Raw genomic sequence first — 230,686 nt, 5'->3', positions numbered from 1 at the left:
GCGCAGGGCCGCAGCGAGCCGCTCGTTGAAGAGGGGGCCGTTGGGCAGCGCCGTCAAAGGGTCGCGGAGCGAGCCGGCCTTGAGTTCGTCGTCGTGCTCGGCAAACGCTGCGGGAGCGGCAGCCGCCGGACCTCCGGAAAGAGAAGCTCCCGCTGAACCGGAAGTACGACGGCGGGCAAAGTCGCCGCTGAGGGAACGGCCGACGCTGCCGGCGCCCGGGTTCCCTCCGGCGGCGCCGCGGATGGAGAGGGCCACGGACGTTCCGGCGTCGGCCGCTCCGGCCGGGGCGGGGACCAGCGAGCAGGTGATTTCGACCGGGAGTTCAGTGCCGTCGGCGCGGCGGCCCGAGCCGGCGAACTGGGAGCTGGCAGACGGGGAGCCGGAGAACGGCGAACCAGGGCTTGCGGCCGTGCCCAGCCCGGCCAGAACGCCGTGGAATTCCTCCCGCGAGGCCTCGGCCAGGAGCATGCTGTGGTCCGCGCCGAGCAGCTGCGCCCGGGAATAGCCGAAGAGCCGTTCCGCGGCCACATTGAGGAAGGAAATGGCTCCGTCCTGACTGACCAGCAAAAGTGCGTCCGGGCTGTACTCCAGCAGTTGTTGTGCGAAACCAGCTTCCACGATGTCTAACAGCCCCCCGGCGATGAATACGGATAGCGGGCACCTTGCGGAGAGCAGGCGCACTGCGCTGACTGAATCATATGCGGTGCTGGCTCCCCGGACGTGATGGGCATCATGCCGCACCCAAATGTGTCGAACGCGCCGGCCGCCGCGCAAAGCGCATCCGGCCCGGCTGCGCTGGCGGCGGCCCTGCTACCCGGGCAGCGGCACGCCCTCGAGGTCAGCGATGGCCGCCGCCGAGTTCCGCACGGCGCGCTGCCTGGCCGCCCCGGGTTCCGGGCGGGAGAAGAGGAAGCCCTGCAGGGCATCGCAGCCGTGGTCCATGAGGTAGCGTGCCTGCGCCGGTGTCTCGATGCCCTCGGCCGTGACCTTCAGCCCCAGGCTTCGGGCCATGTGGATCATGGAGGTGAGGATGGGCAGCTTTTCGGCCCCGGTCTGCAGCATGGACACGAAGGACTTGTCGATCTTCACCACATCCACCGGCAGGTCCTGCAGGCGGCCCAGCGAGGAATAGCCGGTCCCGAAGTCGTCCAGGGCCACCCGGATGCCGGCCTGGCGCAGGGTTTCGAGCTGGCCGATGACGTGGGAGTGGGCGTCGAAGAACACGCTCTCGGTCACCTCCAGGACCAGCTGGCGAGGGTCCACGCCGCTCCACGCCGCAATATCGAGGACGCGCTCGGCGAAGTCACGGTGCTGCAGCTGCACGCCGGAGACGTTGACGGCCACGCTCCGGAACGGGTCCTCCCCAAGCCACGGGGCGAGCTCGGTGCAGCTGCGCCTGAGCACCTCGGCGCCGATTTCCCGGATCAGGCCGCTGCGTTCGGCGGTCTCGATGAACTCGTCCGGCGGAATCAGCTCGCCGTCCCACTCCCAGCGGGCCAGGGCCTCAAACTGCACCACCTCGAGTCGGTCACTGGAGATGACGGGCTGGTAGTGCACGGTGATCTGCCCCAGCTCCACCGCCCGCCGCAGCCCGGCCGTGAGCTGGGTGCGCTCCAGCAGCGCGGCCAGCATCTCGGGCCGGAAGTGCACATAGCAGTTCTTCCCGGCCTCCTTGGCCGCGTACATGGCCAGGTCCGCCTGCCGGAGCAGCTCCGACGACGTCTCCGTGCCGGCGTCGCGCGAGGCCACGCCCAGGCTGAGGCCGGGCCGCATGAGCGTTCCCTCGATGGAGACCGGGGCGTTCAGGGTGCTGACCACGCGCTGGGCCACGGTGTCGGCGTCCCTACAGCCGACCAGCAGGACCACGAACTCGTCCCCGCCCAGCCGGGCGACGGTGCCGTGCGGACCCACGCAGTTCTGGAGCCGGCGGGAAATCTCGACCAGCATCTCGTCACCGGCATGGTGGCCCAGGACGTCGTTGACTTCCTTGAAGTCGTCCAGGTCCAGCAGCAGCACGTGCACCGGCTCCGGGGTCAGCAGTGCCGCGGCGGCCCGTTCGTTGAAGAGCATCCGGTTGGCCAGCCCGGTGAGCGGGTCCTGAAACGCGAGTTCCTTGAGCTTGCCGGCTTGCTCGGCCAGTTCGTCCATGGCGCGGCGGGCCTGGTCCTGGGCGCGCCGGCGCGAGGTGATGTCCCGGAAGTTCCAGATCCGTCCCACGATGGCGTCCGCCACCTTCTGCGGGCGCGAGTACAGCTCCACGGTGCGGCCGTCGGCGAACTCCAGGACGTCGTGGCTTTGCATCAGGCTGTCCGCGTAAAGCGCTTCAACCTTCTGCAGGAAGGAGTCGGGATCCACCAGTTGGTCCGCGATGAACCGCACCAGCGCAGTGGGGTCCTCGGCCGCGATCAGTTCCGGCGGCATGCCCCACAGCTTCAGGTACTGGTCGTTGATCCCGGTGATTTGGCCTTCGCTGGAGAGCACGACGATGCCGTCCGACGTCGATTCCAGCGTGGCGTCCACGAGGGAGAGGGCCAGCCGCCGGCCGGAATCGGGGTCGTTGCGGTGCTCGGCGTCGCGGACGGCTACCGCCATGGCCGTGCCGCCGTCGACGCTCACCAACGAGCACGTGATCTCCAGGGCGAGGTCTGAGCCGTCCCGGTGGAGTCCGGCGGCGGCGAACGGCCGGCTGCCGGCCGGGCTTTTGCGTCCCAGCCGGCCAAAGACCCGCAGGAAGCCGCCGCGGGCTTCCTCGGAAAGCAGGATGGTGTGCCGAACGCCGAGGAGTTCCTCGCGGGGGTAGCCGAACAGCCGTTCCGCGGCCGAATTCACGAAGGCGATGGTCCCGTCCGCGGTCAGTAGCAGAAACGCATCAGGACCCTGCTCCAGCAGGTCTTCACCAAATCCAGTTCCCACGACGATACCGGCCCCCAAGCGACGGAAGTTCATAGAGCGATGATGTTCCCGGCCGAGGTGCCCGGAGCAATGCGTTTCACTGAATCATAGGGTCCTTCGGCCCCGTGTCCAGCACATCGGCCATGGAACTTTGCGGGTCACCGGTTGCCGGGCACCCGATCGCCCCGCAGTGCGGCGATGGCCAGGGCCGCCCGGTCCAGCGCGGGCTGGAGCGTGGCCTCCGGCTGGGGGCCCGAGAACAGGAAACCCTGCAGGGAATCGCAGTGCAGCTTCATCAGGTAGCCGGCCTGGGCCGCCGTTTCCACGCCCTCCGCGGTGACGGTCAGCCCCAGCCCGTGGGCCATCCCGATCATGGCGTTCAGGATGGGCAACTGCTCGGTGCCGGAGTTGATCATGGACACGAAGGACTGGTCGATCTTCAGCGTGTCCACGGGCAGGCCCTGCAGGCGTCCCAGGGAGGAGAACCCGGTGCCGAAGTCGTCCAGCGCCACCCGGGCGCCAGCCGCGCGCAGGGTCATGAGCTGCTGGATCACATGGCAGTCGTCCTCGAAGAAGACGCTCTCCGTGACCTCCAGGACCAGCTGGCGCGGGTCCACGCCACAGGATTCCGTCACGGCCAGGACCAGCTCGGCGAAGTCCCCGTGCTGCAGCTGGACACCGGAGACGTTTACGGCCAGGGACCGGGAGGAGTCCTCGTCCAGCCAGGGCTTGAGCTCGGTGCAGCCGCGCAGCAGCACCTCGGTGCCGATCTCGACAATGAGGCCGCTGCGTTCCGCCGCCGGAATGAAATGCTTGGGCGGAACGAGCGCGCCGTCGCGCACCCAGCGGGCCAGGGCCTCGACCTTAGTCACGGTCCCGCTGCCCGCGGAGACGATCGGCTGGTAATGGACGGCGATCTGGCCGTTGTCCACGGCGTGCCGCAGGCCGGCCTCGAGGTCGTTGCGGTCCACGAGGGCCTTCATCATCTCCGGCTTGAAGCGCATGTACCGGTTCTTCCCGGCGGCCTTCGCGGCGTACATCGCGACGTCGGCACGGCGCAGGAGCTCGGAGGCGTCGACGGCGGACTCGCCGATCGAGGCGAGCCCCAGGCTGAGGCTGGGCCGGAGCATGGTGCCGTCGATCCACACCGGGACGCGCAGCGAGTCGACGATCCGGGCTGCGACCGCCTCGGGCTCCAGCGAGTCGAGCAGGAGCACCACGAACTCGTCGCCGCCGAGCCGGGCCACGATGTCGCTGGGGCGCACGCAGGCCCGCAGCCGCCGGCCGACCTCAATGAGCATCTGGTCCCCGGCATGGTGGCCCAGGATGTCGTTGACTTCCTTGAAATCGTCCAGGTCCAGGAGCAGGACGTCGACGGCGCCGCCGTGCCGGTCTGCCAAAGCGCTGGCGAGGCGGTCGTTGAACAGCTGGCGGTTGGACAGCCCGGTCAATCCGTCGCGGAACGCCAGCGCCTTCAGCTGGGCGGACTGTGCGGCGAGGTCTGCCATGGCCCGGGTGATCCGGTCCTGGGCAACCTTGGCCGCGGTCACATCCCGGAAGCTCCACACGCGTCCGACCACCTGCTCCGCGACTTTCTGCGGGCGGGAATAGCGTTCAAAAGTCCGGCCGTCGCGGAATTCCAGGATGTCGTGGCTTTCCGCGGCGGGATCGGCGTAGAGGGCCTCGACCTTCTCGACGAACTGGGCCGGGTCCCGCAACTGGTCCAGGACGAAGGCCATGACCGCCTCGTCGTCCCCGGTGGCCAGCATTTCCCGCGGGATGCCCCACATGGTGAGGAACTGATTGTTGACGCCGGCGATCTCGCCCTCGCTGCTGACCACCAGGATGCCGTCGGCGGTGGATTCGAGCGTCGCGCTCAGCAGCGACATGGCCTCGCGGAGGCTGTCATCGTTCTCCGGCCGGTGCGAGGTGTCCCGGACCGCGGCGATCATGCTCGCGGAACCGTTACCAGTCCCGTCCCGGGGGCCTGTACCGGTGAAGAAAATAGATCCGGCCACCTCGGCCTGGAACTCCGTACCGTCCCGCCGGACCCCGTAGGCCTCCACGGGAGCAGTGTCAGTGTCAGTTTCGGCGGCAGCGGCGTCGCCGTCGGTGTGGGCGCCGCGGCGGAGGTTGAAGAACAGCCGCTCGAGTCCGTTGCGGAACCCCTCGGCCAGGAGCATGCGGTGGTCCGAGCCCACGAGTTCCCCGCGGGCGTACCCGAACATGCGCTCGGCGGCGGTGTTGACCATTTTGATGGTCCCGTCCTCGGCCACCACCAGCAGGGCGTCGGGGCTGGATTCCACCAGGTCCCCGTAGCCCGGGACCGCGGCGGAAATTTCCTGGGGGACTGTGTTCGGGACTGTGTTTGGGTCTGTGCCGGGCGCTTCCTCCGGGTACGACGACGCCGTCACCCGGCTACCGCCGTGCGAACCTGAGACCACCAACGAGACATTTAGAACCCTCCCATCGGGAAATCATAGGCGCCGGAAGCCTCCCTTGGGTGTCAAGAGGGTGTCAACACGTGGGCGGCGCCGGATCCCTGCCCGGGTGGGAGGACCAACCGCCCCGTTGCGCTATCACCTAGGGTGCTCAAAACCCCGGTTTGGCATCCCCAAGTGATAGGGCAACGTGGGGGGAGCGGCCCACCTGGGACTCACCGATAACGGCCTTGTAGTGGCAAACGAGTTCGGCGCCGAGCACGGACCACGTCCGGCCCTGGACCGAGGCGTGCGCGGCCGCGGCGAACGCGCGGCGCTTGGCGTCGTCGCCCATCAGGTCCACCACCCGCGCACGGAACCCGGCGAGGTCGCCGGGCTCGTACAGCCAGCCGGTCCGTGAGTTCTCTACGAGGTCCAGCGGGCCGCCGCGGCCCGTGGCCACCACCGGCACACCGGACGCCATGGCCTCCTGGATGGTCTGGCAGAAGGTCTCGAACTCGCCGGGATGGACAAAGAGGTCGAAGGACGCCACTGCCCGGGCGAGGTGGTCGCCGCCGAGGAACCCGGTGAAGACCGCCTGCGGCAGGGCAGCTTCCAATGCGGGCCGCAGGGGCCCGTCGCCGACGATCACCAGCCGGGTCCCGGGAACATCCGCCAGCACCGCCAGATCCTCCACCTGCTTCTCCGCCGCCAGTCGGCCCACGTAGCCGATGAGGCGCTCGCCGCCGGGCGCCACGGAAGCCCGCCAGCCGGCGTCGCGCTTCGCGGGGTTGAACCGCTGCGTGTCCACGCCGCGCCGCCACATATCCACGCGCGGAATGCCGCGGCCGCGGAGCTGGTTGAGCGCGAAAGTGGAAGGGACCAAGGTGCGCGAGGCCAGCATGTGGATCTGGTCCACCCTGTTCCAGGCCCAGTTCTCCAGAAACGGGACACCGTAGCGCCCCGCATAGCCGGGCACCTCGGTCTGGTAGATGGCGACCGTGGGGATTCCGAGCTGGTGGGCGGCCTGCGCTGCCCGCCAGCCGAGCACGAACGGGGACGCGAGGTGCACGACGTCGGGCGCGTAGTCGGCAAGGATTCGCTTGACCCGATACACACCGCCCATCGCCACCCGCAGGTTCGCATAGCCGGCCAGCGGGACCGAGGGGAGCCGGAGGACGTGGGCGCCATAGACCTCGTCCGGTACCTCCGTGTCCTGCGTGGACGGTGCGATCACCAGCACCTCGTCCCCGCGCTCCTGCAGATGCTCCAGCACGCGCAGGATGGAGTGGGTGACCCCGTTCATGAGCGGCAGGAATGATTCGGCGACGATTGCGATCCTCACCCCTCCACGGTGCGGGCGGCGGTTTGCGGCGCGGGGGAGCAGGCGTGGCCGGGAGGGGAAGAGTGGGTTAACAGGTGGGCGAACTCAGGAGGGAACCGCCACGGGCGGGCAGAAAGGCGGGCGATTGCCGGGAACTAGCCGGGCACCCTCACATGGCCGCAAGCCAGCGCGGCCATGCGTCCACGGCGCAAACCCCACGAAGCAGCGGTGCCGGACGGCATGACGAAAGTCGAGCTACAGCGGGTCGGGCCAGTTGCCGACCGGGAAGCGGGCACGGATGCCGGAAACCGGACCGCAACGCGCGCGCTTGTTGCCTTCCATCAGAAATACCTCCAGAGGCTACGGAACTTCAGAATACGCCCGTCGCCTCCTACCGTCCAGAGGGGTCAGTCGCCCTTGAGGACATCCGGAAGTTCGTCCACAAACACCGTCTGCGGCGGCTCAAAATAGATGACCAGGACCTGCTCGCCGACGGCGAAAACGCTGGTCTTGTCGAAGGGGTGCGCGTGGAAGGCACTGGTTCCGCCGCGGACGGGCAGCATGACCTCGCCGATGGTGCCCGGGCCGATCCGTCCGGTGACGCGCCCAATCTTTCCGGTCAGGCTCCGGTCAACATCCTTATGCATCAGAACCCCATTACATCAGAATCCCAGTTCATCAGGTCCTCCGGCTCTCCGCGCGCACGGCCGTCCCTACGCCTCGGGCGCCTTCGCCGGCCGTTTGCCGCCATCCCGGGTATTTTTGAGGGCCGTGGAGAGCGCCGGGAGGTAGTCGCCCACCTGTGCCAAAATACCGCCGATCATCCGGTTGACCCCTTCGCCGCCGTTGAGGACGGTCATCTGGCCGACGTGTGCAAACGGCTCGGCCGCCGCCGCCACGATCGCCGGCATGTTCTCGGCGAGCTGCTGGGAGATGACGGCCTCCTGGTTGGTGCCCAGGGCTTCGGCACGGGCCTTGATGCCCTCTGCCTCGGCCAGTGCCTTGGCTTTGATGGCGGAGGCAGCGGCATCGCCGCGGGCCTTCGTGGCGGCGGCCTCGGCCTCGCCGGTGACCTTGGTGGCCCCGGCCGCTGCTGCTGCCGCCGTCGCGTTCGCCTGCGCCTGCACCTCGGTCCGCCGGGCGTTGGCCTGGGCCTCGAGCTCGGTGCGCCGGGCCAGCGCCTCGGCCGCGCTGATGTCCGCGGATTTCTGGCCTTCCGCGTCGGTGCGCTTGGCGTACGCCCTCGCGTCGGCGGGCTTGCGGACGGTGGTCTGCAGTTTCTGTTCCTCCCGGTCGGCCTCGAGCTTGGCCACCTCGGTTTCCTGGACCACCACCAGTTGGCGGGCCGTCGCGTCGGCCAGCGGCCCTGCCTGGGCCGCGTTCGCCTTGGCGCGCTCGGCGTTGGCCTGGGCCTCGGACTGCCGGATCGCGGACACGCTCCGGGCGTCGGCGATCATGGCCTCGGCCTCCGCTTCCTTTTCCGCCGCCTCGCGGTTCCGGGTGGCCTCCGCGATGCGGGCCTCCATCTTGACCAGGGCGATGTGCGGCTTGGCGATGTTCTGGATGTAGCCGGTGGGGTCCTGCAGGTCCTTGATCTGCAGCGAGTCGACGACGAGCCCCAGCTTCTCCATTTCGACGCCGCTGGCGCTGCGGACCTGGGAGGCCAGCTTGTCGCGCTCGCGGATGATTTCCTCGACCGTCATGCTGCCGATGATCGAGCGCAGGTGGCCTTCGAAGACGTTGTATACCTGGCTTTCCATCTTGGGCTGCTGGCCCAGGAACCGCCGTGCGGCGTTGGCAATGAACGGCGGGGCATCGCCGATCTTGTAGATGACCACGCCGTCGACAATCACCTGGATGCCCTGGGAAGTGACGCAGGAGACCTTGAGCTCGGTTTCGTTCAGCGTCAGGGACAGCGGCCGCACGGTCTGCAGGCCCGGCAGCACCAGGGCGCCCTTGCCGGTGACGATCTTGAAGTCCATCCCCTCCCGGGTTTCCAGCGTGCCGCGCGTCAGCCCGGAGATGATCAGGGCCTCGTTCGGTTCCGCCACCTTCCACATCAGTTTTGTTGCCACCCAGATAACGCCGACGACGGCGACCGCCCCCAGGATGATCGAAATGAGCGGATACAAAAATGACAAGTCCGGCATAACCAGGTCCTTTCACGGCGGTGGAAAAGATATTAAGCAAAGCCCCAAACGATGCTGCTGGTAGTCCCCGGCCGGCCTGGAGGCAGGAATTCCCACGCCGCCCAGCCAGCTGTTGTACACAGTCTGTGGTGCTTCCGGCCGGGAAGTCCAGCAATTCGATGGTGTCCGGGCGTACGCCCAAGTCCCGCCGGTGCCTAAAGCCCCTGTTGGGAGCCTCCGCCGCCGTGCCAGCGTGGAAGAGGGTGCGGGCGCGGCAGGGTTTGAAAGAGCCTGCCTGTCTGGGTGAGCGGGGGCGGGCCGGGGCCAGGAGTGCCTGCCCGTGAAGGGGGTGATGGGTGATGCGAGGCTCTCCCCTCGGGATGACACGGACCACCGGGATCGCGTGGGACATCTGGCGGGCCGGGCGGGCAAGCCAGGATGAGATCACCCGCCGGCAACGGGACCGGCTCGCCGCGCTGGTTGAGTGCGCACGGTCCTCCTCGCCTTACTACCGCAGGCTGTACCGGGACGTCCCGGACACGGTCCCGGACCGGGCCACGGACACGGCCAAGGATCTGGCCACGTATTTAGGGGAGCTGCCGCCGGTGGGCAAGCGGGAGCTCATGGAGAACTTCGATGACTGGGTGACCGACCCCCACATCACGCTCGCCGGGCTGAAGCAGGACCTGCTGGGTGACCTCTCGCGGATCGGCAGCCTCTACCGCGGAAAGTACCTGGTGGTGACGACGTCGGGGTCCACCGGTGAACCCGCGGTCCTGGTCCATGACCGGACCTCGCAGCTGGTGGCCAGTCTCCTGGGCCCGATCCGTGAACGGCGGACCTTGATGGCGGCTAAGGAGGCGCGGGCTTTCCTGCGCCGGGGGCTGCGGGCCGCGGCGCTGATCGCAGACGGGGACCACTTTGCCGGCGTCGTGCTGACCGAAGCCGCTCGCCGGCGCAGCCCCCGCATCGCCCGCCGGGTGCGCGTGTTCTCCGTGCTCCGGCCGCTCCCGGACCTTGTGGCGGACCTCAACGACTTCCAGCCGACCGTGCTCTACGGGTATCCGAGCGCCATGGTGCAATTGGCCGCCGAACAGCAGGCGGGACGGCTCCGGATCCATCCGCTCCTGGCGGTCGCGTCCGGGGAGAGCCTGGCGGCCCACGCCGCGGCCGAGATCGAGGCGGCCCTCGGCTGCCGGGTCAGCGCGCGCTACGTTGCCTCGGAGGTGCTCGCCCTGACCAGCCGCTGCCGGCAGGGACTGCTGCACGTCAACGCGGACTGGACCATCGTGGAGCCGGTGGACGACGCCTTCCGGCCCGTGCCGCCCGGCGAGCTCTCCCACACGGTGCTGGTCACCAACCTGGCCAACCGCGTCCAGCCGCTGATCCGCTACAACCTGGGCGACCGGGTGCAGCTGTCTGCCGGCCCGTGCGCCTGCGGCAGCCCGTTTCCCACGCTGCGGGTCGAGGGCCGCAGCGGCGACGTGCTGAGCTTCGCTGCCGCCGACGGGACAAGGTCGGACGGGACAGGGTTGGACGGGACGGGGTTGGACGGGACGGGGTCGGACGGGACAAGGTTGGAAGGGACAGGGCTGGACGGCAAAGTGGTGACCGTGCTGCCGTTGGCGCTGGGCACGGTGATCGAGGAGACCGCCGGCGTCCGCCGGTTCCAGGCGATCCGCACCGGGCCGGGTTCGCTCACCGTGCGTCTCGAGCTCTGGCCGGAGGCCGCGACGGCGGCCGTGCGGACAGCGGTGGGGGAGCGCCTGGGTGCCTTCTTCGCGGCCCAGGGCGCCGCCGGCGTCGACGTCCGGTTTAGCGATGAGCCGCCCCGGCTGGACCGCAGCGGCAAGTTCCGCGAGGTGTGGTCCGCCTGAGCTGGCCGCGGTCGTCGCTGCCGTTAGGGCTGATAGTGCTGTTAGTGCTGTTCCAGGATCCGCCGGGCGTCCTGCTGGGCCTGGAGCTGCTCCGGGGTCACGGACTGTCCGGTCAGGAACCCGGCGGCGGCCATGATCCGGCGCAGCTCGGCGACGCTGCGCGGGGTCCGCACCCCGTGGTGCGCCATGGCGTGGCAGTTGGCGCAGAGCGGGACGAGGTCTGTGACGGGGTCCAGTTCATACCTGCTGCCCAGCTGTGACACCGGGACCAGGTGGTGGACCGGAATGAAGTCCTTGCCGATCTCGCCGTAGGCGATTTCAAACGAGAATCCGCACGCGGCGCAACTGGTCCCGTGGTGGGCGACGCAGACCCGCCGGGCGTCCGGACTGTGTTCGTACTTGATGACTTCGACCCGGGTGACCGCCGCCGCCGGGACGGTGCCGGGCACGGGCTGGGTGGGGTCCGCCGGCACCGGGCCGAACTCGCCCCAGAGTCCGCGGAGCAGGGGCTCGACGGCGGAGTCGACAGCCATCGCGGGGCCGTGCAGGGCTTCCCAGTCGATGCCGGGCACGGCCTCGGCGAGGACCCCGGGCGGGATCTGGTCGCCGGCGGGCAGGAGGGCGTCGAAGTCCACCTGGATGCAGAGCGCGGATGCGTCCTGTGCGCCGGGCTGTGTGCCGGGCTGGGCGGCGCTCGCGGAGTCCGGTGCCTGGACGCGGGGAGCCGGCCGTTCCGAGACGATAACGCCGTGGCCGATCAGGCCGCACCCGTGGCGGCCCTGGAGCACCAGCCACGCGTCCGCGCCGGAGGAAGCAGCCCCGGCGGCGTCCGTGCCGGCCGCGCTGCCTGGTCCGCTTCCGAGACCAGTCCCGACGCCCCAGCTGGCCAGGTGCCTGCCCGTTTCGGCGACCTCCTCCAGCACGGCTGGGTAGGTCCAATCGTTCCATTCGTCGGGGTTCCAGACGAGGATGATTGCTGTCATCTGCCCATTGTCGCAGTCACCTCTGCCTGATGGTCAGAGCAACGGCTGATTGTCAGGACTACGGCCGATTGCCACTGCTACGGCCGATTGCCGCACCGGCGGCCGTTAGCCCGGACTGCCTGCGGCATTGTTCAGCGGCCCGGTCGGCCCGGTCTTGCAGGTGGCGTTGAGGGTGTCCTCCGCGATGGACTCCATTTGGTGCAGGATGTGGGTGTCGCCGCGCGGGAGCGGCTCAGGCGGGTAGGCCACGGCCATGGTGAGCTGCCGGGTTCCGTCCGCGCTGGTCATGGTGATGGTGCCGTAGCCGGGCACGTCGCCGGGATGGCCGTAGTAGAAATCGTTGGTGCACAGATCGTTCCAGCGGACCACGCCGAGTCCGTACCGGGCGTAGAGCGGGCTTTCCATTTGCGTGATCGTGGCCGGTTTGAGCAGCTTGTTCTGCAGCAGCGCGCGGTAGAACGTATTCACGTCCGCCACGGAGGACACCATGCCGCCGGCGGCGTTGTCGATCTGGGCGGCCGGATAGGTGACGTCGAGTTGTTTGCGGTCCAAGGCGATGTAGCCGTGGACCATGGAGGACGGCGCCGGGCCGGCCGCCGTCATCAAGGTCTCGCTTAAGCCCAGCGGCTCGATGATGTCGGTGCTGATCACCTCGCCGATCCGCCGGCCGGTGAGGCGCTCGACGATCAGCGCCAAGGCAATGTAATTCGAGTTGGAGTACTCAAATCCCTGGGCCAGCTTCGCCTGCCAGGAGATCCGTCCCGCCATGGCCAGCAGATCCGCCAGGCTCACCTTGGTGGTCAGGGCTTTCCGCACCGTGGCCGGATCGAACAATGGCCCGTCCACGGACGGCATGCCGGAGCGGTGCTGCAGCAGTTGGCGGACTGTGACCGGCCCCGGCGGGTGCATCACCTTGTTGAACTCCGGCAGGTAGGTGCTGACCGGCGCGTCCAGCTCCAGCCGGCCCTCCTCGGCCAGTTTGAGCACGCAGACGGCCACCATGGACTTGGTGACGCCGCCGATGTGCACCGGGTCCGTTATCTCGGCCCGGGACGGGCTGTTCAGGTTTCGGACCCCGTAGGCCGCGGACCACTCGTCCCCGCCCACACGGACCTGGATGAGGACGGCCGAGGCGCCGTCGTCGAGCAATCTCCTGCTGAACTGTTCGAGCACGGCCCGGTAGCCGGAATCGGGCGACACCGGCGCCGGAGGTTTCGGCCCGGGGATGCAGCCGCCGAGGGCGGCGGCGAGCACGACGGCGAGGATTGCGGCCGTGAGCCGGCGGAATGATGCGCGGATCCAGACCATCGGCATGAGGGTCCTTCTTGCAGGTCGGGAGTGCAGTCAGGGCAGGAAGATGCCCCCAGCCAGGCACAGTCCTAATGATTGTGATGGTCCTCAAACGGGGTGCAGCCGTCAAGGGCCAAAGGGGTGTGATCATACGAAAACGGCCGCCAAGCAGTTGTGCTTGGCGGCCGTCTTTCGGCAAGCCGGCGACAGGGAGAGTCAGCCCGTGGCGCCGGCGGCTAGAGGCGCACGCGCCACCACAGGGTGGTCGCGGTGCAGGTTTCCGAGGGCTGAGGCGCCCTGCGGCGACCCCAGTTCCTCGAAGAACTCCACGTTGGCGCGCACGTAGTCGGCCCACTCGTCCGGGACATCGTCCGAGTAGTAGATCGCCTCGACCGGGCAGACGGGATCGCAGGCGCCGCAGTCCACGCATTCGGACGGGTGGATGTAGAGCGAGCGTTCACCCTCATAGATGCAGTCCACCGGGCATTCGTCGATGCAGGCCTTGTCCTTGACATCCACACAGGGCTGGGCGATCACGTACGTCATGGCTGGCTACACACCCGTGTAGACGGTCTTGCCCCACGTGAAGAAGTCCAGTGCGGACTTCCCCTGTTCGCGGAACGTGTTGGTGGAGGAATCCTTGACGCCGCCGAACGGCACGTTCAGGTCCAGGCCCGCCGTCGGACGGTTGACCTTGATGACCCCGGCCTGGGCGCGGGCGGCGAAGTCCGTGGAGAACGCCAGGGAGTCGGTGCAGATCCCGGCGGTCAGGCCGTAGCGGGAATCGTTGATCGCGGCGAGCCCGGCCTCGTAGTCCGGGACCTCGAGGACGGCCACGACGGGTCCGAAGATCTCTTCGGTCACGGCGGCGTCGTCGAAGGGCAGGTCCGTGAGGATGGCGGCCGGGAAGAGGAACCCGGCGTCCGTGCCGCCGTCGTACTCACCGTGCAGCAGCGTGGCGCCGCGTTCGACGGCGGTGCGCACCGCGGCCTGGTTCTGTTCGAACTGCTGGCTGCTCACCACGGCGCCCATCCTGGCGGCCTCGAGGCCGTCGCCGGCGGTGTACTGCGCGGCTTCCTCGGTGAGGGCCGCCAGGAAGGCCTCGCGGATGCCGGGCGTGACGTAGACGCGGGACGTGGCGGTGCAGGCCTGGCCGGTGAGGCCGAACGCGCCGGCCGCCACCACCTGGGCAGCCTTGCGGGGATCGGCGTCGTCCAGGACCAGCACGCCGTTCTTGCCGCCCATTTCCAGCTGGACCCGGGCGCGGCGGGCGTTGAGGATCTCCTGCAGCCCGAGCCCGACGTTGGTGGAGCCGGTGAAGGACAACCCAGCGATGCGGGAATCGCGGGCCAGGGCGTCGCCCACCACGCGGCCTTTGCCATGGACCACGTTGAACACGCCGGCGGGCAGCCCGGCGTCCTGCAGGGCCCGGGCCAGGTGCGTGGCCGAGAGCGGGGTGAGCTCGGCCGGCTTGATGACCACGGCATTGCCGCTGATCAGTGCCGGGGCGGACTTCCAGGCCGGGATGGCGATGGGGAAGTTCCACGGCGTGATGAGCCCGACGACGCCGAGCGCCTCGCGGCGGGTGGTGATGGTGGTGTACGGCAGGCCGCTGGGCAGCACCTCGCCGGTGGCGGCCCAGCCGAGGGACCCGAAGAAGCGCAGCACGTCGGAGGCGCGCTTGACCTCGCCCTTGGCCTCGGCGAGGGTCTTGCCCTCTTCCCGGACGAGGTCCTCGGCGATGGCGGTCTGGCGCTCCAGGAGCAGATTGCCGGCGGCCATCAGGATGGCGCCGCGGGACGGGGCAGGCAGGGCTGCCCAGGCCGGCTGCGCGGCGGCGGCGGCGGTGATGGCGGCGTCGACGTCGGCTGCGGTGCCGCTGGGGGAGAGGGCGGCGAGCTCGCCCGGGCGGGCCGGGTTCATCCGCTCGGTGTCCGCCCCGCCGAGCCATTCGCCGTTGATCAGGTGCCGGGCGGTGATGAGGTCCCGGGCTGTTGCTGTTGAGGTGTCTGTGTCGGTGGAAGTCATGGGGTTCCTTCTGAAGAGAGGTCGGGAAGAAAGGGAGGCGGGCTAGAGCCCGCGAATCAGGCCGCCGTCGCAGCGCAGTGCCACGCCGGTGATGTAGGAGGCCGGCGCGCTGCAGAGGAACGCCGCGGCGGCGCCGAATTCCTCGGGGGCGCCGTAGCGGCGGGCGGGGATGGTCTTGCGGGACTCGAGCTGGATTTCCTCGGCGGTGGTGCCGCGCCGCTTGGCGGCGGCCTGGTCGAGTTCCGCGACCCGGTCCGTGGCGATGCGCCCGGGGAGGAGCATGTTGACCGTGACGGCGTCCAGCGCCACCTCGGCGGCGAGGGTCTTGAGGTAGCCGGCCAGCGCCGCGCGGCCGGTGTTGGACACGGCCAGGTTCGGCAGCGGTGCCACGACGCCGCTCGACCCGACGGCCAGGATCCGGCCCCAGCGCCGTTCCCGCATGCCCGGCAGGATGTGCGAGACCAGGGCGTGGTGCGGTTTGACGAGTTGTTCGAACGCCGCGGCGATGTCGTCCGCGCCGAGCGTGGCGGCCGCGCCGGGCTTCGGCCCGGGACCGTTGAGGACCAAGATGTCGATGGGCCCGAGTTCCGCGACGGTCTGTTCGACGGCGGCGGCCACGCCCTCGGCGGTGCTGAGGTCCGCTTCGACGGCGATGGCGCCCGGCCCGTAGGCGTCCGTCAGCTCGGCGACGATCTCCTTGGCGCGGACCTCGCGCCGGCCGGTGATGGCCACCCGGACGCCTTCGGCAGCGAGGGCCCGGGCGATGGCGAGGCCCAGGCCGCCGGTCGATGCGGCCACAAAGGCGGTCTTTCCGCTGATTCCGAAATCCATCAGTTCCTCCCCGCCGTGGTCAGCGCGGCGGCCGGGTTCGACCCCAGGGCCTCCGCGGCCTCGGCCAGGTGGGTGCGCAGCCCGGTCCGGAGAACCTCCGGGAAGGCCGCGGCCGGTGCCCGGACGCCGGCGTCGGCAATGAGTCCGCGCTGGTGCAGGCATTCCTTGCGGATCGCCAGCGCGATTTTCGCCTGCTGCTCGAAGTTGATCAGCGGCAGGTAGGGCAGCAGGGCATCGCGGGCGGCCTCGTAGCCGTCCTTCTGCCAGGCCCGCACGCAGGCGATGAGCGCTTCCGGGTAGGAGAAACCGGTCATCGCCCCGGCGGCGCCGGCAAGGAGCTCGTCCAGCAGCCCCTGGCCGCCGAGGCCGCCGAAGACGGAGACGTCGAGGGCCGCGGTGAGGTGTCCGATCGCCACGGAGGTGGGCGGAGACTCGGCCTTGACCGCGGTGACGAAGCCGCAGGCCTGAACCACCGAAATGAGCGCCTCGGTGCTGATGTGGACGCCGCTGGCCAGCGGGTAGTCCTGCAGCACCACGTTGGCGCCGGTGGACTGGTGGATGGCGTTCAGGTGCGCGATGACCACACCGGGGTTGGCGGAGTTGGCCTGGACCATGACCGCCGACAGCCGGTCCCCGGTGGCAGCCTGGATGGAACGGATTTCATCGACGGCCGTGCCGGTGAAGAGGGACGTCACCCCCACCACGAGGGGCAGGCGCGTTTCCTCCGTGACCACTTCCAGGACCAGGCTGCGCTCGGCTGCCGTCAGGGCCGCGGCCTCGCCGAACACGCCCAGGACGGTGAGTCCCGTGGCGCCGATCGACTCGTAGTAGCCCACGAGCCCGGCCAGGCTGTCCGTGTCGACATCCAGGGTGCTGCCCTGGAACGGTGTGGCGACGACGCCCCACACGCCGGGTGTCAGTGACTCCCGCATTGGTTTCTCCTTCTAAGCTCTTGTTGTTCTTCGAGCGGCCGAATCTCAGGCGGTGGATCCGCTACCGGCCCGGCCACTGCGGCGCGCGCTTCTCCTGGAAGGCGCGGACGCCCTCGGCGGAGTCTTCGCTGTCCAGCGCCGCCATGAGGGCGGGGAGCCGGAGGCCGCGGGCCTCGGCGGCGGTCAGGTGCGCGGTCTGCGTGACCATCTGCTTGACCGCCCGGACGGAGGTGGGGGCGCAGGCGAGGATCTGGTCCACCCAGCGCTGTACCGCGGCGTCGAGCTCGTCCGCGGGGACCACCTCATTGACCAGGCCCATGGACTGCATCTCTGCCGCCTCGGCCTTCCGCCCGGTCAGGAGCATGCCCATCGCCTGGGTGTACGGGATCCGGCGCACCAGCTGGTGGATGCCGCCGTCGAGCGCCAGGCGCCCGACGCGCGGTTCCGTCAGCCCGAAGCGGGCCGTTTCCGCGGCGATCACGATGTCCGCGCCGAGCACGATCTCCATCCCGCCGCCGAGCGCATAACCGTTGACCCGGGCGATGACCGGGATGTCCAGCGTGGTGCGCAGGCTGAGCCCGCCGAAGCCGTTCGGGTCCAGGCCGGCCCAGTATTCGAGGCCGGTCTTGTCCACGGCGGAGGCGGACATGTCCGCGCCGACGCAGAAGGCCCGGGTCCCGGCGCCCGTGATGACCACGGCCCGGACGTCCGGATCGGCTTCGAGCTGGTCCCAGATCTCGTTGAGCCGGGCCTGCGCGCCGCCGTCGACGGCGTTGAGCACGTGCTGGCGGTCGATGACTACGGTGGCGACATGGTTCTCGATGGTCAGGGTGACCTGGTCCACGACGGTCTCTACTGTGGCGGTCACCGGAGCACCCCCAGTTCCTGCAGCCGCTCGATGGTCTCGGCGTCGAAGCCGTTCTCCAACAGCACCTCAACGTTGTGTTCGCCCAGCCGCGGGGCCACCCGGCGGATGGTGGGCGGGGTGGCGGAGAGCCGGATGGGTGCGTTGAGCATCTTCACGGTGCCGACGCCGGGGTGTTCGGCCTCGACGATCATGTTGTTGGCGTGTGTCTGAGCATCGGCCAGGGTCTGCTCCAGGGTGTGCACCGGGGCGTTGAGCAGCCCCTGGTCTTCGAGCCGGGAGGTCCAGTATTCGGTGGTGTTGGTGGCCATGCGCTCGCGGAAGATCGCCTGCAATGCCGGCTTGTTCTTGAACTGCTGTTCGAGGTTGGCGAACTCGGGCCGCAGCGTGAGGTCCTCGTCCAGGCCCAGGGCCTCGGAAATGCGCAGCAGCGGGTCCGGGGTGAAGCCGCCCACCATGCAGACGGCGCCGTCGGTGGTTTCAAAGACGCCGCTGAGCGGCATGGCGCCCCAGTTGACCTCGTAGCCGCGGTTGAGCTGCATGCAGGCCTCCTGCATCTGCAGGTGCAGCATGGAGTCGTACATGGTCACCTCCACCTTCTGCCCGACGCCGGCGGACTCGCGGGTGCGCAGTGCCAGCAGGATGCCCTGCATGAGGTGCATGCCCGTGATGTAGTCGCACAGCGTGGTGGGGTAGATGGCCGGCTTCATGTCATCCGACTCGCGCCGCCACATGACGCCGGAGTAGGCCTGGGCGATCGCGTCCTGGCCGCCCTTGTGCGAGTAGGGGCCCTCGGGGCCGAAGCCGGTGCCGGAGGCCCAGATGATGCCCGGGTTCTGCTCCTTGAGGTCCTCGTAGCCGAAGCCCATCCGCTCCATCACGCCGGAGCGGAAGTTGCTGACCACGACGTCCGCGTCGGCGAGCAGCCGGCGAAGGACGGCCTTGCCCTCATCGGTGCGGGTGTCCACCGAGATGCTGCGCTTGTTCCGGTTGATGGACAGGAAGATCGGGTTGTCCTGGCCGTCCTTGTCCGGGAACGAGTTGCGGGAGATGTCCCCGGCGCCGGGGCGCTCCACCTTGATGATGTCCGCGCCGTAGTCGCCCAGCAGCTGGGTGCAGGACGGGCCCATGAACACCTGGGTGAAGTCCACGATCTTGATTCCCTCGAGCGGGAGCGGGGTGCCAGCCTGGAGTGGGGTGCCCGCAGCCTCAGTGGCGGGTGCTGTTGATTCTGCTGTTGTGCCTGGGAACAGGTCGTCAATGACGGTGCTCATGCCCCCACCACCGCGTCCACGTCAAGGGTGGCGTTCGACGACGGGACGTCGCCCGGGTCGGCGCCGTGCCGGCGCATGCCCTGCTGGATGTCCAGCGCGGACACGTCGCGGACGAGCGTGCCGTTCTCGATCGCCAGCGCGGCGGCGACACCGACTGCCTGGCCCATGGCCATGCAGGGCGGGATCTCGCGGGACATCTTCTGGGCCTCGGGGGTGGCGGAGTAGTGCCGGCCGGCGACGAGCAGCTGGTCCACTTCCTTGGGCAGCAGCGAGCGGAACGGGTAGTAGTAGTCGCGGCCGCGGGCCACGGTGTCGGCGAAGTGGCGGCGGGAGGTGACGTCGTCCTTGGTCATGACGTACTCGCCTTCCAGCAGCCGGGTCTGGCGCACGCCCATCTGGGACGCGACGTCGAGCATGTAGCAGTTCTCGAAGCCGGGCAGGTTGGCGCGGACGTAGTCCACGGCCTCGGTGATGCGGTCCCGGGCGGCGAACTCGGCGGCCGTCATGTCCGCCGGGTCGACGCCGTCGAAGCCGGTCATGTGGGGTGCGTTGCACCAGACGACGCCGTCGATGGGGGTCTTGAGCCACCACAGTTCCCACGCGCCGCCGAGGAGGCGCTTGATCTTGCGGTTGATGGCGCGGGCTTCCTTCGGGTTGGCCTGTTCGAAGGCCTCCGCGGCGTTGGTGTCGACGTTGCCCAGGCGGAAAACGAGCGTGGTGAGGTAGCTGTCCTTGACGTAGCTGGCGCCGGCCCGGGAGGCGACGTCGATGTCGCCCGTGGTGTCGATGACGATGTCGGCCATGAAGGCCTGCGGACCGGACTTGGTCTCGCAGATGACACCCTTCATGACGCCGTTGTCCACGATGGGGCGGGAGAACCAGGAGTGCAGGCGCAGGTTGACGCCGGCCTCGCGGACGAGGTCGTTGGAGACGCGCTTCCAGCCGTCCGGGTCGAAGGCGGCGGCGTAGCAGACCGGCTTGGGGGTGCTGTGGGAGTGGAAGTCGAAGGTGCCGTAGCGGCCCCACTTGTTCCACAGTTCCTCGGAGGTCTTGCGGTCATCGGCAGGCGGGACGATCGCCAGGCCCAGCTTCTGCAGCCGCTCGACGTACTCGGAGACGATGCCGGTGACGGTGATTTCCTGGCCGTTGATCATGTCATCGAGCACCAGGACCATGCCGCCGGAGGCGAGGCCGCCCAGGGAGGAGTAGCGTTCCAGCAGCGTGACAGAGGCGCCCGAACGGGCCGCGGTGACGGCGGCAGCCACACCTGCGGGGCCACCGCCGACGACGAGGACGTCGGAGCGGGAGATGACGGGGGCGGTGAGGTCCGCCGTGGTGGTGCTGAGTTCCAGCGACGACATGGCTGTGGACGGGTTCATGGGGATCCTTACTGTTTCGGCCGAAGTGCCGTTAGAGGCGTGCCGTGGGAACGGGTGCCGTTGGAACGGTGCCGGTGACGTAGAAGACGGTGCCCGGCAGTAACGCGGCGACGCTGACCGCGAATTCCACCCGGCAGAGGGTATGACGCATCGCGGCCCGTTGCGGGCCGTGGTGCGGACTGTTGGAGGGGTTCCGGCGGACACCGCGGTATGGAAAAGGCGTCCGGACCGGAGAAAGGCGACGGCGGCTAGGGCCGGCGGATCACCACGCGTGAGGTGCGTTAACCCAGATCGCTACGCAGACCTCTTCGTAGCTGTTCTTGTACCAGTGGGGCGTATCCGAGGAGAAGGTGATCGAATCGCCTTCTTCCAGCGTGTACTTCTCGCCGTCCAGGAAGACGTCCTTCCGGCCGGAGATCACGATGCCGAATTCCTCGCCGCTGTGGCGGAAAGGAGTGGCGCTGGTGTCGTGGCCTGGCGGACTCACGATCCATTGGGCCTCCAGCGCACCGTTGAGGTCCGGGGTGAGCAGTTCATAGACCGCCTCACCCACGGACTTCTTGGTTACGCCCTTGAGGTTTCGCCGCTCGGCCTTGCGGACCACGGGGGACCTGGTTTCTTCCTGCCCGAGGAAGAACTTCCCCACAGGAATGTCCAGGCCGTGTGCCAGCTGCGCCAGGGTGGTGAAAGACGGATTGGCCAGGCCGCGTTCGATCTGGCTGACGATCGCCGGGCTGAGTCCAGTGACTTCCGAGAGCTTCGCAAGGGTCATTCCTTTGTCCTTGCGCATGTTGCGGACCTTGTTGCCTACGGTGGCAAGCAGGACGCTCGTGCCGGCGGGGGAATGTCCCGTGACGATTTCGTTGGCCATGCTCCGACTCTCTCTTGGTGAGCTAACACACATAACTATAGTGAAAACTTTTAGCGAATCAAGGTTTTGGTAGATATTTTTACGTTTCCGGACTGAATTTGCGCCTGACGTGCGGCTTTGTCATCCGACCCGGCCCCGGCCCGCCGCGGGCGGACGGGACTTCCTCGAAAACCATTGACTCCGTGAAGATCTTCAATATAGTTGTGTGAGCCGCAACACTTTGGGAAGAACGCTTCGAACAGGGTAGGGCGCATGGCCTTCTGGCGGAAGGCGCATCCGACCCGTGAACGCGTTCCTTTCCTTAAGCAAAGCTGCCGTGACATCTGCCAAGCCATCCGCAGAACACGATGTTGGCCGGTCAGCAGGGACCAGTTCCTTGTTGCCGAGCTGGATGGCCCGTTTGCATTCAAGCGCTACGAAGAGGCATGCGTAGCTATCTGGGCTAACTCGCCTCCCATGTGGTGAGCCGGTCCCGCCCCGCGGACCAAGCCAAACGATAGTTTCGATTGCCGGCTACCCCAACAGGGGTGCCCGCCGGCAATCCGTACCCTCACGCACCCCGAAAGTGCGGGGGAAGGAAAAAGGAATCATGACTGACACTGTCGTCAAGACTGACCTGGAGACCGGCCGCAAGTCCCGGCTATCTCCGGAAGTCCGCCGGGGACTGCTCGGCCTTGGACTTGGAAACACCCTGGAATGGTACGACTGGATGGTCTTTGGCCTGCTGTCGGCCTTCATCGGACCCAAGTTCTTCCCGTCGCAGGACCCCGTCGCCGCGACGCTGAGCGCGCTGGCTGTCTTTGCCGTCGGCTTCGCGTTCCGTCCGTTGGGCGGGATCCTGCTCGGCACGTTCGCCGACAGGATCGGACGACGGCGGGTAATGCTCTGGTCCATCATGATGATGGCGGTTACCACCCTGATCATTGCCGTGTCCCCGACCTATGACCAGATCGGCCCCGCGGCCGGCGTCATCCTGCTGGTCTGCCGCATCGTCCAGGGCATCTCCACCGGTGTTGAAGCTCCGCTGTCCACCGCCCACGCCGTCGAACTCGTCCCCGAGGGACGCGAGGGCTTTGTCGCCGGCATCATCTCCTTCTACGTCAACGCAGGCATCCTGCTCGCCTCGCTGGTCAGCTACCTGTCGTCCCTGATGCTCGGCGGAGCCGTCATGGCCGACTGGGGATGGCGTGTGCCGTTCATCGTCGGCGCAGCCTTTGGCTTCGTTGTTGTCTACCTTCGCCGGACGCTTCCGGAGACCATGAAGCCGGAAGAACTGGCGAACAACTCCGCCAAGACCGTCTGGGGCGGAGTGCGCAAGCACTGGCTCAGCGTCCTGGCCATCACCTTCGTGGTCGGCGCGGCGCAGGCCTACAACTACGCCTGGAACACCGGCCTCCCGACGGCGGCCCGAACCGGCTTCAAGGAGGACGCCACCGCAGTCTTCGCGCTCACCACCATCCTCGGCGTCGTGCTGGTTGTCGGTAGCCTCATCATCAGCAAGGTTGCTGACGGGAAGTCGATGTCCAAGTGGTTCCTGATCACCCGTGCGCTGGCCATTCCGTCCGTCTTCCTGATGCTGATGTACGTCAAGCCCGGCATCGCCGGCTTCGCGGCCGTCCTCCTCGGCGGCTCGGTGGTGCTGGTCCTGAACATGACCCTGTACAACGTGGTCACCAGCTCCCTGATGCCGAAGGGTTGCCGCGGTGCCGGCACCGCGCTCGGCTACGGCCTGGGCGTCGCCCTCTTCGGCGGCACGGCCTCCTACCTCCTGGTCTGGCTCCAGTCCATGAACGCGTCCTGGATCTTCCCCGTCTACGTGGCCGTCCTGTCGGCGCTCAGCATCGTCTTCTACCTGCTCGCCCGGAAGAAAAACGGCATCTTCATCGGCAGGTAGGACACACAGCCGGCCACGAACACAGCCGGCCACGAACACAGGCACGTAAGAACAGCGGTAAGCAGGAACGGAAAGTGGGAACCCTCATGGACGCCAGTCGCCCGGACGGAAGCGGTTTGCAGGCAAACGGAATCTCCTTTGATCTCGACGTCTCCGACGTGGAGCTTTACGAGGCAGCGAGCGCGCTGTTGCTGACCGCCCACCACAGCGAGAACCACCGGGTGGCCGCCGCCATGCGCGGCGAGTCGGGGGCCATCTATCTCGGGCTGCACATTGGCGCCAAGCGCATCAATGTGTGCGCCGAATCCAGCGCCCTTGCCAATGCCCGCATGGCTCAGGAACCAGCAATCCACTCCGTGGTAGCCGTCAGCATGGACGGGCAGGGACAGCCCCAAGTCACGAACCCGTGTGGCCTCTGCCGGGAGCTGCTGCGTTCTTATGGAACCGAGACCTCCGTACTGGTCGATGCCGGGGGCGACGTGGGCAAGGTTCGGATCATGGAACTGCTGCCCTTTCCCTGGATGCGTGCCACCGAAACGGAGTGGGACACCCTCCCGCCCCGCGTTCGGGAACACGCAAGCTAACGAGCCGCCGCAGCACCCGCATCATCACCAGCGGCAACGGCAGCGGTAAGGCATCACGGAGGGCCGGGACTCACAAAGTCCCGGCCTTCCGGCGTCGGGCGTTCACTGTGCGGCGGCGCGCCGCCGTCGGGCGTTCACTGTGAGGTGGCGCGTCGCCGTCGCCGTCGTCGAAACCTGTGCCGGGCACGGCCGGCGTGCCACACGGAAAGCTGGTGCAGCCGCCGCGTTTCCGCTAAACCACTGCACCAGCAGGTAGTACGAATTTTCTGAATGCTATGAAACGTTACTCATTCGCGGCTCCCTATGTCCCGGGGGTTGATGACCGGGTCTTTACGTCTTCTTCCAGGTGCCTCGTCATCAGCCAGCCTGCGCCGGCCATTACAATGCCCATTACCATGAAGGCCCAATTGTCCATGGTGTTCAGCGACAGGAAGTTGGCCGCCGAATCCACGCCGACGATGAAACCGTAGATGCTAAGGACGATGTACAGCAGACCGGAGCCCATGAGGAAATTCCGGGCGCCCATGGCAGTCCGGGACATGGTCAGGCCGGTGGCGCCGATCGCGAGCTGAACGATGTTCAGCAACATCGACACCTGGAACAGGCCCAGGAACAGGGCCTTGGAATCAGGCCCGAAGAACCTCAGTTCGCTGTAATTCGTAGTGATGCCGGGGATGAACCCCAAGATGCCCACGACGATCAGGACGATACCTACACCCATGCCAACGTTCTGTACATCTGTCCGACCAAAATGAACGCCGTGCGCATGAGGAGATGCGGTAGTCATTATCTGCCTCCAACCACTGATTGCGGACATTTACAATTTTACGACCCGGGTGTGCAAAAAGCTCCGCGCGGCCCCGACGTCAAATACGGCGGATCCGGCCAATGTGCCTGTCGGAAACCGGCCGGATGCCGGGCCCGTGGCACCATGGATCTCGATGAAACTGCGCGCTGATCAGACCGGACAACGTGGCCTTCCCATGCCCCTGTGGCTGCAGGGTGCCCTCGAGTCCGGCCAGGCCGCCGTCATCTCCGCCCTCGTGGTGGTGGCCCCGATCGTCATCGTCTGGGCCACGGCCGGATTCCAGCACGGCGGATTCGACGTCCTGGCGCGCCTGGCCGGCCAGGCCTGGCTGCTGATCCACGGCGTACCCCTGCTGCTCGACACCGCCGGTGCCGGGTCCGCCGCGCAGCCGGAATCCGGGACGCTCTCGCTCATCCCGCTGGGGCTGGCCCTCATCCCGTTCCTGCTCGCCTGGCGCGCCGGACGGCGCCTTGCCCGCGCCTCGTATACGGACCAGCTCTGGCAGACGCTGCTTGGCTCCTGGCTGGCATACGCGGGATTCGGGATCGCCACGGGTTTTGTCTGCCGCACGGCCGACGTCGGGATCAGCCTCTGGGCCGCCGCGTTCATTCCCCTCATCCCGTTCGGGCTCGGCATGGTGGTCGGCGCGCGCCGCGAGGCCGGGTCGTGGAGCCGGCTGATCGGCGTCGACGCCGTGGCCTGGCTGTCCCGCACCAGCCAGCACTCCCGCTGGGCCGGGTCCTACCTGGGCTCGGCCATCAAGGCAGGATCGGTGGCGCTGATGGCGAGCCTGGCGATGTCCGCCGCGCTGCTGGCGGTCGACCTCTTTATCCACTGGAACCTTGTGGTCGCCGTTTATGAAGGGCTCGACGCCGGCGCCATGGGCGGCGGCGTCCTCACCATCGTGCAGCTCGGCTTCCTGCCCAACCTCGTCGTCTTTGCCCTGGCCTGGATCTCCGGCGCGGGGTTCGCCCTGGGCGTCGGGTCGCTGGCCGGACCGCTCGGGACCGCCGTCGGGCCGCTGCCGTCCATTCCGGTGTTCGCGGCGCTGCCGGCCGGTTCCCTCGACTTCGGCTTTGTGGCCCTGGTGGTGCCGGCGCTGGCCGGGGCGCTGGCCGGCTGGTGGTTCCTGCGCGAAGGCGAAAACCACTTCGACGAATGGCTGTCCATCAAGGTCCGGGCCCGCTGGTTTACCGCCGCCGCCTCCACCCTGGTGCTGGGCGCGGTGATCGGCTCCGTGGCCGGGCTGCTCGCGGCGGGGCTCGCCTGGCTGGCCCGCGGTTCGGCCGGCATCGGGCGGCTGACGGAGATCGGGCCCGATCCGCTGCGCACGGCACTGTTCGTGGCCGCGGAGGTCGGGATCGGCGTCGTGATCGGCTACGCGGCCGGACCCTGGCTGGAACGCCAGCAGAAGCTGCGCGAGGCAGACCTCGAGACGGTCAACAGCCGCTAGAGCAGCGGCGCGGGTGCAGCTGTCAGCGCAGCTGCGTGGGCAGTTGCGTGGGCAGGGACTTCTCCAGCTGCGTCCTGCATTCCGAGGTTGCCTGCTGCGTCAGGGCGTAGCGGACGCACTGCTGGTAATCGCGGATCTGGTTGAAGAACAGCGTCGAGGCCAGGACCACCAGGAGCATCACCGCGGTGACCACCAGCCCGGATATCGCGCCGTACAGGACCAGCCGCGATTCCTTGTATTTCACTGCCCGGACCAGCACCACGATGCCCAGCACAATCCCCGCCACTGTGAGCAGCGCCGTCAGCCACACGTAGGCCACGTCGAGCTGGAAGACGAAGAACGAGCCCAGGACCGCGACGACGAACAGCCGGAATAGGGTGTGCGTCAGGCGTGCGGAATCTTGTGCCGCCTGGCCGGCTGGTTGCCGGTCCGGCTGGCCGCTGCCGGATTCCGTGGGGGGATTCATGTTTTCCAGCCTACGCGAGCGGCCCCATAAGCTAGGACCATGCGCATAGTTGTCCTCGTTTCCGGCACCGGCTCCAACCTCCAGGCAGTTATCGATGCCGTGAAGTCCGGCGCGCTCGACGTTGAGATCGCCGCCGTCGGCGCCGACCGCCCGGGGACGTTCGGGGTGGAACGCTCCGCCGCCGCCGGGATTCCCACGTTTGTGGTGGACTTCAAGGCCTACCCGGACCGGGCGGCCTGGAACGCGGCCCTGACCGAGACCGTCGCCGGCTTCGCCCCGGATGTGGTGGTGTCCTCGGGCTTCATGCGGATTGTCAGCGCCGACTTCATCGACGCGTTTGGCGGCAAATACCTCAACACGCACCCGGCGCTGCTGCCGTCCTTCCCCGGCGCCCACGGGGTCCGCGACGCGCTGGCCTACGGCGTGAAGGTCACCGGCTGCACGGTGCACTGGGCCGACGCCGGGGTGGACACGGGCCCCATCATCGCGCAGGAAGCCGTGGCGATCGGGGACGGCGAGAGCGAGGAGTCCCTGCACGAGCGCATCAAGGTGGTGGAACGACGGCTCCTGGTCTCCACGCTGGCCTCCCTCGCCGCGGCCCACACCGCCGCCTGATTTCCCCCGCCGCCTGATTTCCCCCCGCCTGATTGCCCCTCTGATTTCCCCGATGCGCTATCACTTGAGGTGGCTATCAGGGCTCAGAACAGCCAGGAGACGGCCCGAAGTGATAGCGCATCGGGTCGTGGGCGCGTAGCGGCCTTCGCAGTCAAAGCAAGTGGTCGGACCCGCAAAACTGAGTACACGTTCCGAAAGTCAGGTACTGCAGGGCCAAAGACAGGTATTTCCGAGCCGGTGCAAGTAGTGAAATGGGCAATAGTCTGACGCAGTCTCATTCATTCGCCGCATCTCCGGGGGTTCTTCGTGTCTCGATTCAGCCTTGCCAAGACAAGTCCAAAAGTCCTGTGTCTCACTGCGGCGCTCGTTCTCGGAACGGGCGCCGTTTCTGCTGCCATAGCCGCCACTCCAACGTCGGCAAGTGGCGAAATCAAGGGGTGTTTCAACAACAACAACGGCGGTGAGCTGCGGGTACTCCCCGCGGGCGCCTCGTGCGATTCCAAGAAGGAAACCGCAATCTCCTGGAACGCCCAAGGCATCCAGGGCATCCAGGGCCTCACCGGTGCCCAGGGGATCCAGGGACTGCCCGGACTCAAGGGCGACACCGGTGGCACGGGCGCCACGGGCGAGACCGGTGCCACGGGGGCCACCGGCGAAACAGGTGCCCAGGGCGAGAAGGGCGACACCGGCGAGACGGGTGCAACCGGGGCCACCGGCGAAACAGGTGCCCAGGGCGAGAAGGGCGACACCGGCGAGACCGGTGCCACGGGGGCCACCGGTGAAACGGGTGCCGTAGGCGCGACAGGTGAGACGGGCGCTCAAGGCGTCCAGGGCGAGAAGGGTGATGCCGGTGACAAGGGTGACACCGGTGCCACGGGTGCTGCCGGGGAGCCCGGCCTTCAGGGCAAGACGGGTGCCACCGGCGCAACCGGTGCCGCCGGCCCCGCGGGCGCCATCGGCCCGGTAGGCCCTGCAGGGGCCAAGGGCGAGACGGGGGCCACCGGTGCCGCAGCGTCCACCAGTGTGAGCGTCGCGTCGGCCAGCGGCTCAACGCTCACCGTCGTTGCCAGCTGCCCGGCCGGCCACGTCGCCACCGGCGGCGGCTTCGCGATCAACAGCAGCAACGGCAACCAGGTCGTGGCCAGCCAGCCGGTCGTGGGCGGATCGGGTCAGCCCACCGGCTGGTCCGTCACCCAGCTCAAGGCGAACGCTCTCTCGGTGTCCGTGACCTGCATCCAGTAGGCGGGTGATCGAACCACAGACGACGGCGCCCCTCACCACTCGCAGGTGAGGGGCGCCGTCGTGATGTCCCCGATGCGCTATCACTTGGGGCGGCTATCAGCGCCCAGAACCGCCCGGAGTGATAGAGCATCGGGTTGGCGGGCGCGTTACTCGAGCCGGCGCTGCTTGGTCTCGGGGGCGAAGAACGCCATCCACAGTACGGAGAGCAGCACGAGGCCGCCGGCCAGGGCGAACGACGTCGCGAGCCCCAGCTCCGGCCACAGGAAGGCCGCGAAGACCAGCGGACCGAACCCGGCGCCGAGCCGCGAGAACGTCGAGGCCCAGCCGAAGCCGGAGCCGCGCAGCTCTGTCGGGTAGAGCTCGGAGACGTAGGCATAGAGCACCGGGATGGCCACCTGCACCACGAAGCCGAACACCAGGAGCCAGAAGACGGCGGCGGTGGGGATGTCCACCACGATCGCCACGATCACCAGGGTCAGTGCGGACAGCGGGCCGGTGATGGCCAGGATCCATTTGCGGCCCACCCGCTCCACCAGCAGGGCGGCCACGACCACGCCGAGGAGTCCGACGGCGGCCATCGACGCCGTGGTCAGGAAGGCCTTGTACTCCGCGAAGCCGGCGCCGATCAGGATCCGCGGCATCCACGTCAGTGACAGGTAGTACACCAGCAGGATGCTGAAGAAGAGGGCCCATGCCGCCGTCGTGATCTTCCAGTTGAACTGCCAGAGGGCGCGCAACTGCGTCCACGCGCTCCCTGCCGAGAGGCGTGGTGCATCCTGCGGCGCGGGCAGGCTGTAGACGCGGGCCTCGGCGCCGGTGGCCTGGACCAGGCCGTCGATCACCTTGGCGGCCTCGTCGCGGCGGCCCTTGCGGATCAGGAACAGCGGGGATTCCGGCACGCTGCGGCGGATCCAGAACACCAGCAGCGCCGGGAGCACCATGACCAGCATGGTCAGCCGCCAGTCCGCGAAGGCCGCGACCAGCCCGGCGGAGACAAAACCGCACAGGGCGGCGCCGATCGGCCACCAGCCGTCCATCGCGGTGAGCACCCGGCCGCGCTGTTTGCGGGGGGTGAACTCGCCCACCAGCGCATAGTCCACCGGGATGCAGCCGCCCAGGCCGAATCCGGCCAGGAACCGGAACACGACGAACCACATGAAGTCGGGGGAGAAGGCGCCGAGCACGGTGAAGATGGAGAAAATCAGCAGCGTCGCGGTGAAGGCCTTCTTGCGGCCGATCGTGTCCGCGATGGTGCCCCAGACAAACGCGCCCAGGGCCATGCCAATGAGGTTCGCCGTGCCGATCCAGGCGGCATCGCCCGGGCTCAGCGACCAGTGCTTGGACAGCAACGGAATGAGGATGCCGTTGAGGGTGACGTCCCAGGCATCGAACATGAAGCCCAGTCCGCCGATCAGGAAGATCCGGCCTTGGACCTTCCACCGCCACGGCAGTTCCTGGACCACCTGTTCGCCGCTGGGCACAGTGGTGTACGTGTTCATCTTGGCCTCCTGTGAAAACTCTACGTGGCCGGGCCGCGGCCTGCGCGTGCTTCACACTCCGGCGCGCGGGAGGGCCCGGCGCCGGGACGCGATAAACTGGCCGCATCCCCACCACCCGCGGCCCCGCCGCGATATAAGACGGAGACTTTTGTGAGCTTCACGCAGCTTGACCGTGTATCCATCGACCGAGTTCCCATCCGCCGGGCACTGATTTCGGTCTACGACAAGACCGGTCTGGAGGAGCTCGCTCAAGGCCTGCACACCGCCGGCGTCAAGATCGTCTCCACCGGCTCCACGGCCAAGAAGATCGCCGCCGCGGGCATCCCCGTGCAGGAAGTCGAGGAAGTCACCGGCTCCCCGGAAATGCTGGACGGCCGCGTCAAGACCCTGCACCCGCGCGTGCACGGCGGCATCCTCGCGGACCGCCGCGTCCCGGCCCACATGCAGACCCTGGCGGACATGGAGATCGAGCCGTTTGATCTCGTCGTCGTCAACCTCTACCCCTTCGTGGAGACCGTGAAGTCCGGTGCCGCGCCGGACGACGTCGTCGAACAGATCGACATCGGGGGCCCCGCGATGGTGCGCTCCGCCGCGAAGAACCACGCCGCCGTCGCCATCGTGGTGGACCCGGCCTCCTACGGTGCCGTGGTGGAGGCCGCCGCCTCGGGCGGTTTTGACCTGAAGACCCGCCGCCGGCTCGCCGCCAAGGCGTTCGCGCACACCGCGGCCTACGACACCGCTGTGGCCACCTGGACCGCCAGCCAGTTCCGCGACGAGGACGGCGACGGCGTGATCGACTGGCCCGCCTATGCCGGCCTGGCCCTGGAACGCTCCGAGGTGCTCCGCTACGGCGAAAACCCGCACCAGCAGGCCGCACTGTACGTGGACAAGGCCGCCCCGGCCGGCATCGCCCAGGCCGACCAGCTGCACGGCAAGGCCATGAGCTACAACAACTTCGTCGACGCCGACGCCGCCCTGCGCGCCGCCTTCGACTTCGCCGAACCCGCCGTCGCCATCATCAAGCACGCCAACCCGTGCGGTGTGGCCGTCGGGTCCGCGTCCGCGGCTGACCCCATCGCCGACGCCCACGCCAAGGCCCACGCCTGCGATCCCGTGTCCGCGTTCGGCGGCGTCATCGCCGCGAACCGCACGGTCACCGCCGGAATGGCACGGACCGTCGCCGGCATCTTCACGGAGGTCGTCATCGCACCGGGCTTCGACGACGAGGCCGTGGAGATCCTGTCCAAGAAGAAGAACATCCGCCTCCTGGCCCTCCCGGACGGATACGGCCGCTACCCGACCGAGTTCCGCCAGGTCTCCGGCGGCATGCTGGTGCAGGCGACGGACAAGGTCGACGCCGACGGCGACACCCCCGCCAACTGGACCCTCGCCGCCGGCGACGCTGCCGATGCCGCCACCCTGGCCGACCTCGCATTCGCCTGGACCGCGTGCCGTGCAGCGAAGTCCAACGCCATCCTGCTCGCAGACAACGGTGCCGCCGTCGGCATCGGCATGGGCCAGGTCAACCGGCTCGACTCCTGCAAGCTCGCGGTCGAGCGCGCCAACACCCTCGGGGTCACCGTGGAGTCCGATGTTGACGGTGCCGGCGGTGCTTCGAACGCCGACGCCACCGCGTCGCCGGAGCGTGCCCGCGGTGCCGTCGCGGCGTCGGACGCGTTCTTCCCGTTCGCCGACGGACTGCAGATCCTGGTCGATGCCGGCGTGCGCGCCGTCGTCCAGCCCGGCGGCTCCGTCCGGGACGAGGAAGTCATCGCCGCGGCCAACGCCGCCGGTATCACCATGTACTTCACCGGAGCCCGCCACTTCTTCCACTAAGGCTCTTCCACCCGGTCTCTTCCACCCGGCCTGCGGTCCGCGCGCAGGAGACCCGCACAAAAAATGGACATGCCCTCCCTTTCCGGGGACATGTCCATTTTTTGTGCCATCGAGTGGGCTGGCAGCCGGTCCGTGGGACATGCTCATTCTTTTCGCGGGACATGCTCATTTTTCGTTGCAAGGAGTGGGCATATGGGGGATATGTCCAGGCTTCGGGGTGTGGAGAGGATTTGTCCCGTGAGCTTCGGAGCTGCCAGAGCCAAGCGTGGGACATGCCCATTCTTTCCGCGGGACATGCTCATTCTTTCCGGAGCTGCCAGAGCCAAGCGTGGGACATGCTCATTCTTTCCGCGGGACATGCCCACTCTTTGCGGAGCACAGAGGACCCGCCCGGGAGGACATGTCCATTCCCCATGCCAAGGCCCGGACATAGGGGGTATATGTCCGGGCCTTGGCGTCAGGGGAGGGCATGTCCAGCGGCGGGGGGCGATCCGGGGTCGCACATTAAAACCGGCGCGGGGCCACTGTGTCCTCCTCACTGCTGAAGATGGGCCGCAAGTGACCCCGCGCCGGGGTAAACAGGGTTGACAGGGTAGGCAAGCGTGGCTGCACGGGCCCCGCGGACGGAGCCCGTGCCCTCAGGTTAGGAAGCGGCCGCCGTGGTGTAGGCCTGCTGGATCACGCTGCCCCAGTACGGGCCGTACATCTTGGTGGAGTTGCTGCCGTAGCCGTAGCTGTTGATCGAGTTCTGGTAGCCGGAGGCGCTGGTGCCGATGAACCACGGACCGCCCGAGGAGCCGCCGGTCATGTTGCAGGGGATCCCTTGGGTGTTGAACTGCGGGTTGTAGGGATCGTTGGTGGCGGTGCCGGAGCAGCTCTTGAGGGATTCACCGTTGAAGGGCGCCGCGGCGGGGTAGCCGTAGGACTTGTAGGTCAGGCCGCGGGCGGCGTTGAACTGCAGCCCGGAGCCGCCGACGACATCGCTCAGGTACTGGCCGTTGAGCGTGGACATGACGGCGAAGCCGGTGTCATAGGTCATGTCGCCCGAGGAGCTCCACTGGGTGGGGGCGTAGAGGGCCTTGGCCGTCCACTTGCCGTAGGGGGCGGCGCCGTTCAGGTACGCCGGGACGAACGTGAACTTGGTGGCGAAGGCGCCCGGGCCCTCGTTCACGCAGTGCCCGGCCGTGGAGACCGTGCTCTTGTTGCCGGAAGAGACCGAGTTGCCGGAGCAGACATAGTTTGTCCCGCCGAGGGTGAAGAAGACCTTGCCGATGTGCGGGACGGGGGCCTCGCTCGCATTGGCCTTCGTCTGGAGCGTCTGGGACTGCAGCTTGGGAGCCGCGGCCTCGACCTTGCTTGGGGCGCCCGTTTCCGCCGGGCCACTGGCCGCGGCGGCCTTGCCATTGCGCTTCATGGCCCTGTCGGCCAGGACGTCGCCGGGGACGGCGCTGCGCATGCGTTCCGCGGTCCAGTAGTCGGCCGTGCCCGTCTCGGTGACGGTGTGGCTGGTGACATCGGAGGCGGAGACCGGTGCCTTGGCCGGTGCGGGGGAGGCCGTGGCCGCCCCCGCGGCACTCAGGGCCAGCAGCGCGGCGGCCGAAAGAGTCAGCAGGCTGGTGGCCAGAGTCTTGGGTGTTCTCATGGGTGTCCTAACCGGTGGAAAAGCGGGGCGGCCGCTGTTGGCGGCCGCTGGATGGAACGAAACTACGGCAATTTGACTAACCTGTAAAGTCACTTGTCAATTTTTGTTATGCCGTGTTGGGCCGTCACTCATCCGTCCGCGCACGACGCCGGTAGGCGCCAACGGGGGCACCTCGGGTAAGTTAGGGGTGTTGAGATAACACAAGATTCCGGAAATACCCAGACCTTCAGGGAGACGCCCGCGCAATGGCAAAGATTATCTATACCCACACCGACGAAGCGCCGATGCTGGCCACCTATTCGTTCTTGCCGATCATTGAGGCGTTCGCCTCGACGGCCGGTGTGGAAGTGGAGACCCGCGACATCTCGCTGGCCGGCCGCATCATCGCCGTGTTCGGCGACTACCTCACCGAGGAGCAGCGCGTCAGCGACGCGCTGGCCGAGCTTGGCGCCCTCGCCAAGACGCCCGAAGCCAACATCATCAAGCTGCCCAACATCAGCGCCTCCGTGCCCCAGCTGAAGGCCGCCATCGCCGAACTCCAGGGCCACGGCTACGCGCTGCCGGACTACCCGGACAACCCCTCCTCGGACGAGGAAACGGACATCCGGTCCCGCTACGACAAGATCAAGGGCTCCGCCGTGAACCCGGTCCTGCGCGAAGGCAACTCGGACCGGCGCGCCCCGCTCTCGGTCAAGAACTACGCCCGCCAGAACCCGCACAGCATGGGCGCCTGGACCCCGGATTCCAAGACCAACGTGGCCCACATGGACGCCGACGACTTCCGCTCGAACGAGCTGTCCGTGGTGATCGAGGCCGACACCAACATCAAGATCCAGCTCGTCAAGGAAGACGGCACCGTCAAGGTCCTCAAGCGTGCCTTCCCGGTCCTGGCCGGTGAGGTCATCGACGGCACCGTGATGCGCGCCGCGGCCCTGGATGCGTTCCTCGCTGCCCAGGTTGCCCGGGCCAAGAACGAGGGCGTGCTGTTCTCCGCCCACCTCAAGGCCACCATGATGAAGGTCTCGGACCCCATCATCTTCGGCCACGTCGTCAAGGCCTACTTCGCGGACCTCTTCGCCACCTACGGCGAGCAGATCGCCGCCGCCGGCCTGAGCCCCAACAATGGCCTTGCCTCCATCCTCAACGGCCTCGATGACCTGCCGGAGGAGATCCGCGGCAACGTCCAGGCAGCCATCGAAAAGGGCCTCAACGAGGGCCCCGAACTCGCGATGGTCGATTCCGACAAGGGCATCACCAACCTGCACGTGCCCTCCGACGTCATTGTCGACGCCTCGATGCCGGCCATGATCCGCAGCTCGGGCCACATGTGGGGCCGCGACGGCCAGGAAGCCGATACGCTCGCCGTCCTCCCGGACAGCAGCTACGCCGGCATCTACCAGGTCGTGATTGACGACTGCCGCGCCCACGGAGCCTTCGATCCCACCACCATGGGCACCGTCCCGAACGTCGGCCTCATGGCCCAGGCCGCCGAGGAATACGGCAGCCACGACAAGACGTTCGAAATCCAGTCCGCCGGTACCGTCCAGATCGTCGACGACGCCGGCACCGTGCTGATCGAGCACAAGGTGGCCCCGGGCGACATCTGGCGCGCCTGCCAGACCAAGGACGTGCCGATCCGCGACTGGGTGAAGCTGGCCGTCACCCGTGCCCGCGCCTCCGCCACGCCCGCCGTCTTCTGGCTGGACAAGGGCCGCGCGCACGACGCCCGGATGATCGCCAAGGTGGAGGAATACCTCAAGGACCACGACACCGAGGGCCTGGAAATCGCCATCATGTCCCCGGACGAGGCCACGGCCTTCACGGTGGAACGCCTCCGCAAGGGCGAGGACACCATCTCGGTGACCGGCAACGTGCTCCGCGACTACCTCACGGACCTCTTCCCGATCCTGGAACTGGGCACCAGTGCCAAGATGCTTTCCGTGGTGCCGCTGATCAACGGCGGCGGCCTGTTCGAGACCGGCGCCGGCGGATCCGCCCCGAAGCACGTCCAGCAGCTGCTCAAGGAAAACCACCTGCGCTGGGACAGCCTGGGCGAATTCCTCGCCCTGGCGGTCAGCTTCGAGCACCTCGCCACCAGCACCGGCAACGCCCGCGCCCAGGTCCTGGCCGACACCCTGGACCGCGCCACCGGCACGTTCCTGCTCGAGGACAAGTCCCCGAAGCGCAAGGCCGGCGAGCTGGACAACCGCGGCAGCCACTTCTACCTGGCCAAGTTCTGGGCCCAGGAACTGGCCAGCCAGAACGACGACGCCGAGCTCGCCGCGGCCTTCGCCGCCGTTTCTGACGCCCTGAACTCCAACGAGGACACCATCACCGGCGAACTCCTGGCCGTGCAGGGTTCCCCGGTGGACCTCGGCGGTTACTACCGGCCGGACGCGGCCAAGGCCGCAGCGGTCATGCGCCCCTCGGCGAAGTTCAGCGAAGTGCTTGCAGCGCTGACCAAGTAGTCCCAGCCGCAGCGCGCAGCCGGCGCTGTGGCAATACGGGCCGGCGCCACGCAGAACGCCCCGTCTCCCGAAAGGGAGGCGGGGCGCTCTGCTGCCCGCCCGGGATTCCGGTGCGCCCGTGGTTGCACGACGGCGGAAGGCGGGACGGTCGGGCCGGCGCGGTGAGCGGCCCGAAGGGCTGGGGGGATCAGCCCTTGCCGTTCCCCTTGTGCTTCGATTTCCCGGTGGCGGACTTGGCCGGGGCCGGCGCCGGGGCGACGGCGGCCGGGGCCTTCCGCGCGGCAGCCGCCGCCTGGGCTGCCGCCTGAGCGGCGGCTGCCTGTTCAGCCGCCGCTTTTTCAGCCGCTGCCTTTTCCGCCGCCTTTCGGGCTGTCTCGGCCGCCTGCTGCGCGGCAAGATCCGCCCGGACGGCATCAATCGATGACTTAATGCTCTGGTGGCGTCTGAAGGATACCTCGCCGTTCGCCGCGAGGGCATCCAGGCGGGTCAGCAGCTCGTCAAGGTGCTGCAGGGAAGCGGCGGGGTCGTTGGCGGCTGCGGCCTCGCTGACAGCGAGGACGTGGGATTGCAGCTGCCTGGCCGCGCTGGGGCCCAGTTCGGGGGCAGGGGCGCCGCATCCGGCCAGCGCCCCGGCCGCCAGCAGTCCTGCGAGGAGGCTGGCGGGCATCCGGTACCTGCCCCGGCTGCGGTCTTGCCCGGCGTTTCGCGAACGGCTCATGGTTCCACGCCCTTCTGCAGTTCCCTCAGGTGATCGCCGAGCGGTCCCGTGACGGTGGGGTAGGGGACGACGTCGGGCGCGGCGGGGGCGGACAGGGCGACCGCGATCGACGCCACGACGGCAAGGACTGCCAGCACGGCGAGCAGCACGGCGACGCGGGTGCGGGGGCGTGCCCGGAGGAACCATCTGGCCCCACGCGACAGGGAGCGGCGCCGGCGCGGCCGCAGCGGCAGGGCATCCGGGTCCAGCAAGTTCAGGGGGCGTGTTCCCGACGCTGCAGCCGCTGCGACTCCGGACCGGGGAGGGCGGGGCCGCCTTGCCGGCGGGGCCGGGAGGACCCGGGTGGGTTCCGTTGTGACGGGCCCCGGCAGCGATCCGGGGGAAACGAGGGCAACGCGGAAGGCTGCCTCGAGCTCGGCGGCCGCGGGGCGGTCCAACGGGTCCAGGGCGGTCATGGCCTGGATGAGCCGGGCCCACTCCTCGGGCACGGTGTCCGGAATGACGGGGGCGCGGTGCAGGCGAGCTACGGCGGATTCGACGGCGCTGCCCGGGTACTCCACCTCGCCCTTGAGGCATTCGAGCAGGACCAGGCCCAGGGAGTAGATATCGCTCGCCGGACCGAGGTCGGCGCCGCGGGCCTGTTCCGGGCTGAGATAGGCGGCGGTTCCCACCATGGTTCCGGTGGCCGTCAGCCGGGTCCCGTCGATGATCCGGGCGATGCCGAAGTCTGTGAGCTTGGGCCGGAGCGGCTCGCCCGGCCGGACCGGCACCAGGAGGATGTTGGCGGGCTTGATGTCCCGGTGGACGATGCCAAGGCCGTGGACGTAGGCGAGGGCATCGGCGATGCCGGCGCCGACCACGGCCAACTCGTCCAGCGGCAGCGGACTGTGGCGGATCCGGGTCCGCAGATCCTGGCCGTCCACGAGTTCCATGGTCAGGAAGGGCCGGGGCTCCTCGGGAATCCGGGTGTCCGTCCCGGCGTCGAACAACGTCACCAGGCTTGGATGATTCAGGGTAGCCAGCAACTCGATCTCTGCTTCCTGGCGGCGAAGCTCGTCGGGATCGGCCGATTGCGGTGCAAAGAGCTTCAGGGCAACGTCCCGACCAAGGTTCAGGTCCTTGGCCGTGTAGACCGACGCCATGCCGCCCCGGCCAATTACCTCCCCCAACTGATAGCGGCCGCCCAAGGGCTCCGCGATGATGCTGTTGGGCGAACTGTCCACGATGTCCCCGTACCTTCCGTGCGCGCCCCGGCGGCGCTCCTAAAGAATGATACGGGTACGGGTATCTGCTCCTGGTCCCTGAGGCGTGCGGCAGGACCCCCGGTCCCGGTATCGACGGGTATTGCCTCACCGGCCGCCCATTCTCAGGCGCCCTTCCGCCGGAGCGTGCCGTTGGGTCCCCCAGCGGACCCAACGACCCCGCTCCGGCGGTACACGACCTTGATGGGAGCGGTGGCATGCGCTAGGGCGGGCGGGGCTTGCAGCCGGGCCGTGGCTGCGGACCGCGGTACTCCGGGGGCGCGGGCGCTGAGGGGATCAGGCCTGCGGGAAATGGGGTGCCGGAAACCCGGCGGGGGACGGTCGTGTCCATGGGGGATTCTCCTGGGTGACTGTTGTCGGGCGGCAATGGCAGCCCGACGGGCCGTGCTCTGTGGAGACAGAGACGGCCCGACTAGTCAGGAGAAGAACCGGGATCAGCGCTAACGGCTGCGTACTCGTGCTGGAGCGGACCGCCGATGGGGTCGGCCCCGATGGTGGGTAGATAGAAGACCAGGCCGGGCATCCACGCAGCCGTCCCGGCAGGGCCGCCGCCGGAGTGCCCGCTGCCGGACCCCGAACCCGGAGCCGGCGGGAGTGCGTCAGGCGCAGGCAGGCCCGTGCCGCCGTGCCACGGGCTTGGACCCGGGTTGCCGGAGGGAACCGGAGGTTCACCGGTCCCGGCAGGGGGCTCGGCAGGCGGGGCAGCGCCGGACCGGACAGGTGCCGCGCCGCGGGGTTCAGGGACCAGCAAGGCGGGATAGGCAACCGTGGCACCCGGGGAAGGATATGCCGGGACGGGGCGGGCTGTCTCGGTGCCGATGGGAGCAGGCGCCGGCGGTTCAGGTGGTGCTGCCTTGGCGGCGGTTGCTTTTGCCTGAGCCGCCGGTGACGATGCGCCGTCGACGGCGGCCGGCGTCCCCGCCGGCGTTGCCGCCGGGTCGCCAGGGAGCGGACCGGCTGGATCGGGAACCGGAACAGCGGGGTCCACGACCGGCGGAACAGCGCCGGGAACCGGAACAGCGGGGTCTACGACCGGAACAGCGCCGGGAACCGGAACAGCGGGGTCTACGACCGGAACATCGCCGGGAACCGGAACAGCGGGGTCTACGACCGGAACATCGCCGGGAACCGGAACAGCGGGGTCTACGACCGGCGGAAAATCGCCGGGAACCGGAACCTCGGGGTCCACCACGGGCCCGGTGGCCGGCGGGGTGACGGCCGGTTCAGGGAGCGAAGGGTCGGGGTTCGAAAGGTCAGAGTTCGAAAGGCCAGGGATGGCCGGAGCAGGGACCGCCGGGTCCGGCGCCGCCTGCCCAGGCGCGGGCGGTGGCGAGTCCGGATCCGAAGGATCAGCACCGGTGCCGGCAGGCCAGTCCGGGTCGGCAGAAACGACGTCCGCGGCCACCGTTCCCGGCCCCGGAACGGCGCCCGCCGCCCAGGTGCCCGCCGGGACCGCAGCGATGTCCACGGAGACCACGCCGTCGAGGGAGGGGACAGGGAGGTCGTCGGCGTCCGTACAGGAGACGGTGGCCGCGCTCTCACCGGCGTCGTCGGCGGTCCCGTAGAGCGTGCAGGCGTCGTCCGCTTGTGCGGCCGTGCAGGTCAGTGTCAGCCACGCGGCGCCGGCAACGGCGGCCAGAAGCGTGCGGCGCAAGGGGCGGAGGGTCCGGCCCGCGCGGGAGGCCGCAGCTGCTGGATCCATGCGCGCACCCCCGCTCCGGGAAGACTAGACAATTGCCTACAGGGTAAGTCGGCCCCAACAGGAGAGTCCAGAGCGGAGCCGAAACTGTAGGCATACCGAGACACTTGGGATGCCGGGTCCGTTGCCTGGGGGCGTGGAAAGCGGGAGCCGTTAGTGGGCGTCGTTGGGGTAGCTCACGCCGAGTTGCGCGCGTACGCCGTCGAAAAGCCGCATGGTGTTCAGGGAGTCCTCCAGCGGCATCACCGGGCTCTCGGTGAGCCCCTGCTGGATGCACCGCGTGACCTCGCGGAGCTCGTAAGTGTAGCCACGTCCCACCACGGTGAACTGCTCCGTCCGGGGCTCCTCGAAGCCGATCCGGACCAGCAGTTCCTTCGGGTTGTTGATCGATCCCTGGCTTTGGAGGTAGCCCTTGCTGCCGGCGATGGTGGCCGTGCGGGGTCCGTAGGCCATCAATGATGAGGTCAGCTGGGCCTGGGCGCCGTGGTGGTAACCGAGCGTCAACGCATTCTGGGCGTCCACGCCGTCGTCGTTCAGCCAGCCGGTGGCGCTGACCGTTTGCGGGAACCCCAGGGTGCCGAGCGCCCAGAGCAGGGGATAGACCGTCATGTCCAGCAGGGCGCCACCACCGTCCTTGGGTGCCCAAAGCCGGGAACCGGGCGAGTACGGCGCCGGAAAGCCGAGGTCGGCGGCGACCCATTTCACCTCGCCGATCTCGCCCGAGGCAGCGATCTCGAACGCCCGCTGCATGCTGGGCAGGAACCGGCTCCACACCGCCTCCATCAGGAACAATCCGTTGGTCCGGGCCGCCGCGATCAACTCGGCTGCTTCCCGGGCGTTGATCGTGAGGGCCTTCTCGCAGAGCACGTGCTTGCCGGCGTTGAGGGCGGCGAGGGCGATCTTGTGATGGTGGGCGTGCGGGGTGGCGACGTAGACGACGTCGACGGCGTCATCGGCGAGCAAGCGGGCATAACCACTCGCGCCGTCCTGGTCACCGTAGGCGCGGACAAAGCCGTAGTCGGCGGCGAACGCTTCCGCGGCCGCCTGTGTGCGGGAGCTGACGGCGTACAGTTCCGCATCCGCCAGGAGCGCCAGGTCGCGGGTGACCGAAGCGGCGATCCCGCCGGTGGCGATGACCCCCCAGCGCAGCCTGGCGCCGGTGGCTGTGCGGGGATCCTGGTCCGGCTGGCTGAACAGCCACGGCTTCGCGATGAGGGCAGACATGGTGCCATCTTCTCACCCGGGGGCGGACAGGCCGCGGTGTTGACGGCCCTGGCATGGCGGAGGTCCAACGCGGGAGGTTCAGTTGGGGAAGTTCAGCTCATGCGGCTCGACGCCGGAGCCGCGGGCGGGCCCCCAAGGCCTGCCCGCAGCTCGGATGCCGGAGCCCCCGCCGCTCCGACTTCAGCCGGACCTCAGCCCGTCAGGGCCGCCGTCGCACGGGTCCGGGCCGTTTCCTCCGTGAGCCGGCCCTGCTGGAGCCGGAAGCGCCGGTCCGTTTTGTTGGCCAGGGCACGGTCGTGGGTGACCACCAGGATGGTGGTGTTGTGGTCCCGGCTGAGCGTGCTGAGCAGCTCGATGATGTGCTCGCCGGTCTGTTCGTCCAGGTTGCCGGTGGGTTCATCGGCCAGGATCAGCTTGGGTTCGTTCGCCAGCGCCCGGGCGATCGCCACCCGCTGCTGCTCGCCGCCGGAGAGCCGGTTGATGCGCCGCCCGTGCTTGTCCGGATCGAGCTGGACCTGTTCGAGCAGCTGCCGGGCCCGCTCGGCCCGGGCGGCCTTGCGCACGCCGGCGAATTCCATCGGCAGCATCACGTTGTCCACGGCCGAGAGGTTCGGGATCAGGTTGAACTGCTGGAACACGAAGCCGATGTCCCGGCGCCGGTAGTTGGTCAGCTTCCCGTCCGGCATGCTGGCCAGGCTCACGCCGTTGACCACCACGTCGCCGCTGGTGGGCTTGTCCAGCGCCCCGAGCAAGGAGAGCAGGGTGCTCTTGCCGCTGCCGCTCTTGCCCACGATCGAGGCCAGGGTGCCCTGCTCGAGATCGAAGCTGACATCGTTGACCGGCTTGATGGTCCGGTCGCCGGACTTGAACGTGCGGACCAGGTTCTTGACTTCGATCATGGCTATTCTCCTCGGAGGACTTCGATGGGACGGATGCGGGCGGTGAGCAGGGCCGGAGCGAGCGCGCCGATGATGGCGACACCGAATACTGCGGCGATGCCCGCGGCAATGACGCCGGGGGAGGCGCTCGCCGTCACGGAGGTCAGCAGCTGGCTGGCCCCGCCCAGCGGGCCGCCCGCCCCGCCCGGGAACCCGCCGGGCCCGCCGCGCTGGCCGGTCGCCGCCGCGCTCGTGCTGCTGCTGGAGCTGATGAGGGCGCTGGCGATGCCGCCGCTGGCAAGGGAGGCGACGGCGGCGCCCACCACGCTGCCCAGGGCCACCAGCACGAGGGCCTCCAGCACAAACTGCAGGCCGATGGTGCGGTTCGGGGCGCCGATGGCCTTCAGGACGCCGATCTCGCGGCGGCGTTCGCGGACCAGCATGACCATGATCAGGAGGATGATCAGTCCCGCGGTGCCAAGGGCGGCGACGAAGGCGATGAAGGAAATGTTCTTGACGCTGTCCAGCGAGCTGACGGCGGTCTCAAGGTTCCGCTGGCCCTGGGTGACGTCGGCCTTGTCGGAGCCGAGCGCCGCCTGCAGGGCGGTCTTGGCGGCGTCGACGTTTTCCATGCTGTTGACCGTGACGATCATGGTGGAGAGTTCGTCCGGCAGCGCTGCGAGGGTCTGGGCGGTCGGCAGCGTCACGTAGAGCGCGTTGTTGCCGAACGCGGTCCCGGAGTCGAACAGGCCCTGGACGGTAAAGGTCTTGTCCTGGATGGTGAACTTCGAACCCACTTTGAGGCCGTTCTTCTCAGCCAGGGTGGTGCCCAGCAGGGCGCCGGTGGACGCGGCGGTGTAGTTGCCCAGGCCGGTGCCCTGCGTCAGCTGCAGGGCCTTGCCGGTGGAATCTACCTCGGCGCCGATGCCCGTTGCCGTGATCGGCAGCGAGAACGCCGGCGCGGCCTGCGCGGTGCTCCCGGTCGTGCCCGTGCTGCCAGTAGTGCCGGTGCTTCCGGTGGCGCCGGAGGCGCCGGTGCCAGCCTGATTACGGTTGCCGAGCGTGCCGGCGTCGACCGCGGCCGTGAGGCTCGTGGTGACGGACGTGGCCGACTGCCCGCCGGGCCCGCCTTGGCCTGTCCGTCCGGACGCGGCCTCGGCGGCGATGTCAGCGGCGTTGCGCAGGCGCAGCGCCTTGGTGCCGACCACGCTGCTGACGTTGGGGACAGCCGCCGCTGTGGCCGCCTGGGCGGACGTCAGCGGTTCGCCGCCGCCCTCGAACCCCTGGCCGCCGGCCGGGTTCACGGTCAGGACCGTGCCCACCGAGGCGTTCAGCTCGGCAACCTTGCCGGTGACGGCCTGGTTGGCCACGAGCATGGCCAGGGCGAGTCCGATGGCTACGGCCAGCACCGCCACCACGGCGGCGGTCCTGACCTTGTTTCGAAAGGCGTTGCCTACACTCCGGGCAAGAACGCTCACGGTGCTCCTCGTTTTTCTTGGGTGTCTCTGGGGTATCTCTTGCCGGACCCGATGCCCGGCGCTGGTCCCACAGTGGTACGGGCCGCTGTGCGAACCTCCCCGGGGAGCTATGGATCTGCTGTGAAGCGGATTGCCGCAGGCACGGGTGCAGGCAAGGGCGCAGCCAGTGCATCAGGGCCAACGCAAGAGCCCCGGCCCTCCCTTGCGGGGGAGCCGGGGCTCTGTTGTCTGGCGCGGCCTGTGAAGGGAACGCCTAGACGGGAACTACTGCTTGGTGATCGGTCCGAGTACCGGATCGTTCACGTAGGCCGTGTGGACGTTGTCCTTGGTCACGATGACCGGCTCCAGCAGGTACGCGGGAACGGTCTTGACCGTGTTGTTGTAGGACTTGTCGTCGTTGATCTCGGGCGTCTTGCCTGCCTGGATGTCGTTGACCATGACGATCGAGTGCTCAACGAGCGCGCGGGTGTCCTTGTTGATGGTGGAGTACTGCTCGCCCGCCATGATGGACTTGACCGACTCAACCTCGGAGTCCTGGCCGGTGACAACCGGGATCGGCTTGCCGGCGGCCTTGACGGAGGTGATGATCGCGCGGGCCAGGGTGTCGTTCGGGGACAGCACGCCATCAAGCGGGGCGGTGCCATAGGTTCCGGCGAGCAGGGTGTCCATGCGCTTCTGGGCGTTCTCTGCCTTCCAGCCCTGGGTCACGGCCTGTTCGAAGGTCGTCTGGCCGGAGAGGACCTTGAGGGTGCCGTCGTCGATCTTCGGCTTCAGGACGCTCATGGCGCCGTCGAAGAAGACCTTCGCGTTGGCGTCATCAGGGGAACCCGCGAAGAGCTCGATGTTGTACGGGCCTTCCGGCTTCTTGGCCTTCATGCCGTCCAGCAGCGCCTTGCCCTGGAGTTCACCGACCTTGAAGTTGTCGTAAGCCACGTAGTAGTCCACGTTCGGGGTGTTCAGCAGCAGACGGTCGTACGCGATGATCGTTGCGCCGGCGTCCTTGGCCTGCTGGAGCTGGGTGCCCAGCTGTGCACCGTCGATGGCGCCGACGATGATGACCTTGTCGCCCTTGGTGATCATGGCGCTGATCTGGTTCTGCTGCTCCGAGACGCCGCCGTTGGCGAACTGCACGTCCGGCTTGTAGCCGGCCTGGGTGAGGCCGTCGTTGAACAGCTGTTCGGCCAGGACCCAGTTTTCGGAGGTCTTCTGCGGGAGTGCGACGCCGATCGAGGAGCCCTTCGGGAATGCTTCGCCTCCAGTGGAGGAACCGCTGGTGGTGCCGGTGTCGGAACGGCCGCAGGCCGTCAGCGCCAGTGCCGCAATAGCAGCGATTGCTGCTGCCTTTCCTGCTTTACCAATCATTCGCATTGCTTGGTTCACTTTCTTTTGGTGGTGTGCGGAGAATTTGTGGGGTTGGGGGAACCGGGGGGAGGGGATTAGATTCCCCTCGAGATGACCTCTTTGGTCTGGGTCGTCTCGTCGGCCTTGATCTCGCTGCTGCGGCCGAAGTTCTTCATCAGCATGCCGACGATCGACTTCTTGCCCTGGGTCTTGTTGTAGACGTCGAACGCTACGGCGATCAGGAGCACGAGGCCCTTGATGATCTGGGTAAGGTCGGCGCCGACGCCGAGCAGCTGCAGGCCGTTGTTCAGCACGGCCATGACCAGGCCGCCGATGATCGAGCCGATCACGGTGCCCACGCCGCCGGTGACCGCGGCGCCGCCGATGAAGACGGCCGCGATGGCGTCCAGTTCCCAGCCCACGCCGTCGAACGGTCCCGAGGCGGTGGAGCGGCCGACGAAGATCATGCCGGCGAGGCCGGCCAGGAAGGACATGTTCATCATGACCAGGAAGTTGACCTTCTTGGACTGGACGCCGGAGAGCTCCGCAGCGTGCCGGTTGCCGCCGACCGCGTAGATATGGCGGCCGATGACGGTCTTGGAGGAGATGAAGCCGTAGACGATGATGAGGACGGCGAGGATGAGGCCCGGCACCGGGAAGGACGTGCCCGGACGGCCGGTGGCGAAGAGGTACGTCGCGTAGAGGATGGCGCCGCAGACCAGCACCAGCTTCAGGACCATGACCCAGGTTTCAGGGACCTCGGCCCCGAGCTTCTTGGCGTTGCGGCGGGACCGGATCTCGCTGAAGATTACAAACGCGACGGCGAGCAGGCCGATCAGCATGGTCGGGTTGTTGTAGCCGGTCTTCGGGCCAAACTCGGCCAGGTAACCGGAGCCGATGTACTGGAAATCCGCCGGGACCGGGATGGTGTTCGACTTGCCGACGAACTGGTTGGCGCCGCGGAAGATCAGCATGCCGGACAGCGTCACGATGAACGCGGGAATGCCGACGTAGGCCACCCAGAACCCCTGCCAGGCCCCGATCAGGACGCCGAGCCCGAGCCCCATCAGGACGCCGATGTACCAGGGCAGGCCCCAGTCGCGGATGAAGAGTGACACGCAGACACCCACGAAGGCCGCAACGGAACCGACCGAGAGGTCGATGTGCCCGGCGATGATGACCAGCACCATGCCGATGGCGAGGATCAGGATGTAGGAGTTGCCGTTGAAGAGGTTGATGACGTTGCCCGATGTGAGCGTGCGGCCCTCCGTGAAAATCTCGAAGAACACGATCAGCGCAACCAGGGCGAAGATCATGCCGAATTGGCGGGTGTTGCCGCCAAAGAGCTTCTTGAGCGCGTTCATTGTTTCAGTCCTTGTTTCCGGAGTGTTCGGGGTGTTCGGATTGTTCTGGTTTGTCCCAAAGGGTCAAGCGGTCTTGCGGGCGGACGTCATGAGTTTCATGAGGCTTTCCTGGCTGGCTTCGTCCTTGTTCAGCACGCCGGTGATGGCGCCTTCAAAAATCGTGTAGATCCGGTCCGAGAGGCCCAGCAGCTCGGGCAACTCCGAGGAAATGACGATCACGGCCTTGCCCTCGTTGGCCAGCTTCTGGATGATGCCGTAGATCTCGTACTTGGCTCCGACATCGATCCCGCGGGTGGGCTCGTCCAGGATCAGCACGTCCGGGTCGGTGAACATCCATTTCGCCAGCACGACCTTCTGCTGGTTGCCGCCGGAGAGCTTCGCGACGCCTTCCTCCACGGAGGGCGTCTTGGTCCGCAGCGACTTCCGGTATTCCTCCGCAACGGCGTATTCCTTGTTGGCGTCCACCACGAAGTTCTTGCTGATCTTGCGCAGGTTTGCCGAGACGGTGGTGGCCTTGATGTCATCCAGCAGGTTCAGGCCCAGGGACTTGCGGTCCTCGGTGACGTAGCCGAGCCCGGCGTCGATCGCCTGGCGGACGTTCTTGAGCTGCAGTTCCTTGCCGTCTTTGTAGACATGGCCCGAGATAAAGCGGCCGTACGAGCGCCCGAACACGGACCGGGCCAGTTCGGTGCGCCCGGCGCCCATCAGGCCCGCGAACCCGACGATCTCGCCGCGGCGGACGAAGAAGCTGGAGTTCTTGCAGACCAGGCGGTCCTGGATCTGCGGGTGCCCGACGTTCCAGTTCTTCACCTCGAAAAGGACCTCGCCGATCTTCGGCTCGTGGTCCGGGAACCGGGATTCCAGGGTCCGGCCCACCATGCCCTTGATGATGCGGTCCTCGTCGACGCCGTCGGCCTTGACGTTCAGGGTCTCGATCGACTTGCCGTCGCGGATGATCGTGATCTCATCGGCGATCTGTTCGATCTCGTTGAGCTTGTGCGAAATGATGATCGAGGTGATGCCGCGGCCCTTGAGGCCCAGCATGAGGTCCAGCAGGTGCTGGGAGTCGGACTCGTTCAGCGCCGCCGTGGGCTCGTCCAGGATCAGGAGCTTGACCGACTTGTTCAGGGCCTTGGCGATCTCGACCAGCTGCTGCTTGCCGACGCCGATCTCCTTGATGGGGGTCTCCGGGTCCTCGCGCAGCCCCACCCGGGCCAGCAGTTCGGTGGACCGGGTCCGGGCTTCGGCCCAGTCGATCACGCCGCGCTTGGTGGGCTCGTTGCCGAGGAAGATGTTCTCCATGATCGACAGTTCGGGGATGAGCGCGAGTTCCTGGTGGATGATCACGATTCCGGCGTGCTCGCTGGCCCGGATGTCCTTGAACTCCTGGACTTCGTTCTGGTAAACGATGTCGCCGCTGTAAGTGCCGTAGGGGTACACCCCCGAGAGCACCTTCATCAGGGTCGATTTCCCGGCGCCGTTCTCACCGCAGATGGCGTGGATCTCGCCGGCCTTCACCCGCAGGCTCACATCGGCCAAAGCTTTAACGCCGGGGAACTCCTTGGTGATGGAGCGCATCTCGAGGATTAGCGGATCACTGTGCGTGTTGAGGGACGTCATCTGCCCTTACGCCTCCAATGCATGACTTCGTTGTCCGCCCCTGCAAACCGCAGGGCCGTCTGATGGAAAAGTAAACTGGATCACAGCCCTTGTCGTCAAGTCTTTAACGCAACAGGCACATAACGAAATGGTTAGTTTCGCCGGATCCCGGCGTGCTGGAAGACCAAAGCCGTGGCTCCGAGGGCCTCCGCCCGGTCGCCCAGGGACGACATCGTGAGGGTGGTCGTCTCGCCAATGACCGGCACCGCGTGGCGGATCAGGCCGCGCCGGATCGGGTCCAGCAGCAGCTGGCCAAGGCCCGCCAGCGGGCCGCCGACCACAATGACCTCGGGGTTGATCAGGTTCGCCACGTTGCCCAGCGCGCGCCCGACGGCGAGTCCCGCGTCGTCCACGACACGGAGCGTGGCGGAGTCCTTCTCCAGGGCCTTGCGAACGATGTCCCCGGGCGAGAGCGGCCGGTCCTCGCCGCGGCTCAGGAGCTCGATCATGGTGGTGGTGGAGGCGATGGTTTCCAGGCAGCCGCGGTTCCCGCAGCGGCAGATCAGTCCGTGCTCGTGGATGGTGGCATGGCCGATTTCACCGGTGATGCCGACGTTGCCGTAGTACGGCGCGCCGTTGAGGATCAGCCCCGCGCCGATGCCCGAGCCGATCTTGAGGAACATCAGGTTGCTGATGCCGCTGTGCGGCCCCCAGGTGACCTCGGACAGGGCGCCCAGATTGGCATCGTTGTCCACGAAGACGGGGAGTTCCAGCGCTTCTTCGAGGCGTTTGAGGATGTTGATGCCCACCCATTCGGGCAGGATCGCGCCCTGCGCCACGGTGCCGGTGCGGCGGTCGATGGGGCCAGGAATTCCGACGCCGGCGCCCACCAGGGCGCTGCGTTCCACCCCACTGTCCGCGAGCAGCCGGTCCAGCACGCCGACGGCGGCCTGGATGCCTTCCTCGGCGTGGTGGCCCAGGGGCAGCAGGACCGACTCTTCGGCGATCACGTGGTAGCTCAGTGAGGCCAGCACGACGCGCAGGTGGCGCCGGCCGAAGTCGATCCCGACGGCGACGGCTCCGTTGCTGTTGAGCCGGACGTTCAGGGCGCGCCGCCCGGAACTGGTGATGGGTTCAGTCGAGGCCAGCCCGGCGTCCTGCATGATCTTGACGATGTTGGAGACCGTGGCTGTCGAAAGGCCGGTCTGGCGGGCCAGTTCCGCCTGCGTGGAGGGGCCCGCGAGGAGGCATTCGATGATCCGCTGCTGGTTCAGATGCCGGAGGGCGGACTGCGATCCGGGGTTCTTGGTTCGGCTCCTCGTTGAGCGCGTTGGTGAGGGCATGCTATGAAGCGTGACGCATTCGCGGCTTGCAGTCAAGAAGTTAACGCAATGGTAACGGCCGCGCCGGTCGAATGCCGGGCCAGGGGCGGTCAGCATTCCCCGTCTGTGCCGCAAGGACGTTCTGCCCCGCTGGCCTGATGTCCGGGTGGAAATGCACCACACCCCGTGTTCCGGGCCGCGGTTACTCTGGGTCGGGAGAGCCCGCCGTGACCCGCGGAGGCGCCCGGAAACGTGAGGTGGTAATGGTGCTGCTGGCCCTGATGCAGGCGAACTCCGCCGTGCTGGACGTCGAGGCGAACTGCGCCGCGGTGGAGGTTGCCGCGCGCAATGCGTCCGCTGCGGGCGCGCAGCTGCTGGTGACCCCGGAACTCTTCCCCGTGGGCTACGCGCCGCGGCGGCTGCGGGAGGCGTTCGATCCCGGCAGGTTGCCCGCGCTCCGGGAAGTCCTGGCCGGCATCGCTCGGCGCAACACCATCGCCCTGGTGTACAGCCTGCCCATGGTGACACCGGCCGGCGGGTGGCACATTTCCGCCACCCTGGTCGACGAGGCAGGCGACGAACTGCTCAGTTACGACAAGGTGCACCTGTTCGGCCCGGACGAGCGGGCGGCGTTTGCACCCGCCGAGGCTGCCCCCGGCGTCGTGGATTTCCACGGGCACAAAACGGCGCTGGCCATCTGCTACGACATCGAGTTTCCCGAGTCGGCGCGGGCGGCCGCCCTGCGGGGTGCGGACCTGCTGCTGGTGCCGACGGCACTCGCCGGCGGATTCGACGTCGTGCCGCAGGTGCTGATCCGGGCCCGTGCTCTGGAGAACCAGCTGACGGTCGCCTACGCCAATCACACCGGATCGGAAGATGACTGCGACTTCCGGGGCGGCAGCATCGTCGCCGGCCCGGACGGCTCGATCCTGGCCGTGGCCGGGGAGGGGCCGGAACTGTTGTTTGCCGAGTTGGGTGAGCCCGGACGCGCCGCCGCAGACGGCATCGAGGACGCCGTGGACTACCTGCGCGACCGCCGCCCGGAGGTCTACCGCTCCTGGGGAGTCTGACCTGCGCTGGGCGCCTGACCTGCGCTGGCCGGTGCGCCGGGCATCTCGGGGCCGCCCTGGTACTGCAGGGCAATCCAGAGTTCCGCGCGCGCCTGGGCCTGGTTGAGGTCAAGGCCCAGCAGCTCGGCGATGATCCCGATCTGCCGGCGGACGCTGTTTCGATGCAGTCCCGTGGCCTTTGCCGTGGCGTCCCAGCTTCCGTTTTCGCCCAGCCAGGCCCGCAGGATGCCGAGGAGGCTGTCGCGGCGCTCCGGCTCGAGGGCGAGCAGGGGCGCCAGCAGACGGCCCGCCAGCAGGGTCCCGGCAGCCGGTCCCAGCAGGCCGGCGACCGACCACGTCACGTCGTCCGCCCGGACGCTCCGGCGGCTCGTGAGAACGCGGTTGCGCAGCGAAGCGGCGTGCCGGTAAGCCTCCGGCAGGTTCGCGAAATCGGTGCTGCTGCCGATCACAAGGCGCCAGCCGAGCCGCTCCACGTCGGCGAGCAGGGCGTCGTCGACCTTCAGCCTGGTGATGGCGGCAAAGCCGTACTCGGTGAGCTCCACCAGCTTGGTGTCGAACAGCCGCCGCCACTCCAGCAGCGCCCGCACCGGAGCCTCGCCCGGGCGGCCCGATCCGCCCGGGGCGCCCGCCGCGCCCGCAGTCTTGGGGCTGTCCGGGGCGGCGTCAATCCGGACACCCTGCACGACCCGCAGCTGGCCGGACCGGGTGGAGGAGAGGCTTTGGGCCAGCAGGTCCTTGAACCCGTTGACATGCCGTGCGGATCCTGAGGCGACGCTCTCCGGGTGCAGCAGCAGCGCCGTGGCCAGCTGGCTCGGGGCCAGGGAGCCGCTGATGCGCTGGCGGACCAGCAGTTCCAGCAGCCCGACCGCGGTAGAGACAACGCTGTTCTGGGCCGGGGTCAGCGGGGCGTCCGTGCCGAGGATGAGCGCGCCGAGGTTGGCGTCCCGGGTGCTGCGCAGCGGATACCCGAAGACGAGGGACGAGCCCGCGGCGTCGAACGAGTCCATCTCCACCCGCGGGCCGCTGCCGGCGAGCAGCCTGGCCAGCAGCGGCTGCAGGTCGGCGGAGTCAACTCCCGGCACAGTGCCGGCAGTGCCGCCGGCGGCCCGCGGGGCGGGGGAGGGGCCCGAGCCGCGGGCGCGCACCCGCCCGTCGGCGCCGACCAGAACGGCCCAAACCGGGACGCGCTGGACCAGGGACGCGAGGAGCTCGTGCTCGGGTCGCGCGGACAAGACCGCGCGCATGAGCTGCCGGCTGGTGTCGGCCAGCTGGCGGAAGGTCTTGGCGTTGTCCGACTCGAGAAGCCGGGAGAATTCCAGTCCCAGCGCGGCGAACGGGAGGCTCTCCGGGATGGCGACCAGGGTCAGGTTGTGCTGCCGGCAGGCTCGCACCACGGCATCGGGCACGGCGTCGAAATACGGTTCCAGGCCAAAGCCCAGGGCGCCCACGCGGGCCTGGACCAGGCGCTGCACGTAGGCGTCCACCGCCTCCTCGCTCCCTCCCTCGCCCACGAACGGCAGGCCGGCCGTGAGCAGGAACTCGCCGTCGAGCAGGTAGGGGGTGGGGTCTTCCAGCTCACTCGGCTCCACCCAGCGCAGGCGCTCCTGCCCGTTGCCGCCGTCGTGCACGACGCCCAGGGCCGGCAACTGGCCAAGGAACTGCGCCAGCGTGACGAAGCCGAGCCGCTCCGGGCCCTCAGCAGCCACGGCCGCGGCCCCCGGGCCGGCCGCCCGAACAACGGCGTCCAGGTGCATTAAGTCTCATGAGTGAAGACTACAGGTCATTTTGCACAACCTTGAGAGGTGGCTCACACGCCTAGGGTTGGTTCGGGAAACCGACCACTACTGAAGATAAGGACGTCAACGATGACTGTGCCAACTCTGATCGGCGAACGCCCGCCGGCGGAAGCCGGCCGTCCCGGGCTCACCGCCCAGCTCCTGCGCCGCAAGCCGATCGGACAGCTGGTCCGAGAGGCCGAGACCGGACACGGCGGCACGCGGCTGGTCCGCAGCTTCGGTGTCCTGCAGCTGACCATGATCAGCGTCGGCGCCACCCTGGGCACCGGCATCCTGGTCATCCTGGGCCAGTCGGTGCCGCTCGCCGGCCCGGCTATCTGGATCTCCTTCGCCATCGCCGGCTTCGCCGCCCTGCTCTCCGCCGTGTCCTATGCGGAGATGGCCGGCCTCGTCCCTGCCGCCGGTTCCAGCTACTCCTACACCTATGCCACCATGGGCGAGGGCATGGCCTGGATCTGCGGCTGGTGCCTGGTGCTCGAATACGCCGTCTCCGTGGCCGCCGTCGCGGTCGGTGCGGGCCAGTATGTCAACGAGGCCCTGGCGGTCTTCGGCCTGGAACTCCCGGACGCCATCTCGCAACCGCCGGGGGCCGGCGGCGTGCTGAACATGCCCGCAATCGTGATTGTGGGCCTGGCCACGGTGCTTTTGGTCCGCGGCGCCAAGGAGAGCGCGTGGATCAACACGGCGATCGTCCTGGTCAAAGTCGGCATCCTGCTGTTCTTCTGCGCCGTGGCCTTCACCGCCTTCAACGGCGGGCACTTCGCGCCCCTCATGCCGATGGGCGCCGCCGGCGTCTCCGCCGCAGCCTCCAGGGTCTTCTTCTCCTACATCGGCTTCGACGCCGCCTCCACGGCCGGCGAGGAGGCCCGCAACCCCAAGCGCGACCTCCCGCGGGCCATCCTGCTCTCCATGCTGATCGTCACCAGCATCTACGTGCTCGTGGCCGTCGCCGCCATCGGCGCGCGCCCCTGGGGCTGGTTCGACGGCACCGAGGCGGCCCTCGTGAAGATCCTTGAGGAAATCACCGGCCAGCCGTGGGTTGGCGTGGTGTTCGCCGTCGGCGCCGTGCTCGCCATCGCCAGCATCGTGCTCACCGTCCTGTACGGGCAGACCAGGATCCTGCTCTCGATGTCGCGGGACGGCCTGGTGCCCAAGGTCTTCGGCCGGATCTCGGCCCGGACCGGCACGCCGGCCGCCGGAACCCTGATCGTCGGCACCGCCGTCGCACTGACCGCCGGCCTGGTGCCGCTCGGTGCCCTCGCGGACGCGACCAGCATCGGCACCCTGTTCGCCTTCGCCCTGGTCAACGTGGCAGTCCTCTACCTGCGGCGGACCCGCCCCGAGCTCACGCGCAGCTTCCGCGTCCCGCTCTTTCCGCTGACCCCGATTCTCGGCGCCCTCATGTGCGCCTACCTCATGGCCAACCTCGGCGCCGAGACCTGGGCGGTGTTCGGTGCCTGGATGCTCGTTGGCTGTGCCGCCTACTTCGGCTACGGCCGGAAGAACTCCAGGGTGGCTGCCCTGAGCCACGAGGAATACCTTGACCTATCTAGCCGCCAACCAGACAACTCCACACACCAGGAACTTAAGGCAGAGATCTCATGACCATCGCCACCGAACTTCCGGCCCCTCGGCCCGCTGCTGAACCGGGCGCGGCGCCCATCACCATGCTGAATCCGGACTTCCCGTTCAGCTACGACCACTACCTCGCCCACCCGGCGGGCCTGGGATCGGTGCCGCCCGAGCTTTACGGGACCGAGGTCGCCGTCGTCGGGGCCGGACTGTCCGGACTGGTGACCGCATATGAGCTCATGAAGCTGGGCCTGCGGCCCGTGGTCTACGAGGCCGACAGGATCGGCGGCCGGCTGCGGACCGCCAGTTTCCCGTCCGCGCCGGGGATCGTGGCGGACCTCGGCGGAATGCGTTTTCCGGAATCCGGCAAAGCCTTCTACCACTACGTGGACCTGCTCGGGCTGCAGACCCGGGCCTTCCCCAATCCACTGGCGCCGGCGACCTCCAGCACGGTGATCGAGCTCGCGGGCCAGAAATACTATGCCGAGACCGCGGCCGACCTCCCGCCGTTCTTCCGTGAGGTGGCGGACGCGTGGAAGGCCGCCGTGAACGACGGCGCCGGGTTCGCCGAGATGCAGGACGCCATCCGCGCCCGGGACACAGCCCGGATCAAGGACCTCTGGAACGCGCTGCTCCCGCAGCTGGACGAGCAGACGTTCTACGGCTTCATCGCCGGCAGCGACTCCTTCAAGGAAGCCGGATTCGCCCACCGCGAGGCCTTCGGGCAGGTGGGATTCGGCACCGGGGGCTGGGACACCGACTTCCCCAACTCGATCCTCGAAATCCTTCGCGTGGTCTACACCGACGCCGATGACCGGCACCGGCTCATCGACGGCGGCGCGCAGCGGCTCCCCGAGGCACTGTGGGAGCACGCGCCGTCGGGCATGGCACACTGGCCGGACGGCACCTCGCTGGCCTCGCTGCACGCAGGCGCGCCGCGCGGAGCGGTCGACCGCATCGCCCGCGACGGCAGCGGCGACTTCCGGGTCCGCGAACGCTGGGGTCGCGAATCGGCCTACCCGGCGGTGGTGACCACCTGCCAGTCGTGGCTGCTCTCGACCCGGATACACACGGACGAGGCCCTGTTCCCCGCCGAACTGTGGACGGCGATCGAGCGCTCCCACTACATGCAGTCCTCCAAGACCTTCGTCATGGTGGACCGGCCGTTCTGGAAGGACATCGACCCGGCCACCGGCCGCGAGGTCCTGTCCATGACGCTGACCGATCGGCTGAACCGTGCCACCTACCTGCTGGACAACGGCCCGGACCAGCCGGCCGTGATCCTGCTGTCCTACACCTGGAACGACGACGCGCTGAAGTGGCTCTCGCTCACCGCAGAGGAACGGGCGGAGCTCATGTTGCACTCGCTGCAGCAGATCTACCCCGGGGTGGACATCGCCAGCCACATCGTGGGCCAGCCGATCACCGTCTCCTGGGAGGCCGACCCCAACTTCATGGGCGCCTTCAAGGCCAACCTGCCGGGGCACTACCGCTACCAGCAGCGGCTCTTCACGCACTTCAAGCAGGACGGGCTGCCGGCCGAACAGCGCGGGATCTTCCTCGCCGGCGACGACGTCTCCTTCACCGCCGGCTGGGCCGAGGGAGCCGTCACCACCGGGCTCAACGCCGTCTGGGGCGTGGTCAACCACCTCGGTGGCTCCACCCCCGCCGGGAATCCCGGACCGGGCGAGCTGCTCTCCGAGCTCGGGCCGATCGCCCTGGACTGAGCGGCGCCGGCTCCGGCGCCGGCGCCCGTGCAGCTCAGGCGCTGTGAAGTTCGCGGTGCGCGCGTGCCAGTTCCTGATAGTGGGCGGCGTTGTGCTGGACGCCGGCGAACTCGTCGTCACTGAGCTCGCGCCGGACCTTGGCCGGAACTCCGGCCACCAGGGAGCGCGGCGGGATGACGGTGCCCTCCAGCACCACGGCACCGGCGGCGATGAGGGACCCGGCGCCGATCACGGCCCCGTTGAGGATGGTGGCGCTCATGCCGATCAGGCAGTCGTCCTCGACGGTGCAGCCGTGGACCACGGCGCTGTGGCCGATGCTGACCCTCGCGCCCACGGTGCAGGGGAAGCCGGGGTCGGCGTGCAGCACCACGTTGTCCTGCAGGTTGCTGCCGGCGCCGACGCTGATGGCGGCGGTATCGGCGCGGACGCTGACACCGTAGAAGGCGCTCGAGTTCTCGGCCAGGGTGGCGTTGCCGATCACTGAGGCAGTGGGCGCGACGAAGGCGGAGTCATGGACGGCCGGGGCGGTACCGGCGAATGCGTAGAGGGGAGCCATGCCTCCAGCCTAGGACACGCCCCCGCCCCGTTGAGCTATCAGTTGTGGTCGCTTTGCCCGCGGTTTAACCACCACAAGTGATAGCTCAACGGGAAGGGAAGGTCAGGCGGGGGAGCGGAGCACCGTGAAGCCCTCGCCCCGCCAGCCGCCCTCGCCGTGCGAGCCGCCCGCGCTGCGCGGGTCGGGGGCGGGGAGCACCACGGCGATCGGCGCGCCCGGTTCCGCCACCCGCCCGAGTTCGCGGACGACGTCGTCCCACTGGTCGGGGGCCAGGCCCGCCAGGGCGTCCACGGCCCACACCGAGGCGAACGCGGCATCGGCGAACGGCAGCGAGACTGGTCCGGCCACGGTGGCCTCGAGCCCGTGCGCCCGGGCGATGTGGATATTCTCCTCGGACTGGTCGACGCCGGTGAAATGGATGCCGGACTGCACAAAGTGCAGCCCGTCGGCGCCCGGGCCGCAATCGAGGCCGAGCACACCGTGCCGGCCCTCATTCTTCAACAGCGCCACAAATGATTCGAGCCGGTCCCTGCGGGAGGATTCCATAGCTCCAGTTAATGACCGCTTTTAGTTAAAGACAACCGTCCGGTTGCCGTCGAGCAGGACGCGGTGCTCGGCATGCCACTGCACGGCCTGGGCGAGGGTGCGGCCCTCCACGTCGCGGCCCATCTGGACGAACTGCTCCGCGGTGCGCCGGTGGTCCACGCGGATGACTTCCTGCTCGATGATGGGCCCCTCATCCAGGGCCGCAGTGACGTAGTGCGCCGTGGCGCCGATGAGCTTGACGCCGCGGGCATGCGCCTGGTGGTAGGGCTTGGCACCCTTGAAGGAGGGCAGGAACGAGTGGTGGATGTTGATGGCCTTGCCCGTCAGTTCGGTGCAGAGCTCGTCCGAGATGATCTGCATGTACCGGGCCAGGACGGTGAGCTCGATGTCGTGTTCCTTCATCAGGACCCGGAGGGCGTCCTCGGCCTGGATCTTGGTGTCCGGGGTGACCGGGATGTGGTGGAACGGGATGCCGTAGAACTCCGCCAAACCCTCAAGGTCGCGGTGGTTGGACACGATGGCCGGAATGTCGATCGGCAGCGTCCCGGAGCGCTGCAGGAAGAGCAGGTCATTCAGGCAGTGGGCGGAGGTGCTGGCCATCAGCAGGGTACGGACCTTCCGGCCCGCCGGGTTGAGGCTCCACTGCATCCCGAAGGCCTGCGCCACAGGTTCCAGCGCCGCCTGCAGCTCTACCTGGGACGCCGCCGTCGTCGCCTCCACCCGCATGAAGAAGGTGCCCGTGCCCTGGCTGCCGTACTGCTGGGAGTCTGTAATATTGCAGCCCGCCACCAGGAGGGCTCCGGCGACGGCGTGCACGATGCCCGGCCGGTCGGGGCAGGACAGGGTCAGGATGTAGGAGGCAGTCAGGTTCTCATCAGTCACGAGGAACAGCCTACCTGCGCTTCAAGGGCAGTTTGGAAAGGGTTTTGGTAGTGTTAACCCGTCGCAACTGGCGTTGGATGGCTAACCATCAGGGAGCGGCACTCACGAAGACCACGGATCGTACGCCTGGGCCGAGGGTCATGTCTTACCGGTCGGCAGCATCACCGCTGCCGCACCGTTGCTGGTGCCCGCGCGGGGTGCCTGCCGCCGCTGTCGCGGCCCGCTGTCAAGGGGCCCGTAATCAAAGGGCGGTGCAACGGGCCAGCCGGTAGCCTGACCAATAGCCGTACCCGTTGCCTACCAGGAGTTCCTCGTGACTACTACCACCGCCACCTCAGCCGCCGTGAGCAACCAGCCGCTGGCCGAACTCGACCCTGAAATCGCCGCCGTCCTCGCCCAGGAACTTGGCCGCCAGCGCGGCACCCTGGAAATGATCGCTTCCGAGAACTTCGCCCCGCGCGCCGTGATGGAAGCCCAGGGGTCCGTCCTGACCAACAAGTACGCCGAGGGCTACCCGGGACGCCGCTACTACGGCGGGTGTGAATACGTCGACGTCGCCGAGCAGCTCGCGATCGACCGCGTCAAGGAACTGTTCGGCGCCGAATACGCCAACGTGCAGCCGCACTCCGGCGCGCAGGCCAACGCCGCCGCGCTCGCCGCCATGATCACCCCGGGCGACAAGATCCTGGGCCTGTCCCTTGCCCACGGCGGGCACCTCACCCACGGCATGAAGCTGAACTTCTCCGGGAAGCTCTACAACGTCGCCGCCTACCAGGTCGAGGAACATGACTTCCGGATCGACATGGACAAGCTGCGCGAGCAGGCCATCGCCGAAAAGCCGCAGGTGATTATCGCCGGCTGGTCCGCCTACCCGCGGCACCTCGATTTCGAGGCCTTCCGTTCGATCGCCGACGAGGTTGGCGCACTGCTCTGGACCGACATGGCGCACTTCGCCGGCCTCGTCGCCGCCGGACTGCACCCGAGCCCGGTGCCGTACTCCGACGTCGTGACCTCCACCGTCCACAAGACGCTCTCCGGTCCGCGCTCCGGCGTCATCCTGGCCAAGCAGGAGTGGGCCAAGAAGCTTAACTCCGCCGTGTTCCCCGGCCAGCAGGGCGGCCCGCTCATGCACGTGATCGCCGCAAAGGCCGTGGCCTTCAAGATCGCCGGCACCGAGGAATTCAAGGAGCGCCAGGAACGCGTGCTCGAAGGCGCCAAGATCATCGCCGAGCGCCTCGGCCAGGCCGACGTCGCCGGAGCCGGCGTCTCGGTCCTGACCGGCGGCACCGACGTGCACCTGGTCCTGGTGGACCTGCGCAACTCCCAGCTGGACGGCCAGCAGGCCGAGGACCTCCTGCACTCGATCGGCATCACCGTCAACCGCAACGCCGTGCCGTTCGACCCCCGCCCGCCGATGGTCACCTCCGGCCTGCGCATCGGCACCCCGGCCCTGGCCACCCGCGGCTTCGGCGCCGAGGAATTCACCGAGGTGGCGGACATCATCGCCACGGCGCTGAAGTCCGGAGCTGCCACGGAGATCGAGTCCCTGCAGGCACGCGTGGACAAGCTCGCCGCCGACTTCCCGCTGTACCCGCAGCACGAGCAGTGGTAGGCCATGACTTCTACTGACACCGCAAAAGCAGCCGCAAAAACGGCTGACACTGCACGGATCCTTGACGGCAAGGCTACCGCCGCCGCCATCAAGGCCGAGCTGACCGAGCGCGTGGCCGTGCTCAAGGCCCAGGGCATCACCCCCGGGCTGGGCACCATCCTGGTGGGCTCCGATCCCGGCAGCACCTGGTACGTCGGCGGCAAGCACAAGGACTGCGCCGAGGTGGGCATCACCTCCATCCGCCGCGACCTGCCGGAAGAGACCAGCCAGGACGACCTCCTGGCCGTGGTCCGCGAGCTCAACGAGAACCCGGAATGCACCGGCTACATCGTCCAGCTGCCCCTGCCCAAACACATCGACCAGGACGTCATCCTGGAGGCCATGGATCCCGAGAAGGACGCCGACGGCCTGCACCCGATGAACCTGGGCCGGCTCGTGGCCAACGTCAGCGGACCCATGAAGTCCCCGCTGCCGTGCACGCCCAAGGGCTGCGTGGAGCTGCTGACCCGGCACGGGATCGACCTGAACGGCAAGCGCGTCCTCGTGGTGGGACGCGGCGTCACCATCGGCCGCCCCGTGGGTCTGCTGCTGACCCGCAAGGACGTCAATGCCACCGTCATCCTGGCCCACACCGGAACGGTGGACCTGCCGGCAGAACTGCGGCAGGCCGACGTCGTGATCGCCGCCGCCGGGCAGCCGCACATGATCAAGGCCGGGGACCTCAAGCCCGGGGCAATCGTGCTCGACGTCGGTGTCAGCCGGGTCGATGACGGCAGCGGCAAGGCCGTGGTCACCGGAGACGTGGACCCCGCTGCGGCCGACGTCGCCGCCTGGCTCTCGCCGAACCCCGGGGGAGTGGGCCCGATGACCCGCGCCATGCTGCTCGCCAATGTGGTGGAAACCGCGGAACGCCACTTGGCAGCGAAAAACCGCTGAGCAGCGGAACGCCACGCGGGGGCTCGCCTAAGGCTCCCGCGGTGGTTGGGCCGGCGTTCTGCGGGCCCAACCACCGCAGGATTCCGCACGGTTTACCGCCTGCCGGCATAACGGAACGGATACGTCAGGAGTTTTTACGAAAAGACTCTTTCATAGTTTGCGGGGATCCACTACCGTAGTGCGGGTGTCTGAACTTGCCTCTAAAGAATCACGTGTGAGCAGCGCCTCCGACGCCGCTCCCCAGTACGTCATCACCGCCGAGAACCTCACCAAACGTTACGGCGACGTCACCGCCGTCGACGGCATCTCCTTCCGCGTCCCCGCCGGGGAAGCCTTCGGCCTGCTGGGCCCCAACGGCGCCGGCAAGTCCACCACGATGAAGATGATCGGCGGCGTCTCGCAGCGCACCTCCGGCAGCCTGGACATCATGGGCCTGGACCCCGAACAGCACGGGCCGGAGGTCCGCGCCCATCTGGGCGTCGTGCCGCAGCAGGACAACCTGGACGAGGAACTGAAAGTCCGGGACAACCTGCTGGTCTACGGCCGCTATTTCGGCCTGCCGACGAGCTACCTCAAGCCCAAGGCCGACGAGCTGCTGGAATTCGCCCAGCTCACGGACAAGGCCAACTCCAAAGTCGATGCCCTCTCCGGCGGCATGAAGCGGCGCCTGACGATCGCCCGCTCGCTCATCAACGAGCCCCGGATCCTGCTGCTCGACGAGCCCACGACGGGCCTTGACCCGCAGGCGCGGCACATCCTCTGGGACCGGCTGTTCCGGCTCAAGGAACAGGGCGTCACCCTGATCCTCACCACGCACTACATGGACGAGGCCGAGCAGCTCTGCGACCGCCTGATCGTGGTAGACAAGGGCAAGATCATGGCCGAGGGATCGCCGGCCAGCCTGATCCGCGAATACTCCACCCGGGAGGTCCTGGAACTGCGCTTCGGCTCGGAGCGCAACGCGAGCGTCGGCGCGGAGCTCGGCGGCATCGGCGAACGCGTGGAAACCCTGCCGGACCGGGTGCTCATCTACGCCCACGACGGCGAGGCCGCCCTGGAGCAGGTCACCGCCCGGGGCCTGCGTCCGGTCACCTCACTGGTCCGCCGCTCCTCCCTCGAAGATGTCTTCCTGCGCCTGACCGGCAGGAGCCTCGTTGACTAAGAAGGAAGAGTTGACTCAGCCAATTCAGGCGGCGGGGACGACGGCGGCGGGGACGGCCCTGCGCGCGCACTCGCCGGAAGTCTCGGCCGCCCGCGCCCGCCGCTGGGGCGCGTTCTACTACGCCGAACAGGTCCTGCGGGTCATGAAGGGCTACGGCTGGACCATCGTGATGTACGGCGTGGGACAGCCGGTGGCCTACCTGTTCGCGATGGGCGTTGGCCTGGCCACCCTCGTCGAGTCCAACGGCGCCGGCGTCTTCGGCGGGGTCAGCTACCTGACGTTCATCGCGCCGGCCCTGCTGATCTCGGCCGCCGTCATGACGGCGGCCAACGAGTTCACTTTCCCCGTGATGGACGGCTTCAAGTGGCGGCGTGTCTACTACGGCCCGCACGCCTCGCCGCTGACTCCCGAGCAGATCGCCGGCGGCCAGATCATCGCCGTGACGGTGCGCTTCCTGTTGCAGTCGGCCATCTACTTCGCCGTCGTCGCGCTCTTCGGCGCCGCCCCCGGCGCGTGGGGCTGGGTGTCGATCCTCATCGCCACGCTCGCCGGCCTGTCCTTCGGCCTGCCGCTCATGGCCTATGCGGCCACTATCCAGCACGACAAGGGCCAGTTCGCCATGGTCATGCGGTTCATTGTCATGCCGCTGTTCCTGTTCTCCGGCACGTTCTTCCCGCTGGACACCCTCCCGCTCGCAGTCCGCTGGATCGGCTGGATCTCTCCGATCTGGCACGGAACGGAGCTTGGCCGCGTGGTCAGCTACGGGTACGAGGAAGCGCCGTGGCTCACCATCGTCCACGTCCTCTTCCTGCTGACCCTGGCGGTTGCCGGCTGGGTCCTGACCAAACGCAAGTTCGCCAAAAGGATGGCCTCATGAGCGTCCTGACCGGAAATTTCAACACCGGGGACCACAGCGTCACCGAAGCCGCGCGCCGCCGCCGCTTCGGGCCCATCTACTCCCGCAATGTCCGCGCCGTCGTCGCCCGCGGGCTCATGGCCACCAAGAGCAGCAACTGGATGGTCATGGCCTCCGGGTTCTTTGAACCCGTGCTGTACCTGATCTCCATGGGGGTGGGCCTGGGCGCGATTGTCGGGTCGGTCCAGGGCCCGGGCGGGCAGGAAATCAGCTACGCGGCGTACATCGCGCCGGCGCTGCTGGCCGTGTCCGCCATGAACGGCGCCGTCTACGACTCGACGTGGAACGTCTTCTTCAAGATGAACTTCGCCAAGCTGTACCAGGGCATGCTCTACACCTCGCTGGGGCCGCTGGATGTTGCCATGGGCGAAATCTTCCTCGCCCTGCTGCGCGGGGCCATGTACGCCACCGGCTTCACGGCCGTGATGGGCCTGATGGGCCTCATCACCACACCGTGGGCCATCCTGATGATCCCGGCCTCGGTGCTGATCGCCTTCGGCTTCGCGAGCTTCGGCATGGGGATCACGAGCTTCATGAAGACATTCCAGCAAATGGACTGGATCAACTTCATCATGCTGCCGATGTTCCTCTTCAGTGCCACGTTCTACCCGCTCAGCGTCTACCCGCAGGCCGTCCAGTGGCTGATCCAGGCCATGCCGCTGTGGCACGGCGTGGAACTGCTGCGGCAGATCAGCGTGGGGGTGTTCACCCCGGCCACCGCCGTGCACATCGGCTACTACCTGGTCATGATTGCCCTCGGCGTCCTGCTCACCACGAGCCGCCTGGGCAAACTGTTCCTCAAGTAGCCGTCCCGCAAGTAGCCGTCCCTGGAATAGGAGAACCCATGATCGGACAATGGCAGGCCCTCGTCATCGACTGCGAGGACCCTGACACCCTGGCCAGCTTCTACCAGGAGCTGCTGGGTATGATCCGGGTGCAGGAGGAAGAGGAGTGGATTTCGATTGGCGACGCCGCCGATCGTCCCGCCGTCGCCTTCCAGCGCGTGGACCGACTGGTCCGGCCGCAGTGGCCCGACGCCGAGCACCCGCAGCAGATGCACGTGGACGTGAAAGTCGGGGACCTCGACGCCGGAGAGGCGGAAGTCCTCCGGCTGGGCGCCACGCGCCAGACGGGCGGCGGCAAGACCTTCCGGGTCTACACGGACCCCAGCGGCCACCCGTTCTGTCTTGTCCTGACCTAGGCTCAGCGCCGGGGCGGCGTTCGCCCGGGGTGGAAGCGCAGCGGGCGGCCGGCCCCGTTTGCGATAATGGGCTCATGCAATCTCTGGGTAGCTCCTCGTCCACGTCCAACGACACCACGGCCCGCGGCCGGTACTCCATGTTCCGCATCAGCGGTCCGGGGCTGCTGGTCTTCATCATCGCGTTCGTGGTGGCCGTGATCTTCGCGGCCAACCAGAACGACGTCGTGGGCTGGATCGTGGCGATCATCGCCGGCTTCTGGCTGGCGCTGGCCTCCTTCGTCGTGTTCAGCATCCAGAAGGCCGCCAAGAAGGCCGGGGCCAGGCTGAACGAGGCCCAGAACGCGTTCAACGCCGCCGCCGGGCGGCCGCCGGCGACGGCCAGTGCGGACCACGGCGGCACCCGTGTGGTGAGCGAAAGCCGCGCAGCGGACAGCATCCGGGACATGAAGCTGGACCACTCCTTCAAGATTGTCCAGGTCCAGGTCCGTGTGGTCGAGCAGGAGCGGGCGAAGGGCGAGGCGGCGGACCGCGATACGATCAGCCGTGCTCTGGAGACCATCGAGATCACCGCCACCAACGCGCGGGACATGATCAAATCCTCGGGCGGCGATGACGCTCCCGTCAGCGGAACCATCATCGACTAGAGTGGATCGGGTGAGCTCGGCATTGAAGAAGGACCACCTTCGCATCGCGTCAGTCAACGTCAACGGCCTTCGTGCCGCCTACAAGAAGGGCATGGCGGAATGGCTTGAACCGCGCGAGGTGGACATCTTGTGCCTCCAGGAGGTCCGCGCGCCGGACGCGATCGTCGAGGAACTGCTCGGCGAGGGCTGGTACATTCTCCACGCCGAGGCCGAGGCCAAGGGCCGGGCCGGCGTTGCCATTGCATCCCGGGAAGAGCCGCAGGCCACCCGGGTGGGGATCGGCGATGACTTCTTCGCCACGGCCGGACGCTGGGTCGAGGCGGACTACATCGTGCGGGACGCCGACGGGCAGGCCTCACAGCTGACCGTCGTGAGCGCCTACGTGCACTCGGGCGAGGCCGGCACCCCCAAGCAGGACGACAAATTCAGATTCCTCGACGTCATGGTCCAGCGGCTGCCCGAACTCGCCAAACACAGTGACCACGCTCTGGTGGTGGGTGACCTCAACGTCGGCCACACGGAGCTGGATATCAGGAACTGGAAGGGCAACGTCAAACGTGCCGGCTTCCTGCCGGAGGAGAGGGCGTATTTTGACCGCTTCTTCGGCGAGGAAATCGGCTGGAAGGATGTTCACAGGGGCCTGGCGGGTAACGTCGACGGCCCCTACACTTGGTGGTCGCAACGGGGCCAGGCCTTCGACAACGACACCGGCTGGCGCATCGATTACCACATGGCCACGCCCGCTCTCGCTGCTGCCGCAGTGTCAGCCGTTGTTGACCGGGCTGCGTCCTGGGACACACGCTTCTCCGACCACGCCCCGCTGGTAGTGGACTACCGGCTCTAGTCTTAAGGCTTCCACGAATGACCACCACTTCAACTGCGACCACTGTGACCCAGGCCGGCGTCGCCCCCGACGTTGCGACTGCCACCGCGAAGGACGCCTCTGCGGCCACCGCGGCCCGGCACCGCATCCTCTCCGGCATGCAGCCCTCCGCCGACTCCCTGCACCTGGGCAACTATCTCGGCGCCCTCGTGAACTGGGTCCAGATGCAGGACGAGTACGACGCCATCTTCTTCATCCCGGACCTGCACGCGATCACCGTTCCGCAGGATCCGGCCGAGCTGGCGCACCGCACCCGGGTCACGGCCGCGCAGTACATTGCCGGCGGCGTCGACGTCGACAAGTGCACGCTCTTCGTCCAGTCCCAGGTGCCCGAACATGCCCAGCTGGCGTGGGTCCTGAACTGCATCACGGGCTTTGGCGAGGCGTCCCGGATGACCCAGTTCAAGGACAAGGCGCACAAACAGGGTTCAGACCACGCCAGCGTCGGGCTGTTCACCTACCCGATCCTGCAGGCAGCGGACATCCTCCTGTACCAGCCGCACGGTGTCCCCGTGGGCGAGGACCAGCGCCAGCACGTGGAGCTCAGCCGCGACCTGGCCCAGCGGTTCAACTCCCGCTTCGGCGACACGTTCACGGTGCCGCAGCCCTTCATCCAGAAGGAATCCGCGAAGATCTACGATCTGCAGCACCCCACCGCCAAGATGTCCAAGTCTGCGGAGTCACCGGCAGGGCTGATCAACCTGCTGGACGAGCCCAAGGTCACGGCCAAGCGGATCAAGTCCGCCGTGACTGACACAGAAACCGAAATCCGGTTCGACCGGGAGGCGAAGCCCGGCGTGTCCAACCTGCTGACCATCTACTCCTCGATCACCGGGCAGAGCGTCGACGCCCTCGTCACCGCCTATGAGGGCAAGATGTACGGCCACCTCAAGGCGGACCTCGCCGAGGTGGTTACGGAGCACCTGACCCCGATCCGGAACCGGGCCAAGGAGCTGCTGGACGATCCCGCGGAGCTGGACCGGCTGCTGGGCCTCGGCGCGGACAAGGCCCGGGAGATTGCCTCGCTCACCCTGCGCGACGTCTATGCCAAGGTGGGGTTCCTGCCCTACGCCGGCGCCCAGGGAGTCCGCTAGGTCAATGTCCTCCGTCAGCAAAGTCACCGCGAAAGCCGCCTCGTCGAACGGACAGCGCAGCGAAGGCATCAGCATCGGTGTGATCCTGAGGTTCCCGGCGGACATCGCCGAGGAGCTCCAGCGCTGGCGGGCATCCTTCGGGGATCCCATGGCCGCCGTCGTCCCGGCACACATCACCCTGGTCACCACCACCATGACGCAGGACTGGGCTGCGACCCAGCGCCATGTCCGGGACGTGGCCCGGCGGCAGGAGCCCTTCACGGTGACCATCGCGGGGACCGGATCTTTCCGGCCGGTGTCCCCGGTGGTCTTCCTGAACGTCGAGGACGGATTCGGGGACTGCGTGAACCTGCACCGCCAGTTGCAGTCCGGCCCGCTGGAGCGGGAATTGCCGTTCGGCTACCACCCGCACGTTACCGTGGCCCATGACGTCGCCCCGGAAAGCCTCGACGAGGCCGAAACGGTCCTGAAGGATTACAGGGCCACGTTTCCGGTCGCTAGCATGGGTCTTTACGAGCACGATGACAACGGCATCTGGCAGCTACGGGAAGAGCTTGATTTTGGGACCAAACCTGACCACGACAGAGGCCCGGACGGCACCGCAGGCGCCCGATAAGCCGCCGCTCCCCACCGATCTGGCCGGGCTGAAACTGGAAGTCATCCGCAAGAGGGTCGAGTGGGGCAGGGTTCGGCGCTCCGGCGGCGGGACGATCGCGTCCCTGATTGCGATGATGAACTGGTTCCTGGCCCGGCTGAACATGCTGCTGCCCCTGCGCGTATACTCGCACTACCTCCGCCAGCGTGGCCCGCTGTTGAGTGCCGGCATTGGCTTCCGGATGTTCTTCTCCATCACGGGTCTGTTGGCCACCGGCTTGTCCTTGGCCGGGCTCGTGCTCAGCGACCATCCGGCCCTGCTGGACCAGGTCATCAAGAGTGTGGCCGCCGCCGCGCCCGGCCTGTTGCAGGTCGACGGCAGCGAGGGGCTGGTTGACCCCTATGAGCTGCTCAACCCCACCAGCCTGGGTTGGGCCGCCGGGATCGCCGCCGTGGTGACGGTGTTCACGGCCCTGGGCTGGATCAGCGGCATCCGCGACGGTACGCGGAGCATGATGCAGTTTGGCCCCCTGGTGATGAATCCGATCCTGCAGATACTTAAGGACGTCGGCACGCTGCTGCTGATGGGGGTGGCCCTGGTAGTCAGCTCCGCAGCCTCGCTGATCTTCGGCACGGCCGCCGGATGGGTTACCGAGCAACTGGGCCTCGAGCCGGTAGTTGCCGGGCCGCTGACGACCTCCGTCACGATCCTCGTCCCGCTGCTGCTCGGCTGGGGCACCGCCCTGATCATGTACCGGGTGGCCGCGGGGCTGAAGCCGGCCCGGCGCTCCCTGCTGGAAGGGACCACCTTCGCGGCGGTGGGCACCACCATCCTGCAGATCTTCAGCACCCAGCTGCTGGCCAGCGCGGGCAAGAACCCCATTCTGGCGCCCTTCGCCATCATCATCGGCCTGCTGATCTGGTTCAACCTGGTCAGCCAGGTGTACGTGATCTGTGCCGCGTGGGTGGCGATCCGAGAGGAGGACCTCAAAGCCGGGCCCGCCGCGGCGAGCACCGGCTGGGGTGCCCGGCGCGTCCAGCCGGGCAAAACGCCGGTCGAACAGCGGGGCCGCCGCAGGCCGCTGGCCGCCGCGTTCAGGCGTCGAGGTACTGGTCGGCCCACGCCGAAATAATCTTCGCCGCACGCGCCGCCTGGCCCTTGCCGGTCAGCAGATGGTCGCTGCCCTCCAGCGAGACGAAGCTGCGCGGGTGGCGTGCCGTCTGGAAGATGGTGCTGGCGTTTTCGATCCCCACCGTGTTGTCGGTGGGGGAGTGCAGCACCATGAGCGGCTTGTGCAGCTGCCGGATGCAGTCCGTCAGGTCCGCGTTCTCGAGGTCCTCCACGAAATGCCGGCGGATCTCCACCCGTTTGCCGCCGAGGTCCACCTCCGCGCTTCCCTCGCTCAGGATCCGGTCCAGGGCCGCGTCAAAGACGTGGGCCACGTGCTTGGGGGAGAAGGGGGCACCCACGGTGGCCACGGCCCTCAGCTCCGGGATCTGCCGTGCGGCGGACAGGACGGCCGCGCCGCCGAAAGAGTGGCCCACCAGCAGGGAGACCCGCCGGTCCGAGTCCCGCATGAATTCGGCGGACTTGACGGTGTCGGCCACCTTGTGGCTGAAGGACCCCTCCGACCACATTCCCGCGGACTCGCCGAGCCCCAGGTTGTCGAACCGGAGCATCCCCACGCCGTTGTCCGCCAGGGCCTTGCACATCCGCGACGCCGAGGGGCTGTCCTTGCCCAGGGTGAAGCCGTGCGAGAACACGCCCCAGCCCTTGACCGGTCCCTCCGGCAGGTCCAGCACGCCGGAGAGCCGCTCGCCGGTGGAACCCTGGAACGAGACTTTTTCTGAGCGGGACACGGCGTCCCCTTTCATCTGAGGGCGAATCATTGCGGGCGGAAACGACGACGGCGCCCCCACCCGGAAGGTGAGAGGCGCCGTCGTCGGTAATTACTGAAGGTGAAGCCGGTAATGCGGCCGGTGGAACCGGTCCTTAGATCTTGCGGGACAGGATGGCCTGCTTGACCTCAGCGATTGCCTGCGTGACCTGGATGCCGCGGGGGCATGCCTCGGTGCAGTTGAAGGTGGTGCGGCAGCGCCACACGCCTTCCTTGTCGTTGAGGATCTCCAGGCGCATGTCGCCGGCGTCATCGCGGGAATCGAAGATGAAGCGGTGCGCGTTGACGATCGCCGCCGGGCCGAAGTACTGCCCGTCGGTCCAGAACACCGGGCAGGACGAGGTGCACGCGGCGCACAGGATGCACTTGGTGGTGTCGTCGAACCGCTCGCGGTCCTCGGCGGACTGCAGGCGTTCCTTGGTGGGCTCGTGGCCGCGGTTGATCAGGAAGGGCATGACTTCGCGGAAGGACTGGAAGAACGGCTCCATGTCCACGATCAGGTCCTTCTCCACCGGCAGGCCCTTGATCGGCTCGACCGTGATGGGCTTGGACGTGTCCAGGTCCTTCAGCAGTGTCTTGCAGGCGAGGCGGTTGCGGCCGTTGATGCGCATGGCATCGGAGCCGCAGACGCCGTGGGCGCAGGAACGGCGGAAGGAGACGCTGCCGTCCATCTCCCACTTGATCTTGTGCAGGGCGTCCAGGACACGGTCGGTGCCGTACATGGTGACCTTGAAGTCATCCCACGTGGCGTCCTCGGAGACCTCGGGGTTGTAGCGGCGCACGCGCAGGGTGACGTCGAAGGACGGGATTTCCCCGCCGCCGCCGACGCCGGCGGGCAGCTCGATCTTGGATGCTGGCTCAGCGAGTTCAGCGCTCATCTTAGTACTTCCTCACCATCGGCTCGTAGCGCGTAAAGACCACCGGTTTGGTGGCAAGCCGGATGCCGGCAATAGCCTCGGCGGAACCGTCCGCCGGGGCGTGGTCATCCTTGTACGCCATGGAGTGCTTCATGAATTTTTCGTCGTCGCGCTCGGGGAAGTCCTCGCGGAAGTGGCCGCCGCGGGATTCCTCGCGGTGCAGGGCCGCCACGGTCATGACCTTGGCGAGCTCGAGCAGGAAGCCCAGCTCCACTGCCTCGAGCAGGTCCAGGTTGAAGCGCTTGCCCTTGTCCTGGACGCTGATGCGCTGGTACCGCTCCTCGAAGGAGGCAATGTCCTTCAGGACTTGGTTCAGCGTCTCGGCGGTGCGGAACACCTGCATGTTGGCGTCCATGGTGTCCTGCAGTTCCTTGCGGATCGCAGCGACCTTCTCGGTGCCGTCGGAGGTGCGGACGTGGTCCAGCAGGTTCAGCGTGTAGGCCTCCGGGTCAACGGGGAGCTCCACGAAGTCGGCGGTCTTGGCGTACTCGGCGGCGGCGATGCCGGCGCGCTTGCCGAACACGTTGATGTCCAGCAGCGAGTTGGTGCCCAGGCGGTTGGAGCCGTGGACGGAGACGCAGGCGACCTCGCCGGCGGCGTAGAGGCCCGGGACCACCGTGTCGTTGTCCTGGAGGACCTCGGCGCTGATGTTCGTGGGGATGCCGCCCATGGCGTAGTGCGCCGTCGGGAACACCGGAACCGGCTCCGTGTACGGCTCCACACCCAGGTAGGTGCGGGCGAACTCGGTGATGTCCGGCAGCTTGGCATCGATGTGCGCAGGCTCAAGGTGCGTCAGGTCCAGGAGGACGTAGTCCTTGTTCGGGCCGCAGCCGCGTCCCTCACGGACTTCGTTGGCCATGGAGCGGGCCACGATGTCGCGCGGGGCGAGGTCCTTGATGGTGGGCGCGTAGCGCTCCATGAAGCGTTCACCCTCGGAGTTGCGCAGGATCGCGCCTTCGCCGCGGGCGGCCTCGGAGAGCAGGATGCCCAGCCCGGCCAGGCCGGTCGGGTGGAACTGGAAGAATTCCATGTCCTCCAGGGGGATGCCCCGGCGGAACGCGATGCCCATGCCGTCGCCGGTCAGGGTGTGGGCGTTGGAGGTGGTTTTGAAGACCTTGCCGGCGCCGCCGGAGGCGAACACCACGGACTTGGCCTGGAAGACGTGCAGTTCGCCGGAGGCGAGGTCGTAGGATACGACGCCGGCAACGCGCTTCTGCTTGTACGGTGTGCCGTCCTCGCGGACAGCGTCCTCTTCGACGGTCAGCAGGTCCAGGACGTAGTACTCGTTGTAGAACTCGACGTTGTGCTTGACGCAGTTCTGGTACAGGGTCTGCAGGATCATGTGGCCGGTGCGGTCGGCGGCGTAGCAGGCACGGCGGACCGGTGCCTTGCCGTGGTCGCGGGTGTGGCCACCGAAACGGCGCTGGTCAATGCGACCCTCGGGCGTGCGGTTGAACGGCAGGCCCATCTTTTCCAGGTCCAGGACGGCGTCGATCGCTTCCTTCGCCATGACCTCGGCGGCGTCCTGGTCAACCAGGTAGTCGCCGCCCTTGATGGTGTCGAAGGTGTGCCACTCCCAGTTGTCTTCCTCGACGTTGGCCAGGGCTGCACACATGCCGCCCTGCGCCGCGCCGGTGTGGGACCGGGTGGGGTAGAGCTTGGTCAGTACTGCTGTTCGGGCGCGCTGACCTGATTCGATCGCCGCGCGCATCCCGGCGCCACCGGCACCGACGATCACGACGTCGTACTTATGGACCTGCATACCAGACGCTCTTTCTCTCAAAATTCGCTATAAACCACCGGCAGGCCGCGCCTGCCCGGTGAAGTCTCGTGCAATCTGCGCCTGCGCTCGGCAGGCAAGATCAGTTGCCGTGACGGACCGCCGGTTCCTGCCCGGACGGGCTGCGGTCCGCGGCGATTCCTCCGTTACGGCTGAGCCCCTATGGCGCGGGGCAGAAGCCGCCGGGAAGCTGGACGCCGTTGGCCACGGGGCACGGATCGAACGTGAAGATGACCAGGGTGCCCAGGATGATGATGACCGTGGTGGCCGCGTAGAGCACAATCTTCAGCCAAAGGCGCGTTGCGTCCTTCTCGGCGTAGTCATTGATGATCGTGCGGACGCCGTTGGTGCCGTGCAGCATGGCGAGCCACAGCATGGCCAGGTCCCAGAACTGCCAGAACGGATCGGCCCACTTGCCGGCCACAAAGCCGAAGTCGATCGCGTGGATGCCCTCGCCGACCAGGAGGTTCACGGTCAGGTGGCCGAAGATCAGCACCACCAGCACGACGCCGGAGAGGCGCATGAAGAGCCAGGCGAGCATCTCGAAGTTGCCCTTGGAGCCGCCGGTGCGACGGTACTTCGGCTGGATCTTTCCGCTACGCGGGCTCTGAATAGTTGCAGTCATGGCTTAGTGACCTCCAAGGGCGAGGGACAGGTGGCGGATGGAGAAGCCGACCATGACGACGACCCAGAGGCCCAGGACCGTCCAGAGCATCTGACGCTGGTACTTGGCACCCTTCTTCCAGAAGTCGACGGCGATGATCCGCAGGCCGTTGAAGGCGTGGAACACGATCGCCGCTACAAGGCCCGTTTCACCCAGGGCCATGAGGGGGTTCTTGTAGGCACCAATCACTGCGGTGTAGGCCTCGGGGGACACACGCACCAATGAGGTGTCCAGCACGTGGACCAACAAGAAGAAGAAAATCACTACACCGGTAATGCGGTGTCCAACCCAGGACCACATGCCTTCACGGCCGCGGTACAAGGTGCCAGCTGGTTTTGTCGGCACTGAATAAACCTCCCTGCAACACAGCGGCGCTGGCATGGGATCCACGCGGGGGGAACGCCTGCTGCGAGAGCACTCGTAAGCTCAAGCCTAAATCTAGGCTTCGCTCACAGCTTATTCAATTTAGGAACCCCTTGTTGACAGGCCCCGGCGCGGTTTTGCGTCCGATTTGAGACGAACGCCACATTTAGCCGTGGTTGCGGGCGCCGGCAGGGCCTGATCCGGGCCCAATTCGGGCCGAATTGGCCGCCGTCGGCTAAAGTAGCCGTGATGACTACAGACAAAGTGACAAGCCAGGATTCACCGCTGGACCGTTTTATTGCGGTCATTCCGGCGGGCGGGGTGGGGACCCGCCTCTGGCCCCTGTCACGGGCAGCAGCCCCGAAATTCCTTCACGACCTCACCGGTTCGGGCAGCACTCTGCTGCGCGCGACCTATGACCGCCTCCAGCCCGTCGCCGGCAAGCACGTGCTGGTGGTGACCGGCTCCGCCCACAGGGCAGCCGTCTGCCGCCAGCTGCCTGAGGTCCTGGAAGCCGACCTCGTCCTGGAAAGCGAACCCAAGGACTCCGGCGCTGCGATTGGCCTCGCCGCGGCGATCCTCCACGAGCGGGACCCGGACATCATCATGGGCTCGTTCGCCGCGGACCAGGTCATCAGCCCGGACAACCTCTTCCAGGACGCCGTCCGTGAGGCCGTTTACACCGCGGCCGCGGGGAAGATCGTCACCATCGGCATCAAGCCGACCCACCCTTCTACCGGATTCGGCTACATCCGTTCCGGCGCGAACCTGCACATCCCCGACGCGCCCAGCGCGCAGTCCGTCGTGGAGTTCGTGGAGAAGCCCAGCGAGGAAGTGGCCCAGGAGTACGTCGACAGCGGCGAATATGTCTGGAACGCGGGCATGTTCGTGGCCCCGGTCTCGCTGATGCTCAAGCACCTCGAAGCCAACCAGCCCGAACTCTTCGCCGGACTCCAGGAAATCGCCAAGGCCTGGGACACCCCGGAGCGCGACGCCGTCACTGCCCGGGTCTGGCCCACGTTGCCCAAGATCGCCATTGACTACGCCGTCGCCGAGCCAGCCGCCGCCGCCGGCGACGTCGCCGTGGTGCCCGGAACGTTCCTCTGGGACGACGTCGGGGACTTTGCCTCCGTGGGCCGGCTCAACAGCGCCAAGGAAGTCGACGAGGTCACGGTCCTGGGCGAGGGCGCACGCGTCTTCACCGAGAACGCCAGCGGCGTGGTGGTCTCCGATACCAAGCGGGTGATCGCCCTGATCGGCATCAAGGACGTCGTGATCGTTGACACCCCGGACGCCCTGCTGGTCACCACCAAGGAACACTCGCAGCGGGTCAAGCAGGCCGTGGACGCCATCAAGGCCAAGGGCGACACCGACGTCCTGTAGCCGGATGGGAGCGGATCACGGCCTGCGTAATGTTCAGCAATCCGTAACGCGCCGTACCCGATGCCGCTATTCTTTGGCCGCTCGATAGAGTTATTCCGTGCGCAACTATTCGACTGAAGCTGAGCCCACGACTCTCGTGGGGCCGTGGCTGGAGCCCCTGCTGCCGGAGCTGATTGCTTTCCGCCGCGACCTCCATGCGCATCCGGAACTTTCGTTCAAGGAGTTCCGCACCACCGACAAGCTGGCGAAACGGCTCGAGGAAGCCGGGCTCAAACCGCGCCGCCTCGAGGGCACGGGCCTGACGGTCGACGTCGGGCAGGGTCCCATCGCCACCGCCCTGCGCGGGGACATCGATGCCCTGCCGATCATCGAGGAAACGGGCCTTGAGTTCGCCTCGAAGAACCACGGCGTGACCCACGCCTGCGGCCATGACGTCCACACCACCACCATGCTCGGGATCGCGCTGGTCCTGCAGCGCATGCACGAGGTGTCCCCGCTGCGCGGGACGGTCCGGATCATCTTCCAGCCGGCCGAGGAAACCATGCCCGGCGGCGCCACCTCGTGCATCGAACAGGGCGTCCTGGACGGTGTGCCGCGCATCTTGGCGCTGCACTGCGACCCCCGGATCGAGATCGGCAAGATCGGCACCCGGATCGGGGCCATCACCTCCGCCTCGGACACCATCAAGATTGAACTCTCCGGCCGCGGCGGCCACACCTCGCGCCCCCACCTGACCGAGGAACTGGTCTTCGCCCTGGCGCAGATCGCGGTCAATGTTCCCGCCGTGCTCTCGCGCCGCGTCGATGTCCGCAGCGGCGTGTCCGTGGTCTGGGGTCAGATCTCCGCAGGCTCGGCCCCGAACGCCATCCCCGGCAGCGGCTACATGGCCGGGACCATGCGTTGCCTGGACCGCGACGCCTGGCACGACGCCGGCGAGCTGCTCGACGACATCATCCGGCAGGTCGCCGAGCCCTACGGCGTCGACGTCCACCTGGAACACACCCGCGGCGTGCCGCCGGTGGTCAACTCCGAGCACGAGACCGCGCTGATCGAGGCCGCGGCCCGCGCCGAAATCGGCGAGGGCGCCGTGGTTCTGACCCCGCAGTCCATGGGCGGGGAAGACTTCGCCTGGTTCCTGGCCGACACCCCCGGCGCCATGATGCGCCTCGGCACCAAGACGCCCGGCGGGGAAGAGTACGACCTCCACCGCGGCGACTACATCGTCGATGAGCGGGCGCTGGGCCTGGGCATCCAGGTGCTCACGGCGGCGGCCCTGCGCACCATCCGCGACCTCTAAACCGTTCCGCCCGCGGCCCACCCGCCCCGGGCCTCCCGCTGTGCCCACCCGCCCCGCTGCGCCCTGCCGGGCCGGACGCGGAGTTTCCCCACCTTTGCCGGCGCGACGCCGGGACACCCCGTCGATGCGGGCCGACACGCCGTCGGGCCCTGCGAACATGGGGAATTCCGGCGATTCCTGCCGCGTTGGCCCCCTGCGCACCGGCTGGCGGTTCCCATTCCGCACTTCAGTTGTGCACAATTGAATTGCGTGCGATTCAATCGTGCCGTACGGTGGAACTATGACTACGCCAGAGGAAGCCCGCACGGCCGGGCCGGAAGCGCTCCGCCTGAACCGGCAGGTGTGCTTTGCGATGTACTCGGCCTCGCGTGCCGCCACGGCCGCCTACCGGCCCATGCTCGAGGAGCTCGGCCTGACCTACCCGCAGTACCTCGCCATGCTGGTGCTCTGGGAAGCGGAGCCGCGCAGCGTCCGTGAACTGGGGGAGGAGCTGGGCCTGGACTCCGGCACGCTCTCGCCCCTGCTCAAGCGGCTCGAAGCGCTCGGCCTCGTCCAGCGCCGCCGCTCCGCCGAGGACGAGCGCCGCGTGGAGATCTTCCTGACCGACGCTGGCGCCGCCCTGAGCGCCAAGGCCGGCGGCATCCCGCAGCGCCTGGCGGACGCCGCCGGGCTCACCGCCGCGGAACTGGACCAGCTCCGCGACACCCTGGCCCGGCTGACAAGCGCGCTCCACGCCTCGCATTAAGCCCACCCACTGGACCTACCCCCAAGCCTTCCCACGAGGACCCCATACCGGGCCCTTGCCGGGCACCCCGCTGGGCCCATACCTGCCCAGACTTCCCGCCGACAGAACGGAAACCCCATGAAGACCCTTTACACAGCAGAGGCCCTGGCCTCCGGCGAAGGCCGCGACGGCACCGCCGTCAGCAAGGACGGCAAGCTGAGCGTCACCCTGGCCAGTCCGGTCGAACTCGGCGGTGACGGCGCGGGCACCAACCCCGAGCAGCTCTTTGCCGCCGGCTACGCCGCGTGCTTCCACTCCGCCCTGCGCCTGGTGGGACGCAAGGAGCGCGCCGACCTGACGGACTCCGCCGTCGCCGCCAAGATCCACTTCGGCGCACTCGAGGACGGTGCCGGCTACGGCCTGGCCGCCGAGCTTGAGATCGCCCTGCCCGCCGTGGACCGGGACACCGCCGAGGCCCTGGTGGCCAAGGCCCACCAGATTTGCCCGTACTCCAACGCCACCCGCGGCAACATCGCCGTCGACATCACCATCCTGGAGGTAGCCGCATGAGCAACACCACCGCAACTCGCACCCTTCCCGCCGCCACCCGCGAGATCCAGTTGGCGTCCCGCCCGCACGGCCGTCCAGTGCCGGCGAACTTCCGCCTCGCCGAGTCGGCGCTGCCCGAACTGCAGGACGGACAGGTCCTGGTCCGCAACCTCTACATCTCGGTAGACCCGTACATGCGCGGGCGGATGAACGACGTCAAGTCCTACTCCGCGCCGTTTGCGCTGGATGCCGCACTCGACGGCGGCGCCGTCGGCGAAGTCATCGCGTCCCGGGCCGAAGGCCGCGCTGTGGGCGACACGGTGTTGCACGGCCTGGGCTGGCGCGAATACGCCGTCGTCGATGCCGCGGCCACCACGGTGGCGCGCACCGATCTGGCCCCCGCGTCAGCATTCCTCGGCGCCCTCGGCATGACCGGGCTGACCGCCTACGCGGGACTGCTGAAGGTCGCGGAATTCAAGCCCGGCGACGCCGTGTTCGTCTCGGGCGCCGCCGGCGCGGTCGGCTCGCTCGTGGGGCAGATCGCCAAGGCCATGGGCGCGTCCCGGGTGATCGGCAGCGCAGGCTCGCCGGAAAAGGTGGCCCGGCTGCTCGAACTCGGTTTCGATGCCGCCTTCAACTATCACGACGGCCCGGTGGCGGAACAACTTGCCGCGGCCGCTGGTGAACGCGGGATCGACGTCTACTTCGACAACGTCGGCGGCGAGCACCTCGAGGCAGCGTTGTCCTCCCTCACGGTCGGTGGCCGGGTGGCCATGTGCGGGGCCATCGCCCAGTACAACGCGACCGAACCGACGCCGGCGCCGCGGAACCTCATGCTGGCGATTGGCAAACAGCTGACGCTCAAGGGCTTCCTGGTGGGCGGCTACTGGCAGCACATGGCCGAATTTGTTGAGACCATGTCCGCCTGGCTGGCCGACGGGACGGTCCGCTATGACGAGACGGTGGTGGACGGGCTGGACAACGCCCCGCAGGCCTTCATGGACCTGCTCGACGGCGCCAACACCGGCAAGATGCTCGTCCGGCTGTAACTGGACACCAGCAAACGCCGTGCCTGCCACGACGCCTCCGGCGCCGGATTCCTTCGGGGACCGGCGCCGGAGGCGTATGTGCACCTCCGCTGGCACGGTGCCCGGCTACCACTAGGTAACAAGTTCTCAACAATCTGGGCATTCGCCGGGACCTGTGTTATCGGGACGTGGCGCAGGCCACTACAGTAGCTTGCATCAGTGCGCCTCGGCGCAGTGCTGCGAAATCCATCAGTGACAACAGAGATCAGCGGAACACCGCCGACAGACACTCATTGAACTTCCGTCGTAGCGCCTACTCTTTCTTCCTGGAGGAAAATTGAAGAACTCTCTGCGTGCCACCTTTAAGCGCGGATCAATGGCCGGCGTCGCCACCGCGGGCGCGGCTGCACTCCTGCTGACCGGCTGCGGAGCTGCCCCGGAGGCCAGCACCGCCACCAACACTGCAAGCAACTACACGGGCTGCATCGTGTCCGACTCGGGTGGATTCGACGACCAGTCGTTCAACCAGTCTTCCTACGAGGGCCTGAAGAAGGCCGAGAAGGATCTCGGCATCAAGACGAACGAAGCCGAGTCCAAGACCAACAACGACTTCGAGCCGAACCTGCGCGCCATGGTTTCCGCCGGCTGCAACCTGACCATCACGGTCGGCTTCCTGCTCGGCGACGCAACCAAGGCCCAGGCCACCGCGAACCCGGACAAGCACTTCGCCATCATCGACTTCGGCTACGAAACCCCGATCACCAACGTCAAGCCGATCATCTACGACACGGCCCAGGCCGCGTTCCTGGCCGGCTACCTCGCAGCAGGCACCACCAAGACCGGAACGGTCGCCACGTTCGGCGGCATCAAGATCCCCACGGTCACCATCTTCATGGACGGCTACGCCGACGGCGTGAAGTACTACAACGAGAAGAAGGGCAAGGACGTCAAGGTTCTTGGCTGGGACAAGGCCAAGCAGGACGGCTCCTTCACCGGCGACTTCGAAAAGCAGGACAAGGGCAAGCAGTTCACCCAGAACTTCCTGGACCAGGGCGCCGACATCGTCATGCCCGTCGCCGGTCCGGTCGGCAAGGGTGCCGGCGCGGCCCTGCAGGAAGCCAAGGCAGCAGGCAAGGACGTCAAGCTCATCTGGGTTGACTCCGACGGCTTCCTCACGGCACCGGATTACAAGGACATCATGCTCTCCTCCGTCATGAAGCAGATGGGCGAGGCCGTTGAGACGGTCGTCAAGCAGGACAAGGACGGCCAGTTCACCAACAAGCCGTACATCGGCACCCTCGCGAACGACGGCGTCCAGCTGGCCCCGTTCCACGACATGGATGCCCAGGTTCCGGCCGAACTGAAGTCCGAGCTGGACCAGATCAAGAAGGACATCGCCGACGGCAAGCTCAAGGTTGAATCTGCAGCCAGCCCGAAAGCCTAACTTCCTCCGCTAAGCGCCACGGCCCGTCCGGTCACCACCGCACGGGCTGTGGCGCTTTTCGTTGCGGCCCTTAGTGCCCCAGACCCCAGGCACTAAGCTGGTGCTGCAGCGCCCCTACGCGTCCGGACCAAGCCTTCCGGACACCTCGAGATTGGTCAGAGTTTTGAAACTTGAACTCAAGGGCATTACCAAACGCTTCGGCTCCCTGGTAGCGAACGATCACATCGATGTGGTTGTTGAACCCGGGCAGATTCACTGTCTGCTCGGTGAGAACGGCGCTGGCAAGTCCACGCTGATGAACGTCCTCTACGGACTGTACGAGCCCACAGAGGGCGAAATCCTTATTGACGACAAACCGGTCACGTTCCGCGGCCCGGGAGACGCCATGGCGGCAGGTATCGGCATGGTGCACCAGCACTTCATGCTGGTCCCCGTCTTCACCGTCGCGGAGAACGTCGCCCTGGGAGCGGAGACCACCAAGACCGGCGGATTCCTGGACCTCGATGACACCCGCCGGAAAATCCGGGAGATCTCCGACCGGTACGGGTTCGACGTCGACCCCGACGCGCTGATCGAAGACCTCCCCGTGGGCGTGCAGCAGCGCGTGGAGATCATCAAGGCATTGGTCCGCGACGCCAAGGTGCTCATCCTCGATGAGCCCACGGCCGTGCTGACCCCGCAGGACACCGACGAGCTGCTGGACATCATGCGCCAGCTCAAGAGCCACGGCACCTCGATCGTCTTCATTTCCCACAAGCTGCGTGAGGTGAAGGCCGTTTCGGACACCATCACCGTCATCCGCCGCGGCAAGGTAGTGGGCTCGGCCGATCCCGGCGCCTCGACCACCGAGCTGGCGTCCATGATGGTGGGCCGGGCCGTGAGCCTGACCCTGGACAAGGCTCCCGCCAATCCGCAGGAGACCACCTTCGAGGTCAAGGACCTCACCGTCATCGCCCCCAACGGCCAGCACGTGGTGGACGGCATCAGCTTCGGAATCGCCCGCGGCGAGATCCTCGCGGTCGCCGGCGTCCAGGGCAACGGCCAGACGGAACTGACCGAGGCCATTTTGGGCCTGCACGACAGGGTCCACGGCTCGATCGCCCTCGACGGCGAAGAACTCGTGGGCCGCAGCGTCAAGGAGGTCCTCAACGCCGGGGTCGGGTTCGTCCCGGAAGACCGTTCCCTCGACGGGCTGATCGGCACGTTCTCCATCGCCGAGAACCTGATCCTGGACCGCTACGACCAGGCGCCGTTCGCCAAGGGCATCAGCATGAGCCCCGCCAGGGTCCTGGAGAACGCCAAGACCCGGATCGCAGAATTCGACGTCCGCACCCCGTCCGGCTCACTCGCGGCCGGAACCCTGTCCGGCGGCAACCAGCAGAAGGTCGTCATGGCCCGGGAGCTCTCCCGGCCGCTGCGGCTCTTCATCGCCTCCCAGCCCACCCGCGGCGTGGACGTGGGCTCCATCGAGTTCCTGCACAAGCGCATCGTCGCGGAGCGGGACCACGGCACGCCCGTCATGATCGTCTCCACCGAACTGGACGAGGTGATTGAACTCGCCGACCGGATTGCCGTGCTGTACAAGGGCCGGCTGGTCGGGATCGTCCCGGCCGGCACCGGACGCGACGTCCTGGGCCTGATGATGGCCGGGGTTTCCCCGGACGAGGCCCAGGCCGACGCCGCAGGCAGGCACCCCGCTCGATCCCTTTCTGAAAACCCGGCCGCGAACGCAGCTGAAAAACCGGCCGCGAACGCAGCAAAAAATCCGGCCGGCACCCCCGCAACGAAGCCGGCCACGAACCCGGCCCCCGCCGCCCCGTCCGTGCAGGAGCCCGGCTCCGGCGCCGTAGGAGACCCCCATGAGTGAGAACACCGAGCCGCGGCCCGCGGCCGCACCGGACCCGGACCGGCTTCCGGCATCGCAGACCACCGACGTGGAGCCTGAGCCGCTCGAGGACGATGCAGACTTCGTCACCGTGCTGGACACCGCGGGCGGCGCCCACCAGCCATCGGCCGTTCCGGTCTCCACCCAGAGCGGATCCCTTCCCGGTGCGCCGGAAGAGGAATCGCTGCTGCGCAAGATCTTCACCGGCAACGGCATCGTGACCATCCTGGCGGTGCTGCTCGCACTGATCCTGGGCGGCCTGCTCATCGCCATGACGGACAAGGTAGTCGGGACCACGGCGGGCTATCTCTTTGCCCGGCCCAGTGACTTCCTCACCGCCGTCTGGTCCGCCGCCACCGAATCGTACGTCGCCCTCTTCCAGGGCGCGGTCTTCAACCCCCGCGGAAACGGTGTGGCCGGACAGTTCGCCCCCCTCATGGAGACGCTGACCATCGCCACCCCGCTGATCACCGCGGGCCTCGGCGTCGCCCTGGCCTTCCGCGCGGGTCTGTTCAACATCGGTGCGCAGGGCCAGATCATCATGGCCGGCATCCTCGCCTCGTGGGTCGGCTTCGCGCTGCACCTGCCGCTGGGGCTGCACCTGCTGCTGGTCCTGGTGGCCGGCGTCATCGGCGGCGCCGTCTGGGGCGGCATCGTCGGTGTGCTCAAAGCCCGGACAGGCGCCCACGAGGTCATCGTGACCATCATGTTCAACTACATCGCGCTCTATTTCCTGCGCTACCTGCTCGACACGGACTTGTTCCAGCGTCCGGGAGAGACCACCCCGATTTCCCCCATCCTGGACCCCAACGCCGTGTACCCGCTGCTCTTCGGCAGCCAGTACCGGCTGCACGTGGGCTTCCTGCTGGCCATTGCGGCCACCTTCTTTGTTTCGTGGCTGCTGAACCGCTCCACCCTTGGGTTCGAGTTCCGCGCCGTCGGGGCGAACCCCAAGGCGGCCCTGACGGCCGGCATCAACGTCTCCCGGGCCACGATCCTGGTGATGACCATTGCCGGTGGCCTGGCCGGCCTGGCCGGCGTGGCGCAGGTGGCAGGCACCGAAAAGGTCCTGACCGATGGTGTCGCGGCATCCTACGGCTTTGACGCGATCACGGTCGCGCTGCTGGGACGGTCCTCGCCGTGGGGCACCTTTGCCGCCGGCCTGCTGTTCGGAGCTTTCCGCGCAGGCGCCGTCCAGATGCAGATCCAGACCGGAACCCCGATCGACATCGTGCTCGTGGTCCAGTCGCTCATCGTGCTGTTCATCGCGGCGCCGCCCCTGGTCCGGGCGATCTTTGGACTCAACCCGCGCAAGAAGAAGGCCGCGACCGCCGGCAAAACCAAGCAGGCCGCAACCACCGGAGGTGCCGCATGAGCACAACAGCAACCTCGCCCGTTGAAGGAAAACCCCAGCCGGAGAAGAACCACAAGCCGGCGGTGTCCGCCAAGCCCGTAACCTGGAAGCTGCCGGTCACGCTGATGGTGCTGGCCACCATCGCTTTCATCTTCTTCGGACTTCTGGGCCCGCAGGGAACCGCCAAGTTCGGCATTTCCTCCGGCGGCGACTTCTTCCAGCTCCCCGCGATACAGGTTCCCGCGTTCCTGTCCGGCATTGTGCTCTCCCTGATCCTGCTGGTTCTCGCGGGCTACGCCTTGGTCCTGAAGGCAAGAGCGAACCGGCGGCCCCCGCGCTGGCTGCCGGCCGTGTTCACTGTCGTGTTCGTGGTCGCCTTCCTGATCTGGGTGGTCGGCGGCGCCCGGACCCCCAGCATTTCGCTGGCCGGCCTCATCGCCGGATCCGTGACCCTCGCCGTGCCGATCGTCTTCGGCTCACTGTCCGGTGTGCTGTGCGAACGGGCCGGCGTGGTCAACATCGCCATCGAGGGCCAGCTCCTGGGCGGAGCCTTCACGGCCGCGCTCGTCGCCAGCGTGACCCACAACCCCTACCTGGGCCTGGTCGCGGCGGCCGTGGCCGGCGCCCTCGTCTCGATGGTGCTGGCGCTGTTCGCCATCAAGTACGTGGTCAACCAGATCATCGTCGGCGTCGTGCTCAACGTCCTGGTCTCCGGGCTCACCGGCTTCCTGTTCAGCACCGTGATGCAGTCCGATCCCGAGAAGTACAACTCACCCGGCGAGCTGCCCATCATCGACATCCCGGTCCTGTCCAGCATCCCCGTGATCGGGCCGATCCTCTTCAAGCAGTCCGTGGTGGGCTACCTGATGTACGTTGCAGTCATCGTGATCTGGGTCGCGCTGTTCAAGACGAAGTGGGGCCTGCGCGTCCGTGCCGTGGGCGAGCACCCGCAGGCGGCCGACACCCTGGGCATCAAGGTCAACGCGACCCGCTTCTGGAACGTCACGCTCGGCGGCGCCGTCGCCGGGATCGGCGGATCGTTCTTCACCCTCGTGGCGATCGACAGCTTCACCAAGGAAATCTCCGGCGGGCGCGGCTTCATTGCCCTCGCCGCCATGATCCTGGGCCGCTGGAACCCGATCGGGGCGTTCTTCGCCGCGCTGCTGTTCGGCTTCGCCGACAACCTGCAGAGCATCGTGACGATCATCGGCACCCCGGTGCCCAGCCAGTTCATGGCCATGCTGCCGTACGTGGTGACCGTGTTTGCCGTGGCCGGCCTCGTCGGCCGCTCCCGGCCGCCGGCCGCCGACGGCATACCGTACATCAAGGGCTGAGAATGGACAGCACCGACGTCGACTGGGCAGCACTCGAAGCCGCGGCAGTGTCCGCCATGAAGAACGCCTATGCGCCGTACTCGAAGTTTCCGGTGGGGGCCGCGGCCCTCACCGGAGACGGGCGGATCGTCAGCGGCTGCAACGTCGAAAACGCCAGCTACGGGCTGACCCTGTGCGCCGAGTGCGCCCTGGTGGGCAACCTGCAGATGACCGGCGGGGGACTGCTCCGCGCCTTCTACTGCGTCGACGCCGGCGGGAATGTCCTCATGCCGTGCGGGCGCTGCCGCCAGCTGCTCTACGAATTCCGGGCTCCGGACATGGAGCTCATGACCACGCAGGGAATCAAGACCATGGACCAGGTCCTTCCCGATGCCTTTGGCCCCCAACACCTGGAGGAACCCCGGTGACACAAACGACACAGAACCCCAACAACACTGAAGCGTTCGACGCCGTCGACATCATCCGCATCAAGCGGGACAAGGGTGTGCTCAGCCCGGCCCAGATCGACTGGACGATCGATGCGTACACCCGCGGCGCCATCGCCGACGAACAGATGGCCGCCCTGAACATGGCCATCCTGCTCAACGGCATGGACCGGGCCGAAATCTCCCGCTGGACGGCGGCCATGATCGCCTCCGGCGAGCGGATGGACTTCTCCAGCCTGCGCCGGCCCGACGGCGGCGTGAAGGCGACGTCGGACAAGCACTCCACCGGCGGCGTCGGGGACAAGATCACCCTGCCGCTGGCGCCCCTGGTGGCGGTATTCGGCGTGGCGGTGCCGCAGCTCTCGGGCCGCGGACTCGGCCACACCGGCGGCACCCTGGACAAGCTCGAAGCCATCCCGGGCTGGCGTGCGGCCCTGAGCAATGAGGAAATGATGGCCCAGCTCCAGGACGTCGGCGCGGTCATTTGCGCGGCCGGCGCCGGACTGGCCCCGGCGGACAAGAAGCTCTACGCGCTCCGCGATGTCACCGGGACCGTGGAAGCCATCCCGCTGATCGCCTCCTCGATCATGAGTAAGAAGATCGCCGAGGGCACCGGCTCGCTGGTGCTCGACGTCAAGGTGGGCAGCGGCGCGTTCATGAAGGACGAGGCCCGCGCCCGCGAACTGGCCGAAACCATGGTGGCCCTGGGCAAGGACGCCGGCGTCAATACGGTGGCCCTGCTCACCAACATGAACACGCCCCTGGGCCTCACCGCGGGCAACGCGATCGAGGTCGAGGAATCCGTGGAGGTCCTCGCCGGCGGAGGCCCGGACGACGTCGTCGAACTCACCGTGCGGCTCGCGGAGGAAATGCTGGCGTGCGCCGGCATCCGCGACGCCGATCCCCGGGCAGCACTCCGGGACGGCCGGGCCATGGACGTCTGGAACCGGATGATCCAGGCCCAGGGCGGAGACCCGCGTGCCAAGCTCCCGGTCGCCAAGGAATCCGAGGTCATCTACGCCCCGGCCGACGGCGTCCTGGTGGAGCTGGACGCGATGGCCGTCGGCGTCGCTGCCTGGCGGCTCGGCGCCGGACGCGCCCGCAAGGAGGACCAGGTCCAGGCCGGTGCCGGGGTGCGGATGCACGCCAAGCCCGGCGCCACGGTCAAGGCGGGCGAACCGCTCATGACCCTCCTGACGGACACCCCGGAGAAGTTCGAGCGTGCCAAGGAAGCGCTCGAACACGCCGCCGTGATCGCTCCCGAGGGTTCCCGGCCCGCCCAGAAGCTCATCATCGACCGCATCGCCTAAGCCCGTTGCCCTATCACTTATGGTCCCCAAACCCTTGGGATAACAGCCGTACGTGATAGGGCAACGACGGCGAAGGCCGGCGGTACACTGACTCCACAGCAGTACCCGTCAAGCGCAGGCCCGGCTCCGGCCGAGCCTGCGCTTGGATCGATCTGGCCCCGCCGCGCGTTAGGAAGCTGTGCAGGCAATCAACGACTTCATCCTCGCCGCCGCAGGGCAACCCTGGGTCCTGGTCCTGGTTTTTGCCTGCTGCGTGATCGACGGCTTCTTCCCCCCGATTCCGAGCGAATCGGTGGTGGTGGGCCTGGCTGCAGTCGCCGCCACCGCGGGCGTCCCCAGCCCTCTGCTCCTGATCGCTACGGCTGCCGCAGGGGCACTAGTGGGCGACAACATGGCCTACCTGATCGGCCGCGGGACCGGAACCCGGCGCTGGGGATGGCAGCGCGGCCCGCGCATGCAGGCGGCCTTCCGCTGGGCCGGCCGGGAACTGCGGAAACGGCCTGCCTCACTGATCCTCGTGGCACGCTTCGTCCCGATCGGACGGGTGGCCGTAAACCTGACCGCCGGTGCCACCCACTACCCGTGGCGCAGATTCGTCAGCCTGACGGTGCTCTCGGCGCTGCTGTGGGCCGGCTACTCGGTGGGGATCGGCCTGACTGTTGGTCCGTGGTTTGAGAAGAACCACGTGCTGGGCGCGGCCATTGCGATCGTCTGCGCCGTCGTCCTGGGCGTCGTCCTGGACCGCGTGATCAGCAGGGTGCGCGGCCGGGCGCCGGAGGAACCGACGCATTCCGCGCCCCCCGTCGAGTCCTAGGCGGATTGGCCCTGCCCATGGGACACTTAGGAGCGATTTGGGTCACGTTTGTTGGCCGCACGTCGTGCAAAGTTTCGTCCATGGTTCTACCCACTGTCATCGCGAGTATGTTACGGCTTAGTTGTCCGTTCCCAGTCATCAAGGAGCACCACCTGCATGGAGTTCATTAACGAGGCCGTGCTCCATGCCGCCGGCCAGTGGTGGATCTACCCACTACTGCTGGTTTTCTTCTTCGTGGACGGCTTCGCGATGGTGGTCCCCAGCGAGACCCTGATCGTTGCCCTGGCGGCGTACTCCGTGCACAGCGGCCAGCCCAACCTGTGGGTCCTGGGCCTCACGGCGCTCGTGGGAGCCATGGCCGGCGACAACATGGCCTACATGCTCGGCCGCAAGATTGGCCTCGAGCGGTTCCGCTGGATGCGCAAGCCAAAGGTCCAGAAGGTCTTCGGCTGGGCACACTACGAACTTGAGAAGCGCGGCGCCGTCCTGATCTTCACCGCGCGGTACATCCCCTGGGGCCGCGTCGCCGTCAACTACGTGGCAGGCACGACGGCGTTCCCGCACCGGAGATTCTTCTTGCTGGACGCCTTCGCGTGCCTCACCTGGGTGACCTACTCGATCGGCATCGGCGTCCTGGCCAGTTCCTTCCCGTGGCTGCACCACAACCCGCTGCTCAGCGCGGGCATCGCAGTGGTATTCGCCATTGTGCTCGGTGTCCTCATCGACCACCTCCTGCGCTGGTGGCACAAACGCCTGGGTCGCCACGACGCCGAGGTCGTGGACGAATGGCTCGACGGCGGGCCCACCCACCAACCGGGCGCCGCAGTTCCTGCACCGATGATCGCCTCCGGTGATGCCGAGGCCGGCAGAAAGTAGCGTCCCGCGCGCTCCGACCCTATGGTTGGAACGTGACTGAGACTATTCCTGACGCTGCCCCTGACCTCGACTTCGACCTGAAGGGCCTTCCCAAGGTTTCCCTTCACGACCACCTGGACGGCGGACTCCGCCCGGCCACCATCATTGAACTTGCTGAGGCTGTCGGCCACACGCTGCCGTCCACGGACCCCGTCGCGCTGGGGGAGTGGTTCCGCGAATCCGCAGACTCCGGCTCCCTGGTCCGCTACCTCGAGACCTTCGACCACACCATCGCCGTGATGCAGACCAAGGAGGGCCTGTTCCGCGTCGCGAAGGAATTCGTCGAAGACCTGGCCGACGACGGCGTCGTGTACGGCGAAGTGCGCTGGGCGCCCGAGCAGCACCTGCAGCAGGGCCTGAGCCTGGACGACGTGGTCGAAGCCGTGCAGGCGGGCCTCGAAGCCGGCGTGGACGCCGTGGCCGAGACCGGCCGCGATATCCAGGTGGGCCAGCTCATCACCGCCATGCGCCACGCCGACCGCGGCCAGGAGATCGCCGAACTGGCGGTCCGCCACCGCAACAACGGCGCCGTCGGCTTCGACATCGCCGGCGCCGAGGACGGGTTCCTGCCGTCCCGCTTCAAGGACGCCTTCACCTACCTGGCCCAGCACAACTTCCCGGCCACCGTCCACGCCGGCGAAGCCGCCGGCCTGGAAAGCATCCAGTCGGCACTCGTCGACGGCCGGGCCCTGCGCCTGGGCCACGGCGTCCGGATCGCCGAGGACGTCACGATCGAATTCGAAGAGGACGAAGACGCCGCCGACGCCGAAGGCTTCGACGACACCGTCAACGACACCATCGGCATGGTGACCCTGGGCGAGCTCGCCAGCTGGGTCCGCGACCGTGGCATCGCCCTGGAGATCTGCCCCTCCTCCAACCTGCAGACCGGCGCCATTGCCGGCTTCGGTGAGGGCATCGAAAGCCACCCGCTGGACATGCTCTACCAGCTCGGCTTCAACGTCACCATCAACACCGACAACCGGCTCATGAGCGGCGTGACGCTGACCGACGAGTTCGAACTCCTGGTCGAGACGTTCGACTACGACCTCGATGACCTGCTGGAGCTGACGCTGAACGCGGCCGAGGCCGCCTTCCTGCCCCTCGAGGAGAAGGAAGCACTGGTCGAATACATCAACGAGGCCTACGCCGATCTTGGCTAACGAGGACACAACACCCATCCAAGGGCTGGTTGGGCCCACAGCGGCAGGGGTCCCCGGCCGAGCTTGCGAGGTCCAGGGGCTGGTTGGGCCCACAGCGGCAGGGGTCCCCGGCCGAGCTTGCGAGGTGGGGGAGCTGCTGGGGACGATTGCGGCCCTGCGCGAGCATTGCCCCTGGATGGGTGCCCTCACCCACGAGTCCCTCGTGGAGTACCTCCTGGAGGAGGCCTACGAGGTCGCCGAGACCATCGAGACCGGCGCCGGCGAGGCGGAACTGCAGTCTGAACTGGGGGACGTCCTCTTACAGGTGGTCCTCCACGCCCGGCTCGCCGAGGAACGCGGCGCCTTTGACCTGGGCGACGTCGCCCGCGGCCTGAGGGCCAAGATGATCCGGCGCAACCCGCACGTTTTCCGGCCCGACGGCTCGCTGCAGGATTCCTTCCCGGCAACGGTGGAGGAGATCGTCCTGAAATGGGATGCCGTCAAGAAAGCCGAGAAACCCGAACGCGGCCACGTCTTCGACGGCGTTCCCGCCTCCCTTGGCGCCCTCGCCCGGGCCCAAAAGCTCCTGGACCGGGCCGAACGGGCGGGTCTGGCGGCGGCTGCCGCCGAAACCGCCGTCGACCTCCCGGCCGCCGAGGAGGAACTCGGCGACCTGCTGTTCGGGATCGTGGCCGCTGCCCGGGCCGGCGGGCTCGACGCCGAACGCGCCCTCCGCGGCGCCCTGCGCCGTTTCCAGGACAGTGCCGGCCCCAGGCCATCGGCACAATAGCGCCGGCAGGCTAGAGTCGGCACGATAGCGGCGGCACACCAGCATCGCCATCATGACGTCCGGGGATTGGATAGGTTTCCGTAACTTATCCCGCTCTCGACTACGCTAGTAGCGACGACGACGTCGGCTTTTTCAGCTTGATGTACAGCCAGAGTCCAAGCAGTCAGATTCCCTGCAGATCGCTTCACCCAAAGGAGCATATCCATGGCGCTTATCGATGCCATCCACGCCCGCGAAATCCTCGATTCCCGTGGCAACCCGACCGTAGAAGTTGAAGTCCTGCTCTCGGACGGCCAGATCGGCCGCGCAGCAGTTCCCTCCGGCGCTTCCACCGGCGAGCACGAGGCCGTTGAACTTCGCGACGGCGACAAGGGCCGCTACCTCGGCAAGGGCGTCCAGAAGGCCGTCGACGCGGTCATCGACCAGATCGCCCCGGCCCTGACCGGCTTCGACGCGACCGACCAGCGCAGCATCGACCAGGCCATGATCGACCTGGACGGCACCCCCAACAAGGGCAAGCTCGGCGCCAACGCCATCCTGGGCGTGTCCCTGGCCGTGGCCAACGCCGCCGCCGCCTCCGCTGACCTGCCGCTGTACAAGTACCTGGGCGGGCCCAACGCGCACGTCCTCCCCGTGCCGCTGATGAACATCCTCAACGGCGGCTCGCACGCCGACTCCGACGTGGACATCCAGGAATTCATGATCGTCCCGATCGGCGCCGAGACCTTCTCCGAAGGCCTGCGCTGGGGCGTCGAGGTCTACCACAACCTCAAGTCCGTCCTGCAGGCCAAGGGCCTGTCCACCGGCCTGGGTGACGAGGGCGGCTTCGCGCCGAACCTGCCGTCCAACCGTGCCGCCCTGGACCTGATCCAGGAAGCCATCAAGAACGCCGGCTACACCCCGGGCAAGGACATCGCCCTGGCCCTGGACGTCGCCTCCTCCGAGTTCTTCAAGGACGGCGCGTACCAGTTCGAAGGCAAAGCACTTTCCGCCACCGAGATGAGCGCCTACTACGCCGAGCTCGTGGCCGACTACCCGCTCGTTTCCATCGAGGACCCGCTGGATGAGAACGACTGGGAAGGCTGGAAAACCCTCACCGACACCATCGGCGACAAGGTCCAGCTCGTGGGCGATGACCTTTTCGTCACGAACCCGGCCATCCTGCAGCGCGGCATCGACACCAAGACCGCGAACTCGCTGCTCGTCAAGGTCAACCAGATCGGTTCCCTGACCGAGACCCTGGATGCCGTGTCGCTGGCCCAGCGTGCCGGCTACACCACCATCACCTCGCACCGCTCCGGCGAAACCGAGGACACCACCATTGCTGACATCTCCGTTGCCACCAACGCGGGACAGATCAAGACCGGTGCCCCGGCACGCTCCGAGCGCGTGGCCAAGTACAACCAGCTGCTGCGCATCGAAGAGGAACTCGACGACGCCGCACGCTACGCCGGCCGAAGCGCCTTCCCGCGTTTCAAAGGCTAGTTAGCCGCGAAAACCGGTAACCGGTGGCTATGGTTGAAAGACCATGGCCACCGGTTCTGTTTTTGGTCCGCTTTTGAAGGAGTGACATGGCTACCCGACGCCCCAATGTTCCCCGGGCTACGCCTGCCGCCAAGGCTGCGGCTGCCAAGGCTGCGGCCACGGGTCTGGGGGCAGCAGCCGACGGCGGCGAGGTCATCCAGGCGGACTTTGGCGGCTCCCGCAGCGGCGCGGCGGCGACGCCGGCCGGTGCTGCGCCTGCCTCGCCCCGGGCGTCGACCCCCACAGGCAAGCCGGCCCCCGGCGGTTCCGGCGCCTCTCCCGCCAAACCCCGTGCCGCAGCAGCCCCGGCAGGAGCACCGGCAAAGCCCGCGACCCGCCCCGCCGGCAAGGCCGACGGGAATACCGGCGGCACGAACCCGGGCCGGACCGCCGCAGGGGGTCCGGACGAGTCCCTCGACCCTGTGCCCGCCAAAGCGTTCTCGGGCCGGCTGCTTGCCCTGGGCGTGGTCATGATTGCCATCACCATCCTGCTGGCCCCCACGGTCAAGATCTTCCTGGACAAACGCGCCGAAATCGCCGCCCTGCAGGCCGACATCGCGGCCAAGCAGACCAAGCAGGAGGACCTCAAACGCCAAGTGTCGCGGTGGCAGGATCCCAACTATGTGAAACAGCAGGCCCGCGACCGCATTAACATGGTTATGCCCGGAGAGACGGGCTACTGGGTATTCGGCAGCGATCTTCCTGCCGCGCAGTCCGGTGGCGCCGCGGGTGCAGCATCAGCACAAGACCCGGCCAACCTGCCCTGGGTGGACGCCCTCTGGGAGTCCGTCAGGCGATCGGCAACAGACTAGAAGCGGCGCCCGCCGCAGGGATTGTCCCGCGGACAATCCGGAACAGGGCAGGAAGGTGCCACTCCCGTGGACGAGAACCGAGTGGACCAGAACCGAGAAGCAGAGAACGACGAGCGGGCCAGGACGACGGCGCCACGGCACAGGGCAGACGCACCGGAGAGCTCCCGCCAGCCGTCGCCGCACGACCTCGAGGTCCTCAGCCGCCAGCTGGGCAGGCCCGTGCGGGACGTCGTCGAAATCCCGGCCCGCTGCGTCTGCGGAAACCCGCTCGTCGCCGCCACCTCGCCGCGGCTCAGCAACGGGACGCCGTTCCCCACCACGTTTTACCTCACCCACCCGGTGATCACGTCGGCGGTCTCGCGGCTGGAAGCCGCCGGGCTGATGAACGAAATGAACGACCGGCTCGCTGCCGACGCCGGCCTCGCGGCCCGGTACCGGTCCGCCCACGAGGCATATCTGTCCTCCCGAGCCGAGATCGGCGCGCGCTCCGGCATCGGGGCCGTTCCCGAAATCGACGGCGTCTCCGCCGGCGGAATGCCGACCCGCGTCAAATGCCTGCACGTGCTCGTCGGGCATTCGCTGGCCGCCGGCCCGGGCGTGAACCTGCTCGGGGATGAGACGATCGCGGCCATCGCCGAATGGTGGACCGTGGAGCGCTGCTACTGCGACGGCGCCTGGGACACCGGCGGGGAGGCCCCGTCCCGGGACCTCAGCCGCCATGGACCCCAGGGCCTGCCGGAGATCGTGGGCCGGCCCGCGCCGGTCCGCAAGTCCCGCAGTGACGCCGCCGGCGCCGCTGACACGGCCGCCACCGCCGGGGCCGCTGACACGGCCGCCACCGCCGGCGCTGCCGGCACGGGGGAGTCCCAGTGACCCGGGTCGCGGCCGTAGACTGCGGCACCAACTCGATCCGCCTGCTGATCGCAGATGTGGACACGGCTGTGAGCGCAGATGCGGGCGCAGGCGGCGCAACAGGGCAGGCCACGCCGCGGCTGACCGACATCGTGCGGGAAATGCGCGTGGTCCGGCTGGGCCAGGGCGTGGACTCCACGGGTGAACTGGCCCAGGAAGCGCTTGAGCGCACCTTCGCCGCGACCCGCGACTACGCTGCCCTGATCCGCGAGCACGGCGCCGAAAGGGTGCGCTTCGTGGCCACCTCCGCCACCCGCGATGCCCGCAACCGCCAGGTCTTCGTCGACGGCATCCGCGACATCCTCGGCGTCGAACCCGAGGTGATCACCGGCGACGAGGAAGCCGCACTGTCCTTCGCCGGCGCCAGCAGTGTCCTGCCCTCCCGCGGGGAGGAGCCCGTGCTGGTGGTGGACCTCGGCGGCGGAAGCACGGAGTTCGTGCTGGGCAACGCCGACGGCGTCATCGCCGCCCGCTCGGTCGACGTCGGCTGCGTCCGGATGACCGAACGGCACCTGCGCAGCGATCCGCCCACTGCGGAGCAGATTGCCGCAGCAGAGGCCGACGTCGACGCCGCCATCAGCGAGGCGGCACAGACCGTTCCGCTGGAACGCACCACCGCCGTCGTCGGCGTGGCCGGCTCCGTCACCACCATCACGGCGCATGCGCTGCGCCTGCCGGAGTATTCGCCGACCGCGATCCATGGCACCGAACTGGACCTGGACGCGGTCCGGAAGGCCTGCACCGAGCTGCTGGAAATGACCCGGGAGGAGCGGGCCGCGCTGCCGTACATGCACCCCGGGCGGGTGGACGTGATCGGCGCCGGTGGCCTCGTTTGGCGGCGGGTCCTGCAGCGCGTGGCCGAGGCCACCGGCGGGCGCATCACCACGGCCGTGAGCAGTGAACACGATATTCTTGACGGAATTGCCCTCAGCATCCGATGATCCCGCCCCAGCAGTTGTGCCCAGCGCGCGACCGTGCCGCTGGTGCATCCGCCGATAGGACCTGAATGACCAGAGCAACAGCCCGGCGCCGCCGGACCGCCTCCGCGTTGATGGCCTTGGCCCTCGCCGGCGGGGCCTCCACGGCGGCGCTGACCCTGGCCGCGCCCGCCTACGCCGACTCCTGGCGGGACAAGGAATACTGGCTTGCCGAATCCGGCATCACCAAAGCCTGGGACGTTTCCAAGGGGGCCGGCGTCAAGGTCGCCGTAATTGACAGCGGCGTGGACGGCCGGCATCCGGATTTGGGCGGCGTGCTCGCCGGCGGCGCAGACATTTCCGGCGCCGGCAAGGCCAACGGCCAGGGGAGTATCGGCGCCAAACCCGAACACGGCACCCTCGTGGCCACCATGCTCGCCGGGCGAGGGCATCAGCCGCCCGAGGCCACTCCCAAACCGAGCGCCAGCGCAACTGGCTCTCCAGTCGGCCCGGCCGTTGGTCCGGAAGGCGTCGTCGGTGTCGCCCCGGAAGCCCAGCTGCTGTCCGTCTCCACTTGGCTCGGTTCCGCCAACCCGGGCGGCAAGAGCGACCAGGACCAGATCCCGGAGGCAGTGCGGTGGGCCGTCGACAACGGCGCCCGCGTCATCAACATCTCCCTCGGCAGCACGTCGCCGGAATGGCCGCAGAGCTGGGACGCGGCATTCCTCTACGCCGAACAGAAGGACGTCGTGATCGTCGCCGCGGCGGGCAACCGGGTGGGCGGCAACGTCCAGGTCGGCGCCCCGGCCACGATCCCCGGTGTCCTGACCGTTGCAGGCCTGGACCGCACGGGCGCGGCCAGCATCGACTCCTCCTCGCAGGGCATCAGCATCGGCGTCGCAGCTCCCGCCGAGGACCTGGTCGGCGGCATGCCCGGCGGCGGCTATGCCGACTGGGCAGGCACCTCCGGAGCCACGCCGATCGTTTCCGGCGTCGCGGCCCTCATTCGTTCCAAATGGCCCGAGATGTCCGCGAGCCAGGTCATCAACCGGATCGTCACCACGGCCAAGGACGCCGGTGCGCCAGGGAAGGATCCGCTTTACGGCTTCGGCGTGCTGAATGCCGAGGCCGCGCTCAAGGCCGACGTCCCGGAGACCAAAGTCAATCCGCTGGGGTCCATTTCGGACTGGATCCGGGTCCACCGGCGCGGAAACCTCGCCACGACCGCACCTGCTGCGGAGTCCGCGCCTTCCAGCGCCGCGCCCACCCTGCCCGAAGCGACCGTGCCCGTCGCTGAGAAGCCGTCCCAGCTGGACAGTGCCGTGCCTGCCGCGGTGGTCCTGGGCTTCGGTTCCCTGCTCGTGGGAATCATTGTGGCCGCCGCCTTCCAGCTGCGGGCCGCCATGCGCACGCCGCCAAAGGACGGGCCGGAGGGACCGGAGGGGCCCGGCAGGGCCGAGCCCGAGGCCGTCAATCCGGTGGACTCCAGCAAGCCGTCATAGTTAGTGAAGGTTTTCACAAACTACTGTATTCTTGAGGTATGGCATCCTCCCTTCAGCTCCAGGACCGTCCCCGGGTACTCGTCGTCGGCGGCGGGTACGTCGGCCTGTATGTAGCCCTCAAACTTCAGAAAAAGATCGCGAATGCAGGTGGCATCGTCACCCTCGTGGATCCGCTGCCCTACATGACCTACCAGCCCTTCCTGCCGGAAGTTGCCGGCGGCAACATTGAGGCGCGCCACGCAGTCGTCTCGCACCGCCAGCACCTGAAGCAGACTGAACTCATCCAGGGCCGCGTCACCTCGATCGACCACGCCAACCGCACGGCAGTGGTCGCACCCTCCGACGGTGGCGACACCTTCGAGATTCCCTACTTCGACGTCGTGCTGGCCGCTGGCGCCATCACCCGCACGTTCCCGATCAAGGGCCTCGCGGACAAGGGCATCGGCCTGAAGACCATCGAAGAAGCCGTCGCCCTGCGCAACAAGGTTCTCGAGCGGATCGAGACCGGTTCCCTCATGACGGACCCCGTTGAGCGCGCCCGCGCCCTGACGTTCGTCGTCGTCGGCGGCGGCTTCGCCGGCATCGAGTGCATCACCGAAATGGAAGACCTGGCCCGCGCCGCAGTCAAGAACAACCCGCGCGTCAAGCAGGAGGAAGTCCGCTTCGTCCTGGTCGAGGCGATGGGCCGCATCATGCCCGAGGTCACGGCACCGCAGGCCGAATGGGTCGTCGAACACCTCCGCAGCCGCAGCATCGAGGTCCTGCTGAACACCTCCCTGGACAACGCCGAGGGTTCCCTGAAGCTCATCAACCTCCCGGACAAGAGCCCGGCCCAGGAATTCGAGACCGACACCCTGGTCTGGACTGCCGGTGTGCAGGCCAACCCGATGGTCCGCTCCACCGACTTCCCGCTCGAGCCGCGCGGCCGCGTCCGCGTCCTGGCCGACCTGCGTATCTCAGGCGACGAGGGCATCATCGAGAACGCCTGGGCCGCCGGCGACGTCGCTGCCGTCCCCGACCTCACGGGCAGCGGCCTGCCGGACGGCACTTGCGTGCCGAACGCCCAGCACGCGCTGCGCCAGGCCAAGCGCCTGGCCAAGAACCTGTGGGCCTCCCGCTGGGACAAGCCGCTCAAGGACTACAAGCACAAGAACCTGGGCGCCGTCGCCGGCTTCGGCGAATGGAAGGGCGTGGCGAACATCAACCTGGTTGGCCGCATCGGCCTCAAGGGCCCGCTGGCCTGGCTGGCACACCGTGGCTACCACGGCATGGCCATCCCCACCGTGGAGCGCAAGATCCGCGTGATCTCCGGCTGGATCTGGGCCTTCTTCCTGGGCCGCGACACCACGCAGCTGATGGACCTGGACAACCCGCGCGGCGCCTTCGTGGCCGCGGCGACGCCGGCCCCGAAGCCTGCCGCTGCTCCTGTTGCAGGCACACCTGCGGACACTGCGAAGAACGACACTGCGAAGAACGACACTGCGAAGAACGACACTGCGAAGAACGACACTGCCAAGAACAACACCAAGGAAGCTGTTCCGGCCGACTCCAAGTAGCCTGATCCGAGCCTTCGACGGCGGCCGTTCCCCTCAGGGGGAGCGGTCGCCGTTTTCGTGGCGGGCAGCCGCCGCAGGGCGCCGGGAGCGAACAGGAGCGCAGGACCCGCGCCTAGACTGGCTCCATGACAGCTGAAAAGGACCTGCACGCCCTCCTGGCCACCATGCACCCTGAACTGCGCGAGGGCGAATACGTCTACGCCCTGTGGCCGCACGGCAAGCCCCTGGCCGGGGCAATCTCGGCTGCCGTCCGTGAGGCGGAAGGGCTGACCGTCGTGCTGCCGCGGAAGGAAGCGGACAGCCTGGGGCTCTCCTACGACTTCGTCGCGGCCTGGATCACGCTTCAGGTGCACTCTTCGCTGGAGGCGATCGGCCTGACGGCAGCCGTCAGTGCCGCCCTGACCGAGGCGAAGATCAGCTGCAACGTCCTGGCCGGCTTCCACCATGACCACCTGCTGGTGCCGGTGGCGGATGCCGAACGGGCTTTGGAGGTACTGCACGAACTCGTCTCGGCCAACGGGGAGCACAAGCCGGCACCGGAGCTCGTGCTGCGCAGCGAGGAACCAGCGGACCGTCCCGCCATCCTCGCCCTCACCGCCGCCGCGTTTGCCATCTCGCCCGCCTCCGGGGAGCACGTCGACGGCGAACCCGAGGAGGTGAAGCTGCTGGCCCGGCTGTTCGAGTGCCAGGAATACCTGCCGGCGTTCAGCATCGTTGCGGAACTCGACGGCGAAATCGTGGGGCATGTGATCAGTACCCGCGGTTGGGTGGGCGAGCTGGAGCTGCTCGGGCTCGGGCCGATCGGGGTGGTGCCGCGGCTGCAGCGCCACGGCATCGGCACCGCGCTCATGAACGAGACCGTGGCGCGGGCCAACACCGCGGGGGAGCGGGGGATTGCGCTGCTGGGCAGCCCCGAGTATTACTCCCGCTTCGGCTTTGTTCCGTCCACGTCGCTCGGGGTGGCGCCGCCGGAGGCGGGCTGGGCCGCGCACTTCCAGCTGCTGCCGCTCGCCGTCTGGCCCGGCGGCGTGAGCGGCACCTTCCGCTACGCAGACCCTTTCGCGGGCTGATCCGCCCGGCGACGGGATACCATTGACCGGGCGCCCCAGTAGCCCAATTGGCAGAGGCAGCGGACTTAAAATCCGCGTGTTGTGGGTTCGAGTCCCACCTGGGGCACTGTGTTACGCGCCGCGCTAAGGCGCCCCCGCGGCCGAGCGGACTGACCCTCGGCGACCCCTGGCCCGGCCCACGGACTGGCCCCTCGGCGTTCCCTGGCCCTCCGGCCATTCCGGGCTGTCGCCCCCGCCAAAAAACGTTCACAGCAACCGTCCAGATTTCCTCTATGCAACGAGTGTTATAAGGATGTGACCGTAGTCACTTATTTTCACGTCGAAATTGCACTAGCTTGAAGTGGAATCAGGAACACCTGATCTTTCGCGTCAAAGGCCGTTCGCACCTTTAGATCGAGGAGCTTGTACATGACTTCACTCCCCCGGGTTGCGCCCCGCGTCGCTAAGCTCACAGTGCTTAGCCTCGGCGTCGCCCTTCTGGCTACGGCTTGTGGCGGTTCCCCCGCCCCGAGTTCGTCGGGATCCAGCTCAGCCGCGGCCGCGGGAATCGCGTGCCCGGCACCCAGCGCCACCGGTGGCGGTACCAGCGCCGCCGGCGAGGCGGGCACTGTCCCCGCTTCTGCCACCACCACGCCCACACCCCTGAAGATCGGCTCGCTCCTGCCGACGACGGGTTCGCTGGCCTTCCTCGGCCCGCCCGAAATTGCAGGTGTCAACCTCGGCATCAAGGAGGTCAACGATGCAGGCGGCGTCCTGGGCAAGCCGGTAGAGGTCATCCACCGCGACTCCGGCGACACCAAGACCGACATCGCCACCCAGTCCACCACGGCACTGCTCGGACAGGGCGTCAGCGCAATCGTCGGCGCAGCCTCCTCGGGTGTCTCCAAGACCGTGATCAACCAGATCACCGGCGCCGGCGTCGTCCAGTTCTCCCCGGCCAACACCTCCCCGGACTTTACGGCGTGGGATGACAAGGGCCTCTACTGGCGCACCGCCCCCTCGGACGTGCTCCAGGGCAAGGTCCTCGGCAACTACATGGCCACCTGTGGCGCCCAGACGGTCGGCATGATCGTCCTGAACGACGCCTACGGAACCGGTCTTGCAAAGAACGTCCAGTCCGCTTTCGAGGCGGCCGGCGGCAAGGTTGTTGCCCAGGAGCTCTTCAATGAAGGCGATTCCCAGTTCAGCAGCCAGGTGGACAAGGTTCTCGCCGCCAAGCCGGATGCCATTGCCCTGATCACCTTCGACCAGGCCAAGAGCATCGTCCCGCTGATGACGGGCAAGGGCGTCAAGCCCACCCAGATCTTCATGGTGGACGGCAACATGTCCGACTACAGCAAGGACTTCCAGGCGGGCACCCTGAAGGGCGCACAGGGCACCATCCCGGGCACCTTCGCCAAGGAAGACTTCAAGAAGAAGCTCCTGGCGATCGACCCGGCGCTGAAGGACTACAGCTACTCCGGTGAGTCCTACGACGCCGTGAACCTGATCGCACTCGCTGCCGAGGCCGCCAAGAGCACCAAGGGCACCGATATCGCAGCCCAGCTCAAGGCAGTCTCTGAAGGCGGGGATAAGTGCAACACGTTCCCGACCTGCGTCACCCTGCTCCGCAACGGTAAGGACATCGACTACGACGGCCAGTCCGGCCCCGTAACGTTCTCCGACGCCGGCGACCCGACGGAAGCCTACATCGGCATCTACGAGTTCCAGGATGACAACACCTACAAGCCGGTCAAGGAAGAATTCGGCAAGCTGTAAGCCGCTTCCCACCGACACACAAGAGACCCCCGTCCAGTCCGGACGGGGGTCTTTTGCGTCCGGGGGGGAGTCGGGGAGGGGCCGTGCGAGTCGACGGCGTCACGCACGGCAGGCTTTGGGTGTGCAGAGGAACGCCCGCCTCCGGAAGTCCAGCTACGCCCGCAAGGTGCCCGCCCTAACTCCGCGCTGCGTGACGCCGTCGCCGTTCTGCGGGGGGAGCACAGGGGTGGTGCGGGGGGAGTGGTGCGGGGGGAGTGGTGCGGACGCTGCGTGACGCCGTCGTAGGCTGCGGAGGCGTGGTCGGGAGGACTGGGCCCTAACAGGCACCGCCGGGCACGCAAAGGGGCCGCCACCGGCTGGTGACGGCCCCTGAGGGGATACTGCCCGAAGTGCTTATTCGACAGTGTCGGCTAGCGTCCCCAGGTAGAGCTGGATGACCTTGGGATCCTTCATGAGTTCCCGGCCAGTACCGGTGTACGCGTCCTTGCCCTGGTCCAGCACGTAGGCGCGGTCGCAGATCTGCAGGCAGCGGCGCGCGTTTTGCTCCACCATGATGACGGAGACGCCGGCCCGGTTGATCTCGTGGACCCGGAGGAAGGTCTCATCCTGCTTGACAGGGGAGAGGCCCGCGGAGGGCTCATCGAGCAGCAGTACGGCCGGGTCCATCATGAGGGCCCGCCCCATCGCGACCATCTGGCGTTCGCCGCCGGAGAGCGAGCCCGCCCGCTGGGCGCGCCGTTTGGCGAGCTCCGGAAACAGTTCGGAGACGAAGTCGAACCGCTTGGCGAAGTCCTTGGGCCGCTGGAACATGCCCATCTGCAGGTTTTCCTCGATGGTCAGGGCGGCGAACACGTTGTTGTTCTGCGGAACGAAGCCGACGCCCTTGCTGACCAGCTTGTTGGCCTTGAGCCCGGTGATGTCCTGCCCGCGGACCACCACCGAGCCGGAGTGGACCTTGACCAGGCCAAACATGGCCTTCAGCAGCGTGGACTTGCCGGCGCCGTTGGGGCCGATAATGCCGATCAGCTCACCCTTGCGGGCCTCGATGCTGCAGCCGTTGAGGATATTGACGCCGGGGATGTAACCAGCCACCAGATCGGTGACCTTCACGACCGAGTCGCCATCGAAGGCGGGCTGGGCGGACGGTGCCGCGCTGGTGGCGCTCATTCTGTTTCCTTCTCTGTGCGGTTCGGCTCTTCGGCGCGGTTCGGCTCGCCTGCGCTGCGGCGGCCGCGCGTCCCGTTCGGCGCCGCCTCCTCCTCCGCCTCGGTGGCGAGGATGTCGGCGGAGATGATGCCGGCGTTTTCGGTGCCGACAATCGATTCCTCGTCAGCGACCAGCTCCGCGGCCAGTTCCTTGATGCCCTCGGCGTCGCCGAGATCGACGTCGTGGTGGGCGCCGAGGTAGGCGTCGATCACGGCGGGGTTCTTCATGACCTCGGCGGGAGGCCCTTCCGCCACGATCTTGCCCTCTGCCATCACGACCACCCAGTCGGCGATGTGGCGGACCATGTTCATGTCGTGCTCGACGAACAAGACCGTCATGCCCTCGGCCTTGAGGTTCTTGATGTGGTCCAGCAGCGACTGTGTCAGCGCCGGGTTGACGCCGGCCATGGGCTCGTCGAGCATGACCAGCTTGGGCCGGACCATCAGGGAGCGGGCCATCTCCAGCAGCTTGCGCTGCCCGCCGGACAATGACGCCGCGTAGTCGTCCCTCTTGGCGTCCAGTTTGAACTTCTCCAGCAGCCCGTTGGCTTGCTGGGTGATCGTCTTTTCCTGGCCGCCCCAGATGCCCTTGAACAGGGCCTTGGACAGCCGTTCGCCGGACTGGTTAGAGGCGCCGAGGCGCATGTTCTCCATGACGGTGAGCTTGCCCATCACCTTGGTGAGCTGGAACGTGCGCACCATTCCCATCCGGGCGACCTTGTAGGAGGAGACACCGGCGATGTTGTTGCCCTCGAACTGCCATGTACCCGAGTTCGGGGTGTCGAATCCCGTCAGCAGGTTGAACAAGGTGGTCTTGCCGGCGCCGTTGGGGCCGATCAGTGCGGTGATCTTGTGCCGCGGGATCTCGAGGTACTGGACGTCGACGGCGTTGATGCCGCCGAAGCTGCGGGTGACGTTCTCCGCCACCACGATCGGATCACGCTTCTTGCAACCGGGCGCGATCTCGCCGGCGGCGATCGGACGGGTGTCCGTCATGTAGTCGATTTCTTCCGACCTGCGGGTTTCGTCCCGTGACTCTTCGCTTGGAATGCTCATGCGAATGCCAGCTCCTTCTTATTGCCGAGAACGCCCTGGGGCCTGAAGATCATCAGCAGCATGAGCGCCACGCCGACCAGGATGTAACGCAGCTGCCCGGCCTGGACCGTGTTCAGCCACGTGATGGTGCCGGACTCGATCAGGCCATAGAGGATGCCCTGGGTGAGCGAGAGCACCACCCAGAAGATCATGGCGCCGACCACAGGACCGAGCACGGTGCCGAGCCCGCCGAGCAGCAGGCAGGTGTAGAGGAAGAACGTCAGTTCCGTGCCGTAGTTGGCCGGCTGCACCGCACCGCGGGGAATCGTGAAGATCATGCCTGCCAGTGCACCGAGCGCGCCGCCGATGATGAGGGACTGCATCTTGTAGGCGTACACGTTCTTGCCGAGCGAGCGGACGGCGTTCTCGTCCTCGCGGATGCCCTTGAGCACACGGCCCCAGGGGCTGCGCATCAGCAGCCAGACCAAGGTGCAGAAAATGGCCACGACTGCCCAGGCGACCACTCGGATGAAGAAGTCGCGGTTGTTCATGCCAACGTAGGTTCCCGGCGGGAAGGGGTTCATCGCGTAGAAATCGCCCTCAAAGGCGGCAAGGCCGTTGGCCGAACCGGTGATGGCGGTCAGCTGGTTGGTCGTGACGATGTACCGCACGATTTCGGCCGCCGCGATGGTCACGATGGCCAGATAGTCCGCCCGCAGCCGCAGCGTCGGGATGCCCAGCAGCAGGGCGAAGATGGCGGAGGCCACGACGGCGACGAGCAGTCCGACGAAGAACGGCACATGGAACGTCAAGGTGGAGATGGCGAAGCCGTAGGCCCCCACCGCCATGAAGCCTGCCTGGCCGAAGTTGAGCAGGCCGGTGTAGCCGAAGTGAACCGCGAGGCCGAGGGTGGCCAGGGCATAGGCAGCTGTCGTCGGGCTGAAGAGCTCGCCGGCGGCGCTGGAAAATATGAATCCGAAATCCATGGCTGTCTCCTAACCCACGCGCTCTTTGCGGCCCAGAATGCCCTGAGGGCGGAACAAGAGGACAACAATCATGATGAACAACGCTCCCACGTATTTGAGGTCGGCTGCGAGGCCGAACACGGTGGTCAGCTCAACGAAGATGCCGACGATGATGGAACCGACCAGGGCGCCCCAGACTGTGCCGAGGCCGCCGAGGGTGACGGCGGCGAAGATGAGCAGCAGGATCTGCGAGCCCATGTCGAAGGTGACGCCGGGCCGGTAGTAGGCCCAGAGGATGCCGCCGAGGGCGGCGAGCATGCCGCCGACCACCCAGACGATGCGGATGACGGAGTCGACGTCGATGCCGGAGGCTGCGGCCAGCGCCGGGTTGTCGGCCACGGCGCGGGTGGCCTTGCCCAGACGGGTCTTGAGCAGGACGACGCCGAGGACGGCGATCACGACGGCGCTGACGAGGAGGGACAAGAGGTTGTTGGGGGAGATCGAGATCGGGCCGATCAGGATTTCCACGCTCTGGGCGAACGGCAGTTGCTGGGTGGCGCCGCCGAAGTAGAACTGGATGATGTAGCGCACGGACAGGGCGAGGCCGATACTGACGATCATCATCGGAACAAGCCCGGTTCCGCGGCGCCGCAGCGGCTTCCACAGGCCCGCGTCCTGGACGTAGCCGAACAATCCGCCGCCGATGACGGCCAGAATGATGGCCAGCCAGAACGGCAGTTGCATCTGGTTGAAGGCGAACACCAGTACCGCGCCCAGGGTGACCATCTCACCGTGGGCGAAGTTGGTCAGGCCGGTGGTGCCGAAGATCAGGGACAGGCCCACCGCCGCGAGGGCGAGCAGCAGGCCGAAGCTCAGGCCTGCCACCAGCCGGTTGAGCAGGTTTTGCATGAAGTTCTGCTGCTCGACGACGATGCCCTTGCCGAAGGTGAAGATCACCGAGAGGTTGGAGGTCTGGCTGAAGGTGACGTTGCGGGGGTTCTCCTGGCCCTCGGCCAGTTTGATGCCCTGCGGAAGCGTGGACTCGTCGAGTTCGACCTTGTAGGTTCCCTGGGTGGGGACGCCGATGGTCCAGGCACCGTTGGCTCCCGATTTCGTGGTTCCCGTGAAATCGCCGCTCGTGGCGGTGATGGTTACCCCGGGGATCGGGGCGCGGTCGTCGCCGCGCAGGAAGCCGCTGATGCTGTTCGTGAACTGGGTGGCCGACGGGGATGGTGTCGGCGAAGGGGTCGTGGCGCTGGACGCCGGGGCCACGATGAGCAGTAGCGCAGCCGTGGCGGCAAATACTGCCCCCACAGCCCTCAGTAGGCTGCCGCGCCGTCTCTGCGACAGGCCGCTCGTTGTGCTTCTCAAATTGAAAACCTCCACATGGGGGTGCTGTGGGTTGCGCCTTTGCAACCGTTGCGAACGGTCAGGGGACGAGCGTCTCGCAATACGATCACGTGTTGTGATGTCCGTCACCCTGTGTGGCCTATGCTACAGCCCGGGCGAGGCAATGAATGCCGCTGCGAGCAGGCAGAACGTCGCGATCGGATAACAACCGTGTAGTCGCGGCGGCACCTCGATGTAGCCCGGCTAAAGAAAACTTTTGTTGATTCCGAGTATGCCTAAACAGTGGCCGGCCCGGCCCCCAATTCGCCGGGCCAACGCGGGGCTGGTGCGGGCTGCCGGGCACGCCGGCTCCGGCCCGCGGAACCGCCACCTCCAAGCTTTTTCCAAGTCCTCCCGAGTTATGGTGCGAAGAGCGCCAGAACCGAAATCCGGAACGGAAAGCCGGAACCGAAGTCCTTTCCTTCCGGGAACCGGCCGGCGCCGAGGCAGGGTCCGATCGTGGAGGGCCGAGGGATGAACCGGGTAGTCAAGCTGTGCCTCGCGGGTTCGCTGGTGCTGGCGATCCTGGGCCTTCCGGCGCTCAGCCTCGGCCCCGAGACCGCCGGGGCGCAGGCCTGCGTTCCCTCCGCAGCGGCACTCACAGACCCCTATCCGGGGATCCAGGCGGCGGCGTCCAGCTTCGAGGCGGGCACCCTGGATGGGTTCGGGATCTCCACGGCCGGGACGGGAAATGCCTCGGTGTCCACAGGGCTCTCGCGCTCCGGGAACTGCGCCGCCCTCCTGCACACCACTGCTGGGCCTGGCTCCATCGCCAGGCTGACGGTGGGCCTGACCCCCGGGACCACCGAGGCGTATGCGGACGGATGGTTCAATATCGCTGCCGAAGGAATGGCGGGAAACAATGTTCCCTACTTCCGGTTCTTTGCCGCCGGCGTCCGCGTCCTGGATGTATTCCGGCAGAACATCTCCCATGAGCTGGTGCTCCGCACCTACTCACCCTCAGGGTTCACCTACACCACGTTGCGGCGGGACGTCCCTACTGACTCCTGGCACCGGCTCGTCATGCACGTGGTCCCCAACGGCTCCGGGACGCAGGTCCAAATCTGGTGGGACGGGCGCTCGGTCTACGCCGGCACTGTCAGTATTTCCGCGACGACGCTCGACACGCTCCAGCTTGGCTCCGAACACGATCAGCAAATGGCCGACATCTACATAGACGACGTCATTGTCAACAGCGGCACGGGAACGCCGGCGCCGGTTCCGGGCCCGCTCCCGGAGCCGAAGGGGGACCCGTCGAAGCGGTTCGACGATTTCCGCGGTGACGGACAACCCGGCCTGCTGGCCGCCGGCACTGCCGCGAGCCACAATGTTGCGAACCGCACTGCCGCAACCCGCACTGCCCGGCCGGCGTCTGCGGACATACGGGGCCTGAAGAACCCGCTGACTTAGGTCACGGTTCGGTTGCGGCGGCCCGCGCGGGGAACTATCCCTCCCCGTCGGCCGTGGGAATTGGTAGCGTGACTATATAGAATCCCGTTTCGTCTAGTCCGCACCGCACCGGAACATCACCCACCCCCTTATTTTGGAGGACACCCGCAATGGCACATGGCGGAAACCCGATCTTCAGCGGAAAGAATTTCCGCGAAGCCACCCAGGCACCGCCTGCCCCGCAGGCCCCGTACGGCCAGAACCCTTACGGCCAGGCCCCGTACGGCCAGAACCCCTATGGCCAGACCGGCTACGGCCAGGCCCCGGCCCAGGGCGGGTGGAATTCGGCGCAGCAGGGCATGACCCAGGAACAGCTCCAGGACCTGTACAACCGCCCGGCCGCCGGCCCGGCCGACATCGGCCGGATGACGTACGACGACGTCATCATCAAGACCGCCGGGTGCCTCGGCATCCTGGTGGTTGGCGCCGCAGTGGCGCTCGCCGTCCCGCAGGGCACCGGATCCATGCTGATGATCCTCGGGGCCCTCGGCGGCTTCGCGCTCGCAATGGTCAACACCTTCAAGAAGCAGCCGTCACCCGGGCTGATCCTGGCCTACGCCCTGCTCGAAGGATTCTTCCTCGGCGGCCTGACCCGCATCCTCGACAACCTGTTCCCGGGCGTCGGCATCCAGGCCGTCGTCGGAACGCTGTCCGTCTTCGCCGTGACGCTCGTGCTGTTCAAGAGCGGCAAGGTCCGGGCGACGCCCAAGCTCATGCGGTTCTTCATGATCGCCCTGATCGGCTATGCGGTGTTCGCGCTCGTCAACATGTTCATGATGATGACCGGGGCCGTGACCACGCCGTTTGGCCTGAGCACCAGCATGGAGATCATGGGCATACCGCTCGGCGTCTTCATCGGCATCCTGGCGATCGGCCTGGCCGCCTTCTCCCTGATCATGGACTTCACGTCCATCGAGGCCGCCATCAGCGCCGGAGCCCCGCAGCGCTTCTCCTGGACCGCCGCCTTCGGCCTCACGGTCACCCTGGTGTGGCTCTACGTCGAGATCATCCGGCTGCTGGCCATCCTCCGCGGCGACGAGTAAACCGGCGTCGTTCCTGAACGACCCAGATTGCCCTACCAGGAGCCCCGCCCAACGGCGGGGCTCCTCGCGTATGCGGCTGCCGGTGGCTGCCGCAGCGGCTCAGCTGTAATTGCTCAGCTGAGCCGCTCGAACACAACTGCCATGCCCTGGCCGCCGCCGACGCAGAGCGTCGCCAGGCCGAGGGAGGCGTCGCGGGCGCGGAGCCCGTTGAGCAGCGTGGCGGTCATGCGTGCGCCGGTCATCCCGAAGGGGTGGCCGAGCGCGATGGCGCCGCCGTGGACATTGAGCAGTTCCGGATCGATGCCGAGCTCCCGGGCGCTGGCCACCACCTGGACCGCGAACGCTTCGTTGAGCTCCACGAGATCGATGTCCCCGATGGTCAGCCCGGCGATCGTGAGCGCCCGGCGGGTCGCTTCCACCGGGCCCATGCCCATCAGCTCCGGGGACAGGGCGCTGACACCGGTGGAGACGATCCGGGCAAGCGGTTCCAGGCCCAGTTCGCGGGCGCGCGAGTCACTCATGACCACGACGGCGGCGGCCCCGTCATTGAGCGGACACGCGTTCCCGGCCGTCACGGTGCCGCCACAGCGGAAAACGGGCTGCAGGGCGCCGACGGCCTCCGCGCTCACACCGGGACGCGGCGAATCGTCACGATCGACCACCGAGCCGTCGGCGCGGGTATACGGGGTGATTTCGCGGGCGTAGAACCCGGCGGCGATGGCCGCCTCGGCCCGGTTCTGGCTGAGCACCGCCCAGGCGTCCTGCTCCGCACGGGTGATCCCGTAGCTTGTGGCGACGTTCTCCGCCGTCTGGCCCATGGCGATATACACGTCCGGCATCCGGCCGCCCAGCCGCGGGTCGGTCCACGGGGTGTTGGAGGCCGCCCGGGCCTCGGTGCGTTTCCGGGCCGCCGCGAAGCGCGGATTGTGCGTGCCCGCGTCCGTCTCGCCGGCACCGGCCCAGTCCCGGTAGCGCGACACCGCCTCCACGCCGGCGGCCACGAACGCCTGGCCTTCGCCGGCCTTGACGGCGTGGAACGCCATCCGGAGCGTCTGCAGGCTGGAGGCACAAAAACGGTTGATGGTGGCGGCCGGAACGTTGTCCAGCCCGGCCAGGATGCTGACCACACGGGCCATGTTGGAGCCGGCCTCGCCGCTCGGCTCGGCGCACCCCAGATAGATGTCGTCCAGGCCACGGCCGGGACCTGCGGCGGCGTCGAACGCAGGGATCCCGGCGAGGGCCGCAGTGATCATGGCGGCGGCGAGATCGTCCGGCCGTTCGTCTTTCAACGACCCCTTGAAGGCGCGGCCGATCGGGCTCCGGGCGGTGGAAACGATGACAGCTTCTGGCATGCGCCCAGACTACGCCCCGCCTAGCACAGGCGCATGGCCCCCGCCGCGGGGCTGACGCTGAAGATCTCCGGCGCGGCATACCCGGCCCGGGCAAAGGCACGTTCGACGGCGGAACGCACCTGCTGCGCCGATCCCGCCGGGGTCAGGGCGATCGCGGAGCCGCCGAAGCCGCCGCCCGTCATGCGGGCTCCGATCGCGCCGGCCGACCGCGCCGTGTCCACGGCAAGGTCCAGTTCCGGGCAGGAGATCTCGAAGTCATCGCGCATCGAGGCGTGGGACGCGTCGAGCAGGGGGCCGATGGCGGCCGGGCCCACGGTGTCCAGAAGCTCGACCGTCTGCAGCACCCGCTGGTTTTCGGTGACGACATGCCGGAGGCGGCGGAACGTCTCCGCGTCCAGCAGCCCGGTGGCCTCCTCGAGGTCATCGAGTCCGACATCGCGCAGCGCCGCCACGCCAAGGAGCTCGGCGGCGAGTTCGCACGATTCCCGCCGGGCCGTGTACCCGCCGTCGGCGTGGGAATGGGAAACCCGGGTGTCGATGACCAGCAGCACCAGTCCCGCGGCGTCGGCGTCGAACGGCACCAGCCGGACACTCTGGTCCCGGCAGTCGAGGAAGACGGCGTGACCGGCCGTGGCCCGGAGCGAGGCGGACTGGTCCATGATGCCGGTGGGCGCGCCGACGAAGTCATTCTCCGCCCGCTGGGTGGCCAGGACCATGTCCTGCACGGAGAGGCCGGCCTCCATGAGCCCATTCAGGGCCGAAATCACGGCACATTCGATGGCGTGGGAGGACGACAGGCCCGCGCCGCGCGGGACCTCGGAATCCAGGAGCAGATCCACGCCGGGAACCTGGAGGCCCAGTTGCTGCAGGGCCCAGATGACCCCGAGCGGGTACTTTGTCCAGCCCCTGGCGCTGGCGCGGGCCAGCGAGCCGGTCTCGGCGGTGGTCAGCCCCTGGTTGCCGAACGTGGAGAGCATCCGCACGGTGGAATCCGGCCGGACCCGGACGGCAACCCGGGCTGCCCGGTCGATGGCGAACGGCAGGACGAAGCCCTCGTTGTAATCGGTGTGCTCGCCTATGAGGTTGACCCGTCCCGGTGCCCGCCACACGCCGTCGGGCCCGGCGCCAAAGACCGTCTCAAACCGGGCGGCGAGCCCGCGGCTGTCCAGGGGTGGATTCATGGCCTGGCGCCTGCGCTGCTGGAAGTCATGGGTCCAAGGTATACGGGTTCGCGGGGTTGTTTGTGTGGTACGAGCTGTACGGTGGTCACCATGGATCCCTCAGCGACGCCCCCGGCCTCCGGCAATGTCTCCGCCGCCAATGACACGATGCGGCGGTACGCGTCCGGCCGGCAGTACGAGCTCCGGCGCGGCGACGCCCTGGCAGTCGTCACCGAACTCGCCGCCGGACTGCGCCTCTACAGCCGCGCAGGAACCGCCCTGACGGAAACCTACGGGGATGCCGACATTGCGCCCGGTGCCACCGGAATTACGCTGGCACCGTGGGCCAACCGGGTGGAGGACGGCGTCTGGCACCTCAACGGCAAGAAGCTGCAACTGGACATCACAGAGGTCTCCCGCAATAACGCCAGCCACGGTCTGCTGCGGAACTCCTCCTACGAACTCGTGGACGAGGACGAGTTCTCCGTAACCCTGGAAGCGGCGGTTTTCCCGCAGCACGGCTACCCGTTCCTCATGCGGCACCGGGTCCGCTATGAACTGGCCGAGGATTTGGGGCTGGTGGTGCGCCAAACCCTGATCAACGACTCCCAGGACCGCGCGCCGTTCGTGCTTGGCGCGCACCCGTACCTGCGGCTGGGCGACGTGCCCAGCGAGGACCTCACCGTGAGCGTGGACGCCCGGACCAGGCTGGTCGCCGACGACCGTCTCATCCCGCGCAGCAGTGAACCGGTCAGCGGCGACTTCGATCTGCGCGGCGGGCGGCCGGTGGGGACCCTGGACCTCGATTCGGCCTACACGGACCTGGAGTTCGACGGCGGCGTCGCGCGGCACACGCTGCGCTCACCCGACGGGCGGACGGTGAGCCTGTGGCAGGACGCGAGCTGCGGTTACGTCCATGTCTTTATCACGACGGAATTTCCGGGCCGGCCGAAGGCGGTCGCGATCGAGCCGATGACCGGTCCCGCCAACGCGTTCAACAGCGGCGAGGGCCTGCGCTGGCTCGCGCCGGGGGAGCAGTTCTCCATGACCTGGGGCATCTCCGCCGCGCTGACGGCCACCACACCCTGACCCCACAGGCGGACCCGGCGGGCTGACGCCGGCCGGTCGCCGGCCCGGTGCCCTGGCCCGTCGCCCGGGCCGTTGCGGGTGGCCGGTTGCTGGCTGCTGGTTGCTGGTTTCCTATTGTGCGTCGCCTACGGAATCATGGGGCTATGACGCCAGCTGAGGACGCCGCACCTGCCACAAGCCCCTCCTATTCCGCGGCCGGGACCGGGGCACGTGCCGTGGCCCGGGTACGGACCGACCGGGAGATCGACCAGGACATTCCCTACGGCGTGCGGATCGCCGCCGGCTGGGCGTGGCGCGGCGGGCTCATCCTGCTCGTGATCGGGCTGCTCGTCTGGCTGCTCAGCCACGTCAGCTTCCTCATCATCCCCGTCATGGTGGCCGCCCTCCTCGCGGGTCTCCTGAGCCCCGCAGTGCGCTGGATGGCCAACCGGCGCGTGCCCAAGGGCCTCGCCGTCGCCATCACGGTGCTCGGCTTCATCGGCCTCATCGTCGGTGCCCTGACCCTGGTCGGGCGCCAGCTCGTGCAGGGCTTCGGTGAGCTGTGGTCGCAGGCGCTCACGGGCGTGCAGCAGGTACAGACCTGGCTGTCGGAGGGCCCGCTGCACCTGACGGCCGCACAGATCGACAAATACATCGAGGACGCCACCGCCGCGCTGCAGAACAACAGCAGCAGCATCCTCAGCGGGGCCCTGACGTTCGGGAGCACTGCCGGGCACTTCGCCGCCGGCCTGGTCCTGGCGCTGTTCATCCTGATCTTCTTCCTGCTCGAAGGCGACAGGATCTGGGCCTTCCTCGTCAGCCTCATGCCCCGGAAGGCGCGGCGCGCCACGGACGGTGCGGGCCGCCGCGGCTGGACCTCGATGGTCAGCTACGCACGCATCCAAATGTTCGTCGCGTTCGTGGACGCCGTGGGAATCGGCGTCGGCGCCGCCATCATTGGCGTGCCGCTCGCGCTGCCGCTGGGCGTGCTGGTCTTCCTCGGGTCGTTCATCCCGGTGGTCGGCGCGCTGGTCACGGGCGCGATCGCCGTGCTGCTGGCGCTGGTCGCCAACGGGCCCGTCAACGCCCTCATCATGCTGGCGATCGTGCTCGGCGTTCAGCAGCTCGAAAGCCACATCCTGCAGCCGCTCGTCATGGGCAAGGCCGTCTCGCTCCACCCCGTTGCCGTGATCTTGTCCGTCGCGGCGGGCTCCTACCTCGCCGGGATCCCCGGCGCATTGTTCTCCGTGCCGATCCTTGCCGTAGCAAACTCGTCGATTCGCTACATTGCGGGCAGAACGTGGGAACATGATGAAGTGCTGGCAACCGCGGGAGCCGGGGGCGGTCACGCCCCCGAACCCGGCGCAGACACCACCTTCACAGACGTCCACCTGCCGGGCGCAAACCCCGGCGGCGAGGGCGCCGCACCCAACAGCGGTGCTCCGGGCAGCGATGCCGGACGGGGCACCGACGCCTGATCCAAAGAAGGAGAACAGTTCGTGAATACCCTTGAGAGCCTGCCCGTCACGCTGGACGATGTCCTGGAGGCGCAGAAGCTGCTCGACGGGATTATTACGCGGACGCCCGTGGAGTCTTCGCGAGCCCTCGGCAGCACGGTGGGTGGCGAGGTCTTCCTCAAGTGCGAAAACCTGCAGCGCGCCGGCTCCTTCAAGGTCCGCGGCGCCTATGTGCGGATGGCCAAGCTCTCCGACGCCGAAAAGAAGCGCGGCGTCGTGGCGGCCTCTGCCGGTAACCACGCCCAGGGTGTGGCTGTCGCAGCCAAGAGCCTGGGCATCAAGGCCCGGATCTACATGCCGCTCGGCGTCGCATTGCCCAAGCTCGCGGCCACCCGCAGCCACGGCGCCGAGGTGGTGCTGCATGGCCACAACGTGGACGAGGCGCTGGCGGAAGCCAAGCGCTACGCCGATGAAAGCGGCGCCGTCTTTGTCCACCCCTTCGATGACGTCGACGTCGTCGCCGGCCAGGGGACGGTCGGGCTGGAGATCCTCGAGCAGGTCCCCGATGTCGACACCATCCTGATGGGTGTCGGCGGCGGCGGACTCCTCGCGGGCGTTGCCGTCGCGGTGAAGGCACGTGCCAAGGAACTTGGCCGCAATATCCGCATCATCGGCGTCCAGGCCGAAAACGCCGCCGCCTATCCGCCCTCGCTCGCCGCCGACGCCCTCGTCCCGCTCAAGAAGGTGTCCACCATGGCCGACGGCATCGCCGTGGGCCGGCCGGGCCAGCTGCCCTTCAGCATCATCCGCGAGCTCGTCGACGACGTCGTCACCGTCAGCGAGGACGCCCTGGCCCGGGCGCTGATCTTCCTGCTGGAGCGCGCCAAGATGGTGGTGGAACCCGCCGGGGCCGTGGGTGTCGCGGCGCTCATGGAAGGCAAGATCGAAAACCCGGGAACCGTTGCAGTGGTCCTCTCGGGCGGCAATATCGACCCCATGCTGATGCTCAAGGTCATCCAGCGCGGCCTCTCCGCCGCCGGGCGTTACATGACCGTGCGGATGATGCTGGACGACCGTCCGGGCTCGCTGGCCACGATCGCCCGCATCATCGCCGAGAACGACGCCAACGTCACGGGCCTGGACCACACCCGGGTGGGCGGCTCCATCAGCATGGGCGACGTCTCCATCACCGTCAACCTGGAAACCAAGGGCCACGAGCACTGCAGCCAGGTCCTGGCGGCGTTGCGCGCCGAGGGTTTCCAGCCGATCGTGGTGCACTAGGGGCCATGGTGAGCGACGCGTTTCCGGGCGGGCCGCCGCGGGAGGGGGACAGCACCGCGGTTCGGGCCCGCCGGGGACTGCTGGTGGTGGGCTCCTTCGTGGTGCTGCTGTACCTGATCGAGATCCTCAACACCGCCCTGTTCCACTCCCTGAACCGCACTTTCGGGCTGCGGCCGCGCAGCCTGGACGGGATCCTGGACATCCTGACGTTTCCACTGCTGCACTCCAGCCTGGCCCACCTGATGTCCAACACGCTCCCGTTGATCATCTTCGGGTTCCTCGTGTTCCTCTCCGGGCACCGGGTGTTCATCACCGCCCTGGCCGCCAGCTGGCTGGCGTCCGGGCTCGTGGTGTGGCTCATCGGCGGCGCCAGCGTCACCGTGGGCGCCTCCGGGCTGGTGTTCGGACTCTTCGCGTTCCTCCTGGTCCGCGGCTTCATCAACCGGAACTGGTGGCAGATCGCGCTGTCCGTGGTGTTGTTCATGGCCTACGGCGGCATCCTGTTCGGAATCCTGCCCACCGTGGCCAGTTTCGTCTCGTGGCAGGCCCACCTGGGCGGGGCGATCGGCGGCATCACAGCGGCACTGCTGCTGAGCACCAGGCGCCCGGGGGCGCTGCCCGCCGGCCGCTGAATACCCGGGACGAGGACCCGCCGGGGACTCCGGCAAGGCTGACCGGCCCAACCGGCCCCGCCAACACGCGGAAAACGCGACGCCGGCCTCCCCGCGAAGGGGAGACCGGCGTCGCTGTTCTGCTGTTCTGTCGCTGTTCTGTGGTGGCCGTTCTGCGAACGTGCTCCGTCACGGAACAGGGCGTGCTGCGGTGTCAGCCGGCGTACGGCTTGGCGGAGATGATCTCCACCGTGATGTCCTTGCCGTTCGGGGCGGTGTAGCTGAGCTTGTCGCCTTCCTTGTGGCCGACGATGGCCGCGCCGAGGGGGGACTTCTCGCTGAAGACATCCAGGTCCGAGTCGCCGGCAATTTCGCGGGAGCCGAGCAGGAAGGTCTCCTCGTCGCCGGCAATCTTGGCCACGACGATCATGCCGGGCTCCACGATGCCGTCATCGGCCGGGGCCTCGCCGACGTGGGCGTCCCGGAGGAGGGCCGTGAGCTGGCGGATGCGGGCCTCGATCTTGCCCTGCTCCTCCTTGGCAGCGTGGTAGCCGCCGTTCTCCTTGAGGTCGCCCTCCTGGCGCGCGGCTTCGATCTTCTGGACGATTTCTGCCCGGCCGGGGCCGGAAAGGTTGTCCAGCTCTGCCTTCAGGCGGTCAAAAGCTTCCTGGGTAAGCCAAGCCGCAGTTGCGCTGTTGGTGGTAGACACGGACTTCTCCTTTGGGTGGTCATACAAGCAAAGACCCCGCCACGGTGGCCACTTTTATGACGCAGTAACCAGCTCAGCGGGGGAAAGGTATTGATCCATTGTAGTCAATCCTGTGGATAAACCAAAGAGGACTGCGGCGTGGATCACACCGTGTTACCGGCGCCTGCCGCGGCCTGTTGTCCGGTTAGTGTCCGGCGTCGGGAATCCAGCAGCTGTCCACGACGGCGGAGACCGCCTGGGATTCCGTGCGCAACTGGATGCGGTGGGCTGTGGTGCGTCCGCCGTCCGTGCCGGCATCGGCCGCGTTCGGCCCGATGTCCACAACCTTCCAGCCGACAATCGCGAACTTCGAGTCCATGGCCTTCACGGCGCATTTCGCCGCCGCTGCCGGGTCCTTGGTGACTTGGAAGTCGATTTCTGTCAGCGTGGCGTCGGGGGTGCTGTAGCCGACATCCTTGAAGCTGACACCGCCGATGGCCGCCGACGTCGACACCCAGGCCAGGAAGGCAATGCCCACGGCAAGGGCGGCGATCAGGATGTTGCGTTTGACCTTGCGGGACAGCGCGCGCTTTTGGCCGCCGTAACGATTGGATAGGCTGGTAGGTGCCGGCGCGGCAGGCTGGTCCTCGGAAGTCACCAGTCCAGTTTAGTGTGGATCGGACCGGGATATTTCCGGACGGCTGCCCGTACAGATCAAGCCGCACCCCCAACAGAGCAGAACAGCAGAAAGAGGAGCCGTCCCACGATGACAGCATCCCCCAGCCCGTCAGCACCGCTTCGCCTGCTGGCGGTCCATGCTCATCCCGACGACGAATCCAGCAAGGGTGCCGCCACGATGGCGATGTATGCCGCTGCCGGCGTGGACGTCCTGGTGGCCACATGCACCGACGGCTCCCGCGGCGACATCCAGAACCCCGCGATGGAGGGACAGCCGCACCCCAAACGCGATATGGCCGGGGCTCGCCGGCTGGAGATGGATGCCGCCGCGAACGTTCTCGGCATCCGGCAGCGCTGGCTCGGCTTCGTCGATTCCGGGCTGCCGGAGGGCGACCCCCTGCCGGCCCTGCCGCCCGGGTGCTTCGCCCTGCAGCCGCTGGAACGGGCGGCCGCGCCACTGGTCCGGTTGGTCCGGGACTTCAAGCCCCACGTGATCCTCAGCTACGACGAGAACGGCGGCTACCCGCACCCGGACCACATCATGGCGCACCGGGTGGCCGTCGAGGCCTTCGCGGCGGCCGGCGATCCTGCCCGGTATCCGGACGCCGGGGAACCCTGGGAGCCCAGCAAGCTCTACTATGATCGCGCCTTCAGCCCGGACCGCTTCCGTGCCCTCCACTCCGCGCTGGAGGAGGCCGGACTGCAGTCCCCGTATGCCGAGCGGCTCGCCGCGTGGCTGGAAGCCGACGCCGAGGGGCATACCCCTCCGCAGCCAACGCACCCCACCACCACCCAGGTCGAGTGCGGCGATTTCTTCGAAGCCCGCGACGACGCCCTCCGCTCACACCGGACCCAGGTGGACCCGGAAGGATTCTTCTTCGCGGTCTCCCCGGCCATGCAGCGCAAGGTCTGGCCGTGGGAGGACTACTCCCTGATCGAATCCCGGATCCCGGCAGAACTGCCCGAAACGGACCTCTTCGCCGGGCTAAGATAGGAACGAAAGGGCTCTTCTATCCAGTGTAGAAAAGACGCTTTAGAAGAGTCATCGCAGAAAAGACACCACCTCCACAGAAGGTTCCTCACCGTGCATTCCTTGCTCATCGCCCTGGCAACAACGCCGGCGCCGACCCCTACGCCGTCGCTGCGCCCGGGCCTGTCCGAGGACCAGGTCACTCCGGGTCTGCTGGGCTTCCTGCTGACAGCCTTCATCGTGGTGTTGACCGCGCTGCTGATCGTGGACATGGTGCGGCGTATCCGCCGGGTCCGCTACCGTGCCCAGGTCGAGGCCGAGCGTGAGGCCGCCGAAGCCGGGACCGCGGACGCCGCATTCCCCTCCGACGGCACCGAATTCCCCGCCGACGGCGGGGCTTCCCGGTCCGACGGCGCGGTGACCCGGCCGGAAGTCAACGGCGATGCGGGACCCGGAACCCGCTGACGGCGGATTCCCCAACCCACCGTCCGGGGCCTCGAATGCCCTGGCGGCGGAACCCTCTGCATACCTGCGCCAGCACGCCGGCAACCCCGTGCACTGGCAGCCGTTCGGTGACGCGGCCTTCGCCGCCGCGGCCGCCCGGGACGTGCCGGTGTTCCTCTCAATCGGTTACGCGGCCTGCCACTGGTGCCACGTCATGGCCCACGAATCCTTCGAGGACCAGGACACCGCCGACTACCTGAACGCCCACTTTGTCTCCATCAAAGTGGACCGGGAAGAGCGCCCTGACGTCGATGCCGTCTACATGACAGCGACGCAGGCGATTAGCGGCGAGGGCGGGTGGCCGATGTCCGTCTTCCTCCTGCCAGATGGCCGGGCCTTCCACGCCGGCACCTACTTCCCGCCCCGGCCCATGCCGGGCCGGCCGTCCTTCCGGCAGGTCCTTGACGCCGTGAGCGAGGCCTGGACGGAACGCCGCGGCGCCGTCGAGGCCAACGCTGCCACCCTGGCCCGTGGTATCGCGGCGTCCCAGCCGGCAGCCGCCCTGCGCCTCGACGGGCCGCCCCAGGCCCTGGACGCGGCGCTCCTTGGCGAAGCCGTCGCCGCCCTGTCCGGCGCCGAGGACCAGGCCCACGGCGGCTTCGGCGGCGCGCCGAAGTTCCCGCCCGCGGCCGTACTCGAATTCCTGATCCGTCACGCCGCCATGCCGCCGGCAGCCGCTCCGGAGACCGTGAGCCCGGAGACCGTGAGCCTCGACACCGCGACGGCGGCCCGGGACATGGCCGGGCGGTGCCTGGCGGCAATGTCCCGCTCGGCGTTGTTCGACCAGCTCGACGGCGGCTTCGCCCGCTATTCGGTGACGGGAGACTGGTCTGTTCCGCATTTCGAGAAAATGCTCTACGACAACGCCCAGTTGCTGCGCGTCTACGTCCACTGGGTCCGGCTGGGCGGCACGCCGGAGTACCCGGCGGCCGAGGCCGCCGGGATTGCCGGGCTCACTGCCGACTGGCTCCTGGCCCGCCTCGGACTGGCACCTGCTCCGGCAGCGGGCCCTGCGACCGGCCCGGCGACAGGCGCTGCGACGGGACCGGACGCCGGCGTCGTGGCCCTGGCGTCATCGCTGGACGCCGACACGGTCATCGACGGCGTGCACGCCGAGGGCGCCAGCTACCTGTGGGCTCCCGGCGGGCTGGAGTCGCTCCTTGGCCCGGCCGACGGCGCCGCGGTGGCGGCCCTGATGAATGTCCGCACCCCCGGAAGCGTGAGCGCCGACGGTTCGCCGCTGCATCCGGGCCGGGAAATATCCGGCGAAGACGCCAAGCTGTGGCAGCGGGTGCGGCCGCTGCTGGCGCAGGCGCGCAGGAACCGTCCCCAGCCCGGCCGGGATGACAAGGTGGTGGCGGGCTGGAACGGACTGGCCGTCGCCGCCCTCGCCGACGCCGGCGCCGTCCTGGCACGGCCGGAACTTGTGGCCGCGGCCGAACGGATCGCGGACTATCTTGACCGCGTGCACTGGCGGCCTGCGGCGGATGGCCCCGGCCGGCTCATGCGCGTCTCCCACGACGGAGTGGCGCGCGGAATCGGCGGCCTGCTGGAAGACTACGCCTTGTGCGCCGAGGGGCTGTTCGCGCTCTATGGGGTTACCGGGCACACCCGCTGGTATGAGCTGGCCGAGGCCATCCTGGACGCCGCCTGCCAGCGGTTCGCGGCCGACGGCGGCCTGAAGGACGCTGCGGGGGAGTCCGCGCAGGTCACGGCCGCCCAAGGTGGCCGGGATGGCCTGGAACCGTTCGACGGCGCCACCCCCAGCGGTGCCGCCGCGCTGGCCGGTGCCCTGCTGACCTACTCGGCCCTGTCCGGCTCGTCCGAACACCGCACACTGGCGGCCAACATCCTCGCCCTGCTGCTGCCTCCGCTGGCGGTCCGCGCGCCGCGCGCCGCCGGCTGGCTGCTCGCGACCTCCCAGGCCGCCCTCGCCGGTCCCATCGAGGCCGCCGTCGCCGGACCGGACACGCCGGAACGGGCCGCGCTGCACCGGGAGCTGCTGCTCTCGGCCAGCCCCGGGCTCGTGGTCGCGGTCCAGGACGACGGCGCCGCCCGGCCAGTACCCCTGCTGCGGGGCCGCGGCGCGGGCCCGGACGGCGCCCCGCAGGTGTTCCTGTGCCGCGGCATGGTCTGCGACCTCCCCACTAATTCCGTCGAAGGAATGCGTGGGCAGCTGGCTAGGATGTCCACATGACCGGTCAGGATGGCTTTGAGCTGGTGGTATTCGATTGCGACGGGGTGCTGGTGGATTCCGAGGTGATCGCCATCCGGGTGGACCAACGCGTGCTGGCCGATCTCGGCTGGGAACTGGAACTCAATGACATCGTGGAACGCTTCGTCGGAAAATCCGAGGCGCACTTTGTTGCGGCCGTTGAACAGCAGCTCGGAGTCCGGCTGGCCGACGGCTGGGACCGGGACTACGGGCGCTGGTACCAGGAGGCGTTTGAACGCGACCTCGAAACGGTGGACGGCATCGAGGACGCCCTGGACCGGCTGTCCCTGCCGCACTGCGTGGCCTCCAGCGGCAGCCACGAAAAGATGCACCGGACGCTGGGCAAGACCGGACTGCTGCACCGCTTCCAGGGCCGCATCTACAGCGCCACGGAGGTCGCCAACGGCAAACCCGCCCCTGACCTGTTCCTCCACGCCGCCGCGAGCCTCGGCACCGCGCCCGGGCGGTGCGCCGTCGTCGAGGACAGCGCCTACGGCGTCCAGGCCGCCCGGGCGGCGGGAATGCACGTCTTCGCGTATGCCGGCGGTGTCACCCCGGCTTCCCGATTGGCCGGTCCCGGAACCACCGTCTTTTCCGACATGCGGCTGCTGCCCGAGCTCATCGCGGCGGGACGGCCCGGCTGAGCCGAGGGCCAATCCCGGACGCCGAATTTCCCCACTATTGAAGCCGGCGCCCGACGTGTCGGGGCGAAACGCCGGTGAGTCCCGGCGTCGCAGTTTCAAAGGTGGGGAGAATCCGCGCGGACAGTGTCAGCCCAGGACCGCGATGGCAATGGCGATGTAGTGCGCGGCGAAGGCTAAGACCGTCAGCGCATGGAACAGCTCATGGAAGCCGAAGTGTTCGTAGCTGAAGTTCGGCTTCTTCAGCGCGTAGAAGACGGCGCCCGTGATGTACAGGACGCCGCCGACGCAGACCAGCACCGCCGAGGCAGCGTTGGCGGCGAAAAAATCCGGCAGGTAGAACAGCGAGCCGCAGCCCAGCGCGATATAGATCGGCACGTAGAGCCACCGTGGGGCATTGGTCCACAGCAGTCGGAACAGCACGCCCAGGATGGCCCCGGACCAGATCACCCACAGCAGCACTTCGGCCTGCTGCCGGTCCAGCAGGGCCCAGGCGAGCGGCGTGTAGCTTCCGGCGATCACCAGCATGATGTTCGTGTGGTCCAGCCGCTTCAGGACGATTTTCACGCGCGGCGACCAGTTCCCGCGGTGATAGACGGCGCTGACGCCGAACAGCAGCACCCCGGTGACGGCATAGACGGCGCAGGCCACCTTCAGGTCCGGCGGCGCCAGGACCACCAGCACCAGCCCGGCGGCCAGCGCCAGCGGAGCGGTGACGGTGTGGATCCAGCCCCGCCATTTGGGCTTGATCATCAGCAGTTCGGCCAGGCGCACCGTGGCGTCGTCCACCGGGGTTCCCCGCTTCGACGAAGGCTCCGGCCTAGGCTCCGGACTGTTGCTTTCCATGCCGCAATAATAACGTACGCAACAGTAAGTTACCCGTGAGTAACAAGCCGTCCGGGGCTGTCCGGCGGCGCAGCTGCATCCGGCACGGCCCTCCGGCAGGTAGCCTAGGATGTGCACTGAACAAGTACCTCAAGGAAGCCAGGTGAATCTCCGGATGGAACTGCCCGGGTTCCTCTACGGCTTTTACGAGCGCAAGCTCCAGCGCTCCCTCGATCCTGAACGGATCCCGCGGCACGTCGGCGTCATGGTCGACGGGAACCGACGCTGGGCGCGCCAGTTCAACGCCCCCACAAGCCAGGGCCACCAGGCCGGCGCGGACAAGATCCACGAATTCCTCGGCTGGTGCCAGGAGTTGGGCATCAAGGTGGTCACCTTGTACATGCTCTCCACGGACAACATGAACCGCTCCGGCGAGGAACTCGACCTCCTGATGGGCATCATCGCCAACACCCTGGACCGGCTGGACGAGGACGCCAACATCTCGGTGCACGCCATGGGCGCCCCCGAACTGCTGCCGGACTACCTCGCCGAGCGGCTGAACAACCTGACGGCCCGCACACCGGCGCAGGAGAGGCTGCACGTCAATGTCGCCGTCGGCTACGGCGGACGGCGGGAGATCGTCGACGCCGTCCGGGAACTGCTGCACGACGCCGTCGCCCGGGGAGCGGACATCGGACAACTGGCCGATGAACTCACCGTGGATGACATCTCGCGCTTCCTCTACACCCGGGGCCAGCCGGATCCGGACCTGGTGATCCGGACCTCCGGGGAGCAACGGCTGTCCGGGTTCCTCATGTGGCAAAGCGCGTACAGTGAGTTCTACTTCTGCGAGGCCTTGTGGCCGGCGTTCCGCAAGGTGGACTTCCTGCGCGCCCTGCGCGACTACGCCGGCAGGCAGCGCCGCTTCGGCGCTTGAGCGGTTCACGCGGAGTTCACAAGACGGCAACAAGAATCGCCGAAAAATTATCGGACAAACCGGCCACCGGAGACGTACGTTAATCCCATCGGCAGGCAATTCGCCGGCCGATCGGGGAGGCCAGTACATGGAGCGGATTTTCGCACCGGGTGTATGGGAGGCCGCGTCCGGCCTCCAGGCCGAGCCGCCTCACCAATAACAATTCCGGGCATTGCCCCGGGGCTGGAGTCGATGTGGCTATTTCTGAGCAACTGCCCGACGTCATTTCCGATCAGGGACAGAAAGCTACCTCTCGCGCCAAGCGAGCCACCTCAAAGACCGGTGCAGCGGATTCCGCGGCTGCCGGTCTTGCTGTTTCCGGGGAAGGAACAGGGAGCCGGGGCACGGCCCGCAGTTTCGTGATCGATACCTCTGTGCTGCTGTCCGATCCGCGGGCCCTCCTGCGCTTCGCGGAGCATGAGGTCATCCTGCCGATCGTCGTCATCACCGAGCTTGAAGGAAAGCGCCACGACCCCGAGCTGGGTTACTTTGCGCGCAAGGCCCTCCGGCTGCTCGATGACCTGCGGCTCGAGCACGGCGGCCTGGACCGTCCCATCCCGCTGGGCCCCGACGGCGGCACGCTCATGGTGGAGCTGAACCATATCTCCGCCGAGGTGCTGCCCGCCGGTTTCCGCGGGGTGGACAATGACAGCCGCATCCTCGCGGTGGCGAAGAACATGGCCAACGAGGGCCGCGACGTGACGGTGGTGTCCAAGGACCTGCCGATGCGCGTCAAGGCCTCGGCGATGGGGCTGCTGGCCGACGAGTACCGCAATGAACTCGTCAAGGACTCCGGCTGGACCGGCGTCGCCGAGCTCGACGCGGGCGAGGACGAGGTTGCCACCCTGTACGGGCACGAGCCGGTGTTCATCCCGGCGGCGGCCGAGATGCCGACCAACACCGGGCTGGTCCTGCTGTCCAGCCGTGGCTCGGCCCTCGGACGGGTAGGAGCGGACAAACAGGTCCGGCTCGTCAAGGGCGACCGCGACGTCTTCGGACTCCATGGCCGCTCGGCCGAGCAGCGGCTGGCGATCGACCTCCTGATGGACCCGTCGGTCGGCATCGTGTCCCTCGGCGGCCGGGCCGGCACGGGCAAGTCCGCACTGGCCCTGTGTGCCGGGCTCGAAGCCGTCCTGGAGCGCCGGGAGCACCGCAAGGTGATCGTCTTCCGGCCCCTGTACGCGGTGGGCGGCCAGGAACTCGGCTACCTGCCCGGTTCCGAAGCCGAAAAGATGAACCCATGGGCACAGGCGGTCTTTGACACCCTGGGCGCGCTGGTCAGCCAGGAAGTGGTGGAGGAAGTGATGGACCGGGGCATGCTGGAGGTCATGCCGCTGACGCACATCCGCGGACGTTCCCTGCACGATGCGTTCGTGATCGTCGACGAGGCGCAGTCCCTGGAGAAGAATGTGCTGCTGACAGTGATGAGCCGGATCGGCCAGAACTCCAAGATTGTCCTGACGCACGACGTCGCCCAGCGCGACAACCTGCGGGTCGGACGGCACGACGGCGTGGCGGCCGTCGTCGAGACGCTGAAGGGTCACCCGCTGTTCGGCCACGTCACCCTCACCCGCTCGGAGCGCTCACCGATCGCTGCCCTGGTGACGGAGCTGTTGGAAGGGGCGGAGATCTAGGCCATCACCCTGCTTGGGGCCGTGGTCCGGTTCGCCGGGCCGCGGCCCTTCGCCGTTGGTTGGGTAGCCGTTGGTTGGGGTGCCGTGGTTGGGTTCGCCGGGCCGCCGCCTTTCGCCGTTGTGGGGTTGCCGTGGTCGGGTTTCGCCGGGCGGCGGCCTTTCGCCGTCGCTTAGCGCAGAGGTCCCTTCCCAAGGCTCGCAAGCTCGCCTCGGGTCCCTCGGGACGCTGCTTACAGCGCATGGGACCCGCTGCGGTCGCTGGGCGACCTCCGGGGATCCGATGCGCCGCGATGCGCTCCTTTACGAAAGACCGCCTCCCGGCGTGTTTGTCCCTCACCCTTCAGGGGCTGCGGTGTCCCGCTAAGGAGCGCATCGCCGACCAAAGCGAAGCGGAGGTCGCCCAGCGACCGCAGCGTAGCGACGGGAGGTGTCTAAGCGACGGCGGGGCGCCGCTGCCCCGAACCCAACCACGGCAACCCAGCGAAGGGGAGGTGTCCAAGCGACGGCGAAAGGCCGTGTCCCGGCAAACCTAACCACGGGCGAACCCAACCACGGCAACCCAGCGAAGGGGAGGTGTCCAAGCGACGGCCGAGCCGCGGCCCCGACTGCGGGCTGCTACTGGTGGATGCCCAGATATTTCGCAAAGGCTTCGTGGCCTTCTACCTCCAGCTGCCAGTCGGGGCGTTTGAAGGTGGCGGGCGTGAGGCGGACGTTTTGGACCTCTTGGGCCTTGCCGCCCCAGGCGGCGCGGGTGACGCCGTTGAGCTCGTAGCCGAGGGAGCGTGAGACGCCCAGGGACTGCTGGTTCCAGGCGGCGGCCTCGGACTCCGCCACGTCGGCACCGAGCCAGTCGAAGGCGTACAGGGCGACGGCGGCACGCATTTCCTTGCCGAGGCCGCGGCCCTGGACGCTCTGGCGGAGCCAGGAGCCCGTGGTGACCGTCTTCAGCGTGGCGAAGTCCTTGGCCGCGATGTCCTGGCAGCCGACGAATTCGTCCTCGTGCCAGATGCCAAGCAGGAGGGTCCAGTCCTGCGGGCTCATGCTGCCGCGGCACCGCCAGTACCACTGCGCCATGTTGGTGCCGAGCTCGCTGGCCGGGGCTTCGGTCCAGGGATTGCTGAACGGGTTCCTGCCCGGGGCGTGCACGCCGCTCCGGGCAGCCACGACCGCGGCAGGAATGTCCGCGTCGCGGATGGGGCGCAGCTGAAGGCGCGGCGTAGTCAGGCGCAGGCCGAAAAGGGGCCAGTAGTCGGCGGGTTCAGTCATCGAGGAAGCCTAGCGGTGCCGGCGGGCGGACGCGAGTCACGGCCGCGCTACTCCGCGGGAACGTCCCAGCTGATGTGGCGCCGGACGTCCGTGAGGTTCATCGATTCGGCAAGGAACAGGTCATCGAGCATGTATTCGTCGACGCCCAGGATTCTCAGCCAGTGGCCGTAGCCGTCCTGCTCGGTGGCGGTCCCGGGCGCGTCCAGCCAGCGGCTGGCAACGCAGACGCCCGTGGCGGCGTCAATCCTCAGGAGCGTGCGTCCCGGACGGCAGAGCGGGGCTCCGGGATCGGCGGGACGGTAGGAGAGGTTCGGGCTGACCGTGGTTTCCAGGGCCGGCCGGCCCTCGTGGTCAACCTCCGTGATTGGGCCGAGCTCCACGGCGTTGGCGTTGGGGAACTCCAACGGGACAGGGGAGTTCCCTGCAAGCTCCACCGGGTCCAGGGCCGCGGCGAACCGGCCGTTCCCGAAGGACGGCTCGCCGTAGGCTGCCTCCGGGCGGCGGCGCACCAGCCCGTCGTCGTCGTACACCGGCGTGACAAGGTTCGGCGGCAGGAGCCAGGTCTTCCTTGTGGAGCTGACATAGAAGCCGCCGCGTGAATCGTTGATGCCGGTGGTGCTGGCGATCACCAGCCCGTCGGCGGTCTCCAGCCGCAAGGCGCCGGGCCTGCGCAGCCACGCCCTGACGAGGCCGTGGGGAGGGACTGCTGCGGAAACTGCGGAACCCGTGAGGGGCCGATCCAGGTACTCGAACCTCAGCGACTGCCACTTCCACGGCGAGGACCGGCACAGGTGCCGGAAGGCCGCAGCCTTCTCCGCCGGACCGCGTGGGGCGTCCGGCCCACGCCGGTTCGTGCTGTCCCATGCGGCCATATCCACAGTTTACGCGCGGGGACCGCCGGGCCGGATGAATATCCAGTAGCATCCGAGAGTGATCGAACGACTCGGCCTTCTCGGCGCCGCGAGCCCGCTGGCCTTCTGGCTTGCCCTGGCCGCGTGCGTCTATTTCTTCGTGATGGCCGTCCGGCTCACCGTCATCGACGTCCGGCACCACCTGCTCCCGGACAGGATCGTGTTCCCTTCGTATGCGATTGCCGGAGTGCTGCTGCTGGGCGCGGCCGCCAGCCAGCTGCTTCCCGGCGGCCAGGACGTTGCCGGCACCGCCGACGCCGGGGCATTCGGCATTCCGGGGCTCCGTGTCCTTGCCGGCGGGGCAGCCCTCTGGCTTTTCTACTTTCTCCTGCACGCGGTGTATCCGCCGGGAATGGGATTCGGCGACGTGAAGCTCGCCGGCGTCCTGGGGATGTACCTGGGATTCCTGGGCTGGGGGCACGTCATGGTCGGGACCTTTGCCGCGTTCGTCCTCGGCGGGCTGTGGAGTCTCGGATTGCTCGCTGCGCGGCGCGGCACGCTGCAGTCGGCCATTCCCTTTGGGCCGTTCATGCTGGCCGGCACAGTCGCCGCCATGCTGCTGCCTGCCGGATAGGCCGGCAGCAGGGGCACCCCGGCCTGCCGGCGCTGACCGGCCCGGCACGCAGCAGGGGCGCCGCACCCCCCAAAGGTTGCGGCGCCCCTGCAGGCACTGTCTGGCTGGTGCCGGTCCGTTTCCGGACCGTCAGCCGCGCAGGCGGGTGAGCTCGTCGTCGTGACCGTGCCCGTCGGTGTGGCTCTGGTCTGAAAGCCCTTCCGGCCCCGTGGACTCCGCGGTGTCGGCGCCGTGGCGGGCTGCCGCCCATTCGGCCTCGAGCCGCTCGGCTTCCTCGCCGCCGACTGCTTCGCCGCGGGCCACCATGCCGGCGGTGTCCGAGAGCGGGATCTGCTTGAGGGTCAGGGCCAGGATCAGGGCGATGACCAGGAACGGCAGCAGGTACCAGAAGACGGGAGCGAGGGAATCCGCGTAGGCATTGACAATCGCGTCCTTGAGTTGGGCCGGGAGCTGGCTGAGGACCTGCGGGTCCATCGTCCGGGTGGACTGCGACGCCTGCTCTGCGGACGCCCCGGCGCCGGTGAAGGCACTGGTCAGGGACTCGGAGAGCCGGGTGGTGAAGATGGAGCCGAACACCGCGACGCCCAGGGATGCGCCCACCTCGCGGAAGTAATTGTTGGTGCTCGTGGCCGTGCCGATCTGGTCCGCCGGCACGGAGTTCTGGACCACCAGGACAATCACCTGCATGATCGAGCCCAGGCCCGCGCCGAAGACAAACAGCTGCACGCAGATGACCCAGATGGGCGTGGCGGCCGTGAGCGTGGTCAACCACAGCATCGCCGCGATGGTCAGGGCGGCCCCGAGGATCGGGAACATCCTGTACTTGCCGGTCTTGGAAATGCGGATGCCGGAGAAGATGGCCATGCCCATGAGTCCCACCATCATGGGCAGCATCAGCAGGCCGGATTCGGCGGCGGAGGTCCCGGAGGACATCTGCAGGAAGGTCGGGACGAAGGCGATCGCCGCGAACATGCCGAGGCCGAGGGTGAAGCCGATGGCGGTGGAGTTCACGAAGATGCGGTTCTTGAACAGGCTCAACGGAATGATGGGGTCCTCGGCCCGGCGCTCCACCAGGACGAAGGCGGCTGCGGCGAGCACCAGTCCGGCGCCGAAGGCCCACGTCAGCGGCGAATCCCAGCCCTCGTCCTTCTTGCCGCCGAAGTCGGTGAAGAAAATCAGGCACGTGGTGGCCGCGGAGAGCAGCAGTACGCCCAGGATGTCGATCCGCTTCTCGGCCTTCTTGTTCGGCAGCGTCAGGGTGAACCAGGCGATGGTGAACGCGGCGATGCCGATCGGGATGTTGATGTAGAAGGCCCATTCCCAGGTCAGGTGGTCCACGAAGAAACCGCCCAGCAGGGGGCCGGCGACGGCGGAGAGACCGAAGATTGCGCCCAGCGGTCCCATGTACTTGCCGCGCTCCTTGGCCGGGACGATGTCGGCGATGATGGCCTGGGACAGGATCATCAGGCCGCCGCCGCCCAGGCCCTGGATGGCGCGGAAGACCACGAAGCCCCAGAAGTCGGTGGCGAGGGCGCAGCCGACCGAGGCGAGGGTGAAGAGCCCGATGGCGATCAGGAACAGGTTCCGGCGGCCCAGGATGTCGCCGAACTTTCCATAGATGGGCATGACGATGGTGGTGGCGAGCAGATAGGCCGTGGTGATCCAGGCCTGGTGCTCCACGCCGCCGAGCTTGCCGACGATGGTGGGCATGGCGGTGGAGACGATGGTCTGGTCCAGGCTGGAGAGCAGCATGCCCGCGATGAGGGCGGAGAAGATGATCCAGATGCGTTTCTGGGTCAGCAGCAGCGGCTCGGCTGCTGGCTTGGTGCTGACGGCGGCGCTCATTGCGCTCCTTCGGAAGGGTCGGGCTGGACTGAAGTGGACTTGACTGTGTTTGACTCGACTCCGTCGGATTCGACTCCGTCGAAATCGGCTGTGTCGAACTGGGACATGGTGAACGGCAGGGAGAAGAGCGTGCGGGCTGCTGCGATGTTTTCCAGCAGCATGTCCTTGTAAGGGCGGGCGTTGCCCTCGGAGAAGTAGTCGGCGCTGGTCTTCCTGGCGACGTTTCCCAGGAGGACTACGGCCATGCGGACCACGGGGTGATCGGCAGCAACACCTTCCCTGGCCGCGAGCAGCCGGGCGAAGTCGGCCTCGCGTTCCTCGGTGGCGCCGATGATCTTCAGCATCAGTTGGGGTTCCTTCTTGATCACCCCGATCAGCTGGCGGGTCTCTTCCTCGGAGCCGCTCATCCGTTCGGACAGATCAAGAGACAGACGCACGAGGTCGGCGAGGAGTGAGGCCGATATTTCCCCGGCGGGCGAACCCGCACCGCCCGCCATGAACCGGGCCACCACCTCTTCCGGAAAGTCGTCGTCGACGTGGCCCAGAATCGCATCTTCCTTGGCAGGGAAGTAGTTGAAGAAGGTCCGGCGGGAGATGCCCGCGCGCTCGCAGACTTCCTCCACGGTGTAGCCGCTGAGGCCGCGTTCGGCGGTCAGGGAACGCGCGACGGCGGTGATCGCCGCCCGTGTCGCGGCCCGCTTGCGCTCGCGGAGGCCCCCGGAACTAATTGCACTGTTTCCCATAGAGTGTATTTTTGCACTCAAATATGAATAGTGCAAAAAATGTTGCCGGCTGTTGTTCCAATAATGTCGTTGCCCGGCCATAGCCTGCTCCTGTCCAGCCATATGGCTGGCAACAGGTGGCCCGCGACGAGGCAGAAGCGCCGTCCGGGCCGGAAATGGGGAAGCATGACAGATTCAGCCCTGACGCACGTGTATGTCCTCCTGGACCGTTCCGGGTCGATGAGCGCCATCGCCGATGACACCGTGGGCGGGTTTGCGGCGTTCATCCGCGAACAGCGGGCAGTGGCGGGCCGGTGCCGGCTGTCGCTGGCGCAGTTCGATGACACCTACGAGCGCGTCTACGCCTCGGTGGACATCCACGACGTGCCGGCCCTGGACCTGCAGCCGCGGGGCAGCACCGCCCTGCACGACGCCATGGTCCGGCTGATCGGCGAAGCCGGTGCGGAACTCGCGGCCCTTCCGGAGGACCAGCGCCCCGGAACCGTGCTGGTGGCCGTGCTGACGGACGGCCACGAGAACTCCTCGCGCGAGGCCACGGGCGAGCTGGTCAAGGCACTGGTCCAGCGGCAGCAGAGCCAGTGGGGCTGGCAGTTCACGTATTTGGGCGCCAACCAGGACGCGGTATTGACCGCCGGCGGCCTCGGCATCCGCGCCGAAGACGCCCTGACCTATGCCGCCGGGAACGTCGATGCTGCCTTCTCCGTCCAGTCCGCCAAGACGCGGCGGTTGCGGGAGGCGCGGATCGGCGGTGCCAGCATGGCGGACGCCGCCGCTGCCGCGGCCTACACGGCGGAGGAGCGGGAGGCCGCGGGCGGGGAGCCGCCCAGGGTCTAAGTTCTGACATGCGGCGCAGACATGCCGCCGGCCGGCACCCTTCCAGGAAGGATGCCGGCCGGCGGTGGATGTTCTCTTCGGGGGCGGCTCCGCCCGGAGCCGTTAGGCCTTGTGCGGCGGGCGCGTCATGGACATGACGTCCAGGGCGGTGTCCAGCTGCTCCTCGGTCAGTTCGCCGCGCTCGAGGAAACCCATGGAGACGACGGTCTCACGGATGGTCAGGCCCTCGGCCACGGCCTTCTTGGCGATCTTGGCGGCGTTCTCGTAGCCGATGAACTTGTTCAGCGGGGTCACGATCGACGGCGAGGCCTCAGCGAGGAATCGGGCGCGTTCCACGTTGGCGGTGATGCCGTCAATCATCTTGTCGGCCATGACGCGGCTGGTGTTGGCCAGCAGGCGCACGGATTCAAGGAGGTTGGCGGCCATTACGGGGATGCCGACGTTGAGTTCGAAGGCGCCGTTGGTGCCGGACCACGCGATGGCGGTGTCATTGCCGATCACCTGGGCGCAGACCATGATGGAGGCTTCGCAGATGACGGGGTTGACCTTGCCCGGCATGATCGACGAGCCCGGCTGCAGGTCCGGGATGGCGATTTCGCCGAGGCCGGTGTTGGGGCCGGAACCCATCCAGCGCAGGTCGTTGTTGATCTTCATGAAGGAAATCGCGATGTTGCGCAGCTGGCTGGACGCTTCGATGAGGCCGTCCCGGTTGGCCTGGGCCTCGAAGTGGTCGCGGGCCTCGGTCAGGGGCAGTCCGGTGTCGGCTGCCAGCAGTTCGATGACGCGCTCCGGGAATCCGGCCGGCGTGTTGATGCCGGTGCCCACGGCGGTGCCGCCAAGCGGGACCTCGGCGACGCGGGGGAGGGAGGCGTTGATGCGCTCGATGCCGTAGCGGACTTGCGCGGCGTAGCCGCCGAACTCCTGGCCCAGCGTGACGGGGGTGGCGTCCATGAGGTGCGTGCGGCCGGACTTCACGACGTCCTTGAATTCGGTGGCCTTGCGCTCCAGCGACTCCGCCAGGTAGCCGAGGGCCGGGATCAGGTCGTTGATCAGGGCGGACGTGGCGGCGACGTGGACGGAGGTGGGGAAGACGTCGTTGGAGGACTGTGAGGCGTTGACGTGGTCGTTCGGGTGGACAACCTTGTCGCTCCCGGCAGACTTGAGGGCCCGCGTGGCGAGCTCGGCGATGACCTCGTTGGTGTTCATGTTCGAGGACGTGCCGGATCCGGTCTGGAAGACGTCAATCGGGAAGTCGCCGTCATACTTGCCGGCGGCAACCTGGTCGGCTGCGTCGGCAATCGCCTGGGCGAGCTCGCCGTCGAGCACCCCCAGTTCTGCGTTAGCCTGGGCGGCTGCCTTCTTCACCCGTGCCAGGGCTTCGATGTGGGCGCGCTCCAGGGTCTTGCCGGAGATCGGGAAGTTCTCGACTGCCCGCTGCGTCTGCGCGCGGTACAGGGCGTTCACGGGAACGCGGACTTCGCCCATCGTGTCGTGTTCAATGCGGAACTCTTCGGTGTTCAACTCATCTGTGGAAGTCATGGGGCTAGCTTATTGGGAGGGAGGGTCCCACCGAAAACCGTGAACTGGCTCCCGCCGCGGCAGCCGCGGCGGGAACCCGGACTTGAAGAGTCGAGCCTAGAGCTCGCCGATTCCGGACACCAGGCCCGCCTTGCCGTCGGCCAGGCTGTAGGCGAGGCCGATCACGGCGGCGCGGCCGCCTTCCACTGCGTCCGAAATCACACGGGAGCTGTCCACGAGGCGCTGCGAGGTCTGCTTGACGTTCTCGACCACCATGTCGTTGATGTCGTCCTGGTTGTTGCGGAGCGAGGTCAGCACGGACGGGGTGATGCGTTCAACCAGGCTGCGCATGAATCCGACCGGCATCTGGCCGGTCTCCACGGCGGCCTTGGTGGCGGTCACGGCGCCGCAGCGGTCGTGTCCCAGGACGACGATCAGCGGCACGCCGAGGACGCTGACGCTGTATTCCAGGGAGCCGAGGACGGCGTCGTCAATGACCTGGCCGGCGGTCCGGACGACGAACGCGTCCCCCAGGCCGAGGTCGAAGATGATCTCGGCGGCGAGGCGGGAGTCGGAGCAACCGAAGATCACGGCGAACGGGTGCTGGTTCTCGACAAGCGACGAGCGCCGTGATGCGTCCTGGTTGGGGTGTGAGGAGGCTCCGGCGACAAAACGCTCGTTTCCTTCGCGGAGACGCCGCCAGGCGAGGGCAGGGGTGAGATAGGTGGCCACGCCCCGACTTTACTTGGTTGATGCCGCCGATGGGGAAACTGTTGCGCCGGGGGTCGGTGCCGGCGTACTGGGCTGTGCCCCGGCGGGAGGATTGCTTTCGAGCGACTTCACCACGGCGGTGGCCAGGGCGGAGAACTCCTCCAGCGTCGCGGATCCGGAGAGGATGACGGTGGTGCCGCGTTCGGTCAGCACCATGGATTTCTCGCCCTTGCCGCTGTCGCGCAGTTCCCAGTCCCGGCCGCCGGCGTTGCGGGTGCCGGTCACGGGCGCGTTCTTGGTCTGCTGCAGAAGCCAGGTGGGATTGGCCGCGCGGGTCTGCACGAGGGCGATGAAGGATTCCTTGGGCGTCAGGTAGCCGACTTCCCAGGCCGGAACGCCGCTGCCGGCGCCGGACTCCCAGCGGGCGTAGTTGGCGCGGAATGTGTCGCCGGTATCGGCCGCCACGGGTGTGAACCCCGCCACACCCGCCGCGTTCTGCGCGGTGGCGCTGACATTGACGTTGGGCCGGTAGCCGTCGGTCTTCGGAGACGGGTTCATGAGCACGATCGGCAGGAACGCGGCGATGCTCACCACCAGCGCGATGATCATGCCCATCACGGAGGCATTGGCGCGTTTGGCCGCAGCGGCGGCGATAACGGGCTTCACTGGCGGCTGTCCGGAAGGGGACGGACCTGCCGCGGGGGAGCTGCCAGCCGGCGAGCCGGGGGCGGCGGGGGAAGCGTCCTGCAATTCACTCACCCCTCTATAGTCGCGCATGTCCGGGCCGATCTCACATTCGCGGCGCATCGGCCCCCAACGGTGAAGTGCGTCACGCGCCGGTCATCCCATGACCTTGCGGCTCCGCCCCGACTATGATCAATAACAGACGAATCACCGCGACGGATCGATCCTGGCCGTACGGGTTCAACGACCGCCACTCGAAGAAGAGGTTCACGTGACACCAGCGCCCATGTCCCAGAAGTACTCCACGCTTTCCCCCTCGCTCGCCGTCGGGATCGACGAGCCTGACCGCAACCTCGCGCTGGAACTTGTCCGCGTCACGGAAGCCGCGGCCATCGCCGGCGGCCACTGGGTGGGGTTCGGCGACAAGAACAAGGCCGACGGCGCCGCCGTGGACGCCATGCGCTCCTTCCTGCAGACCGTGCACTTCAACGGCGTCGTTGTCATCGGTGAGGGCGAGAAGGACGAAGCCCCCATGCTGTTCAACGGCGAGCGCGTCGGTGACGGCACGGGCCCCGAATGCGACGTCGCCGTCGACCCCATCGACGGAACCCGCCTGACCGCCCTTGGCATCAACAATGCGCTGGCGGTCCTGGCCGTGGCCGAACGCGGCTCGATGTTCGATCCCTCTGCCGTGTTCTACATGGAAAAGCTCGTCACCGGCCCGGAAGCGGCCGACATGGTTGACCTGCGCCTGCCGGTCAAGCAGAACCTGCACCTGATCGCCAAGGCCAAGGGCGTCAAGGTCAACCAGCTCAACGTCATGATCCTGGACCGCGACCGGCACCGCCCGCTCGTGGAGGAAATCCGCGAAGCCGGTGCCCGCACGAAGTTCATCATGGACGGCGACGTCGCCGGGGCCATCGCCGCTGCGCGTGCCGGCACCGGAGTCGACGCCCTCATGGGCATCGGCGGAACCCCGGAAGGCATCGTCGCGGCCTGCGCCATCAAGTCCCTCGGCGGCGTCATCCAAGGCCGGCTGTGGCCCACGAGCGACGAAGAGAAGCAGAAGGCGATCGACGCCGGCCACGATCTGGAGCGCGTGCTCTCCACCAACGACCTCGTCTCCAGCGACAACTGCTACTTCGCGGCCACTGGCATCACCGACGGCGACCTCCTCAAGGGCGTCCGCTACTCCAAGGACAAGGTCCTCACCCAGTCCATCGTGATGCGCTCCAAGTCCGGCACCATCCGCTTTGTCGACGGCGAACACCAGGCCAGCAAGTGGGAAGGCTACGCCCGCAAGAGCTAGCACCTGCGCGGCAACACTGAACTGCACCATTGAGCACAGCGAATCCCGGGCCGCCACCGCGACCCGGGATTCGTCGTCTTAAACCCGGTGCAGGATTTAAACCCGGTGCATGATGACGTGTCTATGGCCGCGGGGCGGCCGGGGCCCGTGGGATTAGATAGGGTGGAGCCATGACGTGGCTCGTAACTGGCGGTGCAGGATATATCGGTTCTCATGTGGTTTCCGCTTTGCGCGGTGCCCGGATCCAGCCGGTGGTGATTGACTCCCTCTCCAGCGGGCACCGTGAGTTCGTGCCGGCCGATGTGCCGTTCATCCATGGCAGCATCCTCGACGCCGACCTCGTGGCCCGTACGCTGCGGGAGAACGCCGTGACCGGGGTGATCCACCTGGCCGGTTTCAAGTACGCCGGGGTTTCGGTCCAGGAGCCGCTGCTGACCTATGAACAGAACGTCACGGGCACCGCGCAGCTGCTCAAGGCCATGGAGCTCACCGGCGTCGACAAACTGGTTTTCTCCTCGTCCGCGGCCACCTACGGCACGCCCACCGGCGACGTCGTCACCGAGGCGACGCCCACCAACCCGGAATCGCCCTACGGCGAGAGCAAACTCATCGGCGAGTGGCTGATCCGTGACCAGGGCCGTGCCCGGGGCCTGAAGCACGCCTCGCTGCGGTACTTCAACGTGGTCGGCTCCGGTGCGCCCGAGCTGTACGACACCAGCCCCCACAACCTTTTCCCGATCGTGCTGCGGGCGCTCACAGCCGGTAAGACCCCGCGCATCAACGGCATCGACTACAACACGCCGGACGGAACCTGCGTGCGCGACTACGTGCACGTGGCCGACCTGGCCACCTCGCATGTGGCCGCCGCCCAGGCGCTCGAGGCGGGCAAGCCGCTGGAGCGGGTGTACAACCTCGGATCCGGGGACGGGCTGTCCGTGCGCCAGATCATGACGGCGATGGCCAACGTCACGGGAATCGATTTCGAACCCGAAATCGGTCCGCGGCGGGCGGGGGATCCGGACCGGATCGTGGCCGACGGCACGCTGGCCGCCCGCGATCTCGACTGGAAGATGCGCCACTCCGTGGAGCAGATGGTGGCCAGCGCCTACGACGCCCAGCGGCACGCCATTACGGCCAACTAACACCGCCACCAACACCTGCCGCCGGGACGCGACGGGCCCGGCGGCCCCGGCTGGCCGGTGCCGCTTGCTGACCGGTGCCGCTTGCTGGCCGTTGCCGCCTGCCGGCCCTAAGCGGTTAGCGGTTAGTGGTTAACGAGGGCCCGGGACCGGGCGCGCAGCTTCTTCGCGAGCTGGGCGCCCTTGCGGGCCAGCTGGTAGCTGCCGTAGCGCACCTTCCGGACCGGCAGGTCCCACGTTCCGGGATACGCGATCCCGCGGCCGCCGAACGATTTCTTGAACGCCGTGAACCCGGCCCATTTGTGGTCGGGCTGGTCCGCCGGCGCCACGCCCCAGAGGTCCACGTGCTTGAGGCCCTTCGCCTGGGCGTCCGCCATCAGGGTGATGAGCAGGGGAATGCCCGCGCTGAGCTTGCGGTGGGTGTCGTCAAGGGCGGCATGGGCATAGGTCCGGGTGTCGGCCGAATCGTAGGCCAGGGCCGCGGCGATGGGCTGGCCATCGAGCTCCGCGATGAAGAGCGTCGCGGCGCCGGCCGGCATGAGCGACCGTGCCACTTGGGTGAGGTATTCGTCGCTTTGCGGCTTGAAGCCGTTGCGGGCGGCCGTCATGTGCAGGAACTCCAGGAGGACGGCGATCTCGGCCGGGTCCTGGCTGGAGCGGAAGGTCACGCCCTTCTTATGGATGTTGCGGAACAGGTTCCGGTTCGCCGGCTTCATGTCCGCCAGGACGTCCTTGAAATCCCGGTCCAGGTCCACGATCCAGCTGAGCTCGGGCTGTTGGCTGGCCGGCGCCGGCTGCAGGCCGCGGCTGCGGAGCACGGCGTCGGCCTCGGCGGCGGCGAACCCTGCGGTGACCGGTTCAACCCGGACAAACACGGCCCCGCTGGTCCGGGCGAGGTCCGTCAGGGCCGCCAGTGCGGTGTCGAACGCTGCCAGCGACTCGGCGACCGGGCCGTACGGGGAGTACAGCAGTTTGCCGGCCGGATTGGATTCCTCGACCGCGAGGAAGCGCCACCCGGGGCCGGACTGTTCGTGGACCGTGCGTCCGAGCGAACGCTGGAACTGTGCCCACTGCGGGCTCTGCAGGAAATAATCCATGGTGTCAGGCTTCCAATGCGGTGGTAACGGCAAATGCCAGGGCGGTGCCGGTGGCGCCGGAGACGGCGTGGACGTTGACCGGGGCCTCTGCGGCGGTCAGGAAGGCGCTGGCGCCCCGTTCCAGCCGCAGCTCGCCCTTGGGGGAGTCGAGGCGGACGGAGCCGGCCGTGACAATGACGACGGCGGCACCGGACTGCGCCAGCGGGACGGGCTCCGCCCCGGGCGCCAGTTCAATCCGCTGCAGCTGGAATTCCCGGAACGGCGGCCGGAAGAGTTCCTGGCCCAGCATGGAGGTCTCGGCGGGAAGCATGGGCACGGCGACCGCCTCGAACGCGACAGTCTTCAGCAGTTCCGGCACGTCCACGAATTTCGGCGTGAGCCCGCCGCGGAGCACGTTGTCCGAGGACGCCATGACCTCGATGCCGAGGCCGTGCAGGTAGGCATGGACGTTGCCGGCCGGGAGGTAGACGGCCTCACCCGGGGCAAGGTAAATCCGGTTCAGGAGCAGGGAAATCAGCACGCCCGGATCTCCGGGGTACCGGCCGTTCAGGCTTACCGCGGTGGACAGTTCCGCCTCGTACCCAGCCATGGGGGCACCGGAGATGAGGACCGCGACGATCGTCGCCGTCGCCTCGGCGACGTCCCCGCCGCCGGTGATGAGACGCTCGAAGGCGGAGCGCAGCGCCGCGGGTTCATCCGGCTGCGCCAGGTCTTCGAGCAGCAGCGGGACCAGCGGCGGCAGCTCCAGCCCGGCGAGCTCGAAGCACGCCGCCAGATGCTCAAAGACCGCTCGGGATTCCGCGGCCGGCCGGAACCCGCAGAGGGCCTCGAACGGGGTCAGCGCGAAGATCATTTCGGGCTTGTGGTTATCGTCTTTGTAGTTGCGCTCCGTCGCGGCAGGGTCGACGCCGGCGGCTTCCTCGCGTGCGAAGCCCTCCCGGGCCTGGGCGAGCGTCGGGTGCACCTGCAAGGACAAGGGCGCCTCGGCCGCGAGGACTTTGAGCAGGAACGGCAGGCGCGGACCGAAAGCGGCCATGCTCGCGTTGCCCAGGCAATGTTCCGGATCCTCGGCGATCAAGGCGTCCAGCGCCAGCCGTCCGCCGTCGTGCGTTTCGGGTGCGTGCCGACCGGAACCGCCGGGCGCCGCCGTCAGCGCGACAGACGGGGAGTCCGGGTGGGCGCCGATCCAGAGCTCCGCTTCGGGACCGCCGGAAGCCGGCCTGCCCAGCAGCTCGGCGATGGCCGTCGGGGAGCCCCAGGCGTAGGGCCGGAGGACGTTCTCAAGTTCGTACATGGCCTGGTCCCTGTCTGATCAATGAAATGTCTCGTCAACGAAATGTGGTCGCAGTTCTGCCGTCAGAAGCGTTGCCCGGCGGTTAGAGCGGCGCGCACTGTCCGTTGGTGGCGACGAGGTCGCGGATGGACTGCTCGTCGCCGTTGCGCTTGAACTGGTTCAGCATCTCTTCGGTGATCGGCTCGCCGTCCGGCGTGGTGGTCACCGGGGTGAAGTCCGACGGCGCGGGCGGGGGCTCGGTGGCCGGGGCGGGACCGGCGGCGGAGAGCGGCCCGGCGGCCGTTCCGGGCTGCAGGACGGCATCGTCACCGGCGGTGTCACCGGCTGCGCCGGCGGACGGGCTGGCCAGCAGTTTGGCCACCCGCTCGTGGATGACGTCGAAGTCCGGGGATGTGGAGAAGGCAGCGTCGAAGTCGGGCGGACCGATGGTCAGGCGGCTGACGTCCTGTCCCTTGGCCTTCATGGCCAGGTCCACGAAACTGCCGAGCTGGCCGGAGGAGATGTTCGATTCGACCACCTTCGTGCCGGCCTTGGCGATGTCCTCAAACTTGGCCAGCAGTGTTGCCGGGTCGAGCTGCTTCAGCATCGCCTGCTGCACGCACTGCTGGCGCTGGATGCGGGCGTAGTCGTCCACGAATTCCCGGGACCGGCCGTACCAGAGGGCGTGGAAGCCGTCGAGCGTCTGGTCTCCCGCCGGAATCCAGCCGTCCGGCATGCCGTGGATGCCGTTGGCCTCATCCACCATCGGCCCGCTGATGGGGACCCAGCCGCCGGCCTTGATCCGGATGCCGCCCATGGCGTCGATGAGCTTGGAAAAGCCGTCCATGTCCACGAGCACGTAGGCCTGGACCTTGATGCCCAGCGTTCCGGACACCGCTTCGAGGGTGGCCTGCGCGCCGGGGTCGGCCACGCCGGGATAGAGGTCCTGGTGCTGGTTGGTGACCTCGGTGTTGATCGCGTTGATCAGGCATTCGTCGCCGCAGTTGTAGCCTTCCGGGTACACCTGGCGCATCGGCGATTCCGCGCTGAACTGGGCGTTCTGCAGGTTGCGGGGCACGGAGATGATGGCCGTGCTGCCGGTCTTGGCATCCACGCTGATCACCGAGAGGCTGTCCGGCCGGCGGCCCGTGCGGTCCGCTCCGGCGTCGCCGCCCATCATCAGGAAGTTGTACCGGCCCTCGGACGGCTCCAAGGTGGGCCCGGAGCCGGAGAAGATGCTGCCGATGGCGTCGCGGCTGACGTTGAGCAGATAGGCCGCGTAGCCCAGGGATCCGCTGCTGAGGATCATGGCCAGCACGAGCGCCAGCACCACCGCGGGCCGGACCCTGGGGGCGAGCAGCCCGGGCCGGATCAGCCGCAAGGTGTTCAGGAACAGGGCGGCCCAGCCGATGGCCAGGCACCCGAGGCCGAGCACCAGCAAGAGTGAGGGCACCGTGCCGGTGAGGAGGTTGATCAGCGTGGAGCGGGACATTAGCAGGAGCAGCACGGCCAGCAGGGCCAGCGCCCAGACCGTGAGGGTCACTCGCAGCGCAGCCCGTCCAAGCCTGCGGTTGCCAGCGACGATTTGGGCGCTGCCGGGAACCAGCAGCGTCATGAGGATCAGGACGAACGCCCGCTTGGTGAGCACCGGGGACGGGGCGCCGGAGGGGTGCCGGACCGGGTCGCCCAATGGCCGCCCGGACTGCCCAGGGCTGTCAGTGCGGTGTGTGGGGGCGTAGCTGCTGCTCATGCCGGGATTCCTAATGGCTGCCTTAATTGCTGCTACGCGGGGTGACGTTTCCGGCGGCGAACACTTCGCTGACTTTGTGCCGCAGGTTTGCGCCCTTCTGGGTTGCGGCGTCGTTCAGTTCCTGGGCGAACTCCAGGAGGTCCGCCCGGAGCTGGAAGGCGAGTTCGTCCGCGCCGGAGGCCAGCATGCGCACGGCCAGGAGGCCGGCGTTGCGTGCGCCGCCGATTGAGACAGTGGCGACTGGAACGCCGGCCGGCATCTGCACGATGGACAACAGGGAGTCCATGCCGTCCAGGGTCTTCAGCGGCACGGGGACGCCGATCACCGGCAGTGGAGTGACAGAGGCGAGCATGCCGGGAAGATGCGCGGCACCGCCGGCGCCGGCAATGATCAGGCGAAGACCGCGCTCGTGGGCCGTCTGGCCGTAGCGGATCATCTCCGTGGGCATCCGGTGGGCCGAGACGACGTCGGCCTCGAACGGGATTCCGAACTCGGCGAGGGCTTCGGCGGCGGCTTCCATGACCGGCCAGTCCGAATCCGAGCCCATCACGAGGCCCACGAGCGGAGTGTCCGCGCGGGTGCCGGCGAGGGGGGTTCCTGCGTTGTTGGCGTCGGCGTTGCGTGCGGTGCTCATGCGGTCTCCTCGGAGGTTGCCGGCATTGCGCCGGCGTGGGTCCGGCCGTTCCGGATGATGTCGGCCACGGTGGTGGCCCGCTGCCGCACGGAGTCGACGTCGGCGGTGGAGGTTCCGACCAGGTTGACGTGGCCGATCTTCCGGCCGGGCCGGACGGCCTTGCCGTAGCAGTGCACCTTCGCGGCAGGCTCGCTCGCGAGGGCGGCGGGGAAGGCCGAATAGAGGTCCTGGTTGGCGCCGCCGAGGAAGTTCTTCATCACCACGACGGGCCCCAGCAGGTCGGTGGCTCCCAGCGGCAGGTTCAGGATGGCCCGCAGGTGCTGCTCGAACTGGCTGGTCACCGAGCCGTCCTGGGTCCAGTGCCCGGTGTTGTGCGGGCGCATGGCGAGTTCATTGATCAGGAAGCCGGCGCCCACGCCCGGGGTCTCGAAGAGTTCGACGGCCATGACGCCGGTCACGCCGAGTTCGCTGGCGATCCGGACCGCGGCGTTCTCCGCGGCTGCGGCAACATCGACGGGGATGTCCAGGGCCGGGGCAATGACTTCATCGCACACGCCGTCCACCTGGATAGTGTGCACCACCGGCCAGGCCCGTGTTTCACCGTCCGGCGTCCTCGCGACCATGGCCGAGAGCTCCCGGCTGAATTCCACCTTGGCTTCCGCCAGCAGGGGGGACATGGCCTCGAACCAGTCGGCGGAGGCCGCCGCGTCCTCGGCCGAGGACACGATGCGCACGCCCTTGCCGTCGTAGCCGCCGCGGGGCATTTTCAAAACCACCGGCCAGCCGGTCTGCTCGCCGAAGGCGACGACGTCCGCGACATTGGCGACGGCGGCCCACGTGGGGTTCGGAAGCTCGAGCCGGTCGATCGCGGCGCGCATCACCAGCTTGTCCTGGGCGTTGACCAGGGCATCCGGGCCGGGATGGACGTTCACGCCGGCATCGATCAAGGACCGCAGGTGCGCCGTGGGGACGTGTTCGTGGTCGAAGGTCATAACGTCGAGGCCGCGGGAGAACTCGAGCAGATGCTCCAGGTCCTTGTAGTCTCCGACCGGGGCGTTAGCCACGGCAGAGACTGCGGAGACGTCCTCGCCTTCGGCGAGAACACGGAGCTCAAAGCCCAGGGCGGTCGCGGCAGGGGCCATCATTCGGGCAAGCTGGCCGCCGCCAACAACACCGATTACAGGAAAAGTCACAAGTCCCAGCCTACCGAAAACCTCACGGGAACCCGGCTTTTGGGGATTGGCAAGCGCGGGAACGGTGCCGGAGCGGGGGTTTCGTACCCTCGCACCCGGCGCTTGGCGCCGGGTGCGCAGCGAGCCGCCTGAGCGGCCGCTGAGGGCGGACTACCGGGAAACGGCGCTAAAATGGGCGTTTGGCCCAATGGCCGACAGTTCCAGAAGGCCGCGGAGGGTCATGATTACTACACTTAACGAGCGCATGCGCGGGCTGGCCTCGCTGTTCTGGCGCGAAGTGGCCAAGTTCGGTGCCGTCGGCGGCATCGCGTTCATCATCGATAACGGACTGACGTTTTACCTGATGCACGGTCCCATGACCGACAGCGAGGCCAAGGCCCGTTTCTTCGGTGCCAGCGTGGCGACGGTGTTCTCGTGGGTTGCGAACCGGTTTTGGACGTTCCGGCACCGCCGGCAGGCCAACGTGCTGCGCGAGTTCGTGATGTTCCTCATCATCAACGGAATCGGCATCGGCATCTCCACCGGCCTCACCGCCGTCGCTAAGTACGGCATGGGGGTCACCGACAAGAACATGCTCTTCCTGGCCGGGGTGGTCGGCATCCTGGTCGCGACCGTGGTCCGGTTCTTTGCCTACCGCTTCCTGGTGTTCAACCAGGAACTCGACGCAGAGCCGGAGTTCTCGCACGACCACGAGATCATCGAACGGCACCCGCACGCTCAGCCCGTTGCCACGACGTCCGTCAGGGAAGCCGTCAAGGATCCGGAGCTGCCCGGCCCGCCGTCCTAAGGAGCCGCCGGCCCGGGGGATCAGCGTCTGGGGATCGGTGGCCGGGGATCGGTGCTTAGGGGTCAGTGTCCGGGGATCAGTCCCCGCTGATGCGCTCGGCGTCCCGCAGCTTGCCGGTCACTTCTACCTCGGGGTGTACCAGGACCACCGAACCGTCGGCCTTCCAGGTTCCCAAGGACTGCGCAAGGACGGCTTCGAGGCCGTCGGCCGCCGGAACGAGCAGCCGCAGGCCGGGGTCCTGGGCCGCGGCAAAACCGTCCAGGAGTGCCCCGTGCGCATGGACTGCGCCGTCGGAGGTGCGGACCGCGAGGCGTTCCGCCTCAGGGTCCACGTGCGGCATGAAAATGTCGCCATGGGAGCGGACCTCGGCGGCGTAGTCGAGGACGCCGCTGGGCAGCTCGCCCGTCCACCGCATGGCCAGCGCCGGCAACGACACGGCCAGGACGGCGTCGAACCCGCCCGCGGCAGCGCCCGGACCCGGGTCCGCGGTGGCCAGCAGGTCCGCCTCCGCGTCATCGAAAACCACTTCCATGCCGAGCTGCCAGGCCGCGAGGGCCAGGATCACCGACTTCCAGTGCGCGGGCAGGTCCAGGCGCAGCCGCATGCCCGGTTCGGCGTCGAGTTCGTCCTGAAGCAGGTTGGAGGTCTTCGCCACCCAGTTGTCCAGCACGCGGCCAGAGAGTTCAACCCGCTCCGAATCGGGGCCGTACCAGGTCAGCCGGGGCGCCGTGGCCTGTCCGGACCGCAGCGCTGTCATCAGTTCGATTGCCGGAATGCTCATGCCTCATCTTGCCACGGCCCATCCCACCGCCCGCTCCGTGACGTCCGTCACCCCGGCCGCTCCCGCGTCCGGCGGGCTCCACGTGGGGCGTGGGAAAATTTCCCGAAAATTCAATGAAAAGCCCCGAAAGTGCTCAGTACCCTGATTATTCCGCGGGTTCTCGCGGGAGAGGCGAAAAAATTCCGGGCGTGGCGTGCCTCCACTTTGTGTATCAAGTTGATTATTATCTCCGCCGTGGCTTGACTCCCGGATACTTACACGCGTGTAATTAGTTATCTAAAGCCACTGCACAAAAACCGGCACTCAACCGAGTGTCCAAGGGGGTCTTGCAGTGGCTGCAAATCAGGAGGGGGACGCCATGGGGCTAGCAGAGCGTATCCATGAAGATGCCGTAGTTGCCGGCCAGGCCACGGCGAAATACCGGTCGCGCGGCGTGCCGACTGACTGGTACGTAGATCCGGCGGATCCGGACGCGGCTGACCGCTATAACGAACACACCCAGGATTCCCTGCAGGAAGCCGCCACGGCCTTCCTCGCAGCGCACGACGAACTCTTGGCCGGCCCGGATCTTGACGCCGATCCCCTCGACCCGCCGATGGAGCTCCAGTCGCCCGGTACCCGTACCTCCGCGCAGCCCGTCTGGATTGGTCTGCCGTCCCGGCAGGAATTCGACGACGAGGGCGAGCTCGGCTGGCAGACCGATGCCCTGTGCGCCCAGACTGATCCCGAAGCCTTCTTCCCTGAAAAGGGTGGCTCTACCCGCGACGCCAAGAAAGTCTGCGGCGCCTGCAACGTGCGTTCCCAGTGCCTCGAATACGCCTTGTCCAACGACGAGCGCTTCGGGATCTGGGGAGGCCTCTCCGAGCGCGAGCGGCGCCGGCTTAGGAAGCGAGCAGTCTAATTCTTCAAGAAGTACGAGTCACCGCCGTCGTGGTCGCCCACGACGGCGGTGATTTTCTCCCCAGGACCCTTGCGGCGCTGGCGGCCCAGACGCGGCCGGCCGACGCCGTTATCGGTGTCGACACCGGCTCCCGCGACCACTCCGCCGCCCTCCTCGAACAGGAACTGGGCAAGGCCAACGTCACTGTCTTCGACCAGCCCAGGTCCGGCATGGGCGGAGCGGTCATGGCCGGGCTCAGGGCCCTCGCGCCGTGGCCTGCGGAGGGCTCCGCCGATGCCGTGCCGGGAGCCGACTGGATCTGGCTGCTGCACGACGACGCCGCCCCGGCACCCGAGGCCCTGGCCGAACTCCTCCGTGCGGTCGAACGGGCGCCGTCGGTCACGGTGGCAGGCTGCAAGCAGCTGGACTGGCATGCCGAGCGGCGGCTGATCGACGTCGGACTCTCCACGAGCCGTTGGGCCGAGCGGCTGACGCTGATCGACGCCGACGAGCTCGACCAGGGCCAGTACGACGGCCGCAGCGATACCTTTGCGGTCAATTCCGCCGGCATGCTGGTCCGCCGCGACATCTGGGAGGAGCTCCGGGGCTTCGATCCCGCCTTGCCGGGAAGCGGCGACGACGTCGACTTCTGCTGGCGCAACCGCCTCGCCGGGCACCGCGTGGTGGTGGTCCCCAGCGCCAGGATGTTCCATGTCTCGCACCGTCCCCACGCCCTGGGCAACGCGACCGCCGCACGCAAGGCACAGGTGCACCTGCGGCTCAAGCACGCGGCCGGCTGGAAAGTCCCGCTGCACGCGGTCGGCGCCCTGCTGGGCAGCCTGTTCAAACTCGTCCTCAGCATTGCGGTTAAGGACCCGGGGCACGGGTTCTCCCAACTGCTGGCAACCTTTGGCGCGCTGGGACGCCCGGCGGCGGTGATCCGCGGACGCCGCAACGCCGCGCGCACCCGCCGGATCAGGCGCTCCGTCATGAAGGGGCTGCAGACGCCGCGCCGTGAGGTCTGGGCACACCGGCGCTCCCTGATTGAGGCGCTCGGCGCCGACGACTTCGGCGACGAACTCACAGGACCCGGTCCACTGACCGAGCAGCCCACCGGCAACACCGGCGACGCCGACGACTTCGCCGCCATCGCCACCCCGGACCGCGGTTGGGTGGGCAGCGGTGCGGTGCTGGCCATCCTCCTGACCCTGGCGGTCTCCCTGACGGGACTGCTCAGCCTGTTCCGGGCCCCGGCCGTCTCCGGCGGCGCGTTGATCCCCGTCTCAGTGCGCCTCTCCGAAATCTGGAACCATGCCTCCACCTGGTGGATCAGTCTCGGCGCTGGCCTTCCGGGCCACGGCGACCCCTTCGGCTACCTGCTGTGGGTGCTGGGTGTGCTCGGCGCCGGCGATGCCAACGGCGGCGTCGGCTGGCTGTTGATCCTCGCCATGCCGCTGTCCGCGCTGGGCGCGTGGTTCGCTGCCGGCGCCCTGACCACACGCCGGCGGCTGCGCCTGGCGGCCGCCCTGTTGTGGGCCGCGGCGCCGGCACTCCAGGTTTCCCTTAACCAGGGCCGGCTGGGCGCCTTGGCCGCGCACGTCATGATCCCGGTGCTCGTCCTGGCGCTGCTCCGGGCGACCGGCACCGCCGCGGGCCGCGGCGTCCATGCCGTCCCGGCCCCGGGCCAGGGACGGCTCACCCCCAAGCCGGCCGCCCGTCCCGGCGTCAACGGGACGCCGTCGTGGACGGCTGCGGCCGCCGCGGGCCTCGCCCTGGCCGTGGTCACCGCCGCTGCGCCCTCGCTGCTGTTGCCGTCCATGGCCGTCGTGGCCCTCTGCGGGTTGCTGTTGGGCCGGCGCGGCCGCACGGTGTGGTGGGCGCTCCTGCCCAGCCTGGCACTGTTCCTGCCCTTCGCCTTCTCGGTCCTGGACCGGCCGCGCGCGCTCCTGGCCGACCCGGGCCTGCCGCTCGGCTTCGACGCCGCCCCACTGTGGCAACAGGCCCTGGGCCAGCCGTTGAACTTCGACGCCGGCGCCGGACTCACCGGGCTCAGCGCCTTCGGCGGGTCCGCCGCGGGCTCCGCCGGGCTGGCCGGTCTGCCGTGGGCGCTGCTGCTGGCCCTGCTGTTCGGGCTGCCGGTGCTCCTGCTGGCCCTCGCCGCACTGTTCATGCCGCGCCGGCTTGTGCTGGCCGGACGCACCCGGACCGCACGCTGCCTGTGGGCCGTGGCAGTCCTGATGCTGGCCGGCGGCTGGCTCGCCGGGCGTGTCGCCTCCGGCGCCAGCGCCGAGGTGCTGGTCACGCCGTTCCCCGGCCCCGCTATTTCGGCGGCCGGGTTCGCGTTCCTGGGCGCTGCCCTGATCGCCGCCGAAGGACTCCTGGACGCCGCCGGCCGGACCGCCGGCAGCGGACTGGCACGGAAGATTCTGATCCGCGGCACGGCCGCGGCATCCATGGTCCTGCTGCTGGCCGCGCCACTGGCCGGGTTCACCGTGTGGACCGCACAAAACCTGCTGCAGCCCACGTCGCAGACGCCAACACAGACACCAACACAGGCACTGGCCGCCGCCGCAGCACCGGCCGGTCTCGGGACTCCGAGGCTCGTCCAGCCTGCCCGGGCCCGCACCCTGCCCGCCACGGCGGTTGACCGCGGCGAGGGCCCGGAACAGTCCAGGACGCTCCTGATTGCCAGCAACGAGGACGGAAGCTTCGACGCAACACTCATGCGCGGAGCCGGGACCACCCTGGACGCACTCTCAACGATTGCCGCTGCCCGCAACATCATGGGGGCGCCGGGCCAGGAGACGGTCCGCGACGACGACGCCGTCGCCGGATCGCTCCGGAACGTCGTGGCCACCATCGTCGCCGGCGAAGGCGTGGATCCGCGGGCAGACCTCGAGCGGCTTGGCGTCGGCTTTGTCGTGCTCCGGGTTGCCGATTCCGCCTCCGAGTTGACGGCCAGCCGCATGGACGCAGTCCCCGGACTTGTCGCCGTCGGCCAGACGGGGACGGGCTGGCTCTGGCGGGTCAGCCCGCTGGACCGGCCCGGCATCACGGACTCCGACGTCGCGCACCGGGTCCGTGTGGTGGACGGCAGCGGCGCCACCATCGGCCTGCTCCCATCGGAAGAAGTCTCGGCGGCCGGCACCGTCCCGGCCGGCCCCGAGGGCCGCCTGGTGGTGCTCGCCGAGCGGGCCGATCCGGGCTGGAGCGCCTGGCTCGACGGGCGCCGCCTGACCTCAACGACGTCGGGATGGTCCCAGGCCTTCACGCTGCCGGCCCAAGGCGGCCAGCTGAGCATCCGTTACGAAGCGCCGTGGGCTGTCCTGATCGGACTTGCGCAGGCCGTGATGATCGGGCTGACCGTCCTCCTGGCCGTGCCCATGCCTGCCCGCCGGTCCAACACCGGCCTGTCCAGGGACGAAGCCTCCCTGCGTAAGGAACACCAGCATGTCTAAGGCCGACAACGAAAAAGAAACCGAAACCGAAACCGAGACGGGTCCGTCGCGGCGGAAGCGGGGCCTGCCGCGGGTCGGAGTGATCGGCGGGATCCTCTCCGCGGCCGCCCTCGTTGCCGCGGGCGGCGGCCTGGTGTCGGCGGCGTCGCTGACGCCCCAAAGCCCCGCCAGCAGGCAGCTTGAGGCCCCCGTTGCCGCGGTTCCGGCCGGCAGCAACGTAGGGGTCTGCCCGGGCCCGGCCCGGCTGCTCGAGGGCACCCCTGTGGGCACCGACCCCCAGTTCAGTCCGGAATCCGCCACCGCGAAGACGGCCGTCAGCGCTGCCGTGCTCGGCTCAAGCGCGGGCATCATCCCCGGCAGCCGGCTCGCCCCGCTGAAGGGTGCTGCCCTCGCCGAAATCGCGCCGGGCGCAGCGCCCACAGCTTCCGGGCCCCCAGCCTCCGCGGCTGCGGCCCGCACGCCCGTGCTGGTCGCCGGCGTCGTGCCCCAGCGCGAGGTGGACAACATCAGCGTCCTCAGCGCGGATGCCCAAAACAACCACCAGGCAGCTGCCGGCGCCATCCTGAGCTACACGGCCGAGGACGGGGACCTTCAAGGTTCCGCGGCCGCCGCCTGCCAGCAACCCGGCAACGATCTCTGGCTGGTCGGCGCCAACACCGCCCTCGGCCGGTCGGCAGTCCTGAACCTGACCAATGCCTCCAGCACGCCGGCGACGGTGAGCTTGGACCTCTTTGGCGCCGAGGGCCCGATCCAGGCTCCCGGAAGCCGTGGCCTGCTGGTGGCACCCGGCACCACCCGCTCCATAATCCTGGCCGGGCTTGCGCCGGGACAGGAACGGCTCGGCGTGCGGGTCCGCAGCACCGGCGGCCCGGTGGCCGCCGTGATCCAGCAAAGCGTGCTCCGCGGCCTCACGCCCGGCGGCGTCGACTTCATCACTCCCGGCACCGCCCCATCCGTCAGCCAGGTGGCCACCGGTCTCGAAATCCAGGACCCCGCGGCGCTGGCCGCGCTCAAGGCAAAGCCCGGCTTCGCCGACGCGGGCCCGGCCCTGGAAGTCGCCGTGCCGGGTGCCGCCGACGCCGTGGTCGAGATCAAGCTGTACGGTCCGGACGGCCAGAAGGCGTTGCCCGGCGGCGGCGTGGTCACGGCGAAGGCCGGCGCGGTCACGGAAGTTTCCCTGGCCGGGGTCCCGGCCGGGACCTACACGGTGGCGGCGAGCTCTGACGTCTCGTTCGCGGCCACAGCCCGGCTCACGCGGGGACTGCAGTCCGGGGAAGCGGCGGACATCGCGTTTTCCGCCGCCTCGGCCCGGCTGGGCAGCCAGCACATCGTTGCGGTTCCGCGCACCGGAGACCGGCAGCTCGTCCTCGGTGCCCCTGCCGGCGGTGCGGCAGTGACCTACACCCCGATCACGGCGGACGGCAAGATCCGGACCGCAGGCACCGCCGATATTGCCGGCGGAACCACCACGTCCATCAAGATCCCCGCGGACGTGGGCGGCTCGCCGCTCGTGGGCTATGTGGTGTCCGCCGCCGGGGAACCGGCGTACGGGGCGCTGGTCCTGGCGCGGGACGGCCGGCAGGACATTTCCGCGGTGCCGCTGGCACCGGAAGCGGCAGGACAGCGGCAGGTACCCGTCACGCTGGGCTACTAGGGCCCGAGGGCGGGACGTCGGGCGAGGCTCCGGCTAATACCGGCGGCGATAGACGGGGTCGAGGGACTCCGGGGGTACGCCGAGCATCTCGGCCGTGTATTCCACGACGACGTCGTGCACGAGGTCCTGCAGCTCGTCCCGGGTTCCGCACGCCTGCTCCACCACCCGGCGGTACAGCGTGATGACCGGTCCGTCCTCGGCCGTCGCGGCCGTGAAGGCGCCCATCGGCGCGGGCGTGCGGTCCGCCACGAGCTGCTCCAGGCCCGGCGGGATCTCGTCGACGGCGAAGCGGACGCCGTCGAGCGGCTTGCCCCAGATGTCGTGCAGCCGCTGGGCTGAGTCCAGGACGAAGTCATCGAAGCGGTCGGAACGGGTCCGGTACCCGGGCAGGGTGGGGAGCATGAGCTCGCCGCGAAGGCCCCGGCCGTGCCGGTTCCTGCGGCGCTGCCGGAAGCTCTTTCCCTGGACAACGGCGGGCGACCCGGCCAGAGGCGCGCCGGCGGGGCCGGAACCGGCGCCTGTGCGTCCGGCGTCGGGGTCAGCCAACCGGACCGTGAAACCCGAATCGTGGTGCGATGACTGCATATCTTGACTCTAAACCCGCGCAATGAAATACGCGATACAGCCCCGACGGCGATCCGCCGCCGCGCCTCCGCCGCGCCGCCGCTGCCCCGACGCGGCAGAACCACCGCCGTTTCAATGCACAGCCCCCGGTCCGAGGGGGAGTAGTCTGTGATGTCGTGGGTGCAATTCGTATTTGTTCTAGGTCTGCCTGCCGCAATTCTGCGGTGGCCACTTTGACGTACGTCTACGCCGACTCCACAGCCGTCCTGGGCCCGCTGGCGACGTACGCCGAACCGCACTGCTACGACTTGTGCGGACAGCACGCGGACTCGCTGACCGTGCCGCGCGGCTGGGAAGTCATGCGGCTGGCGATGCCCGCGACCCCGGCCGGCCCCGGCCCCGACGACCTCCTGGCCCTCGCCAACGCAGTCCGCGAGGCGGCCTCCCGTCCGGCTGCGGCGGAAACGGCGAAGGGGCAGCGCACGCTGCACCCGGCGCTGGAAGCACCGGCCCCTGCCGAGGGCGCCCGGCGCGGACATCTGCGCGTCCTGCGCGAACCTTCCTAAGGCGCCAACTGGCGGTAGGGTGGAAACTGCAAAAAGCCGTCAGCCACTTAGCCACCGGCGCCCTGTTGCGGCGCCCATCAGGGAGCGTTCACCATGCCCAAGCTCAGTTCCGAACTGTTGTCTGTCCTGCGATGCCCCGTCACCGGCTCCGGCCTGGTGCAGGAAGGCGACGAGCTCGTCACCGTCACGGCAGATGGCGCCGGAAACAAGCTGCGGTACAAGATCGAGGACGGCATCCCGCTGCTGCTGCCGCCGGAACTGCTGCCCGCCGCTGCGGCCGCAGCCGCTGATCAGCACGACGCCGGCCCGCACGCCGCCGCCCCGCGCCACGCCGCCGAATAGCGGCCCGCAAGATCGCTGCCGGGCACCCATCGGGGAGGCCCGCGGCACCGAATGACTGCTTAGATACTTCTGAATCCAGAATCACCAGCTCCAGGCACGCAATGCCACCGGCCACAACAAAGGATGCACATGACTTTCGATTACAAGATTGCGGACATTTCCCTGGCCGAGGCGGGCCGCCACCAGATCCGCCTTGCCGAGCACGAGATGCCCGGACTAATGTCCCTGCGCGAGGAGTTCGGCGCCAGCCAGCCGCTCAAGGGCGCCCGGATCGCCGGATCGCTGCACATGACCGTCCAGACCGCGGTGCTGATCGAGACGCTGACCGCCCTCGGCGCCGAAGTCCGCTGGGCCTCCTGCAACATCTTCTCCACCCAGGATGAAGCCGCTGCCGCAGTGGTGGTCGGCAACGGCACCGTCGAGGACCCCCAGGGCGTCCCCGTCTTCGCCTGGAAGGGCGAGACGCTGGAGGAGTACTGGTGGACCGCCCAGCAGATCCTCACCTGGCCGGGCGCCGACGCCAACCCTGAGCTGGGTCCGAACATGATCTTGGACGACGGCGGCGACGCCACCATGCTGGTGCACAAGGGTGTCGACTTCGAGGCCGCCGGCGCCGTCCCCGCCGCCGCCGAGGACGAGTCCGAGGAAGGCCGGGTGTTCCTGGACGTGCTGCGCGCCTCCCTCGAGGCCGACCCGCAGAAGTGGACCCGCATCGGCGCCCTGCTGCTTGGCGTCACCGAGGAGACCACCACGGGCGTGCACCGCCTGTACCAGCTGGCGGAGCAGGGCAAGCTGCTCTTCCCGGCCATCAACGTCAACGACTCTGTCACCAAGAGCAAGTTCGACAACAAGTACGGCATCCGCCACTCCCTGCCGGACGGCATCAACCGCGCCACCGACGTCCTGATGGGCGGCAAGGTCGCCGTCGTCTGCGGTTACGGCGACGTAGGCAAGGGCGCAGCGGAGGCCTTCCGCGGCCAGGGTTCGCGCGTGATCGTCACGGAGATCGACCCCATCTGCGCGCTCCAGGCAGCCATGGACGGATACCAGGTCGCCAAGCTGGAATCCGTCCTCAGCGAAGGCCACATCTTCATCACCACGACGGGCAACAAGGACGTCATCATGGCCGAGCACATGGCCGCGATGCGTGACAAGGCGATCGTGGGCAACATCGGCCACTTCGACAATGAGATCGACATGGCCGGCCTGGCGCGGGTCCCCGGCATCAAGAAGGTCGAGATCAAGCCCCAGGTGCACGAGTGGGTCTTCGAAGCAGACCCGGCCACGGGAAAGGGCAGCCGGTCCATCATCGTCCTGTCCGAAGGCCGCCTGCTGAACCTGGGCAACGCCACCGGACATCCCTCGTTCGTCATGAGCAACTCCTTCGCCAACCAGACGATCGCCCAGATTGAACTGTTCACGAAGGCCGGCCAGCCCGAGGGCGAGCGTGAATACGAGAACCAGGTGTACGTCCTGCCCAAGATCCTGGACGAGAAGGTCGCCCGCCTGCACCTGGGTGCCCTCGACGTGGAGCTGACCGAGCTGTCCAAGGAGCAGGCCGAGTACCTGGACGTCGACGTGGCCGGACCGTACAAGCCCGGTCACTACCGTTACTAGGAAACTCTCCCAGAGGGCCCCGGACGAAGGTCCGGGGCCCTTTGTTGTGACCGTTTTGGGGGCACTTTTGTAACCGGATCGTGGTCGAATCGGGCCGGGGTTCCAAGGTAATTCGCTTATGCTGGCAAGATGACGTGTGGAAACGCCCGGGTCCTGTGATGGCCCTGAAGACCTGGAGCACCGGCCGAAAGATCGCCCTGCTGGGGGTGCTCTGCGCCCTGGCAGCCGGCGGCGGAGCCTTCGCCGCGGCGGCTCCGGGGCTGGCCCAGTCCGGGATTTCCTCCGAGGCCGGGTCCCCGGCCCGGACGACGCCGGGACTCGCCGTCCCGGTGGTGGCGCCCGCGGAACTGGCCGTCACGCCCGCCGACGGCGCCAAGCAAGTCAACCCTGCGGCGCCGGTTTCCCTCAAGGTCAAGAACGGCCGGATTGACCGGGTGGCCCTGACGAGCGACGGCGGCGACACCGTCGACGGCACCTTGGGTCCGGACGGGTCCGCCTGGACGTCTTCCGGCGACCTGACGTTCAACACGCGGTACAACTTCACCTACTCCGTGGTGGACGACGCGGGACGCGAGACCCACAGCACGCGCGCGTTCACCACCGTCTCGACCGCCAACGAGGCCGACGCCGCCATTTACCCCCTGGACGGGATGAAGGTGGGTGTGGCCCAGCCCCTGCAGATCACCTTCAGCGAGCCGGTCCTGAACCGGGACGCGGTCGAAAAGGCCATCAAGATCACCTCGACGTCCGGCCAGGTGGGTGATTTCCACTGGTTCAACAACAACACTGTCAGGTACCGGCCGGAGGCCTTCTGGGCTGCGAACAGCACCATCACCATGGATATGAAGCTGTTCGGCGTCGAGCTCGGCAACGGGCAGGTCGGCAACTTCAACAAGACCGTAACGGTCCACATCGGCGACAAGAAGGTGGCCGTTGCCGACGCCAAGGCCCATACGTTCTCGGTCAGCGTCAACGACAAGCCGGCCGGGCGCTGGCCGGCGACCATGGGCGACACCCGGTTCCCGTCGGCACGGGGCTTCCTGGTGTTCATGGAGAAGCACCGTGTGGAGCACATGGATGCCTCCACGATCGGGCTCAAACCGGGGGACCCGGCCTACTACGGACAGCTTGACGTCAACTACGCCACGCGCCTGACGCCCAGCGGGGAATTCATCCACCAGGCCACGGAGTCCGCGATGCCTTACATCGGCAAGTTGAACCTCTCCCACGGCTGCATCGGCCTGGGTCCGGACGGCGCGAAGTGGGTCTTTGACAATATGACCACCGGCGACGTCGTCCAGGTGGTGAACACCGAGGGGGAGTACGCCAACTTCGATGACGGTTTCGGGGACTGGAACATCCCTTGGGCCCAATACGCCAACTGACGGGGTGGCACCTCGCTGAGCCCAATCCTCTGACGGTAGGCTCAGAGCCAGATAAGTTGCGCAGCCGGGCGCAGGCCGGGCAGCGCAGAAGCCTACGGAAGCGAAGCTCCACGTGACTGACAAGAGTCCCACCCCTCCCGACCGTCCGGATCCGCACCTGGACCCGTCGGACGACACCGACGAGCCGGCGTTCGACTGGATGAAGCCGGCCTCCGCCGGCAAGCCCACGGCCGGCAGTCCGGCAGGTTCAGCCGCAGCAGCGGGACCAGCAGCCGGCACGGCAGCAGCGGGCACGGCAGCGCCGTCGGACGCGACCACCGCCAGCCAGCCGGAGAGCCGTGCCGACCGCAAGGCGGCCGAGGCCGCCGCCACAGGCCAGACGAATGCTGCCCAGCCGGATGCTGTCCCCTCGGATTCCCTCCCGGATGACGACGAGCGCGGGGCAGGAGCTGGTGCCTCAGCCGGCGCACGTCCGGACTCCGCCGCCGAGGACGAAGTCGAACGACGCAACGCCGAACGCCGGACTGCCGAACGCGAGCAGGCGGCCAAGGCCAAGCCCGTCCTCCCTCGGGTGCTTCAGGTGCTGCTCGCCGTGTTCTACCCGGTCATCCTGCTGGTGCTCGCCGTCCGCGCCGTGACCAGCCCGCTGTTCCTCTGGGTGGAATACAACCGTCCGGGTTTCCCCGGTGACGGCTACGGCTTCAGCACCGATGACCGCATGACCTACGGTTCCTACGCGGTGGACTACCTCAGCAACTGGTCGGGCCCCCGCTACCTCGGCGACCTTGTGGACCAAAGCGGGGAGCGGCTGTTCAAGGACGGCGAAGTCAGCCACATGGCCGACGTCAAGGCCGTGATCCTGTCCACTTTCGGCGCCGGGACCCTGCTGATCCTGCTGGGCCTGGCTGCCGTGATCTACCTCAAGCGGCGCCACAGCGGGGGAGTCCGCCGCAGCCTGTTCGCCGGCTCGCTCGTCACCCTTGCGCTCATCATCGGCCTCGGGACCCTCGCCGTGCTCGGCTGGGAGCAGTTCTTCACCGATTTCCACCGTATTTTCTTCGCCAACGGGACCTGGACCTTTACGCTTCAGGACACCCTGATCCGGCTTTTCCCGGGCCAGTTCTGGATGGACGCCGGGATTGCGATCGGGAGCCTCGTGCTGCTTGCGTCCCTGGTCACCCTTGTCCTGACCTGGCCCACGCGCCGGCGCCGCGGCCTTGGCAAGAAGGCTGCCGGCACGGCCAAGGGCACGGACCCTGATGCAGGCGCCGGCACTGAGGCCACCGCCGAGGCTGCGCCCGCCGCGGACGGCACGGCCGGCAGCGACGCAGAAGGCGGGGCACGTACCCGGCACACCGTCTGACGACGGGCCAGTTGCCTGGTCAGCCGTAGATGCGGTTGATGTGCTGTTCGTAGTCCCGCACGACGGCGGCCCGCTTGAGTTTGAGCGAGGGGGTCAGGTGCCCTGATTCCACGGTGAAGTCGGCGTCCAGGATGACGAAGCTGCGGATGGACTCGGCCTTGGAGACCGTGAGGTTCGCCGCATCGATGGCTTCCTGGATTGCGGCCCGGACCGTCTGGTCTGCGGCGGCTTCGGCCGGCGCCATGACGGGCACCTTCCGGGCCGTGCACCAGTTGCGCAGTCCTTCCGGGTCCAGGTTGACCAGTGCCGAGACGAAGGGCCGGCCGTCGCCAACCACCACGGCCTGGCCGACCAGCTGGTGCTCCCGGATCTTCTCCTCCAGCGGGCCCGGGGCGACATTCTTGCCGCCGGCCGTGACCAGCAGGTCCTTCTTCCGGCCCGTGATGGTCAGGAATCCGTCCTCGTCGAGGGAGCCGAGGTCGCCGGTCCGGAAGAAACCGTCCACGAACGCCTCAGCGTTGGCGGCCTCGTTGGCGTGGTAGCCCTTGAAGACTCCGATGCCCTTGACCAGGATCTCGCCGTCGTCGGCCACCCGGACCGTGGTGCCCGGCACCGGGATGCCGACTGTGCCCACCTTGGTCCGTGCCGGGGTGTTGGCCGTGCAGGGCGCCGTGGTTTCGGTCAGGCCGTAGCCTTCCAGGACGGGGATGCCCGCGCCGCGGAAAAAATGGGCGTCGTTGGAGCTCAGCGGGCTGGCGCCGGAGACCGTGTACCGCAGCTGGCCGCCGAAGGCCTGCCGGAGCCTGGGGTACAGGAGCCGGTCGAAGACTGCGTGCCGGGCACGCAGGAGCAGCCCTGGGCCCGTGCCGTTGCCCCGGGCGGCGGCGTCGAGGGCCTTGGAGTAGTCGATCGCGGCCGCCGCTGCGGCCGTGAATACCCGGTCCTTGCCGGCGGCGGCAGCCTTCTGCTCGGCTCCGGCGTAGACCTTTTCGAAGATCCGCGGGACCACCAGCAGGAAGGTCGGTTTGAAGCTGGCCAGGTCTTCCAGCAGCTCCTTGGCGCTGGCGGTGTGGCCGAGGGTGGATCCGGCGCTCAGGCAGACCACCTGCACCGCCCGGGCCAGGACGTGCGCCAGGGGCAGGAACATCAGCGTCCGGGAACGCGGCTGCATGAGGAGTTCGGGCAGGAACAGGACGATGTTCTTGGCCACCAGGGCAAAGTTGGCGTGGGTGATCTCGCAGCCCTTGGGCTTGCCGGTGGTGCCGGAGGTGTAGACCAGCGACGCAACATCCGCCAGGGAGGCGGCGGTGCGGTGGCGTTCCAGCTCGGCGTCGGTCACCCCGGCGCCGGCCGCGGCCAGGCTCGCCAGGTTCGGTGCGGCGCCGTCGTGCTCCATCCGCACGACGGCGACAAGCCGGTCGCCGAGGACGGTGGAGGCGTCCAGGACGCCCTGGACGAGGGCGGCCCTGGCGTGGTCCTCGACGAACACCCGCCGGGCCCCCGAATCATGGAGAATCCACTCGACCTGGGCCGCGGAGGAGGTCTCGTAGATCGGGACGGTGACACCGCCGGCGAACCAGATGGCAAAGTCCACCACCGTCCATTCGTATCGGGTGGCGGACATGACCGCGACGGTTTCGCCCGGCGTGAGTCCGCCGGCGATCAGGCCCTTGGCCAGGGCAGTGACCTGCTCCATGAAGTGTTGGACGGAGACGTCGGTCCAGCCGCCGGGGCCCTTGCGGGAGTAGAGGGCGTGCACGGGATCCTTCGCGTGCTGCTCCAGGAGCAGGTCGGTCACGTTGCTCTCCGGGTCCAGCTCCACGAGCAGTCCGGTGCTTGCTTCTCTCACAGCCGAGTCTCCATTTCCTGGTCCGCCCGGAGTTCGGCGGACATTCCCCTGCAATCCTGCCCTAGATCCAGGACGGCATCCACATCCGGATGCGCCAGTCCTGGTACGGGATCACCTCGGCCGTCCAGACCGGGTAGAAGAACGCGGACACCAGCACGGCCGCCACCACGAACAGCGCCACCAGGTAGAACCCGGACCGCCGGCGCCAGAGGGGGTCGCCGCGCTGGCCGAGCACCAGCCCCAGGCAATAGACGAGCGCCAGCACCAGGAACGGTTCAAAGGACACGGCGTAGAAGAAGAAGGTGGTGCGCTCCGGGTACAGGAACCAGGGGAGATACCCTGCGGCCACTCCGGCCAGGACGGCGCCGGCGCGCCAATCGCGGCGCCCCGCCCACCAGAACAGCAGGACACCCAGGCTCACGGCAGCGCTCCACCAGATCAGCGGGTTGCCGACGGAGAGGATGGCGGTGGTGCAGTTCGTCAGTTCGCACCCCGGCGTGCCCTGCCCGGGGGATTCGTAGAAGAAGGACGTGGGCCGGCCCATGACCAGCCAGCTCCAGGCGCTGGCCTCGTAGGGGTGGTCGGCACTGAGGCCCTGGTGGAACTTGTAGGCCTCCAGGTGGTAATGCGCCAGGGACCGGCCGGCGTTCGGCAGCCAGCCCCACTCGGCCGAGGGGTTGGTCTCGGCCCAGTGCCTGAAGTAGGCGTCCGTGGAACGGAACCAGCCGGTCCACGTGGCGCCGTAGACCAGGGCGGCCACCGGAACGATGCTGAGGAAGGCAGGGACGCCGTCCTTGAGGATGCCGCCGCTGATCCAGGCGTGCACTCCGGCTATGCGCCGTGCACTGAGGTCCCAGAAGACGGTCAGCAGGCCGAACCCGGCCAGAAAGAACAGGGCGGACCATTTCGTGCCGACCGCCAGGCCCAGGCAGACGCCCGCCGCGAGGCGCCACCACCGGATGCCGAGCCAGGGCCCGGAGGTGAGCTGCAGCGCCGAGGGCCGCCCCGTGGCGGAGGCCGCGGCCTGCCGGCCGAGCCGGGCTGCCAGCCGCCTCCGGCCGGCGTCGCGGTCCATCAGCAGGGCCCCGAACGCGGCGAGGATCCAGAACATGAGGAAGATGTCCAGCAGCGAGGTCCGGGACATGACCAGGTGGTGGCCGTCCACGGCGAGCAGGACGCCGGCCGCAGCACCCAGGGTGAGCGAGCGGAAGAGCTTTTGCGCGATCAGGGCCAGCAGGAGGATGGACAGCGTCCCCGTCAGGGCCGCACCGAACCGCCAGCCGAAGGGGTTGTCCGCCCCGAACAGCCACATGCCCGCGGCGATCATCCACTTTCCGACCGGCGGGTGGACCACGTACTCGGGCGTGTTCAGCAGCATGCCGGGGTTGCCGGCGATGAAGGAGTCGTTCGCCCGGTCCGGCCAGCTGCGCTCGTACCCGCTGACCAGGAATGAGTACGCGTCTTTGACGTAGTACGTTTCGTCAAAGACCAGGTTGCGCGGCGTGTCCAGCCGGACGAACCGCAGCACGCCGCCCAGCGCGGCGGTCAGGACGGGAATGAGCCAGTACCAGAGCCGAAGCGACGCCGGGTAGTCCCGCCAGCTCTGGAGGCCGCCGATCAGGCGTTCCCTGAGGGCCTCCGGGGTGTTGGACTCGGCGGGGCGGCCGATCCAGCGGTGCCCTTCAAGGTTGCGGCCGGCGCTGACGCGGCTCCGGTCCTGGCCGCCGGCCCGGCCGTTGGGACGGCCAGGGCCTGAAGCCGGCGATGCATCAGGGCCGGTCTCGGGCTGCCGCGTGGGGGTCTGGGTCACGTTGCCCATGCTACCTTTCGCAGCTGTGCTCGCAGGGCCCCGCCCCGGCGGCAGTAGGCTGGTCCTGTGGACCACGAACCCAGCACCTCCCCCCTTCCTACCTTCGATCCTCCCCTCGACGGCGATGCCGTCGCCGCCGTTCCCGCCCCCGGCGGCCCAGGCAGGATCGTCCTCGCGGCGACGCCGATCGGGAATACCGGCGATGCCTCGGCGCGGCTCGTGGAGTTGCTCGCGACGGCGGACATCGTCGCCGCGGAGGACACCCGGCGGCTGCACCGCCTCGTGCAGAGCCTCGGCGTCACCGTGGCCGGCCGGATCATCAGCTATCACGAGCACAATGAGGCAGCCAAGACGGCTGACCTGCTGGCCCAGGTCCGGTCCGGAAAGACCCTCGTGATGGTAACCGACGCCGGCATGCCCTCCGTCTCTGATCCGGGGTTCCGGCTGGTCGAAGGCGCCGTGGCGGCCGGCCTCACCGTCACCGCGGCGCCGGGACCCTCCGCCGTGCTGACCGCCCTGGCCCTGTCGGGCCTGCCCACGGACCGCTTTTGTTTCGAGGGTTTCCTGCCGCGCAAGGCCGGGGAACGCTCCTCGCGGCTATCAGATCTCGACGCCGAGCGGCGCACCATGGTGTTCTTCGAGGCGCCGCACCGGCTGGAACCCATGCTCAGGGCCCTCCGCGAAAGCTTTGGCGCGGACCGCCGGGCCGCCGTCTGCCGTGAACTCACCAAGACCTATGAAGAGGTCATCCGCGGGACCCTGCGCGAACTGCTCGAATGGGCCGAGTCCAGCGACGTGCGCGGCGAAATTGCCGTGGTGGTGGGCGGCGCTCCGGAACGCGACCCCGGCCGTCCCGAGGACCACGTGGCTGCCGTCAACGGGCTGATAGCCCAGGGCATCCGGCTGAAGGAGGCCGTCGCCGCAGTGGCCGATGACGCGAAGGTCAGCAAGCGCGAACTGTATGCCGCGGTCCTCGCCGCGCGCTGAGTCGCGCGCTAATCCAGGTGGCGTGTGCCGGGCGGCGGGTTTCCGCGCGTCGGCGGGCTTCAGCGGCCGACTGGAACCGGACTCCGGGCTCCCGCAGATCGGTTGTGCAGCTGCACAGCATATTCTGGATCGGGTAGTGCGCAGATGCATAGACTTGCCAGTGAGCGCGGCAGTACCGTGGCAGTAATCCAGACGCCCGTGCCTGCCTGTGGGAACGAGCGCCTACACCGAAAACTAATTCAAAAGACTTGTGCCCAAACTAGTTGAACCGAATTGCTGACGAGGGAGTCATTGTGACTGTAACTGCCCAGCCTATTGTTTCCGCGGAGCGGGAGAGCGCCCTGCTGGCGTCCGTTCCGACGGGCCTGCTGATCAACGGCGAGTGGCGTCCGGCCGCGTCCGGGAAGACCTTCGACGTCGAGGACCCCGCGACCGGGAAGGTCCTGCTCAGCATTGCCGACGCAGGTCCCGAGGACGGCAAGGCGGCCCTGGACGCCGCCGCCGCCGCGCAGGAGTCCTGGGCCAAGGTCCCGGCCCGCGAACGCGGCGAGATCCTGCGCCGCGCCTTCGAACTGGTCACCGAACGGGCCGAAGACTTCGCCCTCCTGATGACCCTGGAGATGGGCAAGCCGCTGGCCGAGGCCCGCGGCGAGGTCACCTACGGCGCCGAGTTCCTGCGCTGGTTCTCCGAGGAAGCCGTCCGCGCGTTCGGCCGCTACTCGGTCTCCCCGGACGGCAAGTCCCGGCTGCTGGTGACCAAGAAGCCGGTGGGCCCGTGCCTGCTGATCACGCCGTGGAACTTCCCCCTGGCCATGGCCACCCGCAAGATCGCCCCCGCGGTCGCCGCCGGCTGCACGATGGTGCTCAAGTCCGCCAACCTGACCCCGCTGACCTCGCAGCTGTTCGCCGCCGTCATGCAGGAGGCCGGCCTGCCCGCCGGCGTCCTGAACGTCATCCCGACCTCCACCGCCGGGGCCACCACGGGTCCGCTGATCAAGGATCAGCGCCTGCGGAAGCTGTCGTTCACCGGTTCCACCGAGGTCGGCCGGCGGCTGCTGGCCGATGCGTCAGAGACGGTACTGCGGACCTCGATGGAACTCGGCGGGAACGCCCCGTTCGTGGTCTTCGGGGACGCCGACATCGACGCCGCCGTCGCGGGGGCCATGCTGGCGAAGCTGCGGAACATGGGCGAGGCCTGCACCGCGGCGAACCGGTTCATCGTGCACGAGTCCGTCGCGGCCGAGTTCGCGGAGAAGTTCGCCGCGAAGATGGCGGACATGACCACGGCCCGGGGCACCGAGGCCGAGTCCAAGGTCGGCCCGCTGATCGATGCCAAGAGCCGGGACAAGGTCCACGAACTCGTCACCGACGCCGTGAACTCCGGCGCGGTCGCCGTGACCGGTGGCTCCGCCGTCGAGGGCCCGGGCTACTTCTACAAGCCCACGATCCTCACCGGCGTGAGCGAGGGCAGCCGGATCCTGTCCGAGGAAATCTTCGGCCCCGTCGCCCCGATCATCACCTTCGACACCGAGGACGAGGCCGTCCGGCTCGCGAACAACACCGAGTACGGGCTGGTGGCCTACGTCTTCACCCGGGACCTGAACCGGGGCATCCGGATGGGCGAACGGCTCGAGACCGGCATGCTGGGCCTGAACGCCGGCGTGGTCTCCAACGCCGCTGCCCCGTTCGGCGGCGTCAAGCAGTCCGGCCTGGGCCGCGAAGGCGGCCTCGAGGGCATCGAGGAATACCTCTACACCCAGTACATCGGCATCGCCGACCCCTACGCCGGCTAGCCACACACGCTAGCGGCGGCGCACCCGGCGGACGGAGTTGCGGATCTTCCCCCAGGATCCCGCAAACCCCCGCCGGGTGCGTTGTGCTGTCCGGGAGAGGATCCCGCGGGGCAGCTGCAGGGACCGTCGCCAGCCGGACATGACCGACGGCGGCAGCCAGGCCGCGCGCAGCCGGACCAGGAATCCCGCGTTGGCTCGCAGCGAGGCCTGCACCAGGGCGACCCTGGCCGCGGCGGAGTCGACAAGATCGTCGGAGCCTGCGGAGCCTGCGGAGCCTGCGTTCCGCGCCGGACCGGCGGCGCCGCCCGGGCGGCCGTACTGCTCACGTTCAAAGTCCTCGGTCAGGGCGGCCGCGGCCCGCTGGCCGGGCCCGTCCGCAACGCCGGGTTCCGCCATGGCCTCCGAGGCGCGCAACCGCTCGGAGAAATGCCGCGGCGTCTCGCTCGCTCCGGGCGCCATTCCGTAGTCCGTGGCCAGATCCCGCAGTTCCGCCCAGGCCGGCAGGGCCGTCCCGCCCGTGGCGCCGGGATAGCCGCGGTCCGCCGTCCTCAGCCTGCGCCGCCGCACGCCGCTGCGCACCAGCCGCGGGGAGGCCACCAGCAGCGCCAGCAGCAGCACCGCGGCAACGCCGTACAGCACCTGTGCCGCCTGCGCCCCGCCGGGCGCCGCCGTGCCCGCTCCCGGCACTGGGACCGGGACGGGGATGGGGAACGGTGCCTGGGTGGACCCGTCCCCGGGGGTCAGGGCGTCGTTGCGATCATTGGTGCTGGCACCACTGGGCGCGGAGGCATCCGTGGCGTACGCCGGAACGACGCCGCGGGACGGAGTCGGCTCAAACGCGACCCAGCCGATGCCCTGGAAGTAGAGTTCCGGCCAGGCGTGGGCGTCCCGGGCATCGACCTCGAATTCCGGAAGCGGACCCTGGCCCGAGACCGCCACTGTGGCCCCGGTGGGGCGCCCCGGCGCGTAGCCCACGGCGATCCTGCTCGGAATGCCCTCCAGCCTGGCCATCACGGCCATGGCGGAGGCGAAGTGAATGCAGTAGCCGCTCTTCTGGATAAGGAAGTCCGCCAGCACGGACAGGCCGTTGCCGTCGTAGCCGCCCTGCACAGGGGACTGCAGGGAGTAGCTGAACTCGGTGGAGCGCAGGTACCTCTGGATGGCCATGGCCCGCGCATACGGCGAGTTGGCACCCGCCGTCACCGTGTTGGCCGTGCTGCGCACAACCTCCGGAACATTCGACGGTTCCCGGAGGAACTGCTCGGGGACACCGCGCACCGGCCCGGAAGCCCCCGCCAGCAGTGCTGCCGTGAGCTGGGGAGTCACGGACGAGACCACGTACTGCTGGTCGCGGGAATTTGTGTCCACCCCCTTGATGCTCAGCGTGGCAGGATCCCAGCTCCAGCGACCCGAGAGGCCGTTGACAGCTTCCGGCGCATACGGTGCCGGCAGGTAGGGGCTCGTGTACTGGCCGGTGTTGACGGCCGTAAGCACGCGGATCTCGGCCGGGGCGGCCTCATGCCCGGCCTCGATCCTGCCGGTTCCCGGTTGCCGGCTTGACTCCCGGTCATCGGGTGACCAGGAATCGCCGTCAAAGTTGTCCACCGTCACCGAGCGCAGGTACGGTGTCGTCGGCGCGTTCGTGGCGAAGGTGATCCGGCCCTCGCCGGAAGGGCTGCGCAGGCTGGTGCCCAGGCTGATCATCGGATTCAGGCCGGTGGCGCCGCCGAACGGGTTCAGCCGCGAGCCCTGCGGGAAGGTGCCCTGATCGAAACCCGGGATGACCAGCTGCAGCACCAGCGTGAGGGTCAGCGCCGCGACGGCAGTGACCGCGCCGCGCCGAAGCTGGCCGGGGTTGCGGGCGGTGTCGGCCAGGGTGCGGGTATCCGGCGTGTACCAATGGCTGCACCCGAGGATCAACAGGTACCCGACGGCGGCGCCCACGAACCCCAGCACCCCCACGCTTTGTGGCTTGACCATGGCCGGCACCACGAGGATTGCCAGGATCCCCATCCCGCTCGTGGCCGGCAGCGCCAGCGGGAACGCCAGGGCATCGATCAGGATCACCAGCAGCCCGAGGACCGCGCAGATCAGCATGACGATTCCGGCGTTGGGGGCCACCGGGGTGCTCTCGGCCAGGACCGTCTCGCTGGCCCGCCGGAGGAACTTCCCCAGGTAGTTCATGGTCTCCGGGGACGGGATGAACCCCGCAATGCTGTGCTGCCGGAAGAAAATGAAGGTCACGGCCACGATCAGCGTCAACAGGCCGCCGGCAGTCACCAGCCAGGGCCGGGCACGCAGGGACCGGAGCACCGCGAGGGAGAACGCAACGGAGAGGACCGTACTGAATACCGGGGAGTACCAGGCCCACCCACGCAGAACGCCGTTGAATCCGAGGGCCGCGCCCGCGACGGCCACCGCGACGGCGGCCGCCATCACCCAGGGCTGGGCGCCGCGTGTGTCCGGCCGGGACGCTGCGCCGGAGGGCAGGACTGTCGGTTCTTCCGTGCCGGCCGTGCCTGTGCCGGATCCGTGGCTGCGCTGCGGGGCGAGCGTCATGGCCGGCCTCCCACGCCGCGGCGGACGTCAGCCGCGGCGGACATCGCCGTATCTGCCCGGTCGAAGGCCGCCCAGGCGTCAGGCAGCGAGCTCTGGGCGGATACCGCCAGGGCCCGCCATCCGCCCCGCCGCAGCGCCTCCAGCACCTCGGGCATTTCGCCGGAATCCGGTGCATGGTCCGTGACCAGCAGCGCGAAGGCGTTCGCGCCGAACCCGGCGGCCGGGGACAGCGCCCGGGCCTCGGCCGGGGTCAGGCCGCCCAGGACTGCCAGGACCGGTCCCCGCAGCCGGTGGGCGGAGAGTTTGTCCATCAGGGTGTCGTCGAAGGCCTGCGGGGCATTCCCGGTGCCAGCCGCGGCCCCGGAACGGAATCCGCGCGGCGCGGAGGATCCGGTATTGGTTCCCGCCGCGGCCTCCTGCGGGCGGGCCTGGGGGCGGGGCGCCGTGCGGTCACGGTGCGGGTGGGTGTGGAGCGGGCCGGAAAGCTCGATGGCGGCCAGGCTTTCGGCGATGGACTGCAGCCCGGCCGTTCCGGTGTATTCCTCGGCTTCCGGGTCGGGAGCGGACGGCGAATTCCGGAAGGCGGGCGCACCGGCGGTGTCCAGGAACCGCAGCGAGTAGTTGCGTTCCGCGAGGTGCGCCCCGATCGACATCGCCGCCGTGACAGCCCATTCGAAGGCATCAGAGGTCAGCAGGTCATGGCCGTCCCCCTCCCCGCTCCCCGGGTGGCCGCCCGAGGAATGGGGACTGTGGCCGAACACGCCGTGGGGGTAGGCCGAGAGCCGCTGGTCCAGGATGATGGTCGCCTCGGGGGTGGTGACGGATTCCTCCTGCCGCACCATGAGGGACCCGTGGCGGGCGGTCGCGGCCCAGTGCACCCGGCGCAGCGGATCCCCGTGGCGGTATTCGCGGGTCATGACGTCGTCGTCGCTGGGGTTGGCCCGGGCCCGCGTGGGTGTGACACCGTCGTGTCCGCGGGCACCGGCCAGCCCCGTCGCCGGGAGCTCGATGGCGGCGGGCGTCACGGTGAGGAGGTCGCCGTCGTCAATCGCGTGGCGGTGGAAGGAGAGCCCGAAGGGATCGCTGAATTCCGCCGTGACGGGCCCGATCAGGAACTGGCCGCGCCTGGCCGAGCGGAGGTGGTACTCATAGCGGCTGGTGCCGCCGGCGGCCGCACGGGCCGGGAACCGGAAGACGGGCGATTCGCCGAACCGGGCCGGCAGGTGTTCCTCCATGACCGCGTGGCCTGCACCGGCCCCGGTCCGTGCGACGGCCAGCCGCACCGTGGCACGCGCGGACGTTTCAACCGGCGACGGGCTGAATTCGCGGTAGACCCGGAACCTTGGCTTCAGGACCCGGGTTCCGGCCAGGGCCAGCACCGGCAGCACCAGCAGCAGGACGGCCAGTGCCAGCAGGTCCCGGCGCCCCATGATCTGCGCGGCCAGCAGCGACACTGCACCCGCGCCCAGCAGGCCCCAGCCGCGGCTGCTGAAGAAGTGCCCGGGAAACCGATCCCTCAACGCCACGGCGGATCCACTCCCTAGCGCGGATTGGGCAGTTTGGGCGACGGCGCGGCGGCCATGGCCGAGGCCTTCCGGGCCGGGCGGCCGGTTCCGTTGGGTGAGGCCGTCACGTCCGGGGTGACGGGAATCTTGGCGATAATGGCCCGGATGACGCTTTGCGGCGTCTCACCCGCGCTGGCCGCCTTGCGGTCGAGGATGATCCGGTGGGCGAGCACCGCTTCGGCGACGCTGACGACGTCGTCCGGCAGCACGAAGTCCCGGCCCTCCAGCGCTGCGGTGGCCTTCGCCGCACGCAGGAGCTGCAGCATGGACCGCGGACTGGCGCCGAGCCGGAGATATCCGCTTTCCCGCGTGGCCCGGCCCACGGCCACCGTGTACTCCTTGATGGACCGGGACACGTACACCTGCTGCACCGTGGCAATCATGGCGGCCACTTCCGCCGCGGTGACCACTGCCGTCACGCGGGCCAGCGGAGAGGAGGCCTGGTGGGTTTCGAGCATCTCCATCTCGGACTCGCGGTCCGGGTAGCCCATGGAAATCCGGGCCATGAAGCGGTCCCGCTGCGCTTCCGGCAGCGGGTACGTGCCCTCCATTTCAATGGGGTTCTGCGTCGCCACCACCATGAAGGGCTCGTCCAACCGGTAGGACGTGCCGTCCACCGTGACCTGGTGCTCCTCCATGCACTCCAGCAGGGCCGACTGGGTCTTGGCCGAGGCGCGGTTGATTTCGTCCCCGATGACGATGTTGGCGAACACCGCGCCGTGCCGGAACTCGAAGGTCCGGGTCGCCTGGTTGTAGATGGACACGCCCGTGACGTCGGACGGGAGCAGGTCCGGGGTGAACTGGATCCGGCTGACGGAACAGTCGATGGTGCGGCCCAGCGTCTTGGCCAGGAGCGTCTTGCCCACCCCCGGGACGTCTTCCAGGAGCAGATGGCCTTGGGCGAGGAGGACGGTGAGCGCCAGTTTTGCTGCTTCGGCCTTGCCGTCGATGACCGTATTGATCGCCGTAAGGATCCGGGTGCTGGCTGAGTGGAAGGCGTCGGCGTCCATGGCCGGCAGTTCATGCCGCGGGGGCCGCTGTCCGGCTGGGTTTGGGTCCATGGAGGCGCGGCCCGGGAGGCTCTGTCCTTGGGGGAGGATGTCGTCTACGGAAGTGCGGTGGTAGTCCATCGGCAGCCTTTCAGCCCTGGTGGGTCCCGGATCTGGCCGCCCGCGGCGGCCGGGCCCCGCAGTGGCGTTCACCTGTTTCCTAACGGGGAAATTACAGAGTATTAACAGACTACTAACACAACTGCCGGCCCTGACAGAGAGTTCCGGGGAAATCTGGCCTCCGGTTAGGGTGGATGGATGCTCAATCCCCTCACCCCCGTTCCGTTCCGGTCCCCTGGCAACGACGGTACCGGACGCAGCGGGTATCCGCCCGCACCGGAACCGCTCCCCGTGCCGGTCATGGATAACCACACGCATCTGGACTTTCCCGACGCGGAACTCGAGGTGGGCGTCAAGGACGCCCTCGACGCCGCCGCCGCGGTGGGCGTCCAAGGTGCGGTCCAGGTGGGCTGCGACCTCGAATCGTCCCGCTTTACGGTCAATGCGGTCGACCTCGATTCGCGGCTCCTGGGCGCTGTTGCCCTCCACCCCAACGATGCCCCCGGCTACGCCCGGCGCGGCGGCCTGGAGGAGGCCCTGGCCGAGATTGAGGCGCTCGCCGCCCATCCGAGGATCCGGGCAATCGGGGAGACCGGCCTCGACTTCTTCCGGACCGAGGGGGAGGGGCTGGCCCACCAGCGCTATTCGTTCCGCCGCCATATCGACATCGCCAAACGGCTCGGACTGACGCTGCAAATCCACGACCGCGACGCCCATGACGACGTCGTCCAGGTCCTGCGCGAAGAGGGGGCCCCGGAGCGGGTGGTCTTCCACTGTTTCTCCGGCGGCGAGGCGCTCGCCCGGACCTGCAACGCGGAGGGCTGGTACATGTCTTTTGCCGGAACCGTGACATTCAAGAGCGCGACGGATCTGCGGGCAGCGCTGGCCATCGCGGAGCCGAGCCGGATCCTGGTCGAGACCGACGCGCCCTTCCTCACCCCGCACCCGCATCGCGGCCGCCCGAACGCGAGCTACATGGTGCCGTATACGGTGCGGGCCATGGCCCATGTGACTGGGGCGGAGCTGTCCGGGCTGTGCGCGCAGATCGCCGCAAATACGGTGCGGGCGTACGGATCCTGGGACTGAAACCGCCCTCATCCAGCCCCCCGGCATGGATACCGGGTATGCACGATTTCTTGGTTCCTTTATAACGCTTAGATTACAGTGGTCAACTATTAGCCGGGGTCGGGGAAGGCCTACGGATAATTTCACTCCAGCAGGGCGTGCATTGTGGCAAACAAACCACATGCGCGCTCTCGTTTTGGGTGAGGCAGTGCACGCATGTTCCGTGACGCTCCGGACGCAGTCTGGAGCCGCCGTTGGCGCGCTCGCGGAGGATGGCCACGTGCACTTTTCCCCGTGCCCGGAAGGTCCAAGAGATTCGGGCAATTGTGGTCAAGTTCTTCACATCGGACGGCAAGTTCAGCTTCGTCAAGGTTGGCACGCAGCTCGTGGTGCTGGTGGCACTGGTGCTGGGTCTCGTGGCCTTCGTCGGCAATAACAAGACGATCACACTCAACGTGGATGGCAAAGTCAGCTCCGTCCAGACCTTCGGCGGAACCGTCGGGGAAGTCGTCAAGAGTGCCAAGGTTGAACTGCAGCCATCTGACAGGGTGTCGCCTTCGGCGGACGCCCATGTGCAGGACGGGTCAGTCATCAACGTCAACCTCGCCAAGGCCGTCAAGGTCAGCCTGGACGGCGCCGAACGGACCATCTCCACCACCTCGCCCACCGTCGAAGGGCTCGTGACCGAACTCGGCGTGGCCAGCGCCTCGCAGGTCTCCGTGCCGAAGGACGCCCAGCTCGCCGTCTCCGGCTCCTTCGTCGCCATCTCGACGCCGAAAAAGGTAAGCCTCGTTGCGGACGGCAAGGCAGCGGCGACCACCACGACGGCGGCCACAGTGGCCAAGGTGCTCGAGGATGCCGGACTTAAGCTCGGGGCCAGCGATCGCGTCTCCCAGCCCGGGAACGCCCCCGTGGTCAACGACATGGTGATCAAGGTCTCCCGCGTCGACGTCAGCAAGACCGCCAAGACCACCGAGCCGGTCGCCTTCGAAACGCTCACCACCGAGAGCGCCGACATGTTCAAGGGGGAGAAGAAGGTCACCCAGGCCGGCGTCGCCGGCACCACCAGCAAGAACTTCAAGCTGGTCCTCGTGGACGGCCGCGAAGCCTCCCGGACCCTGGTGTCCGAGACCGTCACCGCCCAGCCGGTCACCGAAAAGGTGACTGTCGGCACCAAGGAAAAGCCCAAGCCCGCCGCCAACACCGGCGCATCCGCCCCCGCCATGATGAACCAGGGCATGTGGGACAAGATCGCCCAGTGCGAATCCGGCGGCAACTGGTCCATCAACTCCGGCAACGGCTACTACGGCGGCCTGCAGTTCGACGTCAGGACCTGGCTCGGCTCCGGCGGCGGCGCCTACGCCCCGAACGCCGCGGCGGCCACCAAGGCCCAGCAGATCGACATCGCCAACCGCGTCTACGCCCAGCGAGGCCTGCAGCCCTGGGGTTGCGGCTGGGCCGCCTCCAGCTAGCAGGCCAAGCCGGCGGCTGACCGCCCGCCGCTGAACCGCCCGACTCCCGCGGCTGCCGACCACAGCAGGGGAGAGCACAGGCCGGGTCCGGATTCCCTCCGGACCCGGCCTGCGGCGTACCGGCGCCGGGATAGGATACCTAGGTGACTGAACCGAGCCCCTCCGCCCCCGAAAGCCTGCCCGGAGCGGCGCCCGCACCGCTGATGGGTGCCTCCGATATCCGCCGGCTGGCAGAGGAAATCGGCGTGCGGCCCACGAAGACCCTCGGCCAGAACTTTGTCATCGACGGCAACACCATCCGGCGGATCGTGAACACCGCCGACATCCGGGCCGATGAGACCGTCCTGGAAGTCGGCCCCGGGCTCGGGTCCCTGACCCTTGGCCTGCTGGACGCCGCCCGCAGCGTGGTCGCCGTCGAAATCGATCCGGTCCTCGCCGGGCGGCTGCCGGCCACTGTGGGCACGTGGCGGCCGAACGCCGTCGGGAATTTCCACCTTGTCCTGGCCGACGCCATGCGGGTCACCGAGCTTCCCGTCGAGCCAACCGCGCTCGTGGCGAACCTTCCCTACAACGTGGCCGTTCCGGTGGTGCTGCACCTGCTGCAGCACTTCCCGAGCCTGCAGCACGGTCTGGTCATGGTCCAGGATGAAGTCGCCGACCGGCTCGCGGCCGGGCCCGGCTCCAAGACCTACGGCGTTCCATCAGTCAAGGCCGCCTGGTACAGCAGCATGCGCAAGGCCGGCGTGATCGGCATGAACGTCTTCTGGCCCGCGCCCAAGATCCATTCCGGGCTCGTCGCCTTCACGCGCCGGGAACCGCCCGTCACGACTGCCACCAGGGAGCAGGTCTTTGCCGTGATTGACGCCGCCTTCGCGCAGCGCCGCAAGACGCTCCGGGCCGCGCTGGCCGGCTGGGCCGGCAGTGCCGCCGAGGCCGAACGCTGCCTGCGGGCCGCCGGCGTGGACCCCACCGCACGCGGTGAAGTGATCGACATCGCGGCGTTCGCCAGGATCGCCGAAGCCCACGGGCAGCCGGACTCCTGAGCTCCTCCTCCGTTCCCCTGGGGGCCGGTGCGTGCTTGGAGCCCGGGCCGCGATGCCATAGCGTGGAGCCATGAACGCAGTGAGAGGGCGCTTTGCCGCGAGGACTGTCCGGGTGAAAGCTCCAGGCAAGGTTAACGTCTCACTGGACGTCGGACCGCTGCGGCCGGACGGCTACCACTCCGTGGCCAGCGTCTACCTTGCTGTCTCGCTCTACGAAGAAATTGCCGCCACCAGCACCGATACCGGCGAGATCACCGTCAGCATCAGCGATGCGAGCACCGTGGACCTCGATGGGGTGGACATTCCGCTCGATCACCGCAACCTGGCCTACAAGGCCGCAGCCATCATGGCCGACGTCTCGGAACACTCCACCGGTGTCCACTTGGAGATCACCAAACGGGTGCCCGTCGCTGGCGGCATGGGCGGCGGGTCGGCCGACGCCGCCGCCACCCTGCTGGCTTGCGACGCGTTGTGGAACAGCGGGCTCTCCCGCGATGAGCTGGCCCACCTGGCCGCCGAGCTCGGCGCCGATGTCCCCTTCGCGCTGCTGGGCGGCACCGCCGTCGGACTGGGCCTGGGCGATGAGCTCTCACCGGCGCTGGTCAAGGCCCAAACGGACTGGGTCCTGGTCACCGCGGACTTCGGCCTGCCCACCCCGGAGGTCTACCGCACCCTGGACCGCCTGCGCGCGGCCGAGGGCGTGGCGGTGGACGAACCCGACGCCGTCGACCCCGGCGTGCTCACCGCCCTGCGCAGCGGCGACGCCGACGCCCTGAGCCGCGTCCTGGTCAACGACCTCCAACGCGCCTCGATCGAACTGGCCCCGGGCCTGCGCGAGACCCTGGGCCGCGGCGAGGCCTGCGGCGCGATCGCAGGCATCGTCTCCGGCTCCGGGCCCACTGTCGCGTTCCTCGCGCACAGCCCCGCCGCGGCCGCCGGACTCGCCGAAGAGCTCCGCCACCACAGCCTCGACGCCTTGGCCGTGCACGGGCCGGTGCACGGGGCCCGCATCATCTCCGATACGCTCCTTTAGGAGCTTTTGACGCACCGCATCTCATGACTTCACGGCTTCACTTCACCGATACACCTAAGAAAGCAGTTCCCAGTGGCACACCTGCTCGGCGGCGAGAACCTCACGGTCTCGTATGCAACCCGTACCGTTCTCGATGGCATTACCCTCGGCCTTGAAGAGGGCGACCGGATCGGCATGGTGGGCCGCAACGGCGACGGCAAGTCAACCCTGATGCGGCTGCTGGCCATGCGCTCCACCCCGGACTCCGGCCGCGTGACCAAGCGCAGCGAGGTCAACATCGGCTACCTGGACCAGAGCGACGTGCTCGACGGCGACCTCACCGTCGGCGCCGCGATCGTGGGGGACCAGGCCGACTATGAGTGGGCCCGCAATCCCCAGATCCGCGAAGTCATGGGCGGGCTGGTGTCCGACGTCGACTGGCACGCCAACGTCCATGCGCTCTCCGGCGGGCAGAAGCGGCGTGTGGCGCTGGCCAAGCTGCTGATCGAGGACCACGACGTCATCATGCTCGACGAGCCGACCAACCACCTCGACGTCGAAGGCGTCGCGTGGCTGTCACGGCACCTGAAGACCCGCTGGCGGGCCAACCAGGGCGCCTTCCTCGTGGTTACCCACGACCGCTGGTTCCTCGACGAAGTCTGCACCAAGACCTGGGAAATCCACGACGGCATCATGGACCCGTTCGACGGCGGCTATGCCGCCTACGTCCTGGCCCGGGCGGAGCGCGACCGGTCCGCTTCCGTGATGGAAAGCAAGCGCCAGCAGCTGGTGAAGAAGGAGCTCGCCTGGCTCCGGCGCGGTGCCCCGGCCCGGACCGCCAAGCCAAAGTTCCGGATCGAGGCAGCCAACGCCCTGATCGCGGACGTCCCCGAGCCGCGCGACTCGACGGCGCTGAGCAAGATGGCCACCGCCCGGCTGGGCAAGGACGTCCTGGACCTCGAGCACGTCTCACTGGACTTCATCGGCGGCGAGGCCGGGCAGAAGCTCTTCGACAACATCACCCTGCGCCTCGCTCCCGGGGAGCGGCTGGGCCTCGTGGGCGTCAACGGCGCCGGCAAGACCACCCTGCTCAAACTCCTCAACGGCGAGATCCAGCCCACCTCCGGGAAGGTCAAGCGCGGCAAGACGGTGGTCACCGCGGTCCTGACCCAGGAGGTCAAGGAACTCGACGACGTCTCGGACCTGCGTGTGATCGAAGTGATCGAGCGGGAAAAGCGCTCCTTCAACGTCGGCGGCAAGGAATTCACCGCCGGACAGCTCGTGGAGCAGCTTGGCTTCACCAACGAGAAGCAGTGGACCCCGGTCAAGGACCTCTCCGGTGGCGAACGCCGGCGGCTGCAGCTCCTGCGCCTGCTCGTGGGGGAGCCGAACGTGCTGATGCTTGACGAGCCGACCAATGACCTCGACACCGATACCCTCGCCGCCGTCGAAGATGTGCTCGACGGCTGGCCCGGCACGCTCGTTGTGGTCAGCCACGACCGGTACCTGCTGGAGCGCGTCACGGACCACCAGATGGCGCTCCTTGGCGACGGCAAGATCCGCGCCCTGCCGCGCGGCGTGGACCAGTACCTCGAACTGCGCGAAGGGGCCCTGGCCGGCTCCACGATCACCGGCGGCGGGAATCCCGTCACGTCCGCCGGCGGGGGTTCCGCGCCCGCCGCCAGCGGCCCTTCCGAGGCCGAAAAGCGCGACGCCCGCAAGGCCAAGAACCGGATCGACCGCCAGCTGGGCAAACTCAAGCAGCAGGAAGACAAGATCCACGCCCAGATGACGGCCGGTGCCGGGGACGCCAGCAAATTCGACGAGCTCGCCGGGCTCAACGCGAAACTCCAGGAACTGGCCGGGGAACGCGAAGCCCTCGAACTCGAGTGGCTTGAGGCCCTGGAAGTGCTGGGGGAGTAGCCTCCTGCCCTCCCCGGGACATGCCCAGTGTGTGCACCCACCGCTGGACATGTCCCTCGTAGCCCCCAAAACCCACAGGACATGTCCCGCCGCGTAGACCAACACTGGACATGTCCATTGCAGGGCCTAGATCCCTCAGGACATGTCCCTCGGCGCGGCCAGGGATGGGCATATTGGCAGTATGTCCAGTGCTGGGGACCAACGCTGGGCATGTCCCGCTTAGAGGACAGGTCTCGGCGCGCCCAGGAAGACACGTTCCGCGGAGTGCGTGAATCCTGCAGGACATGTCCCGCCGCGTAGACCAACACTGGACCTGTCCATTGCAGGGCCTAGATCCCTCAGGACATGTCCCTCGGCGCGGCCAGGGATGGGCATATTGGCAGTATGTCCATTGCTGGGGACCAACACTGGGCATGTCCCGCGGAGTGCAGGGATCTTGCAGGACCTGTATCTTCGCGCAGACCAAGAATGGGCATGTCCCGTGGCACCGGCCGCACCGCCCTCCCGCACACCTACCGGCCGCGCCGCCCGGCCGCACCGCCCTCCCGCACCTGCCGGCCGCCCTTCCGCGGCCCTGAGTCGCACGAGCATCAACCTTCGTGGCAGAATTGATTCTCGTGCCACAGGTCAAGCCTGTGCACGGTCCGCTCTGGTGTAATGGCAGCACCCCGGCCTTTGGAGCCGTGGAGTATAGGTTCGAGTCCTATGGGCGGAACTTGGCGAGACACACTGCGCAACCAAGCAAGGAGAGCCAATACGTGAGCCCCGAGAATACTGGCCCAGCCGCCGTGATCGTCCTAGCTGCAGGGGCCGGTACCCGGATGAAATCCCGTACCCCCAAAATTCTCCACGAGATCGGCGGCCGCTCCCTGGTCGGCCACGCGCTCCAGGCGGCCCGCAGTATCAACCCCCGTGAGCTGGCCCTCGTAGTCCGGCACGAACGCGACCTCGTGGCCGCCCACGTCGCCGCCCTCGATCCGCAGGCCCAGATTGTGGACCAGGACGATGTACCCGGCACCGGCCGCGCGGTCGAAGCGGCACTGGAAGCGCTCGACACGCTCGACCCCCAGGGGCCGCTGGGCGGAACGGTCGTGGTCACGTACGGCGACGTCCCGCTGCTCACCGGCGGCCTGCTCGCCGAGCTCGTCGCCGCCCACGAGGCCGAGGGCAACGCCGTCACCGTCCTCACCGCCGTGCTCGACGACGCCACCGGCTACGGACGCATCCTCCGCGCAGAAGACGGAACCGTCACGGGAATCCGCGAACACAAGGACGCCACCAGCGCCGAACGCGAAATCCGTGAGGTCAACTCCGGCATCTACGCCTTCGACGCCGCCGTGCTGCGCGACGCGCTGGTCCACGTCACCACGGACAACGCCCAGGGCGAAAAGTACCTCACCGATGTCCTGGCCCTGGCCCGCGCCGCGGGCGGCCGCGTCGCCGCCGTCGTCACCGAAGACCGCTGGCAGGTGGAGGGCGCCAACGACCGCGTCCAGCTCTCGGCGCTCGGCGCTGAACTGAACCGCCGCACCCTCGAAGCCTGGATGCGCGCCGGCGTGACCGTCGTGGATCCCGCCACGACGTGGATCGACGCCACGGTGACGCTCGACGAGGACGTCCGCCTCCTGCCCAACACCCAGCTGCACGGCAGCACCACGGTGGCGCGCGACGCCGTCGTCGGCCCGGACACCACGCTGACCGACGTCACGGTGGGAACCGGCGCCACGGTGATCCGCACCCACGGCTCCGGCTCCACGATCGGGGCGCGCGCCAGCGTGGGCCCCTTCACCTACCTGCGCCCGGGCACCTTCCTGGGCGAGACCGGCAAGATCGGCGCGTTCTACGAAACCAAGAACGTCACGATCGGCCGCGGCTCGAAGCTGTCCCACCTCGGCTACGCCGGGGACGCGGAAATCGGCGAGGACACCAACATCGGCTGCGGCAACATCACCGCCAATTACGACGGCGAGAAGAAGCACCGTACGGTGATCGGCTCGGGTGTGCGCACCGGTTCGAACACCGTGTTCGTGGCCCCGGTGCGCGTGGGCGACGGCGCCTACAGCGGCGCCGGCGCGATCATCCGCCAGGACGTCCCGGCCGGCGCCCTCGCCGTCACCCTGGCCAAGCAGCGGAACTCCGAAGGCTGGGTTGCGGCCAACCGCCCCGGTTCCGTCTCCGCCGCCCTGGCCGAGTCCGCCCTGGCCGAGTCCGCCCTGGCCGAGTCCGCCAGTGCCGGATCAGGCCTGGCCCAATCCGCCGCCGCGGTCGATACAGTCGCCGCGGGCGCCGCCCCAACATCCTCCACTACTCCGGCACCGACAGAAGAGGGCTAGCAATCATGAGCGAAATTACGGCACACGGCGAGAAGAAGCTGGTGCTGGCCGCGGGGCGCGCGCACCCTGAGCTGGCGAAGGAGATCGCGAAGGAGCTCGGCACCGAACTGCTGCCCCTGGACGCCTACGACTTCGCCAACGGCGAGATCTATGTGCGGGCCGGCGAGAGCGTCCGAGGCACCGACGCCTTCGTGATCCAGGCCCACCCGGCCCCGTTGAACAACTGGCTCATGGAACAGCTGATCATGATCGATTCGCTCAAGCGGGCCTCCGCCAAGCGCATCACTGTCGTGTCCCCGTTCTACCCCTACGCCCGGCAGGACAAGAAGGGCCGCGGCCGCGAGCCGATCTCGGCACGCCTCGTCGCCGACCTGTACAAGACCGCCGGCGCCGACCGCATCATGAGCGTGGACCTGCACACGTCCCAGATCCAGGGCTTCTTCGACGGCCCCGTGGACCACCTGATGGCCATTCCGCTCCTGGCCGACTACATCCGCACCCGGGTTGGCTCGGACAAGGTCACGGTCGTCTCGCCGGACACCGGCCGCGTCCGCGTGGCCGAGCAGTGGGCCGAGCGCCTCGGCGGCGCGCCGCTGGCGTTCGTGCACAAGAGCCGGGACCTCACCGTGCCCAACCAGGCCGTCTCCAAGACGGTCGTGGGCCAGATTGAAGGCCGCACCTGCGTCCTGATCGACGACATGATCGATACCGGCGGAACCATTTCCGGCGCCGTCCAGGTGCTCAAGAACGCCGGCGCCAAGGATGTCATCATCGCCGCGACCCACGCCGTGTTCTCCGATCCGGCGGCCCGCCGGCTGTCCGAGTCCGGGGCCCGCGAAGTTGTGGTCACCAACACGCTGCCGATCACCGCGGACAAGCGCTTCCCGCAGCTGACCGTGCTGTCCATCGCGCCGCTGATCGCCCGCGCCATTCGTGAAGTGTTCGACGACGGTTCCGTCACCAGCCTTTTCGACGGCCAGGCCTGAGCCGGCCGGCGGAGGGCCCGGTTTCAGAAACCGGTCCCTCCGCTGGTAGCCTTGTACCGAAACCTTGGCGAGGGAGCGCGCCGGCATTCCGTATTGAATTCCGTTTTGATGGGAAATTAATCGGAATCCGGACTGCTGGTCTCCGTGATCGACTGGGTCTGAATCTCCTTCTGAAGGGCAGCCGCACGGCAGCCCGGCGTTGAAGGTCGTAAACAGACCTCCGCCCTTGCTGAACACCGTTTAGTCCCACAGCTTGAAATCCCACGAGGAGATAACCATGTCTGAGCAGAAGCTCGCAGCAGAAGTCCGCACCGAATTCGGCAAGGGCTTCGCCCGCCGCGCCCGCATGGCCAACCTGATCCCGGCCGTCATCTACGGCCACGGCGCCGAGCCGATCCACATCACCCTGCCGGCGAAGGCCACCACCCTGGCCGTCCGCACCGCCAACGCCCTGCTGACCCTGGACATCGACGGCGAGCAGCACCTGGCCCTCGTCAAGGACATCCAGCGCAACCCGATCAAGCAGATCATCGAGCACCTCGACCTGCTGACCGTCCGCACCGGCGAGAAGGTCACCGTTGACGTGCCCGTTCACCTCAGCGGCGAACTGGCTCCGGGCAACGTCCACAACCTGGAAATGACGGTCGTTTCCGTCGAGGCCGAGGCAACCCACCTGCCGACCGCCATCGAGGTCAGCATCGAAGGCCGCAGCGCCGGCGAGCACATCCACGCTTCCGACCTCGTCCTGCCGAAGGGCTCCACCCTGCTGGCCGACCCCGAAGCACTCGTCGTCAACATCTCCGAGGCCACCGAAAACGTCGAAGAGGGCGAAGAGGGCGAAGCCGCTGCCTCGTCAGCCGAAGCAGCAGCCGAGTAATTCCGGCGAGTTTACCGGCGGCCGGGTCCCTCAGGGGCCCGGCCGCCGTCGTCTCCGGTGCCGTATCCCGCGCTGGCCCCGCCCCGCTCGCGGCGCCCCACTGACCCCGCCCCACCGACCGCGTCCCACCGAAGGACTGATCCATGACCGACACCTGGCTGATCGTAGGCCTTGGCAACCCCGGATCCGAGTACAGCCACAACCGGCACAACGTCGGCCAGATGGTCCTGGACGAACTCGCCTCGCGCGTCGGCGGCGGCTTCAAGTCGCACAAATCGCGTGCCCAGGTCCTCGAAGGGCGCCTGGGCATCGGCGGGCCCCGGATCGTGCTGGCCAAGCCGCTGTCCTACATGAACGTCTCCGGCGGCCCGGTGTCTGCCCTGGCCCAGTTCTACGGGATCGATCCGGACCATGTCATTGCCGTCCATGACGAGATCGACATCCCCTTCGACACCGTGCGGCTCAAGATCGGCGGCGGCGAAGGCGGCCACAACGGACTGCGCGACATCTCCAAGGCCCTGGCCACCAAGGACTACCTGCGTGTGCGGGTGGGCGTCGGGCGTCCGCCCGGACGGATGGAGACCGCGGACTTTGTCCTGCGTGACTTTTCCGCGCCGGAGAAGAAGGAACTGCCCTTCCTCATCGACTCAGCCGCCGACGCCGTCGAAGTTCTGGTCCGGGACGGCCTCACCGCCGCCCAGCAAAAGTTCCACCCCGCCAAGGCGACGTAGCGCCTCTCGGACCTCAGCGCAGGCAAAATAGCACGCGGTCAAAATGCCCCGACGGCGGGCCGGCCCGGGCCCCCGGCAGGCGCCGGACGACTAAGTTGCATGCGGATTACGGGTTTCCTTTCCAAGCTTTCCGCATTCCGGCTATGATCTGTCTACTCTCATGTCGGGGGATAGGGATACGCTACTTCTAAGTGGGCAGTCCGGGGTTGCTGTCTGCAAAGCGGTACGAAGGAAACTACATGTCGAGGGATTCGCTGGGCTGGGGGAATGTTTCCACTACATTGGCACCCGCCGAAGAAGAACATGCTGCCGGCCAGGTCGCGAGACACGGCTGGTCCGGTTTGGCGCGGAACGCTGATGCGGAGCGTGTCCGCCAGGAACTGCTTGCCCACGACCGGATGGGCGTCGTCATCACCGGCGACCGCGGTGTGGGCAAGACGCTTGTCGGCAGGACTGCCCTCGCGGGCTTCGGGCCCGAGGTGTACACCATCCAGCTCCGCAGTTCAGGGCCGGGTTCGGCAACGCCGTACGGCTGCCTCGCCTTCACCCTTGCGCGGCTCCCGCAGAGTTCCCTGGGCTCGCCGACAGCCATCCTGCACGGCATTACCTCGCTGATACGCGACGACGCCGCCGGCCGCCAGTGCGTGATCCTGCTGGACAACGCCGGCGCCCTCGACGAACTCAGCACCGGGGTCCTGCTCAACCTGCTGCAGACCCGGACCGCCCGGTTGATCGCAACTGCCCAGCGCACAACCGACCTTCCGCCCGACTTCTACTGGCTCATCACCTCGGGCCAGCTTGCCGAGGTCCGGCTCGCCAACCTGACCGAGCTCGAGACCCTGGAGGTGCTGCAGTCAGCCTTGGGCCATCGGGTCTCGACCGCCCTGGCAAGCCAGTTGCACCAGCTGGTAGGCGGCAGCCCCACGCTCCTGCAGGCCGTCGTCTCCGAACAAATCGAACGCGGAAACCTTGTCCTGTCCGGATCCGTGTGGACACTGCTCGATGAGGTTGTGCTGGATGGCCGGACGGCGCTGGAGGATATTGTCCGGGCCAGGTATGCCAGGGAAACACCCGAGGCCCGGGAAGTCATCGACGTCCTCTCCTGCGCCCGGACCCTGCCCCTGTCCCGGCTCGCCAGGATGTACAGCCCCGGTGTTATTGCCGACATGGAAGAGGCCGGCCAGATCGTGGTCGACCGCGCGGACCGGCACCTCGTCACGCTGGGCGACCGCTACCTCGGCGACATTGTCCGCAATTGGCTCAGCGTGGAGCGCCGGCTGGAGCTCCGGGACAAGGTCCCCGGGCACCAGGAACACGAGCTGGACGAGCTGACCGTGGAAGACCTGCTGGCCTACGCGGCGTGGACCCACGACTGCCACGCCCAGCTGGCACCCGCCCATGCCGTGGCGGCTGCCAGTGCCGCCGTCAAGCTCTTCGACCCGAAATTTGCCCTCAAATGCGCCGGCAGCCTCTCTCCCTCGGACCCTGAGTGGGCCGAAGGACAGCTGCAGAAATCGGCCGCCTACCTCCAACTCGGCCTGCCGCTGCAGGCCATGTCCGCGCTGGACGACGTCTCCGAGCGGCAGGTCAACGACCTCGCGGCCGAGAACTTTGCCGAATTCATCGCGGCCAAGGCTGACTGCATGGCCTGGCTGGACGACCGCTCCAGCCAGGTCCCCGAACTGCTCCAGCAGGCCAGGGTCCGGCTCCAGGACCTGAGCCTGGACGAGCCGTCCCCCGCCCCTGCGGCGTTGGCCCGGGCCGGGCTTTGCCTGGATCTGTGCGAGTTCAACTATTTCTCCTTCATCGGGGATTTCGAGCCCATGATGGAGCGGCTTGCCACCGCGGCCACCACGGACGTCCCGGGGCCCGATCCCGTGCACCGGCTCAGGTCGGCCATCATCCTGATGGAGGCCTGGTCCATGACCGGTCACGAACTCGATGCCCGCGCACTTATGCGGGAAATCGGTGGGCAGCTGGGCGAGTGGTCCAACGTGCCGCGCATCCGCGAAAACTTCGCGTGGCGCTCTTTCAACGTGCTGCTCCTCTCGGGCCTGTGGCGCCAGGCCATCGACATGCTCAAGGACGCGAGCGGCCGGGCCGGGCACGGGCTGCATTCCGGCAGCGCCGCAACAGACCTCGCCGTCGGGCTCGCCTATGTCTATGCCGGCCGCGGTTACATGGCCCTGGATCCGTTGCTGGCCGCGATCGCCCAGCTGGAGGTCCGGGCGAGCCTGCAGTCCCTGCGCCAGGCTTACGCCGCCACGGCTTTTGCCTACGCCCAGACCGGCAACTCGGTCCAGGCCACGGTCTACCTGGACCGGGCCCGCTCGGCTGACGGCCCGGCCCGCTTCACGGTTGGCAGTTCCACCGAGTTCTGCATGGATATGGCGTCGCGGTGGCTCGGTGACCCCGAGGCCAAGGACCGGCTGATACGGTCCGCGGAGGAACATTTCCGGAAGGGCCGCTACACGCTGGCCGGCATCTGCATGCTCGGGGCCACCGTGAACGGAACCGTCAAGGATTTTCTTTTCATGGAGGAAATCGCCGGGTTGCGGCAGGGACCGCTTGCCGAGCTGTCCCGGACGGTCGCCGTCGGCAGCCGGAAGAAGGACGCCGCGATCATGCTCGAAGCGGCCGAGCAGGCCGCGGGCCTCGAACTGGACGCCGTCCAGGCCCGGTGCGCCGCGCTCGCATTCGACTTCGCGAAGGGCGCCGGGCTGACCGCCAGCGCCAACGCCGCCTACAGCATGCTTGAGAGCCTCTCGGAGTCCGTACCGGCGCTGCCCGTCATGCCGCGCAACAAGGGCCCGCTGCTGACGGACCGGGAGCGGCAAATCGCCACCCTGGCCGGGAACGGGGTCTCCAACAAGGACATCGCCCTGGAAGTGGGCATTTCCGTCAGGACTGTGGAGGGCCACCTGTACCAGGTGTTCACGAAGCTCGGCGTTTCTTCGCGAAGTGATCTGCTTGGACTCATCTAAGGGGCCGGCGGGAACTCCCGGCACGGTGCCGAACCGCGCCTTGACCGGGAGGTCGGAAGATCTGATGTCAGCAGTGGAAGCCCTCCGGGGCGGCAGCCATGTGGCCGTGTTCGTCCTCGGCGACAGCGGGATGGGCAAATCACGGCTCATCGATGCCGTTGTCGGGGAGCTGGGCCCGGAAGTGACGCCGGTGCCGATCCACGGCAGCGCGTCGCTGACCAAGGTGCCCTACGGTGTCCTCGGTCCCTTCATCGTCGGACTGCCGGTCCAGGAAGCAACATCGCAGCTGGCCGTGTTGAGGACGCTGTGGGCGCATCTGGAGGAGCAGAAGCGGGCCACCCAGAAGCCCCTCCTGCTGGTCGTCGACGACGCGCACGATCTCGACGAGGCGACGGCCGGAATCCTTGCGGAGCTGGCGGCGGCCGGCTGGGCGAAACTGCTCGTGGGCGCGGCAGCCCGGCCCGGACTGCCGGAACCGCTCCTGCAGCTCTGGTTTGAAGGGATCGCCGAACGGCACGACCTCCGCCCGCTCACCCTCGCGCAGACCACAGAGATGCTGGAGGGCGAGCTCGGTTCGCAAGTGCTGCCAAACGTCGCCGAGATCCTCTGGGAGGCTTCCGGCGGCAACCCGATGCTCCTCAACGGGCTCCTGGACGATGCCAAGAACGACGGGACGCTGCTGCGGCGCAACGGTGTCTGGTTGTTCACCCGGCACCTGAACAGCCACGGCGACCGGCTGACCGACGTCGTGCGCCGCCAGCTGCTGATGCGCTCGCCGGAAGAACGGCAGGCGCTGAACCTGGTGGCGCTGGCCGAACCCGTGTCCCGGGAACTGATCGAGTCTGTGGCCGGCGAAGAGGCCGTGGGATCGCTGATCGACAGCGAACTGATCCGGGTCACGGACACCGGGTCGGGTGAGCTGCGGCTGTGGCATACCGTGTACGGCGACACGCTGCGGAACCTGATTTCGCCGGCCAGGAGCCTACAGCTTCGGCAGAGCCTGCTGCGCAAGATGGACAGCGAGCCGACGTCGGCCGAGGGACTGTTGCGGCATGTGAGCTGGTCGATCGAATGCGGCGCGGAGGTCGAGGACCGGCAGCTCCTGAGGGCCGCCGTGCTGGCAAGCCGGCTTTACGAGGACGAGCTCGCCCGTAAGGCTGCAGTCCTTGTCAAGGATCCGGAACTGAAGATGGCGGCCCGCGCCGTGATAGCACGGACCCGCTACAACGCCTCTGACTACGTGGCGGCCCGGGATATCCTCGACGCCGATTTCGGCCAGGGAAACAGCATCCCCGGGCTCCTGACCGGATCCCTCCTGTGGGCCGCAGCGATGTCAGCGCTGGGCCACACGCCGGCAGAGATCATGAAGCGGGCACAGGCGCTCCGACGCGCGGCCGAACGCCTCGCAGCCGCCCGGCCGGACGACGCCGAAGCCATTCACCGTGCCACGGAAGAGCGGCTGGAGACCATGGAAGCCATGGTCCTGGCGCTGGCAGGCGAGTACGCGGCCGCTCCGGCCGCGGCGGCGTCCGCCGAGGACGCGGCTGCCGGCACCCCGCCCTCGAACACCCTCGTACAGGCGTTCCGGCTCTGCCTCGACGCGGAGCGGCTCCTGGCCGGCGGCAAGGGACTGAGCGCCCTCGCCGCGATGACCCGGGCCATGGAGGCCGCCGGGGCCGATCATGATGAGCTCTACTTCCTCACCGACTTCCTCGTGGTCCGGTCCGCAGCCGCCGCAATCCACTCCGGCGACTGGCAGGGGGCGGAAAGCCTCCTGACCGGCTTCGTCGCCGGTTCCGGGCCCAACTTGATTTCCTTCGGCGGGGGAGTGCACGCGGCTCACGGCATCATCCTGCTCTACCAGGGCAAGGCTGCCCAGGCCCTGAACACGCTGAGTGCCGCGCTCGAAGCGCTGCGGTTGACCGACCCTCAGCAGCTTTTCGCGCTCACGGCGGCCATGGCCTTCGCGGCAGCCGCCGAAGTCGGTGCCCAGACGAAGGCAGAGCTTCTCCTCGCCGACTTCGAGGCAGCCCCCGCGGCCTTGCCAAGGTACATGCGCTCGCTGGCCGCGATGGCCGTGGTCTATGGAAAAGCCCGGCTCGGGAACTACCCCGGTGCCATCGCGGAACTGAAGCGGCTCGGCCGCCCGTACCCGGAGGTGGACACCGCCGGCCTTGAGCTCGACTCGCTGGCCTTTTGCCTGGCCCTGGGGGACACGGACTCCGCGCCGAGGCTGCTCGAACTCCGGGCCGGGCTTGAGGGCCCAAGGCCCGCCGCGATCTGCGCCTACGCCGCAGCCATCAGCACGGACAACGCCGCCGACCTCCTTGAGGCCGCGAAAACCTGTGAGACGGCGGAGCTGTGGGCCTTTGCCGCCCTTGCCTACGACGCCGCGGCGCATGTCTACCGGGCCTCGGGCGACACCCTCAGGGAGCGCATGGCCAACTCCCAGCGGAAGCGGTGCCTGGACCGGGCCGACGACCTTCCCGGTGACGAAGCGGCCAAGAGCGATGACTCACTCGGCATACTGACCCGCCGCGAGCGCGACATTGTGGCGCTTGCGGTACGCGGCCTCACCGACCGGCAGATTGCCGCGGAGCTGCAGGTGTCCGTGCGCACGGTTGAGGGCCATCTCTATCGCAGCTACGCCAAGCTCAACGTCAAGGGCCGTGAACAGCTTCCCGGCATCGGCGGGCACTAGCGGCAGGCAAAGGGAGAGGGCCCTTGGGGCCGTATCCGGAGCGACGGCGGCCCCTGGCGGGCCGTAGTTCCCGTGTCCGGGCCGCTACGGTCGCCGGACACGTGCAGCGGGATTGCGACTACTTGGTTTGGGCCTTGCGGCGGGGCCGGTCCAACTGAGTACAGCTACGTAGAGCGGGCCGAATACTCGCTGCGTAATCGAGTACTACTTACGCATCCGGAAAATACGCGTAGTCCCTACCGTTGAGGTATCACCGCTCACACTTTGATTGCGAAGGTCTCTCATATGTTCCAGCAAGACGCCGGCTTGCCTGCGGGCAGCGGCCAGACAGAAGTAGTTTTTCCGGCGCAAAGAAGCGGTTACGGCCGCAGTAAGGACAGACCCTTCACCCGCCAGGAAGTCGTTGCCGACATCGTCGGGACCCTGACGTCGGGTTCCGGCTGCGGCATAGTACTCGTGGGCGACCACGGGGCCGGCAAGTCCTTTATCGCCCAGCGTGCCCTTGAGCAACTCGGCGACGAGTACCTGGTAGTCCAGGTCAGGGGCAGCTCAATATCCTCCAAGCTCCCCTACGGGGCCCTGAGCGTCCTGCTCAACGACCTCGACGCCTCCCACCTCGAGCACCCGCTGATGGTGCTGCGCGGACTGACCCAGCTGCTCCACACCAAATCCGAGGGCCGGCAAATCGTCCTCTTCGTGGACAACGCCCACGACCTCGACGAGCTCTCCAGCATGATGGTGGCCCAGTTGAGCGCCGGGTCCCATGTCACGTTGCTGGCGGCGTGCGTGGACATGCCCCACATCGGCGGCGACATCATGGGCCTGTGGAAGGATGACCTGCTCCGACGGGTGGACCTCGGACCGTTCGACTTCGAAGAGACGGCATCAACGTTGCACCACGAATACGGCGGCCGGTTCTCCCTCACCGCCGCCCGGGCGCTCTGGAGCGCGAGCGGTGGCAACCCCTTGTTCCTCCATTCCCTGGCCCGGGAGCAGATCAAGCTGGGCACAGTCGTCCGCCAGGACGGTGTATGGTTCCTGGGCAACGGCCCCATCGCCTTGACCGGAGAGATCCGGGACGTCGTGAAGGCACGACTCAACCGGCTCGGCAACGGCCAGCGCGACGTCTTTGAACTGCTGGCACTCGCCGGGGCGGTCCCGCTGCAGACCCTCATGCTCATCGCCAACCCGCAGGATATGGACGCGCTCCAGGAACGGGCCCTGATCCGGGTCACCCATGACCACCCGCCGATGGTCAGCGTCGCCAACCCGGTCACCGCCGGCATTGTCGCTAACGTGGTCCCGCCCGGGCGCAGCGCCGAACTCCGCCGCCGGCTCACGGCCGTGCTCCAGGAGTCGGACACGGTCGACACGGGCGGTTCGGCCGGTGTCGCCTGGGCTCTGGACTGCGGGGAAGAGGTGAGCACCGGGGTGGCCCTGGCGGCCGCCCGCGCCGCGAACGGTGCATCCGACCACGCCGCCGCCTTGCGATTTGTCCAGGAGGTCGAAGGAAGCGAACCGGCCGCCCTGATCGCCATCGAAACAGCAAATGCCCACATCTCGGTGAACAACGAGGAGTCCGCGCGCCGGGTGCTGGAGGCACTCGATGACGAAGCGTGCGCGAAGCTTCCCCTGAGCGAGTGGACCGCCTTGCAGCTCCTGCGCGTGGAACTGGACAAACGCAGCACCGCGCCGGGCGCCGATCCCGAGGCGCGGATACAGGAGTTCGCAGAGCGGCTGGCTGCCGAGCCCGCGGCGCAGAGTTCACTTGTAGTTGCGGCCCGGGAGCGGCTGCGGCTGGCCGAGGCCGGGCTCGCCGCCTTCCGTGGCCGCTACGCCGAAGTCCTGGCCATAACAGACGGCGTGGACGAGGGGGACCTGGGCAGCGAACCAAGGATTTTGACCGCCAGTGTGCGCAGCGAGGCCCTGGCCGTCACCGGCAACGTGGTGCGGGCGCTGGCCCTGGGCCAGCAGATCCTGGCGGCCACAGCCAACGTGCGTCTCACGGACCATGCGGTTCGTGAGATCAGGGGCAGGTTCCTGCTCCTCCTGTTGCTTTCGGGCAAGTTCAAGGAAACGTCCGTCTATCTCGAGGAGACGTACAGCGGCGGAGAGCCCCAGACCAGGCTGGGAGGGATGTTCGAGATAGGGCACGGCGTCATGGACCTGCATGCCGGACACCTCGACGACGCCTTGTCCCGGCTTCAGGCAGGCCGCTGGCAGCTTCGGGCGCAGGACCCCGACGCTTTGGGTGGCCTGGCCGCGGCCGTGTGCGCCTATGCCGCCGCGCTCCAGGGCGAAGAGGAAGTGGCCGGCCTGCTACTTGGCGATCTTGCCCAGGTCCGGCGGCCTGCGGCCTGGCTGGTGGAACGGCTCACACGTTATTTCGAACTGTCGGCCCAGGCCGAGCTCGGTCAGAGGGCAATGTCCATCCGCGCACTCGCGGCCGAGGCGGGCAACGACATCGAAACTTCAGCACTGGCTCCCGCGCTCCTGTTCCAGTCCGCCGCCGCCCGGTTGGGGGACCGCCAGGCGGGCCAGAAGCTCGGCAGCCTGAGCGGGAGGGTGACCGGACAATTCGCGGCCCTGTGCTCGCGGCTGGCCGAAGGCATGCGGGAGGCTGACAGCGAACAGTTGCTGGGGGCATCCAAGGACGCTGAAGCATTCGGCAACACCGTGTTCGCCAGGGACGCGGTGCGGAAAGCCGTCGGCTGCGCGAACGACGCCGGCAACCGGATCGCGCTGCGGATCGCCCAGCGGGCGCAGCAGTCCCTCGATGACAAGTTCGGCAGTCCGAAGAACGGTCTGCGTTCACTCACAACCTCAACCCTGACGGCGAGGGAATGTGAAGTGGCGGTCCGGGCCGCTGCCGGTACGTCCAACCGCAAGATCGCGGAACAGATGCACGTTTCGGTCCGCACTGTGGAGGGACACCTCTATCAGGTGTATTCGAAGCTGCACGTCGCCAGCCGATCGGAACTCAAAGATGTCATCTCGACTCCGGCAGACAGCGCCCGGCTCGGCTGACCCCGGCAGGCTGCAGGCGGCATCCCGGGCGGCTATTCAAGACGGGCAGAAGCTGGCAGGAAGAACCGGCGATGGAAAGCCTGGCTGAGACCTCAGCGCTGATCGAGCGCTCGGCGCTGGTCAAGGACCTGGTGCGTTGCCTGCGTGACGACACCCGTTCAGGTGCGCTCATCATCGGCGGCGCGGGCGCGGGCAAGACCGCCGTCGTCAAAGCCGCCATCCGCGAACTCGAGCCCCACCGCCGCCTGATTCGGCTGACCGCCACCCCGGCCCTGGCCAGCGTTCCTTTCGGTGCCCTGGCGCCGTACTTGTCCCGGCTTCCTGACCGGGAACTCGACTCCAACGCCGCCGTCGTAGAAGCGATGGCGGGCAGCCTGAAATCCGAGGCGGACCGCCCTCTGTTTGTGGTCGACGACGCGCATTGCCTCGACCATGGAACCGTCCGGCAGTTGGCGCAGGCGGCGGCGACTGGCGCCGCGGGAATCCTCGTGGCCTGCCGTCCCGGGCCGATGATTCCGGAAGAGTTCCTCGCGCTCTGGGACGACGGGATTATCGCCAAGTTCGACCTTTACCCGCTGAGCCGGACCGGAACACACCAATTGTGCGAGCAGGTCCTGCGGGCCGACGTATCTCCGTGGGTCAGTGCGTTGTTCCATAAGGCGGCCGACGGCAATCCGCTCATGCTGATGTCCCTGATCCAGCATGCCCGTGCCAGCGGCGCTTTGGGCCTCCGGCACGGCGTGTGGTTCCTACTGGCCAACCCCGACATGGCCCAAGTGCCGGCCGCCGACGTTGTGGACCGGCAGTTGCGCTCCATGACACCGGAGGAAAAGACCGCAGCGACGATCGTCGCCCTGGCAGGACCCCTATCCCTGGCCCAGATTCTGCGGATCAGCGGTCCCAAGGCCGTCGATGCCCTGGACACGGCGGGCATCATCGCTGTCTCCAAGGGGCAGGACCGGTTGGTGCGGCCCGCCAGCCCGATCCTTGGCGAGATCATCCGCCACCGGGTCCCGGCCGGCCGCAGTTCGGCCCTGCGTTCGAGTGTGTTGTCGCTTCCGTCGGCGCGGGCCGCGGCGCCGGGAGCGGCCCTCAACCGGCTGCGCTGGTCCATGGACTGCGGCGTAGAGATCCCTCCGCTCCAGCTCCTGCAAGCCGCTGTCGCCGCGAACACGGACTTGGACCCTGCGACCGCGGCCCGGGCGGCTGGCGCCATCCGGGACGCCCGGTTCCTCCCCGAGGCCAGGATCCAGTTGGCCTATTCGCATTTCATTGCCGGGCACACCGAGGCCGCTGTCGCGTGTCTCGAGGCCGCGTGGCCGGTGCCCTCCGGACGGCCGTCCTACCTGGCTGCCCTGCTCGCAGCCCGGCTCGGGTCTGCGACGCCGGCCCGGCAAGAGCATGCCGACGCCGTCACACAACGCCCAGGCTTGGTGTTGCCCATGGAACCAGGGCTCCTGGAATCGCGGGCACGGGATTCGCTGTCTGCGGAAATCGCAGCTTGCACCGGCGGTCCCGGACACGCTCCGGCAGGACGGCCGTCGGACGGGACAGCCGCTGGGGGACTGGCCACAGAGCTTTTGAGTCGCCCGTGGGATGGCAGGTTCACGGCAGTGGGAACCGTGCTGCGCGAACTCATCGACGCGGCCGGCGCCTATCCCGAAATCCGGGTACCGGCAGTTTCCCTCCTCGCCGAACTTTTGACCGCCCAAGGCCAACTCCGGGCAGGGCTGCGTTTGGACGGCGAGGCATGGGGCGGGGCCCGAAACGCGAGTCTGGAGCTCCCCCTGGTCTACGAGGACCTCGTGGTGCGCCATTGCTTGAACCTGATCTCGGCCGGCGACTGGGACCGGCTCGGAAATGTCCTGGACGATTACGCGGCCCGTGAGCCTGGACGGCTGCTGTACAGCGGCGGCATGCTGCACCTCATGCGGGGATATTCGCGGTTGCGGCAGGGCAGGATGCGTGAAAGCCTGGCCGAACTGCGGCTGGGTGTGGAGGAACTGACTATCGCCGACCCGTTGGGCCTGTTGCCGTTTGCGCGCGCCGTCGCGGCCTATGCCGCAGGCGCCGTCGGTCGCCACCATGAGGCCCGCCAGCATGTGCTGGCCTACCGGCTTTCGGTGTACCGGGAGCCGAAAACCCTTCACCTGCTGGCAGAGGCGTACTGCCGGGCGGCTGAACCCGGAGAGGGGCCCGGAGGGAGCGGTGCCGGGGCGTTGGCGCGGCTGGCGGACGAGGCCCTGCACGAGAGCCTGCGGGGCGTTGAAACCGATATCAGGCGGCTCGCGCTCCGCGGCGGTGACACCTCGGGCGCCGAGGCCCTCGCCCTCAGCAGCGGAGCGGTCGACGGCCCCGAGGCCCGGCTGGTGGAGTCCTACGCGCGAGCGGTGTCGGCGTCCGATGCGTCCGACCTCATTGGCATCAGCGACGACGCGCTCAATGCAGGGCACGGGCTCCTTGCCCTTGAAGCCGCCCAGCAGGCGGAGCGTATCCTGGCAGACGACCCGGAGCGGTGGAGGCTTACCGCGGTCCAGCGCCGGGTCCATCACCGCCTCGTGGAGGCCGGAATGTCCGCGCAATTAGAGGTCGTCCGCAGCGATCACGGCGCCCCGTTGACTGCCCGTGAGACCGAAGTCCTGGAACTGGTGTCGGGCGGGGCCACGAACGCCGAGATCGCCACCGCGCTCTGCGTGTCCCTACGGACCGTGGAGGGGCACTTGTCCCGGATCTTCGCCAAGCTCGGCGTTGGCCGGCGGGCGGACCTCCTGGACCTCGGCCCCCTGCACTCCTGACCGGACCGGGCACGACATGAATTGGCTATTGCTGCGTACAGCACGGGTGGCCGCGGGAGCAGCGGGAGTAGCTCCAAGTAGTGCCAAGGCGAGTAGGGCGTCAGAAGTCGGGTAAACGCTACTCGTGTGCAGAGCCGGTCCGGGCGATTGACTTAACCCAGTCCCACGAACAGTTCCAACCCGAACAGCTCACAACCCCAACAGTTCCAACCCGAACAGCTCCAACCCGAACAGCTCACAAAGGTCTCAAAATGAGGAACTTGAGGGCGGTTATCAACCGCAAGCATCGACCGAGGAAAGTGTGGTCTCGAATTCCTTGCTTGCGGATGCAGCCACTGCCACCATTAGAGGTGATCGGGCCGTAATCTTTTCCACCAACTCCTTCATTGGAACCGTGCGGTGCCCCAACAGGCAGCCACACGCCAAGGTCGGAGCCGGCGGCGTCAGAGCCTTCTGAGACCGAGGCTCTCCCCCCAGCCGCCGCCGGCTCCCTTAATCGGTCTGAACGCGGGTCCGCGCCATCGAGAAGCGCGAACCTGGCAGGTGCGCCGTCGGAGATCGCCGCAGGGGGTAGCGGCGTGTGACGACGCCTTGTGGGCATTCCCTAGCCGGTCCCGGCAATAAGCGCCGCCACGTCGGGCAAGCCACCCGCCACCGCAGTGCGGGCCGGCTCGTACCCGCAGTGAGCGCCGGGAGGCCACCCGCGGCGCCGGCACGTCGGGCAAGCCCCCGCCACCGCAGTGCGGGCCGGCCAGAGGTTCCGGCGCCGCCGTTGGATGTCACCCCCACCGAGTTCCGCGGTGTGCGGGTCCGCGCGGTGGCCGCGCAGGAGCGCTGCTGGAACGTGGGATAATTAGGCTTAATCTGTGTGACGTATTTTCCGCGCTGGCTGCCAGGCCGGCGCGGTGTACGCCGCAGCGAACGCCGATCCAGGAGTCTCCGCCATGGTTGCCACCCCAGCCCACCTCCGCCGCTCTGCCGCCGCGCTCGGAAACGAGGAGGTCCTGAGGATCCGCAACGACTTCCCGATCCTGCAGCAGCACGTCAACGGCAGGCCGCTCGTTTACCTGGACTCCGGTGCCACCTCGCAGAACCCGCTCAGCGTGCTCGCGGCCGAGCAGGAATTCTATGAGCAGCGGAACTCCGCGGTCCACCGCGGGGCACACCACCTCGCCGTCGAGGCCACCGAGGCGTTCGAAAACGCCCGGGAAACGGTGGCGGACTTTGTCGGGGCGGAGTGGGATGAGCTGATCTGGACCTCCAACGCCACGGAGGGCCTGAACCTGCTCACGTACTCCTTCCTCAACGCGTCCCTGCCGGGCGCCGGACCCGAAGCGGCCCGGTTCGCCCTGGCCCCGGGCGACGAGCTCGTCGTCACGGAGATGGAGCACCACGCCAACCTGATCCCCTGGCAGGAGCTGGCGGCCCGGACCGGCGCCGTCGTGAAGTTCATCCCGATCGACGACGCCGGCGCCCTGGACCTGGAGGCCGCCGCCGGCATCATCGGCCCGCGCACCCGCGTCCTGGCGTTCACGCACGCGTCAAACGTGCTCGGCACCATCAACCCGGTGGCCGCCCTGGTGGCCCTGGCCCGGTCCGCCGGGGCCCTCGTGGTGCTCGACGCCTGCCAGTCCGCGCCGCACCTGCCCCTGGACGTCAAGGCGCTCGACGTCGACTTCGCGGTGTTCTCCGGCCACAAGATGCTCGCCCCCACCGGCATCGGCGCCCTCTATGGCCGCTCGGAGCTGCTCAACGCGATGCCGCCGTTCCTGACCGGCGGCTCCATGATCACCACCGTCACGATGGAACGGGCGGGTTTCCTGCCCAGCCCGCAACGCTTCGAGGCCGGCACCCAGCGCATCTCGCAGGCGGTGGCTCTCGCCGCGGCGGTAAACTACCTCAGCGAAACCGGGATGGACCGCATCCACGCCTGGGAAGCCGAACTGGGCCAGCGCCTCGTGCGCGGCTTGGAATCCATCCCAGGGATCCGGGTGCTGGGTCCCGCGGCCGGGCAGGAACGGATTGGCCTGGCGGCATTCGACGTCGCGGGCGTCCACGCGCACGACGTCGGCCAGTTCCTGGACAGCCGCGGCATCGCCGTGCGGGTCGGCCACCACTGTGCCCAGCCCCTGCACCGCCGGCTCGGGCTGACGGCGACGACGCGCGCCAGCACGTACCTTTACAACACCACGGACGATGTGGACGCGTTCCTGAACGCGGCCGCCGATGTCCGTGCCTACTTCCAAGCCTAGGACGGACATCTATGAGTCTTGACCAGCTTTACCAGCAGATCATCCTCGAACACGCCAAGGCCCGGCACGGCAGCGGCCTGGCCGCCGCGGACGCACCCAAGGAGGCCAGCTCCGGCCAGTCGCACCAGCTGAATCCGACCTGCGGCGACGAAATCACGGTCCGGGTGTCCGTGGCCGGCGGGAAGGTCAGTGAGCTGCGCTGGGACGGCGACGGCTGCTCAATCTCGATGGCCTCGGCGTCCGTGCTGACGGACCTCGCCGAGGGCATGACCGTCGCGGAACTCCGTACCGTCATCGACAGCTTCCGCGAGGTGCTGCGCTCGCGCGGCAAGGTGCCGGCCGACCCCGAGGTGCTCGGCGACGCCGCGGCGTTCGAGGGCGTGTCCCGCTACGCTGCCCGGGTCAAATGCGCCATGCTCTCCTGGGTGGCCGCGGAGGACGCCCTCGGCCAGGCGCTGACGGCCTGACGGCAACACGTCAGGGGCGGCCCAGGCCCTTGTAGGTCCACCCGGCGGCCCGCCACTTGGCAGGGTCCAGGACGTTGCGGCCATCCAGGATGCGCGGCGCGGACACGAGCGCTTTGGCCGCGTGCGGATCCAGCTCCCGGTACACCTGCCACTCGGTCAGCAGCAGCACGGCATTGGCCCGGTGCAGCGCCGTCTCAAGGTCCGGTTCCAGCTGGAGTTCGGGGAACCGCTTGGCGGCGTTGGGCAGGGCTTGGGGATCGGTGACCGTCACCACTGCGCCCTGCAATTGCAGCTGCGCGGCGGCGCTCAACGCGGGGGAGTCCCGGACGTCGTCGCTTTCGGGCTTGAACGCCGCACCCAGGACGGCGACCCGCTGGCCCAGCAGGGACCCGCCGCACAGTTCGCGCGTCAGCTCCACCACCCGGGTCCGGCGCCGCATGTTGATTGCATCCACTTCCCGCAGGAATGTCAGGGCCTGGTCCGCCCCCAGCTCGCCGGCGCGGGCCATGAAGGCACGGATGTCCTTGGGCAAGCACCCGCCGCCGAATCCGATGCCTGCGTTCAGGAACTTCCGCCCGATCCGCTCGTCGAGCCCGATCGCATCAGCCAGCCGGGTGACGTCAGCGCCGCTGGCTTCGCAGACCTCGGCCATGGCGTTGATGAAGGAGATCTTGGTCGCGAGGAACGAGTTGGCTGCCGTCTTCACCAGTTCCGCCGTGGCGTAGTCCGTCACCAACCGGGGTGTCCCGCCTGCGAGGGGCGTCTCGTAGACCCTGTCGAGGACGGCCACCGCGGGATGGTCTTCGCTGCCGTCCGGTGTGCCGTAGACAAAGCGATTCGGGTTCAGGGTGTCCGTCACGGCATGGCCTTCGCGCAGGAACTCGGGATTCCAGACCAGCGAGGCGCCGGGCTCCGCGTCCGCCAGCACCTCGGCCAGCCCCGCGGCGGTTCCCACAGGTACCGTGGATTTCCCGGCGACGACGTCGCCGGGGGAGACGTACTCAGCGAGCGAGGCGACGGCGGCGTCGACGAAGCGCAGGTCGGCGCCGTTTTCGCCGCGCTTCTGCGGCGTTCCGACGCAGATGAAGTGGACCTCGGCGCCGCGGGCGGCCGCCATGTCGGTGGTGAACCGCAACCGGCCCGACTCCTCAAGTTGGGACAGCAGGTCGTCGAGCACGGGTTCGTAAAAGGGGGCGTGGCCTGCTGAAAGCTGGGCCACCTTGTGTTCGTCGACGTCGATTCCGACAACGTCGTGACCCAGCTTTGCCATGCAGGCAGCATGTACCGCGCCCAGGTAACCGCAACCAATGACCGAGATCCGCATAGTTCCGATTTCCTCCCGTCGGGCCCTGTTCACAGGGTACGTGGTGGACGTCGGGATCGAACAGCCTCTCGGCGTACCATGAACAGCCTGGCCGCCAGCGCGCCGGCCATGGCGCCGATCGTGTTTGCGGCGACGTCGGCAGCGGAGGGAAAGCGCGCCGGCAGGAATGCCATTTGGCCAAGTTCGATCACGACGGAGAGCATGAACCCGGCGACGGCACCGCCCCACCAGTGCCGCAGGCCCAGGATGATGGCGACCAGGGCTCCCAGCGGAGCAAACAGGACCACGTTCGAGGAAAATTCCACGACGCCGTAGTCGAACCAGGGAGGGACGCCCCAGCGGTGCAGTTGCCGGAGCCACCGATTGAGGTTGTTGGCCGCGCCCCGGTCAACGGGCACCGGCCAGAAGGCAATCAGGCCGAGGACCGGAACACACGCGCACAGGCCCCAGATGGCGACGCGGCGGGGTAGCAACTGGCGTCCCCTTTCAGCGGTGCACCTTTTTGCTGATTCTAGCGGCCGGCACGCCACGAAAGCAGGAAACCGGCACACCGGCGGGCATATGACCGCCGGTGTGCCGGTTGCTAGCTGAGCAGCCCGGCCACGCCTATCGCCGCCGTCGCGGCCCCCAGCAGCATGGAGATGCTGACCAGGACCACATGGACGGTAAGGAAGCGTGTGGCCTTGCCGTTGGCATCGCGTGCACGCGGATCCTTCATGACCCGGCGCAGGAACTGCGGCCAGACAACCAGGGACCAGACGCCGGCGACGATCAGGACGACGGCGAGGACCGCGGGCAGTTCCACTGGGTCAGTGGCTTTCGAGCCAGGCCTGGGCCTGCTGGGACTGCAGGTTCAGGGCCTTGCCGACCATCGGTTCTGCGGCGTCGGCGATCTTGCCGCCGAGGAACGGCACCGAGGAGGTCACGTCGCCCTCGAGCTCGATCCGGGTGCTGCCGCCGTCGGACACGAGACGCTGGACAGCGTTCACGTCCAGCGGTGCGCCGGAGACCTTCAGGGAGATCGTGCTCTGCCGGGAACCGTCGGCGGTGGGGGCCTCCCAGGCCTCCAGCTGCGTCACCTTCAGGCTTGCGCCGACAAATTTCCGGGCGATGTCGGGCATCCGGGTGGTGGGGATGGTCCGCACGGTGGTGGTGCTGAAAGCGCCGGCGGGGTCTCCGTCGATGGCGAAGGATTCCAGGGTGCCGCCAACGAGTTCGCTCGTGTGGCGCAGGAAGTCTTCATTGACGAAAACCGCGGTAACGCGGTCAACGCTGTGCGGAACGGTGGTGGATGCACTCAGGGCCATAGGGGGTCCTCCGTGATGTGGAAGTGGACGTTTCGGGCTCCAACATCCTACGTCGTGTGCCCGGCTGGCTCCGATTCGAGGTTTTCCAGATCCCGGGCGGCGGCGGTGATATTCCGTGACATGGCGGGAAAAATGATGCTGTGGAAAGGGAGCACTGCGAGCCAGTAGAGGCGGCCGCTGAGGCCCTTGGGGAAGAAAATGGCGCGCTGGCGGTAGCGGCTGCCCGTCCCCTCCGGCTCCACGGAAAGTTCGAGCCAGGCCCGGCCCGGGGCCCGCATTTCGGCCCGCAGCCGCAGCAGCCGGCCCCGGTCGATCCTCTCGACCCGCCACCAGTCCACCACCTCGCCCTCGGCCAGCAGGTGCGGGTGCCGGCGGCCCCGCAGCAGCCCCGCCCCGCCCGTGAGCTTGTCCAGCCAGCCGCGCACCTGCCAGGCGAGCGGCAGGGAGTACCAGCCGTTCCGGCCGCCGATTCCTTCGATGACGGTCCAGACATACTTGGGGTCCACATCGCTTTGGAAGCTGCGTTCGTCCACGTACACGGCGTGGCCGGACCAGTCCGGGTCGCTCGGCAGGGGATCGGCGTCGACGCCGGCGCTGGCCCACGTGGTCTCCACCTGGCCGTCGCGTTCCTTGCCCAGGGCGAGGGCCACGGCCCGCCGGTAGGGGGTCAGGCCGCCCTCCGGCGCAGGGATGTACGCATCGATGTCGTGCTCGGCGGCGATGGCGTCGTGCTGGAGCGATTCGACGAGCGGCAGGGACATGGAAAGCGGGATCGGGGTGGTCAGCGCCACCCACAGGCCGGCCAGTTTGGGGGCGGGCACCGGCAGCGCCAGCACCACCCGGTGCGGCAGGCCGGCCTCGGCGGCGTATTCCTGCATCATTCCGGCGTAGCTGAGCACCTGGCGGCAGCCGATGTCGAAGGTCCGGTTGATGGTTCCTTCCAGCGACGCCGCGGCCACGAGGTAGTACAGGACGTCGCGGACGGCGATCGCCTCGATCTTGTTGCGCACCCAGCTCGGGGCCGGCATCAGCGGGAGCGTCTCGGACAGATGCCGGATCATTTCGAACGACGCCGAGCCTGAGCCGATCACGACGCCGGCCTGGAAGACCACTGCGTCCACCGGGCTGTCCAGGAAGACCTTCCCCACCGCCTCGCGGGAGCGCATGTGGGTGGACAGTTCGGCGCCGGCCGGGTGCAGGCCGCCGAGGTAGACGATCCGGTCCACCCCGGCGGCGGCCGCGGCCCGGGCAGCCGTCCCGGCCATCGCCTTTTCCTTGGCCTCGAAGCCGGCCCCGGCCGCCATGGAATGGACCAGGTAGTACAGGACGTCGACGCCGTCGAGCGCCGCCTGCAGGGCGTCGCCGTCGTCGAGGCTGCTGTGGATCACCTCGACGTCGTCCAGCCACGGCACGCCGGCGATCTTGGCCGGGGTGCGGACCACGACTTTGACCCTGTGTCCGGCTTCCAGGAGCCGGGGGACGAGCCGGCCGCCGATGTAGCCGGTGGCCCCGGTGACGAGCACGGTCTTCGGGGATGCGGCCTTTGCGGTGGTTGCCTGCGGGGCTGGAGCAGGAGTTCCAGCGGGTTCAGGGGTTGCGGTTGTGCCGTTCATGGTGACTCCTTGTCAGCCAGCGGTTGGCGGGTGGCCTACCAAGCCATTCGGTGCGGGGACGGCGTTGGATGGGGCCGGCGTTGGATGGGCCCGCGCTCCTCCAGCCAGCCTAGCCCCGTCGGCGGTGCCCCGGGCAGGTCACGTGGACAGGCCTCTTCGGCCGGGCCCGTCGGCGGGCCCCGGGGCTCCGCGGTAGGCTTGGAGGGCCCGGGATTCTCACGAATTTCGGCTATTCGTGTTGCCTGCACCCCGTGATCCCATCAGGAGCAACAGCTATGAGCCTCAACGGCCCCTCTCTCACCGGTTTGCGCCGTGTCCTCGCCGAAGACCGGAACTACGCCCGGATCCAGGCCGAGGCCGCCCGCGGGTTCGCCGCCCGCAGCGAGGATTACCAGATCAGCGCCCCGGCCGGAATGCGGTCCACGCTGCTCGCGGAAATGGCGGACGGACTCGCGACCCTGGCGGGGAACGAAGCTGGCCCTGCCGAAGCCGGCCCTGCCGAACCCGGCTCTGCCGGGGCGGGCCGGGGAGTGCCCGTGGTCCTGGCCGTCACCGCGACCGGCCGCGAGGCCGAGGACCTGACCGAGGCCCTGCGCGCCTTCCTGCCGGCCGACGCCGTCGCGGAGTTCCCCAGCTGGGAGACGCTGCCGCATGAGCGGCTCTCCCCGCGCTCGGACACCGTGGGCCGTCGGCTGTCCGTGCTGCGGCGGCTCGCGCACCCCGAATCGTCCACTGCCGGTGCGTTGCGCGTGGTGGTGGCCCCCGTCCGCGCCGTCGTGCAGCCGATCGTCGCGGGCCTGGGCGAACTGGTGCCGGTGACCCTGAAAGTCGGACAGGAGGCACCCTTCAGCGGTGTCGTCAAGAGCCTTGCCGACGCCGCCTACGCCCGGGTGGACATGGTGACCCGCCGTGGCGAGTTCGCCGTCCGCGGCGGCATGCTGGACGTCTTCCCGCCCACCGAGGACCACCCCATCCGGGTCGAGTTCTTTGGTGACGAGGTGGACCAGATGCGCTGGTTCGCCGTCGCCGACCAGCGCTCGCTGACCGCGCCCGGCCTGCACCATCCCACCGAACTCCACGCCCCGCCGTGCCGCGAAATCCTGATCACGCCCTCCGTCATGTCCCGCGCCGCCACCCTGAAGTCCCAACTCCCGGCCGCCGCGGACATGCTGGAGAAGATCGCCGGCGGCATCGCCGTCGAGGGCATGGAATCGCTGGCCCCCGTGCTGGTGGACGCCATGGTGCCGTTCCTGGACCAGCTCCCGGCGGGTTCCATCGCGGTGGTGATCGAGCCGGAGAAGGTCCGCACCCGGGCCCACGACCTCGCCGCCACGAACGAGGAATTCCTCGAGGCTGCCTGGTCCACGGCGTCCGACGGCGGGACGGCGCCGCTCGACCTGACGTCCGCGGCCTCCGTTGCCCTGCACTCGGCCAGCTTCCGTTCGCTGACCGATACCCGCACCGCCGCCCTCGAGCACGGCGTCTCCTGGTGGTCCATCACATCGCTGGCCAGCGACGAAGAGCTGCTGCCCGACGTCGACGTCCTGAACCTGCACGCCCGGGAACCCCGCGGCTACCAGGGCGACGTGGCGGAAATGATGGACTTCATCGGCTCCCGCGTCCGGGACCAGTGGCGGATCGTCGTGGTCACCGAGGGCCCCGGCCCGGCGCAGCGCCTCGCCGAACTCTTCCACGACAACGACATCCCGTGCGCGCGGGTGGACACGCTCGAGGCGGATCCGCAGGCCGGGCTGATCGAGGTGACCACCGCCGCCGTCGGCCGCGGCTTTGTCCTGGATCCGCTCAAGCTGGCGCTGCTGACCGAGGCTGACCTGCTGGGCCGGACCTCGGCCGGGTCCACGAAGGACATGCGCCGGATGCCGTCCAAGCGGCGGAATGCCGTGGATCCGCTGCAGCTGGTGGCCGGGGACTCCGTGGTGCATGAACAGCACGGCATCGGCCGGTTCGTGGAGCTGATCCAGCGCAAGGTTGCCGGTGGCGGCGAGGGCGTGCGCGAATACCTGGTCCTGGAATATGCCCCGTCCAAGCGCGGAGCCCCGGGCGACCGGCTGTTCGTGCCCACCGACCAGCTGGACCAGGTCACCCGGTACGTGGGCGGCGACACTCCGGCGCTGAGCAAGATGGGCGGCGCGGACTGGGCGAGCACCAAGTCCAAGGCGCGCAAGGCGGTCAAGGAGATCGCCGGGGAGCTGATCCGGCTGTACTCGGCCCGGATGGCTTCCCGCGGCTACGCCTTCGGCCCGGACACCCCGTGGCAGCGGGAACTGGAGGAGGCCTTCCCGTACGTGGAGACCCCGGACCAGCTGACCACCATCAACGAGGTCAAGGCCGACATGGAGCGGGAGATCCCCATGGACCGGCTGATCTCCGGCGACGTCGGCTACGGCAAGACCGAGATTGCGGTCCGGGCCGCGTTCAAGGCGGTCCAGGACGGCAAGCAGGTCGCCGTGCTGGTGCCCACCACGCTGCTCGCCCAGCAGCACTACGAGACGTTCACCGAACGGTTTTCCGGCTTCCCCCTCGTCGTCAAGCCGCTGTCCCGCTTCCAGACCGGCAAGGAGGCCAAGGAAACCGCCGACGGCGTCAAGAGCGGTTCCGTGGACGTCGTGATCGGCACGCACCGGCTGCTGTCCAAGGACTTCGGCTTCAAGGACCTTGGCCTGGTGATCGTGGACGAGGAGCAGCGCTTCGGCGTCGAACACAAGGAGGCGCTGAAGAAGATGCGCACCAACGTCGACGTCCTGGCCATGAGCGCCACCCCGATTCCGCGCACGCTGGAAATGTCCCTGACCGGCATTCGCGAAACGTCCACCCTGGCCACCCCGCCGGAGGAACGGCACCCCGTGCTGACATACGTGGGCCCGTACACGGACAAGCAGACTTCCGCCGCGATCCGCCGTGAGCTGATGCGCGAAGGCCAGGTGTTCTTCGTCCACAACCGGGTGTCCACGATCGACCGCACCGCGGCGAAGATCCGCGAACTGGTCCCGGAGGCCCGGGTGGAGGTGGCGCACGGGCAGATGTCCGAGAGCCGGCTGGAACAGATCATCGTGGACTTCTGGGAAAAACGCTTCGACGTCCTGGTCTGCACCACGATCATCGAGACCGGCCTGGACATCTCCAACGCCAACACCCTGATCGTGGACGGCGCGGACAAGTACGGCCTCTCCCAGCTGCACCAGCTGCGCGGACGTGTGGGCCGCGGCCGTGAACGCGCCTATGCCTACTTCCTCTACCCCTCGGAAAAGCCGCTCGGCGAGGTGGCGCTGGAACGGCTCAAGGCCGTCGCGACCCATAACGAGCTCGGCGCCGGCATGCAGCTGGCCATGAAGGACCTGGAAATCCGCGGCGCCGGCAACCTGCTCGGCGGCGAGCAGTCCGGCCACATCCAGGGCGTCGGCTTCGACCTCTATATCCGGCTGGTCGGCGAGGCCGTGGCCGAATATCGGGGCGAGGCCGAGGAGAAGGCCGCCGAAATGAAGATCGAGCTGCCGGTCAACGCGCACCTGCCGCACGACTACGTGCCGGGCGAACGGCTGCGCCTGGAGGCCTACCGCAAGCTCGCCAGCGCCATCACCTACGAGGCGATCGAGGAGGTCCTCGCGGAGCTCGTGGACCGCTACGGCGAACTGCCGCTGCCGGCCACCAACCTGATTGACGTCGCCCGGTTCCGGGTGGGCGCCCGCGAGGCCGGGTTGTCCGACGTCGCGCTGCAGGGCAACTTCATCAAGTTCTCCCCGGCGCAGCTGCCCGAGTCCAAGCTCATGCGCCTGACCCGGATGTACCCCGGCGCGCAGGCGAAGCCTGCCCTGGACGCCGTGCTCGTCCCGAAGCCCAAGACCGCCAGGATCGGCGGCCGGGACCTGCAGGACGCCGAGATCCTGGAGTGGGCCAACGGCGTGATCCGCAACATCTTCTCCGACGCCCCTGTCTCTGCCACGCCGGCGGTGAAATAAAAGAATGATGGGAGGACATCACGCCGCGTCGGGAGCCGCGGCGTGGGTAGCCATTGCCTCGACCGGCCCGTATGCGCTCGGCTGGTACCCCCTGGATCCCACCGGAATCGTGATCGGCGCCATGGCGACGGCGGGGACCGCGCTGGTCTGCGACTGGGACCACCGCGCCAGCACAGTGGCGCACGCGCTGCCGCCGCTGTCCAACCTGGTGGCGCGCGGCATTGAGAACGCCAGCGGGGGCCACCGGCAGGGCACGCATTCGGTGCTGGGCGCGGCGTTCTTCGTGCTGCTGGCCACGATCGCCGGGCAGTGGCAGGTGCAGACCCAGTGGGGGCTGCTGTCCGTGGGGGCTGGCCTGCTGTGCATGTTCATGATCAACATCGCCGCGAAGGCACTGAAACTCTTCCCGAAATTCGGCTGGATCAGCAACTGGATCGTCGGGCTGCTCATGGCCGGACTCGTGACGTGGTTCGCGCCGCACCAGTGGACCTGGCTGCCGGTTTCGATGCTCACCGGGGTGCTGGTGCACATTGTGGGGGACATGATCACCACCGGGGGAGTGCCGCTGCTCTGGCCATTGGTGATCAAGCCGCCGAAGGTCCTGCGCAAACTGCCGCTGCTGAAGAACATCTGGAGGGCCAACGGGGCGTTCTCCATCCCGCTGCTGGGCCGGGCGGGATCGCGGCGGGAATGGTTCGTCCTGATCCCGGTGAGCGGCTACGCCATGGTGGGGATGTTTGGCGCCGGCCTGGCGGTGGCCAAAGCGCACTTCCCCGCGGCCCTGGCGCTCGGCACGGGACTGGTCAAGGGCCTGTTCGCGCTGGTGCCCGGCTAGAACTGCAGCCGGTTAAATGACTGAAGCTCCGGATGATCCGGAGCTTCAGTCATTTAAGCGGAAGGAGTGGCTAGTTTTCGCCGGCCGAATCCGAGCGGCCCAGCAGGGTCTGCGGGATCCAGAACGCTGCGGCGAAGAGGACCAGGCAGACAGCCATCGGCCAGGTGTTGTCCAGCGTCAGGAAGGACAGCGAGTAGATCGCACCGAGGAACAGGACCATCATCGCGGCAAAGATGACGATGGTCGAGCCGAGGCTGTTTTCGGTCTGCGGGGTGGTGTTGCTGGACATTCGTTCCTCCTCGGCCCCGGGGGGCTCAAAAACTGTGGGCGGTGCCGGCACGGTCAGTACGCGGACGAACCCTGTTCACCCTTGACGATCGCGATACCGGAGCTGGCGCCAATACGTGTTGCACCTGCAGCAATCATAGCCTGAGCATCGGCCAGGGAACGCACGCCGCCGGAGGCCTTGACACCCAGGTCCGGGCCGACGGTGCGGCGCATGAGAGCGACGTCGTCGGCCGTGGCCCCGCCGCCGTTGAAGCCCGTGGAGGTCTTCACGAAGTCCGCCCCGGCTTCCACCGCGGCCTCGCAGGCGAGCACCTTCTGGTCATCGCCCAGCAGCGCCGTTTCGATGATGACTTTCAGGATGGCTCCGCCCTCGTGCACGGCGGCCGCGACGGCGGCAATGTCATCCACCAGCGCGCCCTTGTCGTTGGCACGGGCCGCGGCGATGTTGATGACCATGTCCACTTCTTCGGCACCGTCCAGGACCGCGCCGCGGGCCTCGAAGGCCTTGACGTCGCTCGGCGTGGCGCCCAGCGGGAATCCCACCACGGAGCAGGTCAGGACGCCGGAGCCCTTGAGCGCTTTCTTGACGGTCTTGACCCAGACCGGGTTCACGCAGACCGACTTGAAGTGGTACTCCGCCGCCTCGGCGCAGACCTTGAGGATCTCCGCCTCGCTGGCCTCCGGCTTGAGCAGGGTGTGGTCGATGTAGGAGGCGATGTTGGGCGTCCCCCCGGTGGCGGCTTCTTGGCTCATGGTGGTCCCTTTCGTGGCGGGCCTGGGACGCGGCGGTCCCTTCCCGGGCCTTGTGGGCCTGCGGGCCCTGGCGGCGCCGCGTGGTGCGCGGCTTATCAGGGAACCATCTTGCCATAGGAATGTGCCCGGCGGATGCCCCGGCCGGGCCTCTCCAGGGCGTCTAGGCGGCGGCCGCCAGGGGCCGGGCCATGGCGGCCTGAAGCAACTGGGAAGCGCACACCGACGCCGCGGAACCGGAGGCCACGAGCAGCCCGAGACGGACGCCGTCGTAAGCTGCCGCGTCGCCGATCGCCCAGATGCCCGGCACGGAGGTGCGGAAGTCCTGGCCGATGACGATCCCGCCGCCGGCAGCGGTGGCGAGCCCTGCCGTGGCGGCCAGTTCGTCGCGGGCGATGCGCTCCTCGGCGAGGATCACGAGGTCTCCGTTCATGCTGGAGCCGTCCTCGAAGACGATGCCGGATGCCGGCAGGACGGACCCGGCGGCGGTGGGAACGACGGCGGCGGGACGGACTGTGGTGCGGACCGGGCGGACGCCGCGGGACCGGAGCACGGCCTCGGCCTGGCCGGCGGCCGAACCCGTGCCGACCAGGATGCCCAGGGGGCGGCGGCCGAGGACCCGGGTGACGTCCTTGACGGCCTCGCCCAGCCCGGCGGCGTCGTCGATCGTGGAATAGCTCAGGCACCGGGCCGCACCCTCCACCGGCGCCTCGGCGGGGGCGGAACCGGTGGCGATGACGAGCTCGTCGTAGTCGAACTCCATGCCGTCGGCGGTGGTCACGCGGCGGTTGTCCGCGTCGATGTAGCTGGCGGGCTGGCCGAAGCGGACGGACACCTGGGGCAGGACGGCGAGCTCCAGCAATTCCTCGGGGGCGTCGTCCCGGTTGCTGAGGACCGTGATGGCGCCGGCGAACGGGGTCCGGGCGAGCTGCCGGACGAGCGCCTGGGCGGCCCGGCCGGCGCCGGCGATGACGATCCTGGGCCGGGCGGCCGTTGTGGCGGCGGCAGCCGAAGCGCCTGCCAGGGCAGAGGTGGAGGTGGGAGACATTGCCGGAGCGGACATGTGCTGGCCCTTTCGCTGGGTGGCCATCGTGTGGCCGGTGTGCTTGATGAACCCCAGCGTAGGCGTCCGATTTTTCCGGGGTGTTTCCCGGGTGTTGCCGCTTCTGCCCTGCCTGTTCGCCAGTATTTACCGGCCGGTAATGCCGTGGGTCACACCCCCGCGGAGGGCACTTCGTGCAGACAGCTCGGTCGCCTCCGCTACACCCGGATCCGGTAGCCGCGCTTCACCACGGTTTCCACCAGCCGGGTGTCCGGCAGCGCGGACCGCAGCCGGCTGACGGTCATGTCGAGGGCATGCACGGAACCGCGCAGCTCCAGCAGGTCCGAGAGCGCCTCGCGGGACAGCACAGCCCCGCCGGCGCCGATCAGCGCGCGCAGCAGCAACAGCGGTGCGGGCGCCATCTCGACCGCCTCGCCGTTGATGCGCAGCGAGCGGCCGCGCAGCTCCACGCTGCCGGAAACGGTATCGAGCCGGCGGACGTGGTTGAGCGCCAGATGCTCGCAGACGAGCCGGATCAGGGCGCCCATCCGGAACCGTTCCGGGATCAGCGGGTGCAGCCCGGCATCGAGCAGCGGCTGCGCGGTGATGGGCCCGACGACGGCTGTCGCCACGGTGGTCTTCAGGCTCTCCACGAGCTGTTTGTAGACGCCCATCTCGTGCGCCGTGCTCCACATGGCGTCCACGGCGGGCGCGCTGGTGAACGTCAGGACATCCAGGTTGCCGCTGCACGCGGCTTCGATGAGCTTGGGCAGCCGGTCCGCGCCGTCGGGCTTGACCCAGCGGTACGGGGTGACGGTCAGGACGGTGGCGCCGGACATGCGCAGGCGCTCGAGCTGGCGGACATCGGTGTAGCCGTGCAGCTGCACCGCGACTGTCTTGCCGCGCACACCCTCGGCCAGGAGCATGTCCACGAGCGTGGCAGTGGTTTCGTCGCTGCTGATTCCGACGTCGGCGAGGCCCGCGGCGCGCACGGCGCCGCGGGCCTTGGGCCCGCGGACGAACATGCGGGTGGCGGAGAGGGTCTCCAACAGCTGGTCGCCAATGCCAAACGTGTCCGCGGCCTCGCACCAGCGGCGCATGCCGTAGGCGGTGGTCGCGATGCAAAGGTCGGGCCGGGCGGCGATGATCGCCCGGGTGTCCTCGATCAGGCTCTGGTCCTCCCGGACCGGGGCGATCTTCAGGGCCGGGGCGTGAAGCACCTCGGCGCCGCGGCGTTCCAGGGCCTCGATGAGGTCCTGCGAGCGGCGGTGCGAGGTGACGCCGATCCGGAAGCCGTCCAGGGGAAGGTCCCGGTCGGTCGCGTCCTCGGCGGGTTCCGCCGCGGGTGCGGCGGCGGTTAATGCGGGGGTTAGTGAGGGGTTCAACGGGGACAGGGGTGCGCCGGGCTCCGGGAAGTCTGCGGCGACGGCGTTCAGTGCGCTCATGGGAATCCTTACGCCTCCATCAGTGATGCGGCCAGACGGTCGAGCTCCGCCGTGGCCCCGGCGCAGCCCCGGTTGGCCTCGGCCACCCGGACAACGTCCCCGATCACCAGGACGGCGGGGTTGCTGCAGCCCGCGGCTGCGGAGGTGATGGTGCCCAGCTCGGCGATCGTGGTGCGCTGGCCGGGGCGGTAGCCGCGTTCGACGACCGCCATCGGCATGTCGGCGCGCATCCCGGCCCGGCGGAGTCCGGCTGCGAGGTGGTGCAGGGTGCCGATGCCCATCAGGACCACAATGGTTCCGCCGAGCCCGGCGAGGTGCGTCAATTCGTTCTCGGTCAGCGGGGCATGGCCGGAGACCACGGTGAACATGTGGCTGACTTCGCGGTGCGTGACCGGGATGCCGGCGGCGGCCGGAACCGAGATGGCGCTGGTGACTCCGGAGATCACGCGGACCGGAACCCCGGCCGCGACACAGGATGCGACTTCCTCGCCGCCGCGGCCGAACACATAGGGGTCCCCGCCCTTGAGGCGGACCACGTTGTTGCCGGCCAGCGCGCTTTCCACCATGAGCCTTTCGATGTCGGCCTGGCTGACCTTGTGGTGGCCGGGCTTCTTGCCCACATCCACAAGCTCTGCCGAGGTCAGGGACGGCAGATCCTGGTACGGGGCGAGCCGGTCGTAGAAGACGACGTCGGCATCGCGCAGCGCGGCGACGGCGGCGACCGTGAGCAGCTCGGTGGTCCCGGGGCCGCCGCCCACCAGCGTGACGTGGCCCGCCGGACCGGCCGGGGGCTCGGCCGCCACCGGAATGCCCGTGGCGCGGCACCGGCCCAGGAGGGCTTCCCAGCCCGGCTGGCCGTCGTCGACAGCCGCCACCAGGAACGGGCGCTCGGGCAGCGGGCCGTCGATGCCGGCGCCCTGTGGGGTGCTGAGGCGGAACACGACGGCGCCGGCCGCCTCATAGCGCCGCACGGCCTGACGTGCGGCGTGGTCCGCGCCCGTGACCAGGACTTCGCGTCCGGTGAGGTCAATGGTGAGCTGCATGGCTATACCTCGTTCTCGTCAGACAGTCCCGGGGTGGTGGCACGGACCGGAATGGAAGCCCCGATCAGGACCGGCTGCTGACCGGCCAGCGCCTTCTCCTCCGCTGTCGCGGGGCGCATCTGGCCGCGCTCGTCGGAGACGAAAGTGATCGAATCGTCTTTCTGGTCCGGGGCGTTGACGAAGGAGCGGAAGCGGCGGAGGCGTTCCGGATCCTTCAGGGTGTCGGCCCATTCGTCGACGTAGGTGTCAACGTGCTTGGCCATGGCGGCCTCCAGGTCCTCGGCAATGCCCAGGGTGTCGTGCACCACCACGTCCTCGACGTGCTTGATGCCGCCGTCGAGTTCTTCCTGCCAGCGCGCGGTGCGCTGCAGGCGGTCGGCCGTGCGGATGTAGTACATGAAGTAGCGGTCGATGTATTTGATCAGGGTTTCGTCGTCGAGGTCCTTGGCCAGCAGCTGGGCGTGCGCCGGGGTGGCGCCGCCGTTGCCGCCGACATACAGGTTCCAGCCGTCGGCGGTGGCGATGACGCCGACGTCCTTGCCCCGGGCCTCCGCACATTCGCGGGCGCAGCCGGAGACACCCATCTTCAGCTTGTGCGGGCTGCGGAGGCCGCGGTAGCGCAGTTCAAGCTGGATGGCCATGGCCACCGAATCCTGGACCCCGAAGCGGCACCAGGTGGAGCCGACACAGGACTTCACCGTGCGCAGGCTCTTGCCGTAGGCCTGGCCGGATTCGAAGCCGGCATCCACCAGGATCTTCCAGATTTCGGGCAGCTGCTCCAGCCGGGCGCCGAACATGTCGATCCGCTGCCCGCCGGTGATCTTGGTGTAGAGGCCGTACTGCTCGGCGACCGCGGCGATCACGCCGAGTTTCTTTGGGGTGATCTCGCCGCCGGCAATCCGCGGAACCACCGAGTAGGTGCCGTCTTTCTGCATGTTGGCCAGGGCGCGGTCGTTGGTGTCCTGCAGGGTGCCGCGGCCGGCGTCCAGGACGTAGGCGCTGTTCTGGCTGGCGAGGATGTTGGCGATGGTCGGCTTGCAGATATCGCAGCCGGCCCCGGTGCCGTACTTGGCCATGATCTCCTCGAAGGAGGTCAGTTCCAGGACCCGGATGGCGTCGAAGAGTTCCTGGCGGGACAGCTCGATGTGCTCGCACAGGGCCTTGGAGACCTCGACGCCGGACTTGGTCAGTTCGGTCTCGAGCAGCTTCTTGAGCATCGGCACGCAGGATCCGCAGCTGGTGCCGGCGCGAGTGCAGCCCTTGAGCTCGCCGAGTTCCTGGACGGGTGCGTTCCCGTCGCAGCTCCCGCAGCCGTTGACGGTGTCGCGGATGGTTCCGGCCGAGACGTTGTTGCAGGAACACAGGATGGCGTCGTCCGGCAGCTCGGTCTCCGGGGCGTCGCCGCCGCCTGCGGCGGTGAGGTAGGCGCCGGGTTCGGCGGCCAGTTCGCGGCCCAGCATGGGGCGCAGGGACGTGTAGGGCGAGGCGTCGCCGACGAAGATGCCGCCGAGCAGGGTTTTGGCGTCGTCGGTGGTGACGATCTTCTGGTAGACGCCGCGGGCGGGGTCGGCGTAGACGATCTCGAGCGCGTGTTCCGTGCGGGCGAAGGCGTCACCGAAGCTGGCGACGTCGACGCCGGAGAGCTTGAGCTTGGTGGCGGTGTCGAAGCCGGGGAAGGTCGCGTCGCCGCCGTGCAGCCGGTCCGCGACGATTTCGGCCATCGTGTTGGCCGGGGCCACGAGGCCCAGGCACATGCCGCCGAAGTTGGCGACCTCGCCGATGGCCCAGATGCCGGGAACCTCGGTGGAGCAGTCGTCGGAGATGACGACGCCGCCGCGCTGGCCGAGCTGGAACTGCTGCGGTGCGCCCTCTGCGGCCCGGAACAGCTCGTCGCGGGGCCGCACGCCGATCGCGACAATCACGATGTCGGCGTCGATGATCCGGCCGTCGGCCATGAGGACGCCGGTGACCTGGCCGTCGTCGTCGGAGAGGACCTCGGAGGGGAACACGCCGCCGTGGACGGTGAAGCCCTTGGCCTCGATCAGCCGGCCGAGTGCCTGCCCGGCACCCTCGTCCAGCTGGGTGTTCATGAGCCACGGCGAGCCGTTGATGACGATCGGGGTGGCGCCGAGCTGTTCGGTGCCGGCGGCGGATTCCAGGCCCAGCAGACCGCCGCCGATGGTGACCGCGTTGACTTTCCGGCCCAGCTTCGCGGTGAGGTCCGCGATGGCCTTGTTGATGGACCAGACGTCCTCAAGGGTGCGGTACACGTGGGTGAGTTCGGCGCCCGGGATGGGCAGGCGGGCAGCGTCCGAGCCCGTCGCGACTACTAGTTCGTCATACGGATAGATGGTTCCCGCCGCGGTCTGGACGGTCTTGCCGGCGGCGTCGATGCTGGTGACGCGCTCGCCGGTCTTGAGGTTCAGGGCCGTGTGGTCCCACATGGAAGCGCTGCCCAGGGTGAGGTCGACGTCGCTGTCGGTGAGTGCCTTGCTCAGCGCGACGCGGTCATAGGGGAGGTGGGCTTCCTCGGTGAGGACGGTAACGTGCCAGCCATCGAGTCCGCGGGCGTGCATGGCATCGGCGAACCGGTGCGCTGCGGGGCCGCCGCCGGCCACCACAATGCGGCGCGGGGCGGCGCTGGTTGCGCCCTGGTTCGGGTGGCTTGAGGGGTGTCCGGTCACGGTGGGCCTTTCGCATGGGCCGCAGACGGTGCTCTGCAGCTTGTCGTCCCAGACTAGGCAACCGGAATTTCGCTTCAGTTTCCCTTATGTTTCGTGATCTTAACTTCTGCATCACGAATGCATTTCCGGCCGTGTGAGCTCTCTTTTACGCGCCGGACACATCCGGCGCGTCCGGATGAAACACCGCGGGCCTAGCTTGAATATGTGGCCGCAGCAGCGGTTGAGCCCGTAAGGGATGTATCAGAGAGGGGCCGGGATGACCGCCGTACTTGAAACCGCCGTACACGACGTTGAGGACCAAATTACTGGAGCCGCAGCCGGCTGGCACCGGGTGTGCGCCGTGGCGGACCTGGAACCCGCCTGGGGCGAGGCGGCACTGATTGCGGGCCGCCAGGTGGCACTGTTCCGCACCCTGTCCGGTGAGGTTTTCGCCGTCGCACAGGAAGACCCGGCCACCGGGGCGCACGTCATGGCACGCGGCATCACCGGATCCCGCGGGGACCGGCCCACGGTGGCATCGCCGTTGCACAAGGAGGTCTACGACCTCGCCACCGGGGAATGCCTCGGCGGCCCGGAACTCCGCCTCCCCACCTTCGGTACCCGGATTGTGGGCGGGTACATTGAGGTGCAGCTCTAGAGGCCCAGTGCCTCGCGGACGTCCGCAAGAACGCCGTCCAGAGCCGTGCGGGCCTCGTCCCGGGCTGCCGGAAGCTCGGCGGCCGAGCCGACACTGCGGATGACTTCCAGGTAGCACTTGAGCTTCGGTTCCGTGCCGCTGGGACGGATGATGACGCGGCTGAGGTCCCGGGTCAGGTACAGCAGGCCCTCGGTGGGCGGGAGGAGTTCGCTGCCCTCGGCAAGGTCCGTGACGGCCTCGACGGCGGAGCCGCCGAACGATTCCGGCGGGCTGACGCGCAGCCGGTTCATCATCGCGTCCAGCAGGCCGAGGTCCGCCACCCGGATGCTGAGCTGGTCGCTCGCGTGCAGCCCGTGCACCAGGTACAGCTCGTCCAGGGTGTCAAAGATCGTCTTGCCCTCGGCCTTTGCGGCCGCCGCGAGTTCGGCGATGAGGACCGCGGCCGAAATGCCGTCCTTGTCGCGCACCAGCGACGGAGCAACGCAGTAGCCCAGCGCCTCCTCGTAGCCGTAGACCAGCCCAGGCACCCGGGCAATCCACTTGAAGCCGGTCAGGGTTTCCTCGTGGGCGTAGCCTGCCGCGGCCGCGATCCGCGCCAGCAGCCGGGACGAGACAATCGAGTTGGCGAACACGCCGGCCGGCGCTTCGCCGGCGGCCGCCTGACGCGCCACGACGTGGGCCCCGAGCAGGGCGCCCACCTCGTCGCCGCGCAGCATGCGCCACGCTCCGGTGTCAGGGTCCTTCGCCGCCACGGCTGCCCGGTCGGCGTCGGGGTCGTTGGCGATCACGATGTCGGCGTCCGTGCGTGTCGCCGCCTCGAGGGCCAGATCCAGCGCCCCCGGTTCCTCAGGGTTGGGGAAGTTCACCGTGGGGAAGTCCGGATCCGGCTGCGCCTGTTCGGTGACTAGCGTGACGTCGTCGAATCCGGCGGCGTTCAGCACCGCGACGGCCGTTTCCCCGCCCACGCCGTGCATGGGGGTCAGGACAATCTTCAGCTCGCGGGCCGGGAAGTGCTCAGGAACCGCCAGGGCTGCGACGGCGCGCTGGTAGTCGGCCGCGATAGAGGGCGCCAGCACGGTCCACCCGTCCGCGGCCAGAACGATGGAATCCAGGGCGCCGACGGCGTCGATCTTCGCCGCTATCAGGGCGTCGTAAGGTGCCACGATCTGGGCGCCGCGGCCGCTCTCCTCGACGGCATGACGGCCGAGGTACACCTTGTAGCCGTTGTCCTGCGGCGGGTTGTGGCTGGCGGTGACCATGACGCCGCCGTCGCAGTCCAGCGCCCGCACGGCATAGGCGAGCAGCGGGGTGGGCAGCGCGGCCGGCATCAGGAAGGTCTCAACCCCGGCCGCGGTAAGGATTGCGGCGGTTTCCTGGGCGAAAATATCGGAGTTGTAGCGGGCGTCGTAGCCGACGACGGCGCGGGGCCGGGTGCCGGGGGAGACCTGTTCGACGGCGTTGGTGAGGAAGGCGGTGAAACCGGCCGCGGCGCGGCGGACCACCACGCGGTTCATCCGGTTTGGACCCGGGCCGAGGGCCGCCCGCAGTCCGGCGGTGCCGAACTGGAGGGTGCCGCTGAAGCTGTCGGCCAGTTCCTGGCGGGCCGCGGCCACGCCACCGTCGGTGAGGCGGATCAGTTCGGAGAGGGCAGCAGCGGTGGCGGGGTCCGGGTCCTGGCTTGCCCAATCGCGGGCATCGCTCAGGAGTCGGGCGAGTTCGGCATCAGAAGACGTCATGGAACCAAACTATCGCCAAACGTGGGCGATTCCTGCCCAGACAATCGAGAGTTCGGGTTTCAGTTCCATCTCGGGACCCTTCGCGGGACCTTGACACCCAAATTTCCGGACACGTAGCGTCTGGAATATGAAGATGGGCCGTGGGATCGAATGGGCCGTGCACAGTTGCGTCAACATGGCCTGGACACCGCCCGGTGAACCGGTGAACAGCGCCCGGCTGGCCGAGTACTACAAACTCCCGGCCGCCTACCTCAACAAGCAGTTTCAGTCGCTGGTCCGGGCCGGCGTCCTGGACTCGGTATCGGGTCCCCGCGGCGGATTTCTTTTAGCGCGCCGGCCCGAAAACATCACCGTGCTGGACATCGTGCTGGCGCTGGAGGGCCAGGAGCCGGCTTTCCGGTGCGAGGCGATCCTCGGGAATGTCCCGGAGCCGGACCGGCAGGAGAACTTCGCGCGGACGTGCCTCATTTCCCAGACCATGCGCCAGGCCGAACTCGCGTGGCGGCAGGCGCTGGCGCGCCAGAGCATCGCCGGGATCGCGGACTCGATGGAGCGGCGGTTCCCGGCGGACAAGGCAAAGGTCCTGGACTACCTGGCCGCGGAATAGCCGCAGCCGGGTAGTCCAGGACCTGTCGCGGGGGCCACTCTGGCCCCAGAGCCTGGATTCGGCCCAGATCAGAGCTTGGCGATGATCTCTGCGAGCAGCTTGGAAATGCGCGGCCCGGCGGCCTGGCCGGCCTCGAGGACTTCTTCGTGGCTCAGCGGCACGGGGCTGATACCGGCGGCGAGGTTGGTCACGAGCGAGATGCCGAAGACCTCCATGCCCGCGTGGCGGCCGGCGATGGCCTCGAGTGCGGTGGACATGCCCACCAGGTCCGCGCCGATCCGCTTGGCGTACTGCACCTCGGCGGGTGTCTCGTAGTGCGGGCCGGTGAACTGGGCGTAGACGCCCTCGTCCAGCGACGGGTCCACCTCGCGGGCCAGCCCGCGGATCCGTGCGGAGTACAGGTCCGTCAAGTCGACAAACGTGGCCCCTTCCAGCGGGGAGGTGGCGGTGAGGTTGATGTGGTCGCTGATGAGCACCGGCGTGCCGGGTGCCCAGTTTTCGTTGAGCCCGCCGCAGCCGTTGGTCAGCACGAGGGTCTTGCAGCCGGCGGCGGCGGCGGTGCGCACGCCGTGCACCACGGAGCGGACGCCCTTGCCCTCGTAGTAGTGCGTGCGTGCGCCCAGGACCAGGGCCCGCTTGCCCTCTTTGGTCAGGACCGAACGGATGGTGCCCACGTGCCCCACCACTGACGGCGCGGAGAAGCCGGGGATTTCGGCGGCGGACAAGGTGGCGGTGGTCTCGCCGATGAGCTCGGCGGCGTCGCCCCAGCCCGAGCCGAGGACCAGCGCGACGTCATGGGAGTCGACACCCGTCTCTTCGGCGATGTAGTCGGCGGCGGCGCGGGCGGCGTCGAAAGGGTCCGTGTTCAGGAATTCTGTTGTACTCACCGGTACAAGTTATCGCGGCCGGGGCCCGCTGCCCAGCATGCGCGGCCGGACCCGCGGTGGCCCGGATTCTTGGTGGCTCCGGTTCGGATGGTGGACAATGGTTGATTGTGACTACGCATCCTGACTTCAGCTCACCCCGTATCGCAATTCTCGGCGGAGGACCCGGTGGCTACGAAGCCGCCATGGTCGCCGCCTCGCTGGGGGCGCAAGTCACCATCATCGAGCGTGCGGGGCTGGGCGGATCCGCGGTGCTGACCGACGTCGTTCCGTCCAAAACCCTGATCGCGACGGCAGACCTTATGACCCGCGTCGGCGAGGCCGGCGAGCTCGGCGTTAAATTTGACCTCGACGGCGGCGACTGCACTCCCACGATGCGCGCGGACCTCAAGCACATCAACGACCGCCTGTTGCGGCTGGCGCGGAAGCAGTCGGAGGACATCCAGGTCGGGCTGGAACACCAGAACGTCCGCATCCTGATCGGCTCCGGCAGGCTGCTGGACAACCACACCATCGAGGTCCTCACTTCCGAGGGTACCGAGACGGTGGAAGCCGACACCATCCTGCTGGCGGTCGGAGCCCACCCGCGCGAGCTGCCCACGGCCCGCCCGGACGGTGAGCGCATCCTCAACTGGGCCCAGATCTACAACATGGACGTACTCCCCGAAGAGCTGATCGTGGTGGGTTCCGGCGTCACGGGCGCGGAATTCGCCTCGGCCTACAACGGCCTGGGTTCCAAGGTCACCCTGATTTCCAGCCGCGACCGCGTCCTGCCGGGCTCGGACACCGACGCCGCCGAGGTCCTCGAGGGCGTTTTCGAACGCCGCGGCCTGAAGGTGCTCTCCCGCGCCCGTGCCGAGACCGTCGAGCGCACGGACGACGGCGTCGTGGTCACCCTCGGCGACGGTTCGAAGGTGACCGGCAGCCACTGCCTGGTCTGCGTCGGCTCCATCCCCAACACGGCCGGCATCGGCCTGGAGGAAGCCGGCGTCGCGCTGACCGAGAGCGGCCACATTAAGGTCGACGGCGTCTCGCGCACCACTGCGCCGAACATCTACGCCGCGGGCGACTGCACCGGCGTGCTGGCACTCGCCTCCGTGGCCGCGATGCAGGGCCGGATCGCGATCGCGCACTTCCTGGGCGACAGCGTCATGCCCCTGAAGCTGCACCAGGTCGCATCCAACATCTTCACCTCGCCCGAGATTGCGAACGTGGGCGTCTCCGAGGCCGAGATTGATTCGGGCAAGTACCAGGCCGACGTCATCAAACTGTCCCTGCGCAGCAACGCCCGCGCCAAGATGCGCAACCACCGCGACGGCTTCGTCAAGATCTTCGCCCGCAAGGGATCCGGCACCGTGATCGGCGGGGTGGTGGTAGGCCCGAACGCCTCCGAGCTCATCTTCGCGATCTCCCTCGCCGTCACCCAAAAACTGCACGTCGACGACGTCGCCAGCACCTTCACGGTGTACCCGTCGCTGAGCGGCTCCATCTCCGAAGCGGCCCGGCGGCTCCACGTCCACATGTAGTCCTGCTGCTAAGACGGAGGCCGTAGCCATGCAGAGTCCACGCGCCGTTGTTGACTCCGTGGAACAGCACCCCGGGCTGCCCTCCGGCCCGGAGGAACGTTTTGCCGGCTACGGCGTGATGGGCGTTCCGTTCAGCTCCGGCCACATCCTGGCCCTGCGGCATTTTCCGGCCTCCTCCGTCGGCCCGGGCTACAGCTCGGTCTGGATCCGTGACCCTGCGGGCATCTGGACGATGCACAGCACCACCGACCCCGGGTTCTCGTGCCCCCGCTACTTCGGCAGCGCCCTCGGAGCCGTCTCGACGGGCGGGATCTCCATCCGGTGGCGCGACGGCTACTCCTTCACCGTGGAAGTCGGGGAGGGGGTAGACCTGAGCTGGGACCTGACGCTGGCGGCGACCCCGGTCACCCGGCTCCTGTCGGCGGTGTCCGGTGCCGTTCCGGACCGGTTGTGGCGCAGCCGGACGTTCCTGCGGGCCATGGGGGCTGTCGCCGGCCCGGTGCTGGGGGCGGGGCACATCGGGTTGACGGGCAGGGTGCCCAACGGGCAAAGCTTCGGTGCGCGCCCGCGCCGGATGTGGATTGTCCGCGAAAGCACAGCACACCTGTTGGGCCGAAGCCTGGGACAGGCCGCGGCCCTTCCTGTCCAGGACAGGCTCGGGGACTTCTGGATCCCGCAGCGCGGCATCTTCATGATCGGCTCATCCGTGTTCCAACCGGGAGGTTAGGACGGTGCGTTGAAAGTCCCGAGGCGCGACAGCCAGCTGGGAACGTGCACCTGCACGGATGAACGGGGTGTAAATTCTCGCCGCCCAACAGGCATTCCTGTGTGCCGGCGGCCCTAGGATGAATCTCGTCATTCGCACTCATCCAAGGGGACTACATGAGTTATCCGCAGCAACCGAATGCATTTCCGCCCCAGACCGGAGGGACGCCGCTTTGGGCGCCGCTCTATGGGGCTACCCTCCAGCAGGCCGTCCAGCGATTTTTCAAGAAGTACGCCACCTTCTCCGGCCGGGCCAGCCGCAGCGAGTACTGGTGGTGGGCGCTGGTGTCCCTCATCGTCGGGATAGTCATCAACATCATCACGAGCACCGGCACGACGACTAATGCGTCCGGAGCCGCCGTGACAGGACCCGGTGCCATTATCGGGTTGATCCTTGCTGTCATTTGGGGCCTCGGGACGATCGTTCCGTCCCTGGCCCTGCTGGCCCGGCGTCTGCATGACGTGAACCTGAGCGCCTGGCTGATCCTGTTGGTCCTTGTGCCGTTCCTCGGCGGCCTGGCGCTGCTGGTGATGACTATCCTGCAGTCCAACCCGGCCGGCCAGCGGTTCGACCAGCCATCCGGCTACTAGCGCGCTTCCGATGAGCGAAGAATCCCTGGCCGGGAATCCGGGCAGGGATTCTTCGTTTTCAGCAGTCTGGTGCATCGCCGTGCGGGGGCCTTAGACCCTACGATGCCGACCCGCACGGCTCCCACACTGGAACATGGCCAAAATCTATATCCCCTACGGGACCGTTGAAGGACAAACCGCCCATATCGTGGAGTACATCGCCGAGGTGGTCCGGGCGAACGGGCACCAGGCGGAGACGGCGGACCTCAAGCATTTCCCAAACCCTCTTCCGGGCGGCTACGACGGCGTGATCGTGGCGGCCTCGGTGCACGTGGGCAAGCACGAGGGGTCCGTCGCGGACTTCGTCAAGAAGAACCTCGCTGAGCTCGAACGATTGCCTTCGGCCCTGGTTTCGGTGAGCATGGCCGCCCACGGAGACGAGCACACCGCGGAGGGCTATGTGGAGAAGTTTGAGCAGGACACGGGGTGGCGGCCCGCGCACGTCGGGTTGTTCGCCGGCGCCGTGCTCTATACCCACTACGGGTTCATCAAGAAGCACGTCATGAAGAAGATCGCCAGCGACAAGGGCTCCCTGGACACGGACACGTCCCGTGACTATGTCTACACCGAATGGGACGGCGTCCGGCGCTTCACGGAGGACTTCCTGGCCCAGTTGGCCGAGCCAGGAAGCCAGAAGTAGGGCTCAGGAGTAGGCGTAGGGCGGAACGGCGTCGCCGGGGGCAAAGGGCCGGAACCAGTGCTCGAAAGCCAGGCTCCCGCCGCCGTCGCCGTCAGCGCCGCCGTTGCGGGGGCCGTCGCCGTCGGAGTACAGTGCGTCACTTTCGGCGTCCTCCAGCAGGACTTCCTCGACGGCGGCCCGCCAGTCGTCCGGGAGGTCGAGTTCGTAGATGTCCTCGGTGATTTCCGCCTGATCGAGCAGGCAGCGCACGGCGAGTTCCGCCGCGAGGCAGCCGGGGGCGGTCCAGCCCCTGACCAGGCACGCCGTGACGTCGGCTGCGACCACGATGAACTTCTGGGTGAATTTCGCGTCGTAACCGGCGGCGAACTGCGGCGGCAGCGAGGACAGGACCGAGGTCCCGGCGATGTCGGCCGGCGTGACTGCATCCAGAGCGCTGATCGTGCCGAGATCGCGGAACAGCTGGTCGATGAGGATGCTCGCCGAGTTCCACAGGAGACCGGCCAGCAGGCGGGTCTGGCCCACGGTTTTGCGCCGGTCGTCCGGGGAAACGGCGGCCATCTCGGCCAGGTCCTCGGGATCAAACTGGAGCCGCTGCTCGGCCGTCATGTCGTCCGGGTGCGGGTCGAGCCCGAGCAGTTCCAGGCTCAGCCCGGTTAGTTTCCCGGCGTCAGCCAGCAGCTCTTCGGTGATGTCGTCGTCGTCGGCGCTCATGGCCCGATGCTACCCGCCGTTTGCCCGTGGCCCGATTTGCGTTACGCGGCCGGGTTTGTCGGGCGGCATGGCAGTCTCAGGCGGCCGCCGGGTGAATCGTTCCCGACGTCGAACCGGCACGGGCCATCCGGACGGACAGCAGATAGGCGATCCCGCAGGCCAGGGGAACCAGGCTGGCCGCGATCAGCGATCCGACCGCGCCCGACCTTCCGATGATCGTGATCAACAGCGGCAGTATCCCCAGGGCCACCAGCAGCCAGCCGGCCAGTGCGGTAACTTTCAGGCCGAGAACGGCGGCCGGGAAAGCCAGCGCGAGCACGCTGACGGCGATGACGGGGCCGTTGTCACTGAGGAAGGCGCTCAGGGCAGCGGGGTCGAAGGCGAGCCACACGCACGCGGCAATGAAGGCAGAAGCGAGGGCGAGCAGCAGGGGAGCGGTTGCCGCCGGCCAGAACCAGGCCGAGACCGCGAGGATGAGCATCGGCACCACCCAGGCGAGCGTCATCAGCATTCCGGTTGTTCCGCCTGGGTCCTGCATCGCGAACCCGCCGATGAAGATTCCGCCGATGACGGTGAACGCCGCCATGACGGCCGCTCCGGTGCGCGTCAGCGCGGCCGCCCGCCGCTGCGGATCCTTTTCGCGGGACATGACAACACCCATCACGACGGCGAACACAATGATCGCGCCGAGCGCCAAAATGACCGGGACGTTCATGGGATGCCTCCTGCGGCTGAACGGAACCTACGTTCATTGCATCCCCGCCCCTCGGCCGTGCCAAGGGGAGAAAGGCCCGCTTCGGGGCTAGCGGAATTGCTGAGTGCCCTGACCTCCGGGCTGCCCAATCAGAAGACGCATCGAAGCAAATCTTGCGGAGCCGGGAAGGATGTCAAGCTGGCTGCGACTACTGCCGCGGCAAACGTTGGAAGTTGACCAAGGTTGAGAGCAGCGCCTTCAGTTCTGCTGCGCTGTAGCGCTTGCCCTCCCAAGAGAAGGGTTTCCCTGGCTGCTCCGGGTCATAGTCATCCGCGCCGATTCCGATCTGAATGTCACGAGTCTGGTCGAAATTCGGGACAAAGATACGGTCATCCCTACCAGCTTCGCTCTCAGGACTGACGTCGATCCTGACAATCGACGCTTTGTTCTCGGCGAGAACAGTCGCTTCAATGGAGCCCGAAAAATCACCGATCGCGTCAAAGACAAGTTCAAGCTCGGCGGATTCACCGGCTGCAAGGTCATACACGACCGGAGATCCCTCGGCATTGGCGTCAGGGTTGGCCTCTGTACTGCTACTCCAAGTGGCACTAGAGCGGTTGTCAGTGCGCAGATTTCCATACTGGCTCAGGACTGCGCCTCCGATGGGGAGCACGCAGTCGACCTCAACGAGCGGAGTTGCACTTCTTTTGACTTCACCGCTGGTTTTGAAGTCACGCACCGTGATACCGCCCGACTGTGCGTTGTTCCGCAGACTGATCTTCAGACTTGTCACGAACCGCGTGCCGTGTCGCTTCAGCCATTGATGTTGTTCCTCGCTGCACACCTTCAAATCAGCGGACGCCGGCAGGCCGAGGGATTCCGGTACCGGGACCAAGTCTTGTGGAAAGTCTTCGAAGGGTGCGTCCACTGGTACTGCGTAGGCTCCCTGGTAAGTGGAGCCCTTAGCCTGGATAGTCAGAGTGCTTACGTCACCCGGCCGAGCTGATAGCGACTGCCCCAATTGCATCAGGCCGCCGATAAGACCCACGACCACCGCTAAACCGCCAACGATAAGCCACCCCTTGCGGAGTAGCGGGAGCCACAGCAGCCGGTATGGGTTGGATTTTGGTGTTCCGTTGCGCGTTTCAGATTCACGCAGGGTCGCGGGGACTTTTTCCTGGTCCATAGCGGCTCACTATCCATTGGGCAGACCCTGATTCTGACATTGTGCTCTTGAGCCGGGTGAGTGGCAACGAGAATGCCCTGAATCGATCGCGGCTACCGAAGATCGTTTGGCAGTAATCCACTTTCGGCCAAGGCCACGAGGTGAGCACACGGTTCCACCGACAAGCCCGGGATGTTTGGCACCCTTGAGCACTTACGAGCCCATCAGAAAATTGTTTCGTGGACTGTGCTTCAGCAGTTTCTGCGCTCCCCGGTATGTGGTCATTCCGGTGTGGCTTGGAAGGCCGCCTAGCCTTAGCGGAGCGGAACTGGCCAGAGCCCTCACGGCTGGTCGGGGCTCTCTAGGATGATGGCCAGCCCAGCTTGGAGTTCTGTTCGGGTGGGCCGGTTTTCCTCGAGCGCCGCTGTGTGTAATCGGGGGAGTAAGGCCTCTACCTCCGGGCGTGCCGCGTAGGCATAATGTCGCCATGTGGATCCCCGCTCTATTTCTAATTTTGGTCGTCATCGGGATACTGGTCACTTACTGGCAACTCACCTTGACAGGACTCGTCATTTGGGCGCTTGTGGCCTTGATGAGGCACCGCGCGGCCGACACGCGGCCGAGCTACCCACGGAAGCCCGTCCAGACCCGGCCTGTGGCCAAGCCGCTCCAGACCTGTCCCAGAAACAAGCCTGTGCAGATCCGGCCTGAACCCACGGCCAAGTCCAAGCCTTCCCGTGAGCTGCCCGCGCCCGCATATCTGCCCCGGTGGACTGCGAACCGCCGGTTGGAAGCCGGCCGCGAGCACGCCCAGTGGCAGAAGAACTTCGACAGCGCAGCGCAGTAAGACCCTGCCGTGCCGTGGCCCACACCGGGGCAACGCGGCCGCCCCGTTGCGTCGTCCGGGCCAGGCGCAGCCGCTGCCGAATGCGCTGACTCGCCCGAGAAATTTATCGAGTGCTGCAGAATCCCTGACCCGCACTCCCGCACGATGGCGCGCAAAAGTTGTGAGGAGTAACCTCACAGTACGCACAGCCTGCTGACCTGCACTGCCTAAATGTCTCGCGAGCCATCGACGCTTGATTGGACTCTCATGACGAGTTCTGCCAGCTCTGAAGCGGCCCTTCCGTTCGCCGATAACCTTGCCCGCCACGACACGAAGCGCGGGTTTCCCGGACGCGGGGACAGCGACGGCACGACCCTGAAGAACGGGCGCTCATCCACCAGAAGCGTCACTCCAAGCCGGGCGGGCCGACCATCCTGACCCAGGGCATGTACTGGGGGACCGGGCTGCAGCTTCCATTGGATAGGAGTTTTTGAATGAGTGAGAGCATCCTGGCAAGTTGGAACGAGGGCGCCGCCAAGGCCGAGGTGCTGGACTTCGTAAGCAGGGCGACGTCAGAAGGTCCCGACTTCGTTGCTGTCGCGGACCGGATTGCGACGTTCGATAACGACGGAACGTTGTGGGTCGAGAAGCCGGCGCCGCCGCAGTTCGACTTTCTCCTGCGCGCGTGGTCTGCGGCCGTCAGTGCCGATCCGACGTTGGCGAGCCAGCAGCCGTACAAGGCGATCGTGGAGCACGACGAGGAGTTCTTCGCCGGCCTGGTGACCCAGGACCCCGAGGTTGTGGCCTCATTGGAGGGTGCTGTGGCGCACTCGTGGGCGGGCACGACCCCGGCGGCGTTCGACGCTGAGGTGCGGGACTGGGTCGACACCGGCAAACAACCCAGATTCAGGCTCGGCTACACGGCGTTGGTCTACCGGCCCATGCTCGAGCTCTTCGATTACCTCAAGGGCCACGATTTCCGGGTTTTCGTCTGCTCTGGCGGTGGTCGGGACTTCATGCGGGTGTTCGCCGAGGAGACCTGGGGGATTCCCAGGGAGCACGTCATCGGGTCAGCATCGGACTACGAGTACACCAATGGTGCCATCGTGCGGACCGACCGGATGCTCGGCGGGCTGGCGCTTGGGCCCGGGAAGCCGGCGCATATCTACGCCCAGACCGGGCGGCTGCCGGTGTTCGCCGGTGGGAACGCCGACGTCGACATCGAGATGCTCGCGTCCTCAAAGTTTGCGCTGCTGCTCAACCACGACGACGGCGACCGCGAATACGAGTACACGACGGCCGCGGAGAAGTCGCTGGCGAAAGCTAAGGAACTCGGCTGGACTGTGGTGAGCATGAAGGATGACTGGACCACGATCTTCTGAGTCCGACCTGGCCGCGGCACCCTGAGGGAGGGAGCGACACCCATGACCGAACTGACAGCCATCGACATCCTGATCAACCCGGACGAGGCCGCGCTGGCGCGGGCCCGGGCGCTCAATGCGCGCATGCTGCGCAGCGTCCCGGACGGCTTCGCGCTCGACACTATGCACGCGCCCCACATCACCACCCTGCAGCGGTTCGTGCGCACCGCCGACCTGGACGGGGTGTACGACGCCGTCGAGAAGACTATCGCCGAGACTGACGTGTCAGCCTTGCAGTTGCGCGCCATAGCCATACGCCACGCCGACTGGGGTGTCCCTGGACAAGGTCTCGCTGTGCTGCAGATCCAGCCCAATGCCGCCGTGCTGGACTACCAGGCGCGGCTCCTTGCCGCTGTCTCGCCGTATGTCGAGTCCGGAGGAACGGCGGCAGCATTCGTGATCGATGCAGACGATCCCGACATCAGCCAGACCACAATCGACTGGGTCGAGGGCTTTGTGCCAGCGCAGATCGGTGCAGCGTACGTCCCTCACATCACCGTTGGCTTCGCCACCCTGGCCGACCTGAAAGGGATCGAAGCCGCCGCATTCGATGCGTTCGACGTGCACCCTGCGAGTGTGGCGGTGTACCACCTCGGCAACAACGGGACGGCGCGCCGACTACTCAAGGCGTGGCCGCTCGGTACCTAAATCGGGGCGCCCGTCAGGAAAAAGATTGACGCTGCCCTTCACACCTCAGGCAGCCGCCCCTTGAAAGTGGGCCTCGATGATGCCCCTGATGTCGTCGTGGCAGCCGCCGCAGCCCGTGCCGGCGCGGGTGGAGGCCGATACCTCGGGCACAGTCCCGCAGCCCTCGGAGACGGCAGAAGCAATGGCCGTTCCGCTGACGCCGGCGCACCGGCAGACCGTCCGGGCGGGGTCGGCGGCACCTGCGGAAGCGAGCTGGTCCGGTCCGTCCAGGCGCAGGAGCAGCGACCGGTCGGCGGGCAGTTCGGCACCGCGCTCGAAGAGCTGCACCAACTCGGCCGAGGTGCGCGGCATGCCCACGGCCACCAGCCCTTCCAGAACGCCGGCGCGGGTGGTCATCTTGACGTAGCGGCCGTGCTCGGGATCGGCCCACTGGGCGATCTGCAGCCGGGCCCGGCCGTTCACTGCCCCGGCCGTCAGGGCTTCCTCGTCCCACGGGTCTGCGGACACGTCCCCGGCCACGGCCATGTTCATGCCGCGGGCCTTGAGCACGATCACGCCCGGCAGTTCCGCCGGCAGAGACGGCAAAGCTTCCGCGTCGGCCGTGGCGCCGGACGCCAGCAGGGTCAGGTAGTCGGCGAGCCATTCGGCCTGCCGCCAGCCCGGGCCGACCAGCCCGGACGGGCCGCGCGCCGTCCGGCACTCCACACACTCGGGGTCCGGGCAGCGGACCTCCGCGCAGTCGCCGATCGCGAAAATGTGGGGCTCGTGGTGGGCACGGAGCTTGTGGTCCACCAGGATCCCGGCACCGGTGGACAGCCCGCAGCCCTCCGCCAGTTCGGTCCGCGGCCGGACACCGCAGGAGAGGACCAGGAGGTCGCCGTCGATCGCGGAACCGTCGTCCAGCAGCAAAGCCGAGAAGCCGCCGTCGGGCGCGTTGTGTTCGACGCCGACCGAGCGGGCGTTGCCGGCCACCCGCACGCCGCAGTTCCGCAGGGAGGCCGCGAGCACGGCGCCGCCGCCGCGGTCGATGTTCCGGCCCAGGGGATGCGGGCCGTTGTGCACCACAGTCACCGTGGCGCCTTCCTCGGCCGCGGCCAGGGCCGTCTCCAGGCCCAGCACGCCGCCGCCCAGGACCACTACTCGCTTGCCTCCCGCCACTGCCGAGTGGAGCACGGACGCGTCGCGGAGATCGCGCAGGGCGGTCACGCCCGGCGGCAACACCGGAGCGGCCGGGTCCGGGTTGAGCCCGGTCAGGTTGGGGATGACCGGCCGTGAACCGGTGGCGAAAACGAGCCGCTCGTAGCCGGGCGAGGTGCCGTCGCTCAACAAAACCCGCTGCCGGGCGCGGTCCACACGGCGGACACGGACGCCCAGCCGGACATCGACGCCGTCGGCCACCAGTGCCGCCGCATCCGCGAGGGCCAGCGCGGCCGGTGTCGTCCGGCCGACGCCAAGATCCGCCACCAGCACGCGGTTGTATGCCGCCTCGGACTCTTCACCGATCACCGTCAGGTGTGCGATGCCGCTGCGCACGGCCGGCAGCAGCTCGTCAATCAGCCTCGCCGCGACGGGCCCGAAGCCCACCACCACAATCCGCTCAGTCATGAGGTCTCCTCTGCTTGAAGAACACGGGCTTGAACACCGCTGTGATTGCCGGCCAAGGGATCCAGGGAAACTGCCGGCCGAATCCACACCTTGCTGGTCTTGAACTCCGGCATCCCGGAAATGGGGTCCGTGGCCGCCTCGGTGAGCCGGTTGGCGCTCCCGAGCTCCGGGAAATGGAACGGCAGGAACACCGTCTCCGGGCGGATATCCGTGCTCAGCTCGGCACGGCAGCTGACCACTCCGCGTTCGTTGGAAATCGAGACGTAATCGCCGTCGGCGATCCCCTGGGCGGCGGCCGCGGCGGGGTGGAGCTGCAGCCGCGCCTCCGGCTGGGCCTCGGCCAGGGCGGCCACCCGGCGGGTCTGCGCCCCGGACTGGTAGTGCTCCATCAGGCGGCCGGTGATGAGGGTCATCGGCGTGCCGAGACGATCGGCGGAGGCGCGGTCGGCCCGCTGGTCCGCCCGGCGTTCCGCCGCGGACGTGGAGCCCGAAGAGGAAGAACGACGCCGGGGCGTCACCGGTGTGAACACGGCCCGGCCGTTCGCGTGGGCGAAGGCGTCCAGGAAGAGCCGCGGCGTGCCCGTGCTTCCGGCGGGGTAGGGCCAGTAGGCGGCCTCGCCGCGGTCCAGCATGGCGTAGTCGATCCCGGAGTAGTCGGCCAGGCCGCCGGAGGACGCGAGCCGGAGCTCCTCGAACACCGTTTCCGGATCCGCGCTGAAGGTGGAGGGCGCGTGCAGCATTTCGGCCAGCCGGGTCATGATCCACAGCTCACTGCGGACACCGGGCGGGGGAGTGAGGGCCCGGCGGCGGCGGAGCACGCGGCCTTCGAGGTTGGTCAGGGTTCCTTCTTCCTCGGCCCACTGGGTCACCGGCAGGACCAGGTCCGCCTCGGCGGCGGTCTCGGAGAGGAAGAAGTCGCACACCACCAGGAAGTCCAGGCTGCGCAGGCCCGCGATCACGGCGTTCGCATCCGGGGCGGACACCGCCACGTTGGCGCCGTGCACGAAGAGGCACCGGACGCCGTCGGGCTGTCCCAGGGACTTCAGGAGTTCGACGGCGGGGAGGCCGGGGCCGGGAATCAGGGGTTCGGGTACGCCCCAGACCCTGGCCATGTGGGCGCGTGCGGCGGGGTCGGTGATCTTCCGGTAGCCGGGGAGCTGGTCCGCCTTCTGGCCGTGTTCGCGGCCGCCCTGGCCGTTGCCTTGGCCGGTGAGCGTGCCGTAGCCGCTGCGCGCGGAGCCCGGCAGGCCCAGCAGCAGGGCGAGATTGATGGCGGCCGTGGCCGTGTCCGTGCCGTCCACGTGCTGTTCGACGCCGCGGCCGGTCAGGATGTAGCTGCCGCCCTTGCGGGCGCCGTCGGCCAGCCGCCGGGCGGTTTCCCGGATCAGCCCGGCGGGCACGCCGGTGATCGACTGGACCCGTTCGGGCCAGAAGCTGGCGACGCTGCGGAGCGCGGCGTCGTAGCCGGTGGTCCGGTCCGCGATGTATCCGGCGTCGGCGAGGCCCTCGTGGATCACCGCGTGGGAGATGCCCAGGAGCAGGGCGAGGTCGGTGCCGGGCAACGGCTGCAGGTGCAGCCCGCCGCCGTCGGACGTAAACGAGGCGGTGGCGGAGCGTCGGGGGTCGACGACGATCAGCCCGCCGGCGTCGCGGGCCCCCTGGAGGTGCTGGACGAAGGGCGGCATGGTCTCGGCAACGTTGGAGCCGAGCATCAGGATGGTGCTGGCGGTGTCGAGGTCCGCGAGCGGGAACGGGAGCCCGCGGTCCAGGCCGAAGGCGCGCATGCCGGCCGCGGCGGCCGAGGACATGCAGAACCGCCCGTTGTAGTCGATCCGTGAGGTGCCCAAAGCCAGCCTGGCGAACTTGCCCAGCTGGTAGGCCTTCTCATTGGTGAGGCCGCCGCCGCCAAACACGCCGACGGCGTCAGCCCCGTGCTCGAGGCGGGCCCGCTTTACGGCGGAGACGATCCGCGTGAGGGCCTCGTCCCAGCTGACCGGGTGGTGGACGCCGTCGGCGCCCTTCAGCAGGGGCTCCGTGACACGGCCCGGGTGGTCCAGCAGCGAGGCGGAGGTCCAGCCCTTGCGGCACAGGCCGCCGCGGTTGGTGGGGAAGTCGCGTCCGGCGACTGTCAGGAGCGGCGCGGACGTGGGGGCGGTGTCGGGCGCCGGCGTGGCCGGTACGGGGTCTGACCCCGGCTGGACAGCCGGGGTCAGAGCCGCTGGAGATGTGAGCGTCATGGCGCACTGCAGGGCGCAGTAAGGGCAGTGCGTGTCGGCGCTTTTGGTCATGTTAGACGTGTCCCATCGCGTTTCGGTTGGCGTTGCGGATGTAGCAGAACCAGCAGACCGCCAGCATCAGGACGTAGGCCCCCACGAATCCGTAGAACGCCGAGGTGTAGGAGCCGCTGGCCGTGTTGGAGGCGTTGAGGACCTGGGGGATGATGAATCCGCCGTAGGCGCCGATGGCGGAGATCAGGCCGAGGGCCGAGGACGCGAGCCGCTGGGTGGTGTACGTGCTGGCCCCGGAGCGGGCGGCCCGGCTGGAGGTGGCGAAGATGATCGGGATCATGCGGTAGGTGGCGCCGTTTCCGAAGCCGCTGGCGGTGAAGAGGAGCAGGAACAGGAAGAGGAAGAGCCAGAAGTTCTTCAGCGGCAGGGTCCAGAGCATGGTGAGGGTGATGACGGCCATGGCGGCGAAGGCTGCGACGGTCATGCGGGCGCCGCCCATCCGGTCTGCCATGCGCCCGCCGTAGGGGCGGGCCAGGGATCCGACCAGCGGGCCGAGGAAGGCCAGGGACAGGGCCACGGCGCCGACGGAGATCGAGGAGAATGCCGGGAAGTAGTCCTTGATGAGCTTTGGGAAGACGCCGGCGAAGCCGATGAAGGAGCCGAAGGTGCCGATGTACAGCAGCGCCATGATCCACAGGTGCGGCTCTTTGATCGCGGCCAGCGAACCTGCGACGTCGCCCTTGGCGCTGGTGAGGTTGTCCATGTACTTCCAGGCACCGAAGGCCGCCAGCAGGATCAGCGGAACCCACATGAACCCTGCGACGGGCAGGTTCACACTGCCGGCTGCCAGCAGCGTGATGGCGATCGGGACGGCCAGCTGCGCGACGGCGGCACCGAGGTTTCCGCCGGCGGCGTTCAGGCCCAGGGCCCAGCCCTTTTCCCGTGCGGGGTAGAAGAAGGTGATGTTCGCCATGGAGCTGGCGAAGTTGCCGCCGCCGAATCCGGCCAGCGCGGCCACGAACAACATGACGCCGAAGGGGGTGGCCGGGTTGGCGACGCACAGGCCCAGACCGATCGTCGGGATCAGCAGCAACAGGGCGGAGACGATGGTCCAGTTGCGGCCGCCGAAGCGGGGAACCATGAACGTGTAGGGGATCCGGAGCGTGGCGCCGACGAGGCTTGGCATGGAGATCAGCCAGAAGATCTCGTTGGTGGAGAACTTGAAACCGGCGGAGGGAAGCTGGACCACCACGATCGACCACAGCTGCCAGACCACGAAGCCCAGGAACTCGGCGAAGATGGACCAGTTCAGGTTGCGCCGGGCGATCGAGCGGCCGGCCGACTCCCACTGCTCCTTGTTTTCCGCGTCCCAGTTGGCGATCCAGCGGCCGGGCCGGTGGTCGAGGGTAAGGGTGCCGCCGGTACTGGCGGCGCCGACCTCTGCGGTGCCGATTTCGGCGGTGCGTTCAGCAGTCACTTGGGAGACCTCCTTGGGGGGTGATGTCCTTCAAAGGTAGGGACGCCGCGTTTCCGGGACGGACGCGGTTTATTAACGCGCTGTGACTTTTGCCTATCGGGGCTTTTATGACGGTGTGAGAATAGGTGTGACGACCACCACGTGAGACGGCGACACGAAGTCCAAATAACGGACTATTTGTCCACTGACTGGACGGTGGGACCTATTATCAGACGTATACGAATCCCTAGCCGGCGGCCCCGGGCATCGGGCTCTAGGGGAATATCCGACCGGTCTTCATGAAAGCGTTACTACATGTCATCCACTGCAACCTCCGCGGAGCATGGGCCCACCAAGCAGGTGAATTCGCGCGGCCGCGTGATTGTCGCCAGCCTGATCGGTACCACCGTCGAGTTCTACGACTTCTACGTTTACGCCACCGCGGCTGTGCTCGTTTTCCCGAAGCTCTTCTTCCCCGGGCAGAACGAGACCACCCAGCTGCTGGCATCCTTCGCCGTGTTCGGCGTGGCGTTCATCGCCCGCCCGCTCGGCTCGGTGGTCTTCGGCCACTTCGGTGACAAGTTCGGACGCAAGGGCACGCTTGTGGCCTCGCTGCTGACGATGGGTATTGCCACCTTCCTGATCGGCTGCCTTCCGACGGCGACCGTCCCGGGCTGGGAATTCTGGGCCCCGGCCCTGCTGGTCGTGATGCGCTTCGCCCAGGGCCTGGCGCTCGGCGGCGAATGGAGCGGCGCTGCCCTGCTCGCCACCGAGAACGCCCCGTCGAACAAGCGCGCCATCTACGGCACGTTCCCGCAGCTGGGTGCCCCGATCGGCTTCATCATCGCCAACGTGATCTTCCTGGTCTTCAGCTACGCCCTGACGCCGGACGCCTTCATGGCCTGGGGCTGGCGTGTACCGTTCCTGCTCAGCGCCGTCATGGTGATCATCGGCCTCTACGTCCGGCTCAAGCTGATCGAAACCCCGGCCTTCACCAAGGTCATCGAATCCAATGAGGTCGCCAAGCTGCCGCTCGCCCGGGTCTTCAAGTCCAGCTGGCGCAAGCTGATCCTGGGCACGTTCATCATGCTCGCCACCTACGTGCTCTTCTACCTGATGACCACGTTCACGCTGACCTACGGCACCCGGGCCTCCAGCCTGGACGCCGCGAAGGCCGCAGCAGAGAAGGCCGGCAAGCCGATGACCGAGGCCGCCGCCGCAGCATTCGTCCCGGGCCTGGGCTACACCCGCAACGACTTCCTCTGGATGCTGATCGCAGGCGTCGTATTCTTCGGTATCTTCACGCTGGTCTCCGGCCCGCTGGCCGAGAAATACGGCCGCCGCAAGATGCTGATCGTTGTAACTTTCGGCATCATCGCCTTCGGCCTGCTCTTCGTTCCGCTGTTCAGCGCCGGGTTCGTGGGCACCATGGCCCTGCTGATCATCGGCTTCTCCCTGATGGGCCTGACCTTCGGGCCCATGGGTGCGCTCCTGCCGGAGCTGTTCCCGACAAACGTCCGGTACACCGGCTCGGCCATCAGCTACAACTTCTCCAGCATCCTGGGTGCGGCCGTCGCCCCGTTCATCGCCGTCTGGCTCTGGGAAATGGGGAAGGGCAGCCCCGGGCTGGTCGGTGTCTACCTCGCCGCCATGGCGGTGCTGACGCTGATCGCCCTGTTCGTGAGCAAGGAAACCCGGGACCTCGACTACACCAACAACGTGGCCTAACGTCCGTTCCCTATTCCTGACGGGAGAAGCCCGGTGTGTTCAGTGAACACGCCGGGCTTCTTCGTTCGCGGGCGGGGGCCGCGCGGGCGGGGGCCGCGGGGGCGGGGGGCTCAGCGCGCGTAGCGCTGCACGAAGTTCCGCAGGATTTTCATCGGTTCCGTCGCGGTGAACTGCCGGGCGTCGGCCATGAGCATTTCGGCCGATTCCGGCGGGAAGTAGCCGGCATGGCGGTAGATGTCGATCCTGGTGACGAGCCCTTCTGCATCGAGCTCGGGGTGGAACTGGGTGGCGTACAAGTTGGTCTTGATCCGGAACATGTGCACCGGGCAGGCGGCCGAGCTCGCCAGCAGCACCGCATGGGAGGGCAGCACGGTGCAGGCTTCCTTGTGGCCGGTGAACGCCGTGAAGCTCTCCGGCAGCCCGCGCAGGAGGGGATCCTGCAGCCCCTCCGCCGTCAGTTTGATGGTGACGCCGCCGAGCCCTTCACCGTAGGTCCGGTCGATCACGGCGCCCTGGTGCAGTCCAAGGGTGCCGACGCCGTAGCAGGCGCCGAGGAACGGGAAGTCCTCGGCCACGATCCTGTCCAGCAGGCCGGCGAGTTCGCGCTCCACCCGGTGCTGGGTGGCGCTCTTGTGCTCGGCAGGGTCGCTGGAAGTGAACGGACTGCCGCCCACAATGACGCCCGAATAGTCGGACAGTTCCAGCTCGGGCAGCGGGGCGGCTTCCATCCGGATCCTGTGCAGCTGCTCCGGCTGGAGTCCGCAGTAGCGAAGGTAGGCGCGGTATTCGTCCTCGGCGGCGGTGTCTTCCGCGCGCGAGGCGAGGAGCAGGAATGGCTTCACACCCTAAGTCTCTACTGGCCGGTCACGGAGGCGCCAGAGGCGCGCCCGCGACCGGCAGTGGCGTTTACCGTCCGCCGTCGCCGTACTGTGAGCCGCTTACTCCGCGGCGCCGTCCTCGATCATGGCGATGATGGCGCCGGCGGACACGGTCTCGCCGGCCGCCGCGGCGAGGCCGATGACGATCCCGGCACGGTGGGCGGTGAGTGGCTGTTCCATCTTCATGGCCTCGAGCACGACGACGAGATCGCCCTCGGCGACCGTGTCACCTTCGGAGACGGCCACCTTCACGATGGTCCCCTGCATGGGGGAGGTCAGGGCGTTGCCGCTTGCGGCCGCGGGTGCGCCGCCACCGCGGGTGCGCTTCTTGGCCTTGGCCGGCTTGGCGCCTGCGGCGTTGCTGATCGAGCCCAGCGATGCCGGCAGCACGACCTCCAGGCGCTTGCCGCCGACCTCGACGACGACGCGCTGGCGGTCACCGGCGTCGGTCGCTTCAGCCTCGGTGCCGGTCGGGGTCCAGGCCGGAATGTCGTTGACGAAGGCCGTCTCGATCCAGCGGGTGTGGACCTTGAAGGGGCCCTCGGCCGGTGCGAAATCGGGATTGGAAACCACCGCCAGGTCGAAGGGGATGACGGTGGGGATGCCTTCGACCACCATTTCCTCCAGCGCCCGCCGGGAGCGCTGCAGGGCCTGGGCGCGGGTGGCTCCGGTGACGATCAGCTTGGAGAGCATGGAGTCGAAGTTGCCGCTGATGACATCGCCCTGCTCCACGCCCGAATCGACGCGGATACCGGGACCGGTGGGGTTCAACAGTCGCGTGATGGTGCCGGGGGCGGGCATGAAGTTCCGGCCCGGGTCCTCGCCGGTGATACGGAATTCGATCGAGTGGCCGCGGATTTCCGGGTCGCCGTAGCCGAGCTCCTCGCCGCGGGCCAGCCGGAACTGTTCGCGGACGAGGTCGATCCCGGTGACTTCCTCGGAGACGCAGTGCTCCACCTGAAGCCGGGTGTTGACCTCGAGGAAGGAGATCGTGCCGTCCTGGCCGACGAGGAATTCGCAGGTGCCTGCGCCGAGGTAGCCGGCCTCCTTGAGGATGGCCTTGGAAGATTCGTAGAGCCGGCGGTTCTGTTCCTCGGTGAGGAACGGGGCCGGGGCTTCCTCGACGAGTTTCTGGTTCCGGCGCTGGAGCGAGCAGTCGCGGGTGGAGACCACCACGACGTTGCCGTAGGCATCGGCCAGGCACTGGGTCTCGACGTGGCGCGGGGCGTCCAGGAAGCGCTCGATGAAGCACTCGCCGCGGCCGAAGGCGGCGGTGGCCTCGCGCACGGCGGATTCGAAGAGTTCGGGGATCTCTTCGCGGGTGCGGGCCACCTTGATGCCGCGTCCGCCGCCGCCGAAGGCCGCCTTGATGGCGACGGGCAGGCCGAACTTGTCCACGAAGTCGAGGATTTCCTCGGCGGATTCGACCGGGTCGGCGGTGCCGGGGACCTGTGGGGCGCCGACCTTCTCGGCGATGTGGCGGGCCTGGACCTTGTCGCCCAGGGCAGAGATCGCTTCGGGGGAGGGGCCGATCCACGTAATGCCGGCATCGATCACCTTGGCGGCGAACTCGGCGTTCTCGGCCAGGAACCCGTACCCGGGGTGGATGGCGTCCGCGCCGGACTGGCGGGCGACGTCGATGATCTTGTCCATCACCAGGTAGGACTCCGCGGCGGTGTTGCCACCGAGCGCGTAGGCCTCGTCCGCGAGCCGGGCGTGCAGCGCGTCGCGGTCGGGGTCCGCGTAGACAGCCACCGAGGCGATGCCTTCATCGCGGGCGGCGCGGATGATGCGCACCGCAATTTCTCCGCGGTTGGCGATCAGCACCTTGGTCAGCCGGCGGATGCCCGCGGCTGTAGATGACTGCGTTGATCCCGGCACGGTGGGTGCGGACTGCTCCGAATTTGCTGACAAGGCGTCTCCTTCTTTCCTTCAGGGAGCCTAGCGCGGTTTTGAGGGTTCCGCCGATATTACTTGCGGATTCCGCGCGTATACGGCCCTTCCTTTGTAGGGTTGCCACAAAGGGCAGCGAATTGGCTCACTCCGCGCCCGCTCAGTCTTTCCTCCGGCACCCATTCCGTCGTTACTCGGCGCGGACGTCCGCCGGGTCCACGGCCCCGCCGGTCCAGAGCTCGGTGATCCCCACGTTCGCCTGGCCGAGCAGGGCACGCAGGGTGGAGATGGAGAGCCCGACGACGGTGTGGGGATCGCCGTCGACCTTGCGGATGAACGCCCCGCCGTAGCCGTCGATCGTGAAGGAGCCGGCGCATTGGAGCGGCTCGCCGGTGGCAATGTAGGTTTCGATTTCCTCGGTGCTCATTTCCATGAAGTGCACCTCGGCCGAGGACACCGAGCCCAGGGTGGCGCCGGTGCCGCGCGCGTCGCCGTCGCCGTCTTCTGTGTCGGTGTCAGTGTCGCGGCAGTCGACCAGCCAGTGGCCGGTGTGCAGGACGCCCATGCTGCCGCTCATGCGCAGCATGCGCTCCCGGGCGATGTCGGCTGTGTAGGGCTTGCCGTGGGCTTCGCCGTCGAACTCGAAGACCGAGTCGCAGCCGATCACGATTGCACCGTCCGCCTCGGGCAGGGACGCGACGGCCTCGGCTTTGGCCCGGGCAAGCAGCAGGGCCGTGTCATGCGGATCCGTCACGCCGTAGCGGGCCTGCACGGCGTCCTCATCCACGTCCGAGACGAGGACCTCGTGGGCGATGCCGGCGTTGTGGAGCAGCTTGGTGCGGGCGGGGGACTGGGAGGCAAGAATGAGGCGGGTCACGGCTCCAGCCTAATTGACGCGGGCGTGGAGGCCGGAGGCCCGGACAGGCGCCTGGCCTGGGCGGAGGACCCTGTTTGCGGATAGGTGACGGTGGTGGAGTTGAACCGGCAGCGTAAAGAGAATCGAGTAGCCTATGTCCGCCTTCCGGTGGATACGGCCAACGACTTCGTGATCACTCCGCTGTCCACCCTGCCATCTCCACCAGAAGCCCTGGCACAGTGGACGGCCGCCACGGATCAGCAACGCTCAAGCTGGGCGGCTGCCTGTGACGATGCTCGTGCTGACCGCGTTGCTGACCCTGCTGCCGTTCATCCCTGGTCTGAGATCGCTGCCGCGGATGATCCCCCTTCATCGCCTGGTCTGGAAGGACTACTACCGCAACCGCTGAGTCGCCCGCATCAGGTGACCGCCGCGGATTCCGGCAGAGCCACCCGGTGTCGACCGGCCTCGGTTGACCACGTTCGCGGCAAAGCCAACATGCCCGGCGGGGCCGGATAGCGGGCCCTGGCTCGACCAGAAGGCGTCGGATGGTAGCTGATCTGCGCAGCGGGGTGCGATAGTGGCGGGATGATCAACCAGCAACAGCTCTGGGACGAGGACGCGGCGAAGCAGTACGACACGCCCGGAGAGGGAATGTTCTCGCCCGAGGTACTGGGCCCCACTGTGGAGGTGCTGTCAAGGCTGGCGGGTAACGGTCCGGCCGTTGAGTTTGCCATCGGCACGGGGCGAGTCGCCATCCCCCTCTGGGAAGCGGGGGTCCAAGTCAGCGGCATCGAACTGTCTCACGCCATGATCTCCCGCCTGCGTGAGAAGGTCGGCGAGGACCACATCCCCGTCGTTCAGGGCGACATGACCGAGGCCGCGGCGGGCGAAAATTTCTCGCTTGCGTACCTGGTGTTCAACACCATCGCCAACCTCTTGACGCAGGACGAACAGGTCCGGTGTTTCCAGAACGCTGCCCGTCATCTGGCAAGTGGCGGGCGCTTCGCTATTGAGCTCTGGGTTCCGCAACTGCGCTCGCTGTCACCCGGACACCGCGGCACAGTCGAAGTCAGTGAGCCCGGGTATCTTCTGGTCGACACGTATGACGTGCTCCGCCAGCACGTGATCTCGCACCATGTGCGATTCGGCCCAGAACTGTCGGATGGGCGGGATGCGCGGATCGGACGGACACCCCACCGATACGTCTGGCCGAGCGAGCTCGATCTCATGGCCCGGATGGCCGGGTTTGAGCTGGAGTACAGGTGGGCAGACTGGGACCACAGCGAATTCACCGCGGAATCTCGCAGTCACGTGTCGGTGTACCGGCTGGCCGCACCCTGAGGGTCGAGCTCCCCAAACCCGGCGACGACAAATCGACTGCACAAACGCGGCATCAACCGCGGCCAATCGTGCTTTCCGGGGTCCCTTCCAGCTGTCGCATAGATTGTCGGAGGTCTCTGGGAGACTGGGTTCATGGACGGCAATCAGGGGCCCGAAGTGGTTCCGGCGGGAGACGGCGACGGCGGCTTCGGCCGCGCCGGGAGCCGCGCGGGCGCCGTTCCGGTCAGTGCTCCGGTGGCCGTCGAGGACCTAGTCCGCATGATGTCGGAGATCCTTCCGGGCACGGACAGTGCCGGGATGATCGACCAGCTTCGCGAGCTTGAGGACATGAAGTCGGCCGCGGCCGCCCTGCAGGCCCGGATAGCGTTCGACTTTGATGCACGGCAGCGCCGCG

189 protein-coding genes, 2 tRNA genes and 1 pseudogene (1 of these 192 cut by a window edge) are annotated in these 230,686 nt (G+C 68.1%); 103 read left to right on the top strand and 89 right to left on the bottom strand.

Annotated elements, in window-relative coordinates:
- The 6 genes from C566_RS0113120 to C566_RS0113090 all read right to left on the bottom strand — a co-directional run.
- Positions 1-618, bottom strand: the start of a protein-coding gene (locus tag C566_RS0113120) for a putative bifunctional diguanylate cyclase/phosphodiesterase (protein ID WP_231386356.1). 1,215 nt of this gene lie to the left of the window's left edge; the window shows 618 of its 1,833 coding nt (coding positions 1-618); its start codon is at positions 616-618; its stop codon lies off the left edge, out of view.
- A 192-nt stretch (positions 619-810) separates the two neighbouring features.
- Positions 811-2,946, bottom strand: a complete 2,136-nt coding sequence (locus tag C566_RS0113115) for a putative bifunctional diguanylate cyclase/phosphodiesterase (RefSeq protein WP_051082312.1) — start codon at positions 2,944-2,946, stop codon at positions 811-813.
- 104 nt (positions 2,947-3,050) lie between these two features.
- Positions 3,051-5,336 (bottom strand): putative bifunctional diguanylate cyclase/phosphodiesterase, encoded by a 2,286-nt coding sequence (locus C566_RS0113110; RefSeq protein ID WP_331271123.1) that lies wholly within the window; start codon positions 5,334-5,336, stop codon positions 3,051-3,053.
- Positions 5,337-5,484: 148 nt separating this feature from the next.
- Entirely contained in the window at positions 5,485-6,657 is a 1,173-nt protein-coding gene (locus C566_RS21480) for a glycosyltransferase family 4 protein (protein WP_018774804.1), read from the bottom strand.
- 386 nt (positions 6,658-7,043) lie between these two features.
- Complete coding sequence (locus C566_RS0113095; RefSeq protein WP_018774803.1) at positions 7,044-7,283, bottom strand: hypothetical protein; 240 nt, start codon at positions 7,281-7,283, stop codon at positions 7,044-7,046.
- 66 nt (positions 7,284-7,349) lie between these two features.
- Entirely contained in the window at positions 7,350-8,786 is a 1,437-nt protein-coding gene (locus C566_RS0113090; protein ID WP_018774802.1) for a flotillin family protein, read from the bottom strand.
- A gap of 359 nt (positions 8,787-9,145) precedes the next feature.
- Between C566_RS0113090 and C566_RS0113085 the strand changes: the two genes are divergently transcribed.
- Entirely contained in the window at positions 9,146-10,642 is a 1,497-nt protein-coding gene (locus tag C566_RS0113085) for a phenylacetate--CoA ligase family protein (protein ID WP_018774801.1), read from the top strand.
- A gap of 41 nt (positions 10,643-10,683) precedes the next feature.
- Here C566_RS0113085 and C566_RS0113080 read toward each other — a convergent pair whose 3' ends face one another.
- From C566_RS0113080 to C566_RS0113035, 10 genes are all read right to left on the bottom strand, one after another.
- Positions 10,684-11,625, bottom strand: a complete 942-nt coding sequence (locus C566_RS0113080) for an HNH endonuclease (protein ID WP_018774800.1) — start codon at positions 11,623-11,625, stop codon at positions 10,684-10,686.
- Between the two features lie 105 nt (positions 11,626-11,730).
- Entirely contained in the window at positions 11,731-12,939 is a 1,209-nt protein-coding gene (locus C566_RS0113075; RefSeq protein WP_018774799.1) for a serine hydrolase domain-containing protein, read from the bottom strand.
- 192 nt (positions 12,940-13,131) lie between these two features.
- The gene (fdxA, locus tag C566_RS0113070) at positions 13,132-13,461 is read right to left on the bottom strand and encodes a ferredoxin (RefSeq protein WP_018774798.1); all 330 of its coding nucleotides are present in this window, start codon (positions 13,459-13,461) and stop codon (positions 13,132-13,134) included.
- Positions 13,462-13,467: 6 nt separating this feature from the next.
- On the bottom strand, positions 13,468-14,943 hold the full coding sequence (locus C566_RS0113065; protein WP_018774797.1) for an aldehyde dehydrogenase family protein: 1,476 nt from the start codon (positions 14,941-14,943) through the stop codon (positions 13,468-13,470).
- A 42-nt stretch (positions 14,944-14,985) separates the two neighbouring features.
- Positions 14,986-15,774: an SDR family oxidoreductase gene (locus C566_RS0113060; RefSeq protein ID WP_018774796.1), complete on the bottom strand. Its 789-nt coding sequence runs from the start codon at positions 15,772-15,774 to the stop codon at positions 14,986-14,988.
- On the bottom strand, positions 15,774-16,706 hold the full coding sequence (locus tag C566_RS0113055; protein WP_018774795.1) for a dihydrodipicolinate synthase family protein: 933 nt from the start codon (positions 16,704-16,706) through the stop codon (positions 15,774-15,776). The genes C566_RS0113060 and C566_RS0113055 overlap by 1 nt, the downstream gene beginning before the upstream one ends.
- 61 nt (positions 16,707-16,767) lie before the next feature.
- Positions 16,768-17,574 carry an enoyl-CoA hydratase-related protein gene (locus tag C566_RS0113050; RefSeq protein ID WP_018774794.1) on the bottom strand — a complete coding sequence of 269 codons (807 nt, stop codon included), beginning with the start codon at positions 17,572-17,574 and terminating at the stop codon, positions 16,768-16,770.
- On the bottom strand, positions 17,571-18,845 hold the full coding sequence (locus tag C566_RS0113045) for a CaiB/BaiF CoA transferase family protein (protein ID WP_018774793.1): 1,275 nt from the start codon (positions 18,843-18,845) through the stop codon (positions 17,571-17,573). Before C566_RS0113045 ends, C566_RS0113050 begins: the two co-directional genes overlap by 4 nt.
- Positions 18,842-20,224, bottom strand: a complete 1,383-nt coding sequence (locus tag C566_RS0113040) for an FAD-dependent oxidoreductase (protein WP_018774792.1) — start codon at positions 20,222-20,224, stop codon at positions 18,842-18,844. The genes C566_RS0113045 and C566_RS0113040 overlap by 4 nt, the downstream gene beginning before the upstream one ends.
- Positions 20,225-20,486: 262 nt before the next feature.
- A complete protein-coding gene (locus C566_RS0113035; RefSeq protein WP_018774791.1) occupies positions 20,487-21,095 on the bottom strand; it encodes a helix-turn-helix domain-containing protein in 609 nt (202 codons plus the stop codon).
- Positions 21,096-21,684: 589 nt separating this feature from the next.
- Between C566_RS0113035 and C566_RS0113030 the strand changes: the two genes are divergently transcribed.
- Both C566_RS0113030 and C566_RS0113025 read left to right on the top strand, forming a co-directional pair.
- Positions 21,685-22,989, top strand: a complete 1,305-nt coding sequence (locus C566_RS0113030; RefSeq protein ID WP_018774790.1) for an MFS transporter — start codon at positions 21,685-21,687, stop codon at positions 22,987-22,989.
- A 116-nt stretch (positions 22,990-23,105) separates the two neighbouring features.
- Positions 23,106-23,573, top strand: a complete 468-nt coding sequence (locus C566_RS0113025) for a hypothetical protein (RefSeq protein WP_196802374.1) — start codon at positions 23,106-23,108, stop codon at positions 23,571-23,573.
- A 301-nt stretch (positions 23,574-23,874) separates the two neighbouring features.
- Here the strand turns inward: C566_RS0113025 and C566_RS0113020 are convergent, their stop codons facing one another.
- Entirely contained in the window at positions 23,875-24,294 is a 420-nt protein-coding gene (locus C566_RS0113020) for a DUF4383 domain-containing protein (protein ID WP_018774788.1), read from the bottom strand.
- Positions 24,295-24,514: 220 nt separating this feature from the next.
- Between C566_RS0113020 and C566_RS0113015 the strand changes: the two genes are divergently transcribed.
- Entirely contained in the window at positions 24,515-25,834 is a 1,320-nt protein-coding gene (locus tag C566_RS0113015; RefSeq protein WP_018774787.1) for a cell division protein PerM, read from the top strand.
- Between the two features lie 22 nt (positions 25,835-25,856).
- On the opposite strand, the gene C566_RS0113010 is transcribed toward C566_RS0113015, so the two are convergent.
- The gene (locus C566_RS0113010) at positions 25,857-26,300 is read right to left on the bottom strand and encodes a hypothetical protein (protein WP_018774786.1); all 444 of its coding nucleotides are present in this window, start codon (positions 26,298-26,300) and stop codon (positions 25,857-25,859) included.
- 39 nt (positions 26,301-26,339) lie between these two features.
- Here C566_RS0113010 and purN point away from each other — a divergent pair, with 39 nt between their 5' ends.
- Positions 26,340-26,915 carry a phosphoribosylglycinamide formyltransferase gene (gene purN / locus C566_RS0113005; protein ID WP_018774785.1) on the top strand — a complete coding sequence of 192 codons (576 nt, stop codon included), beginning with the start codon at positions 26,340-26,342 and terminating at the stop codon, positions 26,913-26,915.
- Between the two features lie 306 nt (positions 26,916-27,221).
- Positions 27,222-28,157: a collagen-like protein gene (locus tag C566_RS23350; protein WP_018774784.1), complete on the top strand. Its 936-nt coding sequence runs from the start codon at positions 27,222-27,224 to the stop codon at positions 28,155-28,157.
- A 146-nt stretch (positions 28,158-28,303) separates the two neighbouring features.
- Here C566_RS23350 and C566_RS0112995 read toward each other — a convergent pair whose 3' ends face one another.
- Positions 28,304-29,656 (bottom strand): MFS transporter, encoded by a 1,353-nt coding sequence (locus C566_RS0112995; protein ID WP_018774783.1) that lies wholly within the window; start codon positions 29,654-29,656, stop codon positions 28,304-28,306.
- 150 nt (positions 29,657-29,806) lie between these two features.
- Here C566_RS0112995 and purH point away from each other — a divergent pair, with 150 nt between their 5' ends.
- Positions 29,807-31,492, top strand: a complete 1,686-nt coding sequence (gene purH, locus C566_RS0112990; protein WP_018774782.1) for a bifunctional phosphoribosylaminoimidazolecarboxamide formyltransferase/IMP cyclohydrolase — start codon at positions 29,807-29,809, stop codon at positions 31,490-31,492.
- A 643-nt stretch (positions 31,493-32,135) separates the two neighbouring features.
- Here purH and C566_RS0112985 read toward each other — a convergent pair.
- Positions 32,136-33,134: a trypsin-like serine peptidase gene (locus tag C566_RS0112985; RefSeq protein ID WP_018774781.1), complete on the bottom strand. Its 999-nt coding sequence runs from the start codon at positions 33,132-33,134 to the stop codon at positions 32,136-32,138.
- 245 nt (positions 33,135-33,379) lie between these two features.
- On the opposite strand from C566_RS0112985, the gene C566_RS0112980 reads away from it, so the two are divergent.
- Positions 33,380-35,602 (top strand): NADP-dependent isocitrate dehydrogenase, encoded by a 2,223-nt coding sequence (locus C566_RS0112980; protein ID WP_018774780.1) that lies wholly within the window; start codon positions 33,380-33,382, stop codon positions 35,600-35,602.
- Between the two features lie 187 nt (positions 35,603-35,789).
- Here the strand turns inward: C566_RS0112980 and C566_RS0112975 are convergent, their stop codons facing one another.
- From C566_RS0112975 to C566_RS0112930, 10 genes are all read right to left on the bottom strand, one after another.
- Entirely contained in the window at positions 35,790-36,320 is a 531-nt protein-coding gene (locus C566_RS0112975) for a mucin-associated surface protein (RefSeq protein WP_231386355.1), read from the bottom strand.
- A complete protein-coding gene (locus tag C566_RS0112970; protein WP_026266662.1) occupies positions 36,317-37,546 on the bottom strand; it encodes a serine/threonine-protein kinase in 1,230 nt (409 codons plus the stop codon). The genes C566_RS0112975 and C566_RS0112970 overlap by 4 nt, the downstream gene beginning before the upstream one ends.
- 448 nt (positions 37,547-37,994) lie before the next feature.
- Entirely contained in the window at positions 37,995-39,284 is a 1,290-nt protein-coding gene (locus tag C566_RS22725; RefSeq protein ID WP_026266661.1) for a hypothetical protein, read from the bottom strand.
- Positions 39,285-39,434: 150 nt separating this feature from the next.
- Positions 39,435-40,505 (bottom strand): Gfo/Idh/MocA family protein, encoded by a 1,071-nt coding sequence (locus tag C566_RS0112960; protein WP_018774777.1) that lies wholly within the window; start codon positions 40,503-40,505, stop codon positions 39,435-39,437.
- A gap of 191 nt (positions 40,506-40,696) precedes the next feature.
- Positions 40,697-41,404 (bottom strand): ABC transporter ATP-binding protein, encoded by a 708-nt coding sequence (locus C566_RS0112955; RefSeq protein ID WP_018774776.1) that lies wholly within the window; start codon positions 41,402-41,404, stop codon positions 40,697-40,699.
- 2 nt (positions 41,405-41,406) lie between these two features.
- On the bottom strand, positions 41,407-42,861 hold the full coding sequence (locus C566_RS0112950; RefSeq protein ID WP_026266660.1) for an ABC transporter permease: 1,455 nt from the start codon (positions 42,859-42,861) through the stop codon (positions 41,407-41,409).
- 264 nt (positions 42,862-43,125) lie between these two features.
- Positions 43,126-44,229, bottom strand: coding sequence for a substrate-binding domain-containing protein (locus C566_RS0112945; RefSeq protein WP_026266659.1), 1,104 nt, complete (start codon positions 44,227-44,229; stop codon positions 43,126-43,128).
- A 68-nt stretch (positions 44,230-44,297) separates the two neighbouring features.
- On the bottom strand, positions 44,298-45,566 hold the full coding sequence (gene mmsB, locus C566_RS0112940) for a multiple monosaccharide ABC transporter permease (protein ID WP_018774773.1): 1,269 nt from the start codon (positions 45,564-45,566) through the stop codon (positions 44,298-44,300).
- A gap of 63 nt (positions 45,567-45,629) precedes the next feature.
- The gene (gene mmsA / locus C566_RS0112935; RefSeq protein WP_018774772.1) at positions 45,630-47,186 is read right to left on the bottom strand and encodes a multiple monosaccharide ABC transporter ATP-binding protein; all 1,557 of its coding nucleotides are present in this window, start codon (positions 47,184-47,186) and stop codon (positions 45,630-45,632) included.
- A 131-nt stretch (positions 47,187-47,317) separates the two neighbouring features.
- Complete coding sequence (locus tag C566_RS0112930; RefSeq protein ID WP_018774771.1) at positions 47,318-48,508, bottom strand: ROK family transcriptional regulator; 1,191 nt, start codon at positions 48,506-48,508, stop codon at positions 47,318-47,320.
- A 242-nt stretch (positions 48,509-48,750) separates the two neighbouring features.
- Between C566_RS0112930 and C566_RS0112925 the strand changes: the two genes are divergently transcribed.
- On the top strand, positions 48,751-49,557 hold the full coding sequence (locus C566_RS0112925; protein WP_018774770.1) for a nitrilase-related carbon-nitrogen hydrolase: 807 nt from the start codon (positions 48,751-48,753) through the stop codon (positions 49,555-49,557).
- Here C566_RS0112925 and C566_RS0112920 read toward each other — a convergent pair.
- Positions 49,536-51,311 carry a PucR family transcriptional regulator gene (locus C566_RS0112920; RefSeq protein WP_018774769.1) on the bottom strand — a complete coding sequence of 592 codons (1,776 nt, stop codon included), beginning with the start codon at positions 51,309-51,311 and terminating at the stop codon, positions 49,536-49,538. The two genes, C566_RS0112925 and C566_RS0112920, sit on opposite strands and share 22 nt — an antisense overlap.
- 111 nt (positions 51,312-51,422) lie before the next feature.
- Here C566_RS0112920 and C566_RS0112915 point away from each other — a divergent pair, with 111 nt between their 5' ends.
- Positions 51,423-52,958, top strand: coding sequence for an amino acid permease (locus C566_RS0112915; protein WP_018774768.1), 1,536 nt, complete (start codon positions 51,423-51,425; stop codon positions 52,956-52,958).
- Positions 52,955-54,652 (top strand): flavin monoamine oxidase family protein, encoded by a 1,698-nt coding sequence (locus C566_RS0112910; RefSeq protein ID WP_018774767.1) that lies wholly within the window; start codon positions 52,955-52,957, stop codon positions 54,650-54,652. Before C566_RS0112915 ends, C566_RS0112910 begins: the two co-directional genes overlap by 4 nt.
- A 34-nt stretch (positions 54,653-54,686) precedes the next feature.
- On the opposite strand, the gene C566_RS0112905 is transcribed toward C566_RS0112910, so the two are convergent.
- From C566_RS0112905 to purU, 3 genes are all read right to left on the bottom strand, one after another.
- Positions 54,687-55,208, bottom strand: a complete 522-nt coding sequence (locus C566_RS0112905) for a gamma carbonic anhydrase family protein (RefSeq protein WP_018774766.1) — start codon at positions 55,206-55,208, stop codon at positions 54,687-54,689.
- Between the two features lie 102 nt (positions 55,209-55,310).
- A complete protein-coding gene (locus tag C566_RS21465; protein ID WP_018774765.1) occupies positions 55,311-55,754 on the bottom strand; it encodes a class I SAM-dependent methyltransferase in 444 nt (147 codons plus the stop codon).
- Positions 55,755-55,775: 21 nt separating this feature from the next.
- Complete coding sequence (gene purU, locus C566_RS0112895; protein WP_018774764.1) at positions 55,776-56,636, bottom strand: formyltetrahydrofolate deformylase; 861 nt, start codon at positions 56,634-56,636, stop codon at positions 55,776-55,778.
- A gap of 313 nt (positions 56,637-56,949) precedes the next feature.
- Between purU and glyA the strand changes: the two genes are divergently transcribed.
- The 11 genes from glyA (at position 56,950) to C566_RS21460 (ending at position 66,811) form a co-directional block, all read left to right on the top strand.
- Positions 56,950-58,248 (top strand): serine hydroxymethyltransferase, encoded by a 1,299-nt coding sequence (gene glyA / locus C566_RS0112890; protein ID WP_018774763.1) that lies wholly within the window; start codon positions 56,950-56,952, stop codon positions 58,246-58,248.
- Between the two features lie 3 nt (positions 58,249-58,251).
- Entirely contained in the window at positions 58,252-59,184 is a 933-nt protein-coding gene (locus C566_RS0112885; RefSeq protein WP_018774762.1) for a bifunctional methylenetetrahydrofolate dehydrogenase/methenyltetrahydrofolate cyclohydrolase, read from the top strand.
- Between the two features lie 214 nt (positions 59,185-59,398).
- Positions 59,399-60,346, top strand: a complete 948-nt coding sequence (locus C566_RS0112880) for an ABC transporter ATP-binding protein (RefSeq protein WP_018774761.1) — start codon at positions 59,399-59,401, stop codon at positions 60,344-60,346.
- Between the two features lie 10 nt (positions 60,347-60,356).
- Entirely contained in the window at positions 60,357-61,223 is an 867-nt protein-coding gene (locus tag C566_RS0112875; RefSeq protein ID WP_018774760.1) for an ABC transporter permease, read from the top strand.
- On the top strand, positions 61,220-62,068 hold the full coding sequence (locus C566_RS0112870) for an ABC transporter permease (protein ID WP_018774759.1): 849 nt from the start codon (positions 61,220-61,222) through the stop codon (positions 62,066-62,068). The genes C566_RS0112875 and C566_RS0112870 overlap by 4 nt, the downstream gene beginning before the upstream one ends.
- Before the next feature lie 38 nt (positions 62,069-62,106).
- A complete protein-coding gene (locus tag C566_RS0112865) occupies positions 62,107-62,463 on the top strand; it encodes a VOC family protein (protein ID WP_018774758.1) in 357 nt (118 codons plus the stop codon).
- 74 nt (positions 62,464-62,537) lie between these two features.
- Positions 62,538-63,107, top strand: coding sequence for a hypothetical protein (locus C566_RS0112860; RefSeq protein ID WP_018774757.1), 570 nt, complete (start codon positions 62,538-62,540; stop codon positions 63,105-63,107).
- 10 nt (positions 63,108-63,117) lie between these two features.
- Positions 63,118-63,951: an exodeoxyribonuclease III gene (locus C566_RS0112855; RefSeq protein ID WP_026266657.1), complete on the top strand. Its 834-nt coding sequence runs from the start codon at positions 63,118-63,120 to the stop codon at positions 63,949-63,951.
- Between the two features lie 17 nt (positions 63,952-63,968).
- Positions 63,969-65,084 carry a tryptophan--tRNA ligase gene (trpS, locus tag C566_RS0112850; RefSeq protein WP_018774755.1) on the top strand — a complete coding sequence of 372 codons (1,116 nt, stop codon included), beginning with the start codon at positions 63,969-63,971 and terminating at the stop codon, positions 65,082-65,084.
- 4 nt (positions 65,085-65,088) lie between these two features.
- Positions 65,089-65,700 (top strand): 2'-5' RNA ligase family protein, encoded by a 612-nt coding sequence (locus C566_RS0112845; RefSeq protein ID WP_018774754.1) that lies wholly within the window; start codon positions 65,089-65,091, stop codon positions 65,698-65,700.
- Positions 65,645-66,811, top strand: a complete 1,167-nt coding sequence (locus C566_RS21460) for a YihY/virulence factor BrkB family protein (protein WP_018774753.1) — start codon at positions 65,645-65,647, stop codon at positions 66,809-66,811. The genes C566_RS0112845 and C566_RS21460 overlap by 56 nt, the downstream gene beginning before the upstream one ends.
- Here C566_RS21460 and C566_RS0112835 read toward each other — a convergent pair.
- From C566_RS0112835 to sdhC, 5 genes are all read right to left on the bottom strand, one after another.
- Complete coding sequence (locus tag C566_RS0112835) at positions 66,774-67,538, bottom strand: alpha/beta hydrolase family protein (RefSeq protein ID WP_026266656.1); 765 nt, start codon at positions 67,536-67,538, stop codon at positions 66,774-66,776. The two genes, C566_RS21460 and C566_RS0112835, sit on opposite strands and share 38 nt — an antisense overlap.
- Before the next feature lie 133 nt (positions 67,539-67,671).
- Positions 67,672-68,454 (bottom strand): succinate dehydrogenase iron-sulfur subunit, encoded by a 783-nt coding sequence (locus C566_RS0112830; RefSeq protein ID WP_018774751.1) that lies wholly within the window; start codon positions 68,452-68,454, stop codon positions 67,672-67,674.
- 1 nt (position 68,455) lies between these two features.
- Positions 68,456-70,255 carry a succinate dehydrogenase flavoprotein subunit gene (gene sdhA / locus C566_RS0112825; RefSeq protein WP_018774750.1) on the bottom strand — a complete coding sequence of 600 codons (1,800 nt, stop codon included), beginning with the start codon at positions 70,253-70,255 and terminating at the stop codon, positions 68,456-68,458.
- A gap of 178 nt (positions 70,256-70,433) precedes the next feature.
- Complete coding sequence (locus C566_RS0112820) at positions 70,434-70,898, bottom strand: succinate dehydrogenase hydrophobic membrane anchor subunit (protein ID WP_018774749.1); 465 nt, start codon at positions 70,896-70,898, stop codon at positions 70,434-70,436.
- 3 nt (positions 70,899-70,901) lie between these two features.
- Complete coding sequence (sdhC, locus tag C566_RS0112815; protein WP_079553238.1) at positions 70,902-71,282, bottom strand: succinate dehydrogenase, cytochrome b556 subunit; 381 nt, start codon at positions 71,280-71,282, stop codon at positions 70,902-70,904.
- 267 nt (positions 71,283-71,549) lie between these two features.
- Here sdhC and C566_RS0112810 point away from each other — a divergent pair, with 267 nt between their 5' ends.
- The 24 genes from C566_RS0112810 (at position 71,550) to C566_RS0112695 (ending at position 97,742) form a co-directional block, all read left to right on the top strand.
- Positions 71,550-72,683: a mannose-1-phosphate guanylyltransferase gene (locus C566_RS0112810; RefSeq protein ID WP_026266655.1), complete on the top strand. Its 1,134-nt coding sequence runs from the start codon at positions 71,550-71,552 to the stop codon at positions 72,681-72,683.
- Between the two features lie 97 nt (positions 72,684-72,780).
- A complete protein-coding gene (locus tag C566_RS0112805) occupies positions 72,781-73,980 on the top strand; it encodes an amidohydrolase (RefSeq protein WP_026266654.1) in 1,200 nt (399 codons plus the stop codon).
- A gap of 280 nt (positions 73,981-74,260) precedes the next feature.
- On the top strand, positions 74,261-74,725 hold the full coding sequence (locus C566_RS0112800) for a MarR family winged helix-turn-helix transcriptional regulator (RefSeq protein ID WP_018774745.1): 465 nt from the start codon (positions 74,261-74,263) through the stop codon (positions 74,723-74,725).
- A 117-nt stretch (positions 74,726-74,842) separates the two neighbouring features.
- Positions 74,843-75,274: an organic hydroperoxide resistance protein gene (locus C566_RS0112795; RefSeq protein WP_018774744.1), complete on the top strand. Its 432-nt coding sequence runs from the start codon at positions 74,843-74,845 to the stop codon at positions 75,272-75,274.
- Positions 75,271-76,302 carry an NADP-dependent oxidoreductase gene (locus tag C566_RS0112790; protein ID WP_018774743.1) on the top strand — a complete coding sequence of 344 codons (1,032 nt, stop codon included), beginning with the start codon at positions 75,271-75,273 and terminating at the stop codon, positions 76,300-76,302. Before C566_RS0112795 ends, C566_RS0112790 begins: the two co-directional genes overlap by 4 nt.
- A 316-nt stretch (positions 76,303-76,618) precedes the next feature.
- A complete protein-coding gene (locus C566_RS0112785) occupies positions 76,619-77,725 on the top strand; it encodes a BMP family lipoprotein (protein WP_026266652.1) in 1,107 nt (368 codons plus the stop codon).
- Positions 77,726-77,888: 163 nt separating this feature from the next.
- Complete coding sequence (locus tag C566_RS0112780) at positions 77,889-79,592, top strand: ABC transporter ATP-binding protein (RefSeq protein ID WP_018774741.1); 1,704 nt, start codon at positions 77,889-77,891, stop codon at positions 79,590-79,592.
- Complete coding sequence (locus tag C566_RS0112775) at positions 79,585-80,985, top strand: ABC transporter permease (protein WP_018774740.1); 1,401 nt, start codon at positions 79,585-79,587, stop codon at positions 80,983-80,985. Before C566_RS0112780 ends, C566_RS0112775 begins: the two co-directional genes overlap by 8 nt.
- Positions 80,982-82,298: an ABC transporter permease gene (locus C566_RS0112770; protein WP_018774739.1), complete on the top strand. Its 1,317-nt coding sequence runs from the start codon at positions 80,982-80,984 to the stop codon at positions 82,296-82,298. The genes C566_RS0112775 and C566_RS0112770 overlap by 4 nt, the downstream gene beginning before the upstream one ends.
- A gap of 2 nt (positions 82,299-82,300) precedes the next feature.
- Positions 82,301-82,705, top strand: coding sequence for a cytidine deaminase (locus tag C566_RS0112765; RefSeq protein WP_018774738.1), 405 nt, complete (start codon positions 82,301-82,303; stop codon positions 82,703-82,705).
- On the top strand, positions 82,702-84,033 hold the full coding sequence (locus tag C566_RS0112760; RefSeq protein ID WP_018774737.1) for a thymidine phosphorylase: 1,332 nt from the start codon (positions 82,702-82,704) through the stop codon (positions 84,031-84,033). Before C566_RS0112765 ends, C566_RS0112760 begins: the two co-directional genes overlap by 4 nt.
- A 178-nt stretch (positions 84,034-84,211) precedes the next feature.
- Entirely contained in the window at positions 84,212-84,847 is a 636-nt protein-coding gene (locus C566_RS0112755) for a DedA family protein (protein ID WP_018774736.1), read from the top strand.
- Positions 84,848-85,003: 156 nt separating this feature from the next.
- Positions 85,004-85,723, top strand: a complete 720-nt coding sequence (locus C566_RS0112750; RefSeq protein WP_018774735.1) for a DedA family protein — start codon at positions 85,004-85,006, stop codon at positions 85,721-85,723.
- A gap of 32 nt (positions 85,724-85,755) precedes the next feature.
- On the top strand, positions 85,756-86,922 hold the full coding sequence (locus tag C566_RS0112745) for an adenosine deaminase (protein WP_018774734.1): 1,167 nt from the start codon (positions 85,756-85,758) through the stop codon (positions 86,920-86,922).
- 175 nt (positions 86,923-87,097) lie between these two features.
- Positions 87,098-87,691, top strand: coding sequence for a MazG nucleotide pyrophosphohydrolase domain-containing protein (locus C566_RS0112740; protein ID WP_018774733.1), 594 nt, complete (start codon positions 87,098-87,100; stop codon positions 87,689-87,691).
- 204 nt (positions 87,692-87,895) lie between these two features.
- A complete protein-coding gene (gene eno, locus C566_RS0112735; RefSeq protein ID WP_018774732.1) occupies positions 87,896-89,176 on the top strand; it encodes a phosphopyruvate hydratase in 1,281 nt (426 codons plus the stop codon).
- An 86-nt stretch (positions 89,177-89,262) separates the two neighbouring features.
- Complete coding sequence (locus C566_RS0112730; RefSeq protein WP_018774731.1) at positions 89,263-90,027, top strand: FtsB family cell division protein; 765 nt, start codon at positions 89,263-89,265, stop codon at positions 90,025-90,027.
- Between the two features lie 66 nt (positions 90,028-90,093).
- A complete protein-coding gene (locus C566_RS0112725; protein ID WP_018774730.1) occupies positions 90,094-90,900 on the top strand; it encodes a DUF501 domain-containing protein in 807 nt (268 codons plus the stop codon).
- Positions 90,897-91,880: a Ppx/GppA phosphatase family protein gene (locus C566_RS0112720; protein ID WP_018774729.1), complete on the top strand. Its 984-nt coding sequence runs from the start codon at positions 90,897-90,899 to the stop codon at positions 91,878-91,880. Before C566_RS0112725 ends, C566_RS0112720 begins: the two co-directional genes overlap by 4 nt.
- A gap of 65 nt (positions 91,881-91,945) precedes the next feature.
- Positions 91,946-93,358 carry a S8 family serine peptidase gene (locus tag C566_RS0112715; protein ID WP_043466865.1) on the top strand — a complete coding sequence of 471 codons (1,413 nt, stop codon included), beginning with the start codon at positions 91,946-91,948 and terminating at the stop codon, positions 93,356-93,358.
- Between the two features lie 38 nt (positions 93,359-93,396).
- A complete protein-coding gene (locus C566_RS0112710) occupies positions 93,397-94,914 on the top strand; it encodes an NAD(P)/FAD-dependent oxidoreductase (protein ID WP_018774727.1) in 1,518 nt (505 codons plus the stop codon).
- A gap of 125 nt (positions 94,915-95,039) precedes the next feature.
- On the top strand, positions 95,040-95,984 hold the full coding sequence (locus tag C566_RS0112705) for an N-acetyltransferase (protein WP_018774726.1): 945 nt from the start codon (positions 95,040-95,042) through the stop codon (positions 95,982-95,984).
- A gap of 32 nt (positions 95,985-96,016) precedes the next feature.
- Positions 96,017-96,090, top strand: a tRNA-Leu gene (locus tag C566_RS0112700).
- 302 nt (positions 96,091-96,392) lie between these two features.
- Positions 96,393-97,742, top strand: a complete 1,350-nt coding sequence (locus tag C566_RS0112695; RefSeq protein ID WP_018774725.1) for an ABC transporter substrate-binding protein — start codon at positions 96,393-96,395, stop codon at positions 97,740-97,742.
- A gap of 393 nt (positions 97,743-98,135) precedes the next feature.
- On the opposite strand, the gene C566_RS0112690 is transcribed toward C566_RS0112695, so the two are convergent.
- Genes C566_RS0112690 through C566_RS0112675 form a run of 4 tightly spaced genes read right to left on the bottom strand, consistent with a single transcriptional unit; the run spans position 98,136 to position 102,261 of the window.
- On the bottom strand, positions 98,136-98,909 hold the full coding sequence (locus C566_RS0112690) for an ABC transporter ATP-binding protein (RefSeq protein ID WP_018774724.1): 774 nt from the start codon (positions 98,907-98,909) through the stop codon (positions 98,136-98,138).
- The gene (locus C566_RS0112685; RefSeq protein ID WP_018774723.1) at positions 98,906-100,003 is read right to left on the bottom strand and encodes an ABC transporter ATP-binding protein; all 1,098 of its coding nucleotides are present in this window, start codon (positions 100,001-100,003) and stop codon (positions 98,906-98,908) included. Before C566_RS0112685 ends, C566_RS0112690 begins: the two co-directional genes overlap by 4 nt.
- Entirely contained in the window at positions 100,000-100,968 is a 969-nt protein-coding gene (locus tag C566_RS0112680) for a branched-chain amino acid ABC transporter permease (protein WP_018774722.1), read from the bottom strand. Before C566_RS0112680 ends, C566_RS0112685 begins: the two co-directional genes overlap by 4 nt.
- A gap of 9 nt (positions 100,969-100,977) precedes the next feature.
- Complete coding sequence (locus tag C566_RS0112675) at positions 100,978-102,261, bottom strand: branched-chain amino acid ABC transporter permease (RefSeq protein WP_018774721.1); 1,284 nt, start codon at positions 102,259-102,261, stop codon at positions 100,978-100,980.
- A 549-nt stretch (positions 102,262-102,810) separates the two neighbouring features.
- Between C566_RS0112675 and C566_RS21455 the strand changes: the two genes are divergently transcribed.
- The gene (locus C566_RS21455; RefSeq protein ID WP_018774720.1) at positions 102,811-103,746 is read left to right on the top strand and encodes a hypothetical protein; all 936 of its coding nucleotides are present in this window, start codon (positions 102,811-102,813) and stop codon (positions 103,744-103,746) included.
- Between the two features lie 149 nt (positions 103,747-103,895).
- A complete protein-coding gene (locus C566_RS0112665) occupies positions 103,896-104,828 on the top strand; it encodes a Bax inhibitor-1/YccA family protein (protein WP_018774719.1) in 933 nt (310 codons plus the stop codon).
- Positions 104,829-104,941: 113 nt separating this feature from the next.
- On the opposite strand, the gene C566_RS0112660 is transcribed toward C566_RS0112665, so the two are convergent.
- Positions 104,942-106,180, bottom strand: a complete 1,239-nt coding sequence (locus tag C566_RS0112660; RefSeq protein WP_018774718.1) for an acetyl-CoA C-acetyltransferase — start codon at positions 106,178-106,180, stop codon at positions 104,942-104,944.
- A 20-nt stretch (positions 106,181-106,200) separates the two neighbouring features.
- The gene (galK, locus tag C566_RS0112655; RefSeq protein ID WP_018774717.1) at positions 106,201-107,361 is read right to left on the bottom strand and encodes a galactokinase; all 1,161 of its coding nucleotides are present in this window, start codon (positions 107,359-107,361) and stop codon (positions 106,201-106,203) included.
- Positions 107,362-107,451: 90 nt separating this feature from the next.
- On the opposite strand from galK, the gene C566_RS0112650 reads away from it, so the two are divergent.
- The 4 genes from C566_RS0112650 to C566_RS0112635 all read left to right on the top strand — a co-directional run bounded on the left by C566_RS0112650 (position 107,452) and on the right by C566_RS0112635 (position 111,778).
- On the top strand, positions 107,452-108,429 hold the full coding sequence (locus tag C566_RS0112650) for an aldose 1-epimerase family protein (RefSeq protein WP_043466904.1): 978 nt from the start codon (positions 107,452-107,454) through the stop codon (positions 108,427-108,429).
- 143 nt (positions 108,430-108,572) lie between these two features.
- Positions 108,573-109,886 (top strand): AI-2E family transporter, encoded by a 1,314-nt coding sequence (locus C566_RS0112645; RefSeq protein ID WP_018774715.1) that lies wholly within the window; start codon positions 108,573-108,575, stop codon positions 109,884-109,886.
- 21 nt (positions 109,887-109,907) lie between these two features.
- Positions 109,908-111,146: a threonine ammonia-lyase gene (gene ilvA, locus C566_RS0112640; protein ID WP_018774714.1), complete on the top strand. Its 1,239-nt coding sequence runs from the start codon at positions 109,908-109,910 to the stop codon at positions 111,144-111,146.
- Between the two features lie 5 nt (positions 111,147-111,151).
- Positions 111,152-111,778, top strand: coding sequence for a rhomboid family intramembrane serine protease (locus tag C566_RS0112635; RefSeq protein WP_018774713.1), 627 nt, complete (start codon positions 111,152-111,154; stop codon positions 111,776-111,778).
- 193 nt (positions 111,779-111,971) lie between these two features.
- On the opposite strand, the gene greA is transcribed toward C566_RS0112635, so the two are convergent.
- Both greA and C566_RS0112625 read right to left on the bottom strand, forming a co-directional pair.
- Complete coding sequence (gene greA / locus C566_RS0112630) at positions 111,972-112,466, bottom strand: transcription elongation factor GreA (RefSeq protein ID WP_018774712.1); 495 nt, start codon at positions 112,464-112,466, stop codon at positions 111,972-111,974.
- Between the two features lie 184 nt (positions 112,467-112,650).
- Positions 112,651-113,103, bottom strand: coding sequence for a DUF4307 domain-containing protein (locus tag C566_RS0112625; RefSeq protein ID WP_018774711.1), 453 nt, complete (start codon positions 113,101-113,103; stop codon positions 112,651-112,653).
- Between the two features lie 108 nt (positions 113,104-113,211).
- On the opposite strand from C566_RS0112625, the gene mca reads away from it, so the two are divergent.
- The 4 genes from mca (at position 113,212) to C566_RS0112605 (ending at position 117,456) form a co-directional block, all read left to right on the top strand.
- Positions 113,212-114,117, top strand: a complete 906-nt coding sequence (gene mca / locus C566_RS0112620) for a mycothiol conjugate amidase Mca (protein ID WP_018774710.1) — start codon at positions 113,212-113,214, stop codon at positions 114,115-114,117.
- Positions 114,118-114,207: 90 nt separating this feature from the next.
- Positions 114,208-114,558 carry a hypothetical protein gene (locus tag C566_RS0112615; protein ID WP_018774709.1) on the top strand — a complete coding sequence of 117 codons (351 nt, stop codon included), beginning with the start codon at positions 114,208-114,210 and terminating at the stop codon, positions 114,556-114,558.
- Positions 114,536-116,794, top strand: coding sequence for a thioredoxin domain-containing protein (locus tag C566_RS0112610; RefSeq protein ID WP_018774708.1), 2,259 nt, complete (start codon positions 114,536-114,538; stop codon positions 116,792-116,794). Before C566_RS0112615 ends, C566_RS0112610 begins: the two co-directional genes overlap by 23 nt.
- Positions 116,791-117,456, top strand: coding sequence for an HAD family hydrolase (locus C566_RS0112605; RefSeq protein WP_018774707.1), 666 nt, complete (start codon positions 116,791-116,793; stop codon positions 117,454-117,456). The genes C566_RS0112610 and C566_RS0112605 overlap by 4 nt, the downstream gene beginning before the upstream one ends.
- A gap of 126 nt (positions 117,457-117,582) precedes the next feature.
- Here C566_RS0112605 and trhA read toward each other — a convergent pair whose 3' ends face one another.
- Positions 117,583-118,299 (bottom strand): PAQR family membrane homeostasis protein TrhA, encoded by a 717-nt coding sequence (gene trhA / locus C566_RS0112600; RefSeq protein ID WP_026266650.1) that lies wholly within the window; start codon positions 118,297-118,299, stop codon positions 117,583-117,585.
- Between the two features lie 154 nt (positions 118,300-118,453).
- Between trhA and C566_RS0112595 the strand changes: the two genes are divergently transcribed.
- The gene (locus C566_RS0112595; RefSeq protein ID WP_043466899.1) at positions 118,454-119,215 is read left to right on the top strand and encodes an isoprenyl transferase; all 762 of its coding nucleotides are present in this window, start codon (positions 118,454-118,456) and stop codon (positions 119,213-119,215) included.
- A gap of 233 nt (positions 119,216-119,448) precedes the next feature.
- Positions 119,449-120,888, top strand: coding sequence for a PhoH family protein (locus tag C566_RS0112590; protein ID WP_026266649.1), 1,440 nt, complete (start codon positions 119,449-119,451; stop codon positions 120,886-120,888).
- Between the two features lie 615 nt (positions 120,889-121,503).
- Here C566_RS0112590 and C566_RS0112585 read toward each other — a convergent pair.
- Positions 121,504-122,154 carry a GNAT family N-acetyltransferase gene (locus C566_RS0112585; protein ID WP_018774703.1) on the bottom strand — a complete coding sequence of 217 codons (651 nt, stop codon included), beginning with the start codon at positions 122,152-122,154 and terminating at the stop codon, positions 121,504-121,506.
- Between the two features lie 47 nt (positions 122,155-122,201).
- A complete protein-coding gene (locus C566_RS0112580) occupies positions 122,202-123,026 on the bottom strand; it encodes a hypothetical protein (RefSeq protein WP_018774702.1) in 825 nt (274 codons plus the stop codon).
- Between the two features lie 58 nt (positions 123,027-123,084).
- Between C566_RS0112580 and C566_RS0112575 the strand changes: the two genes are divergently transcribed.
- Positions 123,085-123,639 (top strand): prepilin peptidase, encoded by a 555-nt coding sequence (locus C566_RS0112575; RefSeq protein WP_018774701.1) that lies wholly within the window; start codon positions 123,085-123,087, stop codon positions 123,637-123,639.
- 129 nt (positions 123,640-123,768) lie between these two features.
- Here the strand turns inward: C566_RS0112575 and C566_RS0112570 are convergent, their stop codons facing one another.
- Entirely contained in the window at positions 123,769-125,484 is a 1,716-nt protein-coding gene (locus C566_RS0112570; protein WP_018774700.1) for an MDR family MFS transporter, read from the bottom strand.
- Positions 125,481-126,227 carry a TetR/AcrR family transcriptional regulator gene (locus C566_RS21450; RefSeq protein ID WP_018774699.1) on the bottom strand — a complete coding sequence of 249 codons (747 nt, stop codon included), beginning with the start codon at positions 126,225-126,227 and terminating at the stop codon, positions 125,481-125,483. Before C566_RS21450 ends, C566_RS0112570 begins: the two co-directional genes overlap by 4 nt.
- Before the next feature lie 165 nt (positions 126,228-126,392).
- On the opposite strand from C566_RS21450, the gene C566_RS0112560 reads away from it, so the two are divergent.
- Entirely contained in the window at positions 126,393-127,061 is a 669-nt protein-coding gene (locus tag C566_RS0112560; RefSeq protein ID WP_018774698.1) for a vWA domain-containing protein, read from the top strand.
- A 102-nt stretch (positions 127,062-127,163) separates the two neighbouring features.
- Here C566_RS0112560 and C566_RS0112555 read toward each other — a convergent pair whose 3' ends face one another.
- From C566_RS0112555 to C566_RS21445, 3 genes are all read right to left on the bottom strand, one after another.
- Positions 127,164-128,600, bottom strand: coding sequence for a class II fumarate hydratase (locus C566_RS0112555; RefSeq protein ID WP_018774697.1), 1,437 nt, complete (start codon positions 128,598-128,600; stop codon positions 127,164-127,166).
- 96 nt (positions 128,601-128,696) lie between these two features.
- Entirely contained in the window at positions 128,697-129,311 is a 615-nt protein-coding gene (locus C566_RS0112550) for a carbonic anhydrase (protein WP_018774696.1), read from the bottom strand.
- Positions 129,312-129,320: 9 nt separating this feature from the next.
- Entirely contained in the window at positions 129,321-129,956 is a 636-nt protein-coding gene (locus tag C566_RS21445) for a DUF4245 family protein (RefSeq protein ID WP_018774695.1), read from the bottom strand.
- 304 nt (positions 129,957-130,260) lie between these two features.
- On the opposite strand from C566_RS21445, the gene glpX reads away from it, so the two are divergent.
- Together glpX and galE are read left to right on the top strand one after the other, a co-directional pair.
- Positions 130,261-131,283 carry a class II fructose-bisphosphatase gene (glpX, locus tag C566_RS0112535; RefSeq protein ID WP_018774693.1) on the top strand — a complete coding sequence of 341 codons (1,023 nt, stop codon included), beginning with the start codon at positions 130,261-130,263 and terminating at the stop codon, positions 131,281-131,283.
- Between the two features lie 170 nt (positions 131,284-131,453).
- Positions 131,454-132,425 carry a UDP-glucose 4-epimerase GalE gene (gene galE, locus C566_RS0112530; protein ID WP_026266648.1) on the top strand — a complete coding sequence of 324 codons (972 nt, stop codon included), beginning with the start codon at positions 131,454-131,456 and terminating at the stop codon, positions 132,423-132,425.
- 122 nt (positions 132,426-132,547) lie between these two features.
- Here galE and C566_RS0112525 read toward each other — a convergent pair whose 3' ends face one another.
- From C566_RS0112525 to C566_RS21440, 5 genes are all read right to left on the bottom strand, one after another.
- Positions 132,548-133,519 carry a lipid II:glycine glycyltransferase FemX gene (locus C566_RS0112525; RefSeq protein ID WP_018774691.1) on the bottom strand — a complete coding sequence of 324 codons (972 nt, stop codon included), beginning with the start codon at positions 133,517-133,519 and terminating at the stop codon, positions 132,548-132,550.
- Between the two features lie 4 nt (positions 133,520-133,523).
- Positions 133,524-134,813: a mannose-6-phosphate isomerase, class I gene (gene manA, locus C566_RS0112520; protein WP_018774690.1), complete on the bottom strand. Its 1,290-nt coding sequence runs from the start codon at positions 134,811-134,813 to the stop codon at positions 133,524-133,526.
- A gap of 82 nt (positions 134,814-134,895) precedes the next feature.
- On the bottom strand, positions 134,896-136,542 hold the full coding sequence (locus C566_RS0112515; RefSeq protein WP_018774689.1) for an LCP family protein: 1,647 nt from the start codon (positions 136,540-136,542) through the stop codon (positions 134,896-134,898).
- A 22-nt stretch (positions 136,543-136,564) separates the two neighbouring features.
- Complete coding sequence (gene purE, locus C566_RS0112510; RefSeq protein WP_051082316.1) at positions 136,565-137,089, bottom strand: 5-(carboxyamino)imidazole ribonucleotide mutase; 525 nt, start codon at positions 137,087-137,089, stop codon at positions 136,565-136,567.
- An 83-nt stretch (positions 137,090-137,172) separates the two neighbouring features.
- Positions 137,173-138,321 carry a 5-(carboxyamino)imidazole ribonucleotide synthase gene (locus C566_RS21440; protein WP_018774687.1) on the bottom strand — a complete coding sequence of 383 codons (1,149 nt, stop codon included), beginning with the start codon at positions 138,319-138,321 and terminating at the stop codon, positions 137,173-137,175.
- Between the two features lie 268 nt (positions 138,322-138,589).
- Here C566_RS21440 and C566_RS0112500 point away from each other — a divergent pair, with 268 nt between their 5' ends.
- Positions 138,590-139,156, top strand: a complete 567-nt coding sequence (locus C566_RS0112500; protein WP_026266646.1) for a GtrA family protein — start codon at positions 138,590-138,592, stop codon at positions 139,154-139,156.
- A 76-nt stretch (positions 139,157-139,232) separates the two neighbouring features.
- On the opposite strand, the gene C566_RS0112495 is transcribed toward C566_RS0112500, so the two are convergent.
- The gene (locus tag C566_RS0112495; RefSeq protein ID WP_018774685.1) at positions 139,233-139,937 is read right to left on the bottom strand and encodes a TIGR03089 family protein; all 705 of its coding nucleotides are present in this window, start codon (positions 139,935-139,937) and stop codon (positions 139,233-139,235) included.
- A 358-nt stretch (positions 139,938-140,295) separates the two neighbouring features.
- Here C566_RS0112495 and C566_RS23200 point away from each other — a divergent pair, with 358 nt between their 5' ends.
- From C566_RS23200 to C566_RS0112480, 3 genes are read left to right on the top strand one after another with little or no spacing between them, the layout of a single operon-like run.
- Positions 140,296-140,838 carry a WhiB family transcriptional regulator gene (locus C566_RS23200; protein WP_018774684.1) on the top strand — a complete coding sequence of 181 codons (543 nt, stop codon included), beginning with the start codon at positions 140,296-140,298 and terminating at the stop codon, positions 140,836-140,838.
- Positions 140,839-140,867: 29 nt separating this feature from the next.
- Positions 140,868-144,275 carry a glycosyltransferase family 2 protein gene (locus C566_RS0112485; RefSeq protein ID WP_018774683.1) on the top strand — a complete coding sequence of 1,136 codons (3,408 nt, stop codon included), beginning with the start codon at positions 140,868-140,870 and terminating at the stop codon, positions 144,273-144,275.
- Positions 144,268-145,929 carry a DUF5719 family protein gene (locus C566_RS0112480; RefSeq protein ID WP_018774682.1) on the top strand — a complete coding sequence of 554 codons (1,662 nt, stop codon included), beginning with the start codon at positions 144,268-144,270 and terminating at the stop codon, positions 145,927-145,929. The genes C566_RS0112485 and C566_RS0112480 overlap by 8 nt, the downstream gene beginning before the upstream one ends.
- Positions 145,930-145,962: 33 nt before the next feature.
- Here C566_RS0112480 and C566_RS0112475 read toward each other — a convergent pair whose 3' ends face one another.
- Positions 145,963-146,514, bottom strand: a complete 552-nt coding sequence (locus C566_RS0112475; protein ID WP_018774681.1) for a metallopeptidase family protein — start codon at positions 146,512-146,514, stop codon at positions 145,963-145,965.
- Between the two features lie 155 nt (positions 146,515-146,669).
- On the opposite strand from C566_RS0112475, the gene C566_RS0112470 reads away from it, so the two are divergent.
- From C566_RS0112470 to C566_RS0112450, 5 genes are all read left to right on the top strand, one after another.
- Complete coding sequence (locus C566_RS0112470; RefSeq protein ID WP_026266644.1) at positions 146,670-147,059, top strand: DUF3499 domain-containing protein; 390 nt, start codon at positions 146,670-146,672, stop codon at positions 147,057-147,059.
- Positions 147,060-147,152: 93 nt separating this feature from the next.
- Positions 147,153-147,401 carry a hypothetical protein gene (locus C566_RS0112465; protein WP_018774679.1) on the top strand — a complete coding sequence of 83 codons (249 nt, stop codon included), beginning with the start codon at positions 147,153-147,155 and terminating at the stop codon, positions 147,399-147,401.
- A 129-nt stretch (positions 147,402-147,530) separates the two neighbouring features.
- On the top strand, positions 147,531-149,018 hold the full coding sequence (gene ahcY / locus C566_RS0112460; protein ID WP_018774678.1) for an adenosylhomocysteinase: 1,488 nt from the start codon (positions 147,531-147,533) through the stop codon (positions 149,016-149,018).
- A 158-nt stretch (positions 149,019-149,176) separates the two neighbouring features.
- The gene (locus tag C566_RS0112455) at positions 149,177-150,403 is read left to right on the top strand and encodes a L,D-transpeptidase (protein ID WP_018774677.1); all 1,227 of its coding nucleotides are present in this window, start codon (positions 149,177-149,179) and stop codon (positions 150,401-150,403) included.
- 112 nt (positions 150,404-150,515) lie between these two features.
- Positions 150,516-151,766 (top strand): TIGR01906 family membrane protein, encoded by a 1,251-nt coding sequence (locus tag C566_RS0112450; RefSeq protein ID WP_018774676.1) that lies wholly within the window; start codon positions 150,516-150,518, stop codon positions 151,764-151,766.
- Between the two features lie 19 nt (positions 151,767-151,785).
- On the opposite strand, the gene C566_RS0112445 is transcribed toward C566_RS0112450, so the two are convergent.
- Complete coding sequence (locus C566_RS0112445; RefSeq protein ID WP_018774675.1) at positions 151,786-153,615, bottom strand: AMP-dependent synthetase/ligase; 1,830 nt, start codon at positions 153,613-153,615, stop codon at positions 151,786-151,788.
- Positions 153,616-153,676: 61 nt separating this feature from the next.
- On the bottom strand, positions 153,677-155,434 hold the full coding sequence (locus C566_RS0112440) for a dolichyl-phosphate-mannose--protein mannosyltransferase (RefSeq protein ID WP_018774674.1): 1,758 nt from the start codon (positions 155,432-155,434) through the stop codon (positions 153,677-153,679).
- A 57-nt stretch (positions 155,435-155,491) separates the two neighbouring features.
- Here C566_RS0112440 and rsmI point away from each other — a divergent pair, with 57 nt between their 5' ends.
- Positions 155,492-156,412, top strand: coding sequence for a 16S rRNA (cytidine(1402)-2'-O)-methyltransferase (gene rsmI / locus C566_RS0112435; protein ID WP_018774673.1), 921 nt, complete (start codon positions 155,492-155,494; stop codon positions 156,410-156,412).
- Positions 156,413-156,705: 293 nt separating this feature from the next.
- Positions 156,706-158,205 carry an NAD-dependent succinate-semialdehyde dehydrogenase gene (locus tag C566_RS0112430; protein ID WP_018774672.1) on the top strand — a complete coding sequence of 500 codons (1,500 nt, stop codon included), beginning with the start codon at positions 156,706-156,708 and terminating at the stop codon, positions 158,203-158,205.
- A 9-nt stretch (positions 158,206-158,214) separates the two neighbouring features.
- Here C566_RS0112430 and C566_RS0112425 read toward each other — a convergent pair whose 3' ends face one another.
- The 3 genes from C566_RS0112425 to C566_RS0112415 are packed head-to-tail and all read right to left on the bottom strand — an operon-like array spanning position 158,215 to position 163,390.
- Positions 158,215-160,764, bottom strand: coding sequence for a transglutaminase TgpA family protein (locus tag C566_RS0112425; protein WP_018774671.1), 2,550 nt, complete (start codon positions 160,762-160,764; stop codon positions 158,215-158,217).
- On the bottom strand, positions 160,761-162,290 hold the full coding sequence (locus tag C566_RS0112420) for a DUF58 domain-containing protein (protein WP_018774670.1): 1,530 nt from the start codon (positions 162,288-162,290) through the stop codon (positions 160,761-160,763). The genes C566_RS0112425 and C566_RS0112420 overlap by 4 nt, the downstream gene beginning before the upstream one ends.
- A 14-nt stretch (positions 162,291-162,304) precedes the next feature.
- Positions 162,305-163,390, bottom strand: a complete 1,086-nt coding sequence (locus C566_RS0112415) for an AAA family ATPase (RefSeq protein WP_051082314.1) — start codon at positions 163,388-163,390, stop codon at positions 162,305-162,307.
- 246 nt (positions 163,391-163,636) lie between these two features.
- Between C566_RS0112415 and C566_RS0112410 the strand changes: the two genes are divergently transcribed.
- From C566_RS0112410 to sufU, 16 genes are all read left to right on the top strand, one after another.
- Complete coding sequence (locus C566_RS0112410; protein ID WP_018774668.1) at positions 163,637-164,524, top strand: TatD family hydrolase; 888 nt, start codon at positions 163,637-163,639, stop codon at positions 164,522-164,524.
- Positions 164,525-164,829: 305 nt separating this feature from the next.
- Positions 164,830-165,975, top strand: coding sequence for a ubiquitin-like domain-containing protein (locus C566_RS0112405; RefSeq protein ID WP_026266643.1), 1,146 nt, complete (start codon positions 164,830-164,832; stop codon positions 165,973-165,975).
- Between the two features lie 203 nt (positions 165,976-166,178).
- A complete protein-coding gene (rsmA, locus tag C566_RS0112400) occupies positions 166,179-167,018 on the top strand; it encodes a 16S rRNA (adenine(1518)-N(6)/adenine(1519)-N(6))-dimethyltransferase RsmA (RefSeq protein ID WP_155846873.1) in 840 nt (279 codons plus the stop codon).
- 70 nt (positions 167,019-167,088) lie between these two features.
- A complete protein-coding gene (locus C566_RS0112395; RefSeq protein ID WP_026266642.1) occupies positions 167,089-168,051 on the top strand; it encodes a 4-(cytidine 5'-diphospho)-2-C-methyl-D-erythritol kinase in 963 nt (320 codons plus the stop codon).
- Between the two features lie 72 nt (positions 168,052-168,123).
- A complete protein-coding gene (locus tag C566_RS0112390; RefSeq protein WP_018774664.1) occupies positions 168,124-169,953 on the top strand; it encodes an ABC-F family ATP-binding cassette domain-containing protein in 1,830 nt (609 codons plus the stop codon).
- Positions 169,954-170,596: 643 nt separating this feature from the next.
- Positions 170,597-170,668 (top strand) — tRNA-Gln (locus C566_RS0112385).
- A gap of 106 nt (positions 170,669-170,774) precedes the next feature.
- A complete protein-coding gene (glmU, locus tag C566_RS0112380; RefSeq protein WP_018774663.1) occupies positions 170,775-172,286 on the top strand; it encodes a bifunctional UDP-N-acetylglucosamine diphosphorylase/glucosamine-1-phosphate N-acetyltransferase GlmU in 1,512 nt (503 codons plus the stop codon).
- Between the two features lie 5 nt (positions 172,287-172,291).
- A complete protein-coding gene (locus C566_RS0112375; RefSeq protein WP_018774662.1) occupies positions 172,292-173,272 on the top strand; it encodes a ribose-phosphate diphosphokinase in 981 nt (326 codons plus the stop codon).
- Positions 173,273-173,549: 277 nt separating this feature from the next.
- Positions 173,550-174,149: a 50S ribosomal protein L25/general stress protein Ctc gene (locus tag C566_RS0112370; RefSeq protein ID WP_018774661.1), complete on the top strand. Its 600-nt coding sequence runs from the start codon at positions 173,550-173,552 to the stop codon at positions 174,147-174,149.
- Positions 174,150-174,292: 143 nt separating this feature from the next.
- Complete coding sequence (gene pth, locus C566_RS0112365) at positions 174,293-174,880, top strand: aminoacyl-tRNA hydrolase (protein ID WP_018774660.1); 588 nt, start codon at positions 174,293-174,295, stop codon at positions 174,878-174,880.
- Positions 174,881-175,119: 239 nt separating this feature from the next.
- Positions 175,120-177,864, top strand: coding sequence for a helix-turn-helix transcriptional regulator (locus tag C566_RS0112360; RefSeq protein ID WP_018774659.1), 2,745 nt, complete (start codon positions 175,120-175,122; stop codon positions 177,862-177,864).
- Positions 177,842-180,565 carry a LuxR family transcriptional regulator gene (locus C566_RS0112355; RefSeq protein ID WP_331271121.1) on the top strand — a complete coding sequence of 908 codons (2,724 nt, stop codon included), beginning with the start codon at positions 177,842-177,844 and terminating at the stop codon, positions 180,563-180,565. Before C566_RS0112360 ends, C566_RS0112355 begins: the two co-directional genes overlap by 23 nt.
- 285 nt (positions 180,566-180,850) lie before the next feature.
- Positions 180,851-183,592, top strand: a complete 2,742-nt coding sequence (locus C566_RS0112350; protein WP_018774657.1) for a LuxR family transcriptional regulator — start codon at positions 180,851-180,853, stop codon at positions 183,590-183,592.
- Positions 183,593-183,663: 71 nt separating this feature from the next.
- Positions 183,664-186,387: a helix-turn-helix transcriptional regulator gene (locus C566_RS0112345; protein WP_018774656.1), complete on the top strand. Its 2,724-nt coding sequence runs from the start codon at positions 183,664-183,666 to the stop codon at positions 186,385-186,387.
- Positions 186,388-187,331: 944 nt separating this feature from the next.
- Positions 187,332-188,639 carry a SufS family cysteine desulfurase gene (locus C566_RS0112340; protein ID WP_018774655.1) on the top strand — a complete coding sequence of 436 codons (1,308 nt, stop codon included), beginning with the start codon at positions 187,332-187,334 and terminating at the stop codon, positions 188,637-188,639.
- 11 nt (positions 188,640-188,650) lie between these two features.
- Positions 188,651-189,106, top strand: a complete 456-nt coding sequence (sufU, locus tag C566_RS0112335) for a Fe-S cluster assembly sulfur transfer protein SufU (RefSeq protein ID WP_018774654.1) — start codon at positions 188,651-188,653, stop codon at positions 189,104-189,106.
- 10 nt (positions 189,107-189,116) lie between these two features.
- On the opposite strand, the gene C566_RS0112330 is transcribed toward sufU, so the two are convergent.
- From C566_RS0112330 to C566_RS0112310, 5 genes are all read right to left on the bottom strand, one after another.
- On the bottom strand, positions 189,117-190,430 hold the full coding sequence (locus tag C566_RS0112330; protein ID WP_018774653.1) for a UDP-glucose dehydrogenase family protein: 1,314 nt from the start codon (positions 190,428-190,430) through the stop codon (positions 189,117-189,119).
- A gap of 29 nt (positions 190,431-190,459) precedes the next feature.
- Entirely contained in the window at positions 190,460-190,903 is a 444-nt protein-coding gene (locus tag C566_RS21435) for a VanZ family protein (RefSeq protein WP_018774652.1), read from the bottom strand.
- A 110-nt stretch (positions 190,904-191,013) separates the two neighbouring features.
- Positions 191,014-191,235 (bottom strand): SCO4848 family membrane protein, encoded by a 222-nt coding sequence (locus C566_RS0112320; protein WP_018774651.1) that lies wholly within the window; start codon positions 191,233-191,235, stop codon positions 191,014-191,016.
- 4 nt (positions 191,236-191,239) lie between these two features.
- A complete protein-coding gene (locus tag C566_RS0112315; RefSeq protein WP_018774650.1) occupies positions 191,240-191,737 on the bottom strand; it encodes a DUF2505 domain-containing protein in 498 nt (165 codons plus the stop codon).
- Positions 191,738-191,784: 47 nt separating this feature from the next.
- The gene (locus C566_RS0112310; protein WP_018774649.1) at positions 191,785-193,350 is read right to left on the bottom strand and encodes an SDR family oxidoreductase; all 1,566 of its coding nucleotides are present in this window, start codon (positions 193,348-193,350) and stop codon (positions 191,785-191,787) included.
- A 275-nt stretch (positions 193,351-193,625) separates the two neighbouring features.
- On the opposite strand from C566_RS0112310, the gene mfd reads away from it, so the two are divergent.
- Positions 193,626-197,327, top strand: coding sequence for a transcription-repair coupling factor (mfd, locus tag C566_RS0112305; protein ID WP_018774648.1), 3,702 nt, complete (start codon positions 193,626-193,628; stop codon positions 197,325-197,327).
- Positions 197,328-197,331: 4 nt separating this feature from the next.
- Entirely contained in the window at positions 197,332-198,162 is an 831-nt protein-coding gene (locus C566_RS0112300) for a metal-dependent hydrolase (protein WP_018774647.1), read from the top strand.
- A gap of 70 nt (positions 198,163-198,232) precedes the next feature.
- Here the strand turns inward: C566_RS0112300 and C566_RS0112295 are convergent, their stop codons facing one another.
- The 6 genes from C566_RS0112295 to nirB form a co-directional block, all read right to left on the bottom strand.
- Complete coding sequence (locus tag C566_RS0112295; RefSeq protein ID WP_018774646.1) at positions 198,233-198,451, bottom strand: hypothetical protein; 219 nt, start codon at positions 198,449-198,451, stop codon at positions 198,233-198,235.
- 53 nt (positions 198,452-198,504) lie between these two features.
- Entirely contained in the window at positions 198,505-199,203 is a 699-nt protein-coding gene (gene deoC / locus C566_RS0112290; RefSeq protein WP_018774645.1) for a deoxyribose-phosphate aldolase, read from the bottom strand.
- Positions 199,204-199,363: 160 nt separating this feature from the next.
- A complete protein-coding gene (locus C566_RS0112285; RefSeq protein WP_018774644.1) occupies positions 199,364-200,263 on the bottom strand; it encodes an FAD-dependent oxidoreductase in 900 nt (299 codons plus the stop codon).
- Between the two features lie 197 nt (positions 200,264-200,460).
- Entirely contained in the window at positions 200,461-201,687 is a 1,227-nt protein-coding gene (locus C566_RS0112280; RefSeq protein WP_018774643.1) for a uroporphyrinogen-III synthase, read from the bottom strand.
- Between the two features lie 8 nt (positions 201,688-201,695).
- Positions 201,696-202,730, bottom strand: coding sequence for a uroporphyrinogen-III C-methyltransferase (cobA, locus tag C566_RS0112275; RefSeq protein ID WP_018774642.1), 1,035 nt, complete (start codon positions 202,728-202,730; stop codon positions 201,696-201,698).
- 2 nt (positions 202,731-202,732) lie between these two features.
- Positions 202,733-205,414: a nitrite reductase large subunit NirB gene (gene nirB, locus C566_RS0112270; RefSeq protein WP_018774641.1), complete on the bottom strand. Its 2,682-nt coding sequence runs from the start codon at positions 205,412-205,414 to the stop codon at positions 202,733-202,735.
- A 256-nt stretch (positions 205,415-205,670) separates the two neighbouring features.
- Between nirB and nirD the strand changes: the two genes are divergently transcribed.
- Complete coding sequence (nirD, locus tag C566_RS0112265) at positions 205,671-206,051, top strand: nitrite reductase small subunit NirD (RefSeq protein WP_018774640.1); 381 nt, start codon at positions 205,671-205,673, stop codon at positions 206,049-206,051.
- Here nirD and C566_RS0112260 read toward each other — a convergent pair.
- Positions 206,048-207,787, bottom strand: a complete 1,740-nt coding sequence (locus tag C566_RS0112260; protein WP_018774639.1) for a phospho-sugar mutase — start codon at positions 207,785-207,787, stop codon at positions 206,048-206,050. The genes nirD and C566_RS0112260 overlap by 4 nt on opposite strands.
- 127 nt (positions 207,788-207,914) lie before the next feature.
- On the opposite strand from C566_RS0112260, the gene C566_RS0112255 reads away from it, so the two are divergent.
- The gene (locus tag C566_RS0112255; protein ID WP_018774638.1) at positions 207,915-208,394 is read left to right on the top strand and encodes an RrF2 family transcriptional regulator; all 480 of its coding nucleotides are present in this window, start codon (positions 207,915-207,917) and stop codon (positions 208,392-208,394) included.
- Positions 208,395-208,462: 68 nt separating this feature from the next.
- Here the strand turns inward: C566_RS0112255 and C566_RS0112250 are convergent, their stop codons facing one another.
- Positions 208,463-209,281 carry a purine-nucleoside phosphorylase gene (locus C566_RS0112250; RefSeq protein ID WP_018774637.1) on the bottom strand — a complete coding sequence of 273 codons (819 nt, stop codon included), beginning with the start codon at positions 209,279-209,281 and terminating at the stop codon, positions 208,463-208,465.
- 107 nt (positions 209,282-209,388) lie between these two features.
- Here C566_RS0112250 and C566_RS0112245 point away from each other — a divergent pair, with 107 nt between their 5' ends.
- From C566_RS0112245 to C566_RS0112230, 4 genes are all read left to right on the top strand, one after another.
- A complete protein-coding gene (locus tag C566_RS0112245) occupies positions 209,389-210,804 on the top strand; it encodes an NAD(P)H-quinone dehydrogenase (protein ID WP_026266637.1) in 1,416 nt (471 codons plus the stop codon).
- Between the two features lie 28 nt (positions 210,805-210,832).
- Entirely contained in the window at positions 210,833-211,531 is a 699-nt protein-coding gene (locus C566_RS0112240; protein ID WP_018774635.1) for a hypothetical protein, read from the top strand.
- A 155-nt stretch (positions 211,532-211,686) separates the two neighbouring features.
- Complete coding sequence (locus C566_RS0112235; protein WP_018774634.1) at positions 211,687-212,160, top strand: DUF805 domain-containing protein; 474 nt, start codon at positions 211,687-211,689, stop codon at positions 212,158-212,160.
- 133 nt (positions 212,161-212,293) lie between these two features.
- On the top strand, positions 212,294-212,839 hold the full coding sequence (locus C566_RS0112230; protein WP_018774633.1) for a flavodoxin domain-containing protein: 546 nt from the start codon (positions 212,294-212,296) through the stop codon (positions 212,837-212,839).
- A 3-nt stretch (positions 212,840-212,842) separates the two neighbouring features.
- Here the strand turns inward: C566_RS0112230 and C566_RS0112225 are convergent, their stop codons facing one another.
- From C566_RS0112225 to C566_RS0112215, 3 genes are all read right to left on the bottom strand, one after another.
- Entirely contained in the window at positions 212,843-213,550 is a 708-nt protein-coding gene (locus C566_RS0112225) for a hypothetical protein (RefSeq protein ID WP_018774632.1), read from the bottom strand.
- Between the two features lie 76 nt (positions 213,551-213,626).
- The gene (locus tag C566_RS0112220) at positions 213,627-214,265 is read right to left on the bottom strand and encodes a hypothetical protein (RefSeq protein WP_018774631.1); all 639 of its coding nucleotides are present in this window, start codon (positions 214,263-214,265) and stop codon (positions 213,627-213,629) included.
- A gap of 187 nt (positions 214,266-214,452) precedes the next feature.
- On the bottom strand, positions 214,453-215,430 hold the full coding sequence (locus C566_RS0112215) for a hypothetical protein (RefSeq protein WP_018774630.1): 978 nt from the start codon (positions 215,428-215,430) through the stop codon (positions 214,453-214,455).
- A gap of 1,299 nt (positions 215,431-216,729) precedes the next feature.
- Between C566_RS0112215 and C566_RS0112205 the strand changes: the two genes are divergently transcribed.
- Positions 216,730-217,617 carry an HAD family hydrolase gene (locus C566_RS0112205; RefSeq protein WP_018774628.1) on the top strand — a complete coding sequence of 296 codons (888 nt, stop codon included), beginning with the start codon at positions 216,730-216,732 and terminating at the stop codon, positions 217,615-217,617.
- 42 nt (positions 217,618-217,659) lie between these two features.
- Complete coding sequence (locus tag C566_RS0112200; protein ID WP_018774627.1) at positions 217,660-218,304, top strand: hypothetical protein; 645 nt, start codon at positions 217,660-217,662, stop codon at positions 218,302-218,304.
- 45 nt (positions 218,305-218,349) lie between these two features.
- On the opposite strand, the gene C566_RS0112195 is transcribed toward C566_RS0112200, so the two are convergent.
- Genes C566_RS0112195 through C566_RS0112185 form a run of 3 tightly spaced genes read right to left on the bottom strand, consistent with a single transcriptional unit; the run spans position 218,350 to position 223,590 of the window.
- The gene (locus C566_RS0112195) at positions 218,350-219,909 is read right to left on the bottom strand and encodes an FAD-dependent oxidoreductase (protein WP_018774626.1); all 1,560 of its coding nucleotides are present in this window, start codon (positions 219,907-219,909) and stop codon (positions 218,350-218,352) included.
- A complete protein-coding gene (locus C566_RS0112190) occupies positions 219,906-222,197 on the bottom strand; it encodes a molybdopterin oxidoreductase family protein (RefSeq protein ID WP_018774625.1) in 2,292 nt (763 codons plus the stop codon). Before C566_RS0112190 ends, C566_RS0112195 begins: the two co-directional genes overlap by 4 nt.
- Position 222,198: 1 nt before the next feature.
- Complete coding sequence (locus C566_RS0112185; protein WP_442852621.1) at positions 222,199-223,590, bottom strand: MFS transporter; 1,392 nt, start codon at positions 223,588-223,590, stop codon at positions 222,199-222,201.
- Between the two features lie 318 nt (positions 223,591-223,908).
- Between C566_RS0112185 and C566_RS0112180 the strand changes: the two genes are divergently transcribed.
- Positions 223,909-225,321: an MFS transporter gene (locus C566_RS0112180; protein WP_018774623.1), complete on the top strand. Its 1,413-nt coding sequence runs from the start codon at positions 223,909-223,911 to the stop codon at positions 225,319-225,321.
- Between the two features lie 110 nt (positions 225,322-225,431).
- Here C566_RS0112180 and C566_RS0112175 read toward each other — a convergent pair whose 3' ends face one another.
- The 3 genes from C566_RS0112175 to C566_RS0112165 all read right to left on the bottom strand — a co-directional run bounded on the left by C566_RS0112175 (position 225,432) and on the right by C566_RS0112165 (position 228,969).
- Positions 225,432-226,163 carry a glutamine amidotransferase gene (locus C566_RS0112175; protein ID WP_018774622.1) on the bottom strand — a complete coding sequence of 244 codons (732 nt, stop codon included), beginning with the start codon at positions 226,161-226,163 and terminating at the stop codon, positions 225,432-225,434.
- A gap of 96 nt (positions 226,164-226,259) precedes the next feature.
- Positions 226,260-228,113, bottom strand: a complete 1,854-nt coding sequence (locus C566_RS0112170) for an ATP-binding protein (RefSeq protein ID WP_018774621.1) — start codon at positions 228,111-228,113, stop codon at positions 226,260-226,262.
- Positions 228,114-228,282: 169 nt separating this feature from the next.
- A complete protein-coding gene (locus C566_RS0112165; RefSeq protein WP_018774620.1) occupies positions 228,283-228,969 on the bottom strand; it encodes a Maf family protein in 687 nt (228 codons plus the stop codon).
- Positions 228,970-229,234: 265 nt separating this feature from the next.
- Here C566_RS0112165 and C566_RS23345 point away from each other — a divergent pair, with 265 nt between their 5' ends.
- The 3 genes and pseudogenes from C566_RS23345 to C566_RS21430 all read left to right on the top strand — a co-directional run.
- Entirely contained in the window at positions 229,235-229,357 is a 123-nt protein-coding gene (locus C566_RS23345; protein WP_269210544.1) for a hypothetical protein, read from the top strand.
- 179 nt (positions 229,358-229,536) lie between these two features.
- Positions 229,537-230,292, top strand: a complete 756-nt coding sequence (locus C566_RS0112155; RefSeq protein WP_018774618.1) for a class I SAM-dependent methyltransferase — start codon at positions 229,537-229,539, stop codon at positions 230,290-230,292.
- Positions 230,293-230,424: 132 nt separating this feature from the next.
- Positions 230,425-230,686: pseudogene (locus C566_RS21430) on the top strand (HNH endonuclease); the annotation flags it as partial.

This window comes from Arthrobacter sp. 131MFCol6.1, from assembly GCF_000374925.1.
In the GTDB taxonomy this organism is placed as follows: domain Bacteria; phylum Actinomycetota; class Actinomycetes; order Actinomycetales; family Micrococcaceae; genus Arthrobacter.
The sequence above is the reverse complement of the archived record's forward strand: the minus strand, read 5'-3'. Positions and strand labels throughout refer to the sequence as shown.

Excerpts from the sequence above, each read along its gene's own strand:
- galK (WP_018774717.1), bottom strand. The coding sequence starts at position 107,361 with ATGAATCCACCCCTGGACAGCCGCGGGCTCGCCGCCCGGTTTGAGACG.
- C566_RS0112155 (WP_018774618.1), top strand. The coding sequence starts at position 229,537 with ATGATCAACCAGCAACAGCTCTGGGACGAGGACGCGGCGAAGCAGTAC.
- C566_RS0112905 (WP_018774766.1), bottom strand. The coding sequence starts at position 55,208 with ATGGCTCCCCTCTACGCATTCGCCGGTACCGCCCCGGCCGTCCATGAC.
- C566_RS0112750 (WP_018774735.1), top strand. The coding sequence starts at position 85,004 with ATGGAGTTCATTAACGAGGCCGTGCTCCATGCCGCCGGCCAGTGGTGG.
- C566_RS0112285 (WP_018774644.1), bottom strand. The coding sequence starts at position 200,263 with ATGTCCGCTCCGGCAATGTCTCCCACCTCCACCTCTGCCCTGGCAGGC.
- C566_RS0112790 (WP_018774743.1), top strand. The coding sequence starts at position 75,271 with ATGAGCAACACCACCGCAACTCGCACCCTTCCCGCCGCCACCCGCGAG.
- C566_RS0112255 (WP_018774638.1), top strand. The coding sequence starts at position 207,915 with ATGAAGATGGGCCGTGGGATCGAATGGGCCGTGCACAGTTGCGTCAAC.
- C566_RS0112975 (WP_231386355.1), bottom strand. The coding sequence starts at position 36,320 with ATGAGCCGTTCGCGAAACGCCGGGCAAGACCGCAGCCGGGGCAGGTAC.
- C566_RS0113055 (WP_018774795.1), bottom strand. The coding sequence starts at position 16,706 with ATGCGGGAGTCACTGACACCCGGCGTGTGGGGCGTCGTCGCCACACCG.
- C566_RS21440 (WP_018774687.1), bottom strand. The coding sequence starts at position 138,321 with ATGATGGCCCCTGCCGCGACCGCCCTGGGCTTTGAGCTCCGTGTTCTC.
- C566_RS0112605 (WP_018774707.1), top strand. The coding sequence starts at position 116,791 with ATGACCGGTCAGGATGGCTTTGAGCTGGTGGTATTCGATTGCGACGGG.
- C566_RS0112360 (WP_018774659.1), top strand. The coding sequence starts at position 175,120 with ATGTCGAGGGATTCGCTGGGCTGGGGGAATGTTTCCACTACATTGGCA.
- C566_RS0112830 (WP_018774751.1), bottom strand. The coding sequence starts at position 68,454 with ATGAGCGCTGAACTCGCTGAGCCAGCATCCAAGATCGAGCTGCCCGCC.
- glpX (WP_018774693.1), top strand. The coding sequence starts at position 130,261 with ATGTCCCAGAAGTACTCCACGCTTTCCCCCTCGCTCGCCGTCGGGATC.
- C566_RS0112190 (WP_018774625.1), bottom strand. The coding sequence starts at position 222,197 with ATGACCAAAAGCGCCGACACGCACTGCCCTTACTGCGCCCTGCAGTGC.
- glmU (WP_018774663.1), top strand. The coding sequence starts at position 170,775 with ATGAAATCCCGTACCCCCAAAATTCTCCACGAGATCGGCGGCCGCTCC.
- C566_RS0112440 (WP_018774674.1), bottom strand. The coding sequence starts at position 155,434 with ATGGGCAACGTGACCCAGACCCCCACGCGGCAGCCCGAGACCGGCCCT.
- eno (WP_018774732.1), top strand. The coding sequence starts at position 87,896 with ATGGCGCTTATCGATGCCATCCACGCCCGCGAAATCCTCGATTCCCGT.
- C566_RS0112915 (WP_018774768.1), top strand. The coding sequence starts at position 51,423 with ATGACTGTGCCAACTCTGATCGGCGAACGCCCGCCGGCGGAAGCCGGC.
- C566_RS0113095 (WP_018774803.1), bottom strand. The coding sequence starts at position 7,283 with ATGCATAAGGATGTTGACCGGAGCCTGACCGGAAAGATTGGGCGCGTC.
- C566_RS0112885 (WP_018774762.1), top strand. The coding sequence starts at position 58,252 with ATGACTTCTACTGACACCGCAAAAGCAGCCGCAAAAACGGCTGACACT.
- C566_RS0112455 (WP_018774677.1), top strand. The coding sequence starts at position 149,177 with ATGGCCCTGAAGACCTGGAGCACCGGCCGAAAGATCGCCCTGCTGGGG.
- fdxA (WP_018774798.1), bottom strand. The coding sequence starts at position 13,461 with ATGACGTACGTGATCGCCCAGCCCTGTGTGGATGTCAAGGACAAGGCC.
- C566_RS0112870 (WP_018774759.1), top strand. The coding sequence starts at position 61,220 with ATGAGCGTCCTGACCGGAAATTTCAACACCGGGGACCACAGCGTCACC.
- C566_RS0112795 (WP_018774744.1), top strand. The coding sequence starts at position 74,843 with ATGAAGACCCTTTACACAGCAGAGGCCCTGGCCTCCGGCGAAGGCCGC.
- C566_RS0112665 (WP_018774719.1), top strand. The coding sequence starts at position 103,896 with ATGGCACATGGCGGAAACCCGATCTTCAGCGGAAAGAATTTCCGCGAA.
- C566_RS0112945 (WP_026266659.1), bottom strand. The coding sequence starts at position 44,229 with ATGCGAATGATTGGTAAAGCAGGAAAGGCAGCAGCAATCGCTGCTATT.
- mca (WP_018774710.1), top strand. The coding sequence starts at position 113,212 with ATGACAGCATCCCCCAGCCCGTCAGCACCGCTTCGCCTGCTGGCGGTC.
- mmsA (WP_018774772.1), bottom strand. The coding sequence starts at position 47,186 with ATGACGTCCCTCAACACGCACAGTGATCCGCTAATCCTCGAGATGCGC.
- C566_RS0112730 (WP_018774731.1), top strand. The coding sequence starts at position 89,263 with ATGGCTACCCGACGCCCCAATGTTCCCCGGGCTACGCCTGCCGCCAAG.
- C566_RS23200 (WP_018774684.1), top strand. The coding sequence starts at position 140,296 with ATGGGGCTAGCAGAGCGTATCCATGAAGATGCCGTAGTTGCCGGCCAG.
- C566_RS0112225 (WP_018774632.1), bottom strand. The coding sequence starts at position 213,550 with ATGAGCGCCGACGACGACGACATCACCGAAGAGCTGCTGGCTGACGCC.
- C566_RS0112220 (WP_018774631.1), bottom strand. The coding sequence starts at position 214,265 with ATGAACGTCCCGGTCATTTTGGCGCTCGGCGCGATCATTGTGTTCGCC.
- C566_RS0112705 (WP_018774726.1), top strand. The coding sequence starts at position 95,040 with ATGACAGCTGAAAAGGACCTGCACGCCCTCCTGGCCACCATGCACCCT.
- C566_RS0112930 (WP_018774771.1), bottom strand. The coding sequence starts at position 48,508 with ATGCCCTCACCAACGCGCTCAACGAGGAGCCGAACCAAGAACCCCGGA.
- C566_RS0113075 (WP_018774799.1), bottom strand. The coding sequence starts at position 12,939 with ATGCCGATGGTCTGGATCCGCGCATCATTCCGCCGGCTCACGGCCGCA.
- C566_RS0112690 (WP_018774724.1), bottom strand. The coding sequence starts at position 98,909 with ATGAGCGCCACCAGCGCGGCACCGTCCGCCCAGCCCGCCTTCGATGGC.
- C566_RS0112865 (WP_018774758.1), top strand. The coding sequence starts at position 62,107 with ATGATCGGACAATGGCAGGCCCTCGTCATCGACTGCGAGGACCCTGAC.
- C566_RS0112330 (WP_018774653.1), bottom strand. The coding sequence starts at position 190,430 with ATGCGGATCTCGGTCATTGGTTGCGGTTACCTGGGCGCGGTACATGCT.
- C566_RS0112315 (WP_018774650.1), bottom strand. The coding sequence starts at position 191,737 with ATGGCCCTGAGTGCATCCACCACCGTTCCGCACAGCGTTGACCGCGTT.
- C566_RS0113030 (WP_018774790.1), top strand. The coding sequence starts at position 21,685 with ATGACTGACACTGTCGTCAAGACTGACCTGGAGACCGGCCGCAAGTCC.
- sdhA (WP_018774750.1), bottom strand. The coding sequence starts at position 70,255 with ATGCAGGTCCATAAGTACGACGTCGTGATCGTCGGTGCCGGTGGCGCC.
- purE (WP_051082316.1), bottom strand. The coding sequence starts at position 137,089 with ATGGGCTCGGATTCGGACTGGCCGGTCATGGAAGCCGCCGCCGAAGCC.
- C566_RS0112205 (WP_018774628.1), top strand. The coding sequence starts at position 216,730 with ATGAGTGAGAGCATCCTGGCAAGTTGGAACGAGGGCGCCGCCAAGGCC.
- C566_RS0112500 (WP_026266646.1), top strand. The coding sequence starts at position 138,590 with ATGATTACTACACTTAACGAGCGCATGCGCGGGCTGGCCTCGCTGTTC.
- C566_RS0113085 (WP_018774801.1), top strand. The coding sequence starts at position 9,146 with ATGACACGGACCACCGGGATCGCGTGGGACATCTGGCGGGCCGGGCGG.
- C566_RS0112660 (WP_018774718.1), bottom strand. The coding sequence starts at position 106,180 with ATGCCAGAAGCTGTCATCGTTTCCACCGCCCGGAGCCCGATCGGCCGC.
- cobA (WP_018774642.1), bottom strand. The coding sequence starts at position 202,730 with ATGCAGCTCACCATTGACCTCACCGGACGCGAAGTCCTGGTCACGGGC.
- C566_RS0112635 (WP_018774713.1), top strand. The coding sequence starts at position 111,152 with ATGGTGAGCGACGCGTTTCCGGGCGGGCCGCCGCGGGAGGGGGACAGC.
- C566_RS0112240 (WP_018774635.1), top strand. The coding sequence starts at position 210,833 with ATGCAGAGTCCACGCGCCGTTGTTGACTCCGTGGAACAGCACCCCGGG.
- C566_RS0112810 (WP_026266655.1), top strand. The coding sequence starts at position 71,550 with ATGACTACAGACAAAGTGACAAGCCAGGATTCACCGCTGGACCGTTTT.
- C566_RS0112295 (WP_018774646.1), bottom strand. The coding sequence starts at position 198,451 with ATGTCCAGCAACACCACCCCGCAGACCGAAAACAGCCTCGGCTCGACC.
- galE (WP_026266648.1), top strand. The coding sequence starts at position 131,454 with ATGACGTGGCTCGTAACTGGCGGTGCAGGATATATCGGTTCTCATGTG.
- C566_RS0112680 (WP_018774722.1), bottom strand. The coding sequence starts at position 100,968 with ATGGATTTCGGATTCATATTTTCCAGCGCCGCCGGCGAGCTCTTCAGC.
- C566_RS0112960 (WP_018774777.1), bottom strand. The coding sequence starts at position 40,505 with ATGTCTGCCCTCATCGCGAAGCCGTGGCTGTTCAGCCAGCCGGACCAG.
- C566_RS0112200 (WP_018774627.1), top strand. The coding sequence starts at position 217,660 with ATGACCGAACTGACAGCCATCGACATCCTGATCAACCCGGACGAGGCC.
- C566_RS0112180 (WP_018774623.1), top strand. The coding sequence starts at position 223,909 with ATGTCATCCACTGCAACCTCCGCGGAGCATGGGCCCACCAAGCAGGTG.
- C566_RS0112525 (WP_018774691.1), bottom strand. The coding sequence starts at position 133,519 with ATGGATTATTTCCTGCAGAGCCCGCAGTGGGCACAGTTCCAGCGTTCG.
- C566_RS0112555 (WP_018774697.1), bottom strand. The coding sequence starts at position 128,600 with ATGACTTCCACAGATGAGTTGAACACCGAAGAGTTCCGCATTGAACAC.
- C566_RS0113020 (WP_018774788.1), bottom strand. The coding sequence starts at position 24,294 with ATGGGTGTAGGTATCGTCCTGATCGTCGTGGGCATCTTGGGGTTCATC.
- deoC (WP_018774645.1), bottom strand. The coding sequence starts at position 199,203 with ATGAGCCAAGAAGCCGCCACCGGGGGGACGCCCAACATCGCCTCCTAC.
- C566_RS0112985 (WP_018774781.1), bottom strand. The coding sequence starts at position 33,134 with ATGAGAACACCCAAGACTCTGGCCACCAGCCTGCTGACTCTTTCGGCC.
- C566_RS0113045 (WP_018774793.1), bottom strand. The coding sequence starts at position 18,845 with ATGAGCACCGTCATTGACGACCTGTTCCCAGGCACAACAGCAGAATCA.
- C566_RS0112920 (WP_018774769.1), bottom strand. The coding sequence starts at position 51,311 with ATGCACCTGGACGCCGTTGTTCGGGCGGCCGGCCCGGGGGCCGCGGCC.
- rsmA (WP_155846873.1), top strand. The coding sequence starts at position 166,179 with ATGGGTGCCTCCGATATCCGCCGGCTGGCAGAGGAAATCGGCGTGCGG.
- C566_RS0113115 (WP_051082312.1), bottom strand. The coding sequence starts at position 2,946 with ATGAACTTCCGTCGCTTGGGGGCCGGTATCGTCGTGGGAACTGGATTT.
- C566_RS0113035 (WP_018774791.1), bottom strand. The coding sequence starts at position 21,095 with ATGGCCAACGAAATCGTCACGGGACATTCCCCCGCCGGCACGAGCGTC.
- C566_RS0113060 (WP_018774796.1), bottom strand. The coding sequence starts at position 15,774 with ATGGATTTCGGAATCAGCGGAAAGACCGCCTTTGTGGCCGCATCGACC.
- C566_RS0112515 (WP_018774689.1), bottom strand. The coding sequence starts at position 136,542 with ATGAGCAGCAGCTACGCCCCCACACACCGCACTGACAGCCCTGGGCAG.
- C566_RS0113010 (WP_018774786.1), bottom strand. The coding sequence starts at position 26,300 with ATGAATCCCCCCACGGAATCCGGCAGCGGCCAGCCGGACCGGCAACCA.
- C566_RS21450 (WP_018774699.1), bottom strand. The coding sequence starts at position 126,227 with ATGGGAAACAGTGCAATTAGTTCCGGGGGCCTCCGCGAGCGCAAGCGG.
- C566_RS0112425 (WP_018774671.1), bottom strand. The coding sequence starts at position 160,764 with ATGACGCTCGCCCCGCAGCGCAGCCACGGATCCGGCACAGGCACGGCC.
- mfd (WP_018774648.1), top strand. The coding sequence starts at position 193,626 with ATGAGCCTCAACGGCCCCTCTCTCACCGGTTTGCGCCGTGTCCTCGCC.
- C566_RS0113040 (WP_018774792.1), bottom strand. The coding sequence starts at position 20,224 with ATGAACCCGTCCACAGCCATGTCGTCGCTGGAACTCAGCACCACCACG.
- C566_RS0112560 (WP_018774698.1), top strand. The coding sequence starts at position 126,393 with ATGACAGATTCAGCCCTGACGCACGTGTATGTCCTCCTGGACCGTTCC.
- C566_RS0112260 (WP_018774639.1), bottom strand. The coding sequence starts at position 207,787 with ATGACGTCTTCTGATGCCGAACTCGCCCGACTCCTGAGCGATGCCCGC.
- C566_RS0113065 (WP_018774797.1), bottom strand. The coding sequence starts at position 14,943 with ATGACTTCCACCGACACAGACACCTCAACAGCAACAGCCCGGGACCTC.
- C566_RS0112475 (WP_018774681.1), bottom strand. The coding sequence starts at position 146,514 with ATGCAGTCATCGCACCACGATTCGGGTTTCACGGTCCGGTTGGCTGAC.
- C566_RS0112610 (WP_018774708.1), top strand. The coding sequence starts at position 114,536 with ATGCGGGACCCGGAACCCGCTGACGGCGGATTCCCCAACCCACCGTCC.
- C566_RS0112645 (WP_018774715.1), top strand. The coding sequence starts at position 108,573 with ATGACGCCAGCTGAGGACGCCGCACCTGCCACAAGCCCCTCCTATTCC.
- C566_RS0112395 (WP_026266642.1), top strand. The coding sequence starts at position 167,089 with ATGAACGCAGTGAGAGGGCGCTTTGCCGCGAGGACTGTCCGGGTGAAA.
- nirD (WP_018774640.1), top strand. The coding sequence starts at position 205,671 with ATGACCGCCGTACTTGAAACCGCCGTACACGACGTTGAGGACCAAATT.
- C566_RS0112345 (WP_018774656.1), top strand. The coding sequence starts at position 183,664 with ATGGAAAGCCTGGCTGAGACCTCAGCGCTGATCGAGCGCTCGGCGCTG.
- C566_RS0112310 (WP_018774649.1), bottom strand. The coding sequence starts at position 193,350 with ATGAACGGCACAACCGCAACCCCTGAACCCGCTGGAACTCCTGCTCCA.
- C566_RS0112925 (WP_018774770.1), top strand. The coding sequence starts at position 48,751 with ATGGTGCTGCTGGCCCTGATGCAGGCGAACTCCGCCGTGCTGGACGTC.
- C566_RS0112820 (WP_018774749.1), bottom strand. The coding sequence starts at position 70,898 with ATGACTGCAACTATTCAGAGCCCGCGTAGCGGAAAGATCCAGCCGAAG.
- C566_RS0112375 (WP_018774662.1), top strand. The coding sequence starts at position 172,292 with ATGAGCGAAATTACGGCACACGGCGAGAAGAAGCTGGTGCTGGCCGCG.
- mmsB (WP_018774773.1), bottom strand. The coding sequence starts at position 45,566 with ATGAACGCGCTCAAGAAGCTCTTTGGCGGCAACACCCGCCAATTCGGC.
- C566_RS0112410 (WP_018774668.1), top strand. The coding sequence starts at position 163,637 with ATGCTCAATCCCCTCACCCCCGTTCCGTTCCGGTCCCCTGGCAACGAC.
- C566_RS0112195 (WP_018774626.1), bottom strand. The coding sequence starts at position 219,909 with ATGACTGAGCGGATTGTGGTGGTGGGCTTCGGGCCCGTCGCGGCGAGG.
- C566_RS0112585 (WP_018774703.1), bottom strand. The coding sequence starts at position 122,154 with ATGACTGAACCCGCCGACTACTGGCCCCTTTTCGGCCTGCGCCTGACT.
- C566_RS22725 (WP_026266661.1), bottom strand. The coding sequence starts at position 39,284 with ATGGATCCAGCAGCTGCGGCCTCCCGCGCGGGCCGGACCCTCCGCCCC.
- C566_RS0112845 (WP_018774754.1), top strand. The coding sequence starts at position 65,089 with ATGTCCTCCGTCAGCAAAGTCACCGCGAAAGCCGCCTCGTCGAACGGA.
- C566_RS0112910 (WP_018774767.1), top strand. The coding sequence starts at position 52,955 with ATGACCATCGCCACCGAACTTCCGGCCCCTCGGCCCGCTGCTGAACCG.
- C566_RS0112770 (WP_018774739.1), top strand. The coding sequence starts at position 80,982 with ATGAGCACAACAGCAACCTCGCCCGTTGAAGGAAAACCCCAGCCGGAG.
- C566_RS0112710 (WP_018774727.1), top strand. The coding sequence starts at position 93,397 with ATGGCATCCTCCCTTCAGCTCCAGGACCGTCCCCGGGTACTCGTCGTC.
- C566_RS0112775 (WP_018774740.1), top strand. The coding sequence starts at position 79,585 with ATGAGTGAGAACACCGAGCCGCGGCCCGCGGCCGCACCGGACCCGGAC.
- C566_RS0112695 (WP_018774725.1), top strand. The coding sequence starts at position 96,393 with ATGACTTCACTCCCCCGGGTTGCGCCCCGCGTCGCTAAGCTCACAGTG.
- C566_RS0112230 (WP_018774633.1), top strand. The coding sequence starts at position 212,294 with ATGGCCAAAATCTATATCCCCTACGGGACCGTTGAAGGACAAACCGCC.
- C566_RS0112495 (WP_018774685.1), bottom strand. The coding sequence starts at position 139,937 with ATGAGCATTCCGGCAATCGAACTGATGACAGCGCTGCGGTCCGGACAG.
- C566_RS0112650 (WP_043466904.1), top strand. The coding sequence starts at position 107,452 with ATGGATCCCTCAGCGACGCCCCCGGCCTCCGGCAATGTCTCCGCCGCC.
- trhA (WP_026266650.1), bottom strand. The coding sequence starts at position 118,299 with ATGGAAAGCAACAGTCCGGAGCCTAGGCCGGAGCCTTCGTCGAAGCGG.
- C566_RS0113090 (WP_018774802.1), bottom strand. The coding sequence starts at position 8,786 with ATGCCGGACTTGTCATTTTTGTATCCGCTCATTTCGATCATCCTGGGG.
- C566_RS0112980 (WP_018774780.1), top strand. The coding sequence starts at position 33,380 with ATGGCAAAGATTATCTATACCCACACCGACGAAGCGCCGATGCTGGCC.
- C566_RS0112995 (WP_018774783.1), bottom strand. The coding sequence starts at position 29,656 with ATGAACACGTACACCACTGTGCCCAGCGGCGAACAGGTGGTCCAGGAA.
- C566_RS0112340 (WP_018774655.1), top strand. The coding sequence starts at position 187,332 with ATGGTTGCCACCCCAGCCCACCTCCGCCGCTCTGCCGCCGCGCTCGGA.
- C566_RS0112715 (WP_043466865.1), top strand. The coding sequence starts at position 91,946 with ATGACCAGAGCAACAGCCCGGCGCCGCCGGACCGCCTCCGCGTTGATG.
- trpS (WP_018774755.1), top strand. The coding sequence starts at position 63,969 with ATGACCACCACTTCAACTGCGACCACTGTGACCCAGGCCGGCGTCGCC.
- C566_RS0112465 (WP_018774679.1), top strand. The coding sequence starts at position 147,153 with ATGCCCAAGCTCAGTTCCGAACTGTTGTCTGTCCTGCGATGCCCCGTC.
- C566_RS0112300 (WP_018774647.1), top strand. The coding sequence starts at position 197,332 with ATGATGGGAGGACATCACGCCGCGTCGGGAGCCGCGGCGTGGGTAGCC.
- manA (WP_018774690.1), bottom strand. The coding sequence starts at position 134,813 with ATGTACGAACTTGAGAACGTCCTCCGGCCCTACGCCTGGGGCTCCCCG.
- C566_RS0112415 (WP_051082314.1), bottom strand. The coding sequence starts at position 163,390 with ATGGACCCAAACCCAGCCGGACAGCGGCCCCCGCGGCATGAACTGCCG.
- C566_RS0112235 (WP_018774634.1), top strand. The coding sequence starts at position 211,687 with ATGAGTTATCCGCAGCAACCGAATGCATTTCCGCCCCAGACCGGAGGG.
- C566_RS0112280 (WP_018774643.1), bottom strand. The coding sequence starts at position 201,687 with ATGAGCGCACTGAACGCCGTCGCCGCAGACTTCCCGGAGCCCGGCGCA.
- C566_RS0112685 (WP_018774723.1), bottom strand. The coding sequence starts at position 100,003 with ATGAGCATTCCAAGCGAAGAGTCACGGGACGAAACCCGCAGGTCGGAA.
- C566_RS0112350 (WP_018774657.1), top strand. The coding sequence starts at position 180,851 with ATGTTCCAGCAAGACGCCGGCTTGCCTGCGGGCAGCGGCCAGACAGAA.
- C566_RS0112570 (WP_018774700.1), bottom strand. The coding sequence starts at position 125,484 with ATGAGCGCCGCCGTCAGCACCAAGCCAGCAGCCGAGCCGCTGCTGCTG.
- C566_RS0113015 (WP_018774787.1), top strand. The coding sequence starts at position 24,515 with ATGAAACTGCGCGCTGATCAGACCGGACAACGTGGCCTTCCCATGCCC.
- C566_RS21455 (WP_018774720.1), top strand. The coding sequence starts at position 102,811 with ATGAACCGGGTAGTCAAGCTGTGCCTCGCGGGTTCGCTGGTGCTGGCG.
- C566_RS0113080 (WP_018774800.1), bottom strand. The coding sequence starts at position 11,625 with ATGACAGCAATCATCCTCGTCTGGAACCCCGACGAATGGAACGATTGG.
- C566_RS0112800 (WP_018774745.1), top strand. The coding sequence starts at position 74,261 with ATGACTACGCCAGAGGAAGCCCGCACGGCCGGGCCGGAAGCGCTCCGC.
- purN (WP_018774785.1), top strand. The coding sequence starts at position 26,340 with ATGCGCATAGTTGTCCTCGTTTCCGGCACCGGCTCCAACCTCCAGGCA.
- C566_RS0112215 (WP_018774630.1), bottom strand. The coding sequence starts at position 215,430 with ATGGACCAGGAAAAAGTCCCCGCGACCCTGCGTGAATCTGAAACGCGC.
- C566_RS0112370 (WP_018774661.1), top strand. The coding sequence starts at position 173,550 with ATGTCTGAGCAGAAGCTCGCAGCAGAAGTCCGCACCGAATTCGGCAAG.
- C566_RS0112765 (WP_018774738.1), top strand. The coding sequence starts at position 82,301 with ATGGACAGCACCGACGTCGACTGGGCAGCACTCGAAGCCGCGGCAGTG.
- C566_RS21465 (WP_018774765.1), bottom strand. The coding sequence starts at position 55,754 with ATGGAATCCTCCCGCAGGGACCGGCTCGAATCATTTGTGGCGCTGTTG.
- C566_RS0112580 (WP_018774702.1), bottom strand. The coding sequence starts at position 123,026 with ATGGCCGCATGGGACAGCACGAACCGGCGTGGGCCGGACGCCCCACGC.
- ahcY (WP_018774678.1), top strand. The coding sequence starts at position 147,531 with ATGACTTTCGATTACAAGATTGCGGACATTTCCCTGGCCGAGGCGGGC.
- C566_RS0112595 (WP_043466899.1), top strand. The coding sequence starts at position 118,454 with ATGGAACTGCCCGGGTTCCTCTACGGCTTTTACGAGCGCAAGCTCCAG.
- C566_RS0112955 (WP_018774776.1), bottom strand. The coding sequence starts at position 41,404 with ATGATCGAAGTCAAGAACCTGGTCCGCACGTTCAAGTCCGGCGACCGG.
- C566_RS0112860 (WP_018774757.1), top strand. The coding sequence starts at position 62,538 with ATGCAATCTCTGGGTAGCTCCTCGTCCACGTCCAACGACACCACGGCC.
- C566_RS0112480 (WP_018774682.1), top strand. The coding sequence starts at position 144,268 with ATGTCTAAGGCCGACAACGAAAAAGAAACCGAAACCGAAACCGAGACG.
- C566_RS0112740 (WP_018774733.1), top strand. The coding sequence starts at position 87,098 with ATGGGTGCCCTCACCCACGAGTCCCTCGTGGAGTACCTCCTGGAGGAG.
- sufU (WP_018774654.1), top strand. The coding sequence starts at position 188,651 with ATGAGTCTTGACCAGCTTTACCAGCAGATCATCCTCGAACACGCCAAG.
- pth (WP_018774660.1), top strand. The coding sequence starts at position 174,293 with ATGACCGACACCTGGCTGATCGTAGGCCTTGGCAACCCCGGATCCGAG.